The organism is Bacillus sp. FSL K6-0073, assembly GCF_038006085.1.
In the GTDB taxonomy this organism is placed as follows: Bacteria; Bacillota; Bacilli; order Bacillales; family Bacillaceae_G; genus Bacillus_A; species Bacillus_A cereus.
This window is the reverse complement of record NZ_JBBOUN010000001.1, coordinates 3,275,683-3,506,368: the sequence shown is the minus strand read 5'-3', so window position 1 is coordinate 3,506,368 and position 230,686 is coordinate 3,275,683. Positions and strand designations below refer to the sequence as shown.

Here is a 230,686-nt window from a genome sequence, read left to right as displayed (position 1 = left end):
AGCTGGGTACATTAGAGCAAAATAGAGTGGTATCATCATACGGAAAGTTAATAGGAAACGCTTCGAGCGATGTGGAAACGATAACATCGGCTGCAAAGATTTTTAAACAATATAATGATAATTTTTCTACATTAGCAGATAATCTTTCAGCTGGAAATGCTATTTACGATATTATGCAAGGTGTTGATTACGACATTCAATCGTATTTGTACGATACGAGGAAAGCACCGAAAGATACAGTATGGTATCAGAAAATAGATAGTTATATTAATGAATTAAGTCGTTTTGCATTAATGGGAACGATTACAGCAAAAAACGGTTGGCTTATTAATAATGGCATTTATTATACAGGTAGACTCGGTACGTTCCATAGTACAGGAACGAAAGGGTTACAAGTTGTAACAGATGCGATGAAAATGTATCCGTATTTAGGGGAGCAATATTTCGTAGCTGCTGAGCAAATTGCAACAAATTATGGCGGAAAAGATGCAAATGGTAAAGTGGTGAATTTAGATCAAATAAGAGAAGATGGAAAGAAAAAATATTTGCCAAAAACGTATACGTTTGATGATGGGGCAATTGTTTTAAAAGCTGGAGATAAAGTGACAGAAGAAAAAGTAAAACGTTTATATTGGGCGGCAAAAGAAGTAAAGGCACAATTCCATCGTACGGTTGAAAGTGATCAACCTTTAGAAAAAGGAAATCCTGATGATGTATTAACGATGGTTATTTATAATAGCCCAGCAGAATATCAATTTAATCGTCAATTGTACGGTTATGAAACGAATAACGGTGGTCTTTATATAGAAGGAACAGGTACGTTCTTTACTTATGAGCGTACGCCAGAAGAAAGTATTTATAGTTTAGAAGAATTATTCAGACACGAGTTCACGCATTATTTACAAGGTAGATATGAAGTACCAGGGTTATGGGGACAAGGGAAAATATATGAAAATGAAAGATTATCTTGGTTTGAAGAAGGAAATGCTGAATTTTTTGCAGGGGCAACGAGAACGGATAATGTTGTACCGAGAAAGAGTATTATAGGAGGATTATCTTCAAATCCAGCAGAGCGTTATACGGCAGAGCGAACGTTAAATGCAAAGTATGGAACGTGGGATTTCTATAATTATTCCTTTGCTTTACAATCATATATGTACAATAAGAGATATGATATGTTCGATAAAATACATGATCTTATTAGGAAAAATGATGTAACAGCATATGATGCATATCGCTCTACATTAAGTAAAGATGCGAATTTAAATAAAGAATATCAAGACTATATGCAAATGCTAGTTGATAATCGTGAGAAATATAATGTGCCATTAGTATCAGACGATTATTTAGCGAATCATGCATCGAAGCCAGTTTCAGATATTGCAGCAGAAATAACAGCGGAAGCAAAATTGAAAAATGTATCAGTGAAGAAAAATAAATCACAGTTCTTTAATACATTCACACTACAAGGAACATATACAGGAACTGCAGCAAAAGGAGAATATGAAGATTGGAAAACAATTACACAAAACGTTAATGATACGTTAAAACGTTTAAGTGCAAAGGAATGGACAGGCTATAAAACAGTAACAGCATACTTCGTAAATTATCGCGTGAATACATCAGGACAATTTGAATATGATGTTGTGTTCCACGGTATTAATACAGAAGAAGGTGCAGAGAATAAAGCACCAGTTGCAGTTATAAACGGTCCGTATAGCGGAAATGTAAATGAAGCAATTTCATTTACAAGCGACGGATCAAAAGATGAAGACGGGAAAATTACTTCGTATAAATGGGAGTTTGGTGATGGAGCAGTAAGTAATGAGCAAAATCCAACTCACGTATATACAAAAGAAGGAACGTATACGACGAAATTAACGGTAACAGACGATAAAGGAGCAACTAATACTGCTACAGCGACTGTAACTGTTCAAAAGAAAGAAGATAACAGTGTAGAAAAAGAACCGAATAACTCATTCCAAACAGCAAACAAATTGCAGTTAAATCAAGTTTTACGTGCTAGTTTAGGAAATGGCGATACAAGTGATTTCTTTGAAATTAATGTGGAGACTGCTAAAAACCTTCAAATTAACGTAACGAATGAAAATAATATCGGAATGAACTGGGTACTTTATTCTGAAGCAGATTTAAATAATTATGTTACGTATGCTCAGCAACAAGGGAGTAAACTAGTAGGTAGTTACTATACGTATCCAGGGAAGTATTATTTACATGTGTATCAGTATGGCGGGGGGACAGGGAATTATACGGTGGAAGTGAAGTAGTAAAAGGGGAGTTGTCTTGTTCAATGAATGGAAAAAGGTCTGTACTTTAATGAAAAAACAACTGCAGGCAATGTCTCTAATGATAATAACAAATTAAGTGTCGCGAGATGTTATATTTATATTAAACCAATCTAATCAGTAAATAAGATAAAATTGATGAACTAGTATTTCATCACGATGTAAGAAAAGTTATAAATATTAAGTGTTTTTAATTGAATTAAACTAAAGGATCAGAGTGTATCTGTAACAATAGATAGGCTCTGATCCTTATTATATTTAATTAACGCATATGAATTTAAGATAATTAATAAATAAGCTAGCTAGCGGGATTCTTAAAATTCATTTATGTAATTAACTAAACAGAAAATTGTTATCACATTAGCAAGGGATACTAATAGAAAAGCGTGTCCCTTTACCTAATTCACTCTCTATTTCTATATCTCCGTTTAATTCTCTAATAATACTATAAGCAATCATAGTACCAAGCCCAGTTCCTTTTTCTGTTGTTGAATAGAATGGCAAAGCAATTCGTTTTATTTGTTGAGATGACATCCCAATTCCTGAATCAATAATATCAATTATGATATTTCCTTTTACTTTTTGTATATTTATTTGTAATAATCCACCATTTTTCATAGCCTCAATTCCGTTTTGGATGATGTTGTTTAGACAGAGTTTGAATTTTTCGGGGTCCCCATTTATATAAAAGGAATCTGTACTATTTTGTTTGATTTCAACTTTGTATGATAGAGCGAGTGGTGAAATAGTATCTTTCACCTGATTTAAAATGTGATTAATATCTATTTTTTCTTTTAGGGTGTTCTGTGGTTTGGTTAAAGATAAATAGTTATTAATAGTAGATTGTATTTGCTGCATTTCAATTAACATGATTTCTAAGTATTGATCCTGAGATAGCTTAGAGGCATGTTTTTCATTTAATAATTGAGTGAATCCATGTACCGTGGTTAGTGGATTGTGGATTTCGTGTGCAATTGACGCTGCTAGTTCGCTAGCTATATAAAATTTTTCAGCCCGTTGCAGTTTTTCTTTCATTTTATATTTCTCAATCATTTCCTCTATAAAATAAACTGATAATAATACTGTGAAAATATTAATGACTATATAATTTAATAAAAATTCTATGAGAGTAGAGTCTATTTTACCTCCTGTATTTATTTGAGTTACAATACCGCAAATAGAAAGGGAAGCTGTACATACTAAAATAAGAAGTAAGCTTAATAATATCTTTTTTTCTTTAAAATACATAGGTAATAAGTAACGAGAGAGCATTGTTATAACAGAAATGATAGTAAAGATAATAAATGATGGAAGAACGCCATTTCCGCCTAAGTAAAACCGGTAAGAAAGATATAAAATTCCTATAAAAACAATGTTTTTTGTATTTCCATATAGAAAAACTAATATAATAGGAATAAAACGTAAATCATAAATAAATCCCACATGTAAATGAAAAGGAAAAGTCATACAAAAAATAATAGCAATGGAGGAAAGGATAGAAAATAACATATTATTACATGTTATTTTTTCTTTAAACTCTAGCCAAAATACGTGATAGCTAAGGATACAAATTATTATAATAAAGGTATTTAATAAAAGAGTAGAAATTCCCATAGTTTTGCATCTCCGATAGTTTGTAAGTAGAATTATGTATGAGTTGGACATAGATGTTTAGTATTAGTAGACTTTTTATCTAAAAAAGGAAGGGTACTTGAAAAGTGCTGTCATATTACTCGTATTAAAATTGATAAGGAAAATAGAAAAAATAATAGATAAAAAATCTATTTAAATTTATGTACATATGAAATTATAAAATAACTTTTGTATAGGTGAAATTTGGATTGAGTTACTGATAAAATAAGTCTTTTTAAGTATGAATATTCTGTGAAAATGATATGCGTGGTGACTCCTGTTTTGTAGCCTTCGTTATATTAACATGGAATATATCAAATTACAAAGTGAAATTTTAGAAAAATTTTATTAGTACATTTTATCTGAAATAGAAATGCTATTTATTTGAGTATTTTGGTACTTACTCGTATAAAACTTTGTTAGAAAAAGACTTTAAAATTTACATGTTTTTTATGAAGTGTAATATTGTAGCTTTATCTATGTGGCTTTCTCAATAACTATTAAGGCGAAAGGTTTAAATATATAGGTTTATAGATATGAATTATTACATAAAAACGCACTTAAAAAAGGATGTATGATGGTAATAGAATACAAACATCAAGGGGGAACTTAAAATGAAGTTAAATAAACTAGTGCTTAGTTGTGGAGTAGTTTCAGCATTAACACTTGGTGTGTTAGGGAATAATACTTATGCTGAAGAAGTACACAAAACGAATGATCCAATTCATGTAGTTGAACATGTTTCTGCAGACTTATTATTAACCCAAACAATGAATTATAGTGGCGAGGCTGTAACTTCTTTCGTATATGATGGGAGTACTGACTTAAGCTTCTCTATGAAAAATAATGGTCAAAATACAATGGGATATAGTGTAAAAGGTCCAAATACAGAGCTAATTGTTGGTGGTTATATAAAACCTGGAGAACAACAAATTAATGTTACAAATGTACGGAATGCTTTATCTCCATTACCGAATGGAACATATAAAATTTACGTTTCAAATGATGATGGTTCTAAGGGACAATTCCAAGTTTCAGTAAGATCTATGAATTAAATTTAAAACGCTTTGTTTTTAAGTTAATTTAATCTTTGCTTATTGGAAAGAAGCTAAAATGAATTGAGAATTACCGATAAAAATGAAAACGAGCACCTTATCTAATTGTGAGAGGGTGTTCGTTTTTTGCTATTAAACAGAAAATAATTATAAATATATTTTGATATCCCCATTGCTAACCTACTAGATTGTGTCAACTAGAGAATGTCTACTATAAAACATATTAAAATAAAGATGATGTAACATTCCGCTAAATTATATGGGGAAATAGAAAAACCACCCTTATATGAGTGGTTTTTAGTAATTATTTTTAGGTTATACATTTAAAATTAGGCTAAGTTATAGAAATAATAAACATTTAATCCGTTGTTATTATTTTGGTTCTGGATAATGATTGTAGTATGAGATTCTAATAAATTCTTGGTAGACATTTGTTAATTTGGCATCTCTAAGAGCATCGTTGAATTTTTGCATACGTACACTCCCTTGAGCGTAGCCTCCACCTGGAGTATAAGGGTTTCTAGCTTCAAAGTCATCCAAAAATACTTTTAATTTTTTATAGTCTTGAGATTGATAGAAAGCCACGGCCTCTTCAGGAGTGACATCAAAGTAAGAGGATGACGTTGAGTTATAAGAAGCTGCTTGAGCAGTAGGTGCCTCTAGCATAGTTGCAGCTCCACCGAACATAGTAAGCGCCATAGAAGATACAATAATTTTTTTAAACATAATAAAACCTCCATGTAGAATATTAGATTAATAGTAATCCCGTAATCATTATAGTTACAATGAAAATGATTATCAAATGCAATATTGCATAATATATCCCGTTATTTTTGGGCAGTAAGACTCCCGCCCAAAAATTCAATGAAAGCAAAGAAGTTAGGTGGGAATCGGGCGAATTAAAGTTTCACTTTATTATTTGAACGAGAAGTCACCTTTATATTTAAATGGAGGAGTGTAATAGATTAAAAGAGGTGTATAAATTACTCAGGTTAACAAGAAAATGAAAAGGCTATTTTTAATAGGGGAAAGCTTAATAACTGGAGTAAAGGAATTGCTATTTATATATTTAACATACATATTTGTCTTTTAAATTGTAGGCGTGTTTTAGAATTTGTATATAGTAAATTCGTTAAAAAACTTGATAAATAATAAAATGTGTAAATTTTTTGACTATTTTATTAAAATTATTTAATATTTGTAATTTATTGTTTTATAATGATAATTGGGTCGATCGTGAATGTTTTAGATATTGCGATATATACTCGGATTAATTTATTCTAGGGAGGTTACAAAATTGGGTAAGAGAGTCATTATAAGAGTTTTTACATTATTATCAGTACTGGCATTATTCCTTAATGTATTTTTACCTAGGGCTAGTGCAGAGGTTATGACGCATGAGAAATATTCAATGGACTGGAGTTATAGTAATAGTCTAGGTAAGTACATTCGCACTGAAATGATTAAAAATTCAAGTGGTCAAATTGCTTATTGCTTAACCCTTGGATTAAAATCACCAAATGGTGAAGATCTTCCTGAAATGGGGAAAACAGATAATGTAGTATATAGAGTCTTATTAAATGGTTTCCCGCAAAAAAGTGCTGAACAGCTGGGAGTAGCTAATAAAAATGAAGCGCATTATGCAACGCAACTTGCGGTTTGGAATGCATTAGGTCAACTCAATGTAAATGAATTAAAACATGAGAATAAAAATGTTGAAAAAGCAGCTAAGACAATTATTAATGCTGCTAATAATAGTGGGGATACGCAAGATATTTATATGAATGTTATCCCAGCTGAAAAACAAAAAGCAGAATTAAAAGGTGAATTCTTCGAAACGAATCTATATACAGTACAAACAAATGCTAAGAGTGGTTCTTATAAAGTAGTAGCGAAAAATGCACCTAATGGAGTTAGAATTGTTAGTGAAAATGGAGAAGTGAAAGATCAGCTTTCAGTTGGAGAAAAATTTCGTATCCAAATTCCTAAAAATACAAAAACGGGTGAATTTAATTTAAGTGTTGCTGCTAATTTAACTAAAGTTCAAGCAATTGCTTACCGTGGTACGGATACTGTTCAGAATGCTACAGTACTATTAGAAAGAAATGAAGAAAAGCTTAGTAGTGATCTTGCAGTAAATTGGGAAGCAGCTGGTTCTTTAAAAATTAAAAAAGTTGGAGAAAATGGAGAAGTTTTAGCTGGTGCAGTATTTGAGGTCTTTAATGCAAATAATGAATCAGTCGGAAAAATCACGACTGGTGCTGATGGTATGGCAGAATTAAACAACTTACCAATTGGTACTTACACATTAAAAGAAATTAAAGCACCAACAGGCTATGTTTCAGATGATAAACCACAAACTATTGAAGTTAAGACAGGGGAAACAGGAGCTGTCCAAATAGTAAATAACAAAGTAAAAGGTAACATCGAAATTAAAAAGCTTAGTGATTCAGGAAAGATTTTACCAAATGTTGAATTCACAGTCTTCACTGAAGATGGAAAAGAAGTGAAAAAAGTAGTAACAAAAGAAAATGGAATTGCAAACGTTGAAGATCTTACGTATGGTAAATATTATTTCTTAGAGACAAAAACACCTAATGGATATATTGGAAATAAAACAAAGTATCCTTTTGAAATTAAAGAGCACAATAAAACACTTACTTTTACAGTGGAAAATACCGAAGTGAAAGGTAGTGTAAAATTACTAAAAGTAGATAATGAAGATATTAGTAAAAAATTAGAAGGTGCAGCATTCGAGCTAAAAGATGCAAGTGGAAAAGTAGTTGGGGAATATAAGACAGATAAAAATGGTGAGATTAACGTCAAAGATTTAGCGTATGGTAAATATTCATTTGTAGAAAAGGCTTCTCCAAATGGTTACGTTCTTGTTAAAGAACCGATTACGTTCGAAATAAAGGAACATGGAAAGATTATTGAGTTATTGGCAGTTAATCATCTTATCAAAGGTGATCTAGAAATTACAAAGGTAGATGTGGCTGATGGAAATAACAAGCTTCCAAATGCAGAATTTACAATTTATAACGAAGCAGGAAAAGAAGTAGTAAAAGGTAAAACAGATGATAAAGGTATCGCTAAATTTGAAAAGCTACCATTTGGAAAATACACATATAAAGAAACTGTTGCACCAAACGGTTATATCTTAAATGAAGAGACGTTTTCTTTTGAAATTAAAGAGAATGGTCAAATCATTAAACACGTTGTCAAAGATGAGAAGATTCCTTCAATTAAAACAACAGCATCTGATAAAAAAGATGGTACAAAAGAAATGCACACTTCTAAGTCTGTAACAATCCAAGATAAAGTGGAATTCAAAGACCTACAAGTAGGTAAAGAGTACACTTTAAAAGGTAAATTAATGGATAAAAAGACTAATAAATCATTCGTTGTAAATGGTAAAGAAGTAACAGCTGAAACGAAGTTTACACCAAAAGAAGCAAATGGTTCTATTACATTAGACTTCACATTTGATGCAACTGGTTTAGAAGAAAAAGAAGTAGTAGTATTTGAAGAGTTACTGAAAGACGGAAAAGTTGTTACGACACATGCTGATATCAATGATAAAGGTCAAACAGTTAAGTTCGTTAAGCCATCAGTAAAAACGACAGCAACAAATAAAGCTGATGGTGGAAAAGAGATTCATTCAAAGGATTCTATCACTATTCAAGATAAAGTGGAGTATACTAACTTAGTTGTAGGTAAAGAGTACACTGTAAAAGGTAAACTAATGAACAAAGCTATTAACAAACCATTATTAATTGATGGTAAAGAAGTAACAGCTGAAACGAAGTTTACTGCAAAAGAAAAGAATGGGTTTGTAACATTAGACTTTACTTTTGTTGGTGCTGAACAGCAAGGAAGAGAAGTAGTCGTGTTTGAAGATTTATTACATGAAGGTCAAGTAATTGCAACTCATGCTGACATTAACGATGTAGGTCAAACAGTTCGATTTGTAGAACCTTCTATTAAAACGACAGCAACAAATAAAGCTGATGGTTCTAAAGAGTTAGATGCTTCTAAATCTGTAACAATCCAAGATAAAGTGGAATACAAAGACTTAATCGTGGGTAAAGAATACGTAGTAAAAGGCAAACTAATGGATAAAGCAACCAACAAACCATTATTAGTTGATGGTAAAGAAGTAACAGTAGAATCTAAGTTTACTGCTAAAGAGAAAAATGGTTCTATCACACTAGATTTCACATTTAATGCTTCTGCATTACAAGGTAAAGAAGTAGTAGTATTTGAAGAACTGTATCAAGATAATATATTAGTAGCTATTCACGCTGAAATTGAAGATAAGGGACAAACAGTGAAATTTAAAGAGGGAAAATCGGAACAACCTAAACCAGAACAGCCAAATTCAGATGAAAATACGCCAACACCAGAGCAACCTAACGAGCAAGTAAAAGAACAACCACAACTTAAGAAAGAAATTCAATCTAAAATTGGATGGTTACCGCAAACAGGTACTAATCTTACAAGTTGGATTTCTATGGCTGCAGGAGCATTACTGTTAATTGCTGGTGGAGTTATTTTCTTAAAACGTAAAAACGCATAAAAACTAAAAAATAAGCACATCTGTTTTTATAACAAGATGTGCTTATTTTTATCATTTTAGCCAAGAAGACTCCTATATTTAAGCGTGAATGGCATTTAAAATAGCAACTTTATTTGTAGTAAACAATACATAATTTTGTTTTACTGTTTTAATTAAAATACGGTCTGTTGTCCCATAAGCTGTTCCAATACGTATTACATCTACTTCTTCAACACCAGCATAGGTAGCATCTTCGGTAACCTCAATCACATCACGTAATGGAATTGTAATCTCCGCCAATTGCCATGAAATAATTAACTCTTCATTTGTTTTTTTTACATTAATGCCTAGCATTATACCAAGACCTTTCAATAATAATAATAATATGCTACACTTCTAATCTTATTATATAAATTTTTAGATTATTTATCTATATATAGGAATAGAATTTATTTCTATTTGTGAGCATCTTAATGATGTCAAACAAATAGAAGGATATACAGTCTTTCTATTAAGAAATATGTTAAGAACAAAATTTTACTTCAAATTAATATGAATTTGATATGGTTGAGATATTATGAACGAGAAACAGTAAGAGTTGCAGGAAGGAAATGAATAATGAGACTTAAATTAGTAGGGATTTTCATTTGTGTAATTATGATGTTAGGTATCTTTATAATTTACACCAATCAATCTATTGGTAAAGAATCAGATAAGATGAACTATGAATCTCGTGAAAACTTCATAAATAAAGAGAAAGATAGTAGAGGAAAAAGGCAATCAAAATACAATGAAAGTTCTTTTGCTAGTATACAGGCTGTAGTTAATAAGGAATATGGATTACCCGAAGACTTAGTGGACAGGATTGTTACTGCATTAACAGATAAACTTAATGTGTAAATTATTCAGTGTTTATGAATTCTATTATTACTATTTAAAGCCTAATTTCTCAATGTATTGTAGAGAAATTAGGCTTTTTTTATCAATTCATTAAAGTTTTTATAATTCAAGGACTCAAGTTAATGATTATATTTTCAAGTATTCGTTTTGAGCTACATAGATATAGTTTTCGTTGCAACTGTTTGTTGAAATATTTTATCATGCTCAACAATAACCATTGTGGGATTAAATTGTTGAATAAGTTCTTCAATCTGCATGCGGGAATAGATATCTATAAAATTTAGTGGTTCGTCCCATATATATATATGAGCTTTTTCACATAAACTTTTAGCGATAAGCAGTTTTTTCTTTTGTCCACCAGAATAATGAGATATATCTTTTTCAAATTGAATTCGGTCAAAGTCCATCTTACTTAGGATGGACTTAAATAAGGTTTCATCAATCTTGTGCTCTTCAATAAAGCCTGATAGCGATCCCTTCAAATGAGAAGTATCTTGTTGGACATAGGAAATGATGAGTCCTGTACCTAAAGTAACTAAGCCTGTATGCTGTATCGGATGTCCTAGAATTAGTTTTAGGATACTACTTTTTCCGCTCCCATTCGTTCCATCAAGTACAATTCGGTCACCTTGTTCAACTATGAAGCTAATCGGCTCATTCACAATTTGATCATTGTACTTAACGGACACGTCAACTAAAGTAACCAATTCATTTGATTTAAATTGCAATTGTTCCAATTTTAATGACTCAGTTTTTTCCACATTTTTTAGTAATTTTGATTTTTCCTCAATAGCTTTTTGTTGCCTTGATTCAAGGTTTTTTGCTCTTTTCATCATCTTGGCTGCTTTATGTCCTACAAACCCCTTATCCAACTTAGAGCCTGAATTCCTCGTTCCATTTTTTGAAGCTTCCACGTCATGAGACCAACTTGCTGAACGTTTGGAAGACTGTTTTAATCGCCCTATGTCTTTTTGTAGACGCTCATTTGTAGCCTTCTCGTGTTCTTGCTGTCTATCAAAATTTAACTTCCAAGAAGAATAGTTACCACTTTGAACTTCAATATTTGCTCTATTAATAGATAGGATATGGTCAACGCACCCATCTAAAAAGATTCTGTCATGTGAAATTAAAATAAATCCTTTTTTCTTCCTTAGATAATCGGAGACTATCTTTCGTGCATCTGTATCTAAGTGATTTGTTGGTTCATCAATTAATAGAAATTGACCCGCATTTAAAAACAGTGCAGCAAGCAACACTTTTGTTTGTTCCCCATTTGATAATGTTTTAAATGGTCTGTACATGACCTCAGCATCAACATTTAAATAGGATATCTCACGTAGAAGTTCCCAATCTGCGGCTTGGGGACAAATTTCTTCAAGGATTTCATGAGTGAATTTGTTCTTATCTGAAACAGAGTAGGGGAAGTAATTGAATTCTACTGAAGCAAGGATTTTCCCGCTATACTCATAATTCCCTAACAATAAATTAAAGAATGTCGTTTTACCTCGTCCGTTTCTACCGATAAATCCCAGCTTCCAATCCGTATCTATTTGGAAGTTTACACTTTCAAAAATATTATCAAAGCTACCTGGGTATGAAAAAGTTAAGTCTTGGACCTTTATCATTGACATAATAATTCCTCCTTTATATATCGAAACGTTTCATATAAAGTCGGAACATCCATCCATTTTTTAATTCCTCTATATAAGTTTGATGGATATTAACGACTTATATAGAGCATTACATGTGTAACAATAGTATCTGAAGTACTCATTTTTCTCGCTCCTTTATTTGTGAAGTACATTTAACAATTAGTAAGTTTCAACTAAGACAAACAGGAATAAAAAAATCCCCCAATTTGTAATCGGAAGGATTAGTCTTTCGTCTATACTTAATAAGTACTTATTAATCATTTGAATCATGACAAATAAAGTATGAACTGAATTTTAAAAATGGATAGACTAACCCTATATTTTGTAGTTTGAAGTTATAAAATTCAACTTAAAATATAAATTAGTTAATCATTATTCATCCATCATTCCTTTCATAATTCTATTTTTAGAGTAACATTCTTTTTAGGGAGATGCAATATTAGCTTCAATTTCATCTAATACTAAATCATTTATAATTCTTTGAGTAAGGAGATAAAACTTTACCGCCCTTTTTATAAACATCACATTTTTGTTCAATAGGTCATGTCTTTTGTCCGTTAAAAAGGGAGGATGTGAAATTGACATCAACTTTTTGTGTAACTATAATAGTTACAGTTGGTTTCGTAAACTAATTTGAATTTCTATTTTAATGATAGTATATTTTCATTCCTTTTTAAGTGTGACAGATAGCAACTATAATCCAATAGAGGAGTAGATTCTATCTCATATGTAAAGAGTAGATAAGTTGTACCCGCCAAATTTACGACGCGCAAATACTTAAAAAATTACATTTTTCAGCTTATCCTTTTTAGAATCCTCAGTATTGGTAATTGTAAACATCTACAAAAAGTTAATAAGATTGTTGTGTGTAGAAAGAAATCTTTTAAAAAGGTCATAATATGGATAATAGGTAGCACACATTTTAATTAGTAGGACTTGTGCTACCATCAAGCCATTTTTTAATAAAAGTATAGAAAAACTCAAGAAGGTGAGTCCATTGCGTAAGCATGCATATGTGCAATTTTATGTATTGATATTGGCTTTAATAACTTATATAAGCTTTTGCTTTATATTTTTATTTGTTTTTCCGAATCATTATTTCGTATCAGATTTTAATATCCGACTATCATCTTTAGTCGTTGAAACTACTGTATTTATCTCATTACTGTATTCTATATTATCCCAAAAAATTAAGTTAGGAGTATTCTGGGTTTGCATTACTATTGCAATAGGGTGTTTTTTGATAGGGAATTTCATATCCGCTTTTCAAGTACTTAATGTAGAATTACCAATACAAAATTTTAATATTTCTGATGTATTTCTACTGTTTTTCTTATTCTTCTTTCTTTTTGCGTTCTTTTATAAAATTATGATGGAATGTAACAAATGGGAGAAAACGTATTTACTTTGTGATTTATGCATTGTTGTTACTGCTATTTTTACATTAGAGTGGTACCTATTTAATAAACCATCTGCAAATATTTTATTCTTATCAATTGGAGATGTTTTTCTCTCATTTATTTTTCCGATTATAGATTTATTGCTTCTATTACTTGGAGTTACACTGATCTTTCGACCTGCTATTTTCAATGCAAAAAGTAAATTGTTTATTTTTATCCTAGTATTAACTGGATTGGCTATTACGGACTATTTGTATTTTTACTTACAAGGTGATTTGTCAGAGCGTTCAGTTATATTTTTAAGGTGTTTGTATAGAGTTTTCCTATTATTTGTCGCTATTGCTGCTACAATCCCAAAGAATACTTCTTCTAAAAGAAATTATTTTATTATTAATCCGACATTTGGAGAGAAACTTCTTGGTATATTCCCTTATCTTGCAGTTGCAGTCTTAATTGGCTTTACTTTGAAAGAGCAAACTTCTTCAGCTACATTAATTACGGGAAATTGTATTGCTTTTGTATTTGTACTGATTCGTCATACAATCGTACGAATGCAAAACAAAGAGTTAACTAAAACATTAAAAGTGTTTAATAATCAATTAGAACAAACAGTATCTCAAAGAACAAGGGATTTAATAAATAAATCTAATGATTTAGTAAAAAATCAAGAGAGATTTAAGTCATTATATGAGTATCATCCGGATCCTATTTTAACGATTGATTCAAACGGTATCGTATTAAATATAAACCAGGCTGGAAGTATGTTACTAGGAAAAGAAAGTGCTGCATTGATAGGGAAAGAGTGCTTCTCTATTTTTTTAGATGAAGATAAATCTGAATTGGAAGCAGCTATAAAGAAAGGGAAACGATGTAGTTCATCTTCACTACAGTTACGTGTGAAAAATAACAATGAGAAGGATATACTCTTTTGGTATGTCACTATAGTTCCTATTATGATAGAAGGACAAACCTTTGGGAGCTATGTAATGGTAAAAGACATAACAAGGATGAAACAACAACAGGAAGAGATAAATTACCTTGCATTCCATGATACGGTGACGGAGATTGGAAATCGTATATTCTTCCAACAAGAATTAGATAGATCTATTAAGCGTGCACAAAAAACACAGGATAAGTTTGGGCTCCTGTATATTGATTTAAATCGCTTTAAGACTATTAATGATACATTGGGTCATTCGATTGGTGACAAGGTTTTAAAAGAAGTTGCCAAACGTTTTAGGACATGTCTGTCACCGACTATTCCTCTAGCAAGAATAGGTGGTGATGAGTTTGCGATCATTGTCCATAACCAAACAGAGCAACAGCTATTGGATTTGTGTAAAACTCTATTTCGTATAACTGAAGAACCATTTGTAGTAAATCAGCATAGTTTTTACTTATCTCTTAGTATAGGAATAGCAGTGTATCCATTTGGAGGAATAAATACTACTACACTTTTACAACACGCTGATATCGCTATGTATAGCGCAAAGGAAAAAGGTAACAATGCTGTTTGTATGTATGACGAGACATTATCTCAAAAAGTAACTCGTCGATTACAATTAGAACAGGATTTACCAAATGCAATTGAAAATAATGAGTTGTTTTTATTGTATCAACCACAAATTGATAGTAAGGCAGGTAAGGTTATTGGTGCAGAGGCTTTAATACGTTGGCAACATCCAGAGCTTGGGCTGATTTCTCCTTTTGAGTTTATACCTATCGCAGAAGAAACGGCGCAGATTATTTCAATTGGGAAGTGGACGTTACAGAAAGCGTGTCAACAACTGAAAGAATGGCATTCTACGGGCTTTTCAAATCTAAAGATGGGGATAAATTTATCAGCTATAGAGTTTGAACAGAAAGATTTTGTTCAAACCATTATATCTACCATAGAAGAGATAGGAGTACCTGCTAATTCGATTGATTTGGAATTAACAGAGCGAATAGCAATGGTAGATGAAAAGGAAACCTTATCGAAGTTAAAAGCATTAAAATCATATGGTGTACATTTATCAATTGACGATTTTGGTACAGGTTATTCTTCATTAGCGTATCTGCCTCTTTATCCAATTGATACTTTGAAAATTCCAAGAGAATTTGTTAATAGGATTGGAACTTCTACTGATGGAGATGAAATTATACAAACCATTATTTCACTTGCTCATACTTTAAACATGAAAGTGATAGCAGAAGGGGTAGAAACGAAGGAACAATTAACGGTATTACAGCGTAATGCATGCTATCTAATTCAAGGCTATTACTACAGTAAACCTGTAAATGATGATGAATTCATTGGTTTTTTAAGTACAATACAAAATGAATAAGTGAAAAATCAGTATATGTATGAAATAAAGTGAAAAGACGTTCTATCCATATGGATTTGAACGTCTTTCTTATGTTTATTTTCAGTAGTTATGCAGCAAGGTTTCAGCCTTTGAAAGTAAAATAAGTATCTATATTCCTTGTATTTAGGGCTAATGGGATATGAGGTGAAAGTTGCTTCTTGTGAAACCGCATTAGGGACAGCTCGTATATTCTTAAAGCAATTTGAAAAAGCGGAAGAACATTTCAATCGTTCCATTGACCTTTTGCAAAAACATAATGAAGACAAATTGATTTTAATAGTAAGGCATAATTTAGGACTATTATATGCAACTCAAAACTTATCTAAATTAGCAATTCGTCATTTATCAGAAGTGACAGAGAAGAATATTGCCCATTTTAAAGCATTGTTCTTACAAGCGCGTGAACATTATAAGCTAAGAAAAACAAATATTGTAAAAGAACTTATTGAAAAAGGATTAGCAGTTTGTATGGAATTAGGAAATGAAGAGTATGTATATCATTTCAATATTTTACGTTCTCTTAATGAAGATGAAGCAATTAAACTCTTGGAAGAAGTGAAAAAGTATTTCTTACTTCGAAAAGCAAGGTTTATGGGATTTCGTAGAAGAATATGCAGATCTAAAAAAGGAAGAAATTATACAATAATCACATGCTATCATTTTTAATAGCTAATTAACAAAGGGATTCCAATTATGGAGTCCCTTTGTTAATGGGGTAATGCTTTGATTTATCTAATTATAACAATATTTGTAAAAAGTGTAAAGGGGTCCTAGTTTGGAGGGGGAATTATTTAATCTTATTTATTTAATAAAAGGGATAATATTTAGTTATCTGCGCTTCTTAATTATGTTTTTTATCATAATTTGAATTGAATTTCAATTAATCTTATTTATTTTATAGGAATTATAAGTTATACTAAAAGTAGGTGCAAAATGTACCATTTGAAAAAGAGTGCATTGCAAAAAGGAATCCGTAAAGGATTCCTTTTTTGTTTCTTTTAAAATGAAGCAACGTTCTAATTATCTCTTTCTTTTTTATGAATGAACTACCAATGTATAAATTTAAAAGGTATTTTTGGAAAATTGCCATATTCCTGTAACAAAACAAAGGTATGTTATGTGTGCAAAATATAAAGAGAAAGAAGGAAAAGTTGTGAAAAAAATTTTGCCAATTGTTGCGTTATTAGGCATGATGAGTTTTGGAGTACAGGAAATGAATGTAAGAGCTGATACATACCACAAGGGCGATTCAAAAATTAGTTTTTCGGATTCGAAAAGAAAGGGTACTAATTTCATGAATAGTACGTCATTACCTGAAAACTATAAAAGTGCAAAAGAAGCTAATATTGAAAATGTACGTTTAGCACCTGATAAATGGGCAAAAGATAAAGATTTTCTATTTGAGGATAAACCAGATATTTCTGGAAAAGTTTATCTTATATAATGGTGGAGACAATAGGATATATGTATTACAAGCACTAAGTAATGGTAGATATATATCAGCAAATGGTGGTAGAGAATTAACAGCTACTAGTTATGTAGCTGGAAGTTGGGAAAGATTTGTTATTGTATACTTCTAAACTTTGAAGTGTTATATATCTAAATAATAATGGCATGTTTAGTTTGTATAAATGCCTAATACAAGAAAGTATTAAGTATTTAATACAAGTGTATATTAACTTGTAAAAGGGCTGCAAGTAATTAGCAGTCCTTTTGCATGTTAAATAAGGACTTACTGAGGTTATAATGAAAAGAAAAAGAACCCTATAGGATTCTTTTTCAAGGCATATTAACAGTAAGGAGAATCATGAAATGCTACTTCAAATCTTTATTAGGGGAAAGATTTTGAAAAAGCTTAACATGTATTTATTTTTACATAAATGTAAGATGTAGTAAATTGATAATGTTTATACTTACTATTACTAATATTCAATTAAGATAGTTAATACTATTTATATAGTGTTAACTGGTGTATAGTACAGTATAGATTTAGAAATTTAATATTAGATTACATTTGTTAAAAAAGTTAATAGATATATTATTTCAAATTCTAACTAACATTTAAACGGTTTTAATTGAAATTGGTTGTGTATTAACCCTTATAAGCCAATAAAAGTAAATAAAATAAACAAAGACCCTGTAATAAATACAGGGTCGGATACAGGGTTAAGGGAACGCATAGTTTCTTAATATCATAGTAGCATATATTCTTTGTATAGCTACATGAGGATTTTGACAGAATTAAGAACAAGACAGAAAATCTGTAGGAAAGCAAATATAGTGCTGGAAATGTGATTTTAAATTAAGTTATAGGTATATTGAAATGGATGAAAACTCTTGAGTACCATGATTAAATTGCCTTTAATTATGAGGTTTAGGTTAGAGGGATAATTGGATCTTACTGAAAAGAAAAAATATTTTTTAGATTAAAAGAAGAAAAGACACCTTTTGGGTGTCTTTTCTTTAGGTAAACAGTTCACATATTGCTGAATTAGATACGAAACCATAATTCGACTACGAAGTAAATCCTAACATAATCTGAACAGAAAAAATATGTAATATTACATTTTTAGTTTTTAATTGAATATTAGAGCAGTAACGTAAATAAAAGGGCATGCAGTCGTATCTGCAGCTCTTTTTAAGAGGAATTTAAGATACCAACAGGACGCGTATTGGTAAACAGGTTCAAAAATAGTATATGTGTTAAGAAAAAGTCCTATACAAAAAAATTACTGTAAGCAAGCCTATTTGTATGTGAAATAAAGAAGGGCCGTCCTATTTGGAGGGCTCTTCTCGTTTGAAGAATTAATATTCAAATAGTTTATCCATTAAATTTTGAATTTCACGTTTTCTTTTTTCTTTTATCAATTGTATACTAATTACCCTCAATTATTAATTGAGGGTAAAGAAGTAACTGTTGAGACTAAGTTTATTGAAAAAGAAAAAAGGTTTTGTAAAGCTAGCCATTACTTTCGTTGGTACTAAACAGCAAGAAAGAGAAATAGTAGTGTTTGAAGACTTATTACATAAAGGTCAAGTAATTGTAACATACCCTGATGTTAATCAGATTTGGAAAAAGAAAAACAAATTTACACACTATACTTAGCATCTAGATGAGACTTATATCAAAGTCAAAGGAGAGTGGGGTTATCTTTATTGTACAAGGGAGCAAGATGGAGTTAATGATGAATAGTTAATTTCATAATTAAGAAATAGTTAAGAAATAGTTAAGCCCGGTTTAAAATTTGCTTTCTATACTAAAAACATAAGCATACAAGAAAGTTGGTGTTCTTACATGAGCGCAATAATAAAGACTACAAATTTAACAAAGATTTATGGCAATCAGAAATCAGTGGATAATCTTAATATAACCGTAAATCAAGGAGAAATTTACGGCTTTTTAGGTCGAAATGGTGCAGGGAAGACGACTACAATTAGAATGTTATTAGGATTGATAAAGCCCACCCATGGAAAGATTGAAATATTTGGAGAAGATTTATTAAAAAATCAAAAAGAAATCCTTAAAAGAATTGGGTCTATTGTTGAAGTTCCTGGATTTTATGAGAATCTTACAGCACGGGAAAATCTACTAATTAATGCGAAAATTATTGGGATACACAAAAAAAATGCAATTGATGAAGCGTTAGAAATCGTGGGATTGCAACATGAAACTAAAAAGCTTGTGGGCAAATATTCTTTAGGGATGAAGCAAAGATTAGGGATTGCTAGATCTCTTCTTCATTACCCAGAATTATTAATATTAGATGAGCCTACTAATGGTTTGGATCCAATAGGAATTAAGGAAATTAGAAGATTGATACAAAACTTGGCTAAAGAAAGAAAAATTACTTTATTAATATCCAGCCACATTTTATCGGAAATAGAACAGTTAGTAGATCATATGGGGATCATTCATGAAGGTAAGCTCTTAGAGGAAATCGAATTTAACAGCCTTAGAAAAAAGAATCGCAAATATATTGAGTTTCAAGTATCGAATGACAATAAAGCTACAAAAATCTTAGAGAAAAACTTTGGTATTTTTGATTATGAAGTTCATAATGAGGGGATTATTCGCGTGTATTCTAAACTTGGGCAACAAGGAGATATTAATAAAATATTTGTACAAAATGATATTCAGGTTTTGAAAATCTTGATGAGTGAAGACAGATTAGAAGATTACTTCACAAAATTAGTTGGAGGTGGAACAATTGGTTAATCTGTTATATACAGAATTATTAAAGCTAAAACGATCCCATATGTTCTTAATTAGTATTCTCGGTGCATCGGTAGTACCTTTTATGGTAGTAGTAGCATCATTTGTAAGCTTAAAAACTAAACATCCTACTCCTACTATTGTATTTAGTCAATTGTTTGGTGAAGTAAATTTATATACTGTTCTAATAATAGGAGTACCACTATATGGGGTAGTAACCGCCTACCTATTTATTCGGGAATATACAGAAGATACATTAAAGAATTTATTAACTATACCTGTATCACGTATGAATTTTCTTATAAGTAAATTCCTACTTCTATTTTCGTGGATTATGATGTTAACTTTTGTAGCATGGGGATTAACATTATTATTAGGGATAATATTTCAATTTGATGGACTAAGTTCATCCTTAATAAGGGAATCTTTTGTACAGTTTTTGATAGGTGGATTATTGCTTTTTATTTTATCAACACCAATCATACTTTTAACAATTGTACTTAAGAATTACGTACCGACCATTGTATTTACAGTTGTAATAACCATGATTAATTTAATGACAGCAAATTCAGAACATAGAGGATTGTTTCCATGGGCAGCAGCAGGTGATATCTCAAGAAATACGCTTCAGCCCACTTATCCTCCCGAGTACTCCTATATAGGTATATTCGGAACATCTATTATTGGATTAGTATTATTGATTTCATATTTTAAAAAGGTAGATATTCATTAAGAAAAATAAAATGGGACCATCTAAAACTATTAGGTAGTAACAAAAAGTAGATTAAAAAATTATAATTAGCGTTTGATTTATATATATGGTAAGGAGGAGTTTGAAAATGTCTTTTTCTCAATTCAATATTGATGCTTTTCGAGCCGTTAACGATTTAGGTAAACAGTACCCATTTCTCAATTCTACTATGACGTTCGTGGCAGAATATATGGTATATTTCTTAGCTTTAATTATTGTAGTGTATTGGTTTACTCGATCTAACCAAAATCGAATGATGGTTGTTCAAGCGATGATTGCTTTTGTGATTGCTGAGGTTATCGGGAAAATAGCAGGAAAGTTTCATTCAAATTATCAACCATTTGCAGAGTTACCCAATGTTAATAAATTGGTAGAGCATGCTGTTGATAATTCATTTCCAAGTGACCATACAATTTTATTCTTTTCAATTTGTTTTTCATTTTGGCTTGTTCATAAAAAGATTGGTTGGCTATGGATTACACTTGCATTCTGTGTAGCCATTTCTCGTATCTGGGTAGGAGTTCATTATCCTTTCGATGTTATAACAGGTGCTATATTAGGGATTGTTTCAGCGATAATTGCTTATTGGTTAGTACCAAAAGTTACTTTCTTGAAAAGAATACTTTCTATATATGAAAAAGGGGAAAACTACATTTTACCTGCAAAAGATAAATCAAAAAATTTTTAAGGAAAAACATCTGAATTATAAGTAGCTTTTTGCTTATAGTGTTAATTTGATGTTAGATAAAGATGAAACATTTCTAGGACAATTGAAGTGGCAAGTTTAAGCCACTTCAATTGTCCTAGAATGACTGAGTGAAAATATGGTTTATATATGTATCATCAATACGAATAACGTTTTCTTGGTAAGAATTTACTCATTACAATTTTTTTTGGAAGACTAAACCTCATAGACATACCCCACATCATTTTCACTTCAAAAATGAATTTCATACTTAAGTTAAAACAGTTATAAGGGATAGGATAACATTGGTGTTCATTCCTTGTTGTAATAATTGTAGATATACATAATTATTTTTTGGAAAACAATTTACAGTAATATTACGTTTTTAGAGGAGAAATCAAGTTGTCAAAATCACTAATAAATATGATTTATTAGTGATTTTGACAACTTGAGAAAATAATTCGTTTATTATTTTGATTACAATATAAGGTAGTATTAGAATGTAGCGTGAAAAGTTAGAGAAAATAAACTGCATATCAAAAGGAGGATGCTTTTGGATAGTTATGTTTGGATTATGAATATCAGAATGAAAAACTATACAATTTAATGAGTGGTAGTGTACATTTGGACGTGTAATCCGCGATAGAAATCCTAATGGCAAATTATATCTTAAAGCAGTGTGTTAGGCTCTAACCAAAGGAACTGTGATGAACGTTAGGGATTTAGATATTATACGTTTCAAACATAGCAAAGGTATTGAATTCTGAATAATTAGAATTAAGTCAAATTAAATGGGGAGTCCTTATGAAGAAAATTTTAGTTATATTTCAAAATGGGAATTACTCGAGGCTATTTTTTGCATCTTTTACTTCACAAATGGGTAGTACAATTGGTTTAACTGCACTTATGTTTTATTTTTTAAATCGTTTTTCGCACCAACCTGCATATGCTACTATTACGGAGTTGATGTTGTCTTTGCCCACATTAGTAGTATTTTTTCTTGTTGGTGTAGTTACTGATAGGATTGATCGACAAAAAATAGCTCAAAATTGTGATTGGATCTGTTCTATATTATCGCTTTTATTATTATGGTCTCTTTTTCTAAACTGGATGCCAGTAGCATTTGCGCTGTTATTTTTAAGAAGTATGGTAAAGAGCTTTTTTACACCCGCGCAATCATCCCTTGTACAAGGTGTTTTAACAAGAGATGACTATGCTACTGCAGTTGGTTTGAATCAGATGGTTACAAGTTTGTTTATGCTTTTTGGTAGTGGTATCGGGATTTATTGTTATTGGGTAATCGGTATTTATGGTGCAATCTTAATTGATGCAATTAGTTTTTTTATTAGTGCTCTTCTAATAAAATCTTGTAGAATGTCAGAAGAAATTCGTATGCCAAATGGAAAGCATAATATCAAGGATTTGAACATTTCAATTGTAATGAAGGATTTTGTGAAGGGAATACGTTATATTTTGAACCACAACTTGTTACTTACACTTATCTCCGGATTTATAGTTTTCGGAATTTTAAATGGAGGGCTCTCAGTGATGCAGGTATTTATTTTAAAATACAAACTAGCCCCAAGAAACTATGAAGAAGTTTCAATTATATTAAGTATAGTCTTTGGTATCGGGATTTTACTTGGTAGTGTTATAGCATCTATACTTTCTCAAAAAATAAAGCTTTATCATTTACTAATTTTAGCTTTGTTTATTGGAGGAGGAGCGACTATTTTGAGCTCATTAGTCAATACAGTTTGGCTGTATGTTATTTGTACGGGCATAGTTGCCCTAGCACTTCCGATGATTAATGTAGCTATTGGAGGTTGGATTCCGAAAATAGTAAATCCCAAAATGATGGGAAGAGTACACGGGTGTATTAATCCTTTGATGATGCTCTCACAGTCACTAACCTTACTTTTTATTGCTGGATTTTACCCAGGTATTCTTGCAGTTGAAACTCTTTTTTGGATAGTTGGCGGATGTTTAATATTTGTAGGAGTTTTTTACATGATTAGCATTCCACGATTAATGAAAGTAGAAAAATCAGTTAGCATAACGCTCGAATAATTGTAGTTGATCAATTAATTTAACTAGGATTTGTGAGGGGTTTTATGGAAATTTTTGTTACCAAAATTAAAGATATAAATGATCGCAAATTAGAAAAAATTTGTTCGTGGATAGATGAAGAGAAAAGATATAGAATAAAAAAATTTATTAATAAAAAAGATAAAATTAGAACCTTGATTGGTGAATTACTAGTAAGGACTCTAACAAATAAAAAGCTTAAAATCGGTAATGAAAGAATAGTATGGGGGAAAAATCATTATGGAAAACCTTATTTAAAGGGGTATCCGAATTATTACTTTAACATTTCACATTCGGGAGAATTTGTAGTATGTGCAATTAGTAATAACCCTGTTGGAATTGACATTGAACAAATAAAACATATTGAATACGAAGAAATAGCAAAAAGTTTTTTCTGTGATAGTGAATATGCTTATATACAAAAAGGTGATGTTAATTATCAATTGAGGAAGTTTTATGAGGTATGGACATTGAAAGAGAGTTATATTAAATGCTATGGAAGCGGATTATCAATGTCACTAAAATCATTTTCTATTAATATAGATAGTCACAAAGCTGTTCGTATACTTTCCGATAATGAAGAAAAAAGTAATTCTTATTCAATGGCGATTTTTGATATAGAGTTAGAATACAAAATGGCTGTATGTTCATTAAATGAAGAAATTTCTAGTAATATAACAGTCATTAACCAAGATATTATTATTAATGATTTTTACAAACTTTTATCAGATAGAGGTGCATTTTAATGATGTTATTTTGTTTGCCTTATGCAGGAGGATCCGAAGCGTTATATTATAAATGGGGTGATTATCTAACCCCATCTATAAATCTATGTCCAGTACTGTTAAAAGGAAGAGGGAAAAGATTCAATGAACCATTTTATAATAGCTTAGAAGAAGCGGTAGATGACATCTTTGATAATATTCGGGACAAAATATGTGAGGAAGATTATGCAATTTATGGACATAGTATGGGGAGCCTATTAGCGTATGAATTATACTATAAAATAATAGGAATGGGATTCAAGAAACCCAAGCATATCTTTTTTTCTGGATACAAAGCACCGAGTGAAAGGGAAAAGAAGGAGATAACTTATAATTTACCAAATAACGAGTTTAAAAATAGAGTTATAGAATTAGGGGGAACTCCAGAAGAATTAATTCGTAACGAAGAATTGTTCGAATTTTTCATTCCTTTACTAAAACATGATTTTAAAATAGTTGAAACATATGAATATAAAGAAAAAACGGACAAAATCACATGCGATATTACTGTATTAAACGGAATAGAAGATTTAATTAGTCTAAAAGGCATAATTGGTTGGAAGAAGCATACTTGTGGAAATTTTAAGATTTATAATTTGGAAGGAAATCATTTCTTTATAAATAACAATGTAAAAAAATTACAACAATAATAAATGATACGTTAACTGAGGTTGAGAACTACTCGCCACTTAGCAAAGCTTGAAGTGGGAGCTTCTCAGTTCCACGACGAAAGTAACCTTTCGTCTCCCTGAGCGTTACTTCGGGGTGTTCCATCCCTAGATGTCCAACGCATGGATGCTCTGTTGGTACGGTTGATATTTTACGCAGGAACCGAATGGCTTGGTTTTCGCACTCTATTTTCTTCCTGCAACCTTCTATATCAAGTTATCAAAGAACTTCATATAGCAAGTTTATCAAAAGTTTTTGGCTATGCCAAACCGAAAGTCATCTCCGACCTATCGTAGGGCTACGCCCTTCACACGCTTGAGGAAGGAGAATTCTTTCGGGGAATACGTTAAATTAGATTCCTCAGATATATACCAATAGTTATCTTTACTTATTCATTTTCTTAATTATGTGCTGTAGTAGCGTTATCTGTAACTTGTGATATGAGGTTTAATATTTGTCTTTAATTTAATTATCGTAAAAAATTTCTGATTATTTTAATTTTTTAGATAAATTTTTATCATATGTTTTTTGCATGAAAATAAGGAAATTTTTCTCGTAGTAAGTTAAATTCTTTTATAGAATTCCTTTTAGTAACTTCTAAATAGGGGGGATTGTATACCTTGTTATGAACGATGAATTTTTTATTTAATTCATTCTCTATATTTTTAACAGTAATAAAATAATAAATAATTTTGGTAATGGATAATTACTAAAAAAGGGGAAATCCAACATGTCTATTAAGAATTCTGGTGAAATAAACAAGGGTGGTATAAGAACTTACGATGAGATTACAGTAGCAGAGCAAGATATGATATTAAATAAATTCAATTCTACAAAAACCGAATATCCAAGAAATAAGACCATAAACCAGCTATTTGAAGAACAAGTGGAGAGAACACCTGAAAATATTGCAGTTGTGTTTAAAGATAAACAACTCACATACAGGGAACTTAACGAGAAATCCAATCAATTAGCAAGGATGTTAAGGAATAAGGGTGTTAATACAGATGCTATTATAGGATTAATGATTGATAGATCACTTGAAATGATAATTGGAATAATGGGTATTTTAAAATCTGGAGCAGCTTACCTCCCAATTGATCCTGATACTCCAAAAGCAAGAATTGATTATATGTTACGGGATAGTCATACCATGATTTTATTGACTCAAGAGAAATTCATTAAGAAAATCGAATATGATTTAGAAATAATTAATTTGGACGAGCTAGATTCAAGTGACTTAAGTACAGATAATCTGAAACATGTAAATCGTTCTGATGATACAGCTTATATTATTTATACATCGGGTTCTACTGGAATACCAAAGGGAGTTATCATTTCGCATTATAGTGCTATCAGAGTCGTTCGAAATACAAATTACATAGAAATAAAAAATAATGATACCATTCTGCAGCTTTCGAATTATTCTTTTGATGGATCAATTTTTGATATATATGGTGCGCTGTTAAATGGGGCGAAATTAGTAGTGATAGAAAAAGATACAGTCACGGATATAAATAAGCTTGGAAATATAATTAAGCAAGAAAACATAAACGTGATGTTTATTACAACTGCTTTATTTAATGCGCTTGTAGATATGAAAATAGATTGTTTAATCAATATAAGAAAAATATTATTTGGTGGAGAAAGAATTTCAGTCTCCCATGCAAGAAAAGCATTAGAATTTCTGGGGAAAGATAAACTCATTCATGTATACGGACCAACGGAAAGTACTGTTTTTGCCACATATTACTTTATAAATGAAATAGATGAGAATGTTGACACTCTACCTATAGGTAAACCGTTAGCAAATACTTCAGTTTACATAGTAGATGAAAAGAAAAATTTACTTCCTATTGGTGAACCTGGAGAACTTTGTATTTCTGGTGATGGATTAACTAAAGGGTACTTAAATAATGAGCAGCTAACATTAGAGAAATTCGTTAAAAACCCATTTGCAGAAGGAGAGCGTTTATACCACACAGGAGATTTGGCTAGGTGGTTACCTGATGGGAATATTGAATTTATAGGAAGAATTGACCATCAAGTAAAGGTTCGGGGATTTAGGATTGAACTTGGAGAGATAGAGAGTCAGTTATTAAAGCATCAAAATGTAAAAGAAACTGTAGTTGTAGCAAGAGAAGAAAAGGACAAGAGCAATTATATTTGTGCATATCTAACATTAGTAGGAGAAGTTACTGTTGAAGAATTAAGAAGATTTTTAGGTGAAAAGTTACCTGATTATATGATTCCTACTTATTTTCTTAAGTTAGATAAAATGCCGTTAACAGCAAATGGAAAAATAGATAAAAAGTCTTTACCTGAACCAGATCGAAGTTTTAATACCGAGGTTGAATATGAGGAACCAAGAAATGAGATTGAAAAACAGCTCGTTTTAATGTGGCAGGAAACTTTGAATCTAAATAAAGTTGGTATTAATGACAGTTTTGCAGTTCTTGGTGGGCATTCAATAAACGCAATGGAGCTTTTATCTAAAATGAATGACAGGTTAAGTGTTGATTTACCATTAAAGGAACTGTTTAAATTATCTACAATAAAGAAAATAAGTGCTTACATCGAAACAAACAAGGGAGAAATTATAGAGAACCGACAATTTACAAAAACTACAGATTTAAAGAATTTACATGAACCTTTCCCACTTACAGGTATACAATTAGCCTATTTAATAGGTAGAGATCCGGCTTTTGAAATTGGTGGAGCAGCTACAAATTTAACGGTTGAATTTGAAATAGATATTAATATAGATAGGTTTAATAGTGCATTACAAAAATTAATTAATAGACATCCAATACTAAGAACAATAGTTTTTGAAAATGGAACACAAAGAATCTTAGAAGGAGAACTATTTTATTCTGTAGACACAGTAGATGTAAGGAATTTAAATCAAGAAGATATAATGATACGTATATTGGAACAAAGACAAAAAATGATAGCTAAAATCATAGATCCAAGTACTTGGCCATTATTTGAGATAAAAGCATTTATATTACCCAATAATCAAAAATATTTTTGTTTAAATATAGATCCACTAATTTGTGATGACAGTAGTATGAAAATATTAATCAAGGAATTTAAAATGTTTTACAATCAGCCAAGTCTGCAGCTGCCTGAGCTGGAGTATAATTTTAGAGACTATGTTTTAGCAACCAATGAATTTAGGCAATCTAATCGATATAAAAAAGATGAGAAGTACTGGTTAAATAAATTGGATAATTTCCCAAGTGCACCAGCATTGCCTTTAAAATGCAACCCATTAGAAATTGAGAAACCTACATTCAATAAATGTTCGGAATTTTTAGAACGTGAAACATGGGATAAATTAAAACAAAAAGCAAGAGAAAAAAATCTTACCCCTACATCGGTTTTATGTGCTGCATATGCTTATGTCCTAGCATATTGGAGTAATCAGAGTCAATTTGCAGTAAATTTAACTGTTTTTAATCGGATACCGTTTCATCAAGACGTAAAAAAAATCATTGGGGATTTCACAACTCTAATGTTATTAGATATTAATGCGAAAGATAGTATTGATTCATTTTGGAAATTTGCTGCGAAGGTACAGGATACATTGTTAGAAGCCCTTGAACATAGACATTATGATGGTGTGGATTTTATAAGAGCTATTGGGAAAAAACATAGAATGGTTAATCAAGCTATAATGCCTATTGTATTTACAAGTGTATTGAGTGAGGACTCAGATGATTCATTTAATCATTTGATAGATTTTGAAAAAATTAAATTTTTTAGTACAAGAACATCCCAAGTTTATATAGATAACCAAGTTTATGAATTAAATGGAGGTTTATATATTACATGGGATTACGTTGAACAATTATTTGAGATTAATGTTATTAAATCAATGTTTGAACAATATATAAATGTATTAAATCAGGTTATATTTAATGATCAAGTGTCAGGTATTAACCTTAGTGAGAATAGCATAAAAGTTATTGAAACCTATAATGATACAAACAAAAAGTTTGATAAGTGTACTTTACATGAAATGTTTGTGAATCGAGCAAAACTAGTACCAGATAAGGTAGCTGTAATTCATCATGATGATTCGATAACTTATAAAGAACTAAATGAAAAATCGAATCAAATTGCAAGATACTTAATGGATAAGGGAGTTAGAAAAGGTGATTACATTGGTGTGATAGGTAAGCGATGTATAGATACCATTATAAATTTGTTTGCTGTTTTAAAGGCTGGAGCAGCATATATACCGCTTGATCCTGATTATCCTGAAGAAAGAAAAGAATATATAAAAAAGAAAAGTAATTGTAAGTTCTTTATAACACCTTCTACCTATAAAGATGAAAATATTAAGGAATATTCTGGTGATGAAGTCAATATAAAAGTAGATGAAACAGATATGGCATATGTTATTTTTACTTCTGGTAGTACAGGGAAACCTAAAGGAGTTCAAATAACTCATGGTGCAGCAACAAATACAATTATAGATATTAACGAAAAATTCTGTGTGACAGAAAATGATAAAATTATGGGGATTTCTTCACTGTGCTTTGATTTGTCAGTTTATGATGTTTTTGGTGCATTGAGCTGTGGAGCGGCCCTTGTAATTATAGATGATCAAAGGGATGTATATAACCTAAAAAAAGTTGTAAAGAAAGAAGGAATCACAATTTGGAACTCAGTTCCAGCAATTATGGAACTGACAGTGGACTTATATAATGATAGTGAACAGGATGATAGTCTAAGGCTTGTATTGCTTAGTGGGGACTGGATACCGCTGGAACTTCCTCAGAAGATAAAGAAAACTTTCAAAAATGCGGAAGTTATTAGCTTAGGTGGAGCAACTGAGGGGTCAATATGGTCCATATATTACCCTATTAAGGAAATTAAGGGTGATTGGAAAAGTATACCATATGGAATGCCGTTGGCTAACCAGAAAATTTATGTATTAAATCAAAATAAGCAATTGTGTCCCGTAGATGTAGAGGGAGAATTGTACATTGGTGGAGTGGGAGTAGCAAGTGGGTATATAAATGATATTGAAAAAACTAAGATGTCATTTATTTCGCACGAAGAATTAGGATATATTTACAAAACTGGTGATTATGGTGTGTTAAAAGAGGACGGATATGTCGAATTTTTAGGAAGAAAAGACAGTCAAGTTAAGATAAGGGGATATAGGGTAGAATTAGGGGAAATTGAAAATTGTATAATCAAATATAAAGGTGTAAATAAAACAGTAGTAATTGACTATACAAACGATAATAAAATGAAAAGTCTGTATGCTTTTGTAGTTTCAGATGAAGACATAAACCCAAATGAACTAAAACAATATTTGCAAAATCAGCTCCCAAATTATATGATTCCATCAAGATTTTTCAAAATAGATGAAATACCATTGACTGTAAATGGGAAAGTAAATAAGAGTATTTTGGGGGAATTAATAAAAAATCATGAACTAGATGAAGTTGCAGCAACTACATGTGAAGAAGCAGAAAATGAAATTCAAGCCCAAATATTGGATATATGGAAAGATGTATTTGGAATAGAAAACATAGGAATAGATACTAATTACTATGAAATAGGCGGAGATTCATTAAAAGCGATATCGATTGTTACTGAAATTAAAAAGAGAATGAATATAGAGGTGCCTATAGGAGAAATATTTAAAAATGACACTATAAAGGTATTAGATCAATATTTGAAAAATAGCCAAGACAATCATAGGGGAAATATGATTGAAAGGGTATCGAAAAAGGATTATTATGCTACATCGCCTTCTCAAAAACGAATGTACATGCTTTCTATGATGGAAAATAATAGAGGAGCATATCATATTCCTATGGCGTTACTTGTCGAAGGTGAAATCGAATGTAATAGACTTGAAAATGCATTTAGAAAATTTATAGATAGACATGAAATCCTGAGAACAGGATTTGAAGTATTAGATAATGAATTAGTTCAAAAGGTTTATGATAAAGTTGATTTTGATTTGGAATACCAATGTTTAGATATAGTCGTAACAGATGATGAAGGTTTAAGAGATTTAACTAGCAAAATGTGTAAGGAATCAACAAAGCCTTTTGATTTAAGTAAACCATCATTAATGAGAGCTAAACTAATTAAAATCGGAGTAGAGAAGCATATATTGGTTGTTAACTTCCATCACATAATAGCAGATGGGGTATCACAAGGAATATTTATGAATGAAATACTCGATTTATATAACAATCTTGATTTACCTAAGATAAATATACAATACAAGGATTATGTAGAATGGAATAATACGTATAATCAATCTAATGCTATAAAAAAACAAGAGCAATATTGGCTGAATTTATACAGTCATCTGCCATCTAAATTAGAATTACCTTATGATTATAGAAAAGAAAATATTGATACCTTTGCAGGAGAAAATGCATACTTTCATATAGAAAAAGAGTTATCTGAACAGATAAGAAGGGTAGCTAAGGATACAGGGGCAACTTTATATATGCTTATGCTTAGCGCTTATCATATATTACTTCATAAATATACTGGAAAAACTGATATTGTTGTCGGAACAGCAGCATCAGGTAGGTTACATCAAGATTTACAAAATATTTTTGGTGTGTTCGTCAATACTATTGCTTTAAGAAACAATATAGATGCTACAAAAAGTTTTAAAGAAATTTTGGAACAGGTAAAAGAAAATACAATTACAGCATTTGAAAACTCAGAGTATCAGTTTGATGAACTAGTTCGCAGTATAGACTATGAAAGAGACTCTAATAGAAACCCTTTATTTGATACTATGTTTGTATTGGAAGACGCTAAATTATTTACTAAGAAGCAAGGTGTTTTAAATCTTAGTCCAATAATATTTGAATTAGATAATGCAAAATTCGATATCACTTTTAATATTTTAGATTATGACGATGAGATCGTGTTAAATGTCGAATATAGTACTGGATTATTCAAAAGAGACACAATATTAAGAATGACAGAAAATTATATTAATATTCTGAGGGAAATATCAAGGAATCTTTCGATAAGTGTAAATAAAATAGATATGATCCCACAAGAAGAAAAGCACTTTTTATTGTATGAACATAACGATACAAATGTAGATTTCTCTAAAAACCAGTTAATACACAAGTTATTTGAAGAACAAGTAGAACGAACGCCAGATAGCATTGCAGTTGTTTTTGAAGATAAGAAATTGACATATAGGGAGTTAAATGAAAAATCTAATCAATTGGCAAGAGCGTTAAGAGAAAATGGTGTTGGTTCTGATAAAATAGTAGGAATATTATTAGAACGTTCAGTTGATGTGATTGTGGGAATTATGGGGATTTTAAAAGCTGGTGGTGCGTATTTACCAATTGATCCTACATATCCTATAGATAGAATTAAATATATACTTCAAGATAGTCAAACTGAAATATTATTGACCCAGGATAAATTAATTAATTTAGTTGATTGTACAGAAGTTGATGATATTAGCATTATTAATATTCATAATGAGCATTTGTTTAAATACGGAACCGAAAACTTACGTATTGATAGCAGCAGTAAAGATTTAGTCTATGTCATTTATACATCTGGTTCTACTGGAAAGCCAAAAGGAGTTATGGTGGAGCATCATTCATTGGTGAACTTATGTAATTGGCATAATTCCTTCAATGAAATAAGTGAAACTGATAAAAATGCTAGTTATGCAAGTATAAGTTTTGATGCATTTGCTTGGGAAGTATTTCCTTATATCATAGCGGGTGCAGAGATTCATATTATAAATGATAATTTAAAATTAGATATTACGAAATTAAACAAATATTTTATTGAAAAAGAGATTTCAATAAGCTTTTTACCTACACAAGTATGTGAACAATTTTTAATGCTTGAGAATACATCTTTAAGAAGATTATTAACAGGTGGAGATAAACTAAATTATTTTGAAAATAAAAGTTACCAGATTGTTAATAACTATGGTCCTACAGAGAATTCAGTAGTAACAACAAGCTTTATTATAGAAAATTCTTATGACAATATACCGATAGGAAAACCAATATGTAATACAAAAGTCTTTATTTTAAACGAATCTAATGGGCTTTGTCCATTGGGAGTGCCAGGCGAGCTTTGTATCAGCGGAGAAGGTTTGGCCCGTGGTTATTTAAATAGACCAGAGCTCACAGCAGAAAAATTCATTCCAAATCCGTTCATTCCAGGAGAGAGAATGTATCGAACAGGAGACCTTGTGAGAATGTTACCTGATGGAAATATTGAGTTTTTAGGAAGAATTGACCATCAAGTGAAAATTCGTGGTTTCAGGATTGAACTGGGTGAGATAGAGAGTCAACTTCTAAAACATAAGGAAGTAAAAGAAGCTGTTGTTATCGCAAGAGAAGATAATAGTCATCATCAATATTTATGTGCGTACTTTACTTCCGAATCATCGAAGGGCGAGACTAGGGTTCAAGAAATTCGAAAGTTTTTGGCAAAAGAGTTACCAGAGTATATGATTCCTGCTTTTTTTGTTCAGCTAGACAAGCTACCACTTACTACAAATGGGAAAGTGGATCGAAAGGCTTTACCAAGTCCTGATGAAAGTTCGGTTGCAGGAGTAGTAGAGTATGAGGCGCCAAGGAATACAGTCGAAGAAAAGCTTGTATCCATTTGGCAAGATATTTTAGATATAGAAAACATAGGAATTCAACACAACTTTTTTGAAATTGGAGGCCATTCACTGAAAGCGACTACGATGGTTTCTAGAATCCATAAGGAACTTATGGTGGAGATACCTTTAGGACAAATATTCCAAGCACCTACTATAAAAGGGATTGGAGAATTTATTGACTCTACAAAAGAAAGTGTATATGCATCCATCAAAAAAGTAGAAGAACAAGATTATTATCCGCTTTCATCTGCCCAAAGAAGACTCTACATTTTAAACAAAATAGAGGGTAGCGGAGTATCTTATAATATGCCTTTCGCTATGAAAATAAAAGGTGATTTAGATGTTCATCAGCTTGAACAGGCTTTCCATAAATTAATCGAAAGACATGAAGCTTTAAGAACTTCTTTTGTAATGGTAGATGGTGAACCAGTTCAAAAGATTGAAAAAGAGATAGATTTCCAAGTGACGTATAGAGAAATGGGTACAAATAAGCTAGATGATATAATCAATGGATTTGTTAAACCGTTTGATTTGGAGAAGGCTCCTCTTTTACGGGTTGAAATCATACATGTTACAGATGATGAGCACGTGATGGTATTAGATATGCATCATATCATTTCAGATGGTGTATCAATGGGGATTTTCATGCAGGAATTAGCTGAATTATATAATGGTCAAAAATTATCTCCATTAAGCATTCAATATAAAGATTATTCTGCGTGGCAAAGAGGCTTGTTTACTCAAGAAGAAATCACAAAGCAAGAAAAGTATTGGATGAATGTGTTCAATGAAGAAGTACCAGTACTAAATATGCCAACGGACTATAAAAGGCCAAAAAGAAGAAGTTTTGCTGGAGATAGAATCAATTTAAAAATCAATAGTGAAACTTATAATCAGTTAAACAAGTTGGCTACAGAAAATGAAGTTACTATGTATATGCTGATGTTAGCAGGATACACGACTTTGCTTTCTAAATATTCAGGGCAAGAGGATATAGTAGTAGGATCACCAATTGCAGGAAGAAAACATGTAGATTTAAATAATGTAATGGGAATGTTTGTGAATACCCTTGCGATGAGAAATTATCCAAAGGGCAATAGATCTTTTAGAGAGTACTTAAAAGAAGTAAAAGAAAATACATTGAAAGCATATGAAAATCAGGATTATCAATTTGAAGAATTGGTAGAAAAGGTAAATGTAAGAAGAGACATTTCACGAAATCCACTATTTGATACGATGCTGGTATTTCAACACACTGATAATATGCTATTAAATTTGGATGGACTAAAGGTTAGCATGTTAGAAGATCAGAGGAAAATAGTTAAGTTTGATATTACTATACATGTAAGTGAGTTAGAGGACGGATTAGGATTAGAAATTGAATACTGTACGGCTCTCTATAAAAAGGAAACAATAGAGAGGTTTTTAGAGCATTTTATAAACGTCTTAAGAGAAGTAGTAGAAAATCCAGAACAGAAATTAAGTGAAATAAATATATTAACAGAGAAAGAAAAAAGTAAGTTATTAAACGAATTTAATAATACCAAAGGAAAATATGCTAAAGAAAAAACACTTCCAGAGCTTTTTGAAGAACAGGTAGAGAAGACACCTAATAATGTGGCACTTGTTTTTGAAAATCAAAGTATAACATATAAAGAGCTAAACGAAAGGGCAAATAGTCTTGCGCATATACTTCGCGAAAAAGGAGTTGGTCCTGACGTAGTAACGGGAATAATGGTGGAACGCTCTATTGAAATGATAGTAGGTATAATGGGGATTTTAAAAGCTGGAGGAGCTTATTTACCGATTGATCCAACTTATCCTAGGACAAGAAAAGAATATATGTTACGTAATAGCCATATAGAGATACTATGCGTAACGAATGAGGTTCATAGCGATATATCTTTTCATGGACAAATTATACAATTAGATAAATTAGAATATAAAGAAAATAGAGCGAATATCAGTAAATTAAATAGTCCCCGAAATTTAGCTTATGTAATATATACATCAGGTTCTACAGGGAATCCTAAAGGGGTAATGATAGAACAAAATAGTGTAAATAACTTAGTCAATGGGTTAAATGATGTAATTTATAAAAGGTTCAATACTAATGTTAATGTCGCGTTGCTAGCACCATTTATATTTGATGCATCGGTGAAACAAATATTTGCAACATTACTTTTAGGGCATACCTTATTTGTTGTGCCAAAGGAAGTAAGTTGGAATGCAATGAGTTTAATTGAGTATTATGCAACAAATAAAATACATGTATCGGATGCTACTCCGGCACATTTAACAATGCTTAGCTATGTAAATAAAATAGAACAAGAATTAGAAATTAAAGAATTTATTGTAGGAGGAGAGGCATTAACGCCTTATTTAATCAAAGGTTTATTTGAAAAATTTGCTGATTTTAAACCTAATATCACAAATGTTTATGGGCCTACAGAGTGTTGTGTAGATTCCACAAGTTATAGAATTGAGTTTGATCAAATAAGCGGTGATAAGGTAATTCCGATTGGAAAACCAATTTTAAACACTAATATATATATATTAGACAAGGGAAATAATCTTCAGCCAATTGGAGTAGCTGGGGAACTGTGTGTATCAGGTGAGGGGATAGCAAGAGGATATTTGAATAATCTAGAATTAACAGCTGAAAGGTTTATTGAAAATCCATTTAATAACGGTAAATCTATGTATCGAACTGGAGATCTTGCAAGGTGGTTACCTGATGGGAATATAGAATTTTTAGGACGGATAGATCATCAGGTGAAAATACGTGGTTATCGAATTGAACTTGGAGAAATAGAAAGTCAACTGTCAACTCATCAAGATATCGAAGAAACGATTGTTATAGCTAGAGAAGATAAGGAAAGTAATCAATATTTATGTGCGTATATCGTTTCACAAAAAGAATTACATGCAAGGGAAATTCGAGAATATTTAGAACAGAAACTTCCGGATTATATGATTCCTGGATATTTTGTGAAATTAGATAAACTTCCGTTGACAACGAACGGGAAAGTAGACAGAAAAGCACTTCCTGAACCAGATGGAAGTATTAATACTGGGGTAGAGTATGAGGAACCGAGAAATGAAGTGGAAGAAAAGCTCGTTGAAATTTGGAGAAGTATTATTGGGATAGAGGATATAGGGATTAATCATAATTTCTTTGTATCTGGAGGAGATTCCATTAAGGCAATCCAAATTATATCTAGATTATCTAGAATTGGTCTTAAACTAGAAATGAAAGATTTATTTGCAAATCCAAAAATTAAAAATCTTGGAAAATATATAAAACGAGAAAAGAAAGAACAAAAGGTTCATGAAATAGTAAAGGGGGAAGTAGAATTAACCCCGATACAAAGCTGGTATTTTGAGAAAAACCAAGAAGAGATACATCATTTTAATCAATCGTTCATGCTATTTAGAGAAAATGGATTTGATGAAAAACAGATAGAAGAAGTATTTAATAAAATTATGGAACATCATGATGCTTTACGCATGATATATAAAGAAAAAGAGGGAGAAATAATTCAATATAATAGGGGTTATGACAAGAACCTATTTGATTTATATATTCATGATGTTAAGGGCGTTGAGAATAAGGAAGAGAAGGTATATGAAATTGCTACAAATATTCAAAAAGAGATGGATATTAAAGAAGGTAAACTTGTAAAGCTTTGTATATTTAAATCGGATGAAGGAGATCATCTTCTGATTGCGATTCATCACCTTGTAGTGGATGGAGTATCATGGAGAATCCTACTCGAAGATTTGGAGACTTTATATTCACAACTAGAAAAGGGTGAAAAGCTAGAAATAGGATTCAAAACAGATTCCTATAAAGAATTTGCATCAAAGTTAAAAGCTTATAGCGTGAGTAGGGAATTAATGAAAGAAAGGGAATATTGGACAAGTATATCAAAAGAGAATGTACAGTTTATCCCTAAAAAGAAAGAAATCACAAAAAACAACTTTGAAAATAGTAGTACAGTAAGTATTACATTAGATAAAGAACTCACTACATCTTTACTTAGAAATACAAATAGGGCATATAACACAGAAATAAATGATATTTTATTAACAGCTTTAGCAGTTGGAACCAGAGAATTGACGGGGAAATACAAGTTAAAAGTAAATATGGAAGGGCATGGAAGAGAGGACGTAATAGAGAATTTCGAAATCAATAGGACTGTTGGCTGGTTCACGACGATGTATCCAGTGCTTTTAGATATAGGGAATGAAAATGAACTTTCGACCAACATAAAGACAGTTAAAGAAACTTTGAGGAAAATACCAAATAAAGGAATAGGTTATGGGGTATTAAAACATTTAGCAAAAGATAAGGGATTTATGAATGAAGAAAAGGCACCAATTTCATTTAACTATTTAGGTGAATTGGATCAAGATATTAACAGGAGAGAATTCTCTGCATCGAAATGGTCTATAGGTGAAACAGTGGGTAAGAAAATTAATAGGAATACATCTATAGAAATGAATTCAATGGTTTTAAATGGTGAATTGGTTATTCATACAACATTTAATGAATTAGAATACAGTGAAAAAATGATAAAGGACTTAAATCAGAAATATAAAGAAAGTCTTGAAATGATAATTAATCACTGTGCGAATAAAGTAGAACCAGAACAAACACCTTTTGATTATGGAGATATAAATATAACATTAGAAGAACTTGAAGAAATAAAAGAAAAATACAATGGTTTTATTATTGAGAAAATATATCCGTTAGCAAATATGCAAAAAGGGATGTTATTCCACACATTAGAAGATAAAAATTCAAGTATGTATTTTGAACAAATTGTAATGGATATAAAAGGGACTGTGGATGTAGATATTTTAGAAAAATCATTTAATACAATAATGAGGAGACACGAAATATTAAGAGCAGCATTTGAGTATGAATTAGTGGAGGAACCAAGACACGTCATACTTCAAGATAGAAAAGTAGGTTTCAAACATTATGATATTCAAGACGAAAGCATTGAGCAGAAAACAAAGTTTATAGAGAATTATTTACAAAATGATAAACAAAAAGGCTTTAATTTAAGTGAAGACACATTAATGAGAATTAGCTTAATTCAAATGAATCAGGATTCATATAAATTGGTATGGAGTCATCATCACATATTGTTAGATGGATGGTGTCTTGGGATTATATTAGGTGAGTTATTTGATGTTTATGGAAGAAAGATGAAAGGTGAAGATAGCCATTTAGCGGAGCCAACACCATATAGTGATTATATAAGATGGCTGGAAGAACAGGATAAAGAAGAAGGATTAGCACATTGGAAGAGCTATTTGGATGGATATGAAGAACAAGCACAGGTTCCTAAAATCTTGAATAAAGTTAATGAGTATAAAAGAAAAGAAAAAATGATAGAATTTTCAAAAGCAATGACTCGTAACATTATTCAACTCGCAAATAGAAATCAAGTTACTTTTAATACCGTACTGCAGGCAATTTGGGGCATTCTTTTAGCGAGGTACAATAATATAGAAGATGTTGTATTTGGAACAGTCGTATCAGGAAGAGAGGCAAAAGTAGAAGGAATTGAAGCGATGGTAGGATTATTCATTAATACAATTCCGACTCGAGTTAAACTGGAAAAAGATAGTAGTTTTAAAGAGGTTTTAAGAAATGTCCAGGATGAATCAATAGAAAATAATAAATATAACTATATAAATTTAGCTGAAATTCAATCTTTACATGATCTAAAAAGAAATTTAATTGATCATGTAATGGTATTTCAAAATTATTCACTGGATGATAGTAGTTTTAATCATGCAGAAAGTAATACAGGTTTTATGTGTCAAAATATAAGGGGAGAAGAGCAAACCAATTATGGATTCAACATTGTAGCAATTCCTGGAGAACAGTTAGTATTAAAATTAACTTATAACGAAAAGATTTATCCACAGGAAATAATAGACAATATAGAAATGCATCTTAAAAAAGTAACGGAACAAGTTGTTATAAATGAGGATAAGAAATTAAATGAGATAGACATAATCCCAGAGAAAGAGCGAGATGTATTATTGTATAAATTTAATGATACAAAGACGAATTATCCGAAGGATAAGACTATACATCAGCTGTTTGAGGAACAGGTAGAGAAAACGCCTAATCATATTGCCGTTGAATTTGAAGGCACTAAAATGACGTATCAAGAATTAAATGAAAGGTCTAATCAAGTTGCTAGATGGTTACGAGATAAAGGAATTACTGCAAATACAATTGTGGGAATTATGGTTGAGAGATCCCCTGAGATGATAATTGGAATAATGGGTATCTTAAAATCAGGTTCAGCTTATTTGCCGATAGATCCTAAATCTCCTCAGGATAGAATTAAATTTATGATACAAGATAGTGATATTCAAATTCTATTAACGCAGGAGAAGTTCATTAATGATTCCTCATTGGATGTAGAGATGGTTAGTTTAGATAAGAGTGAGAATTTTCAATTGAGTAAAGAGAATTTAGCTCCTATAAATGATTCTGAGAACATAGCTTATATCATATATACATCGGGCTCTACTGGAGTACCAAAAGGTGTGGTTACATCACATTCTAATGCAGTAAGGGTTGTTCGTGACACAAACTATATTAAGATTGATGCAGATGATATTATTTTACAGCTTTCAAATTATTCTTTTGATGGATCCGTATTTGACATCTACGGTGCATTGTTAAATGGTGCAAAATTAGTGATGGTATCAATAGATACAGTATTGAATTTAAGTAAGCTAACAAAATTAATAAAAGAAGAAAAAATTAGTGTTATGTTTATAACTACAGCCTTATTTAATACATTGGTTGATTTAGAAATAGAGTGTTTATCTAATATAAGAAAAATCCTCTTTGGTGGTGAAAGAATTTCAGTATCACATACAAAACGAGCATTGGAGTATTTAGGGAAAGATAAGCTGATTCATGTATACGGTCCGACAGAAAGTACTGTTTTTGCTACGTATTATTGTATAAATGAAATCAATAAAGAATTCGACACAATACCAATTGGGAAGCCATTAGCAAATACTTCAGCATTTATAGTAGATGGAAATCAGAGACTACTTCCAATCGGCGTAGCTGGAGAACTTTGTTTAAGTGGAGCAGGATTGGCTCATGGATATTTAAACCGACCAGATTTGACAGCAGAAAAGTTTGTCTCAAATCCATTTATACCAGAAGAAAAAATGTATCGAACAGGGGATCTCGTTAGGATGTTGCCTGATGGAAATATTGAGTTCTTAGGTAGAATAGATCATCAAGTGAAAGTTCGTGGTTTCAGGATTGAACTTGGTGAGATAGAGAGTCAGCTACTTAAATATAAAAAAGTAAAGGAAGCTATTGTTATCGTAAGAGATGATATTCATGGTGAAAAATATATATGCGCTTACTTTACTTCTGAAACATGGAAAGATGAATTAATAATTCAAGAAATTAGAAAGTATCTAACTAAAAAGCTTCCAGAGTATATGATTCCTGCATTTTTTGTTCAACTTGATAAGCTACCGCTAACTACAAATGGGAAAGTAGACCGAAAGTCATTACCAAAGCCTGATGGGAATGTAACAACTGAGGTAGAGTACGTAGCACCAAGTAATTTTTTAGAAGAGACTATTATTTCAATTTGGGAAGAAATCCTAGGAATCAAATCTATTGGAATTTCTCATAACTTCTTTGAAATAGGAGGAAATTCACTGAAGTTAATGAGTGCTGTTGCTGCTATTAATAAAGTTTTAAATACAGATATAAGCATTCACAATTTCTTTGAGAATCCAAGTGTAATGGGTTTAGCAAATTATATCCTATCAACTGAACATGATCGTCAAAATAGTTCTTATGATTATGTTGAGGAAGAGGTATAACGGTTTAAAATGAAATTCATTTCTTTTGGAGGTAAAAGATATTAGTAATAGGTGTAAAAAGGCAGATTTTCTATAATGTTGATTGTTTTGAGATTTCAGATTTAATTATAAGAAAAGGGGATTTATCCTAGGAAAACTGTACAATCTATACTTCTTCTCAGCAGAGAAAAAGGAATAGATTGTGCAGTTAAGCTAGGCCCAATGGTTTGAATTTCAAAGATGTATATGAAATTTGATAGTTGTTTTAGTTATTTACTAATAGTGTGAGAAATTGAATGGGCACCGCGAAGGGAATGATTCTAGTTATGGATATTAAAGGGTTTATAAATGATTTGAAAAAATCAAACATTTTCTTATATCAGAATCAAGGGAAGATAAAAATTATTGGACCTCGTGAACTAATAACAGCTGAATTAAAGGGAAAAATAAAGTTATATAAAGAAAAAATTATTATAGCTTTAAAAAATGAAGATATAGAAAAAAAGAATGAAATTCCAAAAGCGAAACAATCAGAAAATAATTGTTATACCTTATCAATGGCACAAAAAAGGATGCTTATTTTAAATAATTTGGAATCTAAAGGTACGACATATAATATTCCTTTAGTTATCAAAATCGTGGGCGATTTTCAAATGCAAGTTTTTGAGAATGCTTTTAAGGTACTAATTGATAGACATGAAGCATTAAGAACATCCTTTGTAATGATTGATGGAGAACCAGTTCAAAAGATAGAAAAAGAAATAGATTTTAAAATTGAATATAGTGAATTAGGAGAAGATAGCGTATCAGAACGAGTGGCACGATTTATAAGACCTTTTGATTTAGAGATAGCGCCGCTTCTAAGGGTAGAGATTTTACGTGTTAATCAGAATGAGCATATCATGATGCTTGATATGCATCATATTATTTCAGATGGAGTATCAATGGGCATTTTAATGAAGGAGTTAGCTGATTTAGTTAGAGAAAAAGAATTAGCACCATTAAAAGTTCAGTATAAAGACTATTCGGAATGGCAAAAAGAATACTATAAAGGAGATAACATAAAGCAGCAGGAGGAATATTGGCTCAAGGTATTTGAGGGTGACATTCCAGTTCTGAATATGCCAACTGATTTTCCAAGACCACAAATACAAAGTAGTGAGGGAGATAGGCTTGGTTTTGAAATAGATTCTGAACTAACAAAGAAACTTAAATTTCTTGCAAGGGAAAATGGAGTTACTATGTATATGCTTCTTTTAGCAGTATATAAAACGCTTCTTTCTAAATATACAAGGCAAGAGGACATAATAGTTGGTTCACCAATTGCGGGAAGAACACATGATGATTTAAAAAATACAATTGGCATGTTTGTCAATACCCTTGCAATGAGAAGTTATCCAAAAGCAGATACTAAATTCATTGATTATTTAAAACAAGTAAAAGAAAACACATTAAATGCTTATGAGAATCAAGAATATCAATTTGATACATTAGTAGAGAAACTAAATTTAAGAAAAGAAACAAGTAGAAGCGCATTGTTTGATACGATGTTTGATATACAAACTCAAAATAATTTTGAGTTTAATATAAATGGAGTAACCACTGAGGTTTGCGATATTGATTTTAATGTGGCGAAATTTGATTTAAGTCTTACGGCGATAGAATATACAGATCATTTGAAATTTGATTTGCAATATTGCACAAAATTATTTAAAAAAGAAACAATCAAAAGACTTGCAGGTCATTTAGTAAATGTAATAAAGGAAATTACCAATAATCCGGGGCTTAAATTAGGAGAAATAAATTTACTTTCAGAAGAAGAAACGGAAATCATATTACACAAATTTAATGATACTATGGCCGAATTTCCTAAAAATAAGACCTTAAACCATGTATTTGAAGAGCAGGTTCTAAAAACACCAAATCATATTGCAGTTATATTTGAAGAGGAACAATTAACATATAAACAACTAAATGAAAAAGCAAATCGACTGGCAAGGTTGCTTAGAAAAAATGGTGCAAAGCCGGATACTGTAATAGGAATTATGGCGGATAAATCCCCAGAAATGATAATTGGCATATTGGCGATTTTAAAAGCTGGAGCAGCATATTTACCAATTGACCCTGAGTATCCTGAAGAAAGAATTGAATATATGCTAAAAGATAGTGAAGCAAAATTAGTTGTTACTCAGGAGCACTTACAATTCAAAGTAAGAACAGTTCCAAGTATTTTATTTAATGATGAAGAAATTAGTTCTTTAAATAAGGACAACCTAGAAAATTTAAATCATTCATCTGATTTAGCTTATTTAATATATACGTCAGGTTCTAGTGGAAAGCCTAAAGGGGTTATGACTACACATCGTAACGTCATTAACTATATTTATGCATTTTCAAAACAAATTACTTTAAATGAAGAAGATTCTATATTACAAGTAGTTTCATTTTCATTTGATGCTTTTACGGAAGAAACATTTCCTATTTTGGCTAATTCAGGGAAATTAATCATTAGTAAAAAAATTGGTGATCTGAACATAGATGAGCTAGTTAAAAATATTGAAAAATATAATGTGACTTTAGTAAGCTGTTCACCACTGTTACTCAATGAAATTGATAAAAATAAGCATTTAATACTTAATAAAAATATGAAATTTATTAGTGGTGGAGATGTTTTAAAGTATGAATATATAAAAAATATTATTGAGATTGCCGATGTTTATAATTCATATGGTCCTACAGAAACAACTGTTTGTGCAACATATTATAAGGTCAGTTCCAATGATTGTATGGGAATGAGTGTACCTATAGGTAAACCACTAAGCAATTATAAATTGTATGTTTTGGATAATAATGCTCAATTACTGCCGATAGGAATACCTGGTGAATTATATATAGGTGGAGAAGGTGTAGCGCGAGGATACAAAAATAAAAAAGAATTAACTGAAGAAAAATTCAAGTCTAATGCTTTTAGTTTAGGAGAACGAGTGTATCGGACTGGAGATTTAGTAAGACGGCTACCTGATGGAAATATTGAATTTTTAGGTAGAATAGATAATCAGGTAAAAATTCACGGTTTTAGAATTGAACTGGAAGAAATTGAATATCACTTATTAAGACAATCGAACATAAAAGAAGCTAAAGTAATTGATAAAGAGGGGATAGATGGAAACAGATATCTTTGTGCATTTATTACAGTTAATGATTTGAATGAAGAACTGAACATAGATAAAGTGAGAGAGTTGCTTGCCAAAGAGCTTCCTGGTTACATGATTCCTTTGCATTTCATAGAGATGGAAAAATTGCCGATTACACTTAATGGAAAAGTGGATGTGAAAGCATTACCGGAACCAGATTTCAATAAATTTATAGAAGATCATTATGAAGCACCTCGAAATCTAGTAGAAGAGAAGTTGGCTTTAGTGTGGAAGGACGTTTTGGGTATAGAGAAAATTGGAATAAATCATAACTTCTTTGAAGCTGGAGGACATTCACTAAAAGCTTTTTCATTGGTATCAAAGATACACAAAGAATTAGATGTTGAAATACCATTAAAACAAATATTTAATTTTCCTACTATCAAAGGCATTGGCGAATATATAAAAGGGAAAGAAACGAGTACTTACTCAAAAATAAAGAAAGCTGAGGAAAAGCAATTTTATAATCTTTCATCGGCTCAAAAAAGGCTATATATTTTAAATCAAATAGAGGATAGTGGAATTACTTACAATCTACCAGTTGTTATACAAATGAAGGGGCGCTTTCAATTGGACACTTTTGAAAAAGCCTTTAAAGCATTAATTGATAGACATGAAGCATTAAGAACTTCTTTTGTAATGATTGATGGAGAACCAGTTCAAAAGATAGAAAAAGAAATAGATTTTAAAATTGAATATAGTGAATTAGGGAAAGAGAACGTAGCAGAACGAGTGGCGCAATTCATAAGACCCTTTAATTTAGAGGTAGCTCCTCTTCTAAGGGTAGAAATCGTACAAGTTAGTCAGGATGTGCATATCATGATGCTTGATATGCATCATATTATTTCAGACGGAGTATCAATGAGCATTTTAATGAAAGAGTTAACAGATATATTTGGAGAAAAAAAATTAGCACCATTAGAAATTCAATATAAAGACTATTCAGAATGGAAAGAAAAGTTTTGTAACGGTGATAGTATAAAGAAACAGGAGGAATATTGGCTTAAAGTATTTGAGGATGAGATACCAGTTCTGAATATGCCAACTGACTTTCCAAGACCACAAATACAAAGTAGCGAGGGAGATAGATTAAGTTTTGAAATAGATTCTGAACTAACAAACAAGCTTAAAATGTTTGCAAGGGAAAATGGAGTTACTATGTATATGCTACTTTTAGCAGCATATACAACGCTACTTTCGAAATATACGGGACAAGAAGACATTATAGTTGGCTCACCAACTGCAGGAAGACAACATGATGATTTAAAAAATACTATTGGTATGTTTGTTAATACCCTTGTGATGAGAAATCGTCCTAAAGCAGACAGCAGATTCATTGATTATTTGAAGAAAGTAAAAGAAAATACCTTAAATGCTTATGAAAATCAAGATTATCAATTTGATGAGTTAGTTGAAAAGCTAGCCTTAAAAAGGGATATTAGTAGAAACGCATTGTTTGATACAATGTTTTCTATTCAAAATTTAGATAATCTAGAGTTGAATATAAAAGGCTTAAAAATCGAACCGTATGACATTGATTTTAAAGCGGCAAAGTTTGATTTAAGTTTATCGGCAATTGAAAATACAAATCATATAGAATTTATTTTAGAGTATTGCACAAAATTATTTAAAAAAGAAACAATACAAAGAATTGGAAATCATGTAGTTAATATCTTAAAAGAAATTGTTAATAATCCTGAACAAAAATTAAGTGAAATAAATTTGCTTTCACAAGAAGAAAGAGAAATAATATTAAACAAGTTTAATGATACTGCTGTTGAATATCCAGTAGGTACTATACACGAACTTTTTGAAGAGCAGGTTAAAAAAACACCAAATCATATAGCTGTAGTGTTCGAAGAAAAGCAGTTGACCTATGAAGAATTGAATAAAAAAGCAAATAAACTAGCTAGAACTTTGAGAGAAAAAGGTGTTGTACAAAATAGTATAGTTGCAATAATGGTGGATAGATCAGTAGAAATGATTGTAGGAATATTGGGGGTTCTAAAAGCTGGAGGAGCATATCTGCCGATAGATCCAGATTACCCTACAGAGAGAATAGAATTTATGCTTGAGGATAGTAATGCGGACATTATTATTACCCAAGAACATCTAACGGATAAAAATGGTTCCTACGGTGAAGTAGTAAATATAAATCATATAGATATATATGATATCGATGAAGATAATTTGAATCATATTAATTCACCAGATGATTTAGTGTATATCATATATACATCAGGAACAACTGGAAACCCTAAAGGTGTGTTAGTAGAGCATAAAAATTTGGTTAATGCCCATTACACTTGGAGAGATCACTATGAATTGTCAAAGTATGAAGTGAATTTATTACAAATGGCTAGTATGTCGTTTGATGTATTTGCAGGGGACTTATGTAGAAGTTTATTAAATGGTGGGACAATGTATATAGTACCGAGTCATATCAAGCTAGAACTGGATTTATTATATAAGACAATTAAGAAGTATAAGATTAATATTTTTGAATCCACTCCAAGTCTTATTATACCTTTTATGAATTATGTATATGAAAATAATTTTGATCTCACGACATTACGATTATTAATATTAGGTTCTGATAGCTGTCCTATACATGAGTACAAAAATTTGGTTAAAAGATATGGGGAGAATATGAGAGTAATTAATAGCTATGGAGTTACAGAAGCAACTATTGATTCTAGCTATTATGAAGAAGAGTACGATTATATACCACAAATGGTAAATACTCCTATAGGAAAGCCGTTAAATAACACAAAATATTATGTTTTAAACTCTTTATTAGAACCACAACCTATAGGGGTGTATGGTGAATTGTACATTGGTGGAAAAGGTCTTGCAAAAGGATACTTAAACAAGCCAGATCTTACTCATGAAAGGTTTGTTTCAAATGGCTTTATACCTGGTGAAAAAATGTATAAAACAGGAGATTTGGCAAGATGGCTTTCAGATGGAAATATTGAGTTTTTAGGAAGAATAGACAATCAAGTAAAGGTTCGAGGGTTTAGGGTAGAAATAGGAGAAATTGAAGCTAAACTATTAGGTAATCAAAATATAAATCAGGCGGTAGTAATTGATCGGAAAGATAATGCTGGTTTTACCTATTTATGTGCATACATAATAGCTAAGGAGGCGCTAACTACAAGTGAATTAAGAGACTACTTGTCAAATTATTTACCAGATTATATGATTCCTTCATTTTTTATTCAATTAGATAAAATGCCTCTTACACCGAATGGAAAAATAGATAGAAAAGCATTGCCTCTTGTACAAGAGGGGGACCTTTCTAAGGGAACAGATTATGAAGCGCCTCGAAATGAAGTGGAAGAACATCTTGTATCAGCTTGGCAGGATGTCTTGGGTATTAAAGAAATTGGAATTAACGATAGTTTTTTTGAGGTTGGTGGAGATTCTATAAAAGCGTTACAAATAGTTTCTAAACTATCAAAAGTGAATCTTAAACTCAAAATTAAAGATTTATTTGAAAACCCGAAAATTAAAAATCTTAGTAAGTATGTAAAAAATGAATCGAGAGTAAAGAACAACTATGAAATAATTCAGGGAAATGTTCCTTTAATGCCAATACAGAAAAGACATTTTGTATTAAACGAAGCATTAAATAATAAAGAGCTAAATCACTATAATCAATCATTTATGCTGTATAGAAAAAATGGATTTGAAGAACAGATTGTAGAAAAGGTGTTTCGTAAAATTTGTGAAAAACACGATGTTTTACGAATGATTTATAAAGAGGAAAATGGTGAAATTATTCAATATAATCGTGATTTGAATGGGGATTTCTTTGATTTATATGTCCATGATATTAAGAATCAAGATAATCAACAGGAGATAGTGGGTCAACTAGCAACAAATATACAAAAAGAAATTTCGATTACTGACGGTAAAATATTAAAACTTGGCATTTTTAGAACAAATGAGGGTGATCATTTGCTTATTACTATCCATCATCTTGTAATAGATGGAGTATCATGGCGAATATTATTCGAAGATTTCGAAATGTTATACAAACAAGCATATCTCAATGAAAAACTTGATATAGGTTTTAAAACGGATTCATTTAAGGAGTTTTCAGAAAAGTTAATGGATTATGCGGTAGGTAATAAACTTCTAAAAGAAAAAAAATATTGGGCAGACATATCTAAAATGAAAGTAGATTTTTTAGCGAAAAATGAAGAAATAGATGTGACCGATTATAAAAATAGCAAGACCTTAACCATTTCACTAAATAAGGAGAACACTCAAAAGTTATTGGGAGAAACAAACAAAACATATAATACTCAAATAAATGATATCCTTTTAGCGGCTTTGTTAGTAACAGTAAGAGATTTAACAGGAGAAAACAGGCTGAAAATTCTCATGGAAGGTCATGGAAGAGAAGAAGTCATTGAAAATATAGATGTTAGTAGGACTATTGGGTGGTTTACTACAATATACCCTGTCTATTTTGATTTAGGTAAAGAAAAAGAAATTTCTATGAGTATAAAATTGGTAAAAGAGACTTTAAGAAAAATTCCTAATAACGGAATAGGATATGGGGTTTTAAAATACCTAAAAAAGGATCAAGATTTGTTAAATGATGAAACGGCACCTATATTATTTAATTATTTGGGAGAAATGAGTAAAAAAGCGACCAATGAAGAATTTTCTGCATCATGGCTATCACCTGGCGAAAGTATAGGTGGCGAAAATGCAAGAGATGCTTCTATAGAAATTAATTCAATAATTGTAGAGGATACATTAATAATAAACACTACCTTCAACGAAGGGGAATATTCTGAATTTTTAATCGCTGATTTTAACCAAAAGTATAAAGAGAACCTTGAAATGATAATCGATCATTGTATTAATCAAACGGAATCAGAAAAAACAGCTTCCGATTATGGTTACAATAAAATGTCACTAGAAGAGCTTGATGAGTTACTAGGTGAATATGAATTCATCGATAACTAAAGCCTGCAGGCAAAACACAATCATAGCGACTACTTAATTGTACAAATCATATTTATAATTTTTGTGCCTTTTCCGACGGAAACTATTTAGGGGGATAAATTTATGAAAGTTAATAAAGTTGAGAAAATCTATCCATTGTCAAATATGCAAAAGGGGATACTGTTTCATGCTATTGAAGATAAAAATTCAGATGCATATTTTGAACAAATTATATTAGATATAAAAGGTTATGTAGATGAAACTATTTTTGAGGAAAGTTTCAACGAGATTATGAAACGGCACGAAGTGTTAAGAGCATCATTTAATTATAAATTGGACGAGCCATTACATGTAATATTAAGGGATAGAAAAATTAAGTTTAGCTATAATGATGTAAGTGATTTAGATTTAAACACTAAAGATTTATATGTGGAAAAATATATAGTAGATGATAAGGTGAAGGGCTTTGACCTAACAAAAGAAACCCTTATGAGAATTTGTTTGATCAAAACAAATGATAACTCATATAAAGTAATTTGGAGCTTTCATCATATATTACTTGATGGTTGGTGTATTGGGATTATATTAGATGAGTTATTTACTATCTATTCACATAATATGAAAGGTGAAGAGCATCAATTAGAAGATCCTAGACCCTATAGTGATTATATAAATTGGCTAAATAATCAGGATAATGAAGAAGGATTGAAGTATTGGAGTAAGTATCTGGAGGGGTATGAGTTAAATGCTACCCTCCCTAAATTTAATAACTCTAGTGCTGGAAAGTATCAGAGAAGAGAAAAAGTGATAGAGTTTTCAAAAGAGTTAACTGATAAGATTACACAACTGGCAAATAAAAATAACGTCACCTTAAATACAGTGATGCAGAGTATTTGGGGGCTTATTCTAGCGAAGTATAACAATAGTGAGGATGTTGTTTTTGGAACAGTTGTCTCAGGCAGAGATGCAGCTGTAGAAGGTATAGAGAATATGTTAGGTTTATTTATAAATACAATACCAACTAGAATAAAGCTGCAAAGTGAAAAATCATTTAAAGAAGTTTTAAAAGCAACTCAACATGATGCAATAGAGGGTAATGATTATAATTATATTAATTTAGCCGAAGTTCAAGCTCTTAGCAACTTAAAAAGTAATCTTATTGATCATATATTAGTATTTGAAAATTATGCTATTGATGAAAAAGGATTGGAAGAAAAGGAAAGTGGATTAGGGTTCGAAGTTGTATCTGTAACCGACGAAGAGAGAAGTAATTATAGCCTAAGCCTTACTTTAGGAATAGGAGAGAAATTGAAACTAACAATTGTATATGATGAAAATGTATATGAAGAAAGACTAATCAATAATCTAGAGTGTCATATTCAAAATGTAACGAAGCAAGTTATCGAAAATGATGCTAAGAAATTGATCGATATAGATTTAATTTCAGAAGAGGAAAGAAACATTCTTCTTTATAAATTTAATGAAACAACCGTTGAATATCCTAAAGATAGGTTGATACATCAATTGTTTGAGGAACAGGTTGAGAAGACACCTGACCGTGTGGCAGTTAGCTTTAAAAGTAATAACCTAACTTATAGGGAATTAAATGAAAAATCAAATCAAATAGCTAGACTACTGCGAGAAAAAGGCGTTCAATCAAACACAATTGTAGGAATCATGGTCGACCGTTCTTTAGAAATGATTATAGGAATTATGGGGATTTTAAAATCCGGAGCGGCTTATTTACCAATTGATCCTGAGACTCCTAAAGAGAGAATTGACTACATGTTACAAGATAGTAATGTAAAATTTTTATTGACTCAAGATAGATGTATAAATCAACTTAATTTGAATGTGGAGTTAATTAATTTAGATCAAGAGAATTTTTTAAGGCTAAGTACAGATAATTTGAATTTGATAAATCATTCAAGTGATACAGCTTATATCATTTATACTTCAGGATCAACAGGAACACCAAAAGGAGTAGTTATTCCGCATTATAGTGCAATTAGAGTAGTTAAGAATACAAATTATATTGAAATTAATGAGAATGATACGATACTACAACTTTCGAATTATGCTTTTGATGGGTCTATATTTGATATTTATGGTGCGCTTCTAAATGGTGCAAAGTTAATAATGGTTGAGAAGGACACTGTATTAAGTCTTGTTAAACTAGCTAAGTTAATAAAGGAAGAACAAATAAGTATTATGTTTATTACCACAGCTTTATTTAATGCGCTTGTAGATTTAGAAATAGATTGTTTAGATAAAATAAGAAAAATATTATTCGGTGGTGAAAGAGTTTCAGTTTCACATGTGAACAAAGCCCTTGAGAAATTGGGCAAAGATAAAATTATTCATGTTTATGGTCCAACTGAAAGCACGGTATATGCTACTTATTATTTTGTTAATGAAGTAACTGAGGTTATCCCAATAGGAAAACCGTTAGCAAATACTTCGGTTTTTGTAGTAGATAAAAATTCTAACCTGCTTCCACTTGGTGTGCCTGGAGAACTATGTATTTCTGGAGACGGATTAAGTACAGGGTATTTAAATAACGAGAGATTAACAGTTCAGAAATTCGTTCCAAATCCGTTCATTCTAGGAGAGAGAATGTATCGAACAGGAGACCTTGTGAGAATGCTACCTGATGGAAATATTGAGTTTTTAGGAAGAATTGACCATCAAGTGAAAATTCGTGGTTTCAGGATTGAACTGGGTGAGATAGAGAGTCAACTTCTAAAACATAAGGAAGTAAAAGAAGCTGTTGTTATCGCAAGAGAAGATAGTAATAATCATCAATATTTATGTGCGTACTTTACTTCCGAAACATCGAAGGGCGAGACTAGGGTTCAAGAAATTCGAAAGTTTTTGGCAAAAGAGTTACCAGAGTATATGCTTCCTGCTTTTTTTGTTCAGCTAGACAAGCTACCACTTACTACAAATGGGAAAGTGGATCGAAAGGCTTTACCAAGTCCTGATGGAAGTTCGGTTGCAGGAGTAGTAGAGTATGAGGCGCCAAGGAATACAGTCGAAGAAAAGCTTGTATCCATTTGGCAAGATATTTTAGATATAGAAAACATAGGAATTCAACACAACTTTTTTGAAATTGGAGGCCATTCACTGAAAGCGACTACGATGGTTTCTAGAATCCATAAGGAACTTATGGTGGAGCTACCTTTACGACAAATCTTCCAAACACCTACTATAAAAGGAATTGGAGAATATATTGACTCTACGAAAGAAAGTGTATATGCATCGATCAAAAAAGTAGAAGAACAGGATTATTATCCGCTCTCATCTGCCCAAAGAAGACTCTACATTTTAAACAAAATAGAGGGTAGCGGAGTATCTTATAATATGCCTTTCGCTATGAAAATAAAAGGTGATTTGGATGTTCATCAGCTTGAGAATGCATTCTATAAACTAATCGAAAGACATGAGGCCTTAAGAACTTCTTTCGTAATGGTAGATGGTGAACCAGTTCAAAAGATTGAAAAAGAGATAGATTTCCAAGTGACGTATAGAGAAATGGGTACCAATATGCTAGATGATATGATTAATGGATTTGTTAAACCGTTTGATTTGGAGAAAGGTCCTCTTTTACGGGTTGAAATTATACATGTCACAGATGATGAGCACGTGATGTTCCTAGATATGCACCATATCATTTCAGATGGAGTTTCAATGAACATTTTAAATAGAGAGCTCTGTAAACTGTATGAAGGGAAAGAGTTATCCCCATTGGACCTACAGTATAAAGATTATGCAGTATGGCAAAAAGACTTGTTTACTCAAGAGGAAATGAAGAAGCAAGAAGAATATTGGATAAATGTTTTTAAAGAAGAAGTACCTATTTTAAATATGCCAACAGATTATAAAAGGCCGCCGACACAAAGTGTTGAAGGGGCTCGAAGAAGTTTTGAAATAGATAGTGAGTTGACAAAGAACCTTAATAGAATTGCAAAAGAAAATGGGGTTACCATGTATATGCTTCTGTTAGCTGGATATACAACTTTACTTTCAAGATATACGGGTCAAGATGATATTGTGGTAGGATCTCCAATTGCAGGAAGAAGCCATCATGATTTTAAAAATATTGTCGGAATGTTTGTGAATACCCTTGCGATGAGAAATTATCCAAATGAAGATAAAACATTTCGTAATTATTTAAGAGAAGTAAAAGAAAATGCATTAAAGGCTTATGAAAATCAAGATTATCCTTTGGATGAACTGGTTGAAAAGCTGGACTTACAAAGAGATATGAGTAGAAGTGCATTATTTGATACGATGTTTGTGCTACAAAACTTAGATACCTCTAATGAAGAGATTAAAGGGTTAAGTTTTGAAACATATGATAGTGAACTTAATATAGCAAATTTTGATTTAACATTATCAGCAGTAGAAACTAATAACATCATAAAATTTGATTTAGAATATTGTACAAAATTGTTTAAGAAAGAGACAATAGCTAAAATATCAGAGCACTTTGTTAGCATTTTAAGAGAAATTACTAATAATCAGGAAGTTTGTTTAGGTCAAATAGATATGCTTTCGGGAGAAGAAAAGCACATTCTTTTGAATGAATTTAATGAAACTTATATGGATTATCCAAAGAATAAAACCATTTATCAATTATTTGAGGAGCAGGTAGAGAGAACTCCAAACAAGGTTGCCGTAGAATTTGAGGGGCAACAAGTTACTTATAAGGAGCTCAATGAAAAATCCAATCAAGTAGCTAGAGTACTTTATGATAAGGGTGTTCATCCAGAAATGATTGTAGGAATTATGGTGGAACGTTCTTTAGATATGATTGTCGGTATCATGGGTATATTAAAATCAGGGGCAGCGTATTTACCAATAGACCCTGAATATCCTGAAGAGCGAATTAAATATATGGTAGAAGATAGTAACGCAAAATTCGTATTAACGCAGACTCATTTATACGATAAACTTCATTTTATCAATAATGAATGTATAACTAAAATCTCAATTAATGATGAAACAATAAAAAATCAAGAGCAAATTAATATGGAAAGGCGTAATAATAGAAATGATTTAGCCTATGTCATTTATACGTCTGGTTCCACGGGTTTACCAAAAGGGGTGTTAGTGGAACATCATTCCTTAGTCAATTTATGTAATTGGTATGTAGATTTTCATAAAATAACAGAAAGAGATCGAATTACAAACTATTTGAAAGTCTCATTTGATGCATCTATTGGAGAAATTTTCCCTTGTTTAATCACCGGAGCTACTTTGCACGTTTTAGGCAAAGATATGAGGCTTGATCTAGATAAATTAAATGAATATATGAATAGTAAAGACATAACAGTTGCAACATTCCCATCTAAGGTAAGTGAACAATTTATATTACAAGATAATCATTCTTTAAGAATGTTAGTATCCGGTGGCGAAAAGTTAATTTTAAATAAGAATACTCGCTATCAACTTGTAAATGCCTACGGTCCAACCGAAAATACAGTAGTAACTACAAGTTTCTTAATGAATAACAATGATGATAATATTCCAATTGGAAAACCGGTGTATAATACTAAAGTTTATATAATAAATAAGTATAATCAGCTTTGTCCAATTGGAGTAACAGGAGAGTTATGTATATCTGGAGTTGGATTGGCAAGAGGTTATTTAAATAATCCAGCCTTAACTGCCGAGAAATTTGTGGGAAATCCTTTCGTCAGTGGAGAAAAAATGTATCGTACAGGTGATCTTGTAAGATGGATGCCTGATGGAAATGTTGAATTCATAGGAAGAATTGACCATCAAGTAAAAATACGTGGGTATAGAATAGAACTTGGTGAAATAGAGAGCCAGTTGTTAAAACATCAAGATATAAAAGAGGTCGTAGTAGTAGCAAAAGAGGATAAGAAAAATCATACGTATATAAGTGCTTATATTGTGTCTGAAAAAGCAATATCTTCAGCCAAGATAAGAGAATTTTTAGAAAAGGAACTTCCTGATTACATGATTCCCTCTTATTTTGTTCAACTTGACCAGTTACCACTTACATCAAACGATAAAGTGGATCGAAAAGCACTTCCAGAGCCAGATAGAAGTAGTCAATCAGGGGTAGAATATGAGGCACCAAGAAATGAAGTTGAAACACATCTTGTTGAGATTTGGAGGGATATCCTAGGCATAGAGGATATAGGGATAAATCATCATTTCTTTGTATCAGGTGGAGATTCTATTAAGGCTCTGCAAATTGTGTCCAGGTTGTCTAGAATAAATCTTAAGTTAGAAGTGAAAGATCTATTTGCAAACCCTAAAATTAAAGATCTTAGTAAGTATGTAAAAAAGCAAAACAAACGGTTAAAACCTTATGAAATAGTTACAGGAGAAGTAATATTATCTCCAATTCAAAAATGGTATTTTGAGAAAAATAAAGAAGAACTAGATCATTTTAATCAATCATTTATGCTGTTTAGGGAAGATGGATTTGATCAAAAGAGAATAGAGAGAGTCTTTAATAAGATATTAGAGCAGCATGATGCCCTTAGAATGATTTATAGAGAAAATGATGGAGAGATCATTCAGTATAATAGAGGCTATAAGGATAACCTCTTTGATTTATACGTTCATGATGTTGAGGGAGTAGAGAATAAGGAAGAGAAAATATATGAATTAGCGACAAATATCCAAAAGAAATCTTCCATCAAATATGGTAAACTCGTTAATCTTTGTTTATTTAAAACGAATCAAGGTGATCATCTGCTTATTACCATTCATCATCTTGTAGTAGATGGAGTATCATGGAGAATAATATTAGAAGATTTTGAAACTCTATATTCTCAGGATTTAAGAGGTGAGAAGTTAGACGTTGGATTCAAGACTGAATCCTTTAAAGAATTTTCCTCTAAGCTGAGGGAGTATGCTAGTAGCAATAAATTATTAAAGGAAAAAGAGTATTGGCAAGAGATAGCAAATACTGAGGTTGCATTTATACCTAGAAAAAAAGAGCTCAAAAGTGACACATTCGAAAATAGTAAAACAGTTAGTATTTCTTTAAATAAGGAAAAGACTATAAGTTTATTAAGAAAATCCAATAGGGCATACAATACAGAAATAAATGATATATTGTTAACTTCCTTATTATTAGGTGCTAGAGAGATAACAAGTGAAAATTGTATAAAAATAAATATGGAGGGACATGGAAGAGAAGATATCTTAGAAAATGTAGATATTAGTAGGACTGTAGGTTGGTTTACAACTATGTATCCAGTACTTATAGATTTAGGCAATGAGACCGATCTTGCTACTAATATAAAAATGGTAAAAGAAACTTTAAGGAAAATTCCTAACAAGGGAATCGGATTTGGTATACTAAAATATTTATCAAAAGAGAAGTATCTATTAAATGAACAAAAAGCACCAATTTCATTTAACTATTTAGGTGAAATGGATAATGATGTTAACAGAAATGAATTTTCTGAATCAAAATTTTCTTATGGGGAAACAATTGGAGGAAAGATTTCAAGAAATAATTCGATAGAAATTAATTCGATAATTATTAATAATGAATTGGTTATAAATACTACCTTTAATGAGCTAGAGTTTGATGAACTAACAATCAGGAAATTAAATGATAAGTTTAAAGAAAGTCTTGAAACTATAATTGATCATTGTGTTAGTCAAATAGAGGTGGAAAAAACGCCTTATGACTATGGGGATACTAAATTAACTCTAAGTGAACTTAAGGATATTAAAGAAAAGTATAAAGATTTCGAAATTGAAAAGATTTACCCGTTAGCAAATATGCAAAAAGGAATGCTGTTCCATGCTTTGGAAAACAAAAATTCAAAAGCATATTTTGAACAAACTGTCATGGATATAACAGGATACGTTGATGTAGAGATATTAAAAACAAGTTTTAATAAAATCATGCAAAGATACGAAATACTAAGAGCATCATTTGAATATGAAATAGTTGAGGAGCCTAGACAAATAATAATAGCGGATAGAGAAATAGGTTTTCAATATTGCGATATAAGTGAAAGAGGAACTATAGAAAAAGAGTTATTCATAAAAAATTATAGAGAAGAAGATACAGAAAAGGGATTTAACTTAAGTAAAGATACTTTAATGAGAGTATGTTTGATTAGAACAGATGAAAACTTATATAAATTGGTATGGAGTCATCACCATATTTTATTGGACGGTTGGTGTCTTGGAATCGTATTAGGTGAGTTATTCACTGTATATGGAAAATTAATAAATGGTGAAGAATATGAGTTAGAAGAAACGAAACCTTATAGCGATTATATAAAATGGCTGGAAGAGCAAGATAAAGAAGAAGGTAAAAGTTATTGGGAGCAATATTTAGATGGTTATGAAGAGAAAGCGCAAATACCAAAATTACAGATTACTAAGAATAATAGTGAGTATTTAAGAAGAGAAAAAGTAATTGAATTTTCGAACGAACTAACAAATAAGATTACACAGCTTGCTAATAGGAATAGCGTAACCTTTAATACAGTATTCCAGAGTATTTGGGGTATTATTTTGGCGAAGTATAATAATACAGACGAAGTAGTATTTGGAACTATTGTATCGGGAAGGGAAGCACCAGTAGACGGAATTGAAAAGATGATTGGTTTATTTATTAATGCCATTCCAACTAGAATAAACCTTGGAAAGAATCAGAAGTTTAAAGAGGTTTTAACGGTTGTACAGAGTGAAGCTATAGCTAGCAATAATTATAACTATATGAATTTAGCTGAAGTTCAAGCAATGAGTAAATTAAAGAATGATCTTATTGATCATATAATTGTGTTTGAGAACTATGCTGTTGATAAACGTATTGCTGGAAATGAAAAAATGGATATAGGTTTTGAGGTAGAAGATATACATGCAGAAGAGCAGAGCAATTATAGTTTTAGTATTGCTGCAACTCCAGGTGAGAAGTTAAATTTAGTTTTAACTTATGATGGCAATATTTATGATGACAAAATAATAGATAATATCGAAATGCACATTAAAAAAGTAACTGAACAAGTGATTGCAGATGAGAATAAGAAAATAAATGAAATAGACATAATTTCAGAAGAAGAAAGAACAACTTTATTGTATGAATTTAATGATACAAAAGTAGATTATCCAAAAGAGAAGACGATACATCAATTGTTCCAAGAACAGGTAGAAAGGACACCTGAAAATATTGCAGTTGTGTTTGAAAATCAACAATTGACTTATTGGGAACTTAACGAAAAATCTAATCAAGTCGCTACTCTGCTAAGAGAAAAAGGTGTGAAATCTAATACTGTGGTTGGTATTATGGTTGAACGTTCGATTGAAATGATAGTTGGTATGATGGCGATATTAAAAGCCGGGGGAGCATACCTTCCAATTGATCCTGAGTATCCAGAGGATAGAAGAAGATATATGTTAGAAGACAGTGGTATAGAAATATTGTTAAAACAAGAAAATAAACATGTAGATTATGATTTAACTTGTATTGATATAAATGTACAAAAGATTAAGGATAGATTTACAGAAAACTTGCCTAGTCTAAATAAGTCCTCTGACATGGCTTATATAATATACACTTCAGGTTCAACAGGAAAACCAAAGGGTGTTATGGTGAATCATAAATCTATTCTCAATACGTTATGTTGGAGAATAGAATCATATCAATATAGTGAAAGTGATATTACGTTACAGATGCCTTCTTTCTCTTTTGACAGCTCTGTTGAAGATATTTTTACTACTTTGCTTTCTGGAGGTAAATTAATTTTAATAGAAGATATAAGAATGAATTTCAGTAAATTTATAAATATTATTCAAAATAATAAAGTAACTAATTTGTTAGCTGTTCCAAGCTATTATAATAATCTATTAAACACTATTGATAAGCCTTTAGTAGATTTGAGATTTGTGACAATTGCAGGTGAAGGTTTTAATGAAAATCTAATTACAAAACATTTTCAGAAAATGCCTCACGTAAAATTGTTTAATGAATATGGTCCAACAGAAAATAGTGTTTGTTCTACAATATGTGAATTAAAACAGGAAGATCAGAAGGTACTTATTGGTAAACCAATAAGTAATAACAGGGTTTATATCCTTGATATGGAAAATAATTTATTGCCATTAGGAGTTGCAGGTGAACTTTGTGTAAGTGGGGAAGGTTTGGCACGTGGTTATTTAAACAGACCAGAGCTCACAGCGGAGAAGTTTGTTCCAAATCCATTCATTCCAGGGGAAAGGATGTACCGGACAGGAGATCTTGCAAGGTTATTGCCTAATGGGAATATCGAATTTTTAGGTAGAATTGACCATCAAGTGAAAATTCGAGGTTTCAGGATTGAACTAGGTGAGGTAGAGAATCAACTTTTGAAACAGAAAGAGATTAAAGAAGCCGTTGTCATCGCAAGAGAGGATAATAATGGTCAACCATATTTATGTGCTTATTTTACGTCTGAAACACGTAAGAAAGAATCCATATTACAAGAAATTCGGAAGGTTTTGGCGCAAGAGCTTCCAGAGTATATGATTCCTGCGTTTTTCGTTCAGTTGGATAAACTGCCACTTACAGCAAATGGAAAAGTGGACCGAAAGGCCTTACCAGAACCTGATGAAAGTGCAGTTGTGGGAGTAGAGTATGAGGCACCAAGGAATGAAGTCGAAGAAAGACTTGTATCCATTTGGCAGGAAATTTTAGGAGTGGAAAAAATCGGTATCAACCAGCACTTTTTTGAAATAGGAGGTCATTCTCTTAAAGCAACTACGATGGTTTCTAAAATCCATAAGGAACTTATGGTGGAGATACCTTTACGACAAATCTTCCAAACACCTACTATAAAAGGGATTGGAGAATTTATTGACTCTACAAAAGAAAGTGTATATGCATCGATCAAAAAAGTAGAAGAACAAGATTATTATCCGCTTTCATCTGCCCAAAGAAGACTCTACATTTTAAACAAAATAGAGGGTAGCGGAGTATCTTACAATATACCGTTCGCCATGAAGATAAAAGGTGATTTGGATGTTCAGCAACTTGAGAAGGCTTTCCATAAATTAATCGAAAGACATGAAGCTTTAAGAACTTCTTTTGTAATGGTAGATGGTGAACCAGTTCAAAAGATTGAAAAAGACATAGATTTCCAAGTGATGTATAGAGAAATGGGTACCAATAAGCTAGATGATATGATCAATGGATTTGTTAAACCGTTTGATTTGGAGAAGGCTCCTCTTTTACGGGTTGAAATCATACATGTTACAGATGATGAGCACGTGATTGTATTAGATATGCACCATATTATATCAGATGGTGTATCAATGGGGATCTTTACACAGGAATTAGCTGAGTTATACAACGGGAAAGAATTATCTCCATTAAGCATTCAATATAAAGATTATTCTGTATGGCAAAGAGAATTGTTTACTCAAGAAGAAATGAAAAAACAAGAAGAGTATTGGATGCATGTATTTAAAGAAGAAGTACCAGTACTAAATATGCCGACAGATTATAAAAGACCGCCAATTCAAAGTACAGAAGGTGACCTTGTACATTTTGAAATCGATAGTGACACATATGTTAATCTTAAGAAGATGGCGAAGGAACATGGTGTGACGCTGTATATGCTTCTGTTAGCGGGATACACAACACTGCTTTCAAAATATACGGGGCAAGAGGAAATCGTAGTGGGATCTCCAATCGCAGGAAGACCTCATGATGATTTGAAACAGATTATGGGTATTTTTGTTAATACTCTTGCGATGAGAAATTATCCAAAACGAGACGTTTCATTCCAAGATTATTTAAAAGAAGTTAAAGAGAATGCTTTAAAAGCCTATGAAAATCAGGATTATCCATTTGATGAATTAGTTGAAAAATTAGATTTAAAGAGAGATATGAGCAGAAGTGCTTTGTTTGATACAATGCTCGTCTTACAAAACTTTGACTATGATGATTTTGAAATACAAGGTTTAACTTTCTCACAATATCAAATGAAGGCGCATGTTTCTAAATTTGATTTAACACTTACCGCTGTTGAAGAAGAGCGTAGTATCAAATGTGTATTAAATTACAGAACTAAATTATTTAAGAAGGAAACTGTAGAAAGATTAGCTAAACATTTAATCCAGGTTTTTAAAGAAATTATTGAGAAGCCAGAACAAAGCATTCAGGATATTATGTTGCTTTCAGAAGAAGAAGTGCAGATGCTATTGCAGGATGATAAAGATACAAAAGCTGATTATCCGAAAGATAAAACAATTTCACAATTATTTGAGGAACAGGTGAAACGAACACCTCACCATGTAGCCGTGATATTTAAAAATCAGAAACTTACGTATCTGGAACTGAATGAAAGAGCGAATCAAATGGCAAGGTTGCTTCAAGAAAAAGGAGCAAATCCAGGGATAACAGTAGGTATGTTAGTGGAAGAATCTCTTGAAATGATTATTGGAATTATGGCCGTATTAAAAGCAGGAGCGACTTACTTACCAATAGATCCTGAACAACTGGATAAAAGAACGAATGTCATTTTAAAGGATAGTAATGCTAGCCTATTGATAGTAAAAGGAGAAAGGAAAGAAACTCTCCAATTTAATGGAGAAATAATCTCCATGGAAGATGATTCTATAAAAGAGAGGGATACATCAAATTTATTAGTCAATTATAAATGGAATCATAATGCGTATATCATCTATACATCAGGTTCGACTGGTACACCTAAAGGTGTATGTGTTCAGCACAACAACGTTGTAAACTATATGACTTGGTTTACAAAGAAAGCGAATCTAAAAGAAACAGATAAGGCAATGTTAGTATCTTCCTATGCATTTGACTTGGGCTATACAAGTCTATATTCATCACTTTTAAATGGATGTGAACTGCATCTCGTTACAAAAGAAGTATATACTAATGCTCAGAAGGCATTACAGTATATAGAAGAACAAGGGATTTCTTATTTGAAATTAACACCGTCTCTCTTTAACGTCTTGGTGAATGATCCGAGTTTCTCAAATAATCAAAGCTGTAAAACTTTGAGATTAGTCGTGTTAGGTGGAGAGAAAATCAATCCAATAGATGTTGAAAAATTCTATACACATTACCCAAATCATGCGGTAATGAATCACTATGGACCTACAGAGGCGACAATTGGTTCGGTATATCAAGTTATTGAATATGATACAATGGCAGCTTTCAAAGAATGCCCTGTGATTGGAAGACCAATTCAGAATATGAAGGCTTACGTAGTGGATCAACAAATGAAACTTGTCCCAGAAGGTATTTATGGTGAATTATGCTTATCAGGAGATGGCGTAGCAAGTGGATATTTAAACAGAGCAGATTTGACAGAAGAAAAATTTGTTCAAAATCCGTTTGAACCAAATAAAAAAATGTATCGGACAGGGGATCTTGCTCGAAGACTATCAGATGGTAGAATTGAGCTTGCAGGTAGGATTGACGGTCAAGTGAAAATAAGAGGTTATCGAATTGAAACAGAAGAGATTAAGCGTCATTTAGTTAAACACGAACAAATTAAAGAAGCATTCGTGATTGATCGAGAAGGTCAGGACGGAAGAAGATATCTATGTGCATATATTACGTCCCAGAGGGACCTATCATTTGAAGAATTAAGAGCGTACTTAAAAGTAGAAATCCCTGAATACATGATTCCATCTTATTTTGTTCAGATGGAGCGTATTCCACTTACGGCAAATGGAAAAGTAGACGAAAAAGCCTTACCAGAGCCAGATGTGAGTAAGGGAGTAGATTATGAAAAACCAAGAAATCAGGTAGAAGAAAAACTTGTGAAGGTATGGGAAGATATATTAGGAGTCAAGCCAATTGGGATTAGCCATAACTTTTTTGCTTCGGGTGGAGATTCTATTAAAGCTTTACAAATTATCTCACGTTTATCACGAGAAGGTATCACGTTAGAGATGAAAGATCTATTTACCTATCCGGAAATCAAGTTTTTAAGCAACTATGTCAATATTGAGACAATACAAGAAGGCTCTTATGAAATTGAAACAGGAGATGTGTTGCTCACTCCAATTCAAAAAGCGTATTTTATGAATGGAAAAGAAGAAGTAAATCATTATAATCATGCAGTTATGTTGTATAGAAAAGATGGATTCCGTGAGGAAATGATAAAAGAAGTTATGGAAGCAATTTTTGTACATCATGACGCATTACGAATGATTTATAAAGAGGAGAATAATGAAGTACTTCAATTCAATCGAGAAGTGGAAAAAAATCAATTTGGTTTTAATGTTTATGACGTTTCGAGAGAAGATAATCCAGATGTGAAAATTCAAGAACTTGCGACAATATTCCAGAAGAAAATTGATATACAAGAAGGACCTCTTGTAAATGTAGCACAGTTTAAGACGAATGTTGGAGACCATCTGTTACTTATTATTCATCACCTTGTGGTGGATGGAATCTCTTGGAGAATCCTATTTGAAGATTTTGTACTTGGATACAGCCAGCTACTGAAAGGCGAGCCAATAGCGTTTTATCCAAAAACGACTTCTTATAAAGAGTATGCTACTCAGCTCAACGAGTATGCTAAGAGTGCAAAAATCCTTAGAGAAAAGCAATATTGGGTGAACACATTAAAGGATAATGTTAACTTTTTAGAGAAAAAAGAGGAAGTTGGACTATTCCGATATGAGGATAGTGATACTTTTAGTACCGCTCTCGGAATAGAGGAAACAAGCCGATTGTTAAGAGAAACAAATCAAGCATATCATACTGAAATCAATGATTTACTGATTAGTGCTCTTTTAATAGCTACAAGGAGAGTAACTGGTGAAAATAAAATTAGGATTAGTCTAGAGGGCCATGGTAGAGAACGGATTATAAAAAATGTAGATATTAGCCGAACAGTTGGATGGTTTACAACCAAATATCCTGTATACATCAATTTAGGAGATGAAAAGGACCTTTCAATGACTATTAAAACAGTGAAAGAGTCTCTTAGAAGAATTCCGAATAAGGGAATAGGCTATGGGGTTTTAAAACAATTGAGTGGAGATCCAGATTTATGGAATATTGAACAGCCACCTATTTTGTTTAATTACTTAGGTCAAATGGATGCAGATCTCAATAATACAATCTTTTCTTCTTCTTGGATATCGGCAGGAGAGTCGATTGGAGGTAAACATACAAGAGAAACACCTATAGAAATGAATGCTATTGTCTTAGATGGAAAGCTCACTATTGATACGACTTATAATACAAAAGTATATGCAGAGGATGTCGTAGTGGAGTTTACAGAAGCTTTCAAGGCTGCTCTTCTTGATGTAATCCATCATTGCATTTCTAAGGAACAGGCTGAAAAAACACCATTTGACTATGGAGACAAAGAATTAAGCTTCGAACAACTAGAGGAAATCAAGGCGAAAAATAGGTGGGGAGAAATAGAAAAGATTTATCCATTAGCTAATATGCAACAGGGTATGCTATTCCATGCATTAGAAGATCCACAATCAGGTGCATACTTTGAACAACTTGTCATTGATGTCAAAGGGTTTATTGATGTCAACTTATTCGAGGAAAGCTTGAACGATATTATGAAAAGACATGAAATCCTTCGGACAGCAATTGAATATGAAATTACAGAACAACCAAAAAATGTAATTATAAAAGGTCGAAAGATTGGCTTTAGATATCGAGATATTAGACAGCAAGGAATAGATCAGCAAAAAGAAAGTATAACAACCTACATTGAACAAGATCGAGAAAAAGGTTTTGATTTTAGTAAAGATGTCTTAATTAGATTGGAACTTATTCAAACTGATGATAAGGCTTATACAATTATATGGAGTAATCATCACATCTTGTTCGATGGATGGGGCAGAGGTATTATTTTGGGAGAATTGTTCCATATCTATGGAAACAAACAAGTAGGACAGTATCCTAATTTAGAAGAGCCAAGACCATATAGTGATTATATTAGATGGTTAGGAGAACAGGAAAAAGAAGAGGGAATTCAATATTGGAAACAATATTTAGCAGGATATCAAAAACCTGCGAAAGTTCCATCGTTCAAAATTGATAGTACAAGAGAGTACCATGGACAAGAGACGCTCATTGAATTTTCAAGGGAACTTACGAAAAAAATGACTGAATTGGCTAATCAAAATAATGTTACGTTAAACACTGTGCTACAAACTTTATGGGGGATTATTTTAGCCAAGTATAATCATACAGACGATGTTGTATTTGGTTCTGTCGTTTCTGGTAGAGATGCAAAAGTAGCTGGAATTGAAAAAATGGTTGGATTATTCATTAATGCAATTCCAACGAGAATTAATATAAAAGAACAGAAGAGCTTTAAAAATATTTTAAAAGAGGTACAGCAACAAGCAATAGAAAGCCAAGCATACAACTATATGAATCTTTCAGATATACAGTCTCTTAGTGATTTGAAAAGGGATTTAATTGATCATGTAATGATTTTTGAGAATTATGCACTTGATGAACGTTTACTTCAGGAAGAAGAAAGTAAGAGTAGTTTCGTGTTTAAGGATATTAAAGGGATTGAACAAACCAACTATGGATTTACAATAGTTGTCGTTCCAGGTGAACAGCTTGTTCTCAAAATATCATATGATGGAAATCTCTATTCAGAAAAACTCATCCAGAACATAGCAAATCATCTAAAAAATATTATGGACGAAGTTGTGCAAGATGAAAATAAAAATGTGAATCAATTAGAAATCCTTTCAAAAGAAGAAAAGCATTATTTCTTGAATGAGTTTAATGAAACAAAGGCAGAGTATCCAAAAGAAAAAACAATTCATCGCTTATTTGAAGAACAGGTAGAACGGACTCCAAATAAGGTAGCTGTGGTATTTGATAAGCAGCAACTTACTTATAAAGAACTTAATGAAAAATCTAACCAAATAGCTAGGCTACTCCAGAATAAAGGAGTTCAACCAGACACAGTTGTAGGTATCATGCTTGAACGTTCTCTAGAGATGATTATAGGAATTATGGGGATTTTAAAATCTGGAGCAGCATATTTACCAATAGATCCTGAATATCCTGAAGAGCGAATTAAATATATAGTAGAGGATAGTGGAACAAATATAATACTTACAAAAGGTAAAGATGCAGTGAGGTTAAGCAAAGAAATAGTATTTTTAGATGAAGAGTATAATCATTATTCTACTGAAAATATAAAAGTAACAAGTAATACTAACAATCTGGCTTATATGATTTATACTTCGGGTTCTACAGGTATGCCAAAGGGAACTATGCTTAAGCAACGAGGCCTAGTCAATTATATAACATGGGCGAATAAGGAATATGTCAAAGGAGAGGCCTTAGATTTTGCCTTGTATTCATCTTTCTCATTTGACCTTACAATTACATCATTATTCACACCATTAATTTCTGGAAATAAAATAGTTATTTACAATAATGATGGGGATGAACCAATTATAAGAAAAATCTTTAAGGATAATAGAGTAGGTATAGTAAAATTGACACCATCCCATTTAAGGTTGATAAGAGATATTGATAACAGCAATTCAAGTATAAAACGATTAATAGTGGGTGGAGAAGATTTAAAGACTGAGTTAGCAAGAGAGATTTTAAAAAGTTTCAATCATAATGTTGAAATCTATAATGAGTATGGTCCAACAGAAACAACAATTGGCTGTATGATTTATAAATATAGCCTTAATGACGATAAACACATATCGGTACCTATTGGGAAGCCAATTGATAATGTTCAAATTTATATATTGGATGATAATCAAAAGATATTACCAGTAGGAATAGAAGGAGAACTTTATATAAGTGGAGATGGTGTTGCTACAGGTTATTTAAATAGACCTGAATTGACAGCAGAAAAATTTATATCAAATCCATATGTACCTGGAGCAAAGATGTATCGAACAGGGGATCTTGCAAGATGGTTGCCTAGTGGAAATATCGAATTTATAGGCAGAACTGACCATCAAGTCAAAATTCGTGGTTATAGAATTGAATTAGGAGAAATAGAGAATCAAATTCTAAAATTAGATAATATAAAAGAAACAAAAGTTGTTGCAAGAATAGACGGTGAGAATAGTCAGTATCTTTGTGCATATGTTGTTTTAGAGAATAAAGAAAAAGCAATTACTGTTACAGAGATGAGAAGATATTTATCAAAAGAACTTCCAAATTATATGATACCGGCATTTTTTACACAGCTTAAGGAATTGCCGTTGACAACAAATGGTAAAATAGATATAAATTCATTACCAGCACCAGATGGAAATGTCCAATATGGATTAGAATACGAACCGCCAAGAAATGATTTAGAAGAAAAAATTGTTAGCATATGGGAAGAAATTTTAAATATCAAAAAAATAGGTATGAATACTAATTTATTTGATATCGGAGCGAATTCTTTAAACGTTATGACATTTGTTTCAAGGATAGTTGCAGAGTTAAACTTTAGAGTACCGTTTAAAGATGTATTTGATAAACCTACAGTCCGAAGTTTTTCAGCGTTCTTAGAAGGTGCAAAAGAAATGTTAAAGGATTATACAGAGGATTGTATTCAACTTAGTAGCTCAACAAGCACCAATAAAAAACTATTTTGTTTCCCACCTGCTGCTTCAATAGGAATAGCATATATGGGGCTAGCAAAGCATATTGAGTCATATTCGGTTTACAGTTTTAATTTTATTAAATCTGAAAATAGAATTGCACAATATGTTAAAATAATAAAAGATATTCAATCAGAAGGACCGTACACATTAGTGGGATATTCAGCTGGTGGAATTCTTGCATTCGATGTGGCAAAAGAATTGAATAGACAAGGTTTTGAAGTAGAAAATCTTATTCTTATTGATTCAAAATACCGTACGATTGTAGAACAGAATCTTTATACAGAGGAAGAGTGTAAGAGAGAACTTCATGAAAAATTCAATCTGAAAAAATATAAAGATTTAGAAAAATTAGCTAGTGATTATTTGATAGAATTAATTATGAAGTCTTATATGTATGTACAGAGTACAACAACAAATGGCAGTATTGATGGAAATATAAGTTATATAAAATCAGTAAAAGAAAAAGAAGATGAAAATAATTTACTGTGGGAGAATGCTACTACGAAGAATTTCAGGATAATTCAAGGGTACGGAACCCATATGGAAATGTTATCAAATTCAAAGCTAGATATTCTTAAAAAGAATGCTAATATAATAAACGACATATTGGCGTTTGAAACAGTTTAATTTTTGAGAATTGGCATTTCTTTAAAGAAATGCCAATTTTCTTATTTTGATGACTTGTAAATTAAAGAGAATAAGCGCAATAATTTTGGACATGTATAATAGAAATTATGAAAGCAGGTGTTATTTTGCGAGAAATTAGAATTCTTATAGCGGATGATGAAAAAGAAATTAGAGATTTATTAAAAAAATATATGGAGCGAGAATTATATAAGGTTGATGTTGCTATAGATGGCGAGCACGCTCTTTCGTTATTTAATAAAAACAAATATGATCTGTTTATATTAGATCTTATGATGCCAAAAATTGATGGGATTGAGGTCTGCAGAAAGTTAAGAGAAAAAACGAATGTTCCTATTCTAATGCTCACTGCTAAAAATCATGAAACTGATAAGATATTAGGTTTAAGTATGGGCGCAGATGATTATATTACAAAACCTTTTAGTATAAATGAGGTAGTAGCTAGAGTTAAAGCTCTTATGAGGAGATTTTTAGTTTTAGGAAGTGAGGCAGGGGATAGAGAACAAACACGTATAGAGTTTAAAGAAATCTCAATTGATATGAAAAAATATACTGTTTTCAAAGAGGGGAAAGAGATTCCTTTGACTGCAAAAGAGATGGAACTACTAAGGTTTTTTGCTTCAAATCCGGAGCAAGTGTTTACTAAATCTCAGTTATTCCGTAATGTTTGGGGGGACAACTATTTAGAAGATGATAATACTGTCATGGTCCATATTCGAAAACTTAGAAAAAAAATAGAAGTGGATCCCTCTAATCCTCAATTAATACAAACAGTTTGGGGAATAGGATATAAGTTTGTAGGTGACCAAAATGTATAGCGATAAAATTATCTTACTTAATATTCTTCAATTATTATGTATTATAGGACTTTTTTTTACAGATTTAAATAATCAGCTATTAGGAATAAATAAACTTGTTTTGTACATAGTACTATTTTTCTTTACGACTTTTCTCTTACTGATAAGGTTTCACTTCGTTAATCGTTTGAAAATAATGATTGAGGGGTTACAACGTGTAATTAAAGGGAATTTAACAACAAGGTTAATTGTAAATGAAGATAATGTATTTAATAAAATGATATTTTCTGTGAATGAATTAATTGAACAGTTAGAGAGAGTTCAAATCGAATCCATTAAATCTCAAAATGCGAGAAAAAGGCTCTTATCAAGTATTTCTCATGATATCAGAACTCCTCTTACATCTATTATAGGATATATTGATGCTTTAAAAGATGATATAGCTGTTTCTCGAGAAGAAAAAAAAGAGTATCTTGAAATTATTTCAAAAAAATCCAGCAACTTAAAGCAATTAATCAATGAAATATTTAATATGGCAAAGTTAGATGCAGATGAAGTTTTAATAAATCCTGAATTTCTAGAGTTAACTGAAATTACCAGAGAAGTATTAATTGAGTATTTGCCTGAAATCAAGAAGAATAATTTGGAGTTAAAGCTTAGTTTACCAAAAACAAAATGTTTTATCACGGCTGATTATCTAAGTATTATAAGAATTATAGATAACCTAATAAAAAATGCTATTATATATGGGAAAGAAGGAAAAGTACTTGGGATAGAACTCATGGAATCAAATCAAGAATTCCAATTGCTTGTTTGGGATAAAGGACAGGGAATCGCGGAACATGATTTAGATCATGTATTTGAACGAATGTATCGTGGTGACCAATCAAGAAATTCTATTAATGGAGGTAGTGGATTAGGGCTTGCTATTGCTAAATCCTTAGTAGAAAAAAATCAGGGCAGGATATGGGTTGAAAGTAGTCCATGGAATAAAACAGTTTTTGGTATCTCTTTTCCAAAAACAGAAAAGGTTTAATAAATATAGATAATATATGGTTTAAATTAAAATTTGTCCCAAACAATGTAGTAAAATTGTTATACAATACAGGTTTACGTATTAGTGATATTTTAAGTTGCAAAAATAGTACGAATAGGATTAAAAAATTTATATAGAAATGCAAGAAACCAAAATAAAAAAGAGCAGTTAGTTGTAATAACTGCTCTTTTTAATAAAACTTGAGTAACAAACAGATTGTATTGTGATTATTAGTAGAATATTGGATTTTATTTAGTTCTTTAACAAAGTCCTAATCTAGTTAGAAATAAAAAGCGCCATAAAAAGTGCTCAATGACTACTCTGAGTTGCTCATAATTATTCTAATGTTAAAATGGAAATCACAAAGGAGTGCTAGAAATTATTTATAAAGGTAATGAATAGTAAATAAGACAAAATATACTCATTGTAAATGAAGAAGCCCTAGAGTTTAGGGCTCTAGGGCTTCTAGTGCACATGGTTTTATAAAAAGAAAAAACGTAATGAAGATAACACATGAATGTTTCATAAATGTATCAAAAAAGTGAACAATATAACTATATTGCTCACTTTTTTAATTGTATATTTCACAACAGCAAAAGAAAAACATGCTATATTATTGCGAACAAAGCCTATGTGTATGTGAAATAAAGAGGAGCCGTCCTATTGGATAGCTCTTCTTGTTTGATGAATTAATATTACTATTCAAATAGTTTATCCAATAAATTTTGAATTTCACGTCTGCTTTTTTCTGTTTCCTTTTTATCAATTGCATATTTATTAAACTCAATAATAAGAACATCACCTTTTTTTACAGTAGAAGGGAGTGTGAGCCTTGGTACTTCAATTGTTATGTTGTTAATTATAATAGATACAGCTCAGATATTGCTGAATTAGATACGAAATCATAATTCGACTATGAAATAAGCAACTTAAGAAATTTTAACATAATCTGGAATGAAAAGAATGTGTAATAGTGTGTTTTTAGCTTTTAATTGCTTTATTGGGTATAGAGAAACAACGTAAATAAAAGGGCATGCAGTCGTATCTGCAGCTCTTTTTAGGAGGAATTCAAGACACCATTAGGACACGTATTGGTAAACAAGTTCAAAAATAGTATGTGTGAAAAGAAAAAGTCCTATACCAAAAGTAGACAGGATCTTATCTTTTTTACATTTTAAAAAATGAAATTCTGTCCTTTTGAAATCAGTACAGCACACACTTGGTTTGAAATGAAATTAGAAAAAGTATACATGAAAATGGCAGACAACTATTTTGTTGCCTGCCGGTGCCAGTGGGTTGAATGAGTTAGTCAATTCAATAAATTGTGCTATCCCATTACCAGAAGAGTGAAGCCGCTAGTTCAAACGGCTTAGACATAGTTTGTCTAATAAAGAAAAAATTATGAGTAAAGATTTTGTTTGCTCTATATGAAAAGATAAATAGATATTCATCAGACAAGGATAATTTAGCATATCTTGAATAGGGTGTAGGAACGAATTAAAGAAAGGGATATTTGTTTAGGAAGGGACTGACTCAGGAGTGGGACTTTCGGACAGGGTTTGGGGAGCGGTGATTGCCTTTGGCATTGCGACTAATATCGTTGCTTGTATAATGGCAGTATACATTCAAAAATATGAGCTAATGATAAATCATCTTACAAATATTTTATTTTTAATAATTATCTCTTTAACGTTTATAAAGATGAAAATTAACAGATGGGTGGCTTTAGGATTTACATTAGTTGTAATAGAGAAAGGTATTAAAGCGGGCTATGACTTCTACACACATAATTATTATAGTGTCAGTTGGAGTTTAGCTATCATTGTCTATTGCATATACGAGATGGAAAAGTATCATATTGAAATAAACGAATAGGTGCAACAAAAAGGTGTTAGTAGGTGGAATTCTTTTTAAAATACTATAAAAAAGACACTACAAGAGTGTCTTTTTTTTGAAAATACTCTATAATTAACTTTGGGGAAGGTAATGTTAGAGTATTCGTTTAGCATTATCTTTATATTTGATAAACCATGAAATCGAAAGATTTTGTGGTTTATTTTATGAACAATAGATATTACAGTATTGGCAGTGAGTTATTAACCATTTTAAGCATTAGGGGAGAATGGATTAAAAGTCTAACATCGAATAACGGTTCCGGAATATAGTGTTGCGAAATGATCTCCCATATCCCAAACGGTACTTGCCTGTATATAGCCCTTAAAGCCTTCTGAAGAATAATAAATCTCTTTTGGTATACTTTCTTTAGTTTGGAAATGTGCTTTAGAGTACTTTACATAATGGTCTTTAACAACTTTTGCTTCTGGAACAATAGTGTTTTTTTGTTCCAATTTTGGCCTAGCACTAGAAGGTGGTATGAATTTTATATTGTCTTGGTAATTAGGATCTAAGGTGTCAGCTTGTACACTGTGTGACGAAACAAAGGTGCTTAGACTACTTCCCGCGATTAAAGTTGCAAATACTAACTTTGAGAATTTTGTTAATCTACTCATTCTATAATCTCCTTTTTATTATTTTGTAAGGTATCTCCTTACACCTCACAGTCTATATCCACTACAAAAGGGTGTACATACATATTGATAGACAAAATTCTACAAAATACCGCATGTTTTTGGGATTTATGTATAATAATCCAATGTCTAATAATCTATTAAAAGTAAAAAGGTAGGTCTTATATAAAAGAAAATGAATAATTTATGCAGGTAATGTATATGGAATTATTGTTTAAATATTCTAAAATGAGTTGATAAAGATGTTGGTAGTTTTTTTGGAAAACAAATAATTCCCTAGGTGAAATTTGGAAGGAAGATTCTCTGTTAGAGTTTTTATAAGGGAATTCATTTTCTTAGATTCAAAATGTAAAAATAACTAAAAGAGCAAGTGTTTCAATGGGTAAAAAGCTATGTTGAGTCTTTTTTCTCTGTCGGTGGTCGTCTAATCAATGAAATGACGGATGCTTATGATAGTTTGTGTCTAGCAACATTCGTGTATAAACGAATGAATTAAGAAAAGGGTGAAATATTGGATAACTCGAAATGGATGCCTTTAAGTAATGTTGATGATGATGAGGAAATTTGGGTAGGAGCAAGAGTTAGGTTGTACAATGTTGGTATGAATAGAGAAGATAAAGAAAATAATTTCTATGAATATATTATTTCTTATATCTACGACAACACTAACTACTTACAACTAACTAATTTAACAACAGGAAAAGCAGGTTATATTATTTGTGTCATTGAAAAAGAATTACCAAATAATTATGCTTTGGGCAGAACATTAAAGCAAAGAATAGGTTTAGAAAATACCTATTTTAGATTTGAATAATCAACAAATAAGGGAAGCACCAACTCTAAGGTGTCTTCCCTTATTTAATACTTTTTATCAATAATCAATATTAACAGAGCCTAAATAAAAAAGTGAGAAAAATGATAAACACTCTTCTCACTTTCATCAATTAGGGTGGCATATACATAAATATGCGTTTGGGTGGATTTTGGATGAAAAATCCACATGCATAGTATAACAAAAAAATTATGGCTTTTCGCATGTAATATTGCATATGAAAAATAGTAAAGTTTTAAATTTTAATATTAACAACTTATATATATATGTTACAATGTAATTCTCTAATTTATTTTATTCTCCTATTTAGAATTTATAGTTTAGTGATTTAATAAAACAAAAGTGGTTGTAATAAATAGATAAAACGATGAAATAATACAGTTAGAATGGTTAAAAGGCAGTTAAATATAAGTATTAAAAGAAATAAATTTACTTATTTATGTTTAGTGAATGTATTATGGTAAGAATTTCATCCGATTGGATTAGCGCTAAACTAGATTTTTATCCAAACAAATCCAATAATTATTTTTTAAATGAAGTATTTGTTGCATCAAGTTTATTTGGAATAATTCGTAGTCTAATAATTGCTGAATCTAGAAAAATAACATATTCGAAAGGAGAACAGATAAAACTCTGTCTGTGAAAATTAAATCTTTAAATTATAAAGTATGGATAATGGGATGTAATTGTGGTTTCATTTCGAATGGTACCATAAATGAATGTGGAAAAGTAAAGGAGAAAAATTTAAATAAACTATATAAGTAGTAAAAATGAAAAGGAGAAGTAGCTAGTGTTTAATATAAAAGAAAGATTGGGGCAAATAAAGCTTAAAACGAAGTTGTCTATGGCATTTATAGCAATATTAATTATACCAAGCCTTATCGTAGGAGTATCATCTTATAATAAAGCAAAAACAGATCTTAATGAAACAATTCTACAATCTGCAAAAGATAATATAAGTATTTTAGATAAGATTGTTGATGATGAATTAGAAAATAAGCATACAGATATCACTCATTTTGCAAAGGTACTCACACAAGGGGATTATAATCCTGAACAATCGCAAAATGTACAGAATAAATTTGATCAATATATACAGTTACATCCAGAGATAGAAACGATTTATACGGCATCCAGTAACAATCAATTTATTCATGCACCTGTTGGAAAAATACCAGAAGGGTTTAATCCGTTAGAAAGTAGTTGGTATAAGGATGCAGTAAAAGCAAATGGAGAGATTATTGTTTCATCTCCCTATAAATCAAAGTCTACAGGAAATATGGTAATTGCAATTGCAAAGCAGAATGCAGATAAAAGTGGTGTCATTGGCGTAGATTTGAATATTAAAGATATCGTAAAAACATCCAAAATGATAAAAATTGGGAAGCAAGGATTTGTATCTATAGTTAGTCAAGATAAAACTATAGTTGTTCATCCATCACTAAAACCTGGAGAGAAATTAGATAAAACTTTAGTGGATGAATTGTACAAGACAGAAGATGGAGTAATTACTTATAGCCTCAATGGTGAAGATCGAAACATAAGCTTTAAGACAAATAAAAAAACAGGTTGGAAAATAGCTGGCGTAATGCCTACGAAAGAAATTGAAGAAGCTACCAATCCTATTTTTTATAAAACGCTCACTATAATAGGTGCTTCATTATTGTTAGGTGGAATTGTAATTCTATTCATACTCAAATCTATAATTACTCCACTAAGACAATTAGTCATTTCAGCTCAAAGAATTAGTCAAGGAGATTTAACCGAGAAAATAGATATTCGTTCAAAGGATGAACTTGGTCAATTAGGTGGTAGTTTCAATACAATGGCAGAGTCGTTACGTAATATTATTTCTCAAATTAACACATCTGCAGGACATGTAGCTGCGTCTTCTGAGGAACTAACTGCTAGTGTAGAGCAAGCAAGTGTTGCGACAGAACAAATTACAAAAGAGATGGAAGAAATCTCGAACAGTGCAGAGGTTCAAAATAATGAAGTTGAGTCTGGAGCTGAATTAATTGGTGAGGTAACACGAAATATTCAATACGTAGCTGAGAATGCTTCTGAAGTATCGGCTTCATCCATATACACTAAACAAAAAGCCAATGAAGGTGAACAATTAGTAGAACAAACTGTAACACAAATGCAGTCTATCCATCACTCTGTTTCTCAATCCGATAATGTCATAAAATTATTAGATAAGAAATCACAGCAAATTGGCAGTATATTAGAAGCGATTCAAAATATTGCGGAACAAACAAATTTATTAGCATTGAATGCAGCGATTGAAGCAGCTAGAGCTGGGGAACAGGGGAGAGGGTTTGCAATTGTTGCTGATGAAGTTAGAAAGTTGGCGGAGCAATCATCCGAATCTTCAATGGAAATTGGAAGTTTAATTAAGGAAATACAAGCAGACGTACATGAGACTGTAAAAGCTATGAATGAAGTAGGCGTAGAAGTACAGTCGGGAATTAAGGTTGCGAATGATACAAAACAAAGTTTTTATGAGATTTCAAAATCTGCAAATGATATTGTATCAAAAGTGCATGGTATGGTAGAACTATCAAATAAAATGACAACTGATGCAATGAAAGTTGATACATCGATTGATCAAATAGCTATGGCTGTAAAAGAAAATTCTTCAAGTATGCAAACGATAGCTGGTTCATCTGAGGAACAACATGCTTCTATGGAAGAGATAAATTCTTCAGCAATACAATTAGCACAGATGGCGGAAGAACTTCAAGAGTTAATTGGTGGATTTAAGATTTAAGTTGAGATTCTAGGAGAGAATGCTAGAATCTTGTTACAGAGTGGAAATGAAAAATCTTATAACATAGTAAATAAGTATAATATGTACTCTCTATGCGTATTGAACAGGCAGATAAGCCATTTAAAAACCCTCCATTTGGAGGGTTTTTAAATACATTTACATTAAATTTGTGGTGGTGCACCACTATAATCGCCAACACTATATGAAGGAGCAGGATAATGCCCATGAGTAGCAAGCTGATCTGTTTTAGAAAACTGAAAAATTCCCACCGTTAATACCCCAATAAAAGCAATGCCTGATAATAATAAACTAATTTTTTTCATTATTTTAACACTCCTTTTGCGATTGATTTTTGTCTTGCTTGATAACAAATATGGAAATAGTCACTTACTTTTTGGTGGTTCTCTAATTGTCTACATTTTGTGGCAAATAATTCGGCGTATTCGACAACATATTCCCATAATTCTTCTTCCTCAAAGTATAAGATTCCTTCTTGAATGATTTTTTCTAATTCTTCCAATGGAATATTTTCGTTTAATTTTTTTAAAATAGAGAAGTGGTGTGTATATTCTTCGTTATGAATTTCTCTGCAAATCTGTAGTCCCTTATCAATGAGTTGGCTGGCCGTTGATTGTTCTCCTAACTTATAATGTTCCTTAGCTTGTAGGAAGATGGCCTTGAAGTGTGTAGGGATTTTCTCTGTTACTTCTGAAAGGTGACGAATAGCTAAAGTAGACATACTTTGATCAGAATACAGCCACCCCATAGTATTTTTTACGTATAACAAGGAATCTTCTTCCCTATTTTTTTGTAGTAAATCAATTGCACAATGTAGATATTCTTCTGCTTGTTCGTACTGTTTTAAATAGATGCAGCAACCACCTAGCAAACTATTACAAAAGGCTGTTTTTACTTCATAACCTTCGTACTTTGAAAAGATTGCTCTCGATTTATTTGCGTATTCGATAGAAGCGAGATTGTTATAGGTATGGTGATAGAAAGTAGCAATTCTATAGTAAAATTCGGCGTGTTCAATTTCATCTGGTATAGCTACCAATATTTTTTCTGCTAGTTTATAATGTTCCTCTGCCTCAGTATAATTTGATATAAAAGTGGAATGAATGGATTTGAAAAAATGATAATAGAATTGTAGAAATTGATCTGTAGGCATATCATAATCGCTAATAGTATCAAAACTATTTTGTTGAATACCAAGGCTATCTGTTAAGACCTTGTAACGAAATTCGAGTAGTGAATAGTATAGTAACAAATTTTGATCCTGATGCTCTTGATTCGGTTCAATGCTTAACTTATTAATTTTTTCATCAATTTTCTTTTTTAGATTAGTAGCTTTTATAACTTGCTGAGATAGCATAGATCGATACCAGTCGTTCAATAGAGAGGTTAATTGCTCATTTCCTTTTACTGAGACACTCATAATATACGCCCCCATTTTCTAAAAAAATCCTAATCCAATTTAATTATAAACATCATAACAAAATAGAAGAAAAAATGGAGTGATATTACAATATTTTTCAAGAAAATTCATAAAAAATAATCAATTCGTGTCGAATATGCTTAGAATAAAGCATCCAAAAATTATCAAAAGATGATCTGAGTCTTTATACGTTCTATCAGGTGAACTTAGAAACTGTGATTGAAGATTTATGAAATTTCTTTTTCTTAAAACGATCAATTATGTGTTAATTTTTAGATTATTTTATCGGATAAATATAGTATGTATCACCACCAAATGTATAAATCTTGCGTATGTAAATAAGAAGAGAATAAAGGAAATAAAAAAGAACTTGTAAGAATTCCTACAAGTTCTTTTTTAGATAATGTAAAAGGTGAAACAGACTATGTCATTATTTGTAATAGTAAAATTATCTTACGTATGGTTTTGTTTTATTTTATCATTTTAGCCAAGAAGACTCCTTCCTCAAGGAGCGTGAAGGGTCACAGTCCAGTGAGTAGGCGGGAGATGAATTGGCCTCGAACAAGAGATGGCAGGAAGCCATCTTAATTGTTCGACATATAGAAAGTATTACTCTACTATCTATCGAATATATGTTTGGTGTATAATAGTCATATAGCGAAATGGAGGTGAATCAAATAATGATTAATAAAGCCTATAAGTTTCGTATCTATCCAAATCAAGCACAAGCAATTCTAATCAACAAAACGATTGGGTGTTCTCGCTTTGTATTCAATCATTTTCTATCCTTATGGGATCACGTATACAAAGAGACAGGAAAAGGAAAAGGCTTGACCTATGGTATATGCTCTGCCAAACTACCTGCCATGAAGAAAGAGCTTGTTTGGCTAAAAGAAGTGGATAGTATTGCGATTCAGTCGTCTGTTCGCAACCTTGCGGATGCTTATACGCGCTTTTTCAAAAAACAAAACAGCGCACCGCGCTTTAAATCTAAGAAGAACAACGTACAATCTTATACCACAAAACAAACAAATGAAAACATTGCCGTTGTAGGGAACAAAATAAAGTTGCCGAAACTAGGCCTTGTTCGATTTGCCAAAAGTCGCGAAGTAGAGGGGCGTATTGTAAATGCTACAGTTAGACAGAACCCTTCTGGTAGATATTTTGTGTCACTATTAGTTGAAACAGAAGTACAAGAACTTCCGAAAACACATTCTTACATTGGAATAGATGTAGGACTAAAAGATTTCGCTATTTTGTCAGATGGAACACACTATGAAAATCCGAAATTTTTCCGATCATTAGAAGATAAGTTGGCGAAAGCACAGCGTGTTCTTTCTAGAAGAATGAAAGGATCTTCTCGCTGGAATAAACAACGAGTAAAGGTAGCTAGAATTCATGAATACATATCAAATACTAGAAAAGATTACTTGGACAAAATTTCAACTGAAATCATCAAAAACCACGATGTTATCGGTATAGAGGATTTGCAAGTATCGAATATGTTAAAGAATCATAAGTTAGCAAAAGCAATTAGTGAGGTATCTTGGTTGCAATTTCGATCAATGTTAGAATACAAAGCAAAATGGTATGGCAAACAAGTCATTGTCGTATCGAAAACATTTGCTTCCAGCCAATTATGTTCTTGTTGTGGATATCAAAATAAAGACGTTAAAAATCTAAACCTACGTGAATGGGACTGTCCTTCTTGTTGTACACACCATGATAGGGATATTAACGCAAGTATCAATCTAAAGAGTGAAGCGATAAGGCTTCTAACCGCAAGGACTGCGGGGTTAGCCTAATCAATTAGAGTTCGATAGAACTCTTTACTTAGGAATCCCTCACTTCTAAACGAAGTGAAAGTGGGGGTAGTTCAAAGAAGATGTACTATATTGAAGATTTGTTCTTATTGTTGATTAAAGGGAAATTTAAGAATGGTAAGGGGAAAGTGCATAAAAGAGAAAGTCTCCTTTATTTATTCTGAAAAGATAATTCAAAAAGCTATTTGTGTATAGAATAAGCTATGCATAAATTCATCAACATTGGTGATAATAAATAAGAGAATCAATATATAAGCATAAACTTGTTAAAGCTCAGTGTAATTCTATAAATAGTAGATGTAATCATCTGAAAAATAACATTATTTACTTTTCGAGTAGGATAAGTAGAGAAAAAAGGAAGTTTTTCTTTGAAGAAAGCTCTTTTGACAGGAATAGATTTTTTCATAACTAGAACAAATAAATTAATAATCACATATACTGTATTGTCGTTAAAGCAAGACATTATTTTCTCAGAACAAGGGAATCACTAGAAAAATAAGTGATTCCTTTATTCTTCAATATAATGTCAATAGTTGATTTGAAATAACCGAAGAAATAAAATTTTTGTTAATGTACAATCACATAATTTTAGGTATAGTAGGTTTATAATTTAGACTATAAAAATTAATGTATCTTTTATTATTTTAACCAAGAAGACTCCCTCCATAAGGAACTCACAGCAAGTATGGGTAAGTGGGAGTAGTTCAAAGCATGCAATATTGTTTGATTTGGCTAATACATAGATTTCTCATCTCAGAACTGGTGTAAGAATTATAATGTTTATACCATTCTATTGTATTTTCTAAAGTCTGTTGTAGGGACCATTTTGGCTGCCAATTAAGATTGAATTTTGCTTTGCTAGTGTCAAGGTTTAGTAAATTTGCTTCATGAAAATTTATTGGACCTATATTTTCTGCTGTCCAATCCCCGCAGCCCCAAATATCTAGTAAACTGGTCACTAATTTTTCTACTGAAACAATATTGCTTAGGGATGGCCCGAAGTTCCATGCTCCTGAAAAAAGGATACCATTATTTATAATTTTTTCTGTAAGGAGTAAATACCCGCTTAAAGGTTCTAGTACATGTTGCCAGGGTCTAATAGCAGTAGGATTTCTAATAATAATCTTTTTGTTTGATTCTAATGCTCGTATACAATCGGGAATAATTCTATCTATTGACCAATCACCACCACCAATTACATTACCAGCTCGAACACTTGCAATTATTTTCTTGTGTTGAGAAAATTTTTCTTCTGAAAAGTAAGAATTACGATAGGAAGAAATTAAAAGTTCGCAGCATCCTTTGCTTGAGCTATATATGTCATGGCCGCCCATAGGGTCAATTTCACGATAACCCCAAGGCCATTCTTTATTTTCATAGCACTTGTCACTTGTCACCATAATTCCTATTTTAGCTGATTCATGTAATCGAATTGCCTCTAGTACATTCATAGTTCCTACAACGTTTACCTCGTATGTTTCTCTAGGATATTCATATGAATACTTAACTAGAGGTTGGGCAGCTAAATGGAATACAATTTCAGGTTTATAATCTGTAAAAACCTTATTTAATTTATTAAAATCTCTAATGTCTCCACGAATATCAATTATATTATTTTGAAGGTTAGTAATGTTAAAGTTATCATTTTTATTTTTAGGATCTAATGAATATCCGATTACAGCAGCACCTAATTCATTCAACCATAGGGATAACCAAGAACCTTTAAAACCAGTATGTCCAGTAATTAAAATTCTTTTTCCGTAAAAAGCATTATTAAAGTTTTGGTTTAACAATTAGTCCACCTCCTTTAGTACCCTATTTTTAGGGAGTTAGGTATAAATGTTTATTATTTTTATACCAATTAACAGTTTTTATAATTCCTTCTTCAATATTAATTCTAGGTTCCCAGGAAAGAGAGTTTTTTATTTTTTGCACATCCGCTTCAGGAACCCATCTTTCATTTGTTCTAGAGGAAATTGCACCGTAATTTGGTCTGGAATTGGTTTTCAAATGTTTGAATAATAATTCTACATAATGTTTCAAGGGGTGAATAGTGCCGCTCCCAATATTAAAGATTTCATTTTGTACAGTAGTATTTTCTACTGCTAGGATACAGGCATCTATTACATTTTCTATATAACAATAATCTCTTAATTGATTACATAAAGTTAAATTTACATCTTTGTTTTGTAATACTCGCAAGATTATATAGCTAAAAATTTTATGCGGCTCTTCGCCTTCTCCGAATATGCCAAAAGGTCTTAATGTTATAAGATTAATATTGTTTTCGCTAGCAATTTGATGGGCCAGTATAGTAGCAGCAGCTTTGGTACTTCCATAGATGTCCACAGGAGTTAGTAACATATTTTCATGAATAGGTTCCATCTTGTTACCGTATTCAGAACTACTCCCAAAATTGATGATTTTTTTACAATTCACCAATTTTGCTGCTTGAATAATGTTACAAGTCCCTATAACATTTGTTTCTATAGCATGGATGTAATCTGTATGGGCAGAATTTACACCATAGGCTGCCAGGTGAAAGATATAATCGGGATTAATTTTCTTTATTGCATCTTGTACTTGTTTTTTATCTCGTATATCTATTTCATAGGTTTCAATATATTTTAGAATATCCTTTAGTCTCCAAGAGTTTGATGGTGTTCTTATGAAAAGAACAATTTTTGCTTGTAAATTTAAAAGTCTTCGTGCCAAGTGAGAACCAATAAAACCGTATCCACCAGTAATAAGGAAAGTTTTATTTTTAAATGAAGCAATCATAGTGATAATCTATCCTTTATTAAGATGTATTTTTAGTTGCTGAAATAAATAGATTTATTTTTAAATAAGGAAAGTATCAGTCTTAATTGTGATGAGGGGAGGGGTATTTAAAATAATTTTTTATTGTTGTTGTATCAATTTGGTCAGCAAATAAAGAGGAGGGAGATTTTTGAAAAGTATTATGAAGGGTATGACATGTCTTGTTCAATTGTTCAATATAAGGAATGTATATATAATCTAAAACTGCTGGAGGTAATTCTAAAGTTTCTTGTTTCCATAAATCGAACTCATTTGGATTAATAATTTGCATACTTCCAAAATGAAAAGCTATTAATTCATCTTGATCAATAAAAACTTTATTATCTGTTTTGGATATAGAACTGCTATTTAAAATGACATTCCAAGGTGCTGCATCAATACCTTTATGAGTCATGATTTTTATATTAGAAAAGATGTTAGGAATGTGATTTAAATATTTTTGGTCACCCCATCTATTCATTTCAACATCATATTGATTATTGCAATATTCTAGGCATTTATCTTTCCACCATGTTAAAATTTCTTTACTATTTTGATCATTTTTGAAGCCTACTAAACCAGCTTGGTATATACCGTGTATGCTTTCAATTTCAGTAGAGCTTCTTTGAGGGCAAAGGAATACAGAGTACTTCCACCATTCATCAAGAATGATATTAGGTGCTGTAAAGAAATACATATCAGCATCACAATATATAATGTGATCAACTTCCGGATAAAGACTAAGGACATGTAGACATAGGGGCGCTTTTAATGTCCAACAATATTCTTGTAAACTTCTATCATTTTTTATACTGAGGAGTTCATGATTTTCAATATCCTTTACCGGAATTAGTATGGCGTGCTTTAATTTTAATTTCTCTAATATTTGATACGTTAGATCATCCATACAACAAATCCATACAGTAAATTTAGCGTTGAAATTTTCTAAGGAATAATAAGAAGTCAATCCTTGGATTAATCGTTCTTTACTTATAATCATGGAAAAGTTCATAAAATGATTGGATTGATTCATTTTTCTTCTTAATTGTGAATCTTTATATAAAGTTTGAGCTTTATTTATATCTTTTTTACTTAAAAATTGTTTAGTATCTTTATTGAATTTATCCTTTAATTGCTTTAAAACAAATTGAATTCTCTCTAAATATGGAGTGTAAATATGGTTTAATATATTATTGGGTATTGAAATTTCTCCCAAAGACCAAAGATCAAAATCATTTTCAGTAAAGATAGTAATACATGCAAAATGGTAAACAACTAGTTTGTCGTTTTCAATAAATATATCGTTTTTAGTCTTGTCAATTTTATAATCGTTATTATATATACAGTTCCAAGGCGCAGCATTTATACCTAAGTTATTTGAAATTTTTACTTTTGGAAAATATATAGGGATATAATCTAAATACTTTTGGTCTCCAAATTTCCCCTCCTCAGCCTCGGCACTGCACCAATCTATACATTTATTTTTCCACCATCTTACACTTTTTAGTCCATAGAGATCATTCTTAAATCCAATTAGACCAGCCTGATATTTTCCATACATTTTTTCTACCCAATCACGATCTCTTTGGGGGGTTAGGAAAATAGAATGGTCACCCCATTCCTCAAAAATAATATTAGGGTCAGAGAAAAAGCATAAATCACCATCACAATATAGAATAGATGGTAAATCATAATTGACCAATAAATATTCTATCAAGACAGATTTTAAAGTCCAACAATATTCATTTACTTTTCTTTTTCTCTTAATTGCTTTTAATTCACGATCTTCCAATTCTTCAACTTGTAAAAGGTTTACATTAATTAAACTCATTTCTTTTAATAGTGAATATACAAAAGGATCTATACAACAAATCCACAATGTGAATTTTTCTGAGTACTGCATTAATGATTGCTGTAAAGCAATAATTTTCAAGACATACTCACTACCTACAATGACGCAGAAATGATTATTTAGATCATGTTGTTGATTATAGAATTGGGGATTAATTCTTTTTTGAGTATTTTTTTTGGAGAGATTTGAAGCTTTAATTCCTGTTGAAAGTGGGTTAACTATTTTCTCATTAGAGGGGATATACAATCGAGGTAAACTTATTTTTTTATCATTAGAGTTCAATGCTTATTCAGTCCTCTCCACTAAAATTTATTTGGATTCCAACTTTCATTTACAGTTTTTAAATCTTTAGGTGTATCGACACTAGCCCAAAAGTCATTGTGTTCATAGACTGCGAGCTCATTGTCTTTTATTAAATTTCGAAGAGGATCTTCTTCTAGAACACAATCATCATTATTACTTAAATAATCGAATATTTCTTTGTTAAATACAAAAAAACCGCCATTAATTACTTCATCAAGTAATGGTTTTTCTTTAAAATCAATAGCAATTCCATCTTCGACCGCCAATAGGCCGTATTGACTATTTTTTTTAATTCCAGTTAATGTAGCAATTTTTCCTTTTTCTTTATGGAATGCTATTAGTTGATCAATATCTATATTGGCTAATCCGTCACCATAAGTTAATAAAAAGGTTTCACCCTGTACAAAGGATTCAAGTTTTTTTAGTCTTGCCCCGGTCATTGTATCAATTCCTGTATCTATAAAGTGTATATTCCAATTTTCTAATTTCTGAAGTAGCGTATATTGACTGGTTTTAAAATTCAAACTAAAGTCATTCTCTTTCCAGCTAAAGTCCATAAAATATTCCTTAATTTTCTCACCTTTATATCCTAAGGGCAAAATGAAATCAGAATGTCCATATTTTCTATACCAATTCATTATATGCAAGAGGAGAGGCTTTCCTTGAACTCGAACTAATGGTTTGGGAATGTCCTCTAAAATTCCTTGCATCCGAAGCCCTTTTCCGCCACACAAAATTATGACTTTCATAGATTTATTTCCTTCCTCTCTATATATTTTACTAATTTAAACTATGTAATTTGTTTGGTAAATGTATACACGGTTGTACCATAATGACAATCAACTAAAAAAAATATGTTAGATTTATAATTCAGATGCTGATTAAACGTGGAGAATACACATTGTAGTTTATCATTAATTATATGTAAATTAGGTTCTTTTAAAATCTATGCTTTAGTTTATTTAATATTAATGAAAGAAATTGCTTGTTCTTAAGATAAAAGAAGGGGAAGGAAATCAAGGGAATTGAAGAAGCTTATAATGAAATATCCAAGAAGACAAAATATAAGATAAAGTATGGAAGTAAGTAGTCGTGAATGCACTACATAAGCAGAATATGCTGATCGCATAAATGATTATACAGAAATCAACAGAAGAATAACAAAGGGAATTAGTCATTTGAAGGAAAATGGAACAACTATTTTTACATTTTATAAATTCAAAAAAGAGCACCGCATAAAGGTGCTCTAGTGATGGAACTAATTTTGTAAAGAACTATTTATTCAATAAAGAAGGACTTACGAATTATTATATGAACGTTTTGTTAATTAAGTGTGTATCAATTAGACAGGAATTTTATTTCTCTACACCTATTTGATTTTACGGGCCAAATCATGTTAAAAGTAAGAAGGAAATTATTAAGTTAATGTTATTTTGTTTAAAATAACATCCCAATCGGAATCATCACCTTCCCATCTATCCTGATAACGTGGGAGTTCAATTGAACAAACCCGCGATATTCCCCAATTTTGTTCAACAATATTAGATATACCCTCCTTGAAATTAACAATAAGGATATTAAAATCCTTATTTGTAATTTTAGATAATACGTTTTGTAATTCAACCGCTTCATCTCGATTTCCCCAAATTCTAATGAATAAAATGGATTCACTACTATTTATTTTTTCAAGGAATTGATTAATTCTAGTGTCTAATTTAGCTTTAAAAGAAGGATAGGTTGATTTCAAATCCTTTTCTGAATTAATAGGAAAATCATGCATTGAAAAACAATTATAATAAGTGTCCTTTATACAGTAGGTAATTCGTTCTGCCCATTTAATTTGATTATCAAATTCTGATTCAATAAGACCGTAACTTTCTGAACCTTCTATAATCATATTTTCCAACTTCATAAATTTTTTAAATCGATTTTGAAGTAATCTGTTTACATCTGAAAGTGATGGATAATAAAACCAATCTAAAGGTCCAGAAAATGTTCTTAAATTGTGTCTTTTGATTTGGTTGGTGACTTGACACAATCCTCCTAAACTTACAATTACGCCATAGGATTTTTGTATATCTTCTAGGTTCATCCTCATCATCCTTTATAAAAGTAATTTAAATTATCTGTTCAGTATATGATGCAATAACATATTGATGTGGACCTATATATCACAGTACATAGAGCTAAGACATTTGTATAAATTTAAAAAGTCAAATACCTAAGTTGAGGGATTTCATCTTTGATGTTATATCATGGAGTTATTATTGGAATGAAAGCTGGTAGAGATATTGCGCCAGAGTTATATTTTCTGCAGTAACTTAATTTAGAAAACTGTTCTTGATTACTGTAGTAAAATTGTTGTTTTTTAAACATTACTTATCCGGATTCATGAAAAGTATTTTAATATATTATTTTTATTTTATATAAAAATATAAAGTTTTAATATTAAAACTAAAATATGGAAGTAACATAGGGGATTTACGCATATAGTAATGTTGATGGTAAAATTAACAAAATTTTCATTTAAATCAGATAAAACTATGGTGTTTTTAACTTATAATAATGTTACTACGATGAAAAAATGGCTACTAATTAGTTAATTTAAAAATCAATTTTAGATAGGAAGAGGATAATGAAGATCAGAGATAGTTATAAAATTATTGTAATTGGTGCTGGGACAGCAGGACTATCTTCTACTGCACATTTATTACGAAATGTACCCCTATTTAAAGAAAGTATAGCAATTATTGATCCATCAAAAAAACATTACTTTCAGCCACTATGGAGTTTAGTGGGGGGAGGAATTGTTTCAAAGGAAAGTACGATGCGTAATCAGGAATCGCTTATTCCAAAAGGGGCAACGTGGATCCCTAAAAGTGTTGTTAAGTTATTTCCATCTGAAAATAAGATACTTTTAGATGACGGACTGTTACTTGAATATGAAATTCTTATTGTAGCAGCTGGTATACAAATAAATTGGGACAGTATTAAAGGCTTAAAAGAGTCTATTGGCACTAATGGGGTATGTAGCAATTATTCTTATACATCTGTTGATTCTACTTGGAGAGAAATCGAAAAATTTAAAGGAGGAAATGCGCTTTTTACCCACCCTAATACTCCTATTAAATGCGGTGGTGCTCCACAAAAAATTATGTACTTAGCAGAGGAGTATTTTTGTAATAGTGGTGTAAGAAACAGAAGTGAAGTAATGTTTTATTCTGCAAACAATAACATATTTCAGGTTCCACGATATGCAAATACTTTAGAACAAGTACTAGAAAGAAAGCAAATTATAACGAATTATAATAAAAATCTAGTGGAAATTATCGCCGAAAAGAGAGAGGCAATTTTTGAAGATACGCAAACACTAAAAAGAGAAACCGTACCATATAGTATGATACATGTTGTTCCACCAATGGGGCCACCTAATTTTATTAAAGAGAGTGAGATAAGTGATCATCAGGGATGGGTAGATATAAGCCCTTATACTTTGCAGCATGTGCAATATAAAAATATTTTTGGACTTGGAGATTGTACCAATTTACCTACCTCTAAAACTGGAGCAGCAATTCGAAAACAAATACCCGTCTTAAAACAAAATATTATGGACGTACTTAGCGGAAGAGATTTACAGGCTAAATATGATGGATATACATCATGTCCGATTATTACAGGATATAAAAGTCTTATACTCGCTGAATTTAACTATGAACATGAGCCACAAGAAACGTTTCCATTTAATCAAGCGAAAGAAAGGTATAGTATGTTTTTACTTAAAAGATATATGTTGCCATATATGTATTGGAATTTAATGTTGAAAGGGATTCTATAGGAGAAGATAAAAAGTGGTTACAAAAATTGAAAATCAATTTGAAATAACTAATTGGAGGGAATAGATATGCTTTTAAAATATTTTTATGATGAAAAATTAGCACATGCTTCCTATTTAGTCGGTTGTCAGAAAGAAGGCGTAGCAATCGTTATTGATCCTAGTCGCTATATAGAACAATATATAGAATTTGCTAAGAAAGAGGGGATGGAAGTAATTGCTGCGGCTGAGACTCATATTCATGCTGATTTTCTTTCTGGGTCTAGAGAACTTTCTACTCTTTATCATGCAAATTTATATGTATCTGATGAAGGAGATTGTGATTGGAAATATCAATATCTTAACGAAGGTCGATACAAATTGGTTAGAGAGGGTACAGAGTTTAAAGTAGGTCATATAAAATTTAATGTAATTCACACCCCAGGGCATACGCCTGAAAGTATTTCTTTTTTAGTAACTGATACAAGTCAAAATAACTATACGAATGATAAGCCGATAGGGATATTCACAGGTGATTTTATATTTGTAGGAGATATAGGAAGGCCGGATTTATTAGAAACTGCAGTCGGTATGAAAGATACTGCAAAAATAGGAGCAAAACAATTATTTGACTCTATACAAAAAATAAAAATACTTCCTGATTATTTGCAAATATGGCCATCACATGGTGCAGGAAGCGCATGTGGAAAAGCATTAGGAGCAATTCCAACTTCTACATTAGGTTATGAAAAGATGTTCAATTGGGCATTTCGGTGTAATGAAGAAAGTGATTTTATATCGACTTTATTGACGGGACAGCCAGAGCCTCCAAAGTATTTTTCATTAATGAAGAATTTAAATAAGTATGGTCCGCCAATTCGTAAGAAGAGAAAAAGTACTGCTATTAATACAGTAGAAGAACTTCAAGAAATTTTGAAGAGCGTTTATCAAATAGTTGATATAAGGGATGTAGAGAGTTTTGCTGCAGGTCATATCGAGAAGTCAATTAACATACCTTATAACAATTCTTTCACAACTTGGTGTGGATGGTTATTAGATTATAAAAAAGAAACTTTAATAATTCTAGATGAGGAAAAAGTTAAAGTAGAGGCAGTTATTAGAGAATTTGAATCTATTGGGTTAGATAATATTATTGCTTTTGCACCCTTAAAAGTAATACAAAGACTTGATAGATTTGAAAGTTACAAAGAAAAAACATCGATTGAATTATATCCGCATATAAAAGGTGGAAGCGTTAAGGTTATCGATGTGCGTAGTAAAAAAGAGTGGGAGGAAGGACACCTTCATGATGCAATACATATCACTTTAGGTAATCTATTTGAACAACTAGATTATATACCGAAAGATTTTCCAATAGTTTTGCAATGTCGAACCGGATTACGTTCCGCTATAGCAGCTAGTATTTTACAAAGAGCTGGTATAAAGGAAGTAGTGAATTTAAAGGGAGGATTTCTTGCATGGAAAGAAGAAGGGCTTCCTTATACAACATGCAATCTCAATGTGTAGGAAAATATTATATGCTAGGTAAGAATAATTAAAAGAAGTTATAGATGACGTGTTAGAAAAGGGAATCATAATTGTCGCAGATTCAGGAAATACATTAGGATTATTAATTGATTATCCAGTTAAATATGAAAATGTAATATTTGTTTTAGCATTAAATAATTTAACATTGGATCCATCTTTTATGGAATGGCAGTGTTGGAAGTACTTAGGTATTATCAATAAGAACCCAATTTAAAATTCTCTTGGATGCAAGAGAATTTTTTTATTGGGAATAGTAAGGGGGAGGGGAGGTGCATTACATATGGGAAAAGGTAGAAGTAATAATGCTGGTAAAAAGCAAACGAATTTTGATGATTCATCTAATTTTGCTAAACAAAGCCAACCGACAGAAAAGAAGAAGAAATAAGAACAGGAGCTCTCTTGATAAAGGGAGCTCCTGTTAAAAGTGGACTGACGTTTCAGAATAACATATCGATGGATTAACCCAATAGCCATAAATACAAGGTTTTAATTTTTCGAAGGGCACCTAATTTAATATTATTGTCCTGCTTTTTTATACTTATTGACGCGTTAAATCCATTTAAAATGCTCCTTAATGGCGTTGGGCGTGACCTTCATTAAAATTTTTTAAACCTAATGGGACTTACCATTAAGAGGGCGAGGATTAAAGTAATCCATGCATTACTATATGAAAACAATGCCATACCAGCCAATGATAATCCTGCAGCTGGAATAGGTAATCCCTTAAAATATCCAATAGTTGGTTTAATACTAAATTTAGCTAATCTTAAAGCACCCATTGTTGGGAATAGGATAAATGCCAAAGAAGTTAAAATAGAAGGTGTTGCTATCGTATGAAATAAAAGCGCAGGAGCGACGCCGAAACTAACAATATCAGCTAAGGAATCCAATTCTACGCCAAACTCACTGTTCACTTTTAATTTTCTCGCAATTCTTCCATCAAGAAAATCTAAAACAGCTGAAAAGAAAATGAGAATGGAGGCTGTTCCTAAATATTCACTCATATTCAAGGTGATTGAGAAAACACCGCACAATAAATTTCCAATCGTAAATAAATTCGGTATAACTTTTACAAGCTGATTAAACAAGTTTGTTCCTCCTAAATTAATTAAACTTCACATTTCTGTAGCAATTTCTATATATTCTTCCGTTATTCTTAAAAATATATGACCACTGTATTACTGTAAGCTAATTAAATTTCGATAAGAGAAAAATTGATTTCTTAAATGTTCCACGGATTTATAAAAATGTTTAATCATTTTCAGTACGCGTTATTGAATATTAGCACCTGATAGTTGATATTTCGAGTAGTCAGGGATTTTCCGGTTCTGGTGCAAAAAATTAAAGGTAATTAAAAATAATCTCTAAAAAGGAGACATAATGATACTATTATTTTAAAAAGGTTCGTGGTTGGTATCGAATATAAAAAAAAGAATTTTTATACAAAAATCACCCGAAAGGGTGCCTTTTGTACCTCTTAAAATGACTGAAGATGTGTTTACTTGAGTTCATTAGGTAGTTAGAGGTTGATAGACTATCTTTAACGAAAATGTTGAGTAGTTCATCTTCATTATATATCAATTTAATAATGAATGGGGATTTAGAAAGTTCCATGGAAAGTACATATCAACCTGATTGGAAGATTGGAAATTTAATAACTGGTGATACATTTTACTTAACGCAACATTTTGGTGCGCAAATGAAAATTTTTAAAGTCCACACAAATGGTACCCTAGAACGATTCCAAACAATAGAACCAGAATTAAAATAAAATTTTTGTAGCATTAATTAAATTCATTTCTTTTTATGCAAACACACTTTCAGCGGAACTAACTTCTTCACTATTTTGCGCTGGAAAGACTGTATAAAAAATGGTTACGTTTTCTGATCTTGAAATAACCCTCTCAAATTGCAATCCTGCTTTTTCTAAAAGCTTTACTGCATCAACAATAGAAGTAATTGCTACAAAAGTTTTTCAAATAAAATTTATAAAAGCTTGATAGGTAATACCAAGGGAAAAGACCGTAGCTACTATATGTGCAGTCCATTTAGGCATATTTAAATTTAATACGGTATTGTACAACATTCCATATACGATACAAATGATTAATATGAATGCAATGAATTGAAGAACTAATAAAAATAGCGGTTGTTCCATTTATTCTCACTTCCTTTATTTGATATATTAATATAATTTATTTAAATGTGGAAGTTTTATTTCTATAAAGTTCCAAAAATGTGATATGAAAGGGATATTAGTAATCACAAGAATTGATGCAACTATAATGTAACTAAAAATAGTATTACAAAATCAGTAAAATAGTAAAGAAGGTCGCGATTCACGGCGACCTTCTTTACTATGCGTTATACCCAAATAATTTTAAATCTTCTCCTGAATCTGAAATGATTTTCTCAAATCGTAATCCTACTTTTTCTAAAAGCTTTCCTGAGGCGATATTATCTATAGAAGTAATTGCTACAATTCGTTTCATGCCGAGCTTTTGTATACCGTATTCGATTATTGCAGAAGCTGACTCGTAGCCATATCCTTTTGAACGGAATGTCTCTAAAAAGGCAAATCCGATATCAACGTCTTCTAATGAATCTCTTTTAATAAGGCCACACATACCAAGTGGAGTGAGATCTTTTTTTCGTTCTACTAAGTAAAGGCCAAATCCAAGTTTGTTATACATATCGATGGGACCGTTTACAATATAATTTTTTGCATCTTCTAAGTTACTAACTCCTTTGTCACCGATAAACTGAATCCATGCAGGATCGTTTACTAATTCAAGAATAAAAGGAGCGTCTTTTATATCAAACCAACGAAGGTTAAGACGTTCAGTTTCAAGAACTATCAATAATTACACCACCTTTAAAAAGTTATAACAATTAGTATGGATTGTGTAAAACAAAAGTGCAACATATTTTAATGGGGGTGTTTGTTCACATAAAGTTCGTTTGTTTTGTATAGAGAGATATCTTATAATTAGGATTAATTGTAAAGAGTGAGATGCTTATACAATGACTCCTAGGTGACTAGGAGTTTTTACTATATAACTATCATTATTACTAAATATGACACACTACACATTCTACTCAAGGAGGTACATAATGAAGAAATTATATAATGCATCGTTTACGTATTTGATTATCGGTTTATTATCAGGGATTTTCGCTAGGGAGTATGGTAAGTATAAAGGGATTTTAGGATCTACTTTGTTAAATCTTTTGCATACACATACACTTGTACTTGGCTTTTTCTTCTTTTTAATTGCTTTAGGATTAGCAAAAGTATTCGCGTTTCATGAAGTGCAAGGGTTTAATAAGTGGTTTGTTTTACATAACATTGCATTAACATTAATGTTAGGTTCGCTAGCAGCGAGAGGGCTTCTTCAGTTAAATGGAGCTGACTTTAAAGGGTTAACTTATATTGTAGGGTTTTCTCATTCGTTGATGGCAGTTACTTTAATTTGGTTTATGTTGTTAATAAAGAAATCGTTTAAAATATAGTGAAAAAGAACTTGTAGCGTGTGCTGCAGGTTCTTTTTTGTATGTTCAGTTTTAATAATCTTATTTTTCTAATTATTTTGTATAAAGATGGTATACTTGTTTTAAAATTAAAAAGGAGAGTTGATTATGGAAATAACAATTGAACATGTAGTAAATGAATTAAAAGGCATACTTCCTGAAGATCGAGTAGTAATAAATATGACAGTACGAGAGTTACATAGTAAAGATGAATCTTACCATAGTAGTAGTTTGCCTGATGTAGTTGTTTTTCCAAAAACGACCGAAGAAGTTAGCGCGATAATGAAAATAGCGATTCAGCACGGAACAGCTGTCGTTCCATTTGGAGTAGGGTCCAGTTTAGAGGGACATGTAATTCCTTACGAAAAAGGAATTACAATGGACTTTTCTCTTATGAACAAAATACTTGAAATAAGAGAAAAGGATTTTCTTGTGAGAGTACAGCCAGGGGTGACGCGCTCTCAGCTTAATAAAGAATTGAAAAAGTATGGATTATTTTTTAGTGTAGACCCAGGAGCTGATGCAACGTTAGGAGGAATGGCTGCTACAAATGCGAGCGGAACGACAGCGGTAAAGTATGGGGTAATGCGTGATCAAGTTCGAGATTTAGAAGTCGTTCTTGCTGATGGAGGAGTAATACATACCGGGAATTTAGCGGCGAAGTCATCATCAGGTTATCATTTAAATGGTATTTTCATAGGCTCAGAAGGAACACTTGGATGTTTCACGGAGTTAACTTTAAAAGTATACGGTATACCAGAACATGTTATGGCTGCGAGGGCATCGTTTCCAACTATAAATGATGCAGTAGAAGCTGTAATTAACATATTACAAGCAGGTATTCCAATCGCGAGAATTGAACTCGTTGATGAATTATCTATGAAACAAGTAAATTATTACAATGAAACAAGTTACAGAGAAGAACCGACACTGTTTTTAGAGTTTCACGGCAATGAAGCAGGGTTAAAGCAAGATATTGAATTTACGAAAGAAATCGTTCTTGATCATAAATGTATAGAAATTGCGTTTGAGACGGAAACAGCAGCGAGAAATAAGCTGTGGGATGCAAGACATAACTTAGCGTACTCTTACGTGCATAGTTATCCTGGTAAAAAGCTAATGAGTACAGACGTATGTGTACCAATTTCGGAATTAGCTGGAGCGATTCAACATGCGAAAGAGGTATTACATAAAGTAGGGCTTATTGGCGGTATTCTCGGTCATGTTGGGGATGGGAATTTCCATGTACTCTTAATGATTGACACAAATGATAAGGAGGAAGTGAAGAAGGCAGACGAAATAAATGAAAGTATCGTTCAGTATGCTCTTAAACGAGGAGGAACGTGTACAGGAGAACATGGCGTTGGAATCGGAAAACGAAAGTATCAAGAAGAAGAACATGGGGCGGCATTATTTGTAATGGAGAAAATAAAGAAAGCTCTTGATCCGCAAAATATTTTGAATCCGAATAAGGTGTTTCAATTAAAAGATAGGGGCTGAGTGGATGAAAGTACTAGAAGCGATAAGTAATATAGCTGGAAAGTATTTTGCATTTTGGACCGGTTGCTGCACTCCCAAGTGTATTAGCGGCAGTATGGCATAACATTGCAGGGCCAATATTAGCAACCATCTGGTCAAAAAATAAAAAGAATACTTTCAGCGATGAAAATGTATCAATAAATATAGAAAAATAGGAATGATAAATAATGCAAAAACGTATTGTACATTTTGAAGGAATGGTTGTATTTTTAGCCACGATTTATATGTATTCGATATATGAGTTTAGTTGGATTATATTTTTTGTATTCCTTTTAGCGCCGGATCTATCAATGTTAGCATATGGGATTAATAATCACGTTGGTGCGAAAATATATAATGTATGTCACACATATATCATATCCATATTAATTGTTCTAATAGGTGTCTATTTTAAGATGGATATCGTTATAATGATTGGCTTAATATGGACAGCACATATTGGAATGGATCGAATGTTTGGATATGGATTGAAATATGAGACGGATTTTAAGGATACTCATATTCAACGGTTATAATTTGTTTTGAGAAGAGGGGTACGTTGAAGCAGAGAATTGCTATCGAAGAATATAATGTCAAATGGGAAAGTGAATTTAATAAAATATACACTCTTATTAACAATGTAATGGAAGACAGCATTGTATCTATTGAACATGTTGGGAGTACATCTGTTAAAGGGCTTGCATCAAAACCAATACTAGATATTGATATTGTAATAGAAGAGTACGAAATTTTTCATGAGGTAGTAAAAAAACTTGAGAAGATAGGGTACTATCATCAGTTAGAATGGAGCTTTAAAGGAAGAGAGGCGTTTGGAAGAAAGGATACGTTCGTTCCATGGAACGAGGGAAATACAGTTTGGATGGAACATCATTTATATGTGTGTGATAAAAATAGTGAAGAGTTGAGAAGGCATATAGTGTTTCGAGATTACCTTCGTGAACATACTGAAGTAGCTAATGAGTATGGAAACTTGAAGGAAGAGTTAGCAAGAGAGTCGAAAAATCGATCTAGTTATATTAAGGGTAAGACCGTATTTATTACAAATATATTAGAAAAAATAAACTAAAGCAGCATGGAATACATGCTGCCTATTGTTTTGAAATAGAAAGCTGCCATTATAAAACAAATACAAACTGGCCCTGTTGATTGATGCGGTTACTAAATATAATAGGAAACAAAATAGAAAAGAGCGGAAAAGAGGGAGCTTATGTACATACCAAAATATTTCGCAATACAAGATGAAGAGATGAAGTACGAAATAATGGAACAAAATAGCTTTGCGACATTATTTTCTCAACATAACGGAGAACCATATGCAACGCACTTGCCGTTGTTATTAAATAGGGAGACCCTTACTTTACATGGTCACTTCGCACGGCCGAATGAACAGTGGAAAGATATTGGGACTCAGCAAGTACTAGCTATATTTCAAGGACCACATAGTTACATCTCTCCGTCATGGTATGAAACAAACAATGCAGTACCAACATGGAATTACGTTGCAGTGCATGTATATGGTGAATTAGAAATTGTTGAAGATGAGATAGATTCTCTTCAAGATTTAGTAAATAAATATGAAGATCCAGAGAGCACCTACTCACTTAATGATGTAGATCCGAATTATATGGGAGGATTAAGTAAGGGAATAGTTGGATTCAAAATAAAGATAAATAAAATAGAAGGAAAAGCGAAGTTAAGTCAAAATCATTCTGTAGAGAGACAGAATTTAGTTGTGGAGAAACTTGAGAAAGTTGGTAGTGAGGAGAGTAAGAGGATTGCGGAGTTGATGAGAAAATAAAGCCTACATGAAAGGGAAATATTCTAAATAAGCGTATTTAAAAAGACCTTCTTAATTGAAGGTCTTCCGTTTTTTAAAGTGCTTTTTCAGTTGTTGTTGAGTTGTAGTCTTTACTTACGTCAACGGATTGAACAAGGTTAGGTCTTTGTGGTGCAGGGGTGTCCCCAATGTTTAATGCTACATATCCTAACTGTGTTTTCGGTGTTTCTGAGGTGAAGCTTAATCCAAGAGTTGTGATGCTAATAACAGCTAAGCCAATGATGCTCAATTTAATCTTTTTCATTATATCAAAGCTCCCTTTTCTTCATGTTTTTTTCTTGCTTGATTGGCCATGTAAAAGTATTGACTAGCTTTTATATGGTCTTCTTTTTCATAAAACATATTTGCTAGAACATCAGTGTACTCTTGTATACATTCCCAAAGGTTTTCTGTTTTAAAGTAAGAAATTCCTTCCAAAATTATCATTTCTAAATCATTTATAGAAGTTTTATTATTTAGTTCTCTTAAAATCATGAAACGATATTGAAACTCTTTGTTTTCTAGTTTATTTGAAATGTTTAATCCTTTTTTTATAAGTTCTTTAGCCTGGGTATATTCTCCAAGCTTGTAGTATTCACGTGCTTCAACAAAAAGTGCTTTAAAGTGATTTGGTTGCTTAGTTGTAACCTCTGAAATATGACGCATTGCTAACTCTGAAAGGTTTTGACTTGCATATAGCCAAGCTAAATTATGTCGTACTCTTAATGATAAAGTCTCCTCTGAATACTTCTGTAGAATATTTAATGCTGAATCAAGTCTAATTTCAGCTTGTTCAAACTGTTTTAAATCAATACAAGATAAACCAAAGATGTTATCACACAAAGCAACATTAATTTCACAGTTTATATGTTTTGAAAAAATCGCTTTAGCTTCATTTGCAGATTGGATTGCTACTAGTGGTTGATATGTTTGATAATAATAGGAAGCTAAGCGGTAGTTAAATTCAGCATTCTCTAGTTCGTCAGATACGTGTATTAGCAGCTTTTTAGCGTTCTCGAAAAGGTGTTTTGCTGCATTGTAGTTTCCAATAATTGTATTGTGAATAGCCTTGAAAAAATGATAATAATAAGAAAATAGCCCATTCTCTGGAAGTGGGAAAGAATCAATTTTATTAAAATCATCTTTATTAATATTTAAACCATCTGTTAAAATTTTGTATCTGAAATTAAAAAGTGAATAATACAATTGTAGGTTTGTATCTTCTTCTGAATTAGAGATGATATTTTCAATATCTTTTTTTATTTTTGTTGCATGGTTAGTTTGATGCTGTAAGATAGCTCTATACCAGTCATTAAATAATTTTGTAATTTGTTCATTACCTTGTAGTTGAACGTTCATGAAATCCCCTCACTTTTTGAATATTCTTATAAAATATAGTATCAAAAATAAAAATATTTAGAAATGATGTTTTATATTTCTCAATATTTGTTTAACAAGCTTACGAGTAAGTCTATTGGAATAGTGTAGAATTTGTTTTGGATTAAAGAAATGGCATCGGGGGATGTGCATTTTAAAGTTTTAGTTGAGTGGGGGATATAAAAAGGGTGCGTTCACACAATTTATATGAACGCACCTTTTTACATATTAAACAATCAAGTCCCACAAAAAGTACGATAAGGGCGATTCGTCGGTGCAGGCGGAATGCAGTATTCTTCTTGATCTGTAGAATACGCATAAGGATTTGATAAAGCTTCAAGAAGTTTCTCCATTACGCTATAATCGCCATTTGTGACAGCTGCTTCTAGTGCTTCTTCTACACGGTGGTTCCTCGGGATGATTGATGGGTTATTATTTTTCATCATCTCGTAGGCGTTTTCTTTCGAATGTTCTTGTCTTTCTAATCGAGATTGCCACAGTTTGTACCATTCTTTAAATTCAGGACTTTCAAATAGAGCTGTATTTTCGATAGCATCAAGAGTTAATGAACGGAATGTATTTGTATAATCCGCTTTATATTTCTCCATCATTTTTAAAAGTTGCTCAATAAGTGAGTGATCTTGTTCTTCGGTACTAAATAGTCCTAATTTCTTTTTCATTCCAAGGAACCAATGGTTTTCATACTGTACGCTAAATTTCGAAATTTCGTCTTGGGCGATTTTTAATGCTTCTTCTTCATCTTCGTGCAGAATTGGTATTAAAGATTCTGCTAATCGAGCGAGGTCCCATGCGGCCATATATGGTTGATTTCCATATGCATAACGACCTTGTGTGTCAATAGAGCTAAATACGGTTCCTTGATTGTAATTGTCCATAAATGCACAAGGACCGTAATCAATTGTTTCGCCACTAATCGTTATATTGTCAGTGTTCATTACACCGTGGATAAATCCAACAAGTTGCCATTTTGCGATAAGACTGGCTTGTCTTTTAATGACTTCTTGTAGTAATGCAGTATATCGGTTTTCATGAGCTTCAATTTCTGGGTAATGCCTTTTTATCGTATAGTCAGCTAGTGATTTCAGGTCCTCTATTGAACCACGAGCTGCAGCATATTGAAATGTACCGACGCGTATATGGCTACTAGCTACTCTAGTTAAAATTGCTCCAGGTAACTTTGTTTCACGATATGTTGCTTCACCAGTTGTGACAACTGCTAAACTGCGAGTAGTCGGAATATCAAGTGCATACATTGCCTCACTAATGATATATTCACGTAGCATCGGACCGAGTGCAGCACGGCCATCTCCTCGGCGTGAATAGGGAGTAGGGCCAGAACCTTTCAGTTGAATATCGAAACGCTCACCTGAAGGAGTAATTTGTTCGCCAATTAAAAGAGCACGACCGTCGCCTAACATATTAAAATGTCCGAATTGATGGCCAGCATATGCTTGAGCTAATGGATGAGCTCCTTCTGGGAGTGCATTACCAGCGAAAATAGCAATTTCAGCTTCCTTTTTCAGTTCTTCAGGGGTCAAGCCAAGAGATATCGCTAATGAATGGTTTAGTTTAACTAACTCCGGTGAACTTACAGGAGTAGGGGGGATTTCTGTATAAAATGATTGTGGTAAAGTCGTATAACTATTATCTAAATTCCAACCTGTTTCATTATTTTTAGTCATTGTATCTCCTCCTTTTTGTATTTTAAGTTATGTATTTGTACGTATGTATTCTTTGTAAAGTTAACTAAAAGTATAATATAATATTTCCCCTTGCAATCTATTGTAAGGACTTCATTGCACTATGTCTATTTAACAGCAAATTTAAAACCTCCATTTTAAGAAAATGGAGGTTTTTATTATTATTTAATTTTTACAATTATTTTTCCTTTTGCTCTTCCAGACTCTGAATATTCCATTGCTTTTTGAGCATCTTCAAAAGGGAAAACTCGATCGATTACCGGTTTGATTTTTCCGGCTTCAATATAGTTTGCAATAGTACGTAATTGATCCCCGCTTGGCTTCATAAATAAAAATGAATATTGAGCATTATGCTTTTTTTCAAGTGCAGTAAGTTTTTTGCTGGCTAATGAAAATAAGAGAGTTTTAAAGAATCCTGAACCAAATTCTTTACCGAAGCGAGCATTCGGCATACCTGAAACGGAAACAATGTTTCCTCCGCTTTTTATAATATTGAATGATTTTTCAAGTGTTGCACCGCCGATTGTATCAAATACCGCATCATAATTTTGTAGTATATCTTCAAATTTTTCTGTTTTGTAATTAATAATTTCATCTGCGCCAAGAGACGTTACTAAATTTGCACCAGCTTCACTAGCAGTCGTTGTAACAGTAGCACCCATTATTTTTGCTAACTGAATTGCGAAAGTACCAACACCACCGGATCCAGCGTGAATTAAAATCTTTTGTCCTTTTTGTAATTGCATGATGTCATGTAATGCTTGATATGATGTTAAGCCAACAAGTGGAATCGAAGCCGCTTCCTCAAAACTTAGATTTTTTGGTTTTAAAGCAATATCATCTTCATGAATGGCTATATACTCCGCAAAAGTACCAATCTTATTTTTTCTTGGACGAGCATATATTTCATCACCGACTTTAAAACGAGTCACTTTTGATCCAACCTTCGTGATGACACCGGAAAAGTCATTCCCAAGGATTAGAGGCATTTCATATTTCAGTAACATTTTAACTTTTCCATCACGTATTTTAAAATCAATTGGGTTAATACTAGCTGCATGAATTTCTGCGAGCACTTCATACTCATTAATTTCAGGAGTAGGTACCTCTGCCATACGCATTGGGACTTTTCCATATCTATCAATTATCATTGCTTTCATTTCTTATACCTCCAAGTTTTAATAAAAGTTTTGCAATAGCTTCTCAATATCTAATACAAGATTTTTTAATAAACCTAATTTTGTACATATATCAATATAATAAAAATTCTTTGTACCTTCTTTTCTCATTAAAATAATGCCAGCTTCTCGTAAAATCTTAAGGTGATGTGATACTGCTGGACGGGAAAGGTGTGTTTGCTTCGTAATTTCTCCTACACGTAATCCTGTTTGACATTCCGTTTCCATTAGCACTAATAAAATAGCTTGACGTGTTTCATCACCAATTGCCAATAATACTTTTTGAGAATCAATAAAATCTTTTTTTATAATATTTAATTGTTCTTGTTTATTCATTTCAATCACTTTGCCTCCAGGTAATTAGTCGAAAGGTTTAAGATGATGAACCATTACTTCGATACGGTAATGCTACATGATTGTTGCATGAGGTGCAATATTGAGAAAGAAAATCGAGACGAATGAATTTTTTATTGTTGAAAATTATAGGGAGATAGAAAAGGGATTGGAAGGATTACATAACACAATAGATGAAGTTTTAAAACAAAAAATGATGTAACAATAAAATAAGCGGTCGTAACCTTGTATAATCCATAAGGTTACGACCGCTTATAATGTTTGTATTATTTTTGATTTTTACGATAGAACATGGTTCAACGTAAAGTACATTCTTTTGTTTTACACTTTCATACAGACACAATTCAGGTGGATTATAGATGTATGAAAAGGTAAAAGGAATTTTGGGGCGTAATCTATCTATATGATAATTCAAAATGAAATATAAGTCTATATTTTAATGTTTTTTTTGATTATATTTATGTCACTGAGCTCAGAACAATGATGTGGAGGGTAAATATATGAAATCGAATTATGTACCAGTTTTAATTGTTGGAGGGGGATTATCTGGGTTAGCGTCTGCGTTATTTCTTGCAAAACATAATATTGAGTACTTACTTATTGAAAGGCATCCGTCTACTGCCATTCATCCGAAAGCAGGCGGTCTTACTTTACGTACAATGGAGTTATTTCGAGAATTAGGCTTGGAAAAAAGAATTAAATTGGCAGGTAAAGCATTAGAGAACTGCAGAGGAAGAATAGCGGTTCATACAATAGCTGAGGCGAATAAAGAAGAATTGGAACAAATGAGAGCGACGCAATACGGAAACGATGAAGAGTTACTTCAAAAAATAGAAAAGATTAGTCCATCAAAACAAACTGCGTGTTATCAAATTATTTTAGAAGAGATGATGTTACAAGAAGTGAAAACATTAGGCGAGCAACTATCTTTTTATCATGAATTAGTTTCATTTGAACAAAATGAAAACGGGGTAAAAGCAACGATTCGAAATCGTGAAACAGAAAAAGAAAGTGTCATACATTGTGACTATGTAATTGCAGCGGATGGAGCGAAAAGTAAAATACGTGAGCAGTTAGGGATTAAAACTGAGGGTCGTGGAACCATTGGTGGCTATTATATGAATATTTATTTTGAAGCTGATTTAAGTGAGTTTATACAAGGAGATGCATTCGGTTTTTCGATGGTACTTCATCCGGAGGTTCTTGGTGCACTTATCCCGGTTGATAACGTAAAAAAATGGATTTATCATGTAGCCTACGATCCATTAAAAGGAGAGGGGCTAGAGGACTTCACTATAGAACGTTGTAAACAAATTATTCAAATAGCAATTGGAAGTACAAATGTTGAATCAAAAATATTAAGTGTTTTACCGTGGGAAGCAGCCGAAAGTACAGCGGTGAAATTTCAAGGAAATCGAACCTTTTTAGTTGGCGATTCTGCACATATTATGCCGCCAACAGGAGGATTTGGTTCAAATACAGGAATACAAGATGCGCATAATCTAGCTTGGAAATTAGCGGCTGTTATAAAAGGGAAGGCAAAACCAAAATTGTTAGAAACATATCATGAGGAGAGACACTCTGTTGCAAAATTAACGACAGCTTATGCAAGTAGTTTACTGTTTCGTGCTGCGAATAGGGAGGAAGGCAGTTTGAATAATATGGATGGTTTAGCTGTTACAGTTGGATATCAGTATTGTTCAGAGGCGATTATAGATGATTCAGTCACTCCGCATAGAATGGATAGCATAGAGTTGAACGGAAGACCTGGAACGCGAGCGCCACATTTATGGGGAACGTATGAGGGGAAGAAAGTTTCTACATTAGACTTATTCGGTAACAGTTTTGTGTTACTTACAGGAGTAGAAAATAGTTCTTGGGCTGAGGCAGCACATACTGTTTCAGCTAAATTAGGAATAAATATAAAAGGGTATCGTGTTGGCTTAAGTGGAGACTTTGTTGTTCCAGAAGATATTTTTAGTAAATTATATGGTATAGAGAATGGAGGTGCTGTATTAATTAGACCAGATGGCTTTATAGGATGGCGTTCGGAAAAAACGGTAGTAAATCCAGATATAGTATTGGAAGAGGTAATGAGAAATTTATTATGTGATTTTTGAGTAACTACAGAAATATTGTTTTATGTGCTTCACTGTACTGAAAAAAATATTCACAAATTTCAATAGGTTTGATATGATTAAATTCGACAAGTTAATAGAGGCCGGAGATATTTGAGAAAAGCCATAAATTTATTTAGGGACACAGGAGTGTATTCTAAATAATTTATGGCTTTTTTTATTGAATGAACCGTACAAAATAGGGAGTTACATGTGAAAAGGAGGGCTATAGAAATTAAATAGGATAATACTAGTTTTCTATATTAATAATATAGAAAACATTTGTAAGGTTGGAATTTTAATATAGGTTTATAAAAATAATGAAAGTGTGTCTTCTATTTCGTGTAAATCTCATTAGCTTGTTGAAATTTGCAACGTAGGAAGGGTTTGAAGGATGAGAAAGATTATTAGCGTTTTAGTTATTTTCTTTATGACGGGAAGCATCTTTGCTGGGGGAGCTGTTCATGCGAAAGCAGAAGGAAAGCATGAATGGAATACGAATAAGTTTTTAAATATTGCACATCGCGGAGCAAGTGGACATGCACCTGAGCATACTTTTGCTTCTTATGATTTAGTTAAAAAAATGAAAGCGGATTATTTAGAGTTAGATATTCAATTAACAAAGGATGGCCAATTAATTGCAATGCATGATACAGCAGTTGATCGCACTACAAATGGAACAGGCGAAGTACGCGATAAAACGTTAAGTGAAATAAAGAATTTAGATGCAGGATCATGGTTTAATAAAGCGTATCCAGAAAAGGCTAAGCAAGAGTATGTTGGGCAAAAGGTTCCAACTCTTGAAGAAATCTTCCAAAAGTATGGAAGAAGTATGAAGTATTATATTGAAACAAAATCACCAGATGTGTATCCAGGAATGGAAGAGAAATTGTTGGCGCTGTTACAAAAATATAATTTAGTAGGCCAAAACATGTCTTCTAGCCGTGTTATGATTCAATCATTTAGTAAAGATAGTTTGAAAAAGATTCATAGTATGAATGAAAATATTCCGTTAGTTCAATTGCTTTGGTATTATCCAAATGAAAACAATGAAATTGTTGAATGGTCTGGCATTACACATGAACCGAAAAGTGTAACGAATGATGATTTTCAAGAAATTAAAAAGTATGCAGCTGGTATTGGACCAAACTTACGTAATGATAACGGAGAACTAATTATTGATGAGTCATATATGAAAATGGCTAGAAAAAATGGACTGTTAATTCACCCTTATACAATTAATGAGAAACCAGATATGAGACTGTTAATCAAATGGGGTGCTACAGGAATGTTTACAAATTATCCGGATCGATTACATAGTGTATTGAAGGGAAAATAAGTGGAAAAGGGTATACCAGTGTTTTAGGTATACCCTTTTTAATTTAACTCCCCGATAAATGTAATCTCTTTTTCATAGCATTCATCTACATCATAAATAATTTCTTGAAAGTGAAGCGTTTTGAAGGAATGACAAACTGACATTTCCCATGTCTCCCAAAAATCAATTTCATTTGAAAGAAGAATCCATTTTTGAAATTCACTATTTCTATTAAAGAAATTATGAAAGTAGTCCTCATTTTTAAATATAATGATTTGCGAATCCCACAAATTATTTATAGAAATTAAAACAACAACTCGATATATATGTGTATCGCTTGGTTTCATATTTATTAAATGATTTGCTTGATTTAATAAGGTTTGAATACATAACCGTTTTACTTTTCTAGGTGTTTTACGAGAGTCAATAAAAGCTTGCGAAACTGGCAATAGCATATTCCAATATTCATCGTTATAGAAAGTAGAAGGGAACGTTTTTGTATGTTCCTCAATTCGCTTTATCATAGTGTTTGTTTTTCGTTTCATACCACGTATTTTCTTTTCACGCATTGTGAGTCATCTCCATAAATTTTTGTAATGCAGCAGAGTGATATATATCTTTTCTAGTAATAAAAGTAGTAGGAACTTTTTTGAAGCTATTTGGTAAAGGGTTGAATGATACGTCATGTTGATGACCATTTAAAATAGACTTCATCATAATTGCTATGCCCATACCTGATTTTACACATGCGAGTATCGCTTCAATTGTTCCAAACTCAAATACTCGCTTAGGTGAAATTCCTTCTTCTTGAAGCCAATCTTCTAATAAATTTCTATAATAGCACCCGTGACTAAATGCAAGTAAATTCATGTCTCCTATGTCTTTAAAGGAAGATAAAGGATTTTTGCTAATGAGAACTAATTCTTCTTCACGAAATATATTTGTATGAAGTTCGGCATGCTGAGTAGAGCCAGCTATAAACGCTCCATCCAGTTTTCGTTCTAGTACAAGCCTAATCAATTGTTCTGTCGTATTTGATTCTAAAATCAATTCGATTTTTGGATATTTTTCATAATAGGCCGTTAATATAGATGGAAGTCTTACAGCGGTTGTAGATTCTGTACATCCAATTTTTAAAGTGCCTCTTGGTTCAATCCCATTACTTTGAACTGCTTTAACAGATTGATCCATTAAGTGGATAATTTGTTTGGCGTATGTTAATAAAATCTCACCGTTAGAAGTTAAAGTTACACCTTTTCCGTTTCGGTAAAATAAAGGCACACCTAATTCGTTTTCTAGTTGTTTCATACGCATTGTTACGCCAGACTGTACATAGTTTAAATTTTGAGCTGCGTGAGATATGTTTTTTTCTTTCGCAACTTCGAAAAATACAGTTAAATCTTTTATATCCAAGTATCATCCCTCCAGAAAAGGTATCATTTTTTTTGATGGATTACATGATAAATCTTTATTTTATATAATATCAGAACTTTCATACAATGGAAGGGGATGGAGGGATTATTGTGTTAATGGAGGAAAGGGTGAATAGTACTTATAAGTGGGTTATGTTAATTTTTGCGACGGTTGCTCAAACAACAGCAACACTTATAACGTATGGTGTTGGAGCGTTTGCTTTATTTTGGAAAGAAGAATATGCACTTACGAATACGGAGATCGGATTGTTAGTAAGTGTTGTAAATATAGGGCCGCTATTTTGTATGCTTTTTGTCGGGCGGCTACTTGATCAATACAATGAAAAGTTGTTAATTTCGATAAGTTCATTTTTATTAGGAGGTTCGTTTTTACTGACTAATATGGTCAATGGATTTAATGGGTTACTTTTTGTACTTTTATTAGTAGGAACGTTTTATAGTGTTTCGCAGCCAGGAGGAAGTAAGGTGATAATGAAGTGGTTCTCAAAAGAAAATCGCGGGTTAGCGATGGGAATTAGACAAGCCGGTATACCGATTGGTGGTACATTAGCGGGAGTGTTGATCCCGTTTCTTACAATAAAATATAATATGGCTTACGCGGTAAATAGCATTGCATGTATTTGTATAATTGGAGGGTTTTTATTTTTTATATTTTATAAGGAACCATATATTCAAGAGAAAGTTAAACAAGAACGTAGTAAACTTTCTTTTTGGATGCAGTTAAAAGAAGTGATGTGTAAAAAAGAGTTGTATGCAATTTATATAACTGGCATTTGTATGATTTCATTGCAAATGGTGTTAGTTGCACACTTTATAAAATTTTTAGTATTGGAACAATCAATCACGCCAATTTTAGCTGGAAAAGTATTTTCCGTTATGTTCTTTTCTGGAATGGTTGGTAGGGTTATATTAGCAGCTACTAGTGATTTGTTTTATAAGGGAAATCGGCGTATCCCCTTATTTATAACTGTTTGTATTTCTATTTTCTTCATTCTAATATTAGTAATGAGCATACATACAATAACGAATGTATTGTATGGTGTAAGTGCATTGTTAGGTTTCTTTTCAATTGGATGGTTTAGTCTTTATATAGCTGAAGTTGCGGAATCAGCAAGTGAAGAATCAGTAGGGATGACAGTGAGTTTTGCACTTACATTAAATCAAATTGCCATTATTGTTGCGCCTGCTTTATTTGGTTATATTGTAGATAAGAAGGGATATACGTATGCGTGGTTATGCATAGTTGTATTACTAACTATTTCAGCGGTCAGCTTATATAGGAAGTATAGAAAATGAAGGAATGGTAGCAATGTAAATTTTTTATGAAGAAAGTCTAAAGAAATGTTGAATGAGCGACATTTCTTTTTTTATTTGTTGTATAATCAAAATGTAAATGAGATTCGTTTTCAATTTCGTTCATTGCCTCTTTTGAAATTACCTGTAATTTTAGCCATAATTACCTGTTTTTCTTTATCGTTATTTGCATGATTTATTTTATTTAAAAATTTTTCAGCATCATTTCCTTTTAATATCATAATCTATTTTCCGTAATATTCAATTAATAACATGTTATTTTTTGTTATCCGATAATGAAACATCTTATCATCTAAACGATTGCGTTTATCGGTGTTTTTCATAGTACATCTCCATTCTTTTTAGTATGTAACAAATGTTACAAAAGAATTTGAAATTATAGTGTAATGCATCCGATTGTATGTTGGAAATTTTGCAAGAAAGAAATACAATAGAGAGTAGTCAAAATTGAAAATGAGAAAAAGGAATCTAGTTTTAACAGAGTGAATATTAAATAATATTATAATATACTTGATAATTAAAAGATATAAAATAGAATGGATATACGTTAAGTGAAACTAGATAAAAGAGGGTTCCTAGTATGTTAAAGAAATGGTTAATCATTTTCTTTATTTTTGCTGTTTTTTGTGGAAGTGTTGTTACACTAATACATGCAAATAAAGGAAAAAAATATGATGCAAAGGCATTTTCTAATGTAAATAGTAAGCAAAAAGATGTTAAGCAGGAAATTGATGCGAATGAGAAAAAGCGTTATGAAATTGCAGCTGGAAAACTAGATCAGTACTTAAAAGATAAAGGATTTAATGGGAGTGTTCTTGTAGCAAGTAAAGGTCATGTCATTTTACGAAAAGGCTACGGTTATGCGAATGTGAAAGATCAAGTATTAACAACGCCAAGAACGAAATATCGCATTGGCTCTATTACGAAAACAGTTGTTGCAATATCTATTATGCAACTAAAAGAAAAAGGGAAGTTGAACATTGAAGACAATGTAAATAAATATATCCCATCGTTTCCAGCAGATAAAAACATTACGTTACGAAACTTGTTAACACATACGTCTGGATTACCAGAACAGGGACAAGGTAGTGTTGACGCAGCATCACGGTTAAAATTAGTAACGTGGATTGGGGCACAAACGTTACAATTTCCAGCAGGGACAGGATGGAAATATACAGATTATAATTATATGGTGCTTGCATATATTGTAGAAAAAATATCAAATAAACCACTTGCTGAATATGTGAAAGAAAATATTTTGACTCCTGTTGGAATGAATGAATCTGGAATGGGCGCAACACTCCCAGAAGATATTTTCTTAGCAGAAGGGTATACGAAAAAAGATAATAAGTTAATAGCCACACCTCGCTTAAAAATGAACTGGCTGTATGGTTGTGGTGAAATGTATACGACTGTTGAAGATATGAAAAAGTTAGATGAAGCTATTATGGATGGTAAACTACTTTCTAAACAAAGTGTATCAGATATGTTTTCTGCATCACCTGCAAGAAAATATGGATTTAGTTTCTATATTTACCCAGATTATTATCATAACCACGGTGTATTAGCTGGCTGGAACACTTTTAATAATTTTAACTGGGATAAACGAACGTTTGTCATATTATTTTCTAACGTCCAAAATGGTATGAATGATGCATTTAATCAAGAATTTAGGAAAATGGCGAATGATTTAATAGAAGGAAAGGGAATATAAAAAAGAGCCTCTAGCGAGAGGCTCTTTTTTATAGAGCTGAAAACTCCTCAACAAGTTGAGTGAATTGTTTCAATGCACTTTCAATCGGTTCTGGCGTTGTTAAATCGACGCCAGCTTTTTTCAATAAGTTTAATGGGTAGTCTGAACTTCCGCCTTTAAGGAATTCAATATAATTTTTCTGAGCATTCGGATCACCGCTTAATAGTTTATCAGCGATTTGAATGGCAGATGCGAATCCAGTTGCATATTTGTATACGTAAAACGGGCGATAGAAATGAGGGATTCTAGCCCATCCGTATTTTACTTCTTCATCAAATACAAGTGAATCACCGTTATATTCTTTAAATAGCTTTTCATAAATTTCACTGAAGACTTGTGCATGTAATGGTTTACCTTGTTCAGCCATTTCATGTGTGATTTTTTCAAATTCTGCAAACATAATTTGTGTAAAGAAAGTACCTTTAAATTTCTCAATAAAATGGTTAACTAAATGGTTACGCACGTTCGTATCTTTTGCTTCTTTTAATAAATAGTGAATTAATAAGACTTCATTTACTGTAGAAGCGACTTCTGCGACAAAGATAGAATAATGTGCAGAAATTCTTGGTTGGTATCCATGTGAATAGTGCGTATGCATACCGTGACCGCATTCATGAGTAAGAGTGAACAGGCTGTTTAAATCATCGTGATGATTTAAAAGAATGAAAGGATGAACGCCGTATACACCAAAGTTATAAGCACCAGAACGTTTCCCTGGTGTTTCTCTTACGTCTATATATCTTTTATCTTTAAAACTTTTTAATGTCTCAATATATTCTTCTCCTAAAGGAGCTAGTGATGCAATCATAATGTCAAATGCTTCACTATATGGGATGTCTTGTTTTGCACCTTCTACTAAATCGACGCCTAAGTCGTATTGTCTTAGTTCATCTACGTTTAATTTTTCTTTTCGAATTTCATTGTATGTATGTAATGTTTGAATGTTTTTTTTCGTTGTATCAATTAGGTTTTCATATACTTCTTTCGGAACCATATCGCCAAATAATGATTTCTCTAGCGCTGATGGATAGTTTCTTAATTTCGAAACAGTAACATTATTTTTAATAGCAGCGGATAAAGTAGATGCGATGGAATTCTTTAACTGAACATATGGTTTGTAATATGCTTTATAAGCTTCTTTACGCTTTTCACGATTCGTATCTTCTATTAACTTTGCATACATTCCGCGTGTTAAGTTCACTTTTTCTCCATCGTCAGTCGTCACTTCACCAAATAATATATCTGCATTATTTAACATACCAAATGTGTGCTGTGGAGAAGAAAGAGCTTCACCCATTTGTGATAAAATTTCTTCTTGGTCCTTATTTAATACGTGTTTTTTATAACGGTATAATTCAAATAAGTCTTCTTTATAATATTGTAAGCCTTCTGTTTCTTCTATGTAAGAATGTAATGTGTTTTCGTCTATGCTAAGTAAGAAGGGGGAAAAGAAAGATTTTGCTGCACTTACTTTCACGTGTAATTGTGATACTTTATCGACAAGAGATTGCGCGTCAGTATCGCGTGTATCAAGGTCAGATTGTAATCGTGCATAAGCGAACATTAAAGATATTATGCTAGAAATTTCTTCACTCTTCGTTAAATAAGCTAATAAACTATTGCCGTCGTGAATATTTCCATTAAACTCGTGTAATTCCTTCGTTAATACTTCAATTTTATGAAAATCACTTTCCCAATCTTCAATTGTATGGTAAATGTCTGTTAAATCCCATTTTTCTATATCAGCTACTTGTAATCGATCTTTAAGTTCTGTCATAATCATTTCCTTTCTAAACATGTAGTTATATTTCTATATAACTATGAAATACAACAAATTGCAAAAAAACCCTGCTGAAAATTGAAAAGCCCTGCTAAAATAACAAGGCTTACTTACTTATAGTGTAATTCCGAATTTTGAATGTAAAAGGTTTGTATATTGCATGTTTGTAACGGTTTCTTTCGTTTTTTTACCATTTTTCGCTACTGTAAGGCTATCTTTCGTTAAAGAGGCATGCCCATCTTCAGTTAGTTTTACAATAAGAGGTACTTTATTAAAGGGTGATCCTTCATGTTCAACGATAATTTTTTGTGCTGTATTTGCTTTTTCTTCATCCACTTCTTCTATATAAAATGCATAGCCTAACGTCCAATCATCAGCAGAAGATTGATCCAAGAACTCATTGTTTTTCCGCATCTCTAAAATGTAGTTTCCCTTTTCGGTCATTTCTTTACGAATACGATAATCTCCTGTAACAGAGTGAATGACTTCACCTGAGAAAGGGACAGGGGCAAGAGGTAAGTATGATCCGAATCCTACTTCAATTAAATAAAGTTCATTATGATGTGTTAAAACGATTGCGATATGGCCAGAATCAACAGCCCATATGGAGTTTGCAGCGTTATAAACTGTTCCTGAAACGAGATGAACATCGAATCCAGAATCTTTCAGGAAGTAATACATAGTAGGATTGAGTTCATAACAAAGACCGCCACGGTTATTTACTAAAATTTTCTCTTTCAAATTTTCTTTTGATATTTCTTTAAAATTCTTTTCGAGAATATTTAAGTTTTCAAAAGGAACAGTTTGTGCCATTGCGTACATAATGTTAGATAAATCTTCAAATGAAACTGTGTCTTTTTCTTCTATATGTAATCGTGCGAAAAATTGTTTTTGAAAGTCTGTCATCGAAATCCCTCCGTTATGCTTTTATAGGTAAATTGTAAACAATCTTGAATAGGATGTGAAATTAAAACTACGTTGAATATTTGAAATTAGACTAAAAATAATATGGGAGAGTGAGAGATTGCTACTTTACTAACGGTGGGACGAATATTATAATAATTCTGATAAACTATGCAAACGCTTTCTTGGAAGGGGATGGTGTACAGATGTTTAAAAGAATAACAATAGTCGGATTGTCAGTTTTTATGTTTTTACCCAGTATATATGAGGGGAGTAAAGCATATGCAGACACAGTTAACAATGGAACGTTAATGCAGTATTTTGAGTGGTATGCTCCGAATGATGGGAATCATTGGAATCGTTTGCGTACTGATGCTGAAAATTTAGCGGAAAAAGGAATTACATCTGTTTGGATACCACCTGCATATAAAGGAACTACGCAAAATGACGTAGGATATGGAGCATATGATTTATATGATCTGGGGGAATTCAATCAAAAGGGCACAGTGCGGACGAAATATGGGACGAAAGCACAATTGAAATCTGCAATTGACGCTTTACATAAGAAAAACATCGATGTATACGGTGATGTAGTTATGAATCATAAAGGTGGGGCTGATTATACAGAAACTGTCACAGCAGTTGAGGTAGACCCGAGCAATCGGAATATTGAAGTATCAGGTGATTATGAAATTAGTGCGTGGACGGGATTTAACTTTCCAGGGCGTGGAGATTCTTATTCTAATTTCAAATGGAAATGGTATCATTTTGACGGAACGGATTGGGATGAAGGAAGGAAATTAAACCGAATTTATAAATTTAGGGGCATAGGTAAAGCATGGGACTGGGAAGTGTCTAGCGAGAATGGGAATTATGATTATTTGATGTATGCGGATCTTGATTTTGGTTATCCAGATGTTGCGAATGAAATGAAAAAATGGGGAACGTGGTATGCGAATGAATTAAATTTAGATGGTTTTCGTTTAGATGCTGTTAAACATATTGATCATGAATATTTGCGCGATTGGGTAAATCACGTTAGACAGCAAACAGGGAAAGAAATGTTTACAGTAGCTGAATATTGGCAAAATGATATCCAGACTTTAAATAATTATTTAGCGAAGGTTAATTATAATCAATCTGTGTTCGATGCACCACTTCATTATAATTTTCATTATGCTTCAACAGGAAATGGAAATTATGATATGAGAAATATTTTAAAAGGAACGGTAGTTGCGAATCATCCTACACTTGCGGTTACTCTAGTTGAAAATCATGATTCACAGCCTGGTCAGTCATTGGAATCTGTAGTGAGCCCTTGGTTCAAGCCGCTGGCATATGCATTTATTTTAACGCGTGCAGAGGGGTATCCTTCTGTTTTCTATGGTGATTACTATGGTACAAAAGGAAATAGTAACTATGAAATTCCAGCGTTAAAGGACAAAATTGATCCGATTTTGACGGCACGAAAAAACTTTGCATATGGTACGCAACGTGATTATTTTGATCATCCAGATGTGATTGGCTGGACAAGAGAAGGTGATAGTGTACATGCTAATTCTGGTTTAGCAACATTAATCTCTGATGGACCAGGAGGGGCAAAGTGGATGGATGTTGGAAAGAATAACGCAGGGGAAGTATGGTACGATATTACGGGTAATCAAACAAATACTGTAACAATTAATAAGGATGGTTGGGGACAATTCCAAGTAAGTGGAGGATCAGTTTCCATATATGTTCAGCAGTAATTTGGTGATGAAATAGGAGAGGGAAATATAAGTTTTCCTCTTCTTTTTATATTGTTATCCTTCCTAAATCTTTATGTTTATAAATGAACTAGTCGGCTTTTGAAACACCAAGAGATGCATTGGAATAAATAATGTCATCTTATTCGTACTCGAGGAACATCTCCTTACTGTGATTGCTATAGAACTAAATATTAGTATGTTTTTAATGTGATTTTAATAGATATTATATTTGCTTTACGATAAAATTATTATAATGCGAAATTACACTATTATCATAAAATGATAGTTAATGGGTATTTTTATACTTGTGGTTATTAGTGTTTTCTAAAGCAAGATGATGAGTTTTTATTATTCAAGTTAGCGAAGATAGTTTGATGTAGCGCTTTTTAGAAGAAGTTCTTTATATAAATCGTAATTTAAAATCCATAGGCACATTTCTGTATAGGTGGTAGTAGCAAAAGGAGAGGCAATATGAAAAGAACAATAATGAAATATAGTATAATGTTTAGTTTATTACTATTAACATCATGTGATATATCGAATGAAGAAATTGAACAAAAAGCACAAAGTTATACAAAATCGGAGTATGGTATGGTTGTTAAATTAAACGGAGTTGAAACTCTGGATAACGGAAAGGACTTCCTTGGTCCAAAGGGGCGGATAGTTACTGTGCAGCAAGTCGATGAACCACACTTGCAATTTCAACTGTACTTCGAGGGGCAAATCTCTCCAGAAGTAAATAATGATAACTATGAAAAGAAAAAGGAAGCAAATAATTTACAAGGAAGATTTAATACATATTATGGAGAGAAAAACACTATATTTACTTTTGATCAAATGCAGACTGGGGATAATGTTTCCGATAAGAATACTGAGGAACAAATAGCGAAGAAAAATTTGCAACAGTATTATACGGCAGTTTTTAAAAGTAATACTGTTTTAGATGTAAACAATTCTGTACATATGGAAACATTAGCGGGGGTTGCAAGAAGTATTCAGGAATTTAATAAAACGATTGAAAATAGTAAAAGTAATGTAGAAGATATAACGATTCAGTTGCCAAATATTAATAAGGATGTACTACAAAATATTCCTGTAGATTATATAGTAACGGCTGAAGATGCGAAAAAGACCCTTGAGAAAAAGGTTGATTATATGAACATTTTACAGTCTGCAAGGAAATAGTTTGACACCTTTACTTCTTACAAAACATATAGTATGATGATTTCAGTAAATTAGATTTCAATGACTATAATATAAATTAATGAGAGGTGCTTTTTGTGAGTGCGGTAGGTACTAAATAGGAAAAATTTAATGAAATAAATCGGATAAGACCAGGGGATTTTTATGTACATCATACCCCTAATTTTGTCATGCATTTATTTCAAAACCTATGAAGATACCTACAATACTTTATAAAGCGTGTAATAAGGGACTGCCATCTATTTTTTTATGGCTTATTTCCTCATATGTTATTACAAATGCCTTGTAAATGTAAAAGCTGCGGTATCCCCGCAGCTTTTTTGTATATGTTTTTATTGTATAATTATGGGATTTTATATATGACTCATTGGAATCTAATGAGTAGGTATCTTCATTTATGATAAAAATCAATCATAGTGAGGAGAAACAAAATGAATACGATGACTTTTGAAAAGCTACAATATAACGAATTAAAGGATATAGTGAAATCTTATTGTGTAAGTGGATTAGGTAAGGAATTATTAAACAAATTAGAGCCGAGTACGAGTATAAAAGTAGTGAGAAATCGGTTGAATGAAACGACAGAAGCACGAGCTATATTAGATGCAGAAGGGCATGTTCCTTTCTTCGGCATTTCTAATATTGCTAGTACAATTCAAAAATTAGAAAAAGGGATGATTTTAGATCCAGAAGAATTAGTCAGTGTTTCAGACTTTTTACGCGGATGTAGAAAGATTAAAAAGTTTATGTTAGATAAAGAATTTTTTGCACCAGTATTAGCTTCTTATGCAAATTCAATGACTGAATATAAAAGTATTGAAGAGGAAATTAACTTTTCAATTAAAGGAAATAGTATTGATGCAGCTGCAAGTAAAGAGTTAAAACGAATTCGAAATAATATCGATTCTGTAGATGGGAAAATAAAAGAACGTTTAACGAAGTTTTTAAATAGTAGTGCAAATAAGAAATTCATTCAGGAATTCTTTATTAGTAAAAAGGATGACCGTTATACGATTCCAATTAAATCTTCCTATAAAAACCAAGTTGCTGGAAGTATTATTGAAGCCTCGGCAAAAGGTTCTACTGTATTTATAGAACCGCATACGGTTACGAAATTGAATGCGGAACTAGCGGGTTTGAAAGCAGAAGAAGCGGTTGAAGAATATCAAATTTTAGCGACTTTATCAGGAATGGTGTTAGAAAACATTTATAGTATAAAGATTAACATGGAGCTAATTAGTCAGTATGATATGGTATTTGCAAAAGCGAAGTTTAGTAAATCGATCAATGGAATAGAACCGAAGTTAAATGATCATGGCTACGTTCATTTAGTGAATTGTAAGCATCCGCTTTTAACAGGGCAAGTTGTACCCTTAAATTTTGAAATTGGTCAAGAGTATCGTAGTTTAATTATTACAGGGCCGAATGCGGGCGGAAAGACAATTGTATTAAAAACGATTGGATTGTTAACATTAGCTACAATGTCAGGTCTTCATATTGCAGGAGATAAAGGTACAGAAATCGCTATTTTTGAAAATGTATTTGTAGATATTGGTGATAATCAAAGTATCGAAAATGCACTAAGTACATTTTCATCTCATATGAAAAATCTTTCTGAGATTATGAGGATGTCAAATAATAATACGTTACTTTTATTTGATGAAATAGGAAGCGGTACAGAACCGAATGAAGGTGCAGCACTTGCAATATCTATTTTAGAAGAGTTGTACCTTGCGGGATGTATTACCGTTGCGAGTACGCATTACGGAGAAATTAAACGATTCTCAGAAATGCACGATGACTTTATGAATGCAGCGATGCAGTTTAATAGTGAAACGCTAGAGCCGCTTTATAAATTAGTTATCGGAAAATCAGGAGAAAGTAATGCACTTTGGATTGCGAATAAAATGAGCGTAAAAGAACATGTGCTGAAAAGAGCGAAAGAGTACATGGGAAATAAAGAGTACGCTTTAGAAAAAGTGAATGAAAGTAAAATTAGAAAACCGAAATTTGTACAAGAAAAAAGAGAATTTCATTATGAGTACAAAATCGGCGATCGTGTGAATTTATTAGATTATGATGATTTTGGTATCATCTATAAGGAAAAAGATAATTTTTATAACGTTGTTGTATATTATAACGGTGAATTCGTTGAAGTAAATGTAAAACGTATTACTTTAGAGGTAGCAGCGAAAGAATTATACCCAGAAGGATACGATTTAAATACACTATTTGTTGATTATAAAGAAAGAAAAATGCAACACGATATTGAGCGCGGATCGAAAAAAGCACTGCGTAAAATTCAAAAAGAAATAAGAAAGAATAGAGGATAAGTTAAAATGGTAACGATTAGACAAGAACAAAAAAATGATTATAGAAAAACAGAAGAAGTCGTAAAAGAAGTATTTTCACTTGAAGAATTTAGTGATAAAACAGAACATGAACTTGTAAAACGTATTAGAGAATGTGACGCGTTTGTTCCGGAGTTATCAATCGTTGCAGTAGATGAGGAAATAGTCGGTCACATTATGTTATCTAAAATTGCGATAGAACAAGATGGAACTTCTGTAGAATCGCTAGCACTTGCACCAGTGTCAGTTGCTAGGGGCCATCAGAAGAAAGGAATTGGCGGAAAACTGATCACGGCTGCTTTAGAAAAAGCGAAAGAACTTGGATACGGATCAGTTGTAGTATTAGGACATCCAGAGTACTACCCGAAATTTGGTTTTAAGAAAGCAAGTGAGTGGAATGTAAAAGCACCGTTTGAAGTGCCTGAAGAGGTATTTATGATAATGGAATTAACAGAAAATGCTCTTCGAGGTGTAGAAGGAATTGTACAATATTCGAGTGCTTTTGCTGAGTAGGAGTACCGGTTAAGAAATGTAATCATAAAAGATGCTATCTTTTTGTATGGATATACAGAAAGATAGCTTTTTTTATTAAGCGGATCTACTGACGTATATTTTGCTCAATGAATAATTGAGGTGTTAAAATTGATATAGAAACGTAAAGGGAGAGAATGAAATGAATAAGCGAGAAACAGATAGCAATGAGAATGTAGTGACGTTATATGTTACAAGACACGGTAAAACAATATTAAATACGAATCATCGCGCGCAAGGTTGGGCAGATTCTCCTTTAGTAGAAAAAGGTGTTGAAGTTGCCACAAATTTAGGAACAGGATTAAAAGATATTCATTTTATGAATGCATATAGTAGTGATAGCGGCCGCGCAATTGAAACTGCTAATTTAGTATTAAAATATAGTGAGCAATCAAAATTAAAACTTGAGCAAAGAAAAGATTTGCGAGAATTAAATTTCGGTATTTTTGAAGGTGAAAAACTTGAGAATATGTGGGATGTGGTTGGAAAAGCTGCAGGCGTTGCATCACCAGAAGAACTCTTGAAGCTTTCTATTCAAGAAGTGATTAATCTTATTAGAGTAGCAGATCCGACAAAACAGGCGGAAGATTGGGAATTGTTTTCTACTCGTATAAAAACAGAGATAGATAAAATTAGTGAAGAATCTGCTGCAAATGGTGGCGGTAACGTTTTAGTTGTCGTTCATGGGCTTTTGATTACTACCTTAATAGAAATGTTAGACAGTAGCAAAACAAAACTTGGAGTGGAAAATGCTAGCGTGACGAAGATTGTATATCAAGATGGAACATACACAGTTGAGTCTGTTGGAGATATGAGTTACGTTGCAAAAGGGAAAGAAAGTGTGGAAATATAAAAATAAGAAAAGGAAGGTAGAGAAATCTAGCTTCCTTTTTTATTGGAACGATTATGGGATCAATAAAATCTTCCCTGTGCTTTTTCGGCTCTCTAATAATTCATGAGCACGGGCACCATCTTGTAAAGAGAATGTAGTAGAACTTGCGATCTTTAATTTTTCGGTCGCAATCCATTCGAATAATTGAGAGGAGCGTTCTATTCTCTCTTCATAAGATGTAAGCACGTTCCAAAGGTCTCCGCCAGTTAAAGTTTTCGAAGTATCCATAAGCATACGTGGATCAACTGGCGCAGGATTACCGCCGGCCATTCCGTAAAATACGACAGTACCGCCAGTTTTAGTAGCATTAAAACTCTCCTCTAATGTAGAACCTACTGATTCATATACAACATTTACTCCATCACCATTTGTTATTTCAACTACTTTTGTATGCCATGCTTCCGTATATAAAAAAACGTGATCAGCACCAGCTAATGTAGCTATCTTTGCTTTTTCTTTTGATGACGTTAGGCCGATTACTTTTCCGCCTAGTAGTTTAATTATTTGAATAAGAAGTTGCCCAACACCACCAGCTGCAGCGTGTACTAAAGCTATATCACCTTGTTTTATTTCATAGATATCTTTCGTTAAATAATGTGCGGTTAGACCTTGCAATAAGACAGAAGCGGCTGTTTCAAAAGAGATAGAATCTAAAAGCTTAATTGCTTTCTCAGACGGAACAGCAACTAGCTCTGCATTTGCAAATGGGACATCAGCAAATGCAATACGATCTCCAGGATTAATATTCGTAACGTCAGTTCCTACTTTTTCAACAATGCCAGCCCCTTCATAACCTAATATAAAAGGCGGGGTACCAGCGAGATGATAATCACCGCGGCGTCTATAAATGTCGGCGAAATTTAAACCGATTGCTTTCGTGCGGACAATAATTTCATTTGGATTTATGATTGGATCATTTAGTTCTTTATATTGTAGTACATCCGGATTTCCGAACTGTTCGAAACAAAGTGCTTTCATATGGAATACCTCCATTTTTATTGTTTGTAGATGCTCTTTATCATACAATACAAATATCAATAGACAAAGAGGATTATTTCGATGAAATCAATCGGGAATATCGATTGAAAAGAGGGACGATAAATGGAGATAAAACAATTAATTACATTTAAAGTAGCGGCGGATACTTTGAATTTTACACAAACTGCGAAGAAATTAAACTTTGCTCAATCGAGTGTGACAGCGCAAATTAAAACGTTAGAAGCTGAGTTAGGTACGCCGTTATTTGAAAGATTAGGAAAACGCCTTTTCTTAACTGAAGCAGGTAGGAAGTTTCAACTATATGCCGACAAGATGATTGCGCTCAGCAACGAAGCAAAAATGGCTGTGAAAGATGATGAAGAAATAGCAGGTACGTTAATAATCGGTGCGCAAGAGAGTCAATGTACATATAGACTTCCTTCTATATTAAAGAAGTTTAAAGCACAATTTCCTCAAATAAAACTTATATTTAAACCGGCACATTCCAATAAAGATGCGAAGGAACAATTGATGGAGGGAAAAGTCGATCTTGCATTTATTTTGGACGAATGTAAAACAGAAGATACTTTACATGTGGAGCCGCTTATGAAAGAAGAATTAAAAATAGTAGCTGCTTCAGGGCATCATTTACTCGAGAAAGCTTCCATTTCTACAAAAGATTTAGAAAGTGAGACGTTGTTGCTAACAGAGCTAGGGTGCTCGTACCGGACTTTATTTGAAGAGCTACTTCGTACAGAAGATGTGTATCCAGCAAATAAAATTGAGTTCGTTAGTGTCGAAGCAATTAAACAATGTGTTATTGCAGATTTAGGAATAGCTGTGTTACCAGCAATAGTAGTAGAAAAAGATATACGAGAAGGGATGATAAAAGAGTTACATTTAGAAAATGAAATCTCACCGATTTATACACAAATTGCTTGGCATAAAGATAAATGGATGACAGCGCCACTGCAGCAATTTATTGATGTAACGAGGGAGTTTTTTACAACAGATTAAGTGGAGAAATATTTATTTTATATAAAAGAAAAAATGGCAATTTTGTATAAAGAACCGATGCTTGCATGTAACAAGTATCGGTTCTTTTATGTTTTAAATAAAGGATGCTATAAAATGTGTATTTCTCAACTTTTTTTCTTAGACGGTTACGTAAGTTTCTTCGTATATTCCAATAATCATAAGGAAATTTACAACGTTTAGTCGTTTCCGTAAGATGCCTCTAGGAAGCATGAAAGGAGGGGCGTACATAGGGGATAGATTGTCTTTATTATACGTACTTATTTTGAGGGAGGAAATTGAAAATGTTTAAAAAGTTAATGAAAGTATGTGTATTAAGTGTAGCGAGTGTAGGGCTATTATTTAGTTTCCAAGGAAGTACATTTGCTGCTACTGATTTAAGTAGTTACTATGACGGGAAAAATCCAGCAACAACGAAAGTATACGGAGGTAGTACAACGTGTGATGCAGATGGATTTAATGCAAAGTCTACAGCTGTGTATGAAGGGAGTAAAAAAGTAGGGACAGTGTATTTACGTTACAGCAATAAATGTCATGCAGCTTGGGCTAAGTTTGTTTTAGATCAACCAGCACCAGCTGTGTCTGGAGGAGTGTATGCGTACGCTGTTGTGAATAAATACAAAAATGGTGTATTTCAAAAATCAGTCACTTCTAATCAGGGAAACGGTACAATAAAAACAGGTCAAACGAGCACGTATACAGGAATGGTATTTGATTTAACTGCTGATTTCGGATACACAGCAGATGCTGAGGCGGTTACGTTTAATAACGGTTATGGAAAAACAGGACGCTATTAAAAAGGAGTGGAATACTTTGAAACTTTTAAAAAAGCTAAGCGCATGTTTTTGTCTATCATTGCTCGTTTTAACTAGTGTGTTTAGTACGACTGGTAATGATAAAGCATATGCAGAAGATCATTCGTATGATGGAAAAAGTCCGTATTACAATAGCTGTGACCAATCAGCAGTAACGAAAGAAAAGAAATGGATTGATTCCAATTCTTATGTGGAATTAAAATTTAGCACGACGTGTAAGACAGCGTGGGCAAAAGTTACTGTAACCCGCCCAGCAGTATATAATAATGAAGCTGATGCAAGAATTGTAAGAAAAACAGATGGAAAGGCATACACTTGCGGCAGTGCTGGAGGAAATGGTGTTGTAAATAAAGGGCAAACATCATGCTATACGCCAATGGTATATGATTTAGATCCAAGAAAGGCACAGGCGCAGGGGAAACATGCCATTCCGAATAGTGATGCATATAATTATGCGGAGACTATTTGGTATTGATGAGGAAATGGAGAATGTAAGATAGAATATTTTAAGAGCATGTTTTGAGTGGTTTTCAAAGCATGCTCGAATTGTATTCATTCTAATTTTTTTAGTAATCATGGACCATTGAATTAACTAAGGTCTGTATCAGGAGGAGTATATCCAAGATGCCTAGCCATTGATACAATTTGTCCTTTATGATGAAATTCATGTGTTTCTGTATGAGTTAAAAGCCATAGTGGTGTTGTACTCCAAGGTTCTTTTTGCCACTTTACTTCATTTGCTATATTTTCGAGCCAACGGTCATTGTATTCATCTAAAAAACGTTGTACAGTCTCATCTACTAACTTAAATCTAGCACGGACTTTTTCCACATCTGCATGCTCAATTTTATAATCACTAGCGAATGAAAAATCTGCTCGTTTTTGTTTGAATGCGAATGATCCAAGCCAGTATCGATAGCAATCGGCTACATGAATATGTGTCTTTATAATGCCACCGCTCCCGAAATTCGGAACAGTGCTATGTAATTTTTCTAGTGGGATTTCTTCCAAAAATGAAAATAGAGTTTCTCTTGTAGAGCTAATAAGATTATATTGTTGTTTTAAAATATGTAACATGTAAGTACACTCCTCTTTTATTTACATAGTAAGTAATTCTATATTTACGAGGAGGGAACCTTTTTATTATTTTTAATAAGCATATTAGATGTATTTCTTGTTTATTTCTGATAGATTAAACAAGGTAAAACTTTAATGAATTGAACATTCTTAGTTCATAATAAATTGTACATCAAGAAGGGGAACGATAACATGAATAGACTAGTGGGTTTAAAACAATTTGAAATAACGCGCGGGGCATTACTTAAATTTATGGAGACGCTAGATGATAAAATTGCAGATACGCAGCCAGAGGGTTTTAACAATACAATTCGTTGGCATATTGGTCACGTGTTAACAGCAGCAGAAGTTTTCATGTTTGGAAAAGAATTCAAACAATTACCAACTGAATATCCAGGTATGTTTGGATATGGATCAAGACCATCTAAATGGAAAACAGAAGGACCATCATTAGAAGTGTTAACGACTCAATTAAAAGAACAAGCAAAGCGTATTAACGAAATGCCAGCAGAAGCATTTGAAAATAAACTACCAGAGCCGTTTTTAGGATTGGAAACTGTTGGTGAGCTTTACGGTATGATGCTTTATCATGAAGCTGATCATATTGGGCAAATGAAGGCGATGGAACGTATTATTAAAGCTCTTTAGTCTTAATTGCATATAACAAGCAATACAGTTGTAATGTTAAATAATATATACAAAAAAGGTAGATAAATTATTATCTACCTTTTTTGTATAACTTCTTGAAGGATTAGAGAATTTTATAATTTGTTAGGTTGTGATTATTAATTGTAGTATTCCTAAATATGGAATATAAGTATAATGATAGAGAAGAACTAGAAATAGGGGTGAATACTATGATTGCATTAGAGCAAAAGTTAGAGCAATATAAACATACATATGTACAGTTAAAGGGAGAACTAAAATGGAAAACGAGTGATTCTCGAACAGGAATGATGATTGCTGCTATGTATGCAGGTAGTGATAAATTGTTTAATCTCGAACGTTTTTTAGAAATTAGTAGTTATATTAAGAATGAGGTAGGGATGTTTTCATACTTAAAGTCTTATCATCGTTTTGTAGTGGCCGCAACATTAGATATTCACTTTACAGATTACAAGAAAGCTTTTCGGACGTTTTTAGATTTATATGAACAATTGGTCACTAGTGGCTTTAGCCGGAGTATATTTACTTATCTCGCAGCAGCTGTGCTTTTAACAGAAGAAAATGAAAAGCATGGCGCGCACATTCAGCGTTCGATGCAAGTATATAAACGCATGAAAAAGGATCACCTCTTTCTTACAAGTACAAATGATTATCCGCTCGTGGTTTTATTAGCAGGACAATCAGAGAATGTAGAAACACTTATGGATCGTGTAGAACGTCTGTATCAGAAACTAGCGAAAGCTGGTTTGCGTAAAGGGAATGATTTTCAGTTTTTAAGTCATATTCTTTCACTAAAGAAGGATGTCCGTGAAGAAATGTTAGTTGCAACATGTACAAACATATGGAATTTGTTAAAACAAGAAAAGGTAAAAGTGAAACAGATGCATTATCCAGCAATCGGGCTACTAGTGTTACTTGAAGATGGAGAAAAAGAGATTTATGCTATTAAAGCGTTGATTGAAAAACTGCAGGGGGAGAAATTATTCCGTTGGCATACAGATACGAATATTCTTATTGCTATTCAACTGTTCGTAAGTCAGAAAGGTGAGGAAAGTAAAGCTACCAACACAGGTTTACAAACTATGATAGAAGTCCTCATACAAGCACAACAAGCAGCTATGATGGCAACGATTGCCGCTTCATCTGCAGCAACATCTTCTGCTAGTAGTAGCTCATAATATGTAACTACTTTAATAAGGAAGGTAAAAAAGCCCATCACTTTCTAATGAGTGATGGGCTAACTATTTTTACATAATCAGCATTATTTTTTCGACTCTTTCAAATGTTTGAGTTGTGTAACAATCATAATGCTAATAACAACGAGTAAAAACCATGAACTAATTTTGCTTAAGTGAACGAGATTCCACGCTTCCCGTTGATTTGGATATTGCCATGCTCCGAAAAATGTTGCGATGTTCTCTGCAATCCAAATGAAGAATCCGATAAGGAAAAAGGAGAGAACGAGTGGCATTGTATATGTAACGCCTTGTAATGAAAATTGTACAAATGTGCGAGAGAAAACAATGAATAGTAGTAAAGTTAATATCCATCTAAAATCGTATGTAAAGTGGTGTGTGAAAAAATTGAAGTAAATCATAGCTCCTAACGGCACGGCAAAAATAGCTTTCGGCCAATGATGCATTTTTAAATGCAACCTTCTCCACGCTTGGCATATGTAACTTGCGACACTTGCGTACATAAAGCCGCTGTAAAGTGGAACTCCAAAAATCTTTGAATACGCCTCTTCAGGATAACTCCATGAACCGAAATGAACTTTATATATTTCTAGTAAAAGGCCGATGAGGTGAAAGACAGTAATTACTTTTAATTCGTCTTTCGTCTCAAGTCCAGTCTTGTACATAATCCACTGCATAAGAAGACATGCAATGAGTATGAAATCATAGCGGTATAACCCTGGGATTGAAACAATTTTTGAAAGGGCTAGTGTTAAGAAAATAATGACTGGGAATAAGCAAGATAATGCTTGTTCGTAAGTGAAATGTAGTAGTTGTTTTATATATAACATTGTGTCACCTTCGATGTTTTTATTGGGAAAATCAAAATAATCAATAAGTATACTACAATTTAAAAAATAATCCAGTAGTCTATTTTGCATGTATTTGTAAGTTTTAGAAGGGAATTGTAATGAGTATTTTAATATTGTAGAAAAGTGAAAAAATAGTTTGCTATTTAAAAAAAGTGGGGATATAATATCTAAATGAAAATGATAATTATTATCAATAATAATTATAAATAAAAAATAATTACAAAAAACAACTGAATATAAAGGATGAAATGAAACATGTTACATAAGTCTACTGTACATGCTGGTAATAACCGCTGGATACATATTAAGTTCATATGTTTCATGAGCTTAACAATTTTATGTTTAATTGGATCTATATTTTTAGCCATTTCATTTGGTGCAAAGGATATTCATTTACAAACGGTGTGGACTGCGGTTTTGGATTACAATCCGAAATTAACGCAGCACCAAATTATTTATGAATTAAGGCTCCCGAGAGTAATTGGAGCAGCAGTTGTAGGGGCAGCTTTTGCGGTCGCTGGAGCGGTTATGCAAGGAGTAACACGAAATCCTTTAGCTGATGCAGGTGTACTTGGCATAAATGCAGGAGCGATGTTTGTAGTAGCACTTAGTTTTGCTTTTTTTCCGCATATGCCGTATTCCTATTTAATGATTGTTTCCTTTATTGGAGCAGTCTTAAGTACAGTACTTATTTTTGTTATTGGATCAGCAACATCAGGCGGGTTAACACCAATGAGGTTAACGATTGCTGGAGCGGTTATGGCAGCGCTTTTACATTCATTAAGTTCAGGTGTTGCGATTTATTATGATTTAAGCCAAGATTTAGCGTTTTGGTATGCTGGTGGTGTTGCAGGGGTTAAGTGGGAACACTTGAAATTTTTAGTCCCTATTATTCTTATAACGATTATTTTTGCAATAGTGTTAGGGAGATCTATTTCACTCATATCAATGGGGGATGATGTTGCTACAAATTTAGGAGTGAAAACGAACCGAACGAGAATACTAGGGATGATTATAGTAGTTATTCTAGCAGGTGTTTCTGTTTCAGCTGTTGGTTCTATTGGATTTGTAGGACTAGTTATCCCGCACATTGCTAGAAAATTAGTTGGTGTGAATTATAGACTCATTATTCCTATGTCAGCATTATTAGGAGCTATGTTATTAGTTGTAGCTGACCTAGGAGCTAGAACAGTAAATCCTCCTAAGGAACTTGCGATAGGGATTATGGTAGCTCTTGTTGGAGTTCCGTTCTTCCTCTATATAGCACGTAAAGTTGGGAGGGCGTTATAAGTGAAAGATCTTTTTAACACGGATAAAAAGAGAGCTATTACTATAACTACAATATTCGGATGTATAAGTATCGCTGTAATTTTAATCAGTCTAAATACAGGGACACTGAGTATAGAGCCACTTAAAGTAATTCAAACACTTTTTGGTTATGGTGATTTTGAGAGCGCAACCGTGCTATATGATTATCGTATGCCAAGAATTATAATCACCATGTTAGCTGGTATTGGCCTTGGGATTTCCGGTGCGATTTTGCAAGGATTATCCCGTAATGCACTTGCAGACCCTGGTATTCTTGGACTGCATTCAGGTGCATCTTTCGGGCTAATTATATTTGTTACATTCTTTCATTCTATTAATGAAAGTGCATCCATTTTAATACCGTTATTTACATTTGGCGGAGGAGTATTAGCTGCATTTCTTATTATTTTACTTGCGAGTGATCGGTCAAATGGTTTACTTCCCATTAGACTTATTCTCGTTGGTATTGCAGTTTCAGCTGGTTTTAGTGCAATTTCGTTATTTTTCTCTCTCAAGTTAAATGATGAGACGTATACATTCGCTTCTAGATGGCTAGTTGGTAACGTGTGGGGAAGGGATTGGATTCATGTCCTTGCATTATTACCTTGGATTTTCATACTAACCCCTTATGCGTGGCTAAAATTTAAAACGTTAAATGCATTGTCACTAGGTGATAGTGTAGCGGCAGGACTTGGTGTTTCTGTTCAAAAAGAACGGTTATTACTTTTAGCTACAGCGGTTGGATTATCTTGCGCAAGTGTATCGATGGCAGGAGGGATTGGTTTTATCGGTTTAGTTGCTCCGCATATCGCAAGGAAGTTAGTAGGTACTACATATCAACACTTTCTTCCTTTAGCTGGCATTATCGGAATGATTATTTTAGTGCTAGCAGATACGATAGGTCGTTCTATATTTGAGCCAAACTCTATTCCAGCTGGTGTAGTAGTGGCGGCATTAGGAGCACCGTATTTTCTTTATTTACTTACAAAAACAAAATAAATACTTCAAAGAGGAGAACATATGAAAAAGAAACTTACTATTTTATTTAGCATGATGTGTATTTTAGTATTAGCAGCATGTGGTCAAACGAAAGCTAATGAAGAGGCAACGAAAAAAACGGAAAAAAGTAATGATCCAAAAATCGCCTCTATGTCCATTCATTTAACAAATAATTTACTTGCATTAGGAATTACACCAGTAGGTTCTGTTATTGGCGGAGATTTAAAAGATTTCTTACCGCACGCAAAAGAGCAGTTGAAAGATACGAAGAAACTTGGTGTTGTAACAGATCCGAATATGGAAGCGTTACTTCAATTGAAGCCAACTGACATTTATGTTGATGAAAAATACGCGGGCAAAGATTTAGCGAAATACGAAAAAATTGCAAAAACACATTCTTTCAATTTAGATGAAGGTACGTGGAGAGATCATTTAAAACAAGTTGGTAAACTTGTAAACCGTGAGAAAGAAGCAGATAAATATATTCAAGATTACGAAGAGCAATCAAAACGAGTAAAAGGTTTAATAGATAAAGAGCTAGGTAATAACGAAAAAGTAATGGCAATTCGCGTTACTGCAAAAGAATTGCGTGTATTTAGTACGAAAAGACCGATGGGACCAATTTTATTCCAAGACTTAGGGTTACAGCCTGCAAATGGTGTAGAGAAAATTGATGGAAACCGCCCTTTCGAAGTCATTTCACAAGAAGTATTACCTGACTTTGATGCAGATGCGATTTTCGTTGTTGTAAATAGAGATGATAAAGCAAAAGCAGCATTTAAACAACTTCAAGAAACGCCAATTTGGAAAGACTTAAAAGCAGTTAAAGGCAAGCACGTATACATTATCAATGATCAACCATGGCTGGACTATTCTGCTTTAGGAAACAAAATGGCAATGGATGAAGCGGAGAAAATGTTTACGAAATAATATAGTTTTGCTATTAGGAAAGGCCCTCTAAATTTGGAGGGCCTTTCTATTATTGTTAGAATAAATAAAAAATTATACAATGAAGTTAATTCAATATGGAGGAGATGTGCCAATGTCAGCGCTTATTGTAAGTATCCCATTTATGAAACAGTTTATGGAATAAGGGGATAAATAGTCTAAAATAAGTATCCCCGTTATTTAAAAGGGGGAGTTTGAAATGACAATGAATCTTTTTCGAAATAAAACGATTAAATTATCAGCTATGAGAGAAACAGATGCTGAAGTAATGGCTATGTGGCAAGAAGATAGTGAGTATTTAAGACATGTTGATACAGATGTAGCATTCCCGCAATCTTTAAATGAAATAGCAAGTGATGAGTTATTAAAAGGACGGAGATCGAATAGTGTTTCTTTCATGGTAAGGACAGTTCAAGAAGATCGCTTAATTGGTTTTGTGGCGATTCATGGTATAGAGTGGAACAACAGAACAGGTTTATTAGCCATTGGTATAGGAGATGCGAATGATAGAGGAAAAGGATATGGGAAAGAAGCAATACATCTTATTCTAAAGTATGCTTTCTATGAATTGAATTTACACCGCATCGGTCTCGATGTTATTTCGTATAATAAACCTGCCATTGCATTGTATAAAAAGATGGGTTTTCAAATGGAAGGCTGTATGAGAGAAGCGGTTCAAAGAGATGGGAAGTGTTTTGACCGTATGATTATGGGGATATTGCGGGATGAATGGATAGAGCTGCAAGGTTAGAAAGTACATTCGAAATTATATATGTAGTATGCAGGAGATATAATGGTAATTGGCGAAAATTTACAGTGTGTTGATTGAATTTATAAGGAGTCATGCAAAATGAATTTAGAAAAGGCAAAACCAGTAAATGAAGAGGTCGCCGAATTAAAAGAACTTATTAAAGAGTTACACGGAAGTGTGCACCAACTTCAAAGTGAAGTGCAGCAACTAAGGCACGAAAGACCAGTTGTTGAAGTGAGAAAAGGTGTTCAATTATCACCAACAATTGTCGGACAAATTGGGGGTATGATTTTAGGTGGTTTAGCAATTATCGGTATATTTTGGTGATGAAAAAAGGTTTGCAGCACGGATGCTGCAAACCTTTTGTATTTGACGATATAATTTCATGCAATACAACTTTTACATTAAATAACGTAAATATATATAAGCATGTGATAACAAGAGTGCAACAATAGTTAATGGTAAACCAATTTTTAAGAAGTCCATATAAGAGAAGCCATGTCCTTCACGTTTTGCAATACCAGCAACGACTACGTTTGCAGATGCACCGATTAGTGTTCCATTTCCTCCTAAGCAAGCTCCAAGAGATAACGCCCACCATAGTACTTCGATTTGCGGAGAATCGACAGATAGTCCGAGTCCTGTAGCTAAGTCTTGAATAAGAGGAATCATCGTTGCGACAAATGGGATGTTGTCGATTGTCGCAGATGCGATGCCAGATACCCATAAAATAAGTATAGCTGCGAATCCGATGTCACCGTTTGTTACGTCGATTACTTCTCTTGCAAGTGAAGAGATAAGTCCGATATCAATTAACCCGCCAACGAGAACAAATAATCCGGCGAAGAAGAAAATGGTTACCCATTCAACGTGGGCAAATACATCTTCAATATCATGTTCTTTCACGCCGATTAACATAAGAAGTGTAGCGCCTGTCATCGCGATAACAGCAGCGTCTACATGAATAATCGAATGAAGTACGAAGCCTAAAATAGTTAGTCCTAAAATCGAAATAGATTTTAAAAGGAGGCTTTGATCTTTAATGTAATCTTTTTCGTTTAATGCCATTAGTTTTTCGATTTGTTCAGGTGTTGTTTTTAGTTTATTACGATACATGAAGTAAATAATGCCAAGTGTCACGATAGAAATAATAATTACGATTGGAGCTAAGTTAAGTAAAAAGGCGTTAAAGTCTAAATGCTTGTTTGCTGATCCAATCATAATATTAGGTGGATCACCGATTAATGTTGCTGTTCCGCCTATATTTGAAAACAGCACTTCTGAAATCAAATAAGGCACAGGATTTACTTTTAAAATACGTGTAATGGATAGCGTAACAGGAACGATTAATAAAACAGTCGTTACATTGTCCAAAAATGCTGATCCGACAGCAGTTAATAGGGATAGTAATAATAAAATGCGAATCGGTTTTCCGCCAGCTGCTTTTGCCGCTTTAATGGCCACAAATTCAAAGACGCCTGATTGACTCGTAATATGTACGAGAATCATCATCCCAATTAAAAGGGTAATCGTTTCCCATTGAATATGTGATGTGAAAGCAGTATGTAAATCTACAACTCCAAAAATAATCATAATAGCAGCACCGAATAGTGCGATTACAGCACGATTCAATTTCTCAGAAATAATAAATCCATACGTGATTAAAAATACGGCAATTGCAAAATAATATTGCCAATTTGCTACTTCATGTGCTGACTGTTCCAATCATGTCACCTTCTTTAAATTATGTATTCAATTGTCGAAATGTATCTCGCTGCAATAATACGGGATAAAATATATTGTAGCAAATTCAAAAAAGAAAGAAAACTATTTAACAAAGTGAAGGAAAAAATGTATTTTTTACATATCATATAAAAAATATAAAAAACACAGTGCAAATTATTAGGAAAAGTGAGCGTTGTCCTCTAATATAGAGATAGCAATTTACATTATTTTTGCGTAAAATGGTTTAAAGAGGTGAATTCCGATGGAAATAGTAAAAGATAGTTCTCTTATTCAAAATGAAATTGAACGTTTTGTAAATAAAGATGTATATATTCATTTAGAAACGACAAACGGAGCGTATGCATCACACATAAATGAAAAGATGATGACAGTTGGTGCTTTCATTCGAAATGCGATTATCCGTTTTGAACGCGGGAAGATAACTGGAACAAATCCATACCGAGTTGGTCTGAAAATGGATCACGGTTGGGTATATGCTGAAGGTATTACGCACTGGGAAGTAGACGATCAAGAGCGTTTATTACTAGCTGGACATGATAATTTAGGTCGCTTAGCAGTTGCACTTGAGTTAAGCTTAACACCATTTAAGTAAGAAGGAGGGAAACTTATGGAGAGACATGTACTTGTTGTATTTCCGCATCCAGATGATGAAGCATATGCTGCGGGAGGAACAATTCGCTTATTAACAGATCAAGGAGTACCTGTAACATATGCATGTGGTACTCTAGGACAAATGGGACGTAACATGGGTAAGAACGTATTCGCTAACCGTGAAACGATTCCACATATCCGTAAGAAAGAATTGAAAGATGCTTGTAAAGCGATGGGTATTAAAGATTTAAGAATGCTTGGCTTCCATGATAAAACGTTAGAATTTGAAGATGTTGATTTCGTTGCTGACAAAATTGAAGCAATCATTCAAGAAGTAAATCCATCTCGAATTATTACATTTTATCCAGAACACGGTGTACATCCAGATCATAATGCATTTGGCCGCGCTGTCGTTCGCGCTGTATCACGTATGCCAAAAGAAGAGCGCCCAGTTATCCATGCTGTTGCGATTACGAAAAATCGTGAGGCAGTATTAGGAGAACCGGATGTTGTAAATAACATTAGTGAAGTATTTGATCATAAATTAACTGCATTAGGTGCGCACCGTTCACAAACAGAAGCAATGCTTGAAGACACGCATGCAAAAATAAAAAACAAAGATGCAGCAACATTAAAATGGCTGCAACTTGAACAGTTTTGGACTTATAAATGGGAGTAGGCTAGAAGGATACCTTCTAGTTACTCTTACATAGAAAAGCGCCGTCACTTGTGATGGCGCTTTTTTTATTGAAGACTATATATTTCTTAAGGGGCTTCAAAATTTTTAAATTAACGTGCAGTATAGCCTCCATCAACAAGAAGTGTTGTACCATTAACAAAACTAGCTTCATCACTTGCTAAAAATAAGACAGCTTTAGCGACTTCTTCTGGTGTTCCAAGTCTGCCTTGTGGATGAAGTGAAGCTAAATATTCTTTCTGTTCAGGATTAACACTACCAAGTAAAGGGGTGTCAATATAACCGGGGCACACCGCATTAATACGTATTCCATATTTAGCGTAGGCAGTACATAAATTTTGAGTTAATAGTTTCACACCACCTTTTGCAGAGGAGTATGCTGTTGGGGTAGGTAATGAAACAAAACTATGAATCGAACCAGCGTTAACGATGACACCACCTGTACCTTGTTTAAGGAATTGTTCAATCGAATATTTATTAGAAAGGAATACTCCAGACAAATTAATATCAATAGTTCTTTTCCACTTTTCATAGGATAATTCGTTTGCTGGTGCATCATCAGCAACGCCGGCATTGGCATACATAATATCTAATTTACCGTATGTACTTACTGTCTCATGAATTAGCTGTTTAATATCTGCCTCTTTTGTTACATCAGTTTTAATAAATAACGTATTATATCCATGTGCATTCAATTCATCTGATAGTTCTTTTCCACGTTCAGAAAAGTCAGCAATAACTACTTTTGCACCTTCTTCGATAAAAAGACGAACAGTAGATTCGCCAATTCCACTTGCTCCACCAGTTATGATTGCTACTTTGTCTTTCAATTTCATATAAACCTCTCCATTCATCAATGAATTTAAGTCGAATTTTAAAATCTGGTTATGTCACTATTAACCTTAAATAGTAAGTAGATAGAAGAAAAAGCTCGCGTTTACTTAATTGTGAGAGTGCTATTTTTTCTTTAGTGTACTTTTTGATACAGTTATGGACGAAAATATTAATTTGGTCAATCTTATCATTAGATTGAATATTTGGTAAAGAGCTCTCGAACAGAGCGAGTACGGATGCTGAAAAATTAAAATAAATATGAAGTATTATTTGTAGGGTAAGGAACAAGGGGAGAGAAGCATAACGAAAACTACTACTCTATTTAAATAGGAAAAACCTTGCAGGGGGGCAAGGCTTTAAACAGGGTATTAAAAATTATTGATTTATTAAGAAGAACTTCTTCTTGTGAATAAACTAATTTTAGCATGATAACTTATATGTATGTGTTACGAATTTGTGAATAAAAACTCAATGATAAAAGTATGAGTGAAAGGAAATAATGTATTTGAAATATGTATTATTACAGAAAGTTTAGTTGAAATAGTGAGGAAAATAAAAAAGCGCAATGAGCAAAATAATTAAGAGACGAATTATATGAAAGATTAGTGGAACGCCTACTATTTAATTCTTTAGAACTGATTTTTAATAATGCATATAAGAAGCGTATATTTTGAATTATTTAATAGAATAATATATATTTATATTGATTTAGTGATTTTAGTTTGTTAAAAATGGGGAAATCGATATGAAGGTTAAATTTGCCGTAATAAAAGATGAGAGCTTTGATTGTAGTTTATTGGAAACAAAATTATTGAAAACTTTTAAAGAAGTAGATTGTGAAGCAGATATTGTAAAGGTTGAGGATGAAATTTTTGAAAACAATGATGTACAAACACATTTATCAGAAATAACCATTCATGTTACTGGAAAAAATATCGGATATAGATCCGTTTCAGCCAGTATATTTATTGTTCTAGAGAGTTTATCAATACAGCTATTTCGTATTCATATTAGTATACTTTAAGCAGTTCAAAAATTGGCTTCTTCAGAAAATCATACTGATTATATGGAGTTGTAAATATGAAAACAATAGAAATTATCGTAGGTGCTTCCGAATGTTGGATTGCACCTTGTTTGTTGTTAAATAAACAAGGGGTTCCTTTTAAAATTTTAATGTATCTTAACGCTAATTTATAAATAGAAGAATAGAAACATGTGAGTAATTCAATTAGATTGTACAAATAATTTGGTACGCGGATATACGCAATGTATTCACAGGTAAGAGGGTTGTCTCATAATATATATAGATTTTTCTATTAAGATGAACAGAGGGTGTGAATATATGGAAGATGTTTACGCTAAAATTGACAGTCTCAAGGCGGAGCAAAAAGAAATTATGAGAGACATTCGAAATTTAGAAACGCGTACCACTATTAATGAGAAAGACATAGCAACAATCAATAAGCAATTAGAAAAAATAAGTACAAACACAACTTGGATTTTGCGAATTATTATTAGCGCGATAATAATGTCAGTTTTAGGATTAATATTAAAAGGAATGATTTAGTCTTGTGAAATAGGACGATATAAAAGAAAGAGGGGAACTCCCTCTTTCTTTATGTAAATGAGAAACTATAAATTTTCCGTTTCCTTTTCGTCTGCATACTTATCCTCTAAGGAAATTAATAGAGGGATTGATACGGTTACTAGAATGATTAAAGTAGTTATAAAAGATTTAGAAAGAGAAAAAGAACCTTCAATTAAAGGTGATAAAAACTTGAATGAAAGTATACTTGTTATTAAGGAAATTACTAAAAAGCTCAAAAGAGATATATTTTTATTCTTTATAGATGTCTCTATAAAGTCTTTAACACAGGTTATTACGACAAATATAGTTAATATGATAAGAGAAACAAAATAATGTGTTACATTTGTCATACTAATAGTAGGATCGTCTATTATGTAAGCAAGTAACTTAGATACTAATATTCCTCCAAACAATAAAATAATAAAAGCAAGTAATCCTTCCGATATATAAGTGCTGAAATTGTCTTTCTTGTTAAAGAGTTTATAGTTCAGAGTAGATTGGATTATTTGAATTAGGAATAGGCTAATAATCCATACATAATATACAAATGGTAATTCTCCTGAGAATAGAGAAATTAGGAAATTTAATACTGTCTTTAAAATTTCAATCATTACGAAAGTCCTCCTGTTTGTAAGCTTGTGATATTAAAATATGCTAGTCTATCGTTTAATAATTAAGTTTATGAATTCAAACTATTTCTAATTATTCCATAAAAAGGTTAATGCATCAAGTTATCTTTTTAACAATCCTCCAAGGCCGAGCACTAGTAAAAGAAACGCAATATGTAATATAATTGAAAAAGTATATTTAAAAATCGATGTTAATATTACCCTCCTATAAGTATTAACATACGTAATTGAGGTGTTTTCTTTGTTGTTTTATGACCGGATTTCTATAATGGCCCCTCCTGTTCCGTAGCTAAGGAAAGTCTTTTTATTTCTGAGATTTTCAAAGTTATAGGAGGGTATGAAAAATGAAAAAAGTCTCAGTACCATCACTTTTGTTAATGATTATTCTTGTCGCATTTCCGCAAATTAGTGAAACGATTTACACACCGTCGTTACCTGACATTTCAAAGGCGTTACATGTAAGTAATAATGAGGTGCAGTTAACGCTTAGTGTGTATTTTGCTGGATTTGCTTTAGGTGTATTTTTTATTGGATGGCTATCAGATATAATTGGCCGTCGCCCAGCAATGTTATTTGGAATTGTCGTATATGGCGCTGGGAGTTTCTTGTGCTTTATTGCAAATTCCATTGAAGTTTTATTGGTAAGTCGTTTTATTCAAGCGTTTGGAGCAAGTGCAGGATCAGTTGTGACGCAAACGATTCTTCGTGAAAGTGTAGAAGGGCATAAGAGGCATGTTATGTTTGCTCAAATTTCAGCAGTCATTGCTTTTACACCAGCGATAGGACCGTTAATTGGTGGCTTTCTTGATCAAATATTTGGATTTAAAATAGTATTTTTAAGTTTAGTAGTTATGAGTATCGGTATTTTTCTGTATACGTTTGTTTCTCTTCCTGAAACAAAAACGGGCTCAGTAACGAATAAAATAAATGTATTTTCAGTCTTGAAGAGGTTAATTACAAATCCAAAAGTGGTAACATATGGGTTGTTAATTGGAGGAGCAAATGGTGTTTTATTTAGCTATTATGCAGAAGCGCCGTTTATCTTTATTGAATACTTTCAGTTATCGCCTAGTATGTATGGCTTTCTAGGAATTGTTGTAGCGTCTGCTTCTATTGTTGGAGCGAAAATTTCAAAACGTTTACTTGCTACTTATAAACCAGAGAAAATTATATATATCGGTTGTCTTGTAATGACAGGAGGAGCAGTCGCTTTATCTATTATTACTTCAGTTGGATCAAATCCAAATATAATATATATGATTGTATTTTTAATAGCGATGTTTATATTGCTATTAGGAATTGGAGTAGCGTTACCTAATTGTTTAAGTTTAGCGTTAGTAGATTTTCAAGATGTCATTGGTACAGCTGGTGCATTGTTTAGTTTAGGTTACTATGTAATTGTAACGATGACAATTTTGGGAATGAGTCAGCTGCATACAGGCTCGTTAATGGTGATGCCACTTTATTTTCTGGTTATAGTAGTTATAATGGCAGTGTTTACTAGGGTATTTATCTTTGGTAAGCAAACTTCGAAATCGATTTAAATATGAAATCGTAAAAGAGTCTCATTTTTTAATGAGACTCTTTTATATTTTATCCCGTTGTTTTGAGGCAGAAAGGTTTCTGCCTCAAAATTTGGCTGGAGTAAAGAAGTTAGTAGTTTATTAATATATTAAATTTCTTATTGGTATATGAATCGAATGTGTGGGAAATTACGTTATCAACTATAAAGGTTGAAGTATTTGAGATATGAAACCGAGGAAGATAGCATCTCCTTGTTTATTTATATTGTAATAATATACATGTCGGAATCATATTGAATAGATGTATTTTATTGTTAATTTAGTTAAAAATTAATCAGACTTATGTATAATAATTTATTGAAAAAATAATTGAATTTTTCAGATTAATGAATTAATATAAGGTAAGTAATTTTAAGATTTATAGAATATTGGAAGATGAAAGGTTCTGAGAATTTTATTAGGAGCACAAAACGATTTTAGGATAGCTTTAAAGCTAGTGTAAAATGACGTTTGCTTCATCATTTTCAGGGTCGAAAGGAATTAGGGGAAAGCATCTTGTGTTAAAATGCGGCTATGAATCATCTAAGAGGGGGAAGTGAAGTGGCAAACAAAGAATTGAAAAGAGGTTTAGAAGCACGTCATATTCAAATGATTGCTTTAGGCGGAACGATTGGTGTTGGTTTGTTTATGGGATCAGCCAGCACAATTAAATGGACAGGTCCGTCAGTAATGCTTGCTTATGCAATTGCAGGTATTTTCATCTTCTTCATCATGCGTGCCATGGGAGAAATGTTGTATATGGAGCCAAGTACAGGCTCATTTGCGACATTCGGTCATAAGTATATTCATCCACTAGCTGGTTATATGACAGCGTGGAGTAACTGGTTCCAGTGGGTTATCGTTGGGATGTCAGAAATTATCGCGGTTGGAGCGTATATGCAATATTGGTTCCCGGATTTACCAGCTTGGATACCAGGTATAATTGCAATGGTTATTCTTGGTGCAGCTAACTTAATTTCTGTGAAGTCATTTGGTGAATTTGAATTTTGGTTCGCGATGATTAAAATCGTTACGATTCTATTAATGATTATTGCGGGATTTGGCCTTATTTTCTTCGGAATTGGTAACGGCGGAGAAGCGATTGGCATATCTAATCTTTGGTCAAATGGCGGTTTCTTTACAGGTGGTTTCTCAGGATTCTTCTTTGCTTTATCACTTGTAGTTGGTGCATACCAAGGTGTGGAATTAATCGGTATTACTGCTGGTGAAGCGAAGGATCCAAAGAAGACACTTACAAGAGCGATTCAAAGTACAATTTGGCGTATTTTAATTTTCTACATCGGTGCTATTTTCGTTATTGTAACTGTGTATCCGTGGGATCAATTAAGTACAATTGGTAGTCCGTTCGTAGCAACTTTTGCGAAAGTTGGTATTACGGCAGCAGCTGGATTAATTAACTTCGTTGTTATTACAGCAGCAATGTCTGGTTGTAATAGTGGTATTTATAGTGCTGGTCGTATGCTTTATACGTTAGGTGTAAATGGACAAGCACCGAAATATTTCACGAAACTTTCTGGAAATGGTGTGCCTTTATTTGGTACAGTTGGCGTAATTATCGGTCTGGCGGTTGGTGTTGTTTTAAGTTACATCGCACCGAAAAACTTATTCGTATATGTATATAGTGCGAGTGTACTTCCTGGAATGGTACCATGGTTTGTCATTTTAATTAGTCAAATTAATTTTAGAAAAGAAAAGGGAGCAGAGATGAAAGATCATCCGTTCAAAATGCCATTTGCTCCTGTTACAAACTATTTAACGATTGCCTTTTTAATTATGGTATTAATCGGAATGTGGTTTAACGATGATACTCGTATTTCGTTAGTTGTAGGTATTATTTTCTTAGCTATCGTTACAATTAGTTTCTATGCTTTTGGAATAGGAAAGCGAGCTCCGTTAGACGTTCAAAATAATAAAGAGATTTCAAGTAAATAAAGAAAAGGCTGTTCATTTGGAACAGCCTTTTCTTATTGTTGTTATTTGTCGATAAATCGGTACACCTTGTCGAATTGTTGATATAATTTGATTTGTGATAGATATATTTGAAAAATCGTTGGTATAATTTCACATACTATCTGTCGCTATCATGATTAAAATTTCTCTAATACGATTTTCCCAATGGTGTGCCCGCTTTCAAGTAGTGTATGTGCTTTCTTTAAGTTTTCAGCGTTAATCGGTGTTAATGTTTCATTTAAAGTAAGAATCCTTTACTTCTATATTATAGATGGTGAAATACTGCTATGTAAAAAAAATACCCTTTTTTTATGCAAGCTGTACTGATAGTCTAGAAGGAGTTTATTTCTAAAAAGAAGAATTTTTTACTGTATTACTTTATCCAAAACTAAATGTAAAGGTGGATACATAATGACAGTAAAGAAACTTTATTTCATCCCAGCAGGTCGTTGCATGTTGGATCATTCGTCTGTTAACAGTGCGTTAACACCGGGGAAACTATTAAACTTGCCGGTGTGGTGTTATCTTTTGGAGACGGAAGAAGGTCCTATTTTAGTAGACACAGGTATGCCAGAAAGTGCAGTTAATAATGAAGGGCTTTTTAACGGTACATTTGTTGAAGGACAGATTTTACCGAAAATGACTGAAGAAGATAGAATCGTGAATATATTAAAGCGTGTAGGGTATGAGCCAGACGACCTTTTATATATTATTAGCTCTCACTTACATTTTGATCATGCAGGAGGAAACGGTGCTTTTACAAATACACCGATTATTGTGCAGCGAACCGGATATGAGGCAGCACTTCATAGAGAAGAATATATGAAAGAATGTATATTACCGCATTTGAACTACAAAATTATTGAAGGGGATTATGAAGTGGTACCAGGTGTTCAAGTATTGTATACGCCAGGTCATTCTCCAGGCCATCAGTCGCTATTCATTGAGACGGAGCAATCCGGTTCAGTTTTATTAACGATTGATGCATCGTACACGAAAGAGAATTTTGAAGATGAAGTGCCGTTCGCAGGATTTAATCCAGAATTAGCTTTATCTTCAATTAAACGTTTAAAAGAAGTTGTGGCGAAAGAGAAACCAATTGTTTTCTTTGGTCATGATATAGAGCAGGAAAAGAGTTGTAGAGTGTTCCCGGAGTATATATAGTGCAAAAAGTCATGAGTTCGCGTGCTCATGACTTTTTCATTTAAATAATTTTTTTAAATAAATTATAAACTTTTTTTGAACTATCTTCGTTTAACTGATAGTACGTAAGGTTTACATCATCAGGAGTATCTTGCTGAGCAATCATCACTTCGCTGCTGTGATGATCAACTATCCATATGAAATATTTTTTATAAGTTCCATCCTCGAAAGTAATCCACATATCACAATCTATTAAATCTGATCCTTCTTCATCCAATGTTAATTTGCCTTTTTTTGCGGTATTCATACTGTTAATAAATGTTTTTAATTCATCTGTTTTTGTGAGAAAGATATCCTTTTTTGTTTTAATTGATTCTACATGTATATCTTTTATTTCCTGCTTTTCTAAAAAAACAGGGGGCTCATTTGGATCTCGCGAGCTTGAAATAATAGTAGCTTTCTTTTTCGGTTTGTTTGCAGTATAGAGATCTTGAATAGATTTTCCCGAGTTTACAAACCATACAATTCCACAAATAATTAATACGCTACCTAGCAATAAAATACTTTTTTTAATAGGATTTTCTCCTCTCTATTACTTCGTGTGAAGAGCTTTTCTATTAATATATGATAGGTAAGCGTAAAGTATTATAGTTGAACTTGGTTATGCTTCACAGTTTTTATCGGGCGATCTATGAGTAAATTGTAAGTGAGCCCAATTAATACGAAAATGCCACCGATAACTTTACCAATTGAGAGTTCATTTGTCAGGAAGAAATCAATAATAGTCCCCGCAAATAATTGTCCGATAAAGATGAGTAATGTTAAATAAAAGGCTGATATTTTAGGAGTAATATAGTTGGATAATGAAATAACGATAACGCCTACTAATCCGCCTAAGTACACAGCAATAGGAATAGATTGTAACGTCTGCATTGGAATATACAATGAATCTGAACTGAAAATTAAAAATAACATAGAGAAAAATAATCCAGTAATATAATTAAAAAACGTGCCTTCCCAATTTCCGATTTTCGCTGCTAAATTCGCGTTAATAATTCTAGCAACAACGATAGAAACACCAGCTAAAATAGCGATCGTAATATATAACATTTTCTTGCCCCCATTAATAAATTGTCATGATTATAATTCCAGAAGAGATGAAACATAATCCAATTAGTTTTTTCTTTTCAAACTTTGCAACTTTCATTCCTAATAAGCCGAAATGATCGATAATGATGGAAGCAATAGATTGACCGAGTAAACTTAATGCGATCGTAATAGAAGCACCAAGGACGGAGAAACTTATATTGTTAAAAAGAACAGTGAATACTCCAATCGCTCCAGCGCTATATAAAAAAAGTGGAATACTTTTATCGAAACGAATTTTATTTTTGTTTATAATTAAAATGAAGATAACTGCAATTAAACCGACAAGGTGAATGACAACGCTTGCTGTATACTTCCCAATTAACTCGGATAAAATTCCATTCAATGGAAGCATAACGGCGATGAGCACACCAATAAAGACAGAAAGAAAGTTATACAATGTAATATCCCCTTTATATTTCATATTTGTAATGACTGTATCATGCTGAAATTGTGTATTGTTATGACATATGTCATAGTGGAAGAAGAAAATTTTGATTACAATGGGGATGAGCTGTAAAGGTGGGGAACTATGAAGAAAGTATGTAATTCTATTAAATTAGCAGAGTATATAAAGCAAAATAATATTGATTCATTTTTTAGTCATGATATGAAGCCATATATGGAACTTATATTTTTTAAAAAGAATGAGTTTATTTGTAGAGAAAATGAAGAGATAGATTATTTATATTTCTTTGTTGAAGGAAAAGCGAAAGCGTTTAACACATTAAGTAACGGGAAATCGGTATTATTATGTTTTTACGATAGTTTGCAGTTACTTGGAGATGTGGAGTTAATTCATTCTCAAAGAATCACTTCAAACGTACAAGTGATGGCAGATTCATATTGTGTTGGTTTACCATTAGGAAAAGTGAGAAATCAGCTATTTCATGATGCGAAATTTTTAAGATGTATTTGTGGATCATTGGCACATAAATTAAACCGACTTTCCAAAAACAGTACAATTAATTTATTGTATCCGCTTGAAAATAGACTTGCGAGTTACATGTTAGCAGCCGGAGAACGAGCAGTTCAGCATGAAAATAGAATTGTGTTTAGTGGGAATTTAACGGAAATAGCGGAGTTGTTAGGAACGAGTTATCGGCATTTATTACGTACTTTGAATCTTTTTTGTGATAAAAATATAATCAAGAAAAACAATGGTTGTTTTGAAGTAGTGAATGTAGAAGTTTTGAGGGAATTGGCTGCGGATGTTTATAAATAATATATTAAAGTAAGGATTAAGATGAAAATAGCTATAATTTCAGATATCCACGGAAATAGTCACGCTTTAAAATCGGTATTAAAAGATATTACACGTCGCAAGGTCGAAATGATAATAAATTTAGGAGATAGTGTGTATGGGCCGTTAGATCCTTTAGAGACAATTGAAATATTAATGAGTAGCGAGATGATACATATTAAAGGCAATTGTGATCGCATGCTTTGGGAACCTATACAAGAGCAATCTGCTACACTAACTTTTGTTCAAAATCAATTAACAAATTATCATATAGGTTGGTTAAAACAACATCCTTCACAATTTATTGTAGACGATATGTTATGTTGTCACGGTACGCCAACTTCAGATGAAGTGTATTTGTTAGAAGAGATGAATGAGAATGGTGCAATATTAAAGAATGAAAAAAATATAATGGATCAACTCCAAAATATAGAACAAAAAATAATAGTATGTGGTCATACACATATTCCTAGAGTTGTTTATTTTGCGAACGGAAAGATCATTATAAATCCAGGAAGTGTAGGACTTCCAGCATACAAAGATGAGTTACCTGTTATGCATAAAATGGAATCAGGAACTCCGCATGCAAAATATGTAGTGATAGAAAAGGTTTTGGGAGAATGGACAATTGAACAAATTTCAGTTCCTTATAATTGGGAAGAAGCTGCTGGATTGGCTGTTCAACAAGAAAGATATGACTGGGCACAGGCGCTAAAGACTGGGAAGATAGAATGAAGGGGAGTTTACTTTATGGTAAACTGCTCTTTTTTATTTTGAGTAGATATTGAATTATATAAAAATAAAATGGTATGATTATGGAAACGTATGAATATATGAACAAATATTCATATGTAAAAGAAGGAGGGATTAGAATGATAGACCTAATTATTATTGGAGCGGGTCAAGCTGGATTAACAATGGGATATTACTTGAAGCAAGAAGGGTATAATTTTTTATTACTTGAGGCAGGAAAACAAGTTGGTGATTCATGGAGAAATCGATATGATTCTTTGCAGCTTTTTACCCCAAGGTCTTACAGTAGCTTGCCGGGTATGGCGTTAATAGGTGAAAAAAATGAATTTCCATATAAAGATGAAATTGCAACTTATTTAGAAGAATATGCAAGACATTTTCAATTACCGGTACAATTACAAACGGAAGTTCTAAAAATAAAGAAAGAAAAAGAAATATTTGAATTACATACTCCTACAGAAGTTTTACAAACGAAAAAAGTTATTATCGCATCAGGTGGTTTTCAGCAACCATTTATTCCCTCAGTTTCAGCAAATCTATCATCACATATTTTTCAAATACATTCATCACAATATAAATCATCACCGCAAATTCCACAGGGGAAGGTACTTGTAGTAGGTGGCGGGAATTCAGGAATGCAAATAGCAGTAGAACTTGCAAAAACACATGAAGTTACGGTGTCTATTAGTCATCCTTTAACGTTTTTACCGTTACAACTTTTTGGAAAAAGTATTTTTAATCTGCTAGAAAAAATGGGTTTATTGTACGCTGAAATAAATACAAAGAGGGGAAGATGGTTTCAGAAGAGAAAGGACCCTATTTTCGGTTTTGAAGGTAAGAAACTTATTCGTAATGGAGCAATCAAACTGCAAGAAAAAGTAGTAAGTGCATCAGGAAATAACATTATGTTTCAGAATGGTGATATTTATAGTGCAGAAAGCGTTATATGGTCAACTGGTTTTGTTCAAAATTATAATTGGATTGAAATTGAACAGGCAGTGAATGAGAAAGGATTTCCTAATCATATAAAGGGAATCAGTCCAGTAAAAGGATTGTATTATATCGGTTTACCATGGCAATCTCAAAGGGGTTCCGCACTTATTTGTGGTGTAGGAAAGGATGCAGCGTATGTACTTTCTGAAATCAAAAAAATAGATCAGTAGCGATAACTACTGATCATCCATATGTACATGAATTAGGAGAGGTCAAACATTTATTAACTTTATTATAATAGATTTTCATGGGATTAAAAACTGAAAATTCAAATTTAATGTTGAGAAAGTTTTTTGTATCGAAATATATGAAAAAATAGGGATTTTTATTGAAACAGAAAAAGATATTTCTATTTTAGTAAATTATGATATAGTCTAAATAAGCGTGTTTTTCCATAAATGTAATTATTTTCATTGTAGTTTCGTTTATATGAGGGAAGGAGAAGTAATTATGAAGTTTGATGATCAACGCTTATTAGGAGTCCGATTAGGTTCTGTACTTGTGACAGAGGAAAATCAATATTTAGTAATTAAGAAAAAAGATCATTATGCACTGTTAAATATACATAATTTAGAATGCACACATGTTGAAGTGCAGTTAGAACATTTGGAAGAAATGTTGCGGGAAGATTTCCAAGAAAGTATAACGGAGATTATCGCACCAGAACATATAAAAATTGTTGCGAAAAATGTTATATAGATAAAGAAGCTGGAAGGAACTGCTTCTTTATTTTCATTATAAGGATAACGTTTTTACAACTTCACCAATGATCCCTTCCATTTGATGAACACCTAAATCGGAATTGGTCATAATAACAGCACCATTCCCGCAGTATGGATAACAAACCATCATACATTGAAATCCAACGCCCCATCCGAGTGAATAAACCTGTAATTCTTCATTAGAATCATCTAGAAACACACCTAATCCAGTCCATTTTGAGCAACCTTGAGGAGAAATCATGTCTATTACTAATTTTTGAGAAAGTTTTAGTTTACCCTTTCCTTGTAAGGAATGAATGATTTCAATAACTAAAGCTGATAAGTTAGTGAAATAAAATAAATGAAACTTAGTAAGGGGGAACATTTATGGAATTCTGGATGGTTATACTAATATTAGCCTTTGGTTTCATTTATATCGCTGAAAAATTAGCTACAATTGAAAAGAAAAATGATGCGCGTTTAAAGAGAATTGAAGATAGATTACAATTAATTACGAAAGAAATGGGAATTATAGATAGAGAACCTGAAATTAATAAAGAGTTACGCCAGCTTATGGAAGAAGGAAAAACAGTTACAGCAGTTAAGAGAGTAAGAGAGGCTTTTGGGTTTTCTTTACTAGAAGCGAAGCAATATGTTGATAAATTATAAAAAAGATCATCCATTTGGTTGATCTTTTTTCAATGCACCATGCGTGTATTTACATAAGCAGCGATTATAACGTGGCCAATTATAATGATAGGAAATAAGATTTTGACATTAGGAGTAGTGAAGACACTACCAATTGTGGCAATAGCACCGGCAGTTAAATTATAAAGACCAACTATTTTTGATAACTTATCTTTATCTGGTACACGGCGTTCATTGAATCCTGATAAGAGCCAAGTGTATTGTTTAACTCCGATGAAATAAGCTAGTGCAAATGAAAGGATTGCCACTATGAATAATGATGGGGAAGCGAAGAGAGTCATTGCAAACACCTCCGTTAATGGGCTATAAATAAATTATAGTCTGAATGTTATAATTTAACAAAATGCAATTTTGATTTTAAGTTTAATAGAAAAATAGAGTATTTGTGATAAGGGGAGATTAGGTATGAATATTGTGGAATTCCAGAGATATGTATCAAATTTCAGTAAAGAAAAAGGATTTCAAGATACAACAATTGAAGAGCGTACGATGTATGCGATGGCGGAATTAGGTGAATTAGCGGAAGTGATATTAAAGCGTGATGCAATACAGGATGCGAAAAGAGAGATTGGTTTAGAAATGTTTGATGTCATTTGGAATGTATGTGACTTAGCAAATAAGTTAGAAATTGATTTAGAGAAGGCATTTGAAGAAAAAATGAGGATTAATAAAAAACGTGAATGGTAAGTGGAATATTAATGTGTAAAGATGGGGGATACGAATGAAAAAGAAGCTTATTATAGGAGGAGTCTTTACCTTAATTAGTGTAATGAGTGTTTTCGCTTATTTAGTCTTTCAAGGCATATTTATTCCGAATCAAATAAGTGCGGATAAGTATGAAATAAAAGGTGTAGATGTTGCGTCATACCAAGGAGATATAGATTGGAGAGAGTTGGAAAAGCAAAATATGAAGTTTGCGTTTATAAAGGCTACTGAAGGAAGCTCTTTTGTAGATAAGTACTTTTCGGAAAATTGGACGAATGCGAATAAGACAGGTATGCGCGTCGGAGCGTATCATTTTTTTAGTTTTGATAGTAAGGGTGAAACACAAGCAGAGCAATATATACGAACTGTTCCAAAGTATAAACAAGCATTGCCACCCGTAATTGATGTTGAGTTTTATGCTAACAAAAAAGATAATCCCCCTAAGCGTGAAGATGTTGTGAAAGAGTTGTCGGTTATGATTGAAATGCTAGAAAAACATTACGGTAAGAAAGTAATATTGTATGCAACGCAAGAGGCGTATGATTTATATATAAAGGATGCGTATCCAAAATGTGATATATGGATTCGTAGTGTTCTTACAAAACCGAGTTTATCTGATGGGAGAAAATGGAAGTTTTGGCAATACACGAACCGCGGAAGATTAAATGGTTATAATGGAAAAGAAAAGTATATTGATTTAAATGTATTTTATGGGAATGAGGAAGAGTTTGAGAATTATGGAATGAAAGATTAAGTTTTAAAGTGTACAAAATTTTGTACGCTTTTTTTGTTAATTACATAAAAGTATGCAAATGAAGATGGAACAAACATTTGAGATGAATTGTCTAATATAGGTAATAACAATTTGGCTTGAAAGAAAGGGTTGATGACATGAAAAAGAATACGTTGTTAAAAGTAGGATTATGTGTAGGTTTACTAGGAACAATTCAATTTGTTAGCACAATTTCTTCTGTACAAGCATCACAAAAGGTAGAGAAAACAGTAATAAAAAATGAGACGGGAACCATTTCAATATCTCAGTTAAACAAGAATGTATGGGTTCATACGGAGTTAGGTTCTTTTAATGGAGAAGCAGTTCCTTCGAACGGTCTAGTTCTTAATACTTCTAAAGGGTTAGTACTTGTGGATTCTTCTTGGGATGACAAATTAACGAAGGAACTAATAGAAATGGTAGAAAAGAAATTTCAGAAGCGCGTAACGGATGTCATTATTACACATGCGCACGCTGATCGAATTGGCGGAATAAAAACGTTGAAAGAAAGAGGCATTAAAGCGCATAGTACAGCATTAACTGCAGAACTAGCAAAGAAAAATGGATATGAAGAACCGCTTGGAGATTTACAAACCGTTACAAATTTGAAGTTTGGAAATATGAAAGTAGAAACATTTTATCCAGGGAAAGGGCATACAGAAGATAATATTGTCGTATGGTTACCGCAATACAATATTTTAGTTGGAGGCTGTTTAGTGAAATCTACGTCCGCGAAAGATTTAGGAAACGTTGCGGATGCTTATGTAAATGAATGGTCTACATCGATTGAGAATGTGCTGAAGCGATATAGAAATATAAATGCAGTAGTGCCTGGTCATGGGGAAGTAGGGGACAAAGGATTACTTTTACATACATTGGATTTATTAAAATAAGAAATTGTAGAAATACAAAAGAGAGGAGAAATAATTTTCTCCTCTCTTTCTTCTAACTATATTTAAATGCTGAATCTGTTGATTACGCCAGCATATATTACTGAGATTTTAATTCCAAGTATACAAATACTAATACTGTCATAATTGCTATAACAACGTAAGTAGCATCAAGCATTATAAGTGTTTTTAAAGTTTCAGTCATCGTAATTCACCCCTGTTATAAAAATATAACATGATCTTTTTATTGATTAGAGTAAGAGATCATAAAGATAAAATGTATATGAAATTTCTTAAGTAGCTTCTATATAAATATATCATATAAATAATGTAAGTAATGTTAAGATAGTGTAAATGTATTGTAAATAAAAAGGTTTACAATAAAGACTTTAATAAAAAATGGTAGTTTCTTAAAATGAAAAATATGCTATTTTCATATGCGATGAATTGCAACTATTTGTATAAGGGATTCGAAAAATTTTTCGTTGTATATATTTCTCCAAATTAATTATTTAGCTATTTAAAAGTATTGAAAGATGTGTGTACACTAATGTACGTTTTTTAGTGTCAATAAAAATATTATGTCAACAATATGAGCTGTCACAAATCTTTATATATTATTGTGATGGAAATCACATCACTTTTTTTCAATGGGTATTATGCTTAAGGTGTAATGAATGATTGGGAGAGGGTGGGATGATATGTTTTGTTATCAATGTGAACAAACGCCAACAGGCGGATGTAAAGTAATGGGTGTGTGTGGCAAGAATGAAACGATTGCGAGTTTACAAGATACGATTGTGTTTGGGCTAAAAGGAATTGCAGCTTATCGCACACATGCTGCTCAGCTAGGGTATACGGATGCATTTGTAGATGCTACAACACAAGAAGCTTTATATATGACATTAACAAATTCTAACTTTAACGAACAAGAGCATATTGATATGGCTATGAAAGTGGGGAAATCAGCTTTACGGGTGATGGAATTATTAGATGAGGCACATACGAATCATTTTGGTGTGCCAGAGCCTGTACAAATTACACAAAATCGTGTAGAAGGTAAAGCAATTGTAGTTACGGGTCATAATTTATTTGCACTAGAAGAACTATTAAAGCAAACAGAAGGAAAAGACATTAATATTTATACACATTCTGAAATGCTACCAGCACACGGATATCCGCAGCTGAAAAAATATAAACATTTAAAAGGAAACATCGGTAAGGCATGGTATGATCAAAGACGCCTTTTTGAAAAATTTACTGGTGCCATATTAGCTACAACGAACTGTGTTATGCCAATTAAAGGATCGTACTCTGATCGATTCTTTTCATATGATATTGCAGGTTTAGAAGGTGTACAAAAAATTGAAAATGATGATTTTACACCATTGATTCAAAAAGCACTAGAACTTCCAGAAGTACATATGGAGTCGGATGAACAGTTAGTAACAGGGTTTCATCATAATACAGTATTATCATTAGCCCCAGAAATTATTGATGCAGTAAAAGAGGGGAAAATAAAGCGTTTCTTTGTTATCGCCGGTTGTGATGCACCGGGAAAAGGCGGAGTATATTATCGTGAATTAGCAACGTCACTTCCGCCAGAAACGGTTATTTTAACAACTTCTTGCGGGAAATTCCGCTTTAATGATGTGGATTACGGTGTTGTACCTGGTACGGAAATTCCGCGGTACATTGATTTAGGACAGTGTAATAATTCCATTTCTACAGTGAAAATAGCGGCTGCATTAGCTGATGCTTTCCAATGTGAAGTGAATGAATTGCCAGTAAGTATTGTGCTATCATGGTTTGAACAAAAAGCGGTTGCCATTTTACTCGGGCTATTTAGTCTTGGGATTCAAGATATTCGCATCGGTCCAAAGGTTCCTGAATTTATTTCACCTGGCGTGCTTGATGTATTACAAGAAACATTTGGTTTAAAACTAATTACAAATGCAGCAGAAGATATGGCTATGATGTTATCGTAACAAAAAATGATCTGTCTTATTAATAAGAAGAGCTAGCCATATTCATTAACTTTGGTATAGTATAGCGCCCCAAAATAAAAATGTAGAATTTTTGTTTTGGGGTATTTTCTTTTCTTAGTGGGATAGGTATGGGGCAAAATAAAAAAAGAAAATAGGCTGTATCGAATAGGTAATAGTTGATTTTAGAAAAATATAAAAATCGAGTTGACATTCATTGCTACTTAGTCATACAATGTACTTGTAATAAGCAATACTGAGTAGTGTTGTTTCTCAAAATATTTTCAGTAGACAATAGGTAATAGCGGATTTTAGAAAAAATTTGAAAATCAGTTGACATCTATCGCTACTTAGTCATACAATGTAGATGTAATAAGTGATACTGAATAGTATGAATTCAAAAAAACTACTCAGTAAAAAATTCGCCTTAGTACTCTGTAATACTGAATATAAGTCAGACAGAATAGGGGGTAAAGGAGGATCAGGACATGGAAAATTTAACTGAAATGCTGAAAGGTTCACTGGAAGGGTGTGTACTGGAAATCATTAGTCGCCGTGAAACGTATGGCTATGAGATTACCCGCCACCTGAATGATCTTGGGTTTACCGAAGTTGTGGAAGGTACGGTGTATACCATCCTTGTACGATTAGAGAAGAAAAAGCTTGTGAATATTGAAAAGAAACCATCAGATATGGGACCGCCTCGTAAGTTTTATTCATTAAATGAAGAAGGCCGCCAGGAGCTTGAATTGTTTTGGGAAAAATGGGATTTTGTATCGTCAAAAATTAACGTCTTGAAGTCAAAATAGGTTCATAAGATAAAACGTTCCGGCCGATACTTTGGGAATTTCTTGTTCGGTTTTATAAAAAAGGAGGAAAATAAGATGTTAGAAATGTTTAAAAAGTTAATTGGTGATAAAAAAGAGTACAAAATGATGATGGCACGAGTTGAGGCTCTGCCAGAGGACTACCAATTTGTATTTAAGAAAATTCAAAACTACATGTGGAATTTCTCAGCGGGTAACGGGATGGATATGTTACACATACAGTATGAATTAATCGATTTGTTTGAAGCTGGTGCAGCAGAAGGAAGACAAGTGCTTGACATTACTGGGGATGACGTGGCTTCCTTTGCTGACGAACTAGTGGCAAATGCTAAAACTTACGTCTCCAAGTATCGTGAAGATTTGAATGAAAGTATTATGAAGAAATTGAGAAAAAAATAAATGCAATAAGTAATACCGACTGATTAGCTGGTTACACAAATGAATTGTCATCATAGCTATTCAGTTATATTTTTAGCTCAGTACTAAGTGATACAGAATATCAGTGGTACTAAATAGATAGAGGTAAATAAATTATCTTCGCAAAATATTTTTATAGGGAGGAAAAATGTATGAGTCATGCAGCGATTTCTGTAAAAGGCTTGAAAAAATCCTTTAAAGACAAGGAAGTTTTAAAAGGGATAGATTTTGAGGTGCAGCGTGGAGAAATTTTCGCGCTGCTAGGCTCAAATGGAGCGGGAAAGACGACAACGGTCAACATCCTTTCGACGCTAATGAAGCAAGATGGCGGTGAAGTAAGTATTTGCGGATTTGATGTACAGCGTCAACCAAATCATGTACGTCAAAGTATCAGTTTGACAGGGCAGTTCGCAGCTTTAGACGGTATGCTGACTGGGAGGGAAAACTTGATAATGATAGCTAGGCTACGTGGTGTTTCCAGTCCCGCTCAAGTTGCTGACAATCTACTTGCAAGATTTAGCCTGACTGATGCGGCAAACCAAAGGGCAGATCAGTATTCAGGCGGGATGAAGCGCCGGCTTGATATCGCGATGAGTTTGATTGGGGCGCCAGCAGTTATTTTTCTTGACGAACCAACGACTGGACTCGATCCTGAAGCGCGAATTGAAGTGTGGGATACAGTCAAGGAACTTGCTGATAGTGGTACAACTATTTTGCTTACGACTCAGTACTTGGAGGAAGCAGAACAACTGGCAGACCGTATCGCTATTTTGCATGGCGGAAAAATTATTACGACAGGTACTCTTGCTGAACTAAAAGAGATGTTCCCACCGGCAAAAGTGGAGTATATCGAGAAGCAACCGACATTGGAAGAAATATTCCTTGCGATCATTGGCAAAAAGGAGGAGATGTAAATGAAAAGTAAAACAGGTGTATTACTAGGTCGTTTAATGCGTAACATTATGCGCAGCCCGGATACAATTATTACAGTAGCGATTACACCGATTATGATGATGCTATTATTTGTCTACGTGTTTGGAGGCGCAATAAAAACTGGAACGGAAAACTACGTTAATTATTTATTGCCGGGAATTTTGCTAATGGCTATCGCATCCGGTGTAGCTTACACTTCTGTGCGACTCTTTACGGATGTAAAGAGTGGGCTGATGGCACGTTTCATTACGATGCCTATTAAGCGCTCGTCGATATTGTGGGCTCACGTTTTAACCTCTCTTATTGCTAATGTACTTACTATCGTGGTGGTTATTCTTGTTGCACTCTTAATGTGTTTCCGTTCCAGTGCGAATATTCTAGATTGGCTTGGAGTAGCTGGGATACTAGGGATGTTTACGTTAGCGCTAACATGGGTGGCTATCATTCCAGGGCTGACGGCAAAGTCTATGGAAGGGGCGACTGCTTACTCGTACCCGCTAGTTTTTCTTCCATTTATTAGCTCGGCCTTTGTCCCTACCGAAACGATGCCCAAAATTGTTCGTGTGTTTGCAGAGAATCAGCCTGTAACTTCAATCGTGAATGCGATTCGTGCTCTTTTATATGAAGGAACTGTTGGAAACGATATTTGGATTGCGCTCACTTGGTGCGTAGGTATAATGATTATTTCTTACTTTTTCGCTAGTAAAGCATTTAAACGTCAGTTAGGGTAAGAAACGAGATAAACGAAACCTTCAGGAATAATATATATTTAGAAAAGCACGGGAGATTTTCCGTGCTTTTATTATTTATCATGCTCTCATTGTAGTAAATGAAATGGTATTTAAAAATAGAATAATTGTCCAGTGATAAAGCTTAATATTTGAGGCTCACTGCTTATGGAATGTATAAGCACACTCGTTTTTGTAAATCTGCTAATACTTCATCGGGTATTTCTTTGATTTTAATATCCTTCCCTAGAAAAAGCAGCCAATTTATTATTTCCGTCACTTCATCGGGATTGTTAACATTGATAAAAGTTTTTAAAATGGCTGTGGATTGGTAAGGATTAGTATAAGATATTGAAATTTTTAAAGGATGGTATTTTTTGAACTGGGCAATTGCTGTCGGACCAAGTTCAAGTGCAAGGTTAATTGCTTCAGCCTTCTTACTTAGTTTTTCTAAAATCTTTTTCTTATTGAGCCTTTTATTCGTCGTGTATGGTTCAATATTGATGAGATCATCGACAGGAAACATTAACTTCTTTTCTTCTTTTAAGTCAAATCCTTCAATGATCCAATGGCTTTTTTCTTGATAAAGGTGTAATAGATAAATTGGATAAGACTTAATTTTTTCATCTTCTTTAATGGTAATCAATAAATGGTTATCCAAAAGAAGGATTTGAATGAGTTTTTCTAACATAGGATGGGGGAGATCAGAAAGCTCAAGTAGATCGGGATTATAAGGATTAGTTCCTTGGAACAGCAAGAGTTGATTTAAAAGAACAAGGTCATCCTGCTGGGTTTCTGAGATGAGTCCTAGTAGTTTTTCGGCTAAAGATTGACGACTCTTTAGGTAGGGAAGTTGTTGATTCCTCGTAGCCATAAAGGCAATAAAAAGAGCTTTCACTTCATTATCAGTAAAGCGAACAACGGGCAGTATAGAATTATGCATAACAAAATATCCACCCGTTCTCCCAACTTCAGCGACAAGTGGCATTCCCATAGCTTCAATTTCTCTAATGTCTCTAATAGCTGTCGATCGTGATATGTTAAATTCTCGTATGATTTCAGAAATTGTAAAGTGGGAGCGGTTGTTAATATATCGCATAATTGTATTAATCCGTTCAACTTTTTTCATTTTGGTCTCCTAAACAGTATCATTTTTTGACATGGTTTAAAGATATTATAAACGTATCAGATGAAAAGATAAATCGTTTGATTAATAAAAAAAGAGGCAGGTTTTGTATATGAAAAATTATACTATAGAAGAAAAAGATAGCTTTATTGTGTTAGGTATTGGAACTGAAATTAAGAGTGAGTACACAGACTTTGCTGGAATAAATAAAGAAAAGGAAGACTTTTGGTCGGCTGTTAAAGAAGATGGAAGGCTGGACACTTTAAAAGCTTTAGCGACAAATGAATACATTTTTTCTGTGAGCGAAGCGGTGAATAACAAAATGATGTATTATGCGGGTGTCATGACAGAAGCACAAATAGAAGAAGAATCTAGAGTGATTCAGTTTCCGAGGGGAGAATACTTAGTAGTAAAAGGGGAAGACAAAACAGCTGAAGAGTTAAGTAATAAGTTGACTGGCATCGCCTTCGGTCAAGCTTTACCAGATGCAAATGAGTTTGCTTATGTTGGTGGACCAAATACGACGGTTGAGATGGGGAAAAGAAACGGCTTAGTGTTTGGTGAAATGTGGATTCCAGTTGTAAGGAAGTAAAGTGATAAAAGATACGAATATGGGAAGTAGAGGCTAACAATCTTGGATTGTTGGCCTTTTTAACATGAATATAATATTCATGTGCTGCTACACAGTATGTTCTGATAAAATGGAATGAAAGGGAATTACTGTAAGGTGGTGGTGGGGTGAATAAAAAAAGGCTATTTGAGCTATTCATAGTAACGTTTGTTTTTCTATTCCTTCATGTAAGTACATTTACAAATGAGAAGTTTAACGATAAATTGGGTGCTTTTACTTACATTGTTTTATTTCTTATGCTTACTATCAACGCTATATTTATAGAAAGGTATTTTGGTGATATACAAAAGTGGATTCGAAATATTACATGTTGCTTTGCTTTATTCGTAGTGGTTTTAGTAGCTCTATGGATAGGTTATTTTTAGTCCTTACTTAAGAGAATGAGAAATATGTGATTACACTATATTCGATCCGATAATATTACTTAGCTGCATCGGTTTATATTAATTTTTTCTCTCCCCAATCATGATAAAATGTATAATAGGAAATTTTATGTAATATAAAGGGGGAAGGTTTATGGTCAGCTTGAGTACCTTGATAGCTTTTGCAATTGTTTCGCTTAGCATGGTTTGTTCACCTGGGCCTAATATGATTTATCTCATTTCCCGTTCCATTACGCAGGGACGTATGGCGGGATTTATTTCTTTATTGGGCATCATGCTCGGATTTGTAATCTATATAATCGCAACTATGTTTGGACTTACAGTTCTATTCCTTGAGGTTCCCACTGTATATGAAGCAGTAAAGTGGGCAGGTGCTGCTTACTTACTTTGGCTAGCTTGGAATTCGATTAAACCGGGTGCTATATCTATTATGGAACCTCGTACGATTTCTAATGAACCACCACGGAAATTATTTTTAATGGGACTCATGACTAATCTTCTGAATCCAAAGATTGCTATTTTGTATGTATCACTTTTACCTCAATTTGAAGATCCAGAGAAGGGATCGTTGCTTTTTCAAGGTGCAGTTTTGGGCCTTACGCAAATCACTGTTAGCTTTATAGTTAACCTTCTAATTGTATGTACAGCAAGTAAAATTGCGAAATAGTTTGGCACACGTCCAACGTGGCTGCGAGTGCAGCGTTGGCTTATGGCAAGCGTATTGACAGGTCTTGCAGTACGTTTAGCTTTTGAACGTCGACAGTAAGAGTATATAAAAAAATTAAAAATGCTTTTTAATGAAGAAATTAAATTTTATAGTGATGGTACAACAAGTACAGAAGCGAATCCTACCCACGTATATGGAGAAAAAGGAACATATAATGTGGAACTAACAGTGGAAGATAGTAGAGGAAAAGAAAGTAAAGAACAAACAAAAGTTACTGTAAAACAAGAACTGCAAACAGGTGGATCCCTCGAAGAGGAGAAGGACTTCCAATACGCTTGTAAAAGGGAATCTGATTACTCCTGATCAGACAGATGTTTAAACGTTTGATGTTATAGTTCTGAAAGAAGTAGTTATTTCTGTGATAAATGAACAAAATATTGGGATGACATGGGTACTTTATCATGAATCAGACATGTAAAATTACGTAGCTTGTGGTAAAGATGAAGGAAATACTATAAAGGGAAAACTCGTAGCGAAACAAGGAAAATATTATTTGAATGTGTATAAATCCGATGATAAGAATGGTGAATATTCATAAATTATACTTAATATCAGTAATTCATATAATTAGGAGTGGTTTCTATATTTAGAGAAAATACAAAAAGGATACTTCTGTCATTAGTAACAAATCCAATACTAATAATTGTATACGGGATCTTTTGCTATGAGTTGGCCTTATACTGTAAGTACGGAAGAATGAATTATAATATTTACATTTTGTTATTATGTATAGTACTTTTTATATCCATAACTACATTTACTACAATGCGGGTGATAAAAAATAGAGAATATGAATCTAAAAAATTAACAAATTCAATAGCATGGAGATCCATTTCTATTATCATTATTGTTGCAATTACATCATTTTATGGGATGCAGATTTATAAAAGTGCAATAAATTACAATGGTAAATTGGCATGGTTTATAGAAAAGTTAAAACATGAAAGGTCAGTTAAACTTAAACATAATAATATATATAAGTCTGGAGTAGAAGGTATTTTTGAAGATATAAATAAAAAATATCCTTTGCCAAAGAAATTGTATATGGCAACTGATTTTGATCTTACATTTCATTCAGATGGAACAATCACAGCGTTTGATACATTTGTTTATGGGAAAAATGTTGATGGGGAAGAAGAAACTTATTTAATCTCTTATAATAAGAAGAAATCAGAGGATATTACTATAATACGAGACGGATACGCAAAGCCTGATTATAATGATGATAAATTAGTAGAACCTTTAATTAAAACGGTTAAGGCGATTCCAGTTAAGCAAACGGTTAGAAAATGGAATGAAAGTAAGTATGGGTTGATTTATTATGGGAAAAGAAATTGGGGATCCAATACAGAGGGAATTATTAATATTACTGAGGATGGTAGGGGGCAGAGTCTTAAAGAAGCATCTTCTGATATCATTGGATATACTGTATCTATATTTGTCCCTGGAAAAGAGAAAGAGCTAGTCCCTGCTAGATATAATTTAATAAGTGACGCAAGTTGGAGTAAATCAAAGACGCCTCCAAAAGAAGATATGCTTAAAGAGAAGAAACAACAAGATTTAAAGAATGAAAAAGAACAGTTTTTCCTATCGAAAGAAATTGGTTATAAACTAAATATGACAGATAAAGCATTAGGGAGCGCTTTTTATTCATTAAGCAAGACTAGTGATGAAGGGAAAACATGGGAGGTTATCAATCCAGACCCATTTAATGGGGGGATTGGTAGTGTATCAGGAATCACTTTTATAAATGATAAACTTGGGTTTTTAGGAGCAATTAGGCCTTCTGGTAATGAAGGAGAGTTATATCGTACAGATGATGGGGGAGTATCTTTCAAAAAGGTAGAATATCCGCCGCATGAAGTGAAATTAGATCATACACAGTCCACAATAAGTCCTTTTGATTCACCTAGTATGCCATATGAGAAAGATGGGGTTTTTAATATGTTAGTTGGACAAGGGGCAGATGGAGACTACAATGGCGATAGTAGTGCACTTTATCAATCAAAAGATAACGGAGAGACATGGGAATTTGTAGAAGAAGTGAAAAAGAAATAATCAGAATGTTTTTTTTAAAATAAGGTAACTACTCAGCTATACATTTCATGACGGACAGGAAGAATTTACGAGTGAAATAATTAAAGTTCTTTCTCATGCTGGAGATTGGTTAATATGGTCTACTATTCTTGCATCTTCCATCATGTATACTGTTACTTTATATAAGAATCATCCAGATATCAGAAAAATTATACATGCTCGTTTTGAAGAAATAAAGCAACGAATAAAATATTAATGTAACTAATAAAAAACGTTATTCTTTCTAGTAATTTTGCTTATTTAGAAAGAATAACGTTTTTGTTTTTTAATACTCAAGTAATAGTTTACCTGCAGTTCCTATCATATAATTTATTGAATTTTAATATACGTTATGTATAACAGATATTTACCTTATAAAATAAGGGGGGAATATTATGACTGAGACAAAGGAATCTTCAGGAGTCAATTTGAAAAAAGATGTGAAGTTTTCTATTATAATTCCTGCACACAATGAAGAAAAGTACATTAGAAAATGTTTAGATTCAATTGCAAAGGCATCAGAGGCATATAAAGAGCAAACGGAAGTTATAGTTGTTTTAAATCGTTGCACAGATAAAACAGAGGAAATAGCAAAATCTTATAATTGTATTATATTGAAAAATAACGATAAAAACTTATCTAAAATTCGAAATGCAGGGGCTAAAATAGCCAGTGGAGAAATAATCGTTACTATAGACGCTGATACGATAATGACAGAGTCTATGTTGTCTAATGTAGATAAATATTTAGCTTCAGGTAAATACATTGGTGGTGGGGTGAATGGGAAGTTTGAAAGAATATCTTTAGGAATATTTCTCTCCGCAATGTTAATCATAATCCCTTTACTTTTTAAGTACGGAGCTATATCTGTAGGGATTTTTTGGTGCTATAGAAAAGACTTTATGGCAATCAATGGATTTAATGAAAACATGCTTATGGCAGAAGATGCAGATTTCGCAAAACGTTTAAAAGAGTGGGGAAAGAAAAATAATAAGAAATTCGGTACTATTAAAAATGGAATGATAACTTCATGCAGAAGATTTGATACATATGGAGACTGGACTTTATTTAAAAATCCAAAAGTAATTTTAGCTTATCTAAAAGGAAATGATAGAAAATACGCAGATAAGACATATTATGATAACCAAGAAAGATAAAAGTGGAGAAAAGCGGCAGAGGATAGCTAGTACTTTTTTTAGATATGATGAGAATCCAACTTAATTTAATAGATACTATAAGAAAACCATCAATTTGATTACCCTTTTTCAAATTGATGGTTTTTATTTTTGAAATAAATATGTATTTTTTATAAAAATATTTTTTGACCCCCATAAAACTTTGTACTCCTCCGAATATGTATAGTGGAAAAAATAAATAGAAGAAAAATGACTATGAAAGAATATAGAAGTATTAATAAAATTACTAGATTAAGTGGGCATCCAAAGTAAAAGGATGAAATTACCAATTATATAGAGGAGAGTTATTCAAGGATTGCAGATAAAATAGAAAAAGAATAAGCAAAACGAACGGTAGAAAATAAGAAAGTAGATAAAAATACAAACTTAACTTTAGTGCCGAGAGAAAAGGAAAAATCATTAAGAAAACGTTAGACTCTAAAAATATAACTAACAGCAAGAAAACAAGACCGAAGAAAAGTACCAAGAAAATCTGGTTAAATGGTCACTTGTGTAGTGACCATTTTGCTATTTGAAGGAGGCTGGGAGATTACAAGTGTTGAGTTTAGTAATGAAGATCTTAAGAAAACCGAAAATAGAAGATATCGTATGTAACATACAAAACAACGAAGAAGATAAAGAAGCATTTATCGTACAGTATCAGCCTTTTATTAGAAAATCAATCTCATCTGTCTGCCGCCGATATATTACAGAACAGGATGATGAATATAGCATTGGATTGTTTGCGTTTAACGAAGCAATTGAACAGTATTCCTATACAAAAGGAAAATCCTTTTTAGCGTTTGCTGATCTTCTTATAAAAAGAGATGTAATTGACTATATACGTAAGGAGTCTAAACATAACTTTGTCTTTTTAAAAGAAGATGAGCAAGAGGAAATGTTAGAAATGCAAGTGTCGCTTACGGAGTATATGAAAGAGATGGAAAATAGTAACCGTAAGGAGGAAATTCTTCATTTTCAAAGTGTGCTAGCTGAGTTTAAAATCACATTCTCAGAGCTTGCTAAAGAATCTCCTAAGCATCGTGATACGCGTGAGCACTTAATAGAAATTGTGAAAATTATTATAAAAGAAGAGGAAATGATGGAAGAGCTGTTCCGAAAGAAAAAGTTACCACTTAAACATATTGAACCGCGTGTTAGGGTAAGTCGCAAAACATTGGAGCGTCATAGAAAATATATCATTGCAATGTGTATTATCTTTGCAAACAACTATACATACATTCTTGATTATATAAAGGGGGGGAAAGCATGATGAATAAAGGAATTGTGATGGATATAAAAAAGCATAGCGTAGTTGTTTTAACACCAAATGGAGAGTTTATTACGTGTAAAAGAAAAGGGGATTCTTGCATAATCGGGGAGGAAATCTCATTTGATGAGCAAGAACAAAAAGTATCGTATTTTTCGATCCCTTCCTTTTTAAAGCCTGCATCAATACTTGTTGCTTGTTTTCTATTTGCAGTGCTGTTTTTCTACAACCAACCAGAAGAAAAAGTATTTGCTTACGTCTCAGTTGATATAAATCCAAGTTTAGAGGTGAGCGTAACAAAGGATTTTCGTGTTATAGATTTGCAGGCTTGTAATGATGATGGAAGGCGTATTTTAAAAGAATTGAAGCAATGGGAAAATAAACAATTGCAAGAAGTAATACGTACTATTATAAAGCAAAGTCAAGAGGATAAGTATTTAACGAATGATAAGCAAGTTATGCTAACAGCAGTTGCAAAGGACAAGGCACTAGAACCACTTTTGGAAAAGGAAATGAAAGAATTAAAGAAAGAATATGAGCTAAAACATATTACAGTTGAATATCAAAGTAGCACAATGCAAGTAAGAGAGAATGCTAGAAAAGCTGGAATTGGCACAGGTGTCTATATAAAGCAAGAGAATGAGAAGAACAAATCACTTACGCCTCCTGCCACCCCGTCTAATCCGGTGGAAAACGAAGAAGAGGTGCAATCACAGCCGGAGTCATCTCATGATACATCACTGGATTTGTCTCCTGTAAAAGAAAAAAAATATGAAAAGCAAGAGCAGAAAGAACAAAAGAAAACAGAGGAACAGCCATCCAAGCAAATAAAAGAAAACAATGGAAGAGGATCTCAGCAAGAAAATAGAGGGAATCAACAAGAGAATAACAGTAGAGAAGCTCAACAAGGAAATAATGGGAATCAGCAAGTGAACAACGGAAGAGGATCTCAACAAGGGAATAATGGAAATGGGCAAGTGAACAACGGAAGAGGATCTCAACAAGGGAATAATGGAAATGGGCAAGTGAACAACGGAAGAGGATCTCAACAAGGGAATAATGGAAATGAGCAAGTGAACAACGGAAGAGGATCTCAACAGGGAAATAACGGAAACGAGCAAGGGAACAATGGAAGAGGGTCTCAACAAGGGAATAATGGAAATGGGCAAGGGAACAATGGAAGAAATCCTCAACAAGGAAATAATGGGAATCAGCAAGGGAACAATGGAAGAGGATCCCAGAAAGAAAATGACGGAAACGAGCAAGGGAACAATGGTAGGGGGTCTCAACAAGAAAATAGAGGCCACCAGCAAGGGAATGAAAAGAAGAATCAATAGAATATGGAAGTGAGAGATTCATTTCAAAGCTAAAAGGATTTATTCCGCTATTTGCTGGGCAGCCCGATTGGTGAGGGCTGATGATTAGTGGGGGATGAACAAAACCCCCACTGATTAAAGTTGCACTTTATTATTCTATAGTTTTATTAAGAAGGAGTATGTGAAAAATATAATGGAGAAAAACATTCAACAAGAGAAAGATAAAGAAAAACCTGTTTTTTATGATCCGAAAGGAAGGAGAAACATAGCCTTTATTTGGTTTCTATGTATCTCAATAGTTAGTGTAAGTGTTGTATTTTATTTTTTCTTTCAAAGTATTTTTTCAACACCAGAAATTCCAAATATGAATACCGCTGTACAACAAGATACGAAACTTGTACCAATTAATCAAAAACTTAGTGATCAGGAGTTAAAGGAGGAAGCATTTAACCCAAATACCGAAACGAAGGATAATAAAAATTTGGTGAATCCGCCGAAGGATAGTAAACATCCTAAAGAAGTGTATGGTTTTTATGTAAACTGGGATGAAAATAGTACCGCTTCTTTAAAAGAAAATATCGATTCATTAACCACGTTAGTACCAGAATGGTATCATTTAAAAGAAGATTTAACGATTAGAAGTGAGATAAAACCTGAGATTGTAAAACTAGCAAAAAAAAATCATGTGAAGATTATGCCGTTACTTACTAACTATACAGAAAAAGCTTCTGGCCCTGATAGTGAGCTTATCCATAAGTTACTGAATTCGCCGAATGATGTGAAGACGAAATTTATTAATAATTTAGTAAGCGAAGTTAAAAAGAGTCAGTTTTCAGGTATTAATATTGACTTTGAGTCCGTACCTGAAAGTGATAAAGAAAACTTAACAAATTTTATGAAAGAACTTACTATGGCCTTTCATAAACATGATTTGCTCGTCACACAAGATGTTCCAGCTAATGATAAGGCTTTTGATTATAGTGCATTAGGAAAAATAATAGATCGTATGATTGTAATGATGTACGATGAGCACTATGGAGCTGGGGAACCAGGACCAATTGCTTCAAATAAATGGTTCCAACATACATTAAAAGAACTGAATATTCCGTCTAATAAACTTATAGTTGCTTTCGGTAACTATGGATATGATTGGGAAGTAAATAGTAAAGAAGCTGCAAAGTCTATGACTTTCTCAGAAGTTATGGCAATGGCTCATGATTCAAATATAAAAATTCAATGGGATAAGATGAGTGGAAATCCGTATTTTAGATATAAAACAGGAGAGAAAGAACATACTGCTTGGTTCTTAGACGGTGTTACTCTTTATAATCAAGTGAAAATCGCAATGGACAATAATGCAAAGGGGTTTGCGCTATGGAGATTAGGAGCAGAAGATCCTACAATATGGAAAGTTTTAAAAAATCCTATTGAGGTACAAAAAAATCCTAATGTATTACATAAAATCAGTAGTTTAGATGAAGTGAATTATTCTGGACAAGGTGAAATTTTACAGATTGAGAATGAAAGAAAAAATGGATTGAGAGATTTTAAAGTAGGCAAAGATGGTTATATTACAGATGAAGTATATCAATCCTTACCATCTGCATATGAAGTGCAACGATATGGAAAACCAAATGAGAAACAAGTAGTATTAACATTTGATGATGGACCAGACCCGAAATATACGCCAGAAATTTTAGATATATTAAAAGAGAATCAAATAAAAGCTGCTTTTTTTGTACTTGGTGAAAACGCGCAACTAAATACTAGTATTGTAAAAAGAATATACGATGAAGGGCATGAAATTGGCAATCATACTTTCAAGCATCCTAACGTCGCTGATACGTCTTTACTACGAACAAAATTAGAACTTAATACGACGCAACGTTTAATTCAGGAAATAACTGGACATTCTACGGTTTTATTTAGACCGCCATATGAAGCCGATGCTAACCCAGATTCATCAAATGAAATATTGCCTATTTTGCGTGCACAAAATATGAACTATACAATGGTGGCGGAAAAAGTTGATCCTGAAGACTGGGCAACACCATCAACGAATGAATTAGTAAAGCGTGCTCTTACTCCCATTTATAAGGGAGAGGGAAATATTGTTCTTCTCCATGATGCGGGAGGGAATCGTGCCCATACGGTAGAAGCGCTTCCCATTATTATTAAAGAACTTAAAAAAAATGGATATAGTTTTGTAACAATTTCAGATTTAATGAATAAAGAACGAGATGAAATTATGCCTCCTGTTTCTTCTGAGGGGAAGCAATATTTACTTTACAATAAAGCTGTCTTTTCAGGGGCAGGATACTTTAAGCATATATTAACAACTATTTTTTATATTGCTATTGGATTAGGGATTTTTCGATTTTTATTCTTAATTTATTTTGCATGGAAGCAGAAAAGAAAAACGTTATCTCGCTATATTAATTCGTCCTATCAACCTTTTGTTAGTGTTGTCATAGCAGCATATAATGAAGAAAAGGTGATAGCCAAGACAATTCACTCAATTTTGGATAGTAATTATAGAGAATTTGAAGTTATTGTTGTGGATGACGGATCGACAGATGGTACGTCAAAAGTAATGAAAGAAACATTTTATAAACACCCTAAAGTTCGTTTCATTCAGAAAGAAAACGGCGGGAAATCATCGGCAATGAACCTAGGGTTTCAACAATCGCGAGGAGAAATAATTGTCACTTTAGATGCGGATACTATTATTGCGCAAGACGCCATTTCTCTAATGGTTAGACACTTTGAAGATCAGAATGTAGCTGCAGTTTCAGGTAATGTCAAAGTGGGGAATAGACGGAATTTGTTAACTACTTGGCAACATGTTGAGTACATTACAGGGTTTAATTTAGAACGTAGAGCTTTTGATGAGTTAAATTGTATTACAGTAGTTCCAGGAGCTATTGGGGCGTGGCGCAAAAAGAATGTAGTTGAATCTGGATATTTAAGCGAAGATACGTTAGCAGAAGATACGGATCTTACTATTACATTTTTACGTCAAGGGCATAGAATTGTATATGAAGAAAAAGCTCATGCTTTTACGGAATCACCTGAAGATGTGAAAAGTCTCATTAAACAGCGGTATCGTTGGTCATATGGTACACTTCAATGTCTTTGGAAACATCGAAAAGCGTTATGTAATCCAAAGCATAAAACATTAGGATTTATTGCACTGCCTAATATGTGGTTATTCCAATATGTGCTGCAATTCATTGCTCCTTTTGCAGATATATTAATGATTATAGGAATATTTAGTAGTAATCCGCTAAAAGTTTTAGGATTTTATCTTGTATTCTTTTTAATGGATCTTCTCGCTTCTCTGTTCGCATTTAAATTAGAGGAAGAGAACCCAAAACCATTGGCATGGTTAATTTTACAACGTTTTATTTATCGTCAATTTATGACTTATGTTGTCATTAAATCTATATTCTCATCGCTTCGAGGAGTAGCGGTAGGGTGGAATAAACTAAAGAGACTGGGGAGTGTTAAACATTCCACGGAACATAAGGAGGCATCATAAAAGGGCAGACTATCTGCTCTTTTTTTCATTGGTTTTAGTTAGTTGAATGTAGAGGTGTAGTATAAAAACTGCTGCTTCTATAATGAGATTCCTATTCATCATTAATGGTGAGACATTATGTTAAGCTAATCCTTTAGTTTCGGATTAAAGTTTTTTTATATTTTTTTTCAATGACGGACACAAAAACGCATATACCTTCGAATTATATATATGGATAACATAAATATGTATATAAAAGGGGAGAAATAAGATGAAAGAAAAAAAAGAAATGTTTCAAGAAATCGCTGAGGTGTTAAAGGTATTGGCGCATCCAGTTCGTCTATCTTTAGTAAAAATAATGCTTGCAAAAGGTCCTACTAATGTAACAACAATGTATGGGGATTTACAAATGCCTCAAAGTACAATTAGTCAACATTTATCTAAATTAAAAGCTGCTAAAATGGTTACAGGTACTCGGAAAGGATTAGAAATTTATTATGAGGTAACTGACAATCGCACAAAATCAATATTAGCATGTTTAGTTTAAATGATGATTTCTATTTCAAAATAAAAAGCGCTATTCTTTTCTATGATTTTACAGAGAGAATAGCGTTTTTTATTTTTAAGGAGTATCTTTTTATATGCCTATAGAATGGAGTGAAAGGTTTATGGGTTTAAATGTACCTACTATTACCTTAGGTTCTAATGCGTCTAATAATGAAAAAATTCTCGGTTTAGGGGTGCTTCTTTATAGCTTACGTACAATTGAGATTAGAAAAAGTAGAGCGAGCGTTTAATGAGGCTGAAGTAGTGTTTATATGCGAAACTTTATAGAAATCTCATTTTTCTAATTGTATCTTTTTAGATTGATGGATGTGGGGTCACGTCCATCAATCTAAGAAAACAAGTTAGCTAAAAAATGATGAAAATAAACTTTATAGAAATAAAAAATATGAACGTAGAGGAGTAAACAAAGTATATAGTGCTTTTTTAGTCATGTAATCTTTTAATCTGATGATCTTTTCCCCATTCAAACAGATTATCCATTATTTGCATTAAAGATTTTCCGTATTCACTTAGTGTGTACTCAACCTTTGGTGGAACTTCTTGATATACGGTACGATAGATAATCCCATCAGCTTCAAGTTGCCGAAGTTGTTGTGTAAGAACCTTTTGTGTAATGTTTGGGATTTCTCGTTTAATTTCATTTGTTCGCATTTTTCCATCCGACAAAATACATAAAATATGAACTTTCCATTTTCCACCGATTACATCGAGTGTTGTTGCAATTGGGCAATTATCATTTTGATTCATATAACACCTCCACAGGTACTTTAAGGTTCCTATAGCACTTTAAAGTACGTACTTTTCAATTATATGTGACTCATTCATACTAATACGTAAAGGGTTGAATAATTTATAAAGGGGATGAAAAAAGATGAAAACACTTGTAATTGTAGCACATCCTGATATTGAAAAATCAAAAATTAATAAAAGATGGATTGAAGAACTTGAGAAATATTCGGATGAAATTACGGTGCATGAATTGTATAAAGTGGCACCGAATTGGGAGTTTAATATTGAAGAGGAGCAAAAGTTATTAGTAGAACATGACAGATATATATTTCAATTTCCGCTTTACTGGTACAGCTCACCACCATTATTAAAAAAATGGTTCGATGATGTATTAACATATGGATTTGCGTACGGATCTAAAGGAGATAAAGTGAAGGGGAAAGAATTTGGTGTAGCTATTTCTATAGGTGGATTAGAAAAAGACTATGAAAATAGTGGAATTACAATGGATGAGTTGACGAAACCATTCCAAGCTACATGCTTATACACAGGTATGGAATTTATACCTTCCTTTTATTTATATGGTGCAGAATATAAACTAAGTGATGAAGAGATTGATAAAAGTGCACCTGAGTATGTGCAATATGTGATGAACAAGAAGTATTCTAATATATAATGGGAAATATCCATTTACTTGTAAAGTAAATGGATATTTTATATTCTTCTTATATTCACTAAGTGTAATCTTTAGTAAATTAATAGTTAATCTGGTAAAATAAAAAACCTAACATATATAAAGGGGAGTTTTACTTGAGAACGATGCGACAATTATTACAAAAGAGAGCAATGCAATCACCAAATTTGGAAGCGCTTGTAGGGGGGAAGAAAAGATATTCGTTTCAGCAATATAATGAACGAGTAAATCAGTTTGCACATTATTTGTTATATAATGGTGTGCAAAGAGGAGATCGTATAGGAATACTATGCAAAAATAATCACCCATTTCCAAGCGTTATGATGGCAAGTTTAAAAATTGGAGCGGTATTTATTCCGCTAAATCATCAGCTGACTGTTTATGAATTAGAAACGATTGTAAAAGAAGCGAAATTAAAAGTGTTAGTTATTGATGAAGAATTTAATGAAGTGTTATTAAAGGTTGATGCTGTTAAAGAAATTCCTTATGTAATTCAAACAACAAAAGAAGACTTTGGTTCATTTGAATTAGAGTTGCAAAAACAGCCAACGACAGAACCGAACGTAGAAGTTCATGAAGAAGACGATGCCATTTACTTGTTTACATCAGGAACGACTGGACAGGCAAAAGCATGTGTAATTGGACATAAAAACTTACATCATTATTTTGCTGAAATTGCGGGACAAAGAGAAATCCCAGCAGGTGAACGCTTTTTATCTGTGCATCCATTGTTTCATATGAGTGGCGTGCTTTCTATTTTAAATTGTATTTATCATGGCGTTACGATGATCTTCTTAGCTCATTCGAATCCTGCTCTTATTTGGGATAAGATTGAAGAAGAGAAAATTACTACGATGCTTGCTTTCCCATCCGTTTATAGTTACATGCTTGATGAACTAAATAAAAAAGAACGTAACATTTCAACCTTTAAAGTAGCACAAAGCGGTGGTACAAAAGTGCCAGAAACACTCATTCAAAAATATATGGAAAAAGGCATATATATGGTGCAAGGCTATGGTAGTACAGAAGGTTGGGTTGTAACCTCATGGCATCCAATGATGGGAAAAGAAAAGATGTCTTCTGTAGGAAAGACCTTGAAAAATGTAGAGGTGAAAATTGTTCATCCGGAAACAGGACATGAACTAACAACAAATGAAGTTGGAGAGATTCATGTGAAGAGTCCATACATGTTTAAAGGATATTGGAATAATGAAAAGGCGACAAAGAAGGTAGTAAAAGATAACTGGTTTAACATGGGTGATGCTGGCATGATAGATGATGATGGATTCCTGCATATTATGGGAAGATATAAAGACGTTATTATACGCGGTGGTGACAATGTATATCCAGATCAAGTAGAAGATGTTATTCATGAAATACATGGTGTTTTAGAAGTTGCAGTAGTTGGAGTTCCAGATGACTTTTGGGGAGAGGTTCCAAGAGCTTACATTGTGAAGGATGGCGAAATAACATTAACAGAAGAAAGTATTATTCAGTATTGTAAGGAGAAGTTAGCAAGTTACAAAATTCCAGAAGTGGTATTCATAGATGAGTTACCGAAAAACGCTTTAGGGAAAGTGTTGAAGAGGGAATTACGAGATGCTGTTCTTGTGAAATAGAAAATTATGAAATAATGGAGAACCCAGTTATGTATAAAGCATGACTGGGTTTTTATGTATCAAAAACATAATAATTTACTAGATTTTGTATTTTGTGTAAGATAATAAAGAATATTCAATTAATAATTTGAGGGATGAAATTAAATGAAGCTAGAAGTAGAGACGGATAGACTCATTATACGTCCATTTCAAAAAGCTGATTATGAAAGTTGGTTAGATGGATTTTCTTATTGATTATAAAAATAAAGAAATGGACAAATAAGGGGAAAAGAAAATGAAGACTATAAATGTATTTCATTACGACGCATTTACGAATAAACCAAATAAGGGAAATCCAGCAGGTATTGTATTAGAAGCAGATGGATTAACGGAAGAGGAAATGCAAATTATTGCTGAAAAAGTTGGATATAACGAAACAACTTTTGTTCTTTCCTCAGAAGTAGGAGATATAAGAATGCGCTATTTTACCCCTGGTTTTGAAATGGATTTATGTGGTCATGGGACAGTAGGAACGATATATGCCTTGCGCGAAAAAGGTTTATTAGAAGAGAAAAGTAACCTTATGATTGAAACGAAGGCTGGGATTTTACCGATACAAATAGGTGTAAAAGAAAATGGAGAAACCTTTATTAAAATGAGGCAGGCAGCACCTCAGTTTAAAGAATTTACAGGTTCAAAAGAAGAATTAGCTCATAGTATCGGTTTAGAAGTAAATGATTTAGATGTAAGTTTACCGATTGTATATGGAAGTACTGGTAATTGGACAGTAATTGTACCGATTAAAAATCTAGATGCGTGTGAGAGAATGAAGCCTAACAATGAGATGTTTCCATCAGTATTAAAAGAAATACCTAACGCTTCTATTCACCCAATTTGTCTAGATACTTATGATGAACTAGCACAAATGCATGGACGTCATTTCTCATCGGCTTATGCTGGAACGATAGAAGATCCAGTGACAGGAACAGCTTCAGGTGTAATGGGGGCGTATTATGCGATGTATTTGGAAAAAGATTTTGACCATGAAATGGAGTTAATTGTTGAACAAGGACAGGAAATACATAAAGATGGTCGTGTAACGGTGTATGTAACGAAAGTTGAAGGGGATGCGAATTTACAAATTGATATTGCTGGAACAGCGGTGTATGTGAAAGAATTTGAAGTTTCAATATAAAAAAGAAAGCCCGGCATACATCCGGACTTTCATTATCTGTTCAATACTTCAATATACGAAGCATTTCCAGTTGTTCTTAAAGCAGAGCGAAAATTGTTATTTTCTAGCGTTTTAGCGACTTGTTGTAACTGCTGTGCATCATCATGATGGATAAGTAAGCTGTCAGCACCGCTTTCTTCTATATGAATGTGTTCGACATTTCCGATTGCATCATGTACAGCTTTTAAAAATTCAGGTTTCATATTGTCCTCCTATATGTATGTAACGTTGTAATTTAGTATTTCCTTATTTATGAAATATAAAAGTAAATGAAAGGAGAAATAAAAATGAATATAAAGCAGTTTAATGAACATATAACATCACTATTTGGAGAGCATCTTCATAAATATGGCGATGATGAATATGGTTTTACTTATATAAGTAAAGATGAATTTCACAAAATCGGTTACACAACAAATTTAACGTTAGAAACTATTGAAGAAGCGTATCGAAATGGAGTCGATATGATAGTTACACATCATGCGCCGTGGAGTTTTTTATTTGGTATGGAAGAGGCTTGTATTGAGAAATTGAAGCAATATGAAATGAATCATTTTTGGATTCATTTACCGTTAGATTTTGTAAAGTTTGGCACGTGTACATCGTTATTTAACGAAATTGGGATAGATACAATACTGGAATATTCAACCTATGAGGAAGAAGAACTACCGGGAATAGGAGAATATAAAGAAGCGATTCCTTTTTCAAACTTAGTTGGAAAACTTGAAGAAAAAATGGAAGAGAAAGTGAAGAGCTGGAGAAATCACGATAAACCAGTAAAACGGATTGCAATCTTAACCGGTGCAGGAAATAATACAAATTTGATTGAACGTGCATTAGAAAAAGGATGTGACACGTACATAACAGGTGAAAAAACATTATATACAGTGCAACATGCGAAATTTAAAAGAATTAATTTAATTGTAGGTAGTCATACGTTTACAGAAGTGTTTGGTATAGAAAGTTTGGCTCATAAATTACAAGACAGAGGCCCTGCAATAGAAATTATTAGAGTATATGAAGAGCATTTAGAGTGATAAAATCACGTTATCATAAATGGAATATTGAAGAAAGTCATTGTAATAAAATAAAATTGTTGTTTGTTATATCAGGGCGATTGAAAGGATTTTACTTTTGTTTGTCAAATAATAGTAAAGTTGTCTTTTGAATTAAGGGAATATTCGGAGTTAAAGGGTGAGAGAATGGACATTTCAATAATCACTGCACAACTAGTTAAGGAGAAAGTGATTTCACATTATCCAAATAGTGTAAAAGCATTAAACGGGGGAACGACAAGTACTATATATTTGTTAGATGAACAATACGTTATAAAGTTGAATGAATCGGATGTCATACGTGAAGAAGCTTATTTTCTTCAGTTTTATAAAAAGGACGAATTATTTCCAAAGCTTTTATATAAGGAACCTTTAAATCGCTATATTGTTTACTCATTCCTTGAGGGCACAACTTCTTGCAAACTAGGCCATAAACGGAGTGTTCTTAGTAAACTTGTAAAGGAAGTTATCAATAAGTATGAAGTAGCTACAGAGGTTGATGGCTGGGGATGGAAAGAAAGCCCAGTTCAATCTTGGAATGAATTTTTAACGACAAATGTGATGGAAGCTCATGAAAATGTAAGACGTTACATAAGTGAGGAAGAGTATAGAACGGTTTTTAAGTTAGCAAATAGTCCAAGTAGGGGGACTGGAATAAATGAGCCATTTTTATTGCATGGTGATCTTGGATTTCATAATTTTATATTTCAAGAGAATAAACTGCACGGTGTAATTGATCCTTTACCAGTGTTAGGAGATCCTATATATGATTTAATTTATGCGTTCTGTTCAACTCCGGAAGATTTAACAAAAGAAACGATTGGTTATGCGATGAAACAATGTGTATTTTATAAAAAAGACCGTGATTTATATGAAGAAATAGTCATAGGATTATATTTGCGTATAGATACATGTTTACGGCACCACCCGAAAGATTTAGAAGATTATTTAGCAGCTTGGCGTTATTGGATGGGTGAGGTTGAGGTGACTTTTTAGTACAAATATTTTGGGGGAGATAGTGAGATGAATGTTGCAGAAGCGAAAAAGGATTTACTGTAATTCCATTATCGGTTACAGTTGCCTATTTACTTACTTTTATAAGTTTATTAATTGAAAATAAAAAAGTAGATTATTATCAACAAAAATCAGCTTAATAAAAATATAGGGATAGGGGGAATTATGATGAAAAATTTCGTTTGTACAACGTGCGGTGTGCAGTATGCAGCGAGTGTAGAGGAACCGGTGAGTTGTCATATTTGTGATGAAGAGAGGCAATATGTGAATCCGAAAGGGCAGTCTTGGACGACTTTAGAAAATTTGCAAACAGATGATACATATAAAAATGAAATAATCAAAGAGGAAAATGGACTTTATAGTATTACGACAAAACCAGGATTTGCGATCGGTCAAACGGCATTTATAGTGAAAACAGAGTCATATCGTTTACTATGGGACTGCATTACGTATTTAGATGAAACGACAATTGCGAAAATAAAAGAGCTTGGTGGATTAGATGCAATTGCATTGTCTCATCCTCATTATTATTCAACGCAAGTAGAATGGGCAGAGACATTTGATGTACCAATTTATATACATGAAGATGATAAAGAATGGGTGATGCGCCCAAGTAGTCGTATTATTTATTGGTCTGGTGAGTCTTTACAATTAGCGGATGGGATTACTGTACATCGTCTTGGAGGACATTTTAGTGGTGGTTCTGTATTGCATTGGGAAGAAGGTAATGATGGAAAAGGGATTTTGTTAACAGGTGATATTATTCAAGTTGTAGCGGATGAGCGGTGGGTAAGTTTTATGTATAGCTATCCAAACTTAATTCCATTACCAGCGAGAAAAGTGGAAGAAATGGTGAACCGAGTGAAGCCGTTACAGTTTAATCGTTTATACAATGCTTTTCATCGAGTAGTAAAAGAAAATGCAAATGAGGCAGTTGAACGTTCTGCTGAAAGATATATAAAAGCAATAGAAGGAAAGTTGTTTCATACGTAAAAGGAGAGTAGCTTAATGAAAACGTTAGTGTGCTTTGGAGATAGTATTACAGCTGATGAAACATTTTTTGATGGAATGCCGAGATTAACACCACGTTTGCAAGAGATGTTTCCGAAGTGGAAAGTAGTGAATGCAGGTGTTCCAGGGGATAATACATTCGATGCGTTACATAGGATTGAAGAAGATGTAATATCATATAAACCAGATTTCGTAACAGTTTTTCTTGGTACGAATGATGCAGTTTCTTTTTCTCAAGTGTCATTACAAGCATATAAAGAAAACTTAGAGAAGATTGTGAACCATATTTCATCAGATAAAGTACTACTGATTAGTCCTGCACCAGTTGATGAAGAAAGACAGCGTAATAGAACAAATAGAGTGCTTGGTCAGTATGCAGACGTGGTGGAGAAAGTGGCGAGGGAAACAGGAAGTTATTTTCTAAACGTATTCGCTGAAATGATTCAAGAACGGGATTATAAAAGATTTGTAGAAAATGGTGAAAAAGATGGATTACACTTTGGACCAGAAGGCTATGAGTATGTAGCGAGGTTAATTGGTGAAAAGTTAAAAGGAATTTTATAAGGAGCAAAGCACTTAGTGTTTTGCTTTTTCTTGTTTTTTTGCAGTCTATAAACTTATTCACCGCTGTAATTTGCACAGATATTTTGTTTTTTTATATGCGTAAAAGGTTAGCTCTGTTTTAAAGTAATATAAATTTATTTTTAAAAATTTATATTTCGTAGTTGAAAATCAATAAAGGTGTAACTATAATGGTTACAGTTAGTTTGTTATTTTGAAATATACACATTGAATTACAAGAATGAAAGGAGTTTTTATGTAAATCAAAAAGTTATAAAAATCTATTAATTTTTATAATAAGATAAAAAGATTTTTGGTTCATACACATTATTAAATATGTTAATTCTAATAGAAAACTAGAGGTGGAAAGATGAAAAATTTTAAAGGTATGTTGGTATCATCACTTGCAATTACAACTTTTGCTGGGGTAGGTACGACATTTGTAACAAATACAGTACATGCTGCCAATAACGATTCTAGTAAAATACAATTTCGTTCTAATAAGAGTATAAACACAACAACTAGCTCGAGATTGCCTGTATTATCAATCAATCCTTATGATGAACCTAGATTTTCGAGACAGGGATATCTTGAAGAGGCACCTTTAGGAATTAATGCTCCTTATGCTTGGGGAATTAAAGGAGGAGATGGTCAAGGAGCAACCTTTGTAGATTTGGAAGAAGGCTGGTTATTAAATCATGAAGATTTAGTCGGTCAAAATATTGAATTTATGTCTGGAAAAATGAGTAATGATCTTTCTCACGGTACTTCAGTTCTAGGTGTTGTTTCTGCAGCTGACAATAGGATTGGGAACATTGGGATTGCACCAAAAGCAAAGGCAAAAGTAATTTCAGTGATCCGAGATAATGGGAGAATCGATGTAAGAGATGCTATTTTAAGTGCCGTAGATTCTTTACAGGCTGGAGATGTTTTATTAATAGAAGAATCCTTTAAATATGATGGATATGGAGATGACCCTTTACCAGTAGAAGTATACCCGAGTATATTTAACGCAATTCGCAAAGGTACAGATAAAGGCATTATTATTGTAGAAGCAGCTGGTAATGGTGGGATTGATTTAGATGAATTTAAAGACCGTAATGGTAAACAGATTTTAAATCGAAATAGTCCAGACTTTAAAGATTCAGGAGCTATTATAGTTGGAGCATCTACTGCAAGAGTTCCTCATAAACGTTTAGGTTTCTCTAACTATGGTAGTAGAATTGATGTATATGGTTGGGGAGAGTATGTTGATACATTAGATACATATCAAAATCAAAATAGTAAAGGGCAAAAAGTTACAGATCAGAATATAATGAATCGTTATACTTCTAACTTCCGTGGTACTTCTAGCGCTTCGCCTATAATTGCTGGGGCTGCTGTATCAATTCAAGGGATTGCTAAAGAACATTTAGGTAAGGCATATACACCAAAAGAATTGAGGGCAATTTTAAGTAATCCTAATACAGGCACAAAGTCTAATAATCCATCATCTGATAAAATAGGGGTTTTACCAGATTTAAAAGCGATTTTGTCTAACCTTGGATTTCATAGTGATTTGACTACCAATGATACTATGGTATTTCCAGATAACGTAGAAAAAAATGAAGGAAAAGAAAATTCAACTTTCGTATTTCCAGGTGAAGAAACAAAAAGAACAGGTGATAAAAATTCAACTGTAACCTTCCCAGAAGAAGATTTAAAACAGGAGGAAAAAGAAGAGGGATTAATTGTTTTTCCTGATTAATAAAAAAATACTACCTTCCATTTGGAGGTAGTATTTTTTATTTCTTGTCATTAACAAGCAGGCATGAAATTTGTATTTGTTTATCTTTCATAATGAACTTAACCACAAAGTCGAATGTTTGACTGTTAATTAACTTTTTCGTCTCAATCAATTACATGAATTAATCTAGAAATGCTTGCTGCAATGCTTTCAGTCCATCGTTGTATATACCATGAAACAGATTTATTGCCTCTTCATCACTAACCTCAACAGGAGTGAACGTACCAGACCACTCTACTAATGATGTGTTACTTTCAGTACCTTTTTTCACCCGGATTGTAGATAAATAATTAGTGACCGGGAACGGTGCATTCATGATTGAATACGTGTAGTAGCGTTCCTTATCATTGAATACTTCTAAGTGTTCTATAATTGTATCACCATCTGGATTAGCTAGATGACGTACACGACCGCCTTCAGTTAATTTACTACTAGGTATATAAGGTAACCAGTCTGGAAGGGAGTTGAAACCTCCTATTAATTGCCATACTTGTTCAGGTGATCCGAAAATTTCCATAGATATAGTAGTATATGCCATGTTCATTACGCTCCTTTTCATCCCGGTATTTACGGGTAAATAATCAGTAGAGAATAAATCGCCCCACTGATTAAAGTTTCACTTTATAGGTCCATAACTTATAGTGAGAATGAATTTTATCGTGGATTTTTTATTTAATATATAATTATAAATTTAAAACTATATACTTTTAATAATTAAATTATATAATAAATATAGAAACGAAAATTTATGAGCAAGGAAGTTGAAAAATATGACATTAACAATGGGCTTTATTGGATTTGGAAAGTCAGCTAACCGCTATCACTTACCTTATGTAAACACACGTAATAATATAAAAATAAAAACGATTTTTGTACGTCAAATAAATGAGAAATTAGCGGCTCCATATAAGGAAAAAGGTGTTTACTTCACTACTGATTTGGACGAATTGTTGAATGACAAGGAAATTCAAGTGGTGACGATCTGTACGCCAGCACATACGCATTATGAATTAGCAAAAAAAGTTATACTAGCTGGAAAATCAGTTATCGTTGAAAAACCATTTTGCGATACAGTGGAACATGCGAAAGAATTATTAGCTTTAGGACGAGAAAAAGGTGTAGTAGTTATGCCTTATCAAAACCGCCGTTTTGATGGTGATTTTTTAGCTGTGAAGCAAGTAATTGAACAAGGATTCCTTGGTGATATTATTGAGATTGAATCACATATTGATTATTTCCGTCCTGGTTCAATCACTCATGAAGCTCCAAAAGAAGAAGGTTCATTTTACAGTTTAGGTATTCATACGATGGACCGTATGATTTCACTATTCGGCCGTCCAGATACGGTGACATACGATATTCGTAATAATGAAATGGAAGGTGCGGTTGATAATTATTTCGATGTTGGTTTACATTACGGAAATCAGTTGAAGATTAAGCTGAAAACGAACCATGTCGTAGCAAAAGATTATCCACGCTTTATCGTTCATGGAACAAATGGATCATTTATTAAATATGGTGAAGATCAGCAGGAAAATGATTTGAAAGCGGGGATTATGCCTGAGAGTGCAGGGTTTGGTGAAGATTCACCGATGTACTATGGAGTTGCTAAATATCGTAATGCAAATGGTGACTGGATTGAAAAACAAATTAAAACGCCGCTTGGTGATTACGGTCGTTTCTATGATGCCGCGTATGAAACAATTATAAATGGTGCACCAAAACTTGTGAAAGACGAAGAAGCGGTAACGAATATAGAAATCTTAGAAAATGGATTTGCTGCCCCATCACCTTCAGTTTACAAACTTGAGGCTTTACATTTGAATGAATAGAAGAGAGTTTGCAGTATAAAGGAGGTATGAAAATGGCAAGCGGATCAACACAAGTAAAATACCTCGGCATTTATCAAAAGATTAAACAGCAAATTTTAGACGGTGAATATAAAATCAACGAAAAAATTCCGAGTAGCCCCGTCCTTGCTGAAGAATTTGGTGTTTCAGCCCTTACTATTAAGAAAGCGCTGGATCTATTAGTTAGAGATGGCTACATCATCCGCCGGCGCGGAAGTGGAACAGTGGTGCAAGATTGGCGTCAACAGGAAAAGGCACGAATGATTCAAACTTTAACGGGTACGAAAGCTGTATACGGCAGTGAGGTAGAAAGTAAAATTATCGAGTTTGCGATTGTTGGGGCTGATGAAGTAGTTGCTGAGAAATTGGGAGTTTCAATCGGTGATTTCGTCTATAAAATCATTCGCCTCCGCATCATTCACAGCATTCCGACGATTATGGAGCATACATGGATGCCAATTTCGGTTATCCCAGGTGTTGAGGCTTCTGTTTTAGAGGAGTCGATATACTCACATATTCAAAATAAACTTGGTCTTGAAGTAGGGACATCTGTTGTCAGGGTTAAAGGAAGTCGCCCAGATGATAGGGAAAAGCAGTTTATGAACTTAACAAATCAGGATTTCCTAATGCGAGTTGAACAAGTAGCTTATTTAACGGATGGACGAACTTTTGAATATTCTTATGCAGATCATCTACCCGAAACCTTTGAGTTTGAAACAGTCATTACTGCAAAAAATTATAAAGAGATATAAAAATCGGTTGAGGCAAGTATTGTCTCAACTGCTCCTATTATACGTTAATAGAATGAATCCAAGACTTAACATTTGATTTATAGAACTGTAAAGTTTAAAATTACAGTATAGTTTTTAGAAGTGAGTTGTTATCGTCTGTAAAATGTAGATAAATTAAATATTCTCGAATAAATAATATTGCTTGTATTTGATTCTAAACTGTAATTTTTTTTAATACATTTCAATAACCGATGTCTAAAATGTACGTTTCATAACATTAAAGGAGTGAGTGAAATATGGTAATTCTATATACAACAGCAAGCTGTGCCTCATGCCGAAAAGCGAAAGCATGGCTTGAAGAGCATCAAATTGATTATATTGAAAAAAACATCGTATCAAATTCTATGACAGTTGATGAGCTTAAATCGATTCTTCGTTTAACTGAAGAGGGGGCTACTGAAATTATTTCAACTAGATCGAAAACTTTTCAGGACTTAAATATAAATATTGAGGAGCTCTCGCTCAATGAATTTTATACATTAATAATTGAGCATCCACTAATGTTACGTCGCCCAATTATGCTGGACGAGAAAAGATTGCAGATTGGTTTTAATGAGGAAGAAATTCGTAAATTTTTACCACGTAGCGTTCGAACGTTTTTGAACATTGAATTGCAAAAATTGGCCAATTAATAAGTAGTATTTTTAGAAAAAGTTTTTTGAAAGGAGGAAGCAGAAGATGATTGAAGTATGTGTTACAGTTAATTATAATGATAGAAATTATCAAACAAATGTTATTGTGAGTAAAGATACGATTTGGACAAAAATTAAACAGTTGGCAGAAGAACAAGTGAAGAAACAGTGGAGTGTTTAATTTTATTTTCAACTTAAAAAGCTAAATGAAGTTATCAGATATAGGTGGGACCGGATAGAATATAAGAGAATTAATTTTTTATGGCAAGAAGTATTCTATATGTTTTAACGTTCTAACCTATCTGTAATATTTATGGCTACAGTTAATATATGAGAAACAATATTTTTGATCGTAGGAGGAAAATCATGAACAGCGACTTTACCTTGGCCATACACAGTTTAACTTATTTAGCTTTACAGCCAGATCGGATGTCAACAAGTAATGCTATTTCAGAAAGTGCAGGTGTACATCCAGTACGCATTCGCAAAGTACTAAGTTTGTTAAAAAAACATAAGTTTATACAATCGAAAGAGGGGACTGGTGGCGGTTTTATTTTCGCTCGCGATTTAGATGAAATTAATCTTTGGCATATTTATCAGATAACCTCTGAAGGTGCTTTGCAGCCGAAGTGTCCAGAATCAAACAATCAGTGTGTTGTAGGTTCGAACATGCGAAAAGTTCTTTTCGCTATTTTCTTAGGTGCTGAAGAGCATCTAGGTGAATACTTAAAGAATTATACAATGAAAGAAGTTGTTGACCTTATCAATCAAGAGCGTTAAGCGGCTTAATTATTATATAGCCGTGAGTTCTTAACACTTAAATGTAATGAAAAATATTACAGTATAATTGTTTTTATATCTTTTTTATCGTCACAAAAAATATTTATAGGAAGGTGAAACGGTATGATGTCAAATAATAATCATGTTTTAAAAGTAGGAGATTGGGTTCGTGGAATATCAAATGAAGGTGAATTAATAGTTGGTTATATTGTATCACTTGATGATGTAGAGGATATAGTTACAGTTAGTATTGTGAAACGTGACGGCCAGTACACAATAAACGAAGCGATTTTACTCTTTAGTAAACACGTTAACAAACTCCCTGAATCAAAGGTAATAAATAAGGAACAAATCCTTTATCTTATAGATCTTGCATTATTAACAGGGGATGAAGAATGGTTTATCGAGCTTTCTTCAAAATTAAACTCGATAAAAGAGCTAGTTAATGAGGGATTTTAAAATTTAAACTTTTGAGGGTGCACACAATCCGCCTTATGGAGAGGACACAATTACTTTTCGCATAAAAGGAAATGATGTAAAAACGATTCATTACAAACATAGAGATATCCCTGAAGAAGAGCCGAACAAACTACAATTAAGATGATATTGAAGTGATTTGTTTGTGTATTCCTGATAACGATAATTATGTAAATGAGCTGTCCATATGGGGCAGCTTTTTTGCTTTTTGCTCAGTGTAGCTTTTTAAATTGTATATGAATTCAATATTAATAATATATATCCTAAAATTTGGTTTTTGTATTTTGGGATTTTTTTCTTTTTACCTACATTAATTATTTATTAGAATATCTTTTATGTTTAAAATAAGATTTTTTGATAAAAGGGGATATAAGTATCTTTATAATAAGTCACCTAGAAAAACAATGTATTATTGTATTTTTTTAATAACTAATTCAGCTTTAAGCGATAAAAACAATGGCTACATGCTAACTGTAAAATATTATCCATATAAAATTATTCCTCTTTAATATTTCTGAAAATATAAAAATATTAATTTTATAAATATACACGTTATAATGAGGGCGTCGAGAGAAATTTTATTATCTCTGGAGAAAATATAAAAAATGCGATTATTAGTAAGAAAGGTGTGTGATTAGAGGCGAAATGTATGTAATGTGCTTCAGTGGCTTGTGTAAGCAATATCATCAGTGCTACCGAAGTTATGAAGGTAATGTATAGAATTGAGAAAGAAATGCCTCGCAAATGAAGAGAGGCCGGTTTAGCTAAAATTACTGTTAAAAGTAAAAAAGAGAAACCATTAAAGTAATACACTGTTATTAGAAATGTTGCAACGTATTTATGAAGTCTATTCTATATTGTTCTCTTAAGGGGTCTTTATATAAAGAGCGGATATTACGAGTAAACTTTTTTGTGAACGCTAACAATTATATTAGGACGCTAATTAGTGAATGTTTCAATTTGGATTCATTATGATGAAGGACATACAATGTGGGGCAACTTGTAAGGAATTCATTTTCCAGAAAGGGAATATTTGTTAGATGCAAAGAGAGATGCAGGAATAGATACAAGGGGGAGTTATTATATGAACGGGAATACTGCAAAGAAAATAGAAGTTCAAGCTGAAAATACCGCACGAAAAAATGAGCAATATGCAGATCCGAAAAAGTGGCATAAGCAGGATACTACATGGGCACTGAGTCTATTTGGAACTGCAATTGGAGCAGGGGTGCTCTTTTTACCGATTAATGCAGGTTCAGGTGGTTTATTATCTTTACTACTAATTACATTACTTGCATATCCAGTTATGTACTACTCACATAGGGCGCTTGCTAAAATGATATACGCTTCTAATTCTGCTGATGAGGGGATCACAGGTACAATTAGAGAGTATTTCGGAAATAAAGCGAGTATCATTTTTAACATCGTATATTTCGGTTCAATTTATACAATCGTACTAATGTATTCGGTTGCGCTTACAAATACTGCAAGTAGTTTTATCGTGCATCAATTGCACATGCCAGAACCTCCAAGGGCTATTTTATCACTTGTATTAGTTCTTGGTCTTATCGCTATACTAAATTTTGGTCAAGATATTACTGTAAAGGTAATGAGTATGTTAGTGTATCCTTTCATAGTTTCTCTACTTTTTATTGCAATATCTTTAATTCCACAGTGGAATACGTCAATGCTTAGTTTTTCAGCTGTTTCAACTGCTTCAACAGGAACAGGCTATTTTGGGACGATATTGATGATTCTACCAATCATCGTATTCTCATTTAATCATTCACCTATGATTTCATCATTTGTTGTGAAACAGAGAGCTACGTATGGAATCGAAGCCACTGATGCTAAATGTGCGCAAATACAAAAGGTTTGTTATATCATGACATTCGCTGTTGTTATGTTCTTCGTTTGGAGTAGCGCATTGAGCTTGACTCCAGATGATATAAAAATGGCAAAAGAACAAAACTTATCAATTCTTTCATATCTTGCTAATGAGCTTAATTCGCCTGTAATCACTATTGCAGCTCCAATTATTGCTTTTGTGGCTATTACAAAGTCTTTCCTTGGCCATTATATAGGAGCATTTGAAGTAATGCGTGACATGATTATTAAGTTCGGTAAATCACGTGGAAAAGATATTGAAGAAAAAACAATTAAGACAGTAATCCTTACTTTTGTTGTATTATCATGCTGGTTTGTTGCTTATACAAATCCAAGTATTCTTGGACTTATTGATTCTCTAAGCGGTCCATTAGTTGCTGCTATCTTATGTCTATTACCGATGTATGCGATTCAAAAAGTTCCAGTACTAGCTAAATACAAAGGGAAAATGAGTAACGTATTTGTTATTATTGTAGGTGTACTTACTGTCTTAGCAAGTATTAAGTCATTATTCTAATTCACTATTATTCGTATTAGTGTAAAAATAGTTAATACGAATAACTTTTTGGACAAACTTCTCACATTGGAGAGTTTGTCCTTTTTTAGTCATTTTATCAACTTGCCGACAAACAGCCACCTTCCAGGCAGAAGGTGGCTTGTTTCGGTATTAATTTATTTTAACTATTCACGTCTGAATGGCCTTTTTGGAGCAATTAGCTCTAAATTAGTACCAGCTGAATCGGAGAAGTAGGCAACTCCTGTACCAAATCCAGTTTTCTAGCCGTCTTTTTGAAAGATAATTGGTTCGTCATCTGGGTGCTATCCTATGCCCATCAAGCTAACAAAATGGATTGCCTCTGAAACAAAAAATGATTTTTATTACTATAAAAAACGTAAAGTATCTGTTTTTAGAAAAAATTAATTTTTATAAATTGATGGAGGTATAACTCAATTCTTTTATATATGTAGTTAAATATGATTGTCAGAATGAACTTAAAGTAACTATGATTTCTAGAAATGCGAACTGATGTTTTGAATTGGTTTAAAGTTGCTGGAACAAAATAAAACCAATTGAGCAAAAAAACTTGCAAAAATAAAAAGAGAGATGTATATTAATTGATGTATCAATAATTGATATATCAATTAATGTTTTAACAAGAAAGAAAAGGAACATTTTATGAAGGAAATGTTCGTAAATATCAGTGGAGAAGAGCGCAAAATACTTATTCATGTTCTATTACAGATGCAAAAAAATGTAGAGAATATTAAAGAATAGAGAGTGTAGGGGGCAGAATAGTGTGGAAATAATCGCAGCTATTTTAGTCGGGATCGTAGCATTAGAACATTTGTTTATCATGATCCTTGAAATGTTTTTTATTGATTCAAAAGTAGCGAAACGTGCTTTCAAATTACCGAAGCATTTAGAAGGAGATCGAAACGTAGCCATTATGTTTGCAAACCAAGGTTTATATAATGGATTTTTAGCGGCTGGTCTCATTTGGGGACTTGTACTTGGGCTCAATCCAATTGGTTATATGGTCCAATTATTTTTCGTGATTTGTGTGGTGATAGCAGCTATTTTCGGAGGTTTCACATCTAATAAATCAATTATTGTGAAACAAGGACTTCCAGCTGTTTTAGCATTGGTTGCCCTTTTATGTATAATATAGAATCAAAGTTTTTCAATAAAAGAACTCATTTTTGAAAAGAATACGCTATTCTTTCTTTAGAATTATAGGAAAGGATGGCGTTTTTGTATGTCTATTTCTATATGTAGTGAATTATAACTATTCTCTCAAGGGACTCAACTGCTTTTCAGCTTTTGGATATATTTTCATCCATCTTTGTTTCCTCCTATTGTTGGATAGTGTAATAATTGATAAAAATTTTGATGAAATTGGATTATAACGATTGATCAAAAAAGTTAGTGATTAAAAATATTATTCTTTAGTACATACATTTTTAAGATGTTAAATATATTTCATAATAGTCTCTGTAAGATAGGGATAAGTAGAATAGTACTTTTTATAACTTTGAATGTCATTCATAATAGCACCAGTAAGAAGAAAACAGGCTTTACGGTACTACTAGTTACCAAAGATGTTACAGTAGTTTATTTAGAATCAGATTGATTGAAAGGTTGTACTATATGGCCTAATAATTTCGAAAAAATGTCGGTGTGGCATAAAACAATTATGGAGGTTAAAGATATGAGTACTTCAAATTTGAATGAAATAAGTAAACAAATTTTAAAAGAGGAGGAAACACTTCAATTTTCCTCTTTTACAAATGAAGATGCCTTGCAACTAGGTTTATTTATCGTTGAAACAGCAAAGCGAGAGAGGAAATTGATTGCTGTTGATATAACGAAAAATGGTGTGCAATTATTTCATTTCAAGATGACAGGGACAAATGAGGAAAATACGAAATGGATTGAGCGTAAAAAACGAGTCGTTTCCCTGCATGATCGTAGCTCGTATTATATGCAGATACAAAGTGAAATAACTGGGGTCTCCTATAATGAAAAATATCTTTTAGATACTTCAGAATACGCTGCGTTTGGTGGATGTTTTCCTATCAGAATAAAAAACGTAGGGGTTATTGGAATGATAACAGTTTCAGGATTACCACCAGAAGAAGATCACGAATTGGTAATAAGGGCAGTTAAAAATCATTTGAAGCAATAGTAAAAGTAAATGTGATGGTTAAGTAAAAGCCAAGAATGAACATATTATTGTTCGTTTTTGGCTTTTTATTATTTTTTCTTATAGTCGGCTAAGAGGGTTCTTTTACAGGTAGTACTTAATTTTGCAATGTTCTTTAAATTGCATCGTTTTGTTCGAGTGAGCGAAATTGCTGTAATTGAAGATGCTCTAAATTAATGTGAAATTTGGTGATTAAAGTAGCTACATTTCATCTTTGTGTAAATATGAAACAAGCAGGATACATGAATAGAGAATGGGTAAAATAGTACCGAATGATGATTAGATTTTATGAATGATGTTATAAGGCTTTTTTTAGGAAAACTGAAGGAAGCAGTGTGTTTAGATTTAGAATGACTGGCAATGGGTGCTAGGAAGTTCAATGATTCAAAAATGAACTCATTTAAACGCATACTATCTTCGAGATGTATCATTTTGAAGAATATTAAAACTTAGGAGGAACGGAATTATGACAAAAGATTTCTATACTGCACTGAAAGAAAGACGTACTTACTATGGGATTAATAAAGAGGTACAAGTATCGGATGAAAAAATTAAAGAAATCGTGGAGTTTGCTGTGAAATATACTCCATCCGCTTTCAATTCTCAAACTGCACGATTAGTTGTATTATTTGGTGAAGCTCATGATAAATTATGGGATATTACCACTGAAACATTAAGAAAAGTAGTTGGAGATGGAGATTTTTCAGGAACGCAACAAAAAATGGATTCTTTTAAAGCTGGTTATGGAACAGTATTATTCTTTGAAGATGAGGCTATCGTTAAATCGCTTCAAGAAAAATTTGCTGCATATGCTGAAAACTTCCCAATTTGGTCACACCAAGCATCAGGTATGCACCAATTAGTCGTGTGGACAGGTTTAGAAGCAGAGGGATTAGGAGCATCATTACAACATTATAATCCATTAATTGACGATGAGGTAAAACAAGAATGGAATGTCCCTGCTAATTGGAAACTAATTGCACAAATGCCATTTGGTAATCCAACAGCTGCACCAGGTGAAAAAGAATTCCAACCACTTGAAGAGCGTGTGAAATTTCATAAGTAATATTCGAATGTAATAAAATAGAAATTTAATCAGTGGTGGTCTTACTGTCCGCAAATAGCAGGGGAAGCTAACTGTATTGTAAAAATAAAACTGTTTATTAATAAAAAAGCTTATTCGTTTTTTTTATTAATCGAGTATGTATGAATAAAAGATTTTAAAACACTATTTTAATCTGTAAGGGAAAAAGGTGATCGTTTTGATCACCTTGCTTTATTTCTTACATTTTATTTATTAAAAAACGCTAGCTTTTCATAAATGCTTGAAAAATTAGCGTTTTAATAATAGGTATCTGTAATTTGATTACTTAAAACTATATACGAAAAAGCTTTTATGTTATTCCTCAAGTTCTATCCATTCCTGTGACCATTCTTCTATTCCGCGAATAATAGCTTCTAAAGCAAATCCTTTTTGAGTTAAAGAATATTCTATACGAACTGGTGTCTCAGGAAAGACTTTACGTTCGACAATTCCTTCTAGTTCTAATTCTTTCAATCTTTCTGAAAGTAATCTTCCGCTAACAGGAAGAGAAGATTCAAGTGTACAAAAGCGCTGAGATCCAGAAAAAAGTTGGTAAATAATTAGTGCTGTCCATCGTTGACTAAAAAATTTCATTCCTTTTTCAAAGCGAGGGCATAATGTAGAATCATTCATTTTCCTTCACCTCCTAAAATAAATTATATAACATCTTACTATTAGTAACAAATGTTTTTATAATTAATTACTTGACGTAAATTGATTACGAATGTATACTCACTTACATAAAGTAACTAAGTTGTTTTATGTAACTAAAACTCTTTTCTTTAAATGGCCAAAGTTGTAATGATACATATTGCATATAAGCTGAGAGAAAAAAGAATAGCATCTGTAAAAACACTTACGTTGTGTAAGTTAAACAATAAAAAATATAACAATGGAAGAGAATTTTAGAGATTCTCTATACTAGGAGGTACCTAATGGTTACAACAGATACAATTCATATGTTAGAAGATAAAATTCAATTTATACATCAAGATGGAAAGGATATTTATTTAGTAGGCCCTATCAAATTGCCAATTAATTTATATGGGGAGACTAAAGTTTTTCAATGGTATTCTTGGTTACAATGTAGTGAGGTTACAAATAGTGTAGAAGGAATTATCGAAAAACTCTCATCTATTAATTTAGCTGATATGCAGCAATCTAGTGTACTTGTATATGGTGATTTTGAGAATTCTGAAGATGCCCTAATTCGTATGCATAGTATTTGTCACACCGGTGATATCTTTGGTAGTAAACGTTGTGACTGTGGATTCCAATTAAAGCAGTCTTTACAAATGATTACAGAACATGGTTCAGGTGCTTTATTTTACTTAGCGAATCATGAAGGAAGAGGAATTGGCTTGTTTAGTAAAGCTATGACGTACCTCTTGCAAGAAAATGGGTTAGATACAGTAGAAGCTAATCTGAACCTAGGTTTTGAAGATGATGTTCGAAACTATGATGATACAATTGAAGTATTAAAAGCGCTACGCTCAAAACCTGTAAAACTTATTACAAATAATCCGAAAAAATTAGAAGCGTTACAAAAAGCTGGATTAAATGTTACGAGTCGTGAACCGTTATGGGGTGATGTCTCAGAGTTTAATGAGAAATATTTGCAAACGAAGATTCAGCGTTCTGGACATTTTGAAGGGGGACACTTACATGCTTGAGCATGAATTGTATATGAAGCTAGCACTAGAAAATGCCAAGGCTATGAAGGGACAAACGACTCCAAATCCATTGGTTGGATCTGTAATTGTAAATGATAATCGAATTGTAGGGGTCGGAGCACATATGAAGGCCGGAGAACCACATGCCGAAATACATGCGATACGAATGGCTGGAGAACAGGCACGTGGTGGTACAATTTATGTAACTCTTGAACCTTGTTCTCATCATGGTAGAACAGGGCCTTGTGCTGAAGCAATTGTACAAGCAGGAATTAAGAAGGTAGTAGTTGCTACACTTGATCCAAACCCGCTTGTTTCTGGACGTGGAATTAAAATTCTACAAGATGCAGGTATTGAAGTACTTGTAGGAATGTGTGAAGAAGAATCTAAAAAAATGAATGAAGTCTTTAATAAATATATTTTGACAAAGCGCCCATTTGTAACGATTAAATCAGGAGTTACATTAGATGGGAAAATCGCTACGTCTTTATCGGATAGTAAGTGGATTACATCTACAGAAGCAAGACAAGAAGTACACCAAATACGAAACGAAAATGCGGCTATTTTAGTAGGAGCGAATACTGTTCAAAAGGATAATCCATCATTGACAACGCGTATTCCAAATGGCCGAAATCCAATTCGAGTAATATTGGACTCGATGTTACGCATACCGATGGAAGCTAACGTTGTTACAGATAGAGAAGCTCCTACCTGGATATTTACAACAAGTAATCATGCAGAGGAAAAAAAGAAAGCATTAGAAAATGCAGGAGTTAAAGTATTTGTTACTAGCGGAGAAAAGCATATAAACTTACATGAAATGCTTGATGTTTTAGGACAAAAAGGAGTTTCCTCCCTGCTTATTGAAGGTGGTGGAGAAGTAAATGCTTCGTTTATTGAAAATAAACTAATGGATAAAATTATTTTATATTTCGCACCTAAAATTATTGGAGGTAGATTGGCGCCTAGTTTTGTAGAGGGGACTGGTATTACTAAAATGAAAGATGCAATTGAATTTAAGGATATATCATTTACCCAGATTGGAAAAGATTATAGATTTATTGGCTATCCAGTATATCGGAAAGATGAGAAATAAGGGGAATAAAAACTACTTATATGTTCCGATAAATGGATTGCAGAAAGGAGCGATGAAGAGTGAAGTTTGGATTTGATATCGATGATACATTAATTGATTTAAGGCAGCATGCTTTTCATTTATATAATAAGAAATTAAACAAAAAAGTAGGGTTGGATGTATTCCATTCTTTAAAAACAATTGAAATTCATGAAGCATTTGGCATGACTTCGGAGGAAGGCGGTCATATGTGGAATAGTTTGCTGGATGAGATTTATTATACTTCTTGTTCACCGTTTCCATATGCTGTAGAGACATTGCAAGAATTAGAAAGACAGGGACATGAAATTTACTATATAACGGCGCGACCTAAAGAGCATGGAGAGCAAACAAAAAAATGGTTAATAGAAAAAGGATTTCCGGTACATGAAGATCGCTTTTTCTATGGAATGAAGGATGAAGAAAAAATACACTTCATACAAGAAATAAAATTAAACTATTTCTTTGATGATAAGCCGGCTGTTTTAGAAACGTTAATAGGAAAACCGATAAATGTATATGCAAAAACTACTTCTTACAATCAATATCTCAATATCCCGCGTATTACAAATTGGATGGAGTTAGGAGATATTATAAAGAAAGATATGTGAGGATTTAAATGGAAAATCAAATAGAGCCAAGAGCATATTGAGTATTACAATTTTAGAGGAAAGACATACGTATTATGTCTTTCCTTATTTTTTAATACTATCGTTTTTATTAGTGTGATGTGCTAGGAGTACTTCTAATAGAGGGGAAATAGAAAAATGAGCAATAAGAAAAATATTTTTAAGCTAGTCTTGTATGGAAGCGTAATTTATATATCATATCAGTGATGGTTTTCCCTGGTGCCACAGTATATGCGGATATTTTGGATAAGAAGTTCAAGAATTAATGAGATGTGTTCATAATCATGAATTTTTGGAAAACGAAAATTACAATGTTAGGTTATTTTGAATCAGTAGTGGACGATATGCAAAATTACATATTACAAAATAAACATCGTAATTTTGGGATTCTTGGTATAAAATACATTACTTAAACTATATATTAGAATGGAGAAAGTGAATTGGAATTATTAAGAAACAGTAAGGTTGGTACAAAACTAAACATATTAATAACTATATCAAGTATTGCATGTATAGTATTATCCCTAATAGGGTTTTGGGGATTAGAAAGAGGGAAAAGTACTTCCTCTAATATGTATGAGGATAATTTACTACCAATTGAGTGGATTGGAATTGTAGAATCTAATTTTTATCACGTTAATATGAACTTTATGGAAATAATGTTATCAAAAGATGAAAAAAGAATGAACGAATTAATAAGAGAAATGGATGGGATTCGTAAGGAAAATGATCATCTTTTAAAGCAGTTTGAGGCTAAGCTTATTTCTACTAAAGAAAAAGAATTATATAACACGTTTCATGAAACATTTAATGAATTAAGGACTCAAATGAAGAAAGCACAAGAATTAGGGAAGTCTAATAATGAGGAAGCATATGCATATTATCTAAAAGAGATTGAACCTAATATGCAAAAATCAATAAAATCAATTCGTGAATTGATTTTATATAATAGTAATAATGCAGAGCTTTTACAGAAGGAAAATAATAATAGTGCTCAAAATACAATGATAATGTTTGTTAGTATTTCGATTTTAGCAATTTTAATAATTATATTAATTGGATATGTTATTAAATTAACTATCCGAAAACCACTTGCATTACTACAAAATGATATGGAAAAAGTAGCAGCTGGAGATTTAACAACACGTACTCCTTATAAAGCAAATAATGAATTAGGGCATATTGTTCAGTCTTTTAATAGTATGTTAGATAACCTTCAACAATTAATTGCGAATGTTAAGATGACAACACAAGAGGTTATTTTTACTACGGAGGGCGTATTACAAGATACAAATCGAGCGTCTAGTATTTCAAATGAGGTTGTACAGACTGTTTTAGAAGTAAAAACAAAAATAGAAGGACAGGTAACTAGTATTCAGGAGAGCTCATCCTCAATGGAAGAAATTACAACCGGGGTGCAAACTGTAGCTGAATCTTCAGCAGTAGTCGCTGAGGTAGCAGTAACGACTACAGAACGAATAAATATCGGTAGTGAAGTGATAAATCACTCTATTCTTCAAATGAATAGTGTGCATGATGTTGTCGAGGAAACATCGAAAGTAATAAATAAACTTGTTACACATACACAACAGATTGATACAGCTCTCGCTGCAATTACTAATATTGCCGAACAAACGAATCTTCTTGCCTTAAATGCCGCTATTGAAGCGGCACGTGCTGGAGAGAATGGGAAAGGATTTGCAGTGGTTGCCGCAGAAGTTCGAGACTTGGCTGAGCAATCTAAAGAATCTGCAAAAGAAGTTAATCATTTAATAAAATCCATTCAAAAAGATACCCAAGATACAGTTAATGTCATGCAAAAAGGACAACAAAAGGCAGTAGAAGGAAAAGAAGCTGCTTACAAAGCGAATCAAACCTTCTTGTCTATTATGAGAGATATTGATAAGATTACAGGTCAAATTCAAGAAGTATCCGCAGCGACAGAAGAGATGTCTGCTGGTACAGAAGAAGTAAATGCTTCTCTTTCGCTAGTTTCTGAAACTGCAACGGATGTGAAAAAGGAGACTCTTCAAACTGTAAATTCAATTCAATCACAGGCCGAATCAATTGAACAAATATCAATCCAATCCAACAAAATGAAAGAAAAGGTGGAAGAATTAACGGAATTGGTTTCAAAATTTAATATTACAGAACAAAAAGAATGAGTAAATTGTAAAAGATTAGGTACGGCTATCAGCCTAAAAATAATTGATTTTTTACGATTAAAAAGATTTTAGTAATTAATTCAATCACAAGTGTAATAACATGTATAAAAAACATGAAGACTTAAGAGTCTTCGTGTTTTTTTATTGAATAATGTCTGAAAAAATATTGATAATTATACGATATTTTGGAATTTATCACAAAATATTCATATATGCAAAATTACATACATTTAATGATTGATAATCACGAGTTAATGTAACTATAATAATTACACTGATAAGTAACTTATTGACGACAATTATAAGTGAAGAAGGAGGGCTTTATTGTATTTTGTATATAAAAAAATAGAGAAGGAGATATGCAAATGAAAAGGTTACTTGTTATAGGCCTAATGTATACAATGTTTTTCCTCATAGGAAATATACACTTACATGCTGATGAACGAATAAATGCAAAAAAAATTACTAGTTTAGAAGAGCCTACTTGGATATTTCAGGCGGGCATAAGTAAGGGGAAATATCATGATCGACAAGATTTAGGATTTATTTTGAAGAGAAATACAGCATTAAAGGTAAGACAAACAAATCCTAATTTTAAAGACAAATTAACATTACGTTTATTGTCTAATGACTCAAAAAATGAAAAATCCATACAAGTAGGAAATGAATGGGTTACTATCCAAGGTGATACGTCTTTAGTTCCTTTCATAGATACTCCGTATGGTGAAGAGCACGCTGTACTTGAGTACCAAGTAGGGAATGAAAGTGCTACTAAACCCCTTCCCATTTATAAACAACAAGGAAGTGTATCTCAATTTTTTAGTACATGGGATCAATTTGATGGAGAGTATGCGTTACTTCAAGGGGAGAGTTTTCAATTATTTGTACCTAAAAAAGATAAAGAGTTAGTAAGATCTTTAAAAGATTTTCAATCATTGGATGAGTTAATTGCGTATTATGAAGATATTTTTGTGATGTATGATTCAATTATTGGTTTAGATGGCTCAACGTTTGAAAATAAAAAAAGTCAAAATCGTTATTTCTTAAAAGCAGATATATCTGGTGCTGGCGGTGCCTATTATGGCACAAATTGGACAGCGAATAGTACAGATAGTACAAAGATGTGGTTAGATAAACTAAGTTGGGGAACTTTACATGAAATCGCTCATGGATACCAAGCTGGTTTTGATAATCAAGGAATATTTACAGGAGAAGTTTCTAATAATCTATTTGGTGTTCAATATCAATATAGTAAATACGGCAAAAAAGCAGATCAAGTTGGTTGGTTGTTTAATTTCGGAAAAAAGGAACAGGTAGAACGGAATTTATATAATGCTTTAATGAAAGAAAATAAAAATTATGATGATTTAGATTTACGACAAAAACTTATTCTTTTAACGATGGCGAAACAAAAAGCTGGCGATGAAGCATTTGCAAAAATGTATCAAGGTTATCGAAAACTAGCTAGCAATGCTGCTTTCAAAAAAGGTGACCATTCTTTACCAGATTTAATGAATCAGTATTATAGTGAGAATGGACAAGTTGATTTTACACCTGTTTTTGAAAGATGGGGCTTTAAGCTTAATCATAAACAAATAGAGATGAATAGGGCGAAAGGTTTTCCGGCTGTTACTTCTTTAGCTTATATAGTGCCTGAATCACAATTAGCGAAAGCAAGAGCTATAGTTGATCCTGATATTCCGATAAACTCCAACTTCGAAATAGTTACGAATCAGCAAATTGCTCCACTTGGGCTAAAAGGGAATTTGCATATCCATTTAAATACAAATGAAATAGATACATTAAAAGGAGGAAAAATTAAATTAAAAGAAGGGAATACAGTTATTCAAGAGAAAACAATTGAAACAACAGATATCAATTTACAAGACGTACCAAATGGAGTGTATACGGTTGAAATTTCAGGTGGGAAAACGAATAGTATGTACCATTTCAGTTCGTATTATGCCTATGTAAAAGAAAAAGATAATAGTCTAAAGATTGATATTAACGAAATGAAAGTGAGTAAGTTGGTAAATGAAACGATTCAATTCCTAGGATTAGGAGATGACCAGTTTGCCGTATTAAATACAGACTTAGAGCAAAATCGAGCTATTTTTACGGTTACTACTAAAACGCCTCATAGCTATTATGTAGGTGAAAAATATGCATCGATAGAGGTCTTTAATGAAAAAGGTGAAAAAATTTATACGAAGGAAATGGAAGGAACAAATGTAACAATTGTAAAAGATATCATTCCACTAAAAGAGGGATATAGAATTAAAATCTATCATGATGAAATAAAAAAACGATTAACTAGTAAAGCTACTATTATTAATCCTATGAATAAAACGAATGAATTTATAATAACAAAATGGGGATTGAAAAATACTTCTTTGCAAAATAATCCAGAAGAAAATCTTATACAAAGAATTGATGAAGAAATGGAAGCGATTATAGGTAATCAGTTTTTAAAAGAGATACCAATGCAAAAATTAGAAATGAAAAAGAATGTGTGGATGGCAATAAATATGTTATCAGAACCACAAAAAATAACGTATATGAATAAATATAAAGATAGCTTATATAATGAGTAATTTTTGAGAAATGAATTGAATCTAAAAAAGTAGCAAACCAATCTATTAACCTATGTATGTAGAGGTATGTAAAAACGATTGGCCATAGTTAAAATTTTTTATCTATGCTTAAAATTCTAAAATACATTTATTTAATTTAATAATACGATTATAAAGGAGTAAAAATATGAATAATTTCGTAAAGGTAGGTTTAACTACAGGAGTGGTGTTATCGGCGATTATGCCTTATGGAGGAGTACATGCGAAAACAGAAGATTTAAAAGTGGAAACAAAGGAAGATACGTTCCGAACAGGTAATTTAACAGCACCTTCTCAAAATTCGGCAGAAAATGTAGCAAAGGATGCACTAAAAGGAAAAACAGAACAAGCATTATCATCAAAGCAAGTTAATACGGAATCCAAAGTTAATTATAATGTTACGCAAAGTCGTAAATCTTATGATGGTACTACATTGGTACGTCTTCAACAAACGTATGAAGGACGTGATGTATACGGATATCAACTAACAGCACATATTAATGATGATGGTGTACTTACGAGCGTTTCGGGAGATAGTGCTCAAGATTTACAACAACAGGAAGATTTGAAACAACCTATTACTCTATCAGAAGAGGATGCAAAGAAACAGCTTTTCAACATCTATGGAAATGATCTCACATTTATTGAAGAACCAGAAATTAAACAAGTGGTATATGTAGATGAAAATACAAATAAAGCTACAAACGCATATCAAATTACTTTTAGTGCATCTACACCTGAATATGTATCCGGTACAGTATTAATTGATGCTTTTGGTGGTAATCTATTAAAAGAACTCGTTCAAAAATTGGGTATACAAGTAGAGAGTAGTATTGTCCAATCTGCGACATCAAATAAATCAACAGATCCTTCAAAATTAACAGGTACAGGAAAAGATGACTTAGGTATTAATCGTACGTTTGGAATTACACAAAGAAGTGATGGAACGTACATGCTTGCAGATTATTCTCGTGGTAAGGGAATTGAAACATATACTGCTAATTATAAAGATTATAATAATTATAGAAGAAATGTATGGGGTTATCTCGATGATTTAGTAACAAGTAATTCTACAAATTTTACAGATCCTAAAGCAGTTAGTGCCCATTATTTAGCAACGAAAGTATATGATTTTTATCAAGAAAAATATGGCCGTAACAGCTTTGATAATAACGGACAAAAAGTAATTTCTGTCGTTCATGGTTGGAACACAAATGGTACGAATAAAGGAAATCCTAAGCAGTGGTTTAATGCATTTAGTAATGGCGCTATGCTAGTATACGGAGATCCAATTGTTAGAGCATTTGATGTGGCAGGACATGAATTTACACACGCGGTTACAAGAAATGAGTCTGGACTTGAGTACGCAGGAGAAGCTGGTGCAATTAATGAAGCGTTATCTGATATTTTAGGAGTAGCAGTTGAAAAGTATGCCAATAACGGAAAGTTCAATTGGACAATGGGAGAACAATCAGGTCGTATTTTTAGAGATATGAAAAACCCATCATCTATCTCTTCTAGATATCCAGAGGATTATAGGCATTATAATAACTTACCTATTGATGCTGACCACGATCATGGTGGTGTACACACGAACTCTAGCATTATTAATAAAGTAGCTTACTTGATTGCTAGTGGTGGAAGCCATAATGGAGTAAACATACATGGCATTGGAGAAGATAAAATGTTTGATATTTTCTATTATGCAAATACGGATGAATTAAATATGACTTCTGATTTTAAAGAATTAAAAGAAGCTTGTATTCGTGTAGCAACGAACTTATATGGTAAAGACTCATTAGAAGTACAAGCTGTCCAACAAGCCTTTAAAGCAGCGTATATTTAATATTATTGTGATGAATTACAAACTCTTTCATTTTAATATAGTGATTAATTTGTATTTATGGACAAAAACCTTGTAGAATTTTTCTGCAAGGTTTTTTTGAATGTTATCCCGCTATTTGCTGGGCAGTAAGACCCCCACCTCAAAATTTAGCTGTTATTTTTTTACTTGTTGTAAAGGATGGAAAGCTTTTAAGGTTGTGGCACGCCTTTTAAGAAAAAGATAAGGCGAAGCGATCTCGCTGTTATTTTCCAACAACAAACATTTGTTATTTGTATTATTTAGTGAAAGTTACCAAACGTTTTTCAAAACTATTTTACCTATTGCTTTATTTGACTCCAAATATTCATGTGCTTGTGCAACTTCATCAAACGTAAAAGGTTTAGAATCTAGCAATGGACGAAGTTTTCCTTCTTCTACAATTTGCGTTATTTTCGTTAAGATTTCTCCGCAATCATTACGCTTATCTGTATGTAATATTTTTAATGCCATAAAAGTAACGTGCAGAGAGAGTCCTTTTGCGTGTAAAGGAGAGAGGTCATGGGTTGAACGAGCTGCAATAGTTACGACAGTTCCATTGACCGCAGCAGCTTCAAAAGAATGATCAAGATTCTTGCCGCCTACTGTATCAAATATAACTTCAAATCCGTTTCCGTTCGTATGTTTTTGTACATATTCTTGAACAGCTTCTTCTTTATAATTAATAGCTATATCGGCTCCTAAACGATGGGCTATTTCCATTTTGTTTTGCTGAGAAGCTGTTGTGAAAACTTTAGCGCCTGCCCATTTAGCTAGTTGAATGGCTACGTGTCCTACGCCACCAGTAGCTCCATGAATGAGAACATTTTGACCAGGTTTAATATTTGCACGATCAAATAAAGATTCCCAAGCTGTAATTGCAACTAATGGTAGAGCAGCAGCTTCTTCCATTGTTAAATTGTTAGGTTTGTGAGCAATTAATCGTGCATCAGCAAGCATAAATTCTGCAAGTGCACCTCCAGTTTCTTTAAAACCTCCGGCACATCCGTATACTTTATCCCCTGATTTGAATTTCGAAACACCTTCTCCTACTTCAATAACAATACCAGCTACATCGCCGTGTAATATAGCTGGAAACTCAGGAGCGACGGCTGAAACGGTTCCACTCCGCATTTTTGTATCGATTGGATTTACACTTGTTGCTTTTACATCGATTAGAACATGACCTGGTAAAAGTTTTGGTTTTGAAACTTCTTCTAATTGAAATACAGATGAATCACCAAAAGAATGGATAATTTGTGCTTTCATAGTTTATACCTCCTGTTTGTGGTTATAGCATAGCAAAGTACGAAAAATAAGTATAATATTTTGAATTTTGTTAGTGAGAATTTTATATAGAGAAGGGGAAAGTACGTGAAATAATGTAACGTACTTGCGAAAGCAATTGTAAAGCTTTATGAAGAAAGGGTAGATGGTATTTTTGCAGCATGATTTATTCATTATGTTTATCCCGCTATTTGCCGGGCAGTAAGACCCCCGCCTCAAAATTCAGCGGAAGCAGAAGTTAGGTGGAGGATCAACTGCCCGTAAAAGCCCGATTGGTGAAGGCTAATAATCAGTAGGGATGAACAAAACCTCCACTGATTAAAGTTTCACTTTATTCGGAGCGACAGGGGATTTAGCGAAACGCAAAATTCACCCTGCTTTATACAAACTATTTAGTAATGAAAATATACCGCAGTATATTTCAATTATCGGTATTGGTAGAAAGGTAATGTCAGATGTGGAATTTCAAACAAAGGTAGAACAATCCATTGCTAGATTTTCTAGAAGATCTACTGATGACGAATCAGGAGTAGAAGGATTCATTAGCACATTTCGTTATTGTCAATTAAATACAGCGAATGTAGAGGACTATCAAGATTTGTTTAGTCTTGTAAAGAGGCGTGAAACAGAATTAAACATTCCTGAAAACCGCATGTTTTACCTATCTGTTATACCAGAAGTATTTGATGTCATTGCTTTAAATATTAAGGAAAGTGGATTGTGAGCTATAAAAGGATTAAATCGTCTTATTATAGAGAAGCCTTTTGATTATAATGTAATGTCTGCTCGTGAGTTTAACGCAAAATTAATTGAATATTTAGATGAAACTGATATTTATTATAACGATCATTATCTTTGAAAATGAATGGTAACTAGGAATACACTTAGAAAAGTATTACGAAATAAATCGTATGTAATTCAAGACATTTTTATTGACGATAATAATTTATGTGGTTAATATATTAGACATAAGATTATTTAATTACTAAAAGTAATCAGATATAAAATGTTTTGTTAAATTCTATAAATAAGTAAGTTGTGGTAGAAATGCTTTGAATTGCCACTATTAATATTGGGGACAATTAAAAAGCGAAAGGTATAAAAAGAATTGGAATTTGATAACTCTTTGTTTTTATAAAACATGAGCTTCTGTACAATTCATTTTTAAAATATTGACAAGGATTATACAACAAGAGGGGGACTGAAATTGGAATCAATGACCTTTGTTTTATTTGGAGCGACAGGGGACTTAGCGAAACGCAAAATTTACCCCGCACTATATAACTTATATAGAGATCAAAAGCTTCCAAAGCAAATATCCGTTATCGGGCTTGGGAGACGTCAAGTATCTCATGTAGATTTTCAAGAAAGAATAAAAGAATCAATAGAGACGTTTTCCCGTCATAGAGAAGAAGGTACTCCGGAACTGGAAGGTTTTTTAGATAATTTTCGCTATTGTCCATTAGATGTGAGTAAGCCAGAAGACTATGAGAGGTTATTACAAGTCGTTCGTGAAAGGGAAGAAGAATTACATATAAAAGGAAATAGAATGTTTTATCTTTCCGTTGCTCCTGAATTTTTCGAGACCATTGCTTTAAATATTAAAGAAAGCGGACTTGATAAAACGGATGGATGGAAACGTCTGATGATTGAGAAACCATTCGGGCACGACCTTACATCTGCTCGTGAGCTTAACGATAAGCTTAGTCGCACGTTTGAAGAAGACGAGATATACCGTATCGATCATTATTTAGGTAAACCGATGATTCAAAATCTTGAAGCATTAGAATTTGCAAATCCTGTTCTCCAATCAATTTGGAATAAAGAACATATAGCGAATGTACAAATCACAGCGAGTGAAACAGTTGGGGTTGAAGAAAGGGCAGGATATTATGACCAGGCAGGGGCTATTCGAGATATGGTTCAAAATCATATGTTACAAATATTAATGATGACTGCTATGAATCTGCCGGAAAAGGTTAATGCATGTGAAATTCGAGAGGAAAAGCGAAAGGTAATGGAAACGCTTCGTAAAGTGAAAAAAGAAGACGTTCAAAGCCATATCATTCGCGGACAATACGCTGCAGGTGAGATAAAAGGCGGGCAAGTTGTAGCATACAAAGAGGAGCCAGGAGTAAATCCTTCTTCTAACATAGACACATTTGTTGCTGCTCGCCTGTGGATCGATAATCCATTTTGGACTGGCGTTCCCTTCTATATACGAACAGGCAAACGAATGAAAGAAAAGTCTACTCGTATTGTAATCGAGTTTAAAAATACGTTAAAACAGCAATATCAAGATAATAATCCAAATGCAGCACCTAACTTATTAATAATTGAAATTAGCCCAGGTGAGAACGTTTCATTACAGTTAAACAGTAAAAATCCATTGAAAAATGGAGAAATTGAACCGATGCGTATTAACTTTACTTGTGAGCAAGCGGATGTGGGAGTACCTGAAGCGTATGAAAGACTCATTCATGATGCTGTGAGTGGAGACGCTACATTCTTTGCACATTGGAGAGAAGTTGAATTGTCATGGGAATGGGTACAACCAATTCTTGAAGCGTTCGAGGAAAACTTATTGCCGCTTTATGAATATGAGTCTGGTTCATATGGTCCAGAAGCGTCTAATGAACTGTTGCAAGAAAGTGGATTTAAATGGTGGTTAGATCAAGAGACGGAAAAATAAGTACTTTCTTTAATGAAAGCATTTAGGGGGACGATTACTATGACACAAAACATAAATCAATTAGCAGTGAATACACTTCGTACGTTATCGATTGATGCTATTAATGCGGCAAACTCAGGTCATCCAGGTCTTCCGATGGGAGCAGCACCAATGGCTTATGCATTATGGGCGAATCATTTAAATTACAATCCTAATCACCCAGAATGGTTTAACCGTGATCGTTTCGTTTTATCGGCGGGACATGGATCAAGTCTGTTATATAGCTTACTTCATTTAGCTGGATATGATGTTTCAATTGATGACTTGAAAAACTTCAGAAAGTTAAATAGTAAAACACCAGGACATCCTGAGTTTGGGCATACTCCTGGAGTTGAAGCGACTACAGGCCCGTTAGGACAAGGGATTGCTAATGCTGTCGGAATGGCAATGGCAGAAGCTCATTTAGCAGCGAAGTTCAATAAGGATGGTCACTCTATTATAGATCACAATACGTATGCTTTAGTCGGAGATGGTGACTTAATGGAGGGTGTCGCTTATGAAGCGATGTCAATGGCAGGACATATGAAACTTGGCAAGTTAATTGTACTGTATGATTCAAATGAAATTTCACTTGATGGTGAATTAGGCATTGCTTTCTCTGAAGATATTCAGAAAAGGGCAGAATCTGTACATTGGCAATATGTAAGAGTTGAAGATGGAAACGATGTTGATGCGATTACAAAAGCTATTCAATCAGCGAAAGAAAATACGGATCAACCTACTCTTATAGAAATTAGAACCATTATAGGTTATGGAAGTCCAAAAGTTGCTGGAACGAACAAAGCACATGGTAATCCGCTTGGAGTAGAAGAAGCGACAGCGACAAAACAAGTGTATGGTTGGAATTATGAGGAAGATTTCTTTGTACCTGAAGAAGTAAAAGCTCATTTTAATGAACTAAGACAAAAAGGTATTGAAAAAGACAATGACTGGAATGAGCAGTTCAACTTATACAGAGAAGCGAATCCTACACTGGCAGATGAATTAGAAAAAGCGATTACAGGTGAGGTTTTAATTGAAGCAAAAGACATTCTATCTTTTGATACTGAAAAAACGATTTCCACTCGTGTTGCAAGTGGGGAAGCTATTAATCATTATGTGAAATCGATTCCTTCTATTTTCGGTGGAAGTGCGGATCTTTCTCATTCTACGATGACAGATATAAAAGGTGAAGCAGTATATGCAGTAGAATCATATGCTGGACGAAATATATATTTCGGTGTACGTGAACATGCAATGGGCGCTGCAGCGAATGGATTGGCGCTTCATGGAGGAGTAAAACCTTTCGTAAGTACATTCTTTGTATTTAATGATTATCTTCGTCCGTCCATTCGACTGGCTACACTGCAAAAGTTACCTGTTACTTACGTATTTACACATGATTCGATTGCTGTAGGAGAAGATGGTCCAACGCATGAACCAATTGAACAATTGGCAGCTCTTCGAGCAATTCCTGGTCTAACAGTTATCCGTCCGTCAGATGCAAATGAAACAGCAAGTGCTTGGGCGTATGCTTTACAGCAAACGGATGGTCCAGTCGTTTTAGTACTGAGCCGTCAAAATTTACCGGTGTTTAATGAAACGAAAGCGAACATAGAGAATCTCTCTAAAGGAGCTTACGTATTAACACAAACGAATGAAAATCCGGATGTGATTTTAATTGCGACAGGTTCTGAAGTATCCTTAGCTGCTAGTGCGAAAGCAAAATTAGAAGAAGATCAAGTTTCTGTTCGCATCGTTGCAATGCCGAGCTGGGAGTTATTCGATCACCAATCGAACGAATATAAAGAATCCGTTCTTCCGTCTTCTATAACGAAACGAGTATCTCTTGAAATGGGTGTATCTCTCGGTTGGGAACGTTATGTAGGACAAGAAGGAAAAGTAATATCAATTGAAACATTTGGAGCTTCAGGTACTGGAGCTGAAGTCATGAATCTATTTGGATTTACGACAGAAAATGTTGTTCAAATTACAAAAAATGTGTTGAATTCTTAAGCTATGACTGTGAATACCTTTCTGTACATATTAAAATTTCAATGCTGAAAGGTATTCCAGATTGTAGTGATATGGATTTTTAATAAAAGATGATTTGAGGAGGAATTATATTATGCAAGTAGGATTAATTGGGTTAGGTAAAATGGGATTAAATTTAGGGAAAAATTTAATGGATCATAAACATGAAGTAGTAGCATTTGATTTAAATACGAGCGCAGTAGAAGAAATGAAAGAGTACGGGGCAACAGGTACATCTAGTTTAAGTGAACTTGTTCAGTCATTACAATCACCAAGAATTCTTTGGGTAATGGTACCACACGCTGTTGTTGATTCTGTTATTGATGAGGTTACACCACTTTTATCAAAAGGAGATATTTTAATTGAAGCTGGTAATTCACATTATAAAGAGTCTATCCGCCGATATGAGCAATTAAAGAAAGATGGCATTCACTTTATGGATGCAGGAACTTCTGGCGGAATGGAAGGCGCTCGTAATGGTGCTTGTTACATGATCGGAGGAGATCAAGAAGCTTGGGACATCGTTGAACCTATCTTCCGCGATACTGCTGTAGAAAATGGATTCTTATATGCTGGAAAAGCTGGTAGTGGTCACTTCTTAAAAATGGTTCATAACGGAATTGAATACGGTATGATGGCTGCTATTGGTGAAGGATTTGAGATTCTAGAGAAAAGTGAATTTGACTACGATTATGAAAAAGTATCAAGAGTATGGAACAACGGTTCAGTGATTCGTTCTTGGTTAATGGAATTAACAGAAAATGCATTTTCTAAAGATGCAAAACTGGATGAGATTAAGGGTGTTATGCATTCTTCTGGTGAAGGAAAATGGACAGTAGAAACAGCATTAGACCTTCAAACAGCAACTCCTGTTATCGCAATGTCTCTATTAATGCGCTACCGCTCATTAGACAATGATACATTTACAGGAAAAGTTGTAGCAGCTCTGCGCAATGAATTTGGTGGACATGCAGTAGAAAAGAAATAAAGTGAAACTTTAATAAGTAGGGGCTTCATTCCACACAAATCGGGCTTTTACGGGATAAGCATATTAAACATGTAACTCATCAACGTTTAAAAACTGGAGGGAATTAATCATGAAATTTTTTATTGATACTGCAAATCTTGAGGATATAAAAAAAGCATATAAACTTGGAGTTTTAGCTGGTGTTACAACGAATCCTTCTTTAGTAGCAAAAGAGGGCATTAAATTTGAAGACCGTATTGCAGAAATTTGTCAGGCGGTTCCTAAAGTTGAATCTGTTTCGGCAGAAGTAACGCCAGATGCTGTTACAGCTGAAGAAATGATTGCTCAAGCAGAAGAACTGATTAAAATTAACGGTGGCGATGAAAAAGTTACAATTAAACTTCCGATGACGTTAGCTGGATTAGAAGCTTGTCGCTACCTTACTGAAAAAGGTGTGAAAACGAACGTTACACTTATTTTCACTGTGAACCAAGCACTTTTAGCTGCTCGAGCAGGTGCAACGTACGTTTCTCCATTTTTAGGACGCTTAGATGATATTTCTGAAGATGGTGTACTATTAGTTGCTAAAATTGCTGAATTATTCGATGTTCATCAATTAGATACACAAATTATTGCGGCTTCTGTTAGACATCCAGATCATGTAACTCGTGTAGCGATGGCAGGTGCTCACATTGCAACAATCCCTTATAAAGTAATTGAACAACTTGCTATGCACCCATTAACAGACCAAGGTATTGAGAAATTTGCTGCTGATTGGGCGAAAGCGCCTAAATTATAATGTTATGAAAGTGAAGGTGCTTTCCGAAAATTGTTTTTCATGAGAAGACAAATCCTAAGTAACTTCATCGTTTAAAGTGGATACTGAGTTTGTAGTCTTACTACGTGAAAACAGCAAGAGAAGAAAGTGTCATTCACTTTTAAAAAAGGGAAAATTGATCGCGCGAAGCGTTTATCACAATAACATTATAATTATGGAAGAGAAATCCCCTTATCAGAGAGGTGAGTTAACATGTATCTCTGATAAGGGAGATTCTTTTTGTATAAATTATTATTTTGTGAAGATGATTTGTATATCGATATATAAATTCTTGCTCATGAAAGAACTATATAGGTTCTCTTAATTGTATAGCAATTTTGAAAGGGTTTACATAAAGGGGGGAACTGCGTATGAATATGTACCTTTTAATGATTACATTATTATCAATCGTAATTGTTATTTTAGGGGTATCGTGGTGGAGATGGCATGCATTTATTAGTTTAACGATTGCAAGTTTGTTTTTAGCAATTATGTCTGGGATGCCAATGGATAAAATAGTGAGTGCTTATGAAACGGGAGTCGGCAGTGTTCTCGGGCATTTAGTAGGTATTTTAGTATTAGGTACAATTTTAGGGAAAATGATGGCAGAGTCAGGTGCTGGAATGCAAGTGGCAGAGTTCTTTATTAAATCCTTTGGGATAAAAAACTTACCATGGGCGATGTTAATTGCAGGTTTTATTATTGGAATCCCGGTGTTTTTTGAAGTAGGCATTTTAATATTACTGCCGTTAGTAATTTCAATTCATAAAACAACGAAACAAAATATTTTATTGATAGCATTACCAGCAATTGCTGGGCTATCTGTCGTACACGGCCTTGTTCCTCCGCATCCAGGGGCCATAGTTGCAATTGGTATTTATAAAGCGAATCTTGGGAAGGTACTAATGTATTCACTCATTATTACATTTTTTGCAGCGATTATTGCAGGTCCTATATTTGCGAAATGGATTCACAAACGTGTAATTCCTGAAAATGAGCCGGAATTGATTCGTGTAAATACAAAATCAACGAAATTACCAGGAATAGGAGTTTCATTTTTAGTTATATTGTTACCTGTTATGTTAATGGTTTTAGCTGCAGCAGCTCCTTATGTGCCTCTTTCTAATACTTTGATGAAGATTGTCACATTAATCGGTAGTCCTATAATTGCACTATTGATTGCATGTTTTGCGGCGTTCTATTTTCTTGGATTTCGTCAAGGTATCGATAAAAAAGCTATTAAGAAGATAACAGAAGATAGCTTATTACCAATCGGTTCAATTGTTGCGATTATTGGTGCTGGCGGGGGATTTAAGCAAATTCTCATCGATAGTGGGGTAGGGAATGCTATTGCTCAAATGTCTGAGCATTTAGCTCTATCTCCAATTGTATTAGCATTTATAGTAGCTGGGTTAATTCGAATTGCGACAGGGTCAGCGACAGTCGCTTTAACAACAGCAGCCGGTATCGTTTCGCCAATCGTTGAAAATACGACAGGTGTGAATTTAGAATTACTCGTCATTGCAACAGGTGCAGGAGCGTTAATGTTTTCTCACGTAAACGATGCTGGGTTCTGGATGGTAAAAGAATACCTAGGTTTAACAGTGAAAGAAACATTTAAAACATGGACAGTATTAGAAACATTACTTTCATTTATCGCTTTTGGAGGCGTTTTACTACTCGATATGTTTGTTTAAGATAAAGATGTTTCTATTTAGATAATTATGGCTTACAACGTTATCAATAGATAAAAGGAATGTATTTTTATGGTGGGATACTGTAGCAATTTTTTGTTAGGAGGAAGAAATGGTGAGCTCAAAATATATGATTGGTGTAGATATTGGGACAACTAGTACAAAATCAGTTCTATTTTCTACTGATGGATCTGTTATTGCTAGTCATGGAATTGAATATCCTTTATATTCTCCTACACCTGAAACAGCAGAACAAGACCCAGAAGAAATCTTTCATGCAGTAATAAATACGATTAAAGAAACTGTACGAATAAGTAGTGTACAGCCGAATGATATTCTTTGTGTGTCTTTTAGTTCAGCAATGCATAGTATCATTGCTGTAGATGAAAAGGGAAAGCCGTTAACGAGATGTATCACTTGGGCAGATAATAGAAGTGCAAGCTGGGCGGAGAAAATAAAGAATGATATGAATGGTCATGAAATTTACCTTCGTACTGGGACACCAATTCATCCGATGTCACCACTTTCGAAATTAGTTTGGCTACAGAATGAGCAAGCAGAGTTATTCGCAAAAAGTTATAAATTGATTTCTATTAAAGAATATGTTTTTTACAAGTTATATAAAGAATATGTAATTGATTATTCTATAGCATCAGCGACAGGAATGTTCAATTTAAAATCTTTAAAGTGGGATGAAGAGGCTTTACATGTAGCAGGAATTACAGATGAAAAGCTTTCAAAGCTTGTTCCAACAACGCACAGTTTAACAGGATTAGATGAAGAGTTTGCCAAAGAGATGAATGTACTTGTTTCTACGCCTTTTGTAGTAGGAGCGAGTGATGGAGTACTATCTAATTTAGGTGTAAATGCAATAGATCCTGGCGTTGTGGCTGTTACAATTGGTACAAGCGGTGCGATACGTGCTGTAACAAATCGTCCTGTAACAGACCCAAAAGGTAGAATTTTTTGTTATGCCTTAACTGAAGACCATTGGGTAATCGGTGGACCAGTTAATAACGGCGGTATGATTTTCAGGTGGGCTCGTGACCAATTGGGCACTTCAGAGATTGAACTTGCAAAGCGCTTAGGAAAAGATCCATATGAGGTGCTTACTGAAATAGCAGCAAAAGTGAATCCTGGATCTGACGGTTTATTATTTCACCCGTATTTAGCAGGGGAAAGAGCTCCTTTATGGAATGCAAATGCACGAGGATCTTTCTTTGGACTCGGATTGCATCATAAGAAAGAACATCTTATCCGTGCTGTTTTAGAGGGGGTAATTTATAATTTATATACAGTTCTTCTCGCTTTAAAAGAACTAATTGGCGAACCGAAAAAAATTCAAGCGACAGGCGGTTTTGCAAGGTCGGAACTTTGGAGACAGATGATGGCGGATATTTTCCATCAAGACGTATATGTTCCTGAAAGTTTCGAAAGCTCTTGCTTAGGAGCTGCAATCCTCGGTTTATATAGTTTAGGTGAAATAGATACATTATCCGTAGTTTCTGAAATGGTAGGTGCAGATTTTCATCATGAGCCAAACATGGAAAGTGTGGAGAAATATAAAGATTTAACGCCAATCTATATTCGTCTGTCCCGTCAATTGGAAGAAGAATATGAAAGTATAGCAGCGTATCAAAAAAAGTGGGTTTAAAAGTTATTTACCAATAAAATATGGTAACGTATAAAGAGGTACTCCGATTTTTTTGGATACTCTTTCAACATAAAATATTTTAAGAAGTATGATGAATGAAAAATATAGGGAGAGAGGGTTATGAAAATGAAGGATAACAAAGAGTTTATCGGATATGTTGGGACTTACACGAAAGAAAATAGCGAAGGAATATATAAGTTTATTTTAGACACGGAAGCAAAAAAAATTGGTAATGTAACACTTGCCGCTAAGTTGGATAACCCTACATATGTAACCATTAACCGAAATAATGAATATCTCTATTCCGTTGTTAAGGAAGACGAATCTGGCGGTGTAGCTGCTTATTCCATTGATAGTCATACTGGAGAACTAAAAGCGAAAAATAGACAAGTAGTAGAAGGGGCTTCTCCTTGTCATATTAGTGTTGATAGTGGAAATCATACAGTAGTTACAGCAAATTACCATAAAGGAACGATTGAGTCTTTTGAAGTAAATGAAGAAGATGGAACTGTAAATCCTGCTTCATCTATTATGGCGCATGAAGGTTCAGGTCCGAATAAAGAAAGACAAGAAAAACCACATGCACATTACGCGGGGTACACTCCTGATGAAAAATATGTGGTAGGTGTTGATTTAGGGATAGATAAATTAATTACGTATGAAATAAAAGATAGTACATTAATAGAAGTGAATAGCCTGTCTGTGAATCCGGGAAGTGGACCAAGACACATTGCTTTTCATCCAAATGGAAAATACGCTTATGTAATGACGGAGCTTAGTTCAGAGGTTATTGCGTTAACATATAACTCGGAAGAAGGATCCTTTACAGAATTACAGTATATTTCTACTCTTCCAGAACAATTTGATGAAAATAGTCAAGGCAGTGCTATCCATATTTCTTCTGACGGCCGCTTTGTATATGCAGGTAATCGTGGTCATAATAGTATTGCTGTTTTCAGTGTGGATCAAAAATCAGGTGAGCTTGCATTTGTGGAACATACATCTACAGAAGGAAATTGGCCGAGGGACTTTGTATTAGATCCTACTGAAAAGTTTCTTGTTGCTACAAATGAAAAGTCACATAATCTTGTGCTATTTTCAAGAGATGAATCTACAGGAAAGTTAACACTTTTACAATCTGATGTTGCTGTGCCAGAGCCTGTTTGTGTGAAGTTTTTAAATGTTTAAGTTGTGTTCGATATAATTTCATATACTCAGAAAACAATAAAAAGCAAAGCGATATCGCTTTGCTTTTTATTGTTTCTTTTTCGGCCTACGTACTAATTTGCCGCCGCAGTTTGGACAAACGTTTTGTCTTTCTTCTGTACATGGTGCGCAAAATGTACATTCATATACACAAATGTATGCTTCAGAATCTTGTTCGAGCGATTGATCGCAAATTTGACAGTTTGTTTTCATTTCTAGTGCCATATTAAGTCTCCTTTTAGTTAGAAAATTTATAATTTAATTATAATTCATTAAATAGAAATAGTCCTTTTCAATTGAAAGGAAATCGAATGATAAAGTTATGAATTGAAACGAAAGATGCCGGTTTATTTTAAAATTGATTATTTATTACAGTTGGAATATTATGAAATAGTCAAAAGACAACAGGGGGTATAGATTTTGACTAATCATAATGATCATTTAAAAGCAAACTGCGAAAAATGCTTCGGTCTATGTTGCGTGGCGTTACCGTTCGCAGCATCAGTAGATTTTGCGGTGAATAAAGATGGTGGTAAACCATGTTCCAACTTACAATCAGATTTTAAATGTAGTATACATAAAAATCTTAGAGGAAAAGGTTATAAAGGTTGTACAGTATTTGAATGTTTCGGTGCTGGGCAGAAAATTTCTCAGGGTACGTTTAAAGGAATTGATTGGCGGAAAGATGCTAAGCATGCGAGAAAAATGTATGATGCTTTTCCGGTTATGCATCAGCTTCATGAAATGCTTTGGTATTTGAATGAGGCGATTATTTTAAAGGCAACACAGCCAATTCATAAAGAGCTGGAGACCGCAATTGAGGAGACAGAGCGACTTTCGAATTTAAATCCAGATGAGTTAATGAAAATAAATGTTCCAATGCATAGGGCAGAGGTGAACATTCTTCTTTTAGAAACGAGCGAATTAGTATGGAAGGAAATGAATACTGCACGTAAGAAACGAATCATTCACCGCGGAGCAGATCTTATGGGAGCAAATTTGAAAAAGAAAAATTTACAAGGTGCAAATTTAAGGGGTGCTTACTTAATTGCGGCTAACTTAAATGGAGCAAATTTAAGAGGAGCAGATCTTATCGGAGCAGATTTAAGAGATGCAGATATTCGCGGGGCTGATTTTACAAATAGTATTTTTCTGACGCAAGTTCAAATTAACGCAGCGAAAGGGGATAAGCATACGAAATTACCGAAAATGTTATCCCGTCCATCGCATTGGAGTGCGTAAAGAGTGAGGAGTGTTTAGTGTGGATATATTTCAGTATTTAGAAGAGATGCAAGAGGATGTCTTTTCGTTAGCAGTAGAGCAAATAGAAGCGAAGTATTTTGAAATTTGTAGCATGTTAGCGTCTGCAGAATATGCAGAACGAATTAAAGCAATTGATTTAGAGTCATATAAGGAAAGTATTCGAGTAGGTTTGGATGCAGCTGTAGAAATGGCTACTAATGAAGAATCAAAAGCGATTTATTTTGAGTATGACCTTGATAACGAATGGGATAGTCAGTTTTATATTTGTGAGGAATATATTCCACTTGAAGAAGAGGACGATGATTGGGCATCTGAATGGACATATAATATTGAGGGGCCGGGGTCTGTAGAATTAGCAGATATGTATAATGGAAATGGCTTTGACACAAGTGAAAAAGCAGTCGGTGTAACTTTATATTTAATTGCTAAAACGCTGTGTAGTTTTATAAGTGTACGTAGTGAAGTGCAAAGTAATATACCGATTTGTATTGGTTTTCACGACCAAGATCCAATAATACGAACAGGCAGAGACTAAAAATCTCTGCCTGCTTTTTATTTCTTTTCAAAAGTAGTAATTAAAACGCTACATATAATAAGAATACCGCCAATAAAAAAGTTACTATTTAATGTCTCATTTAATAAGAGCCAGCCAAGTAATGATCCAACAATAGGTTGTAAGAAGAAAAATAAGGAACCGATGCTTGCATCTATTAATTCTAATCCTTTATTCCAAAGGAAAAAGGCACCTGCTGTTGAGACAATACCTAAGTATAATACGCCAAATATTACGTACGTATTTACTGTTCCGATAGAGGATGTTTGTAGTTCCCATATCATAAAAGGTGTAATAAAAAAGAGTGAAAAGAATATGGCATACGTTGTAATAACTAAGGATGAGAATTGGATTGAAGCGATCTTTACATAAATAGATAGTAAAGCCCACGTAATAGCGGCTCCAACTAAAATGATTGTTCCGATAAAATAGGAGCCAATTTCAATATCCCACCCGATTACGATAATAACGCCGATTGTCGCTAGTATAGTAGATAAAAGTCTACGGGCGCTTAGTTTTTCTTTCAAAATGAGCGCTGCAAATATAACCATAAATGCAGGTGTAGCTGATGTAACTAACGAGCCTGTATGAGCGTCGGATAATTTTGTTCCGATAAATTGGCATGTGATCGAAATGAAATAGCCGATAAATCCAATCCAAGCGAATAGGAGCCAATCTTTTTTGCGAATGGTTACTTTTTTCTTTTGCTTTTTCTCAGCTAGTTTCAAAATGCCATACAAAACAACAAAAGCAATGATAAAGCGTAGCCAAACGAGTGTTAGTGGTGGGATAAAATCGAGTACGTATTTGCTAACAACATACATACCACCCCATATACTTGCTGCTAGTGATAAACATATAGCTCCTAAAATTGTGTGTTTCATGTAAAGTACCTCCGTCTATTTTTAGGGTATTATGAGTTCCCTAAGACGAGGCGTAGTGTATGTGTTATATGATTGCCCGTCTTAGTTTATAGACGGCCTACAGGTTGATCGTTTTCGAATGAAGTGTTGTAGTACATGCGTGCATTCCTCCTCTTTAAGTTATAATGATATTATAACTTAATTTTCTGATTATTGGAGGGTGTTATGAAATATATCGTTATAAAATCACATGTTAGCAATTATCCTAATCCAATTCGCTTAGAAGAGGGGGATGTAGTGAAAATGATAGAGAGTTACGTTGGTCCGGAAAACTGGGAAAACTGGATGTTTTGTCACGAAGAGAAATATGACCGGACAGGATGGGTTCCGGAGCAAATTATAAAAAAAGATATGAATGGAACAGGAATTATTATAAAACAATATACTGCGAAAGAATTAAATGTGAGTATTGGAGAAAGAGTGATCGGATTAGAAGAATTGAATGGATGGGTTTGGTGCGAAGGAAGAGATGGTGAGAAAGGCTGGGTACCAAAGGAAAACTTACAAAAATATTAATAATAATATTTGATTAATAATTAGGAAACATATTTTTGCTTATGAGTATATTGGTTGTAGGATAAAAAGTAGATTAATAGAGAAAGAGGAGGAGATTATTATAACTACAACCGTTATTTCGCATTTTTACAATGAAGAGTATTTATTGCCATGGTGGCTTATGCATCATACGAAACTTTTTGATCATGGTATTTTAATTAATAAAGGTTCAACAGATCGTTCGGTTGAGATTTGTAAAAAATTCGCACCGCATTGGGAAGTGCGAGATTCTGTAAATCCAGAGTTTGATGCATATACGACAGATCATGAAGTGATGAGGATAGAACAAGAAGTACAAGGATGGAAAATGGTTTTAAATACGACTGAGTTTCTTTGCATGCAAGATAAAAATCAGTTTTGGAAATCACTAGATGAATTGGGAGGGAGGATGTATTGGCTGGACGGGCTTATTATGGTTGATGATCCTAACTACAACTATCCGGACCTTAACTTTGGAATACCTTTAATGAAACAGCGGTTTCATGGTTATTTACCAGAGGAGTGGAGACTATGGAGAAGAGGTAGATTTATTCATAATCATGAGCATGGAAGTTATACGGTTGGAAGACATTTATCTGCGCATGAATCGATGATTTATCCACCTCTTGCCTGTATATTATGGTATGGGTTTAGTCCGTGGAACGATGCGATGAGAAAGAGAAAATTACAAATTGGTCCGACTCTTTCTGAAGCTAGTAAGCATGGGGGAATGGGTACGCATCATATTGTTACGCCGGAAAGATTAGAAGAATGGTATAAGGAATTAGCGAGAGGAACGAAGGATTTACGTTTTAATGATGCATATCGTTATGTTTTTGTATAAATGATTTCCACCATAAAATTGTTTCTTCAATTCCTGTATTTAGATCGTATGTTGGTTTCCAGTTTACTTCAGTTTTTAAACGTTCTACATTAACCCCGACAAATAAAGGTTCATCTTTAGAGAAAGGGATTGCACCTAGTTTAATTAAATGTTCTTTTCTTATCTTTTTAGCAATGATAGAAGCTAACTCTTTAATTTGTACAGATTGACCAGAAGCGATATTGATGGTGCCTGTAACGCCGTGTTCTAATATTGTTACGAGAGCGTCAGCGACGTCACTCACATGGAGGAAATCTCTCGATTGTTTTCCATGTGTACATAGTGCTTCCTCGTTTTTTAATAAGGAAGTGATAATGTTAGAAACGAGCCGATTACCTTGTTCGTGAGGGCCATACATATGAAAAATGCGGCCCCAACACATGCTGAGGCCTGTTTGTTGTGCATACGTTTCTAGCCAGGAGTGCAGTGCATTTTTACATAAAGAATACGGGGTTTTATAGGAAAGGAGCGGTGAATCTTCAAATAATACGCCGTTAAACCATTCGTATTCTGCGCCAGTACCTGCAACGACAACACGCTTTCCGCCGCATGTTGTGAAGTGTTGAATCAATGAAATACTAGACTTTAGCCAATAGTAATTATTAATAGATACATAGCATGCTGGTGGCACTGCTTCCCAAGCAAGGTGAATGAGATGGCTAGGCTGAACGTCCGAAATGAATTGTTTTACTTCGTCATCGCGAAGCAAGTTTACTTTATGCCAATGGCAAGGGAGGTGAGAGGGTTTATTTTTATTATACGTGGCGTGCACTTCATATCCCTTTTGTATAAGTGAATGTACAACATATTTACCTATCCAGCCACTACCACCTGTTACAACAACTTTCTTCATGGCTCGATCACCTCAACTTCTGGAACCGTCACTAAAAATTTACCGCCCCATTCACGAATGAAAGAGCATTCTTTCATAATTTCGTCTTTCAAATTCCAAGGAAGTATGAAAATGTAATCCGGTTTTGTACGTTTAATTTCTGCTGGAGATTTTATTGGAATACGAGTTCCTGGTAAAAGGAGATTTTGTTTGTGAGGATTTTTATCTACTGTATAAGCTAGAAATTCTTTACCTATCCCGCAATAATTCAAAAGGGTGTTTCCCTTAGCTGGAGCACCGTAACCGATAATTTGTTTGTTTAAAGCTTTCGCTTCAATAAAAAACTTTAAAATATTTATTTTCAATTGTTCGATGCGTTTAGAAAAAAGGAGATAGCAATCTAAAGTATCTAACCCGTGGTCGACTTCTTTTTGAATTAATTTTGTAACATTGGAATGGATAGTTGATTGGGCACTTAGATGGTTTACAAAAATCCGTAAGGAACCACCATGCGTTGATAGTTCTTCTACATCAACAATTTGTAAATGATGATAACTTAAAACTTTTTGAAGGCTTATAAGTGAGAAGTAGGAAAAGTGCTCATGGTAGATAGTATCGAACTGTTTAAAGGATATGAGGTTTAATAAGTGTGGGAATTCAATTGTTATCGTGCCATCTTGTTTTAATAACGTTTTTAAACCGGCAACAAAATCATGCAAGTTTGGAACGTGTGCTAATACGTTATTTGCGACGATTAAATCAGCTTGTGGCAATTTTTTTGCTAAGTCATTACTGAAAAAATTCACATGAGTAGGAATTCCTTTTTTGATAGCAATTTCTGCTACGTTTTTCGCGGGTTCAATTCCCAATGTCTCGATATTTTCTTTTTTAAAGTATTGTAATAAGTACCCATCGTTACTTGCGATTTCAATCACTTTTGAATGTTTCGTTAAGTTGAAACGCTTAATCGCCATTTCTACATATTGTTTAGCGTGTAGTAGCCAACTTGAGGAGTAAGAGCTGAAGTATAAATAGTTATGAAAAATATTTTGTGGAGATTCAAATTCATCTAGCTGTACGAGTAAACAAGAGTTACAAACAAATGTGTGCAGCGGATAAAAAGGTTCCATTTTATATGAGCTTTCAGGAGCTACAAATGAATTAGCAAGAGGGGAAACGCCCAAATCTAAAAAAGTGTTGGTTAGTAATGAGTGGCAAAAACGGCATTTTTTCTGTTCCATTTTATAGCCCCCTTATAAATTTTTGAATGCATCGATTTGTTGTCGTGTGAAAGATTCTATCTTTTCACCAGATGCATATTTTTTGTACCAATCAACAGTCCAAGCGATAGCATCATCTGTTGATAACTTAGGAGTCCAGCCGAGTTTGTTTACTGCTTTTGTACTATCGAGTGTTAAAACAGGTGATTCATAAGGAGTATTTGTAGAGGAGGAAATGATTGTTAGTGGGTTATTCCATAATTTTATTACAGATTCAATGACATCATGAACGGTTCTGTTAGGTTCATTCATTGGGCCGAAATTCCACGCTTCTGCATATTTAGCATCATTCCAAAGTTTCTCAGCTAAAAGGATATAGCCATGTAGAGGATCTAAAACATGTTGCCACGGACGGACGGCATATTTGTTTCGAATACACAAAGTATGATTGTGCAAATATGCCCGAATGATATCAGGGAATAATCGATCTTCTGCCCAATCACCACCGCCGATGACGTTACCAGCTCTGACTGAGGCGAGTTTCTGGGTATTAGTGCGGAAGAATGATTTTTGATAGGATGTTGCCACTATTTCAGCGCAAGCTTTACTAGCGCTATAAGGGTCGAAACCTCCTAGTCGGTCATTTTCCACGAACGCTCGGTCGCCACTACCGTCATTCTCATAACATTTATCGCTTGTCACATTAATAATGGCACGTACGCTTTCGACGGACTTTGCTGCTTCTAGCACGTGGACAGTACCTAAAACATTCGTTTTGAATGTATCGATAGGATTTTTGTATGAAGCGGTTACGATTGGCTGAGCTGCTAAATGAAATATTATGTCAGGTTTATGTTGCTTCATGGCATGAAATAAAGAATGGTAATCTGTAATATCGCCTTTCATTGTCGTGCACTCTTTTGCTACGTTACCTTGTTCAAAAATGTTAGGAATGGATGGGGGATGAGAAGAAAAGCCTACTACTTCTGCACCTAAAGAACTTAAGAAAAGGGTGAGCCAGGAGCCTTTAAATCCAGTGTGTCCCGTAATAAATACTTTTTTCTTATTCCAAAAAGATGATGAAGCCATATTACCGAACCTTCCACGGAGCGTTATTACTTTCCCATAGCTCGACTAATTTATTTTTATCGCGCAATGTATCCATCGGATGCCAAAAACCAGAATGTTGATATGCGGCCAATTCATTTTTGTTTACTAACTGAACTAAAGTGTCTGTTTCAAAAACAGACTTATCTCCACTAATGTAATTGAAAACTTCAGGATTTAAAACAAAAAATCCACCGTTAACCCATCCGCCATCACCTAATGGTTTTTCTTGAAAAGATGTTACAGACTGTTTATCTAATATGAGAGAACCAAATCTACCAGGAGGTTGTACGGCAGTAACAGTAGCCATTTTTCCATGTTTTTTATGGAATGTAATAAGTTCTTTTATATTTACATTACTTAATCCATCACCATAAGTGAGGCAGAAAGGTTCATCTCCGACATAATTTTGAATCTTTTTCACTCGGCCACCCGTTTCGGTATTTACACCAGTATCGATTAGTGTAACTTTCCATGGTTCTACACGATGAGAATGGCTAGTAATTGTATTATCGTTTAACTGTATTGTGAAATCAGACATGTGTAAGTTGTAATTTAGAAAGAACTCTTTAATTGCATATCCTTTATAGCCTAAGCAAATAATAAACTCAGTAATCCCGTAATGACTATACAAACTCATAATGTGCCATAGAATAGGTTTTGTTCCAATTTCAATCATAGGTTTCGGTTTTAAATGTGTTTCTTCCCCAATTCTTGTACCGTACCCACCAGCAAGAATAACAGCTTTCATTTTTTCCTCCTAAAATAAAAATTTATTATTTATATAGTATTCATGTTTTATGCAAATGAAATTGTTTTTGATTAAGTGAATGAAAATGTTTGAGGTGATGACGATGCAGAAAATATTACGGTTTGAATTTTGGAAATAATTCTTGATATTCAGGGTTATGACGGAGGTCTTGTGTTAGGTTACTAAGCTCTAAAAAACGTATGTCCAGTACTTCGGGAGATTGACCGTAATGTGTTTGAAGTCCCATTTGAACACCCCTTTTTGAAAGGGTAGGTGTAATTTGTAATTTTCTTGCCTTTGATTGTTCATTCCAAGGGCTAAAATAAAATTTTAAAATAAATGAAGGATAGTCATAAATTATATATCCGTGCCGCGAATGATGTCTACCAGGTAAATATGCACCGTCTAGATGATTGTGAATAAATCTCCAAGCACATCCGAGATTTGGGTTATAAGGGAAGACACCGTGGTATCGCTGTTCTACTAAGGGGATAGAATATCTAGGCTTTGAATAATTATAATTATGATTATCTATCATTAAAATCATTCTAATCGCATACATGTTTTGGCCTAGTGTATGAAGAGATGAAAAAAATTCTTCAGTATTATTACAACAAAAGAATTCAGTAGTATTTAAAACGATTTTCCAACCTGAAACTTCTCTTTCAATTTCCATCACTTCAATATCAGTATTAGTTGGATCAAACTCAAGAAATCTTGAATTTCGTACTTCCCAATGGGGTGCTAATAGTTTACAAATCTCTACGGAACGATCTGTAGACCCTCTATTAATTAAAATGCCGTGATCGAATATTTTCGTGTGATGCATAAGCCACCATGGAAGTAGGTATTCTTCATTATAAAAATGAGAAATGATTGTCTTTTTCATATTAATTCCCTCCTATACAAGCAATCATTATTAGTAGGATATGCTTTTAAATAAGAAAGGTTAAAAGTGGCAGACAATGTAGTGATTAGGTAGTAGTTTAGTAATTTTATTGTATAAGTGTAGATTACTCGTATTGAATCATCATAGGAGGAGATTGGAATTTTGTATAAATTGTGAATAATAAACCGTCACGTTTGACTGTACAGTTTATGTGTTGTATGATGTAAGTAATATAAACAAGGGGGGAAGATCGTTGGGAAGGTGTATCGAATCGGACAGTTGGCTCTCATGGCTCACGTGTCGAAACGAACGATTGATTATTATACGAATCTAGGTATCTTAAAAGCGGAGCGATCTCAATCTAATTATCGCTATTATGACGAAACAGCATTTGAGACATTACAATTTATTGAGAAGTGCAAAGAAATGCATATGCCGCTTTGTGAGATTAAAGAGAAAATCGAGGAGAAGAAGAAGCTGCTCGGTATCAATGAACACGTTTCGAAACAAGTGAATGAAGTGACAGACCATATTCATCAATTAGAAGTGGAGCTTACTGAGTTAAAGCCGCTTTTAGATGGATTGACTGATTCACAACGTGAAAAAATATCGAAATCTTTATCTGGTCAAACGACAGCTTTAATACAGACACTTGCTCTATTATTATAGAATAAGTGAAATCCGACCTCTTTAATTTTTGTATCGGGCTATGTTTTCTAACGAACAAATAAGAAAACATTATAGTATACAGGAGGTGGACACCTTAGTTTTTTAACTAAGGGGATTCATTGGAAATATTTAATTTAGTCATGGTTGCGATTTTAATCGCATTTACTGGATTTTTCGTAGCAGCAGAGTTTGCGATTGTAAAGATACGTTCAAGTCGTATCGATCAGCTTGTTGCGGAAGGAAAACGCGGTGCTTTAGCAGCGAAAAAGGTAACAACAAATTTAGATGAATATTTATCTGCTTGTCAATTAGGTATTACAGTTACAGCTATGGGATTAGGTTGGTTAGGTGAACCGACAATCGAAAAGTTATTACACCCGTTATTTGAGAAATGGAACTTAAATCCTTCTATTTCATCAGTATTAACATTTGGTCTTGCTTTTATGATTATGACGTATTTACACGTTGTAGTAGGGGAATTAGCTCCGAAAACGATGGCAATTCAAAAGGCTGAAAGGGTAACGTTATTATTGGCAGGTCCATTAATGATGTTCTATAAAGTAATGTATCCATTTATTTGGGTATTGAACGGTTCAGCACGTGTGATAACTGGTTTATTCGGTTTAAAGCCAGCTTCAGAACATGAAGTAGCTCATACAGAAGAAGAATTACGTCTTATCCTTTCAGATAGCTATGAAAGTGGCGAAATTAATCAAGCTGAATACAAGTATGTAAATAACATTTTTGAATTTGATAATCGTATTGCAAAAGAGATTATGGTACCGCGAACAGAAATCGTTGGTTTCTACCTGGAAGATTCAGTAGAAGAACACATGAAAGTAATCCAAAATGAGCGATACACACGTTATCCGATTTTTGGAGAAGATAAAGATGATATTATCGGTATGGTCAACGTAAAAGATTTCTTTATTCGATATATGACCGAGGATCAAAAAGATTTATCATCTATTCGCTCGTATATGCGTCCGATTATTGAAGTGATGGAAACGACTCCAATTCACGATTTATTACTTCAAATGCAGAAGAAGCGAATTCCGATGGCTGTTTTATATGATGAGTACGGAGGAACAGCCGGAATTGTAACGCTTGAAGATATCTTGGAGGAAATCGTCGGCGAAATTCGTGACGAATATGATGAAGATGAAGCACCACCAATCCAACATGTAAACGAGCAACATATCATTGTTGATGGAAAAGTGCTTATCTCAGAAGTGAAAGATTTATTTGGATTACACATCGAAGAAGATGATGTGGATACAATCGGTGGATGGATTATGATGCAAAATCATGAAATCGAAGAAGGACAACACGTTGAGGCGGAAGGTTATGAATTTAAAGTGTTAGAAAAAGACGCTTACCAAATTAAACGTGTTGAAATTCGTAAGATGGAACAAGAACAAGAAGAAGAGAAAGCAGCAACTGTGTAAGTTGCTGCTTTTCTTCTAAAAGTACAAAAAATGAGAACTTAGGAGCGGATATTTTGATTCAAGAAGCCTTACGTGTATATCGATTACAATTGTATGTAATCTTTAGTGGTTTACTACTTATGTGGACGATTACTCCGTTTGGAAAACAAGTGACAGGGTTCGGTATTGGATTAGCAGTAAGCGCCTATTGTCTTTGGTTATTAGCTCGCAGAGTGGAAAAACTCGGAAAAAGTATCGTAATGAAGGAAAAGGCTCCTGGATTAGGAGTTTTAAACCGATTTGCAGCTGCTATTTTAGGAGCTATCATCATGTATGAAATTGAGCATGAAATGGAAATGTGGGCATTCGGTACAGGTATTTTAGGTGGTCACTTTTTAATGATTGCAAATTTAGCGTATGCAAATATGCAGTTAGTGAAAGAAGAAGAGAAGCAAAGGGAACATGCTTCGAAAAACATAGAGCTATGATGAAAGGGACCTAATCGGGTTCCTTTTTAGTTTAGCGATAATATACAAGTAATCAAATTAACGACAAATATAATACGCTTCTTTTTTGTGTTTTTCAATAGTATGAAAAATAATAAAAAATTTTTAAAAAACCCATCGATTTCTAAAGGTTATGTATGTTATTATGACAAAAGACTTTTTGAAAGAGGTGGATACCAATGTTACAAGCGCTACTTATTTTTGTGCTTCAAATTATTTACGTTCCAATATTAACAATTCGTACGATTTTGCTTGTAAAGAATCAAACAAGATCCGCTGCTGGTGTTGGATTGTTAGAAGGAGCTATTTACATTGTCAGTTTAGGTATTGTGTTTCAAGATTTATCAAATTGGATGAACATCGTTGCCTATGTCATTGGCTTTAGTGCGGGACTGTTATTAGGCGGTTATATAGAGAATAAATTAGCAATTGGTTATATTACGTATCAAGTTAGTTTACTAGACCGTTGTAATGAATTAGTAGATGAGTTACGTCACTCTGGATTTGGCGTTACAGTATTTGAGGGCGAAGGTATTAATTCTATACGTTATCGCTTAGATATCGTCGCAAAGCGTTCTAGAGAGAAAGAACTTTTGGAAATCATTAATGAAATTGCACCGAAAGCGTTTATGTCTTCGTATGAAATTCGCTCGTTTAAGGGTGGATATTTAACGAAGGCGATGAAGAAAAGAGCGTTAATGAAGAAGAAAGATGAACATGCATCGTAAAAAAGAGGAGTAGTGCTGCATTAAAAGCGCAGTATAAGTCTAAATGTAAAAGAGAGGAATCTATTTTGATGTAGATTCCTCTCTTTTTTTATGAAAAATATTCATCTATTAATTCAAAAAGCTAAATCGTATAATTATTTTTTTTACTCATTCTCAAATTAATGATTAGCCATATAATTTGAAAAAATACCGGTATGATAAACGCAATTAATAAAACGATAAGTGATATTGATTTAATTTCGGGTGTTTGAGTAACACCGGCCCCATCAACATCTCGTAGCCAAATAATAGCTGCCCATATTCCAAAAACGATAATCCAAAATATGTTACCAAACCACCAAGAAATCCATCGTTTTTTCATGTTAGCACCCCTTACATGTATCTACTGTTAAAAGTATATTTTCGTTCGTTACATTTATAATGAAACAACTTTAAAATTAGTTTTTAACTGTATATCTAACTTGTTTAAACGTTACCATTTCTCCATCATCATTATCATCTTTCGTTTGGAAAAGTTGAACTTTTGGTTTGTAGTCTGTCCGATGAGCGTGTTCGATATCTTTAATGTTAAGTTTGTAGGATTCACCATTCTTTAGCTTTTGTTCCAATACTTTTTTATTAGCAACATAAATAAAAGTTACTTTATTTTCATCAATGCCTTCGGTCTTAATTTCTAACTCATTATCTTTTGTTGTGATCGTTGGTGTTAATAATTCCATACTGCCTTTCCCGGTTTCTAAAGAATTCTCTGCTATAGTTGAACATCCTGATAATATGATTCCGATGAATAGAAGAATTAATTTCTTTTTCATAACATCCCCCGATTTCAATTGATTTTGGTATTGTTAGACTGCTAGTGTCCAGCGTAAATGTTTAGTTAGTACTATAATTAATTATACCATAATATGTAAAGTTAAAAAGGCTGTATATCCAATTTAAGGGAGATTGAAAAGTTTACTTATTGTTGTAAATTTGTGTATGTAAGCTTCTGTTTTATTCGAAATATAGACAGGATAAAGAAATTTTTTATAGAAATTTCAATTTTTACATCTTAAAATAATGATAAAGCGTAGATGAATTTATTCACTTCGGAGGTAGTTATTTGAACATTAACGAGAAGGAAATTGAAATGTTTGAACAAAATAAATGTGAGGAAGCAATGGAACTGTTTCATCGAGCAGTACATGAATCTAGAGGGGTACAATCTCTCAATAATCTTGCTTGGATGTACTTTTATGAGGAAGAGAATGATGAGAAAGCTCTTGAATTAATAAAAGAAGTTGTTAAGTTGAATCCTTCTTCATACTTTCCCTATAACATGTTAGGGGAAATTTATATGAAACAAAAAAAGTGGGAAGAAGCGAAAGAAGTATTACAAAAATCTATTTCAATTCAACCATCGGATGAAGCATATCATAATGTAGCTGTAGCTCATTATAACCTTGGAGAGCTGGAAAAAGCTTCGGAATTTTTTTTACGAGTTGCAGGGGATTCGGACTATATCATGTATAGCTATGTAAAATGTTTAATTGATTTAGAACGAACGACAGAAGCAAAAGAGAAGTTAGATACTTTTAACAGGGAATCTGATAATTTTTTAGGGGAAATTAATGTAGCAGATTTATATGTTGAGTTGAATTGCTATAAAGAAGCAATTGAATGGTTCGAAAAGGGATACAAAGAAGTTTGGAAAAGTCCTAACTGGATTAGTAGGTTTGTGTATGCTCTATATAAAGCTAATGATTTTTCCCGTATGAATGAAGTTATACGGGAATCTATTGAAGCGAAAACAGCAGAAATAGAAGATGTCCAGAATGAAGAAGTAGAAGAAAACTGGACAGAAAAAGATAAGAAAGAGTTAATTGAAGAATATACAGAAGAGAATCATTGTTATAAAAAAATGATAGAACGTATTAAATCTGGATATGTTCCAGGGTTAGAATTTGAAACTTATCATATAGGGGCTTGTTATTTGTTTGGTTGTAAAACACATAATCATCTTGAATATGAAGAATAAAAAATTCGACTGTCACATATGACGGTCGAATTTTTTATTATAGACTTTTTGTCTAAAGGTACTAGCTCAATTGTAATGTGTTAAAGGTGTTTCGTATCATTATATAGGTATATATCCTCTTTAGAGTCCCCTTGTTTAATATTTAAAATATGTAGTGAAATAAAACCAATAAGTCCTATTCCGCCAAAAATAAGCCATGGTGTATACATGCCGCTTAAGTTGGATGTAAAAGATGTACCGGTATAATTACCGATGATAAAACCAAATGCGAGTGATAGTTGATAAAATCCGAAGTAAGTAGCTGTATAGGATTCATTACTGTAATTTGCAATAGCGATATCAGCGTTAGGTAATACGAGTGTTTCACCAATTGTAAATAAAATTACACAAATAAATAGCCAATACGGGTGTTGAGATAGAGGAATGAGTAAAAAGGAAATACTCATTAATAAAACACCGTATTTAATAATTGAAAGTGTGTTGTATTTATGAAATAGTTTTCGAAATAACACCATAAATATGACGCCTGTTATTGCATTTATTGTAATAACGAGTGTAGCAAGCTGATTGCTATTACTAATGTTTTTCATATGAAGTGGAAGTGCGACAGTAAGCTGAGTAAACATAATATAGAAGAAGATCATGATAAATGAAAACAAAAGGAAAGGTTTGTTTTGTAAAATAGCCTGTATTCCTAATGTAATAGATGTATTTTCAGTAGTGACTTGGAAGTGATTTTTAAGTAAGTAAAAGATGAAAGCGAATAACAGCATAAGGGATCCTGTTAGAGAGAAAGCATAGATTGGATCGAGTAAGAGTAAGAACCCTCCTGCAATTGGTCCAATTATTGCACCGCAATTGAAGCTAAGGTTTAAATATGTAAATAAATTTTTTCTCATATGAGCTGGCTGTGAGCCAAATATAGCGCGAGCGGCAGGTTCGTAAAATGCAGTTCCGAAGCCAATAAGTGCAGAAGAAATAGAAATTGTATAGAAATCAGAGGATATCCCTAAAGCGATAAATCCGACTCCTCTTAAAAATAATCCGGCTATCATCATAATGATATAGCCTATTTTATCAGCAATTAATCCTGAGAATAAAGGGAGAACTCGTGATGTAATTGTCATAACCGTCAACACTGTTCCTACTTGAACAGCTGAAAAATGGAGAAAGTTTAATAGATAAATAGCTAAAAATGCGTATACCGCAAAATACCCAAAAGACATAAAAAATGAAGAAATAAGCATGAAACGTATCGGTATTGAGAAACTTTTCATAGAACTCCTCCTAATATTGTAACCAGTAAAATATTTTGATGGTTAACAGTTTTATATTATAATTATACATAAAGTCAGAAAAAAGTAAATTTTAAGAAGAAGGTGGATGGAATTGAATCAAAATGCACCAAATGAACTAGAATATATTCGAGAATTTTTAAATAAATGGAAAATACCAAATGATACGAGAGAAGCAGTTGATTTGTTGCAGACCGAAGATGATATAAAGCAATTTATGAATAAATATTTTCATGAAGAGCTTCCATTTTATACGATAGAGGAACTAAAAAGTTTTCGAGAAGATATTCGGGTGGCAATTGAAGGCGGAGAATCATTGCAAAAGTGGTTAGAGAAATACCCATTTCATGTACATATAAAGGATGATATGAAAGGTATTACATATGAACCAGTATATGAAGAGAATGTGTATACAAAAGTGTTAAGTATTGTGTTAATGTCAATTCAAGAAAATGTGTGGGGAAGGTTAAAAGCATGTCCAGATTGTCGCTGGGTATTTTATGATCATTCGCGAAATGGAAGTAAAAGATGGTGCGGTATGTATGCTGGAGAAGAAGGAGGAAGAGCGTGCGGTACGATTGCAAAAGTGAAAAACTACCGGGCGAAGAGAAAAGGGCGATCTGGTTATGGTATGTAAGTAATATTAGAGAAAGAAAAATGGATGGGGGGAATGATATGAAAGGTACACAAATGCTAGCTATAAATAAAAAGTGTTGGGATACAGTTGCACCTTATTATCTTTCAAGTTGATTGTTTACCTAAATATGCCCAATATACAGCGTCTGAAGATGAGATTCAATCAGAAATAAAAAAGTTCTTGATATTGGGGCTTGATCTTTCAAGTGCACAAATTGAAATAGCGAATGAAACGTTAAAGAGTTGGGATCCAAAGTTAGTATGGGGAGAAATGGAAGAGGAATTGAATATTCCGAAAGGGTATTTTGATATTGTATATTCTATTTATGCATTAAATTGGACTTCGGATTTAAGAAAAACGTTGGAACTGATTTATTCGTATGTAAAGCCAGGAGGAAGTTTTATTTTTAGTTGGGAGCACCCAGTATATTCAAATTTACAGTATGGTACAGAGGAAGTTGCTATAAAGTCTTCTTATCATGAGGAAACGTCCATTACGTTTGAAACATTTAAAGGAGAAAATGTACAAGCGAAATTATATAAGAGAAAAATAAGTACATATATAAATGAGTTAAATAGAGCAGGCTTTACAATTGAGAGAATAGAAGAACCTGAACCGTATAGCACGTTTGATGAAGAACTAGCGATGCATTCTACGAAGTATTATTCTTTATATAAAGCTAGAATGGTGCCGACTACTTTTATTATTAAAGTTAGAAAGTAAAGTGTTTTTTATAAAAGAAGCCTATCATTTCAAATAGATGAAATGATAGGCTTCTTTATTTTTAAAAAAATAAGGTCAGAGATGTACTTTTCTTATAAAAATGCATTTCATATAAAAAGTGTAATTATTTTTGGGGAGGGGGATTGTTGTGCGTCATCATAGAAAGTGCAAAAAATTTGGAGTGGCACTGCCTCTTCCGCTTATAGGAGCAACGGGTCCGACGGGTAATAGTGGTCCAACTGGTCCAACTGGAGGGCATGAAGGTCCGGTTGGACCCCCGGGAATTACTGGGCCTACAGGAGCAACTGGTCCACAAGGCCCTCAAGGTATCAGGGGAATACAAGGTCCACGAGGGACAACAGGAGCTCAAGGGATACAAGGTCCCGTTGGTGATACTGGAGAGCAAGGAATTACAGGTCCGGTCGGCTTACAAGGTCCTCAAGGATTAATTGGAGAGCAAGGTCCTGTTGGCGATATTGGATTACAAGGTATGCAAGGAATACAAGGAATTACAGGCCCTGCTGGTAGTCAAGGTATACAGGGCGCCCAAGGAATACAAGGAGAAATAGGTGAGCGAGGGGAAACGGGTGCACAAGGAATGCAGGGAGAAATAGGTGTAACCGGAATATCAGGTGTAACGGGCCCTCAAGGTCCTCAAGGGGCGCAAGGAATACAAGGGGAGGACGGAACTACAGGTATACAAGGAGAAGAAGGTCCACAAGGAATACGAGGAATTACTGGAGAGCAAGGGCACCAAGGTGATCAAGGGATACAAGGTGTAACTGGCCCGCCTGGTTCTACTGGAATACAAGGACCTCAAGGTATAAGTGGAATAAGGGGGATAACAGGTGTAATAGGTCCTCAAGGTCCACAAGGAATACAAGGGATACAAGGGGTAAGGGGATCCACAGGTTTTCAAGGACCAAAAGGAATACGAGGAATAACAGGAGCAACTGGGTCTACTGGTACACAAGGTGCAGAAGGTCCACCTGGAGGACCAACAGGAATAACCGGTCCGATTGGTCCATCTAGTGGAGTGACTGGTCCATCAGGCCCGCCTGGTCCACCTGGAGGGCCAACAGGTCCAACCGGTGAATCTGGTATCACAGGTGTAACTGGTCCTAAAGGTCCCCAAGGAGCGCAAGGGTTACAAGGAATAACGGGTCCCACTGGTGCTCAAGGTGCAAGGGGAGCACAAGGTTCTCAAGGGGTAATTGGTGTAGCTGGCGTACAAGGTGCACAAGGAATACAAGGAGCTCAAGGAATAACAGGAGCAACCGGTGTAGAAGGCCCAATAGGCATACAAGGTCCACAGGGAGAAATCGGTCCAACCGGTGCAGAAGGTCCTAGAGGTGTGCAAGGAATACAAGGAGTAACAGGTCCAACAGGAGCGCAAGGAATACAAGGGTTACAAGGGATAATAGGTCCTACAGGCACAACAGGAGCGGCGGGAGCCCAAGGTCCACAAGGAATACGAGGAGAAACAGGAGATGCTGGTCCACAAGGTGCACAAGGAATACAAGGAGTTCAAGGAATAACAGGAGCAGCTGGAGTTCAAGGTATACAAGGACCTCAAGGAATACAAGGAGAAAATGGATTGACGGGTCCGCAAGGTGCTCAAGGAATACAAGGAGTTCAAGGAATAACAGGTCCGACAGGTGCAATTGGTTTACAAGGGCCTCAAGGAATACAAGGTATAGTAGGTCCAACAGGAGCGCAAGGCTCTCAAGGAATACAAGGAATACAAGGAATCATCGGTCCTACAGGTGCTCAAGGAATTAGAGGGCCTCAAGGGAATTTAGGAGAAAACGGGATAACAGGTTCACAAGGAGTGCAAGGGGCGCAAGGTATTGAGGGACCCGAAGGACCACAAGGAAATGTTGGGATTACGGGCGTAACAGGAGAAACAGGAGCGACAGGAGCCACAGGAGCGACCGGTGCACAAGGAATACAAGGCGTTCAAGGTATTCAAGGAATACAAGGAAGTACAGGAATGATAGGACCTACCGGTGCAACGGGAGTAACCGGAATACAAGGTGTGCAAGGTATTCAAGGAATACAAGGCCCAACTGGAGCGAGGGGAATAACAGGGGTTAACGGTAGTGTAGGTCCAGCTGGAGTCCAAGGTAGTCAAGGGCCGATTGGAGCTGTGGGACCTACTGGAGCAACGGGTAGTCAAGGGCCTATAGGTTTTTTAGGAATTGTAGGTGCAACAGGAGCGACTGGTTTACCTAGCGGTGGCGGTTATTTCTTTTCTACTTCAACGAGTGCAATTGCAGCGAATGCGTTAGTACCAATTAATTCAGGAGCTACCACTTTTGGTTCTGGTGTCAGTTTAACAAATGCAACAACTGTAACGTTAAGTACGCCGGGAATATATTTAGTCAGCTATTATTTTCAAGGTGATCCAAATGGGGGGAATGAAACGATTTCTGTGAGTCTTACTTTAAATGGAACGCAAGTGGCAGGGAGTTTTATTTTTTATGTTACAGGAGGTACTTTTGTATTAGAACCAGCGGTTTCGAATACGATGGTCATTAATGTTGCTTCTTCCAATGCTACTTTATCTTTGCAAAATGGTCCATTAGCTATTGGGCATGTAACGACATTATCTGGAGTGATAACAGCTAGTTTAAATGTATTAAAAATAGTTTGACACGTTAGTTATAACGGGGGGAGATGCTTGTGAGGGATCAAGATAAGTGTAGTAAGTTTCAAGCACCTATTCCTTTTCCAGCGTCAGGTATTACGGGGGCGACTGGTCCAACAGGTCCGACAGGTTCTGTAGGTGGACCGACTGGCCCGCAAGGAATACAAGGCGTACAAGGTCCAATAGGTCCAATAGGTCCAACAGGAATTCAAGGAGTACAAGGGGTACAGGGAGAGATTGGCCCAACCGGTCCAACTGGTTTAACAGGACCACAAGGTGCTCAAGGTAGTCAAGGTCCGATGGGGGAACAAGGTCCACAGGGAATTCAAGGTGTTCAAGGTATTCAAGGCGAAAGGGGGCCGACTGGTCCAACAGGTATTCAAGGGATACAAGGAATACCTGGACCAATGGGAGAAACAGGTCCAACTGGAATACAAGGTATACAAGGAGTGCAAGGAGAAATTGGTCTAACCGGCCCAATCGGAATACAAGGTATACAAGGAGTGCAAGGTGAAATCGGTCCGACCGGTCCAACTGGAAATACGGGTATACAAGGTGTTCAAGGAAATTTAGGAAGTAGTGGTTTACAAGGTGTAACAGGTATACAAGGTATTCAAGGTCCGATGGGTCCGACCGGTCCAACAGGTTCACAAGGAATACAAGGAGAACAAGGGCCAATGGGATCAACAGGTGCAACTGGTGTTCAAGGTTTACAAGGTCCACAAGGTGAGATGGGGGTAACTGGTCCAACAGGCTCTCAAGGAATTCAAGGAGTGCAAGGTGTAATAGGGCCAACAGGTGCAACTGGCTTGCAAGGGGATCCGGGTCCAACCGGCTCGACCGGTCCAACAGGGGTAACTGGACCAACTGGATCTGCAACGGGTCCAACCGGAGCAACGGGCCCAACAGGTCCGCCAGGAGGTCCAACCGGTCCAACGGGTCCAGCAGGATCACCGGGAGGTCCAACAGGTCTAACTGGAGCAACCGGAGCAACCGGGGCGACCGGAGCAACAGGAGCGACTGGAATTCAAGGAGTGCAAGGAATACAGGGACCGACAGGTGCAACCGGTTTAACAGGTTTGCAAGGAGTACAGGGACCGATGGGGGTAACCGGTCCAACGGGTGATCAAGGTATTCAAGGTCCACAAGGAGTAATGGGATCAACCGGTCCAACTGGTTTACAAGGTCTACAAGGAGTACAGGGACCGATAGGAGCAACAGGGCAGGCAGGTCAACAAGGAGTGCAAGGGGCACAAGGTCCAATTGGGCAGGCAGGCCCGCAAGGAATACAAGGAATACAAGGTGAGCAAGGAGTAATGGGAGCAACTGGACCAACAGGCTTACAAGGTCTGCAAGGAATCCAAGGTCCACTCGGTCCAACCGGTCCTCAAGGTTTACAAGGAGTGCAAGGGATAAGTGGTATAACAGGTCCAACTGGTCCTCAAGGAATCCAAGGAATTCAAGGTCCACAAGGAGATATAGGTCCAACGGGAGCGACTGGAATACAAGGAGTGCAAGGACCAGAGGGTCCAACCGGTCCAACTGGTGCAACAGGCCCGCAAGGGATTCAGGGAATACAAGGGATACAAGGTCCAACCGGTCCACAGGGAATTCAAGGTCTGCAAGGAATTCAAGGTCCGATTGGTCCAACAGGCCCGACTGGACCTCAAGGCATACAAGGTATAACTGGCTCGACGGGTCCAACCGGTGCAACTGGAGCAACAGGTCCGACGGGAGTAACGGGCCCTCAAGGTCCTCAAGGAATTCAAGGTCCACAAGGAGTAACAGGCCCAACAGGAGCGACCGGCTCTACGGGAGTAACAGGTCCACAAGGAATCCAAGGAATTCAAGGTTCGCAAGGGATAACGGGTCCAACGGGAGCAACCGGAGTGACTGGAATAACAGGCCCACAAGGAATCCAAGGAATTCAAGGCCCACAAGGTGTGACGGGAGCAACCGGCGCAACAGGAGCGACAGGAGCGACTGGTGCAACAGGACCGACAGGAATCCAAGGAATCCAAGGAATAACAGGAGCAACAGGGGGAACGGGAGTAACAGGCCCAACAGGTGCTACGGGCCCAACCGGCTTAACCGGTGCAACTGGATCGTCTGCCATTTCAACAGGTGGCGGCTATTTCTTCTCTACCTCAACAAGTACAATTGCAGCAAATGCCAACATCCCAATTAATTCTGGATCCACTGTATATGGAACTGGTGTATCTTTAACTAGTGCTACAACTGTCACAGTATCCACACCAGGAATATATTTAGTAAGCTACTATTTCCAAGGGGACGCGACTGGTGGGAATGAGACAGTATCTGTTAGGGTGCTATTAAATGGAACGCAACTAACAGGGAGTTTTATACAAAACGTAACGACATCAACTGTAGTAATCGAACCAGCCATTTCAAATACACTTCTTGTGAATGTGACGAGTGCCAATT

168 protein-coding genes and 20 pseudogenes (2 of these 188 running past the window's edge) are annotated in these 230,686 nt (G+C 33.3%); 134 read left to right on the top strand and 54 right to left on the bottom strand.

The genetic code is table 11. The features are described from left to right. Positions 1-2,288, top strand: partial view of a collagenase ColA gene (colA, locus tag MHB52_RS17985; protein ID WP_061663835.1) — the 3' portion only. The gene continues 628 nt to the left of window position 1, outside the view; only the last 2,288 of its 2,916 coding nucleotides appear in the window; its start codon lies beyond the left edge, outside the window; it ends in the stop codon at positions 2,286-2,288. A gap of 378 nt (positions 2,289-2,666) precedes the next feature. On the opposite strand, the gene MHB52_RS17980 is transcribed toward colA, so the two are convergent. After that, the gene (locus MHB52_RS17980; protein ID WP_000513019.1) at positions 2,667-3,920 is read right to left on the bottom strand and encodes a sensor histidine kinase; all 1,254 of its coding nucleotides are present in this window, start codon (positions 3,918-3,920) and stop codon (positions 2,667-2,669) included. Positions 3,921-4,552: 632 nt separating this feature from the next. On the opposite strand from MHB52_RS17980, the gene MHB52_RS17975 reads away from it, so the two are divergent. Next, positions 4,553-4,993 carry a hypothetical protein gene (locus tag MHB52_RS17975; RefSeq protein WP_000773525.1) on the top strand — a complete coding sequence of 147 codons (441 nt, stop codon included), beginning with the start codon at positions 4,553-4,555 and terminating at the stop codon, positions 4,991-4,993. Positions 4,994-5,365: 372 nt separating this feature from the next. Here the strand turns inward: MHB52_RS17975 and MHB52_RS17970 are convergent, their stop codons facing one another. Beyond that, entirely contained in the window at positions 5,366-5,719 is a 354-nt protein-coding gene (locus MHB52_RS17970; protein ID WP_000473483.1) for a hypothetical protein, read from the bottom strand. 571 nt (positions 5,720-6,290) lie between these two features. Between MHB52_RS17970 and MHB52_RS17965 the strand changes: the two genes are divergently transcribed. Next, positions 6,291-9,572 (top strand): VaFE repeat-containing surface-anchored protein, encoded by a 3,282-nt coding sequence (locus tag MHB52_RS17965; protein ID WP_044795256.1) that lies wholly within the window; start codon positions 6,291-6,293, stop codon positions 9,570-9,572. Between the two features lie 78 nt (positions 9,573-9,650). Here MHB52_RS17965 and MHB52_RS17960 read toward each other — a convergent pair whose 3' ends face one another. Further along, positions 9,651-9,905 (bottom strand): SunI/YnzG family protein, encoded by a 255-nt coding sequence (locus MHB52_RS17960; protein ID WP_000900695.1) that lies wholly within the window; start codon positions 9,903-9,905, stop codon positions 9,651-9,653. A 264-nt stretch (positions 9,906-10,169) separates the two neighbouring features. Here MHB52_RS17960 and MHB52_RS17955 point away from each other — a divergent pair. Further along, a pseudogene (locus tag MHB52_RS17955) lies at positions 10,170-10,403 on the top strand (hypothetical protein); the annotation flags it as partial. A gap of 200 nt (positions 10,404-10,603) precedes the next feature. Here MHB52_RS17955 and MHB52_RS17950 read toward each other — a convergent pair. Then, positions 10,604-12,082 carry an Lsa family ABC-F type ribosomal protection protein gene (locus tag MHB52_RS17950; protein ID WP_000061795.1) on the bottom strand — a complete coding sequence of 493 codons (1,479 nt, stop codon included), beginning with the start codon at positions 12,080-12,082 and terminating at the stop codon, positions 10,604-10,606. 1,018 nt (positions 12,083-13,100) lie between these two features. Between MHB52_RS17950 and MHB52_RS17945 the strand changes: the two genes are divergently transcribed. From MHB52_RS17945 to MHB52_RS17875, 17 genes and pseudogenes are all read left to right on the top strand, one after another. Then, positions 13,101-15,830 carry a sensor domain-containing protein gene (locus tag MHB52_RS17945; protein WP_061662985.1) on the top strand — a complete coding sequence of 910 codons (2,730 nt, stop codon included), beginning with the start codon at positions 13,101-13,103 and terminating at the stop codon, positions 15,828-15,830. 156 nt (positions 15,831-15,986) lie between these two features. Further along, positions 15,987-16,473, top strand: a pseudogene (locus MHB52_RS17940) (tetratricopeptide repeat protein); the annotation flags it as partial. A 495-nt stretch (positions 16,474-16,968) separates the two neighbouring features. Continuing rightward, a pseudogene (locus tag MHB52_RS17935) lies at positions 16,969-17,292 on the top strand (cellulase); the annotation flags it as partial. Further along, positions 17,276-17,431 (top strand): annotated as a pseudogene (locus MHB52_RS36835) (fascin domain-containing protein); the annotation flags it as partial. The pseudogenes MHB52_RS17935 and MHB52_RS36835, both read left to right, overlap by 17 nt. A gap of 1,309 nt (positions 17,432-18,740) precedes the next feature. Continuing rightward, a pseudogene (locus MHB52_RS36830) lies at positions 18,741-18,921 on the top strand (VaFE repeat-containing surface-anchored protein); the annotation flags it as partial. Further along, positions 18,910-19,029 (top strand): annotated as a pseudogene (locus tag MHB52_RS17930) (IS6 family transposase); the annotation flags it as partial. The pseudogenes MHB52_RS36830 and MHB52_RS17930, both read left to right, overlap by 12 nt. A gap of 117 nt (positions 19,030-19,146) precedes the next feature. Next, positions 19,147-20,067, top strand: coding sequence for an ABC transporter ATP-binding protein (locus MHB52_RS17925; protein ID WP_001273092.1), 921 nt, complete (start codon positions 19,147-19,149; stop codon positions 20,065-20,067). Further along, the gene (locus MHB52_RS17920; protein WP_000247702.1) at positions 20,060-20,797 is read left to right on the top strand and encodes an ABC transporter permease; all 738 of its coding nucleotides are present in this window, start codon (positions 20,060-20,062) and stop codon (positions 20,795-20,797) included. Before MHB52_RS17925 ends, MHB52_RS17920 begins: the two co-directional genes overlap by 8 nt. 106 nt (positions 20,798-20,903) lie before the next feature. Next, positions 20,904-21,503, top strand: coding sequence for an undecaprenyl-diphosphatase (locus MHB52_RS17915; RefSeq protein ID WP_000010574.1), 600 nt, complete (start codon positions 20,904-20,906; stop codon positions 21,501-21,503). 801 nt (positions 21,504-22,304) lie between these two features. After that, positions 22,305-23,570, top strand: a complete 1,266-nt coding sequence (locus MHB52_RS17910; RefSeq protein WP_016118422.1) for an MFS transporter — start codon at positions 22,305-22,307, stop codon at positions 23,568-23,570. Positions 23,571-23,614: 44 nt separating this feature from the next. Next, complete coding sequence (locus MHB52_RS17905) at positions 23,615-24,334, top strand: 4'-phosphopantetheinyl transferase family protein (protein ID WP_061663256.1); 720 nt, start codon at positions 23,615-23,617, stop codon at positions 24,332-24,334. Then, positions 24,334-25,055, top strand: a pseudogene (locus tag MHB52_RS17900) (thioesterase II family protein). The gene MHB52_RS17905 and the pseudogene MHB52_RS17900 overlap by 1 nt, the downstream one beginning before the upstream one ends. 696 nt (positions 25,056-25,751) lie before the next feature. After that, a complete protein-coding gene (locus tag MHB52_RS17895; protein ID WP_325859130.1) occupies positions 25,752-41,573 on the top strand; it encodes a non-ribosomal peptide synthetase in 15,822 nt (5,273 codons plus the stop codon). Between the two features lie 305 nt (positions 41,574-41,878). Further along, positions 41,879-49,732 (top strand): non-ribosomal peptide synthetase, encoded by a 7,854-nt coding sequence (locus MHB52_RS17890; RefSeq protein ID WP_063263988.1) that lies wholly within the window; start codon positions 41,879-41,881, stop codon positions 49,730-49,732. Between the two features lie 102 nt (positions 49,733-49,834). Continuing rightward, entirely contained in the window at positions 49,835-68,929 is a 19,095-nt protein-coding gene (locus MHB52_RS17885; RefSeq protein ID WP_325859129.1) for a non-ribosomal peptide synthetase, read from the top strand. A 125-nt stretch (positions 68,930-69,054) separates the two neighbouring features. Then, positions 69,055-69,765, top strand: a complete 711-nt coding sequence (locus MHB52_RS17880) for a response regulator transcription factor (protein WP_001206989.1) — start codon at positions 69,055-69,057, stop codon at positions 69,763-69,765. Then, complete coding sequence (locus MHB52_RS17875) at positions 69,758-70,780, top strand: sensor histidine kinase (protein ID WP_000286658.1); 1,023 nt, start codon at positions 69,758-69,760, stop codon at positions 70,778-70,780. Before MHB52_RS17880 ends, MHB52_RS17875 begins: the two co-directional genes overlap by 8 nt. 698 nt (positions 70,781-71,478) lie before the next feature. On the opposite strand, the gene MHB52_RS17870 is transcribed toward MHB52_RS17875, so the two are convergent. After that, positions 71,479-71,646: a DUF3006 domain-containing protein gene (locus MHB52_RS17870; RefSeq protein ID WP_046945785.1), complete on the bottom strand. Its 168-nt coding sequence runs from the start codon at positions 71,644-71,646 to the stop codon at positions 71,479-71,481. A 673-nt stretch (positions 71,647-72,319) separates the two neighbouring features. Here MHB52_RS17870 and MHB52_RS17865 point away from each other — a divergent pair. Next, positions 72,320-72,655 carry a hypothetical protein gene (locus tag MHB52_RS17865; protein WP_000524431.1) on the top strand — a complete coding sequence of 112 codons (336 nt, stop codon included), beginning with the start codon at positions 72,320-72,322 and terminating at the stop codon, positions 72,653-72,655. A gap of 260 nt (positions 72,656-72,915) precedes the next feature. On the opposite strand, the gene MHB52_RS17860 is transcribed toward MHB52_RS17865, so the two are convergent. Beyond that, positions 72,916-73,290 carry a hypothetical protein gene (locus MHB52_RS17860; RefSeq protein WP_044795252.1) on the bottom strand — a complete coding sequence of 125 codons (375 nt, stop codon included), beginning with the start codon at positions 73,288-73,290 and terminating at the stop codon, positions 72,916-72,918. Between the two features lie 547 nt (positions 73,291-73,837). Here MHB52_RS17860 and MHB52_RS17855 point away from each other — a divergent pair. Both MHB52_RS17855 and MHB52_RS17850 read left to right on the top strand, forming a co-directional pair. Then, the gene (locus MHB52_RS17855) at positions 73,838-74,122 is read left to right on the top strand and encodes a hypothetical protein (RefSeq protein WP_002024558.1); all 285 of its coding nucleotides are present in this window, start codon (positions 73,838-73,840) and stop codon (positions 74,120-74,122) included. Between the two features lie 808 nt (positions 74,123-74,930). Then, positions 74,931-76,913, top strand: a complete 1,983-nt coding sequence (locus MHB52_RS17850; protein WP_000481860.1) for a methyl-accepting chemotaxis protein — start codon at positions 74,931-74,933, stop codon at positions 76,911-76,913. 161 nt (positions 76,914-77,074) lie between these two features. Here the strand turns inward: MHB52_RS17850 and MHB52_RS17845 are convergent, their stop codons facing one another. Then, positions 77,075-77,236, bottom strand: coding sequence for a hypothetical protein (locus tag MHB52_RS17845; RefSeq protein WP_000724109.1), 162 nt, complete (start codon positions 77,234-77,236; stop codon positions 77,075-77,077). Then, positions 77,236-78,351, bottom strand: a complete 1,116-nt coding sequence (locus tag MHB52_RS17840) for a Rap family tetratricopeptide repeat protein (protein WP_000116962.1) — start codon at positions 78,349-78,351, stop codon at positions 77,236-77,238. The genes MHB52_RS17845 and MHB52_RS17840 overlap by 1 nt, the downstream gene beginning before the upstream one ends. A 680-nt stretch (positions 78,352-79,031) precedes the next feature. Here MHB52_RS17840 and tnpB point away from each other — a divergent pair. Then, positions 79,032-80,156 carry an IS200/IS605 family element RNA-guided endonuclease TnpB gene (gene tnpB / locus MHB52_RS17835; protein ID WP_044795248.1) on the top strand — a complete coding sequence of 375 codons (1,125 nt, stop codon included), beginning with the start codon at positions 79,032-79,034 and terminating at the stop codon, positions 80,154-80,156. Positions 80,157-80,878: 722 nt separating this feature from the next. Here the strand turns inward: tnpB and rfbG (MHB52_RS17830) are convergent. The 5 genes from rfbG (MHB52_RS17830) to MHB52_RS17810 form a co-directional block, all read right to left on the bottom strand. Continuing rightward, on the bottom strand, positions 80,879-81,967 hold the full coding sequence (rfbG, locus tag MHB52_RS17830) for a CDP-glucose 4,6-dehydratase (protein ID WP_061663571.1): 1,089 nt from the start codon (positions 81,965-81,967) through the stop codon (positions 80,879-80,881). A 28-nt stretch (positions 81,968-81,995) separates the two neighbouring features. Then, a complete protein-coding gene (locus MHB52_RS17825; RefSeq protein WP_000561952.1) occupies positions 81,996-82,955 on the bottom strand; it encodes an NAD-dependent epimerase/dehydratase family protein in 960 nt (319 codons plus the stop codon). An 82-nt stretch (positions 82,956-83,037) separates the two neighbouring features. Continuing rightward, the gene (locus MHB52_RS17820; protein WP_061663260.1) at positions 83,038-85,107 is read right to left on the bottom strand and encodes a hypothetical protein; all 2,070 of its coding nucleotides are present in this window, start codon (positions 85,105-85,107) and stop codon (positions 83,038-83,040) included. 20 nt (positions 85,108-85,127) lie between these two features. Further along, positions 85,128-85,877, bottom strand: coding sequence for a sugar phosphate nucleotidyltransferase (locus tag MHB52_RS17815; RefSeq protein WP_000864432.1), 750 nt, complete (start codon positions 85,875-85,877; stop codon positions 85,128-85,130). 668 nt (positions 85,878-86,545) lie between these two features. Beyond that, entirely contained in the window at positions 86,546-87,220 is a 675-nt protein-coding gene (locus tag MHB52_RS17810; RefSeq protein ID WP_001047148.1) for a papain-like cysteine peptidase, read from the bottom strand. Between the two features lie 543 nt (positions 87,221-87,763). On the opposite strand from MHB52_RS17810, the gene MHB52_RS17805 reads away from it, so the two are divergent. Together MHB52_RS17805 and MHB52_RS17800 are read left to right on the top strand one after the other, a co-directional pair. Next, the gene (locus MHB52_RS17805; RefSeq protein ID WP_000701886.1) at positions 87,764-88,963 is read left to right on the top strand and encodes an FAD/NAD(P)-binding oxidoreductase; all 1,200 of its coding nucleotides are present in this window, start codon (positions 87,764-87,766) and stop codon (positions 88,961-88,963) included. A 66-nt stretch (positions 88,964-89,029) separates the two neighbouring features. Then, on the top strand, positions 89,030-90,466 hold the full coding sequence (locus MHB52_RS17800) for an MBL fold metallo-hydrolase (protein ID WP_061663259.1): 1,437 nt from the start codon (positions 89,030-89,032) through the stop codon (positions 90,464-90,466). A 617-nt stretch (positions 90,467-91,083) separates the two neighbouring features. On the opposite strand, the gene pssA is transcribed toward MHB52_RS17800, so the two are convergent. Next, entirely contained in the window at positions 91,084-91,575 is a 492-nt protein-coding gene (gene pssA, locus MHB52_RS17795) for a CDP-diacylglycerol--serine O-phosphatidyltransferase (RefSeq protein ID WP_000483083.1), read from the bottom strand. A 500-nt stretch (positions 91,576-92,075) separates the two neighbouring features. Between pssA and MHB52_RS17790 the strand changes: the two genes are divergently transcribed. Next, a complete protein-coding gene (locus MHB52_RS17790) occupies positions 92,076-92,258 on the top strand; it encodes a DUF5065 family protein (RefSeq protein WP_044795318.1) in 183 nt (60 codons plus the stop codon). 204 nt (positions 92,259-92,462) lie between these two features. Here the strand turns inward: MHB52_RS17790 and MHB52_RS17785 are convergent, their stop codons facing one another. Both MHB52_RS17785 and MHB52_RS17780 read right to left on the bottom strand, forming a co-directional pair. Further along, entirely contained in the window at positions 92,463-92,645 is a 183-nt protein-coding gene (locus MHB52_RS17785) for a hypothetical protein (RefSeq protein WP_000437513.1), read from the bottom strand. A gap of 199 nt (positions 92,646-92,844) precedes the next feature. Next, complete coding sequence (locus tag MHB52_RS17780; RefSeq protein WP_061664919.1) at positions 92,845-93,348, bottom strand: GNAT family N-acetyltransferase; 504 nt, start codon at positions 93,346-93,348, stop codon at positions 92,845-92,847. A 253-nt stretch (positions 93,349-93,601) separates the two neighbouring features. Here MHB52_RS17780 and MHB52_RS17775 point away from each other — a divergent pair, with 253 nt between their 5' ends. The 6 genes and pseudogenes from MHB52_RS17775 to MHB52_RS17750 all read left to right on the top strand — a co-directional run bounded on the left by MHB52_RS17775 (position 93,602) and on the right by MHB52_RS17750 (position 97,355). Then, positions 93,602-94,000: a DUF2871 family protein gene (locus MHB52_RS17775; protein ID WP_061664920.1), complete on the top strand. Its 399-nt coding sequence runs from the start codon at positions 93,602-93,604 to the stop codon at positions 93,998-94,000. A gap of 126 nt (positions 94,001-94,126) precedes the next feature. After that, positions 94,127-95,518, top strand: a complete 1,392-nt coding sequence (locus tag MHB52_RS17770) for an FAD-binding oxidoreductase (protein ID WP_061664921.1) — start codon at positions 94,127-94,129, stop codon at positions 95,516-95,518. A 50-nt stretch (positions 95,519-95,568) separates the two neighbouring features. Beyond that, positions 95,569-95,712: pseudogene (locus MHB52_RS17765) on the top strand (bile acid:sodium symporter family protein); the annotation flags it as partial. Positions 95,713-95,724: 12 nt separating this feature from the next. Then, on the top strand, positions 95,725-96,072 hold the full coding sequence (locus MHB52_RS17760) for a DUF4260 domain-containing protein (RefSeq protein WP_001172065.1): 348 nt from the start codon (positions 95,725-95,727) through the stop codon (positions 96,070-96,072). 23 nt (positions 96,073-96,095) lie between these two features. Continuing rightward, the gene (locus MHB52_RS17755) at positions 96,096-96,623 is read left to right on the top strand and encodes a GrpB family protein (RefSeq protein WP_061664922.1); all 528 of its coding nucleotides are present in this window, start codon (positions 96,096-96,098) and stop codon (positions 96,621-96,623) included. Positions 96,624-96,764: 141 nt separating this feature from the next. Beyond that, positions 96,765-97,355 carry an FMN-binding negative transcriptional regulator gene (locus MHB52_RS17750; protein ID WP_061664923.1) on the top strand — a complete coding sequence of 197 codons (591 nt, stop codon included), beginning with the start codon at positions 96,765-96,767 and terminating at the stop codon, positions 97,353-97,355. Positions 97,356-97,428: 73 nt separating this feature from the next. Here the strand turns inward: MHB52_RS17750 and MHB52_RS17745 are convergent, their stop codons facing one another. From MHB52_RS17745 to MHB52_RS17725, 5 genes are all read right to left on the bottom strand, one after another. Continuing rightward, positions 97,429-97,638 (bottom strand): hypothetical protein, encoded by a 210-nt coding sequence (locus MHB52_RS17745; RefSeq protein ID WP_000721432.1) that lies wholly within the window; start codon positions 97,636-97,638, stop codon positions 97,429-97,431. Then, on the bottom strand, positions 97,638-98,732 hold the full coding sequence (locus tag MHB52_RS17740; protein WP_061664924.1) for a response regulator aspartate phosphatase: 1,095 nt from the start codon (positions 98,730-98,732) through the stop codon (positions 97,638-97,640). Before MHB52_RS17740 ends, MHB52_RS17745 begins: the two co-directional genes overlap by 1 nt. 254 nt (positions 98,733-98,986) lie before the next feature. Continuing rightward, positions 98,987-100,453 carry a protein adenylyltransferase SelO gene (locus MHB52_RS17735; protein ID WP_061664925.1) on the bottom strand — a complete coding sequence of 489 codons (1,467 nt, stop codon included), beginning with the start codon at positions 100,451-100,453 and terminating at the stop codon, positions 98,987-98,989. Between the two features lie 179 nt (positions 100,454-100,632). Then, positions 100,633-101,631, bottom strand: coding sequence for an NADP-dependent oxidoreductase (locus MHB52_RS17730; protein ID WP_061664926.1), 999 nt, complete (start codon positions 101,629-101,631; stop codon positions 100,633-100,635). Positions 101,632-101,649: 18 nt separating this feature from the next. Continuing rightward, complete coding sequence (locus tag MHB52_RS17725; protein WP_061664927.1) at positions 101,650-101,994, bottom strand: ArsR/SmtB family transcription factor; 345 nt, start codon at positions 101,992-101,994, stop codon at positions 101,650-101,652. 509 nt (positions 101,995-102,503) lie between these two features. Here MHB52_RS17725 and MHB52_RS17720 point away from each other — a divergent pair. Beyond that, positions 102,504-104,123, top strand: coding sequence for an FAD-dependent oxidoreductase (locus tag MHB52_RS17720; RefSeq protein ID WP_061664928.1), 1,620 nt, complete (start codon positions 102,504-102,506; stop codon positions 104,121-104,123). A 391-nt stretch (positions 104,124-104,514) separates the two neighbouring features. Beyond that, positions 104,515-105,459, top strand: coding sequence for a glycerophosphodiester phosphodiesterase (locus MHB52_RS17715; RefSeq protein ID WP_061664929.1), 945 nt, complete (start codon positions 104,515-104,517; stop codon positions 105,457-105,459). A 38-nt stretch (positions 105,460-105,497) separates the two neighbouring features. On the opposite strand, the gene MHB52_RS17710 is transcribed toward MHB52_RS17715, so the two are convergent. Together MHB52_RS17710 and MHB52_RS17705 are read right to left on the bottom strand one after the other, a co-directional pair. Then, positions 105,498-106,007, bottom strand: a complete 510-nt coding sequence (locus MHB52_RS17710) for a DUF3916 domain-containing protein (RefSeq protein WP_061664930.1) — start codon at positions 106,005-106,007, stop codon at positions 105,498-105,500. After that, on the bottom strand, positions 106,000-106,851 hold the full coding sequence (locus MHB52_RS17705; RefSeq protein ID WP_061664931.1) for a LysR family transcriptional regulator: 852 nt from the start codon (positions 106,849-106,851) through the stop codon (positions 106,000-106,002). The genes MHB52_RS17710 and MHB52_RS17705 overlap by 8 nt, the downstream gene beginning before the upstream one ends. Before the next feature lie 86 nt (positions 106,852-106,937). Here MHB52_RS17705 and MHB52_RS17700 point away from each other — a divergent pair, with 86 nt between their 5' ends. Beyond that, positions 106,938-108,167 carry an MFS transporter gene (locus tag MHB52_RS17700; protein ID WP_061664932.1) on the top strand — a complete coding sequence of 410 codons (1,230 nt, stop codon included), beginning with the start codon at positions 106,938-106,940 and terminating at the stop codon, positions 108,165-108,167. Positions 108,168-108,277: 110 nt separating this feature from the next. On the opposite strand, the gene MHB52_RS17695 is transcribed toward MHB52_RS17700, so the two are convergent. Continuing rightward, on the bottom strand, positions 108,278-108,406 hold the full coding sequence (locus tag MHB52_RS17695; protein ID WP_016118400.1) for a hypothetical protein: 129 nt from the start codon (positions 108,404-108,406) through the stop codon (positions 108,278-108,280). A gap of 359 nt (positions 108,407-108,765) precedes the next feature. On the opposite strand from MHB52_RS17695, the gene MHB52_RS17690 reads away from it, so the two are divergent. Continuing rightward, positions 108,766-109,899, top strand: coding sequence for a serine hydrolase domain-containing protein (locus MHB52_RS17690; protein ID WP_061663929.1), 1,134 nt, complete (start codon positions 108,766-108,768; stop codon positions 109,897-109,899). Positions 109,900-109,927: 28 nt separating this feature from the next. On the opposite strand, the gene pepF is transcribed toward MHB52_RS17690, so the two are convergent. Both pepF and MHB52_RS17680 read right to left on the bottom strand, forming a co-directional pair. Then, positions 109,928-111,715, bottom strand: coding sequence for an oligoendopeptidase F (pepF, locus tag MHB52_RS17685; protein ID WP_061663928.1), 1,788 nt, complete (start codon positions 111,713-111,715; stop codon positions 109,928-109,930). A 117-nt stretch (positions 111,716-111,832) separates the two neighbouring features. Further along, a complete protein-coding gene (locus tag MHB52_RS17680; RefSeq protein ID WP_016118393.1) occupies positions 111,833-112,624 on the bottom strand; it encodes an arylamine N-acetyltransferase family protein in 792 nt (263 codons plus the stop codon). 203 nt (positions 112,625-112,827) lie between these two features. Between MHB52_RS17680 and amyS the strand changes: the two genes are divergently transcribed. The 5 genes from amyS to MHB52_RS17655 all read left to right on the top strand — a co-directional run bounded on the left by amyS (position 112,828) and on the right by MHB52_RS17655 (position 119,307). After that, positions 112,828-114,369 carry an alpha-amylase gene (amyS, locus tag MHB52_RS17675; protein ID WP_061663927.1) on the top strand — a complete coding sequence of 514 codons (1,542 nt, stop codon included), beginning with the start codon at positions 112,828-112,830 and terminating at the stop codon, positions 114,367-114,369. A 471-nt stretch (positions 114,370-114,840) separates the two neighbouring features. After that, positions 114,841-115,554, top strand: coding sequence for a hypothetical protein (locus MHB52_RS17670; protein WP_000831441.1), 714 nt, complete (start codon positions 114,841-114,843; stop codon positions 115,552-115,554). A 449-nt stretch (positions 115,555-116,003) separates the two neighbouring features. Continuing rightward, positions 116,004-117,905 carry an endonuclease MutS2 gene (locus tag MHB52_RS17665; RefSeq protein ID WP_001095189.1) on the top strand — a complete coding sequence of 634 codons (1,902 nt, stop codon included), beginning with the start codon at positions 116,004-116,006 and terminating at the stop codon, positions 117,903-117,905. Positions 117,906-117,911: 6 nt separating this feature from the next. Beyond that, a complete protein-coding gene (locus tag MHB52_RS17660; protein ID WP_000256478.1) occupies positions 117,912-118,436 on the top strand; it encodes a GNAT family N-acetyltransferase in 525 nt (174 codons plus the stop codon). Positions 118,437-118,596: 160 nt separating this feature from the next. Further along, entirely contained in the window at positions 118,597-119,307 is a 711-nt protein-coding gene (locus tag MHB52_RS17655) for a histidine phosphatase family protein (protein ID WP_001042050.1), read from the top strand. Positions 119,308-119,358: 51 nt separating this feature from the next. Here MHB52_RS17655 and MHB52_RS17650 read toward each other — a convergent pair whose 3' ends face one another. Continuing rightward, the gene (locus tag MHB52_RS17650; protein WP_061663926.1) at positions 119,359-120,324 is read right to left on the bottom strand and encodes a quinone oxidoreductase family protein; all 966 of its coding nucleotides are present in this window, start codon (positions 120,322-120,324) and stop codon (positions 119,359-119,361) included. 123 nt (positions 120,325-120,447) lie between these two features. Between MHB52_RS17650 and MHB52_RS17645 the strand changes: the two genes are divergently transcribed. The 3 genes from MHB52_RS17645 to MHB52_RS17635 all read left to right on the top strand — a co-directional run bounded on the left by MHB52_RS17645 (position 120,448) and on the right by MHB52_RS17635 (position 122,649). Further along, positions 120,448-121,341: a LysR family transcriptional regulator gene (locus MHB52_RS17645; RefSeq protein WP_000403877.1), complete on the top strand. Its 894-nt coding sequence runs from the start codon at positions 120,448-120,450 to the stop codon at positions 121,339-121,341. A 302-nt stretch (positions 121,342-121,643) separates the two neighbouring features. Beyond that, on the top strand, positions 121,644-122,156 hold the full coding sequence (locus tag MHB52_RS17640) for a YjfA family protein (RefSeq protein WP_000473746.1): 513 nt from the start codon (positions 121,644-121,646) through the stop codon (positions 122,154-122,156). 16 nt (positions 122,157-122,172) lie between these two features. Then, positions 122,173-122,649 carry a DUF2690 domain-containing protein gene (locus MHB52_RS17635; RefSeq protein ID WP_000771044.1) on the top strand — a complete coding sequence of 159 codons (477 nt, stop codon included), beginning with the start codon at positions 122,173-122,175 and terminating at the stop codon, positions 122,647-122,649. A 113-nt stretch (positions 122,650-122,762) separates the two neighbouring features. Here MHB52_RS17635 and MHB52_RS17630 read toward each other — a convergent pair whose 3' ends face one another. Further along, the gene (locus MHB52_RS17630; RefSeq protein WP_000902395.1) at positions 122,763-123,251 is read right to left on the bottom strand and encodes a DinB family protein; all 489 of its coding nucleotides are present in this window, start codon (positions 123,249-123,251) and stop codon (positions 122,763-122,765) included. A 192-nt stretch (positions 123,252-123,443) separates the two neighbouring features. On the opposite strand from MHB52_RS17630, the gene MHB52_RS17625 reads away from it, so the two are divergent. Beyond that, positions 123,444-123,899 carry a DinB family protein gene (locus tag MHB52_RS17625; RefSeq protein ID WP_001081117.1) on the top strand — a complete coding sequence of 152 codons (456 nt, stop codon included), beginning with the start codon at positions 123,444-123,446 and terminating at the stop codon, positions 123,897-123,899. A 158-nt stretch (positions 123,900-124,057) separates the two neighbouring features. Beyond that, on the top strand, positions 124,058-125,095 hold the full coding sequence (locus MHB52_RS17620; protein WP_154698671.1) for a DUF4003 domain-containing protein: 1,038 nt from the start codon (positions 124,058-124,060) through the stop codon (positions 125,093-125,095). Positions 125,096-125,178: 83 nt separating this feature from the next. Here the strand turns inward: MHB52_RS17620 and MHB52_RS17615 are convergent, their stop codons facing one another. Then, positions 125,179-125,943 (bottom strand): DUF817 domain-containing protein, encoded by a 765-nt coding sequence (locus MHB52_RS17615; RefSeq protein ID WP_061663924.1) that lies wholly within the window; start codon positions 125,941-125,943, stop codon positions 125,179-125,181. Between the two features lie 276 nt (positions 125,944-126,219). Here MHB52_RS17615 and MHB52_RS17610 point away from each other — a divergent pair, with 276 nt between their 5' ends. The 5 genes from MHB52_RS17610 to MHB52_RS17590 all read left to right on the top strand — a co-directional run bounded on the left by MHB52_RS17610 (position 126,220) and on the right by MHB52_RS17590 (position 130,297). Further along, entirely contained in the window at positions 126,220-127,254 is a 1,035-nt protein-coding gene (locus tag MHB52_RS17610) for a FecCD family ABC transporter permease (RefSeq protein WP_000902726.1), read from the top strand. Next, positions 127,255-128,271 (top strand): FecCD family ABC transporter permease, encoded by a 1,017-nt coding sequence (locus MHB52_RS17605; RefSeq protein WP_061663923.1) that lies wholly within the window; start codon positions 127,255-127,257, stop codon positions 128,269-128,271. It begins immediately after the preceding gene. 21 nt (positions 128,272-128,292) lie between these two features. Beyond that, positions 128,293-129,201: an iron-hydroxamate ABC transporter substrate-binding protein gene (locus tag MHB52_RS17600; protein WP_061663922.1), complete on the top strand. Its 909-nt coding sequence runs from the start codon at positions 128,293-128,295 to the stop codon at positions 129,199-129,201. A 217-nt stretch (positions 129,202-129,418) separates the two neighbouring features. Further along, on the top strand, positions 129,419-129,970 hold the full coding sequence (locus MHB52_RS17595) for a GNAT family N-acetyltransferase (protein WP_016118380.1): 552 nt from the start codon (positions 129,419-129,421) through the stop codon (positions 129,968-129,970). A gap of 99 nt (positions 129,971-130,069) precedes the next feature. Beyond that, entirely contained in the window at positions 130,070-130,297 is a 228-nt protein-coding gene (locus tag MHB52_RS17590) for a hypothetical protein (RefSeq protein WP_001047304.1), read from the top strand. Positions 130,298-130,369: 72 nt separating this feature from the next. Here the strand turns inward: MHB52_RS17590 and MHB52_RS17585 are convergent, their stop codons facing one another. After that, positions 130,370-131,695 (bottom strand): ArsB/NhaD family transporter, encoded by a 1,326-nt coding sequence (locus MHB52_RS17585; protein WP_000437992.1) that lies wholly within the window; start codon positions 131,693-131,695, stop codon positions 130,370-130,372. 262 nt (positions 131,696-131,957) lie between these two features. Between MHB52_RS17585 and MHB52_RS17580 the strand changes: the two genes are divergently transcribed. Beyond that, positions 131,958-132,308 carry a YojF family protein gene (locus MHB52_RS17580; RefSeq protein WP_000407045.1) on the top strand — a complete coding sequence of 117 codons (351 nt, stop codon included), beginning with the start codon at positions 131,958-131,960 and terminating at the stop codon, positions 132,306-132,308. 15 nt (positions 132,309-132,323) lie between these two features. Further along, the gene (bshB2, locus tag MHB52_RS17575) at positions 132,324-132,986 is read left to right on the top strand and encodes a bacillithiol biosynthesis deacetylase BshB2 (protein WP_000439486.1); all 663 of its coding nucleotides are present in this window, start codon (positions 132,324-132,326) and stop codon (positions 132,984-132,986) included. A gap of 110 nt (positions 132,987-133,096) precedes the next feature. Here the strand turns inward: bshB2 and MHB52_RS17570 are convergent, their stop codons facing one another. Continuing rightward, entirely contained in the window at positions 133,097-133,840 is a 744-nt protein-coding gene (locus tag MHB52_RS17570; protein WP_000768021.1) for an SDR family NAD(P)-dependent oxidoreductase, read from the bottom strand. Between the two features lie 743 nt (positions 133,841-134,583). Between MHB52_RS17570 and MHB52_RS17565 the strand changes: the two genes are divergently transcribed. Continuing rightward, on the top strand, positions 134,584-134,862 hold the full coding sequence (locus MHB52_RS17565) for a hypothetical protein (protein ID WP_000865018.1): 279 nt from the start codon (positions 134,584-134,586) through the stop codon (positions 134,860-134,862). Positions 134,863-135,180: 318 nt separating this feature from the next. Next, entirely contained in the window at positions 135,181-135,405 is a 225-nt protein-coding gene (locus tag MHB52_RS17560; protein WP_000390462.1) for a hemolysin XhlA family protein, read from the top strand. Positions 135,406-135,470: 65 nt separating this feature from the next. Here MHB52_RS17560 and MHB52_RS17555 read toward each other — a convergent pair whose 3' ends face one another. Then, positions 135,471-136,037 (bottom strand): DUF5823 family protein, encoded by a 567-nt coding sequence (locus MHB52_RS17555; RefSeq protein WP_016118379.1) that lies wholly within the window; start codon positions 136,035-136,037, stop codon positions 135,471-135,473. Between the two features lie 362 nt (positions 136,038-136,399). Here MHB52_RS17555 and MHB52_RS17550 point away from each other — a divergent pair, with 362 nt between their 5' ends. Continuing rightward, on the top strand, positions 136,400-137,599 hold the full coding sequence (locus MHB52_RS17550; protein ID WP_016118378.1) for a multidrug effflux MFS transporter: 1,200 nt from the start codon (positions 136,400-136,402) through the stop codon (positions 137,597-137,599). A gap of 579 nt (positions 137,600-138,178) precedes the next feature. After that, positions 138,179-139,570: an amino acid permease gene (locus tag MHB52_RS17545; protein WP_001284404.1), complete on the top strand. Its 1,392-nt coding sequence runs from the start codon at positions 138,179-138,181 to the stop codon at positions 139,568-139,570. A 155-nt stretch (positions 139,571-139,725) separates the two neighbouring features. On the opposite strand, the pseudogene MHB52_RS17540 reads toward MHB52_RS17545, so the two are convergent. Beyond that, a pseudogene (locus tag MHB52_RS17540) lies at positions 139,726-139,833 on the bottom strand (zinc-binding alcohol dehydrogenase family protein); the annotation flags it as partial. Between the two features lie 166 nt (positions 139,834-139,999). Between MHB52_RS17540 and aiiA the strand changes: the two are divergent. After that, positions 140,000-140,752 (top strand): quorum-quenching N-acyl homoserine lactonase AiiA, encoded by a 753-nt coding sequence (gene aiiA / locus MHB52_RS17535; protein ID WP_061663921.1) that lies wholly within the window; start codon positions 140,000-140,002, stop codon positions 140,750-140,752. A 40-nt stretch (positions 140,753-140,792) separates the two neighbouring features. Here the strand turns inward: aiiA and MHB52_RS17530 are convergent, their stop codons facing one another. The 3 genes from MHB52_RS17530 to MHB52_RS17520 all read right to left on the bottom strand — a co-directional run bounded on the left by MHB52_RS17530 (position 140,793) and on the right by MHB52_RS17520 (position 142,301). Further along, positions 140,793-141,287 (bottom strand): hypothetical protein, encoded by a 495-nt coding sequence (locus tag MHB52_RS17530; RefSeq protein ID WP_061663920.1) that lies wholly within the window; start codon positions 141,285-141,287, stop codon positions 140,793-140,795. A gap of 89 nt (positions 141,288-141,376) precedes the next feature. Next, on the bottom strand, positions 141,377-141,841 hold the full coding sequence (locus tag MHB52_RS17525; RefSeq protein ID WP_000965802.1) for a DMT family transporter: 465 nt from the start codon (positions 141,839-141,841) through the stop codon (positions 141,377-141,379). 13 nt (positions 141,842-141,854) lie between these two features. After that, the gene (locus MHB52_RS17520) at positions 141,855-142,301 is read right to left on the bottom strand and encodes a DMT family transporter (RefSeq protein WP_002005482.1); all 447 of its coding nucleotides are present in this window, start codon (positions 142,299-142,301) and stop codon (positions 141,855-141,857) included. Between the two features lie 108 nt (positions 142,302-142,409). Between MHB52_RS17520 and yeiL the strand changes: the two genes are divergently transcribed. The 4 genes from yeiL to MHB52_RS17500 all read left to right on the top strand — a co-directional run bounded on the left by yeiL (position 142,410) and on the right by MHB52_RS17500 (position 145,565). Then, positions 142,410-143,102 (top strand): transcriptional regulator YeiL, encoded by a 693-nt coding sequence (gene yeiL, locus MHB52_RS17515; protein WP_000754826.1) that lies wholly within the window; start codon positions 142,410-142,412, stop codon positions 143,100-143,102. A 21-nt stretch (positions 143,103-143,123) separates the two neighbouring features. Then, entirely contained in the window at positions 143,124-143,855 is a 732-nt protein-coding gene (locus tag MHB52_RS17510; RefSeq protein ID WP_000684252.1) for a metallophosphoesterase family protein, read from the top strand. Between the two features lie 137 nt (positions 143,856-143,992). Continuing rightward, positions 143,993-145,036: a flavin-containing monooxygenase gene (locus MHB52_RS17505; protein WP_000566229.1), complete on the top strand. Its 1,044-nt coding sequence runs from the start codon at positions 143,993-143,995 to the stop codon at positions 145,034-145,036. Between the two features lie 280 nt (positions 145,037-145,316). Next, positions 145,317-145,565, top strand: coding sequence for a hypothetical protein (locus tag MHB52_RS17500; protein WP_000666948.1), 249 nt, complete (start codon positions 145,317-145,319; stop codon positions 145,563-145,565). 36 nt (positions 145,566-145,601) lie between these two features. Here MHB52_RS17500 and MHB52_RS17495 read toward each other — a convergent pair. Continuing rightward, positions 145,602-145,916 (bottom strand): annotated as a pseudogene (locus MHB52_RS17495) (hypothetical protein); the annotation flags it as partial. 38 nt (positions 145,917-145,954) lie between these two features. On the opposite strand from MHB52_RS17495, the gene MHB52_RS17490 reads away from it, so the two are divergent. Then, entirely contained in the window at positions 145,955-146,236 is a 282-nt protein-coding gene (locus tag MHB52_RS17490; RefSeq protein ID WP_000397716.1) for a hypothetical protein, read from the top strand. A gap of 29 nt (positions 146,237-146,265) precedes the next feature. Here the strand turns inward: MHB52_RS17490 and MHB52_RS17485 are convergent, their stop codons facing one another. After that, positions 146,266-146,556, bottom strand: a complete 291-nt coding sequence (locus tag MHB52_RS17485) for a DUF3784 domain-containing protein (protein WP_061663919.1) — start codon at positions 146,554-146,556, stop codon at positions 146,266-146,268. Between the two features lie 124 nt (positions 146,557-146,680). On the opposite strand from MHB52_RS17485, the gene MHB52_RS17480 reads away from it, so the two are divergent. From MHB52_RS17480 to MHB52_RS17445, 8 genes are all read left to right on the top strand, one after another. Beyond that, entirely contained in the window at positions 146,681-146,962 is a 282-nt protein-coding gene (locus MHB52_RS17480) for a MazG nucleotide pyrophosphohydrolase domain-containing protein (RefSeq protein WP_001028137.1), read from the top strand. A 34-nt stretch (positions 146,963-146,996) separates the two neighbouring features. Continuing rightward, complete coding sequence (locus tag MHB52_RS17475) at positions 146,997-147,734, top strand: glycoside hydrolase family 25 protein (protein WP_061663918.1); 738 nt, start codon at positions 146,997-146,999, stop codon at positions 147,732-147,734. Between the two features lie 137 nt (positions 147,735-147,871). After that, positions 147,872-148,645, top strand: a complete 774-nt coding sequence (gene bla2 / locus MHB52_RS17470) for a BcII family subclass B1 metallo-beta-lactamase (RefSeq protein WP_000742468.1) — start codon at positions 147,872-147,874, stop codon at positions 148,643-148,645. Between the two features lie 698 nt (positions 148,646-149,343). Next, positions 149,344-150,630 carry a hydroxylamine reductase gene (gene hcp, locus MHB52_RS17465; protein WP_061663930.1) on the top strand — a complete coding sequence of 429 codons (1,287 nt, stop codon included), beginning with the start codon at positions 149,344-149,346 and terminating at the stop codon, positions 150,628-150,630. Positions 150,631-151,115: 485 nt separating this feature from the next. Further along, positions 151,116-151,436, top strand: coding sequence for a PadR family transcriptional regulator (locus MHB52_RS17460; protein ID WP_000429487.1), 321 nt, complete (start codon positions 151,116-151,118; stop codon positions 151,434-151,436). A 75-nt stretch (positions 151,437-151,511) separates the two neighbouring features. After that, entirely contained in the window at positions 151,512-151,853 is a 342-nt protein-coding gene (locus tag MHB52_RS17455; protein WP_000891986.1) for a DUF1048 domain-containing protein, read from the top strand. Positions 151,854-152,023: 170 nt separating this feature from the next. Continuing rightward, positions 152,024-152,785 carry an ABC transporter ATP-binding protein gene (locus MHB52_RS17450; protein WP_061663917.1) on the top strand — a complete coding sequence of 254 codons (762 nt, stop codon included), beginning with the start codon at positions 152,024-152,026 and terminating at the stop codon, positions 152,783-152,785. Then, the gene (locus tag MHB52_RS17445; protein ID WP_061663916.1) at positions 152,786-153,535 is read left to right on the top strand and encodes an ABC transporter permease; all 750 of its coding nucleotides are present in this window, start codon (positions 152,786-152,788) and stop codon (positions 153,533-153,535) included. Positions 153,536-153,698: 163 nt separating this feature from the next. Here MHB52_RS17445 and MHB52_RS17440 read toward each other — a convergent pair whose 3' ends face one another. Then, positions 153,699-154,661 carry a helix-turn-helix transcriptional regulator gene (locus tag MHB52_RS17440; RefSeq protein ID WP_061663915.1) on the bottom strand — a complete coding sequence of 321 codons (963 nt, stop codon included), beginning with the start codon at positions 154,659-154,661 and terminating at the stop codon, positions 153,699-153,701. A 109-nt stretch (positions 154,662-154,770) separates the two neighbouring features. Between MHB52_RS17440 and MHB52_RS17435 the strand changes: the two genes are divergently transcribed. From MHB52_RS17435 to MHB52_RS17380, 12 genes and pseudogenes are all read left to right on the top strand, one after another. Next, positions 154,771-155,250, top strand: a complete 480-nt coding sequence (locus MHB52_RS17435) for a GyrI-like domain-containing protein (RefSeq protein WP_000801038.1) — start codon at positions 154,771-154,773, stop codon at positions 155,248-155,250. 146 nt (positions 155,251-155,396) lie between these two features. Then, on the top strand, positions 155,397-155,654 hold the full coding sequence (locus tag MHB52_RS17430; protein WP_001036206.1) for a DUF3963 domain-containing protein: 258 nt from the start codon (positions 155,397-155,399) through the stop codon (positions 155,652-155,654). Between the two features lie 151 nt (positions 155,655-155,805). Next, positions 155,806-156,438, top strand: a pseudogene (locus MHB52_RS17425) (LysE family translocator). Between the two features lie 24 nt (positions 156,439-156,462). Continuing rightward, positions 156,463-156,937 (top strand): annotated as a pseudogene (locus tag MHB52_RS17420) (PKD domain-containing protein); the annotation flags it as partial. Positions 156,938-156,972: 35 nt separating this feature from the next. Continuing rightward, complete coding sequence (locus tag MHB52_RS17415; protein WP_080451636.1) at positions 156,973-158,457, top strand: WD40/YVTN/BNR-like repeat-containing protein; 1,485 nt, start codon at positions 156,973-156,975, stop codon at positions 158,455-158,457. A gap of 40 nt (positions 158,458-158,497) precedes the next feature. Then, positions 158,498-158,692 (top strand): annotated as a pseudogene (locus MHB52_RS17410) (hypothetical protein); the annotation flags it as partial. 178 nt (positions 158,693-158,870) lie between these two features. Continuing rightward, a complete protein-coding gene (locus tag MHB52_RS17405; protein ID WP_000140916.1) occupies positions 158,871-159,632 on the top strand; it encodes a glycosyltransferase in 762 nt (253 codons plus the stop codon). A 574-nt stretch (positions 159,633-160,206) separates the two neighbouring features. Beyond that, positions 160,207-160,930: pseudogene (gene sigI / locus MHB52_RS17400) on the top strand (RNA polymerase sigma factor SigI). Continuing rightward, positions 160,920-162,257 (top strand): anti-sigma factor domain-containing protein, encoded by a 1,338-nt coding sequence (locus MHB52_RS17395; protein WP_086391384.1) that lies wholly within the window; start codon positions 160,920-160,922, stop codon positions 162,255-162,257. Before sigI ends, MHB52_RS17395 begins: the two are co-directional and overlap by 11 nt. Before the next feature lie 172 nt (positions 162,258-162,429). Next, the gene (locus tag MHB52_RS17390) at positions 162,430-165,777 is read left to right on the top strand and encodes a glycosyltransferase (RefSeq protein WP_061662891.1); all 3,348 of its coding nucleotides are present in this window, start codon (positions 162,430-162,432) and stop codon (positions 165,775-165,777) included. Between the two features lie 250 nt (positions 165,778-166,027). Beyond that, on the top strand, positions 166,028-166,303 hold the full coding sequence (locus tag MHB52_RS17385; RefSeq protein ID WP_000660066.1) for an ArsR/SmtB family transcription factor: 276 nt from the start codon (positions 166,028-166,030) through the stop codon (positions 166,301-166,303). Positions 166,304-166,397: 94 nt separating this feature from the next. Beyond that, complete coding sequence (locus MHB52_RS17380; protein WP_001121202.1) at positions 166,398-166,553, top strand: hypothetical protein; 156 nt, start codon at positions 166,398-166,400, stop codon at positions 166,551-166,553. 193 nt (positions 166,554-166,746) lie between these two features. Here MHB52_RS17380 and MHB52_RS17375 read toward each other — a convergent pair whose 3' ends face one another. Next, positions 166,747-167,070, bottom strand: coding sequence for a winged helix-turn-helix transcriptional regulator (locus tag MHB52_RS17375; protein WP_001072981.1), 324 nt, complete (start codon positions 167,068-167,070; stop codon positions 166,747-166,749). A gap of 124 nt (positions 167,071-167,194) precedes the next feature. Between MHB52_RS17375 and MHB52_RS17370 the strand changes: the two genes are divergently transcribed. The 4 genes and pseudogenes from MHB52_RS17370 (at position 167,195) to MHB52_RS17355 (ending at position 170,539) form a co-directional block, all read left to right on the top strand. Continuing rightward, positions 167,195-167,728 (top strand): NAD(P)H-dependent oxidoreductase, encoded by a 534-nt coding sequence (locus tag MHB52_RS17370; protein ID WP_000855231.1) that lies wholly within the window; start codon positions 167,195-167,197, stop codon positions 167,726-167,728. Positions 167,729-167,871: 143 nt separating this feature from the next. After that, a complete protein-coding gene (locus MHB52_RS17365; protein WP_080451519.1) occupies positions 167,872-169,365 on the top strand; it encodes an AMP-binding protein in 1,494 nt (497 codons plus the stop codon). Between the two features lie 144 nt (positions 169,366-169,509). Further along, positions 169,510-169,593 (top strand): annotated as a pseudogene (locus MHB52_RS17360) (GNAT family N-acetyltransferase); the annotation flags it as partial. A 46-nt stretch (positions 169,594-169,639) separates the two neighbouring features. Continuing rightward, positions 169,640-170,539, top strand: a complete 900-nt coding sequence (locus MHB52_RS17355) for a PhzF family phenazine biosynthesis isomerase (protein WP_000849320.1) — start codon at positions 169,640-169,642, stop codon at positions 170,537-170,539. A gap of 32 nt (positions 170,540-170,571) precedes the next feature. Here the strand turns inward: MHB52_RS17355 and MHB52_RS17350 are convergent, their stop codons facing one another. Then, a complete protein-coding gene (locus MHB52_RS17350) occupies positions 170,572-170,781 on the bottom strand; it encodes a hypothetical protein (RefSeq protein WP_000801654.1) in 210 nt (69 codons plus the stop codon). Between the two features lie 84 nt (positions 170,782-170,865). Between MHB52_RS17350 and MHB52_RS17345 the strand changes: the two genes are divergently transcribed. From MHB52_RS17345 to MHB52_RS17325, 6 genes and pseudogenes are all read left to right on the top strand, one after another. Further along, complete coding sequence (locus tag MHB52_RS17345; RefSeq protein WP_061662893.1) at positions 170,866-171,615, top strand: Nif3-like dinuclear metal center hexameric protein; 750 nt, start codon at positions 170,866-170,868, stop codon at positions 171,613-171,615. 165 nt (positions 171,616-171,780) lie between these two features. Then, positions 171,781-172,629 (top strand): phosphotransferase, encoded by an 849-nt coding sequence (locus MHB52_RS17340; protein WP_000355249.1) that lies wholly within the window; start codon positions 171,781-171,783, stop codon positions 172,627-172,629. A gap of 41 nt (positions 172,630-172,670) precedes the next feature. Then, positions 172,671-172,787 (top strand): annotated as a pseudogene (locus MHB52_RS36825) (DUF7010 family protein); the annotation flags it as partial. A gap of 25 nt (positions 172,788-172,812) precedes the next feature. Then, a complete protein-coding gene (locus MHB52_RS17335; RefSeq protein ID WP_002000328.1) occupies positions 172,813-173,640 on the top strand; it encodes an MBL fold metallo-hydrolase in 828 nt (275 codons plus the stop codon). Positions 173,641-173,655: 15 nt separating this feature from the next. After that, positions 173,656-174,222, top strand: a complete 567-nt coding sequence (locus MHB52_RS17330; protein WP_000855198.1) for an SGNH/GDSL hydrolase family protein — start codon at positions 173,656-173,658, stop codon at positions 174,220-174,222. A gap of 367 nt (positions 174,223-174,589) precedes the next feature. Continuing rightward, positions 174,590-175,966, top strand: a complete 1,377-nt coding sequence (locus tag MHB52_RS17325) for a S8 family peptidase (protein WP_061664249.1) — start codon at positions 174,590-174,592, stop codon at positions 175,964-175,966. 160 nt (positions 175,967-176,126) lie between these two features. Here MHB52_RS17325 and MHB52_RS17320 read toward each other — a convergent pair whose 3' ends face one another. Then, the gene (locus tag MHB52_RS17320) at positions 176,127-176,543 is read right to left on the bottom strand and encodes an SRPBCC family protein (protein WP_061664250.1); all 417 of its coding nucleotides are present in this window, start codon (positions 176,541-176,543) and stop codon (positions 176,127-176,129) included. A 232-nt stretch (positions 176,544-176,775) separates the two neighbouring features. Between MHB52_RS17320 and MHB52_RS17315 the strand changes: the two genes are divergently transcribed. The 11 genes and pseudogenes from MHB52_RS17315 (at position 176,776) to MHB52_RS17260 (ending at position 186,193) form a co-directional block, all read left to right on the top strand. Continuing rightward, on the top strand, positions 176,776-177,837 hold the full coding sequence (locus MHB52_RS17315; RefSeq protein ID WP_000176636.1) for an oxidoreductase: 1,062 nt from the start codon (positions 176,776-176,778) through the stop codon (positions 177,835-177,837). Positions 177,838-177,869: 32 nt separating this feature from the next. Next, positions 177,870-178,607: a GntR family transcriptional regulator gene (locus tag MHB52_RS17310; RefSeq protein WP_061664251.1), complete on the top strand. Its 738-nt coding sequence runs from the start codon at positions 177,870-177,872 to the stop codon at positions 178,605-178,607. Between the two features lie 275 nt (positions 178,608-178,882). Beyond that, positions 178,883-179,278: a transcriptional regulator SpxA gene (spxA, locus tag MHB52_RS17305; RefSeq protein WP_000236190.1), complete on the top strand. Its 396-nt coding sequence runs from the start codon at positions 178,883-178,885 to the stop codon at positions 179,276-179,278. 46 nt (positions 179,279-179,324) lie between these two features. Next, positions 179,325-179,459 (top strand): BA3454 family stress response protein, encoded by a 135-nt coding sequence (locus tag MHB52_RS17300; protein WP_000573532.1) that lies wholly within the window; start codon positions 179,325-179,327, stop codon positions 179,457-179,459. Positions 179,460-179,644: 185 nt separating this feature from the next. Next, a complete protein-coding gene (gene saiR, locus MHB52_RS17295; protein WP_001083465.1) occupies positions 179,645-180,058 on the top strand; it encodes an Rrf2-family transcriptional regulator SaiR in 414 nt (137 codons plus the stop codon). Between the two features lie 123 nt (positions 180,059-180,181). Continuing rightward, complete coding sequence (locus MHB52_RS17290; RefSeq protein WP_000987462.1) at positions 180,182-180,517, top strand: IDEAL domain-containing protein; 336 nt, start codon at positions 180,182-180,184, stop codon at positions 180,515-180,517. 7 nt (positions 180,518-180,524) lie between these two features. Further along, positions 180,525-180,662, top strand: a pseudogene (locus tag MHB52_RS17285) (DUF3888 domain-containing protein); the annotation flags it as partial. Positions 180,663-181,619: 957 nt separating this feature from the next. Continuing rightward, positions 181,620-182,939, top strand: coding sequence for an aromatic amino acid transport family protein (locus tag MHB52_RS17280; RefSeq protein ID WP_001014190.1), 1,320 nt, complete (start codon positions 181,620-181,622; stop codon positions 182,937-182,939). Between the two features lie 781 nt (positions 182,940-183,720). Beyond that, positions 183,721-184,092, top strand: a complete 372-nt coding sequence (locus MHB52_RS17270) for a DUF1304 domain-containing protein (protein WP_000402471.1) — start codon at positions 183,721-183,723, stop codon at positions 184,090-184,092. A gap of 501 nt (positions 184,093-184,593) precedes the next feature. Beyond that, the gene (locus tag MHB52_RS17265; RefSeq protein WP_114556391.1) at positions 184,594-185,109 is read left to right on the top strand and encodes a heme-degrading domain-containing protein; all 516 of its coding nucleotides are present in this window, start codon (positions 184,594-184,596) and stop codon (positions 185,107-185,109) included. Positions 185,110-185,593: 484 nt separating this feature from the next. Continuing rightward, entirely contained in the window at positions 185,594-186,193 is a 600-nt protein-coding gene (locus MHB52_RS17260) for a nitroreductase family protein (protein ID WP_000158938.1), read from the top strand. 333 nt (positions 186,194-186,526) lie between these two features. Here MHB52_RS17260 and MHB52_RS17255 read toward each other — a convergent pair whose 3' ends face one another. Next, the gene (locus tag MHB52_RS17255) at positions 186,527-186,844 is read right to left on the bottom strand and encodes a winged helix-turn-helix transcriptional regulator (protein WP_001000104.1); all 318 of its coding nucleotides are present in this window, start codon (positions 186,842-186,844) and stop codon (positions 186,527-186,529) included. A 302-nt stretch (positions 186,845-187,146) separates the two neighbouring features. On the opposite strand from MHB52_RS17255, the gene MHB52_RS17250 reads away from it, so the two are divergent. From MHB52_RS17250 to MHB52_RS17225, 6 genes are all read left to right on the top strand, one after another. Continuing rightward, on the top strand, positions 187,147-187,884 hold the full coding sequence (locus tag MHB52_RS17250) for a GTP cyclohydrolase II (RefSeq protein ID WP_000258865.1): 738 nt from the start codon (positions 187,147-187,149) through the stop codon (positions 187,882-187,884). Then, entirely contained in the window at positions 187,877-188,980 is a 1,104-nt protein-coding gene (gene ribD / locus MHB52_RS17245) for a bifunctional diaminohydroxyphosphoribosylaminopyrimidine deaminase/5-amino-6-(5-phosphoribosylamino)uracil reductase RibD (RefSeq protein WP_061664252.1), read from the top strand. The genes MHB52_RS17250 and ribD overlap by 8 nt, the downstream gene beginning before the upstream one ends. A 59-nt stretch (positions 188,981-189,039) precedes the next feature. Further along, positions 189,040-189,609, top strand: coding sequence for a 5' nucleotidase, NT5C type (locus tag MHB52_RS17240; RefSeq protein WP_000668223.1), 570 nt, complete (start codon positions 189,040-189,042; stop codon positions 189,607-189,609). A 458-nt stretch (positions 189,610-190,067) separates the two neighbouring features. After that, the gene (locus MHB52_RS17235) at positions 190,068-191,792 is read left to right on the top strand and encodes a methyl-accepting chemotaxis protein (RefSeq protein WP_061664253.1); all 1,725 of its coding nucleotides are present in this window, start codon (positions 190,068-190,070) and stop codon (positions 191,790-191,792) included. A 365-nt stretch (positions 191,793-192,157) separates the two neighbouring features. Further along, positions 192,158-194,386 (top strand): putative mucin/carbohydrate-binding domain-containing protein, encoded by a 2,229-nt coding sequence (locus tag MHB52_RS17230; protein WP_000826243.1) that lies wholly within the window; start codon positions 192,158-192,160, stop codon positions 194,384-194,386. Between the two features lie 166 nt (positions 194,387-194,552). Next, on the top strand, positions 194,553-196,250 hold the full coding sequence (locus MHB52_RS17225) for a M4 family metallopeptidase (protein ID WP_061664254.1): 1,698 nt from the start codon (positions 194,553-194,555) through the stop codon (positions 196,248-196,250). A 288-nt stretch (positions 196,251-196,538) separates the two neighbouring features. Here the strand turns inward: MHB52_RS17225 and MHB52_RS17220 are convergent, their stop codons facing one another. Further along, entirely contained in the window at positions 196,539-197,534 is a 996-nt protein-coding gene (locus MHB52_RS17220) for a zinc-dependent alcohol dehydrogenase family protein (protein ID WP_061664255.1), read from the bottom strand. A gap of 340 nt (positions 197,535-197,874) precedes the next feature. Here MHB52_RS17220 and MHB52_RS17215 point away from each other — a divergent pair. The 8 genes and pseudogenes from MHB52_RS17215 to MHB52_RS17180 form a co-directional block, all read left to right on the top strand. Continuing rightward, positions 197,875-198,411, top strand: a pseudogene (locus MHB52_RS17215) (glucose-6-phosphate dehydrogenase); the annotation flags it as partial. A 348-nt stretch (positions 198,412-198,759) separates the two neighbouring features. Next, on the top strand, positions 198,760-200,244 hold the full coding sequence (zwf, locus tag MHB52_RS17210) for a glucose-6-phosphate dehydrogenase (RefSeq protein WP_000445363.1): 1,485 nt from the start codon (positions 198,760-198,762) through the stop codon (positions 200,242-200,244). 39 nt (positions 200,245-200,283) lie between these two features. Beyond that, entirely contained in the window at positions 200,284-202,278 is a 1,995-nt protein-coding gene (gene tkt, locus MHB52_RS17205) for a transketolase (RefSeq protein ID WP_061664256.1), read from the top strand. 112 nt (positions 202,279-202,390) lie between these two features. Further along, the gene (gnd, locus tag MHB52_RS17200; protein WP_001195925.1) at positions 202,391-203,284 is read left to right on the top strand and encodes a phosphogluconate dehydrogenase (NAD(+)-dependent, decarboxylating); all 894 of its coding nucleotides are present in this window, start codon (positions 202,391-202,393) and stop codon (positions 203,282-203,284) included. A gap of 109 nt (positions 203,285-203,393) precedes the next feature. Next, on the top strand, positions 203,394-204,062 hold the full coding sequence (fsa, locus tag MHB52_RS17195) for a fructose-6-phosphate aldolase (protein WP_000667676.1): 669 nt from the start codon (positions 203,394-203,396) through the stop codon (positions 204,060-204,062). A 389-nt stretch (positions 204,063-204,451) separates the two neighbouring features. Next, positions 204,452-205,777, top strand: coding sequence for a gluconate permease GntP (gene gntP, locus MHB52_RS17190; protein ID WP_001057623.1), 1,326 nt, complete (start codon positions 204,452-204,454; stop codon positions 205,775-205,777). Positions 205,778-205,886: 109 nt separating this feature from the next. Next, positions 205,887-207,428, top strand: coding sequence for a gluconokinase (gene gntK, locus MHB52_RS17185; RefSeq protein WP_061664257.1), 1,542 nt, complete (start codon positions 205,887-205,889; stop codon positions 207,426-207,428). Between the two features lie 120 nt (positions 207,429-207,548). Beyond that, entirely contained in the window at positions 207,549-208,616 is a 1,068-nt protein-coding gene (locus tag MHB52_RS17180) for a lactonase family protein (RefSeq protein WP_080451676.1), read from the top strand. A 66-nt stretch (positions 208,617-208,682) separates the two neighbouring features. On the opposite strand, the gene MHB52_RS17175 is transcribed toward MHB52_RS17180, so the two are convergent. Beyond that, the gene (locus MHB52_RS17175) at positions 208,683-208,859 is read right to left on the bottom strand and encodes a DUF1272 domain-containing protein (RefSeq protein ID WP_061664258.1); all 177 of its coding nucleotides are present in this window, start codon (positions 208,857-208,859) and stop codon (positions 208,683-208,685) included. Between the two features lie 195 nt (positions 208,860-209,054). Between MHB52_RS17175 and MHB52_RS17170 the strand changes: the two genes are divergently transcribed. Together MHB52_RS17170 and MHB52_RS17165 are read left to right on the top strand one after the other, a co-directional pair. Next, positions 209,055-209,876, top strand: a complete 822-nt coding sequence (locus MHB52_RS17170; protein ID WP_000181427.1) for a pentapeptide repeat-containing protein — start codon at positions 209,055-209,057, stop codon at positions 209,874-209,876. 19 nt (positions 209,877-209,895) lie between these two features. Next, complete coding sequence (locus tag MHB52_RS17165) at positions 209,896-210,432, top strand: hypothetical protein (protein WP_061663329.1); 537 nt, start codon at positions 209,896-209,898, stop codon at positions 210,430-210,432. A gap of 17 nt (positions 210,433-210,449) precedes the next feature. Here MHB52_RS17165 and MHB52_RS17160 read toward each other — a convergent pair whose 3' ends face one another. Beyond that, entirely contained in the window at positions 210,450-211,334 is an 885-nt protein-coding gene (locus tag MHB52_RS17160) for a DMT family transporter (protein WP_000683261.1), read from the bottom strand. A 204-nt stretch (positions 211,335-211,538) separates the two neighbouring features. Here MHB52_RS17160 and MHB52_RS17155 point away from each other — a divergent pair, with 204 nt between their 5' ends. After that, on the top strand, positions 211,539-211,889 hold the full coding sequence (locus MHB52_RS17155; RefSeq protein ID WP_000875291.1) for an SH3 domain-containing protein: 351 nt from the start codon (positions 211,539-211,541) through the stop codon (positions 211,887-211,889). A 61-nt stretch (positions 211,890-211,950) separates the two neighbouring features. Beyond that, on the top strand, positions 211,951-212,751 hold the full coding sequence (locus tag MHB52_RS17150; protein WP_080119276.1) for a glycosyltransferase family 2 protein: 801 nt from the start codon (positions 211,951-211,953) through the stop codon (positions 212,749-212,751). Here MHB52_RS17150 and MHB52_RS17145 read toward each other — a convergent pair. The 5 genes from MHB52_RS17145 to MHB52_RS17125 form a co-directional block, all read right to left on the bottom strand. Further along, positions 212,720-213,643: an NAD-dependent epimerase/dehydratase family protein gene (locus MHB52_RS17145; protein WP_000758367.1), complete on the bottom strand. Its 924-nt coding sequence runs from the start codon at positions 213,641-213,643 to the stop codon at positions 212,720-212,722. The two genes, MHB52_RS17150 and MHB52_RS17145, sit on opposite strands and share 32 nt — an antisense overlap. Further along, positions 213,640-214,863 carry a class I SAM-dependent methyltransferase gene (locus tag MHB52_RS17140; RefSeq protein WP_016118330.1) on the bottom strand — a complete coding sequence of 408 codons (1,224 nt, stop codon included), beginning with the start codon at positions 214,861-214,863 and terminating at the stop codon, positions 213,640-213,642. The genes MHB52_RS17145 and MHB52_RS17140 overlap by 4 nt, the downstream gene beginning before the upstream one ends. Positions 214,864-214,875: 12 nt before the next feature. Next, positions 214,876-215,931, bottom strand: a complete 1,056-nt coding sequence (gene rfbG, locus MHB52_RS17135; protein ID WP_000168657.1) for a CDP-glucose 4,6-dehydratase — start codon at positions 215,929-215,931, stop codon at positions 214,876-214,878. A gap of 1 nt (position 215,932) precedes the next feature. Beyond that, positions 215,933-216,700 carry a glucose-1-phosphate cytidylyltransferase gene (rfbF, locus tag MHB52_RS17130; RefSeq protein ID WP_016118329.1) on the bottom strand — a complete coding sequence of 256 codons (768 nt, stop codon included), beginning with the start codon at positions 216,698-216,700 and terminating at the stop codon, positions 215,933-215,935. A 115-nt stretch (positions 216,701-216,815) separates the two neighbouring features. Continuing rightward, positions 216,816-217,589 (bottom strand): glycosyltransferase family 2 protein, encoded by a 774-nt coding sequence (locus MHB52_RS17125; RefSeq protein WP_000750973.1) that lies wholly within the window; start codon positions 217,587-217,589, stop codon positions 216,816-216,818. Positions 217,590-217,850: 261 nt separating this feature from the next. Here MHB52_RS17125 and MHB52_RS17120 point away from each other — a divergent pair, with 261 nt between their 5' ends. From MHB52_RS17120 to MHB52_RS17105, 4 genes are all read left to right on the top strand, one after another. Then, positions 217,851-218,258: a MerR family transcriptional regulator gene (locus tag MHB52_RS17120; RefSeq protein ID WP_000285635.1), complete on the top strand. Its 408-nt coding sequence runs from the start codon at positions 217,851-217,853 to the stop codon at positions 218,256-218,258. A gap of 119 nt (positions 218,259-218,377) precedes the next feature. Next, positions 218,378-219,706 carry a hemolysin family protein gene (locus MHB52_RS17115; RefSeq protein WP_000402258.1) on the top strand — a complete coding sequence of 443 codons (1,329 nt, stop codon included), beginning with the start codon at positions 218,378-218,380 and terminating at the stop codon, positions 219,704-219,706. A gap of 53 nt (positions 219,707-219,759) precedes the next feature. Further along, positions 219,760-220,173 carry an ATP synthase subunit I gene (locus tag MHB52_RS17110; protein ID WP_000613876.1) on the top strand — a complete coding sequence of 138 codons (414 nt, stop codon included), beginning with the start codon at positions 219,760-219,762 and terminating at the stop codon, positions 220,171-220,173. Positions 220,174-220,370: 197 nt separating this feature from the next. After that, a complete protein-coding gene (locus tag MHB52_RS17105) occupies positions 220,371-220,919 on the top strand; it encodes a DUF2179 domain-containing protein (RefSeq protein WP_000938438.1) in 549 nt (182 codons plus the stop codon). 121 nt (positions 220,920-221,040) lie between these two features. Here MHB52_RS17105 and MHB52_RS17100 read toward each other — a convergent pair whose 3' ends face one another. Together MHB52_RS17100 and MHB52_RS17095 are read right to left on the bottom strand one after the other, a co-directional pair. Continuing rightward, entirely contained in the window at positions 221,041-221,280 is a 240-nt protein-coding gene (locus MHB52_RS17100) for a DUF3923 family protein (RefSeq protein ID WP_000747669.1), read from the bottom strand. Between the two features lie 76 nt (positions 221,281-221,356). Continuing rightward, a complete protein-coding gene (locus tag MHB52_RS17095) occupies positions 221,357-221,731 on the bottom strand; it encodes a hypothetical protein (protein ID WP_000727843.1) in 375 nt (124 codons plus the stop codon). A gap of 290 nt (positions 221,732-222,021) precedes the next feature. Here MHB52_RS17095 and MHB52_RS17090 point away from each other — a divergent pair, with 290 nt between their 5' ends. Next, positions 222,022-222,936 (top strand): tetratricopeptide repeat protein, encoded by a 915-nt coding sequence (locus MHB52_RS17090; protein ID WP_061663330.1) that lies wholly within the window; start codon positions 222,022-222,024, stop codon positions 222,934-222,936. 80 nt (positions 222,937-223,016) lie between these two features. Here the strand turns inward: MHB52_RS17090 and MHB52_RS17085 are convergent, their stop codons facing one another. Then, positions 223,017-224,213, bottom strand: a complete 1,197-nt coding sequence (locus tag MHB52_RS17085; protein ID WP_000834825.1) for an MDR family MFS transporter — start codon at positions 224,211-224,213, stop codon at positions 223,017-223,019. Between the two features lie 112 nt (positions 224,214-224,325). Here MHB52_RS17085 and MHB52_RS17080 point away from each other — a divergent pair, with 112 nt between their 5' ends. From MHB52_RS17080 to MHB52_RS17065, 5 genes and pseudogenes are all read left to right on the top strand, one after another. Beyond that, entirely contained in the window at positions 224,326-224,868 is a 543-nt protein-coding gene (locus tag MHB52_RS17080) for a CGNR zinc finger domain-containing protein (protein WP_001072924.1), read from the top strand. Between the two features lie 38 nt (positions 224,869-224,906). Continuing rightward, positions 224,907-225,024: pseudogene (locus tag MHB52_RS36820) on the top strand (class I SAM-dependent methyltransferase); the annotation flags it as partial. Positions 225,025-225,054: 30 nt separating this feature from the next. After that, a pseudogene (locus MHB52_RS17075) lies at positions 225,055-225,591 on the top strand (class I SAM-dependent methyltransferase); the annotation flags it as partial. Between the two features lie 148 nt (positions 225,592-225,739). Continuing rightward, on the top strand, positions 225,740-228,247 hold the full coding sequence (locus tag MHB52_RS17070) for a collagen-like protein (RefSeq protein WP_061663332.1): 2,508 nt from the start codon (positions 225,740-225,742) through the stop codon (positions 228,245-228,247). Between the two features lie 23 nt (positions 228,248-228,270). Further along, on the top strand, positions 228,271-230,686 hold the 5' portion of the coding sequence (locus MHB52_RS17065; protein WP_061663333.1) for a BC_3345 family exosporium-associated protein. It continues 98 nt past the right edge of the window; only the first 2,416 of its 2,514 coding nucleotides appear in the window; its start codon is at positions 228,271-228,273; the stop codon falls past the right edge of the window.

What these genes read in the sequence shown, in the direction of transcription:
- MHB52_RS17980 (WP_000513019.1), bottom strand. Translation starts at nt 3,920, where the DNA reads ATGGGAATTTCTACTCTTTTATTAAATACCTTTATTATAATAATTTGT.
- MHB52_RS17975 (WP_000773525.1), top strand. Translation starts at nt 4,553, where the DNA reads ATGAAGTTAAATAAACTAGTGCTTAGTTGTGGAGTAGTTTCAGCATTA.
- MHB52_RS17970 (WP_000473483.1), bottom strand. Translation starts at nt 5,719, where the DNA reads ATGTTTAAAAAAATTATTGTATCTTCTATGGCGCTTACTATGTTCGGT.
- MHB52_RS17960 (WP_000900695.1), bottom strand. Translation starts at nt 9,905, where the DNA reads ATGCTAGGCATTAATGTAAAAAAAACAAATGAAGAGTTAATTATTTCA.
- MHB52_RS17950 (WP_000061795.1), bottom strand. Translation starts at nt 12,082, where the DNA reads ATGTCAATGATAAAGGTCCAAGACTTAACTTTTTCATACCCAGGTAGC.
- MHB52_RS17925 (WP_001273092.1), top strand. Translation starts at nt 19,147, where the DNA reads ATGAGCGCAATAATAAAGACTACAAATTTAACAAAGATTTATGGCAAT.
- MHB52_RS17915 (WP_000010574.1), top strand. Translation starts at nt 20,904, where the DNA reads ATGTCTTTTTCTCAATTCAATATTGATGCTTTTCGAGCCGTTAACGAT.
- MHB52_RS17910 (WP_016118422.1), top strand. Translation starts at nt 22,305, where the DNA reads ATGAAGAAAATTTTAGTTATATTTCAAAATGGGAATTACTCGAGGCTA.
- MHB52_RS17905 (WP_061663256.1), top strand. Translation starts at nt 23,615, where the DNA reads ATGGAAATTTTTGTTACCAAAATTAAAGATATAAATGATCGCAAATTA.
- MHB52_RS17895 (WP_325859130.1), top strand. Translation starts at nt 25,752, where the DNA reads ATGTCTATTAAGAATTCTGGTGAAATAAACAAGGGTGGTATAAGAACT.
- MHB52_RS17890 (WP_063263988.1), top strand. Translation starts at nt 41,879, where the DNA reads ATGGATATTAAAGGGTTTATAAATGATTTGAAAAAATCAAACATTTTC.
- MHB52_RS17885 (WP_325859129.1), top strand. Translation starts at nt 49,835, where the DNA reads ATGAAAGTTAATAAAGTTGAGAAAATCTATCCATTGTCAAATATGCAA.
- MHB52_RS17875 (WP_000286658.1), top strand. Translation starts at nt 69,758, where the DNA reads ATGTATAGCGATAAAATTATCTTACTTAATATTCTTCAATTATTATGT.
- MHB52_RS17860 (WP_044795252.1), bottom strand. Translation starts at nt 73,290, where the DNA reads ATGAGTAGATTAACAAAATTCTCAAAGTTAGTATTTGCAACTTTAATC.
- MHB52_RS17855 (WP_002024558.1), top strand. Translation starts at nt 73,838, where the DNA reads ATGCCTTTAAGTAATGTTGATGATGATGAGGAAATTTGGGTAGGAGCA.
- MHB52_RS17845 (WP_000724109.1), bottom strand. Translation starts at nt 77,236, where the DNA reads ATGAAAAAAATTAGTTTATTATTATCAGGCATTGCTTTTATTGGGGTA.
- MHB52_RS17840 (WP_000116962.1), bottom strand. Translation starts at nt 78,351, where the DNA reads ATGAGTGTCTCAGTAAAAGGAAATGAGCAATTAACCTCTCTATTGAAC.
- tnpB (WP_044795248.1), top strand. Translation starts at nt 79,032, where the DNA reads ATGATTAATAAAGCCTATAAGTTTCGTATCTATCCAAATCAAGCACAA.
- MHB52_RS17825 (WP_000561952.1), bottom strand. Translation starts at nt 82,955, where the DNA reads ATGATTGCTTCATTTAAAAATAAAACTTTCCTTATTACTGGTGGATAC.
- MHB52_RS17815 (WP_000864432.1), bottom strand. Translation starts at nt 85,877, where the DNA reads ATGAAAGTCATAATTTTGTGTGGCGGAAAAGGGCTTCGGATGCAAGGA.
- MHB52_RS17810 (WP_001047148.1), bottom strand. Translation starts at nt 87,220, where the DNA reads ATGAACCTAGAAGATATACAAAAATCCTATGGCGTAATTGTAAGTTTA.
- MHB52_RS17805 (WP_000701886.1), top strand. Translation starts at nt 87,764, where the DNA reads ATGAAGATCAGAGATAGTTATAAAATTATTGTAATTGGTGCTGGGACA.
- MHB52_RS17800 (WP_061663259.1), top strand. Translation starts at nt 89,030, where the DNA reads ATGCTTTTAAAATATTTTTATGATGAAAAATTAGCACATGCTTCCTAT.
- MHB52_RS17790 (WP_044795318.1), top strand. Translation starts at nt 92,076, where the DNA reads ATGAATGGGGATTTAGAAAGTTCCATGGAAAGTACATATCAACCTGAT.
- MHB52_RS17785 (WP_000437513.1), bottom strand. Translation starts at nt 92,645, where the DNA reads ATGGAACAACCGCTATTTTTATTAGTTCTTCAATTCATTGCATTCATA.
- MHB52_RS17775 (WP_061664920.1), top strand. Translation starts at nt 93,602, where the DNA reads ATGAAGAAATTATATAATGCATCGTTTACGTATTTGATTATCGGTTTA.
- MHB52_RS17770 (WP_061664921.1), top strand. Translation starts at nt 94,127, where the DNA reads ATGGAAATAACAATTGAACATGTAGTAAATGAATTAAAAGGCATACTT.
- MHB52_RS17760 (WP_001172065.1), top strand. Translation starts at nt 95,725, where the DNA reads ATGCAAAAACGTATTGTACATTTTGAAGGAATGGTTGTATTTTTAGCC.
- MHB52_RS17750 (WP_061664923.1), top strand. Translation starts at nt 96,765, where the DNA reads ATGTACATACCAAAATATTTCGCAATACAAGATGAAGAGATGAAGTAC.
- MHB52_RS17745 (WP_000721432.1), bottom strand. Translation starts at nt 97,638, where the DNA reads ATGAAAAAGATTAAATTGAGCATCATTGGCTTAGCTGTTATTAGCATC.
- MHB52_RS17740 (WP_061664924.1), bottom strand. Translation starts at nt 98,732, where the DNA reads ATGAACGTTCAACTACAAGGTAATGAACAAATTACAAAATTATTTAAT.
- MHB52_RS17735 (WP_061664925.1), bottom strand. Translation starts at nt 100,453, where the DNA reads ATGACTAAAAATAATGAAACAGGTTGGAATTTAGATAATAGTTATACG.
- MHB52_RS17730 (WP_061664926.1), bottom strand. Translation starts at nt 101,631, where the DNA reads ATGAAAGCAATGATAATTGATAGATATGGAAAAGTCCCAATGCGTATG.
- MHB52_RS17720 (WP_061664928.1), top strand. Translation starts at nt 102,504, where the DNA reads ATGAAATCGAATTATGTACCAGTTTTAATTGTTGGAGGGGGATTATCT.
- MHB52_RS17715 (WP_061664929.1), top strand. Translation starts at nt 104,515, where the DNA reads ATGAGAAAGATTATTAGCGTTTTAGTTATTTTCTTTATGACGGGAAGC.
- MHB52_RS17710 (WP_061664930.1), bottom strand. Translation starts at nt 106,007, where the DNA reads ATGCGTGAAAAGAAAATACGTGGTATGAAACGAAAAACAAACACTATG.
- MHB52_RS17700 (WP_061664932.1), top strand. Translation starts at nt 106,938, where the DNA reads ATGGAAGGGGATGGAGGGATTATTGTGTTAATGGAGGAAAGGGTGAAT.
- MHB52_RS17695 (WP_016118400.1), bottom strand. Translation starts at nt 108,406, where the DNA reads ATGATATTAAAAGGAAATGATGCTGAAAAATTTTTAAATAAAATAAAT.
- MHB52_RS17690 (WP_061663929.1), top strand. Translation starts at nt 108,766, where the DNA reads ATGTTAAAGAAATGGTTAATCATTTTCTTTATTTTTGCTGTTTTTTGT.
- pepF (WP_061663928.1), bottom strand. Translation starts at nt 111,715, where the DNA reads ATGACAGAACTTAAAGATCGATTACAAGTAGCTGATATAGAAAAATGG.
- MHB52_RS17680 (WP_016118393.1), bottom strand. Translation starts at nt 112,624, where the DNA reads ATGACAGACTTTCAAAAACAATTTTTCGCACGATTACATATAGAAGAA.
- amyS (WP_061663927.1), top strand. Translation starts at nt 112,828, where the DNA reads ATGTTTAAAAGAATAACAATAGTCGGATTGTCAGTTTTTATGTTTTTA.
- MHB52_RS17670 (WP_000831441.1), top strand. Translation starts at nt 114,841, where the DNA reads ATGAAAAGAACAATAATGAAATATAGTATAATGTTTAGTTTATTACTA.
- MHB52_RS17665 (WP_001095189.1), top strand. Translation starts at nt 116,004, where the DNA reads ATGAATACGATGACTTTTGAAAAGCTACAATATAACGAATTAAAGGAT.
- MHB52_RS17660 (WP_000256478.1), top strand. Translation starts at nt 117,912, where the DNA reads ATGGTAACGATTAGACAAGAACAAAAAAATGATTATAGAAAAACAGAA.
- MHB52_RS17655 (WP_001042050.1), top strand. Translation starts at nt 118,597, where the DNA reads ATGAATAAGCGAGAAACAGATAGCAATGAGAATGTAGTGACGTTATAT.
- MHB52_RS17650 (WP_061663926.1), bottom strand. Translation starts at nt 120,324, where the DNA reads ATGAAAGCACTTTGTTTCGAACAGTTCGGAAATCCGGATGTACTACAA.
- MHB52_RS17645 (WP_000403877.1), top strand. Translation starts at nt 120,448, where the DNA reads ATGGAGATAAAACAATTAATTACATTTAAAGTAGCGGCGGATACTTTG.
- MHB52_RS17640 (WP_000473746.1), top strand. Translation starts at nt 121,644, where the DNA reads ATGTTTAAAAAGTTAATGAAAGTATGTGTATTAAGTGTAGCGAGTGTA.
- MHB52_RS17630 (WP_000902395.1), bottom strand. Translation starts at nt 123,251, where the DNA reads ATGTTACATATTTTAAAACAACAATATAATCTTATTAGCTCTACAAGA.
- MHB52_RS17625 (WP_001081117.1), top strand. Translation starts at nt 123,444, where the DNA reads ATGAATAGACTAGTGGGTTTAAAACAATTTGAAATAACGCGCGGGGCA.
- MHB52_RS17620 (WP_154698671.1), top strand. Translation starts at nt 124,058, where the DNA reads ATGGAATATAAGTATAATGATAGAGAAGAACTAGAAATAGGGGTGAAT.
- MHB52_RS17615 (WP_061663924.1), bottom strand. Translation starts at nt 125,943, where the DNA reads ATGTTATATATAAAACAACTACTACATTTCACTTACGAACAAGCATTA.
- MHB52_RS17610 (WP_000902726.1), top strand. Translation starts at nt 126,220, where the DNA reads ATGTTACATAAGTCTACTGTACATGCTGGTAATAACCGCTGGATACAT.
- MHB52_RS17600 (WP_061663922.1), top strand. Translation starts at nt 128,293, where the DNA reads ATGAAAAAGAAACTTACTATTTTATTTAGCATGATGTGTATTTTAGTA.
- MHB52_RS17595 (WP_016118380.1), top strand. Translation starts at nt 129,419, where the DNA reads ATGACAATGAATCTTTTTCGAAATAAAACGATTAAATTATCAGCTATG.
- MHB52_RS17590 (WP_001047304.1), top strand. Translation starts at nt 130,070, where the DNA reads ATGAATTTAGAAAAGGCAAAACCAGTAAATGAAGAGGTCGCCGAATTA.
- MHB52_RS17580 (WP_000407045.1), top strand. Translation starts at nt 131,958, where the DNA reads ATGGAAATAGTAAAAGATAGTTCTCTTATTCAAAATGAAATTGAACGT.
- bshB2 (WP_000439486.1), top strand. Translation starts at nt 132,324, where the DNA reads ATGGAGAGACATGTACTTGTTGTATTTCCGCATCCAGATGATGAAGCA.
- MHB52_RS17570 (WP_000768021.1), bottom strand. Translation starts at nt 133,840, where the DNA reads ATGAAATTGAAAGACAAAGTAGCAATCATAACTGGTGGAGCAAGTGGA.
- MHB52_RS17565 (WP_000865018.1), top strand. Translation starts at nt 134,584, where the DNA reads ATGAAGGTTAAATTTGCCGTAATAAAAGATGAGAGCTTTGATTGTAGT.
- MHB52_RS17560 (WP_000390462.1), top strand. Translation starts at nt 135,181, where the DNA reads ATGGAAGATGTTTACGCTAAAATTGACAGTCTCAAGGCGGAGCAAAAA.
- MHB52_RS17555 (WP_016118379.1), bottom strand. Translation starts at nt 136,037, where the DNA reads ATGATTGAAATTTTAAAGACAGTATTAAATTTCCTAATTTCTCTATTC.
- MHB52_RS17550 (WP_016118378.1), top strand. Translation starts at nt 136,400, where the DNA reads ATGAAAAAAGTCTCAGTACCATCACTTTTGTTAATGATTATTCTTGTC.
- aiiA (WP_061663921.1), top strand. Translation starts at nt 140,000, where the DNA reads ATGACAGTAAAGAAACTTTATTTCATCCCAGCAGGTCGTTGCATGTTG.
- MHB52_RS17525 (WP_000965802.1), bottom strand. Translation starts at nt 141,841, where the DNA reads ATGTTATATATTACGATCGCTATTTTAGCTGGTGTTTCTATCGTTGTT.
- MHB52_RS17520 (WP_002005482.1), bottom strand. Translation starts at nt 142,301, where the DNA reads ATGAAATATAAAGGGGATATTACATTGTATAACTTTCTTTCTGTCTTT.
- yeiL (WP_000754826.1), top strand. Translation starts at nt 142,410, where the DNA reads ATGAAGAAAGTATGTAATTCTATTAAATTAGCAGAGTATATAAAGCAA.
- MHB52_RS17510 (WP_000684252.1), top strand. Translation starts at nt 143,124, where the DNA reads ATGAAAATAGCTATAATTTCAGATATCCACGGAAATAGTCACGCTTTA.
- MHB52_RS17505 (WP_000566229.1), top strand. Translation starts at nt 143,993, where the DNA reads ATGATAGACCTAATTATTATTGGAGCGGGTCAAGCTGGATTAACAATG.
- MHB52_RS17500 (WP_000666948.1), top strand. Translation starts at nt 145,317, where the DNA reads ATGAAGTTTGATGATCAACGCTTATTAGGAGTCCGATTAGGTTCTGTA.
- MHB52_RS17490 (WP_000397716.1), top strand. Translation starts at nt 145,955, where the DNA reads ATGGAATTCTGGATGGTTATACTAATATTAGCCTTTGGTTTCATTTAT.
- MHB52_RS17485 (WP_061663919.1), bottom strand. Translation starts at nt 146,556, where the DNA reads ATGACTCTCTTCGCTTCCCCATCATTATTCATAGTGGCAATCCTTTCA.
- MHB52_RS17480 (WP_001028137.1), top strand. Translation starts at nt 146,681, where the DNA reads ATGAATATTGTGGAATTCCAGAGATATGTATCAAATTTCAGTAAAGAA.
- MHB52_RS17475 (WP_061663918.1), top strand. Translation starts at nt 146,997, where the DNA reads ATGAAAAAGAAGCTTATTATAGGAGGAGTCTTTACCTTAATTAGTGTA.
- bla2 (WP_000742468.1), top strand. Translation starts at nt 147,872, where the DNA reads ATGAAAAAGAATACGTTGTTAAAAGTAGGATTATGTGTAGGTTTACTA.
- hcp (WP_061663930.1), top strand. Translation starts at nt 149,344, where the DNA reads ATGTTTTGTTATCAATGTGAACAAACGCCAACAGGCGGATGTAAAGTA.
- MHB52_RS17460 (WP_000429487.1), top strand. Translation starts at nt 151,116, where the DNA reads ATGGAAAATTTAACTGAAATGCTGAAAGGTTCACTGGAAGGGTGTGTA.
- MHB52_RS17455 (WP_000891986.1), top strand. Translation starts at nt 151,512, where the DNA reads ATGTTAGAAATGTTTAAAAAGTTAATTGGTGATAAAAAAGAGTACAAA.
- MHB52_RS17450 (WP_061663917.1), top strand. Translation starts at nt 152,024, where the DNA reads ATGAGTCATGCAGCGATTTCTGTAAAAGGCTTGAAAAAATCCTTTAAA.
- MHB52_RS17445 (WP_061663916.1), top strand. Translation starts at nt 152,786, where the DNA reads ATGAAAAGTAAAACAGGTGTATTACTAGGTCGTTTAATGCGTAACATT.
- MHB52_RS17440 (WP_061663915.1), bottom strand. Translation starts at nt 154,661, where the DNA reads ATGAAAAAAGTTGAACGGATTAATACAATTATGCGATATATTAACAAC.
- MHB52_RS17435 (WP_000801038.1), top strand. Translation starts at nt 154,771, where the DNA reads ATGAAAAATTATACTATAGAAGAAAAAGATAGCTTTATTGTGTTAGGT.
- MHB52_RS17405 (WP_000140916.1), top strand. Translation starts at nt 158,871, where the DNA reads ATGACTGAGACAAAGGAATCTTCAGGAGTCAATTTGAAAAAAGATGTG.
- MHB52_RS17395 (WP_086391384.1), top strand. Translation starts at nt 160,920, where the DNA reads ATGATGAATAAAGGAATTGTGATGGATATAAAAAAGCATAGCGTAGTT.
- MHB52_RS17390 (WP_061662891.1), top strand. Translation starts at nt 162,430, where the DNA reads ATGGAGAAAAACATTCAACAAGAGAAAGATAAAGAAAAACCTGTTTTT.
- MHB52_RS17385 (WP_000660066.1), top strand. Translation starts at nt 166,028, where the DNA reads ATGAAAGAAAAAAAAGAAATGTTTCAAGAAATCGCTGAGGTGTTAAAG.
- MHB52_RS17380 (WP_001121202.1), top strand. Translation starts at nt 166,398, where the DNA reads ATGCCTATAGAATGGAGTGAAAGGTTTATGGGTTTAAATGTACCTACT.
- MHB52_RS17375 (WP_001072981.1), bottom strand. Translation starts at nt 167,070, where the DNA reads ATGAATCAAAATGATAATTGCCCAATTGCAACAACACTCGATGTAATC.
- MHB52_RS17370 (WP_000855231.1), top strand. Translation starts at nt 167,195, where the DNA reads ATGAAAACACTTGTAATTGTAGCACATCCTGATATTGAAAAATCAAAA.
- MHB52_RS17365 (WP_080451519.1), top strand. Translation starts at nt 167,872, where the DNA reads ATGCGACAATTATTACAAAAGAGAGCAATGCAATCACCAAATTTGGAA.
- MHB52_RS17355 (WP_000849320.1), top strand. Translation starts at nt 169,640, where the DNA reads ATGAAGACTATAAATGTATTTCATTACGACGCATTTACGAATAAACCA.
- MHB52_RS17350 (WP_000801654.1), bottom strand. Translation starts at nt 170,781, where the DNA reads ATGAAACCTGAATTTTTAAAAGCTGTACATGATGCAATCGGAAATGTC.
- MHB52_RS17345 (WP_061662893.1), top strand. Translation starts at nt 170,866, where the DNA reads ATGAATATAAAGCAGTTTAATGAACATATAACATCACTATTTGGAGAG.
- MHB52_RS17340 (WP_000355249.1), top strand. Translation starts at nt 171,781, where the DNA reads ATGGACATTTCAATAATCACTGCACAACTAGTTAAGGAGAAAGTGATT.
- MHB52_RS17335 (WP_002000328.1), top strand. Translation starts at nt 172,813, where the DNA reads ATGATGAAAAATTTCGTTTGTACAACGTGCGGTGTGCAGTATGCAGCG.
- MHB52_RS17330 (WP_000855198.1), top strand. Translation starts at nt 173,656, where the DNA reads ATGAAAACGTTAGTGTGCTTTGGAGATAGTATTACAGCTGATGAAACA.
- MHB52_RS17325 (WP_061664249.1), top strand. Translation starts at nt 174,590, where the DNA reads ATGAAAAATTTTAAAGGTATGTTGGTATCATCACTTGCAATTACAACT.
- MHB52_RS17320 (WP_061664250.1), bottom strand. Translation starts at nt 176,543, where the DNA reads ATGGCATATACTACTATATCTATGGAAATTTTCGGATCACCTGAACAA.
- MHB52_RS17315 (WP_000176636.1), top strand. Translation starts at nt 176,776, where the DNA reads ATGACATTAACAATGGGCTTTATTGGATTTGGAAAGTCAGCTAACCGC.
- MHB52_RS17310 (WP_061664251.1), top strand. Translation starts at nt 177,870, where the DNA reads ATGGCAAGCGGATCAACACAAGTAAAATACCTCGGCATTTATCAAAAG.
- spxA (WP_000236190.1), top strand. Translation starts at nt 178,883, where the DNA reads ATGGTAATTCTATATACAACAGCAAGCTGTGCCTCATGCCGAAAAGCG.
- MHB52_RS17300 (WP_000573532.1), top strand. Translation starts at nt 179,325, where the DNA reads ATGATTGAAGTATGTGTTACAGTTAATTATAATGATAGAAATTATCAA.
- saiR (WP_001083465.1), top strand. Translation starts at nt 179,645, where the DNA reads ATGAACAGCGACTTTACCTTGGCCATACACAGTTTAACTTATTTAGCT.
- MHB52_RS17290 (WP_000987462.1), top strand. Translation starts at nt 180,182, where the DNA reads ATGATGTCAAATAATAATCATGTTTTAAAAGTAGGAGATTGGGTTCGT.
- MHB52_RS17280 (WP_001014190.1), top strand. Translation starts at nt 181,620, where the DNA reads ATGAACGGGAATACTGCAAAGAAAATAGAAGTTCAAGCTGAAAATACC.
- MHB52_RS17265 (WP_114556391.1), top strand. Translation starts at nt 184,594, where the DNA reads ATGTCGGTGTGGCATAAAACAATTATGGAGGTTAAAGATATGAGTACT.
- MHB52_RS17260 (WP_000158938.1), top strand. Translation starts at nt 185,594, where the DNA reads ATGACAAAAGATTTCTATACTGCACTGAAAGAAAGACGTACTTACTAT.
- MHB52_RS17255 (WP_001000104.1), bottom strand. Translation starts at nt 186,844, where the DNA reads ATGAATGATTCTACATTATGCCCTCGCTTTGAAAAAGGAATGAAATTT.
- MHB52_RS17250 (WP_000258865.1), top strand. Translation starts at nt 187,147, where the DNA reads ATGGTTACAACAGATACAATTCATATGTTAGAAGATAAAATTCAATTT.
- ribD (WP_061664252.1), top strand. Translation starts at nt 187,877, where the DNA reads ATGCTTGAGCATGAATTGTATATGAAGCTAGCACTAGAAAATGCCAAG.
- MHB52_RS17230 (WP_000826243.1), top strand. Translation starts at nt 192,158, where the DNA reads ATGAAAAGGTTACTTGTTATAGGCCTAATGTATACAATGTTTTTCCTC.
- MHB52_RS17225 (WP_061664254.1), top strand. Translation starts at nt 194,553, where the DNA reads ATGAATAATTTCGTAAAGGTAGGTTTAACTACAGGAGTGGTGTTATCG.
- MHB52_RS17220 (WP_061664255.1), bottom strand. Translation starts at nt 197,534, where the DNA reads ATGAAAGCACAAATTATCCATTCTTTTGGTGATTCATCTGTATTTCAA.
- tkt (WP_061664256.1), top strand. Translation starts at nt 200,284, where the DNA reads ATGACACAAAACATAAATCAATTAGCAGTGAATACACTTCGTACGTTA.
- gnd (WP_001195925.1), top strand. Translation starts at nt 202,391, where the DNA reads ATGCAAGTAGGATTAATTGGGTTAGGTAAAATGGGATTAAATTTAGGG.
- fsa (WP_000667676.1), top strand. Translation starts at nt 203,394, where the DNA reads ATGAAATTTTTTATTGATACTGCAAATCTTGAGGATATAAAAAAAGCA.
- gntP (WP_001057623.1), top strand. Translation starts at nt 204,452, where the DNA reads ATGAATATGTACCTTTTAATGATTACATTATTATCAATCGTAATTGTT.
- gntK (WP_061664257.1), top strand. Translation starts at nt 205,887, where the DNA reads ATGGTGAGCTCAAAATATATGATTGGTGTAGATATTGGGACAACTAGT.
- MHB52_RS17180 (WP_080451676.1), top strand. Translation starts at nt 207,549, where the DNA reads ATGAAAATGAAGGATAACAAAGAGTTTATCGGATATGTTGGGACTTAC.
- MHB52_RS17175 (WP_061664258.1), bottom strand. Translation starts at nt 208,859, where the DNA reads ATGGCACTAGAAATGAAAACAAACTGTCAAATTTGCGATCAATCGCTC.
- MHB52_RS17160 (WP_000683261.1), bottom strand. Translation starts at nt 211,334, where the DNA reads ATGAAACACACAATTTTAGGAGCTATATGTTTATCACTAGCAGCAAGT.
- MHB52_RS17155 (WP_000875291.1), top strand. Translation starts at nt 211,539, where the DNA reads ATGAAATATATCGTTATAAAATCACATGTTAGCAATTATCCTAATCCA.
- MHB52_RS17145 (WP_000758367.1), bottom strand. Translation starts at nt 213,643, where the DNA reads ATGAAGAAAGTTGTTGTAACAGGTGGTAGTGGCTGGATAGGTAAATAT.
- MHB52_RS17140 (WP_016118330.1), bottom strand. Translation starts at nt 214,863, where the DNA reads ATGGAACAGAAAAAATGCCGTTTTTGCCACTCATTACTAACCAACACT.
- rfbG (WP_000168657.1), bottom strand. Translation starts at nt 215,931, where the DNA reads ATGGCTTCATCATCTTTTTGGAATAAGAAAAAAGTATTTATTACGGGA.
- rfbF (WP_016118329.1), bottom strand. Translation starts at nt 216,700, where the DNA reads ATGAAAGCTGTTATTCTTGCTGGTGGGTACGGTACAAGAATTGGGGAA.
- MHB52_RS17125 (WP_000750973.1), bottom strand. Translation starts at nt 217,589, where the DNA reads ATGAAAAAGACAATCATTTCTCATTTTTATAATGAAGAATACCTACTT.
- MHB52_RS17105 (WP_000938438.1), top strand. Translation starts at nt 220,371, where the DNA reads ATGTTACAAGCGCTACTTATTTTTGTGCTTCAAATTATTTACGTTCCA.
- MHB52_RS17100 (WP_000747669.1), bottom strand. Translation starts at nt 221,280, where the DNA reads ATGAAAAAACGATGGATTTCTTGGTGGTTTGGTAACATATTTTGGATT.
- MHB52_RS17095 (WP_000727843.1), bottom strand. Translation starts at nt 221,731, where the DNA reads ATGAAAAAGAAATTAATTCTTCTATTCATCGGAATCATATTATCAGGA.
- MHB52_RS17085 (WP_000834825.1), bottom strand. Translation starts at nt 224,213, where the DNA reads ATGAAAAGTTTCTCAATACCGATACGTTTCATGCTTATTTCTTCATTT.